The organism is Kribbella sp. NPDC050241 (genome assembly GCF_044459685.1).
Taxonomy (GTDB): domain Bacteria; phylum Actinomycetota; class Actinomycetes; order Propionibacteriales; family Kribbellaceae; genus Kribbella.
This window is the reverse complement of the sequence record NZ_JBITJE010000014.1, coordinates 1-172,707: the sequence shown is the minus strand read 5'-3', so window position 1 is coordinate 172,707 and position 172,707 is coordinate 1. Positions and strand designations below refer to the sequence as shown.

The following is a 172,707-nucleotide window of genomic DNA, read 5'->3' as shown; positions in this document are numbered from 1 at the left end:
ACAACAACCGCGCCAAACCCTTCACCTGGACCAAGACCGCCGACACCATCCTCACCAAGATCAGCCGTAAACCAACTTCAAACACGCGACACTAGCGAAAGGGCTCTGTTCTGCCTTCGAGGAGGAACCCAGGTTTGTGGGTCCGTTGATGACCGACTATCGGCATCTCGCTCGCACCCTCGCAGTCGTCTTCGCACAGGCGAGCGACAGGTCCAAGGGCAAATGATCAGTCAGCCATCGACTGTGCGCGGACAGCGGCAGAAGCGGACGTTGCATTTCGATGACGGCAGGCCCGCGGCGAAATGATGTGTGCAAGGTTTTGGCGCGTGCTGTCTCTTCACTCCCGGGGGCGGGCCCGCTGGCGAGCCATGGCCGCAGCCGGCTTCTTGGCGTCCGCGGCCATGACGACCCTGGCCGGGTGCGAGACCGTTGCGGGCGCCGGGTCGACAGGCATCAGTGTCGATGCGCGGACTCGGCCGGTGATCGTGTTCGCTCTGTGCAACGACCATATCGATGGGGCGACGATCTACCGTGATCGCACCAAGGCCGACCCACCGGGGGACGACACCTCAGTCTCAGTCGCTAGCTGGGACGCGGTTTCGCCAGTGACGCCAACGACTGCGATGGATGCCATGTTGAACACCGTCGAGCCGTCCCGGTCGTGGTCTCGAGTGGGTCTTTCTGAGGCATTGAGGCCTGGTGTCGTCTACACCGCCTACGGGTGGACGCGCGACAACACGTGGTTCACGGGTCATGTTGAGTTCACGCTGGAACGTCTCTCCAAACTGAAGCCCGGTCAGGTGCTTACCCAGACCTACGTCCCTGCCAAAGACCAACACGTGGACACCGTGCAGTCCTACGAGCAGTTCAGAGCGGAGGCGTGCAAGGGAATGCGTTGAGGGCTTTCGCAACACCGAGTGGGCAACAGCCACGGCCGGACGCCGTTGATCGATGCGCAACGTCCTCAATTCGGCAGATCCGTGCGTTGCTCCGTCACGTGGACGGCGGACTTCTAGCCTGCCTTCGCCGCTGCGGTTGATGGGGGCCACTTCGGCGGTCACCGCAGAGTCTGACAGGGGCCCTGCGTTAGTTGCTTGTCGGCAAGTCCGTTAGCAAACGGCCCCTGCATGAGAGAGCCCCCAGGTCTGAAACGCTCTGACCTGGGGTCTCGTCGCTCCCCCGCCGGGTTTCGATCCTGGTCTTCGAGGTTCAACGTTGCTGATAGTCCGTCCAGGGTGGTCTGTGCTGGGGCTGTCTGTCCTGGTTCGTAAGCCTGAATCCAGGCGGTCTGATCCATACTCGTGGACATCGATCCACAGTTGCTGTTAGCAAGAACGACCCTGAAGGAGCAGAGCATGTCGGGTTCGACGGGCGGGGCTCTTGTCCATATCAACCCGATCCTGAACGTCTCCGACCTGCGGGCCAGCATCAAGTTCTACACAGAGGTCCTCGACTTCGAACTCCTTGGGACCTTCGGAGATCCAGCCGACTTCGGCATCATCCGCTGGGACGAGCACGAGATCTATCTGTGCGTGAACGGCCAGGGACAGCCCGGCACGTGGCTCGCGCTGTTCATCAGCAAACCCGCCGCGCTGTACGACCGACTCGTCACCAACGAAGCCGAGATCCTGATGCCCTATGCAGGCGACGATGGTGAATTCCGCGTCGCCGACCCGGACGGACATGTGCTCCGGGTGTTCTCAGGTTCCCCGGAGGAGTAGCCAGTCTGAACGTGAACGCACTGTCTCTCTCGACTCGGAGACTCTGGCAGTACTTCGTGAGCAAAACCCCGGCTCAGAGCGTCCCGAGCCGGGGTTTGCGCTGCTCCCCCGCCAGGTTTCGATCCTGGTCTTCGAGATTCAAAGTCTCGCGGGCTGCCGATTACCCCACGGGGGATCGTGGTCGCCGGGACAGTTTGCCATGGAGTGGGGTGGACGACACGCTGAGGGGTTCCTTACCTACGGGTCCGTAGGTTACGGTAGCGTAGGTAAGCAGTCCTCCATCCGAGGGATCGAACACATGACTCCACCCGCCGTTGCCGCACCGGAGGCGCCCACCCGCGCCCAGCAGGCCGACGATTTCGACGTCGACACCGGAACGCTCGGGGGTGAGCAGAAGCGCCCATGGGAACAGGTTGCGCTGGCGTTGTTCATCGGTATCCCGTTCCTGGCCGTGCTGGCCGCCGTACCGATCGCGTGGGGCGGATTCCTGGGCTGGCGCGACGTGGTCCTGGCGGTGGTTTTCTACACGCTCGCCGGGCACGGAATCTCGATCGGTTTCCACCGGCTGTTCACGCACAAGTCGTTCAAGCCGAACCGCCCGATGAAGTACGCGCTCGCCATCGCCGGCTCGCTGGCGATCGAGGGCCCGGTGGTCCGCTGGGTGGCCGATCACCGCAAGCACCACAAGTTCTCCGACCGTGACGGCGACCCGCACAGCCCGTGGAAGTACGGCAACACCGTGCGCGCACTCACCAAGGGCTTCATGCACGCCCACGTCGGCTGGCTGTTCGACACCGAGCAGACCCCGCAGCGGCAGTACGCGCCGGATCTGCTGAGGGACAAGGACATCGTCCACGTGTCCCGGATGTTCCCGATGCTCGTCGCCGTCTCGCTGCTCGCGCCGGCCGTCATCGGCGGCCTGTGGTCCTGGTCGATCGAGGGCGCGCTGACCGCGTTCTTCTGGGCCAGCCTGGTCCGGATCGCGCTGCTGCACCACGTCACCTGGTCGATCAACTCGATCTGCCACACGATCGGCGACCGGCCGTTCAAGAGCCGGGACAAGTCCGGCAACGTGTGGTGGCTGGCGATCCTGAGCCAGGGCGAGTCGTGGCACAACCTGCACCACTCGGACCCGACCTGCGCGCGGCACGGAGTGCTCAAGGGACAGCTCGACACGTCCGCCCGGTGCATCTGGTTCTTCGAGAAGATGGGCTGGGTCAGCGACGTCCGCTGGCCGGTGCGCGAACGCCTGGAGGCCCGCCGTGTCGACGCCGATGCCAAGACCCCGCTGAAAGCGGCTGCCTGAGGCGCCACCGGTAAATCTCCCGCTGGCAACACCGAAGTACGGCATGATGCTGACGTGATCTTGACGTGACGGAACCCAAACCGCGGCGGTCCGGCCGGATCCGGATGACGAGTGCCGAGCGTCGCGAGCAACTCATCACCATCGCCCGCGGCCTGTTCGCCCAGAAGGGGTACGAGGCGACGTCGGTGGAGGAGATCGCGGCCCGCGCCGAGGTCTCCAAGCCCGTCGTCTACGAACACTTCGGCGGCAAGGAAGGCCTGTACGCCGTGGTCGTGGACCGCGAGGTACGGGCGCTTCTCGACGGTGTCACCCAGTCGCTGACAGCCGGCCGCGCGCACGAACTGGTCGAGCAGGCGGCGCTCGCGCTGCTGGACTACATCGAGAACAACTCCGACGGCTTCCGGATCCTGGTCCGTGACTCGCCGGTCGGGTCGTCCACGGGCTCGTTCATCTCGATCCTCAGCGACGTCGCCACCAGGGTCGAGCACATCCTGGCCGAGGAGTTCAAGCGCCGCGGCCTGGACCCGAAGAACGCCCCGATGTACGCCCAGATGCTGGTCGGCATGGTCGCGCTCACCGGCCAGTGGTGGCTGGACGCCCGCCGCCCGAAGAAGCCGGACGTCGCCGCCCACCTGGTCAACCTCGCCTGGAACGGCCTGTCCGGCCTCGAAGCCAAGCCGACCCTGTCGACCCGCCCGCACAAGTAACAACCGCTGGTCGTACGCCGATATCCGCCCGTGGCATGACCCCACGGCGGTGACCGCGCCGTACCCTGGCCCGCATGACGGGGATCCTGACCGCGCGGCCCGTGCCTGCCCGCAGCAAGGCGTTCGACCTGCTGCTGACCGGCGGCCTGTGCATGGTCTTCGGACTCCTGTCGATCGCGCAGTCCGGGTTCGAAGGCATCCTCGGCTTCGGCATGCTGGTGCCGCTGATCTGGCGCCGCACCCATCCCGAGCTCGTCTTCTTCGGCGTCTCCGCGGTCGCCTCGGTCCAGTGGCTGTTCGGCGCCCAGCTGATGCCGGCCAACGTCGGCCTGCTCGTCGCCCTCTACACGATCTCGGTGTACGGCGAGGTCCGCTACAGCCGGATCGCGCTCGGAATCGGCGGCCTCGGCGTCCTGATGGCGACGTCGCGGTACTGGACGAACTCCGACTGGCGCCAGCAGGTGACCATGATGGTTGCCCTCGGCGCGCTGGTCTTCGGCGTCTGGGCGTTCGGCGAACGGCGCCGTACCCGCGGCCTGTACGTCGCCCAGCTCGAGGAACGCGCCGAGCAGTTGGAACGCGACCGCGACCGTGAGGCCAAGCTGGCCGTGTCCAACGAGCGGACCCGGATCGCGCGCGAGATCCACGACGTGGTCGCGCACGGTCTGTCGATCATGATCGTCCAGGCCGACGGCGGACTGTACGCCGCGGACAAGTCACCGGAACAGGCGAAGAAGGCGCTGGCCACGATCGGTGACACCGGACGCGCGAGTCTGACCGAGATGCGCAAGATGCTCGGGCTGCTCAAGCAGGACGAGCAGCCCGAGCTCGACCCGAACCAGCCCCGCCCGCAACCGGGCGTCTCGTCCCTGCCCGAGCTGATCGACAACGTCCGCGACGCCGGACTCACCGTCGACTACCAGGTGACCGGCGAACCGCGCGACCTGGAGGCGTTGCTGGGCCTGACGGCGTACCGGATCGTGCAGGAGGGCCTGACCAACACGCTGAAACACGCCGGGCCGGGAGCGCGGACCTCCGTCCTGCTGGACTTCGGTCGCGAGATGCTGACCGTGGTGGTCACCGACGACGGCCGGGGTGCCGGGGTCGCGCCGAGCGCGGATCCGGGGCACGGCCTGGTCGGGATGCGGCAGCGCGCCTCGATCTCGGGCGGTACGGTGAGCGCCGGACCGAAGGCGGGTGGCGGTTACGAGGTGATCGCCAAACTCCCGTACCACCTTCCCACTGGAGGCGAGCAGTGAGCGATGACGTGATCAGGGTCTTCCTCGTGGACGACCAGGAGCTCGTCAGGGCCGGGTTCACCATGCTGGTGGACTCGCAGCCGGACATGCGGGTGGTCGGCCAGGCCGGCGACGGCGGAGAGGCGGTGGAGAAGATCCAGGTGACCGCTTGCGACGTCGTACTCATGGACGTCCGGATGCCCCGCCTGGACGGCGTGGAGGCCACCCAGCGGCTCCAGTCGTTGCCACAGGCACCGAAGGTGATCGTGCTGACCACGTTCGACCTGGACGAGTACGCGTTCGCCGCGATCAAGGCCGGCGCGGCCGGCTTCCTGCTCAAGAACACGCCGCCGGCCGACCTGCTGTCGGCGATCCGCCAGGTGTACTCCGGTGACGCGGTGGTCTCCCCCAGTACGACGAAGCGGCTGCTGGAGCATTTCGCCGGCGCACTGCCCGACACCGGGACCGAACGGCCGGATCTGGCCGAGCTGACTGCCCGGGAACGCGAGGTCCTGCTCGAGGTCGCCCGCGGCCTGTCGAACACCGAGATCGCCCAGTTGTTCACGTTGTCCGAGGCAACGGTCAAGACGCATATCGGCCGGATCCTGGCCAAGACCGGGCTGCGTGACCGGGTCGCCCTGGTGGTGCTGGGCTACGAAACGGGACTGGTCCGGCCGACCAAGTAATACCCAGGTAGCGACGAACAACTCGATCAAACGATCACATTAACACCTGGATTCGTTCTGACTAGCCTCCAACATACTATCCATATACTATCCAGAATGTTCAAACCGCGACATCCTCCGAGAGGAGAAGGCACAGCATGAAGAGGTCCAACTTCAAAGAGCTGTACTTCGGCCACGCTTCGGCGGAAACTGAAGTGGCTCGAGATTCAGACTTGTTTCTGCGGACCTACTACGATCGCTGGAACCTAAGTGCCTCGATTCAGAGACAAGAGTTCTTCCTAGTCATTGGCCCTAAAGGCTCGGGCAAGAGCGCAGTCAGTGAATACGTTCGCTTGAAGTTGGCAAGAAAATACGGCGAGCATGCAGTATTCAGTCGAACATTCAACCTGGACGAAGTCAGTCCAGGCATGAGTCCGCTCAGTACGATGCCCAACAAGGACGTTACTGCTCAAGGCGCTACTCTAAGCGACTCCGCTTGGCGACTTTTCCTGGCCCTTCAACTCCTAGACATGCTCAGCAACGACCCGAGTTGCTCATTGTCATCCGATCCCCAATCGATCAAGTTGATCGAAGATCTGCGACGGGCCGACTTGTTAGGGCGAGATTTTCCATCGATCTTCAAACGGGTCCGCGAGAACAAGACGACCATCAGCTTGAAAGGCTTCGTTACCCACGAGCGTTCAAGTCGAGAGTCGGATGAAACATCCGCGCTCCACCTTGGTGAGGCACTACTGAGGTTGATTTCGAGCGCGAGATCCGATAATCACTTCCTGCTCTCGATCGACGGCCTGGATCGCATTATCAACGACAATGACGCCTATTGGTTGACTCTGGCGGCATTGCTTCGCGTTGGCGACGAACTCTTCAGGCGCCTGCTGGCCGCCAGTATCGATATTCGCCTTCTCGTAATGTGCAGGAGTGACGTTTTTCGTCGGATCCGTTTCGCCGATGCTGACAAAATTGCCGCGGACTCCTCAATCTTCGTCGACTGGAGCGCCGAGCAGACGAAACCGGCCGACAGTCCATTATGGGACTACCTGGCCAGCAAGGCAGGGATCACCGCAGCTTCCCTGTTCGCATATTTCCCGGAGAATATCACAGTAGGTCAACGATCGGGTCGACCGCGATCGATACCGTCACCGGAGTACCTAATCCAGGCGACTCGTTCCACGCCTCGAGAAATCAGCAGCCTGATGCGCAGAATTCAAGGTGAGCTGCCACCCAACGGCTACCTCACGTCAGACCGAATCAGGAATGCAGTTGATATTTTCGCCACCCGCGACCTTCTGTCGATCGTGACCGCCGAAGCAACAGGCTTGCTTCATGATCAATTGCAGGACAATCTCGCCGACATACTGTCATCCCTGCCGTCCGCCTCAAAGCTAACTGAGGACTCTCTAGCAGAGGCGATCAAGTCGGCGGGTCTCGATGGGAGCCTTACGGCAGAGCTGGCTCAATTCATGTTCCTGGCTGGTCTTCTGGGCAACTACGATCCTCGGACTGGATATGTCCAGTTCTATCATCGACGCGATACGTACAAGTTCAAGCGCCAGGGCCCTTGGCAGCTGAATCGCGGCCTTATGTACGCCTTCAACGTCCCCTTCAGTTGACATCGCAAACCTACTTACTCCGCAACCAGCCGCGGACCACCTCCGTTGTACTACCCAGGTCGTACCCGAGTTCCAGACCTGGGTCCGACGCAACTCGACGGACCGTTCACTACGTTCGTGACCAATGACAGGGCGGACCTGTCCGTTGGAATCAAGGAGTGACATGAGTTTGCAGACCGGTGAGCTTGCGGTCGGGCGGTTGCCGCAGGACGGGACGCCGCGGACCGCGATCCGGGCGCACGAGTTGCGCAAGGTGTACGGACAGGGCGACACCGCGGTCGCCGCGCTCGACGGTGTGTCGGTCGACTTCGGCGTCGGCCGGTTCACCGCGATCATGGGTCCCTCCGGCTCGGGCAAGTCGACGCTGATGCACTGCCTGGCCGGGCTCGACACCCCGACCAGCGGCCAGGTCCTGCTCGGCGAGACCGAGCTGACCCAGCTGCCGGACGCCGAGCTGACCAAGATCCGCCGGGACCGGGTCGGCTTCGTGTTCCAGTCGTTCAACCTGCTGCCGATGCTGTCGGCGAAGGACAACATCCTGCTCCCGCTCGAACTGGGCAACCGCAAGCCCGACCAGCAGTGGCTCACCACGCTGATCGACGTACTCGGACTGCAGGACCGGCTCACGCACCGCCCGTCGGAGCTGTCCGGTGGTCAGCAGCAGCGCGTCGCCGTCGCTCGCGCGCTGATCGGACGGCCGGAGGTCGTGTTCGCCGACGAGCCGACCGGTAACCTCGACTCGCGCTCCGGCGCCGAGGTGCTCGGGTTCCTGCGCCGCTCGGTCCGCGAGTTCGGCCAGACCGTGGTGATGGTCACCCACGACCCGCTCGCCGCGTCGTACGCCGACCGCGTCGTGATGCTTGCCGACGGCAAGCTCGCGGGCGAACTGCACAACCCGAAGCCGGAGACCGTGCTGGACGCGCTGCGGCAGCTGGGGGCCTGACGTGCGACGTTCGATTCTCTCCTCGCTGCGCGCCCACCTGGGCCGCCTGGTCGCCGCCTGTCTGGCGATCGTGCTGGGCGTCGGTTTCGGCACCCTGGCGATGACCGCGCACGGGTCGGCGTCGCACGGCGTCGACACGACGATCGGAGCGCAGTACCGCGGCGTCGACGCCCTGGTCTTCCCGGAGAACGCCGAGATCACCGCGGCGGACCTGGCCAAGGTCGAGAAGGTCACGCAGGCCGCGTCGGTCGTCACGCTGACCACCGCCTACCTCGAGGCGTCGTACCCGGGGCTGGTCCGGGACGAGAGCGTCGAGGTCGACGCGCTCTACGACACCACCAGGATCGCCGGCCCGGGTACGTCGTCCGGCCGGTTGCCGACCGCAACGAATGAGATCGCGCTCCCGGTCAGGGTGGCCGAGAAGCACAAGGTCTCGGTCGGACAGAAGCTCCGGCTCAACTCGTGGAACAACAAGTCGTGGGATGTCACCGTGGTCGGCCTGCTGGACGACGCGAACTCGGTCGGCCAGGCGCATGCCGTCGCCACCCCGGCGGCGGTGAAGATCTTCGAACCGGACGGATCCACCCGGGCGGTCGCGATCGCGGCGAGGCCCGGCGTGGATCAGGAGGCACTCGCCGCCGCCGTCCAGAACGTCGTCCCGCAAGATCTGAAGGTCTACACCGGTGAGGAATGGATCGACCACGAGGTGAAGGGCTACACGAACGGCATCGACGTCCTCGGCGGTGTGTTCGGTATGTTCGCGGTGATCGCACTGTTCGTCGCCTGCCTGGTGATCGGCAACACCTTCACGATCGTGATCGCCCAGCGCACCCGCGAGATGGCGCTGCTGCGCTGTGTCGGCGCGTCTCGCCGACAGGTGTTCTCCTCCGTCCTCGCGGAGGCGAGCGTCGTCGGCGTGGTCGCGTCCGCGCTCGGTGTCGTGTTCGGGGTCGCGCTCTCCGCGCTGGCGCTGGCGCTCGCCCGCGAGTTCGACTGGGGCATCCCGCCGGTACCGCTGCACCTGGACGTGTGGTCAGTGCTCCTGCCGCTGCTGCTCGGGACCGTGGCGACCATCGTGGCCGCCGTCGTACCGGCTCGCCGGGCGACCCGGGTCGCGCCGCTGGCAGCGCTTCGCCCCGAGACCGCTCCGGCCGCCGGGTCGAAGGCCGGTGTAGTGCGGCTGGTCCTCGGCTTCCTGTTGCTCGCGGGTGGTGGCCTGCTGCTGGCCGTGGGTGCGGGGAGTAGCCAGGTGATCGTCGGCGTGGTCGGCGGTGTGCTGTCGTTCCTCGGCGTTCTCGCGGTGGGTTCGCTCCTGGTACCGGCGCTGATCAGGGTGATCGGCGCGTTGCCGGCCCGTACCGGCGTACCGTCGCGGATCGCCGTCGCCAACGCGGTCCGGAACCCGAAGCGTACGGCGGCCACCACCTCGGCACTGCTGATCGGTGTGACCCTGATCAGCCTGACCTGTGTCGGGATCGCGTCGGTGCGCAAGACGTTCGACGTGTCGATGGACAGTCAGTACCCGGTCGACCTGATGGTGCGGGCGTACAACGACAAGATGCCGGCCAGCGCCGAGCAGCAACTGCGTGACATCAAGGGCATCACGCAGGTGGTCCCGGTGAGCCAGGTGACACTGAAGGCCGGCGATCAGCAGGTGCCGGTGACCGGGATCGACCAGGCCGGGGCCGGGTCGGTCATCCACGACCCGACGCTGGCCGGTCAGCTGAAGCCGGGTACGGCGCTGCTCGACTACCAGACCATGACCGGGTTGGACATCAAGAGCGGCACTCCGATCACGCTCGTCTCCGGTCAGCACAAGTTGACGGTCACGGCGCAGGGCGCGACCGGACTGGACCCGATGACGATCACTGCCGCCGACCTCGCGAAGCTCGTCCCGAACGCCGCGGTGAACGGGTTCTGGGTGGCGTCCGACCCGAAGGCGGACGGGTCGCAGGTGATCGACTCGGTGGAGCAGTCGATCCCGACGGTCAAGGATCTGTCCGTCAGCGGCGGCCTGGCCGAACGGACCAGCTACACGGAGATCTTCGACGTCCTGCTGCTCGTCGGCATCGGTCTGCTCGGGGTCTCGGTCCTGATCGCCCTGGTCGGCGTGGGCAACACGCTCAGCCTGTCGGTGCTGGAACGGACCCGGGAGAACGCGCTGCTCCGGGCCATGGGTCTGACCCGGCGCCAGCTCCGAGGGATGCTCGCGGTCGAGTCGTTGCTGATGGCACTGGTCGCGGCCGCGCTCGGCATCGTCCTCGGCCTGATCTACGGCTGGACCGGGACCAGCGCCCTGATGGGCGGCCAGACCGTCGACGGCGGCGTGGAGTACGCCGTACCCGTCACGCTGCTGGTCGCGATCGCCGCGGTCGCTGCGGTCGCCGGCCTGCTCGCGTCGGTCCTACCGGCCCGGCGGGCCGCCAAGGTCGCTCCGGCCGGCGCCTTGGCAACCGAGTAGTCAGACGATCTCGACCCGATTCCCGTGGCCGTCGGCGGTGTGGAACCGCCGGCGTCCCGGGATCGTCTCGTTGTCCCAGGTCACCGGATATCCGAGCTCGGTGAGCTTGGCAGCCAGCGCATCCAGGTTGTCCACGGCCAGCGCAGGGTGCGCCTTCTTCGCCGGCCGGAAGTCCTGCTCCACGCCGACGTGCACCTCCGCGGCATCTTCCTTGAACCAGCAGCCGCCCCGAGCCTTCAGCAACTCCGGCTTCTCCACCTCGGTCATCCCGAGCGCGTCCCGGTAGAAGGCCCGCGCGACGTCCTCCCCGCCTGGCGGACAGGACACCTGCACGTGATCAAGCCGCATCCTCAGCTCTCCTTCTTCTGAGCCACGGCAAAGATCCGCCGGAACGGCAGCAGAGTCCCGTACTCACGCTGCGGGTACGCCTCCGCCAACCGAGCGCCGTACTCCGCCTCGAACCGTACCCGCAGGTCGTCCGGCAGCGACTGCAGCACCGGCCGCGCGCCGGTCCCCTTCACCCATTCGAGTACGGCGTTGTCACCTTGCAGAACGTGGAAGTACGTCGTCTCCCACGCGTCGACGACACAGCCTTCAGCACTCAGCACGTCGATGTACTCCGCCGGACCGGGGACGTCAGGCCGCAGCGACGTGTCCTTCGCGTACTCCGCGTACGGCTCGATGGCGGCGAGCTCGCGCAGGATCGCGTGCGACGGAGCGTTGCCATTGCCGGGGATCTGGATCGCCAGCCACCCACCCGGCCGCAGCGCCTTCACGAAGCCGGGCAGCAGGTCCACCTGCTCCGGGACCCACTGCAGCGTCGCGTTGGTCACGATCACATCGATCGAACCTGCCGGCGCAGACCATTCGCGTACGTCGCCGAGCTCGAACGTCAGCCGGTCGTCGGCGTACTCCTGTGCCGCCTCGAGCATCTGCGGCGAGTTGTCGACGCCGACGATGGTTGCCTCCGGCCACACCTCCCGCAGCGTGACGGTCAGGCCGCCGGGGCCACAGCCGAGATCGACGACCATGCGGACGTCCTCGGCCCGGACCCGGCCGACCAGATCCGCGTACGGCCGGCCGCGTTCGTCGGCGTATGTGCCGTACTGCACTGGGTTCCACACCGGTGACGTGCGCATGGCGAGCACCTCTCTGACGCATTTATCTTGATGTCGAGATACTCTAGTCCTCCCACTTGTCTTGATGTCAAGACTCTTGATGACGTAATCTCGAAGCATGGATGACGAGGTCGACCGGCTGATCGAGGCCTGGCGCAGGGAACGCCCCGACCTCGACGTCGCGCCGATGGAGGTGCTGTCGCGGGTCAGCCGGCTGGCCCGGCACCTGGACCGCGCCCGCAGCCAGGCCTTCGAGACCCACGGTCTGGAGTCGTGGGAGTTCGACGTACTCGCCGCCCTTCGTCGCGCCGGAGCGCCGTACCAGCTGTCGCCGGGCCGGCTGCTCAAGGAAACCCTGGTCACCTCCGGCACCATGACGAACCGGGTCGACCGGCTCGCAGCCCGCAGACTCGTCGAGCGACTCCCGGACCCGGGCGACCGGCGTGGCGTGCTCGTCCAGCTCACCACCACCGGCCGCGACGCAGTGGACGCCGCGATGGCCGATCTGCTCGCGCACGAACGCTCGCTGCTCGGCACGATCAGCGAGCGCGACCAGGCCAAGATCGCCCGGGTACTGCGCGAACTCGTCCGGCCGTTCGACCTGGAAAAGCACTGACCGGGTGCCGTTTGTATACATTCACAGGTGACTTTTTCCGGCCGCGGAGAAAGCCCCGGAATTGTGCCGGAATAATCCGAAAAGACGACCCGTCACTTCACCGGGGTTCCGATCGTTGCTAGTTGCAACGAGATCGAGAGGCTGCTGTAGCGGACGGCTATCGACACTGAGTGAGCACGCGCACTATGGTCCTCACTGTCGGTGTCCGACCGACCACGAAACGTCAAGAATACGGTGGCTTCGGCGGCAAGAGGTGGTCCGCCGAAAGTGGCCGCGCGGTGTCCGGGGCTCGGGGCCCGAACAACGCCGGCCGGCACGGGGCCCGCTCACCCGGTAGGCGCGGCGCGCCCTCCGAAGAACAGGGGATCGGAGGACGCGCCGCGACTCGGTGGGATTTGATCACGCCGCGATTTCGCGGTGGAAAATCACCCGGGATTCGCGCTCATTCGGCGCGTTCGGCCGCCTCGAACCACGCGGTTTCCAGTTCGCCGCGTTCCTCGGCCAGCTTTCGCAGCTCCGTGTCCAGCTCGGCCAGCCGCTCGTAGTCGCTCGCGTGCGTGGCGATCTGGTCGTGCAGCTTGGTCTCCGCCTCGGTGAGCTTCGCGAGCTGGCGTTCGATCCGGTTGAGTTCCTTCTTCGCCGCCCGGGCCACTGCCGCGTCAACGACCGGCTCGTCCGCCGGCGTCGATTCGTCGGACACCACGGGCTCGGAGGTCGAGGACGTGTACGCCGTACGGCGAGGGCCCCGGTCGGCGAGCTCCTCGATGTACTGGTCGACGCCGCGAGGCAGGTGCCTGACCCGGGCGTCGCCCATGATCGCGTAGACCATGTCGCTGACGCGCTCGAGGAAGTACCGGTCGTGGGTGACGGTGACGACGACACCCGGCCAGCTGTCGAGGAAGTCCTCGAGCACGGTGAGGGTCTCGACATCGAGGTCGTTGGTCGGCTCGTCGAGGATCAGTACGTTCGGTTCGTCGAGCAGGATGCGCAGCAGCTGCATGCGACGCCGTTCACCACCGGACAGGTCCGAGATCCGGGTCGTCAGCTTGTCGCCGGTGAACCCGAACCGCTCCAGCAGTTGTGACGACGTGAGCTCGCCGCCCCGCCCCGCGAGGGCCGCCGTACGCCGGATCGCCGTGATGTGGTCGAGGACGGTCGCCGCACCGTCGACCTCGTCGAGGTTCTGCGACAGGTTGGCGGTCCGGACTGTCTTGCCCTGCTTGACCCGGCCGTGGTCCGGGGCGAGCTGACCGGTCAGCAGCCGCAGGAACGTTGTCTTGCCGGCGCCGTTCGGTCCGAGCAGCCCGATCCGGTCGGCCGGCCCGAGGCGAAACGTGACGTGGTCGAACATCAGCCGGTCGCCGAAGCTGAGGCTCACGTCCTCGGCGTCGAACACGTCCTTGCCGAGGCGCGCGGTCGCCAACTGGGACAGCGCCAGCTTGTCGCGCGGCGGCGGCTCGTTCTCGATCAGGGCGTTCGCGGCGTCGATCCGGAACTTCGGCTTGCTGGTCCGGGCCGGAGCACCACGCCGCAGCCAGGCGAGTTCCTTCTTCAGCAGGTTCTGCCGCTTCGTCTCGGAGACCTGGGCGCTCCGGGCGCGTTCCGCCTTCGCGAGCACGTAGGCCGCGTACCCACCGTCGTACGACGTGATACGGCCGCCCTGCACCTCCCACGTGTCGGTGCACACCGCGTCGAGGAACCAGCGGTCGTGGGTGACGACGATCAGCGCACCGGCCCGGTCGACCACGTGATCGGCCAGCCAGTTGACCGCCTCGATGTCGAGGTGGTTGGTCGGCTCGTCCAGGATCAGCAGGTCGACCTCGGTCAGCAGCAGCCTCGCCAGCGATGCGCGGCGGCGTTCACCACCACTCAGGGTGCCGACGAGCGCGCCGTGGTCCACTCCGCCGAGCAAGTGTTCCATCACCGACCGCGTCCGCGGATCGGCGGCCCAGGTGTAGGTCTCGACATCACCGAGCACCGCGTGCAGCACGGTCTGCTCCGGGTCGAGGTCGTCGCTCTGACCGAGGTACCCGAGCCGGAGGTCGCGATTGTGAGTGATCCGGCCGCTGTCGGGCTCCTCCCGCCGGGCCAGGAGCCGGAGCAGCGTCGATTTACCGTCGCCGTTGCGCCCGACCACGCCGACGCGCTCGCCCCGGCCTACGCCAAGACTTACCGAGTCGAGCAGTGTCCGGGTCCCGAAGCCCTTCGAAACAGCTTCCAGATTGACCAAGTTAGGTGCCGCCATAACGCGCCCCAGGGTAGCCGACCGGTGCGCACGTGCCAGGATCGTCCACGTGCTGAATCCCGCCTGGCTCGACGGCCTCTCCCTCGGCGACGCCGTGAGCGCCTCACCGGTGGACGGTGGGTACGCGAGCAAGACCTATCGCGTGAGTACGACGCTGGGCCGGTCGGTGATCGTGAAGACACACGACGTACCGGTTGATCTGTACGCGCTCGAGGCGGATGGGCTCGAGGCGCTGGGCGTGCCGGGGGCGTTCGTCGTACCGGAGGTGCTGCGGGTCACACCGACGTTCATCGTTCTGTCCGACCTTGGGGCGTCGTCGCTGCCGGCGGACTCTGACGACTTCTGGCGTGATGCCGGCCGTCGGTTGGCTGTGCAGCACCAGCAGACCGCGGACAAGTTCGGCTATCACCAGGACAACTACCTAGGCGTTCTCCCGCAACGCAATCCCTGGAACGACGACGGTCACGCCTTCTTCGCCGAGCACCGCCTGCTCCGCTACCTAGAAGTCCCCAACTGCTACAACGCCCTCTCCCCCGACGACCGCCGCCGCCTGGAACGCCTCGCCAACCGCCTGCCCGACCTGATCCCGCCCCAGCCCGCGTCCCTCCTCCACGGCGACCTCTGGCACGGCAACCTCCTACCGGCTCGCGCCCTGATCGACCCCGCCGTCTACTACGGCTGGCCCGAAGCCGAACTCTCCATGCTCCACGGCTGCGGCAACATCCCCACCCCCTTCTACGACGCCTACCAAGAACTCCACCCCCTGAACCCCGGCTGGCTGGACCGCCTCCCCCTCCTCCACCTCCGAGAACACCTCTGCGTCCTGGCCCACTTCGGCCCAGCCCCCGAAACCCTCACCAAACTCCACACCACCCTCAAACCCTTCTGAACCTATTGGCGGTTGAGGTGGACCAGGTATTCGTTGTGGTTCAAGGGGTTTCCGTCGGTTCGAGGGCGGGTTGGGGCTGGGGTGGGGACGGGGTGGTGGGTGTGGAAGGTGGTGGTGAGGAGGGCTTCGCCGTGGGTGAGGGTGGGGAGGTGGGACTCGAAAGGGTGCGTTGTGGCGGCGGGGATGGTGCCTTCGAGGTGGGCGTGGTCGGGGTGCAGGGTGGTGTGCTCGACCAGGCCGCGGGATTCGGCGAGGTGGCCCAGCACGCGGGAGATCGAGTCGGGCGGGATGTCGAGCTCGAAGTGGTTGATGGGCTCCAGCACCGTCGTCCCGGCATCGTGGATGGCCTGCATCAGGACCGGCGGGACCAGGCGACGGAAGTCGGCGGCGGTCGTGCCCACGCTGCTGTATTCGGTGTAGGTGAGGTCGATCCGGCAGCTCGGAATCTCCCAGCCCGACAAACCCTGCTGCAGGGTCTGCCGGACCGTCTCCTCGATCGCCGTGTGGAACGCCCGCGGGAGCGCCCCCAGCTCGACCTCGAGCCGGTAATCGATGCCCTCGGCAAGCGGTGAGACGCGGAAGCCGACCCCCGCCACCCAAGGGTTGCCGGCAGCACCCATCTCCCGGTACGACGTTCCCACGCCGTCCACCCGTTCGACATAGATCGGACTGGTCTCGCTGAAGGTGACCGCCAACCCGTACTCACTTTCCAGCAACGAGGCGATCACCTCCTTCTGCACCTCGCCGTACAGGCTGACCGTGAGGTCGTCCGCCTTGCGGACGCGGATCAGCGGGTCCTGCTCGGCGAGCTGGGTGAGCGCCTGGAAGAGCCTCATCCGATCCCCGGCAGAGACGACGGTTTCGAGCGTCGGTGGCGCGAACAGTTGCCCGACCCCGGACGACCGTACGCCGAGCTGATCGCCGATCCGGATCTCCTTCAACCCGCGCAACGCCACGATCTGCCCAGCCTCTGCTCGCTCGACGGACCGCCGCGACCCGCGCTCGAAGACGTCCACGGCCGTCGGGCGAGCCTGGTACGACGGGCCGTCCGCAGGGTGCACGTCGACGTACGCCCGGGACGAGAGTGAACCGGCGAACACCCGAGCCGACGCGATCTTCTGCCCGGCCGCACCCCGCTCGACCTTGAACACCCGTGCCCGCAGGTCGTCCGACGGGCCAGCCGTTGCCCGCGGCAACCACGACCGAATGCCTTCGATCAACTCCGGCACCCCGTCGCCCGTCATCGCCGACCCGAAGTACACCGGATGAACCTGCGCAGCCCCGACCTGCCGCCGCAACTCGGCCGCATAGTCGTCCACCGACAACGAGTCGTCCAGATACCTGGCCAAGAACTCGTCATTGCGCTCGGCAAGCAGTTCCCCAAGCCCCCTGTTCTGCAGGGAGAACGGCGAGAACCGCGCCGCCCGCGTGCCGAGATCCCGCACCGATCCCATCGGTACGGCGGAGGTCGTCAGCAACCGCGCGATGTCTGCGAGCAACTCGTCGTACCGGGCACCGACCCGGTCGATCTTGTTCACGAACAGGCAGGTCGGGATGCGCAGCCGGGCCAGCGTCCGCATCAGCAGGCGGGTCTGGACCTGCACACCCTCGACCGCCGAGATCACCAGCACGGCGCCGTCCAGCACGGACAGCGCCCGCTCGACCTCGGCGATGAAGTCGGAGTGGCCGGGGGTGTCGATCAGGTTGACACTCAGGTCACCCAACTCGAACGACACCACCGCCGAGCGGATGGTGATGCCACGCTTCCGCTCGAGGTCCATCGAGTCGGTCTGGGTGTCGCCCGCATCGACCCGGCCGACCCGGTCGATCACACCGGCGGCGTACAGCAGCCGCTCGGTCAGGCTCGTCTTACCGGCGTCGACATGCGCCACAATGCCCATCGTCAGAGAGTTCAAGGGTCCTCGCGAATACGTCGAAGTGATCAGTCCTGTCGAGGTAGATCACTGCGCGGCGCATCCCGGTCTCCTGTCACTGGTCCTGGTCATTCGGACCTTCGATGGCAAACGCTTGGATGGTAACCCCGGGCCCGGTACGTCGCGAGCGATTTTCCCGTCAGCCCTTTCAGGAGGCGATCGGCGCCGACTAACCTGCCGCCCACGCAGCCGCCCAGGTCCCGTTACATACTTCGCGGAACGGGACTTCCAGGGCGGCCGCTGGGGAGGACAAGGAGTTCTCATGTCTCTGACGGACGACTATCTCGCCGCCGCCATCACCCGGGGTCCCACGCCGAGCGCGATCCGCGCGGCGGTCGACCCGAAGCTCGACGCCACCACGTTCCTCGGCCGGTCCCTCAGCCGCCCGGCCTTCCTGGACGCGGCCGAGTACGGCCGGCTGACAACCGACCTGGATCTGCTGCACTCTGCCCTGACCCGGCTGCCGGAGCGAGTGTTCAACGGCGACCTGGGGGCGTTCGCTCGCGCGGTCGGCCTGACCGAGGCGCAGACCGAGGCCGTCGTTCGCGGTCGCGGGCCGGCTCCGAGCCGGATGGGTCGCGCGGATCTGTACAAGGACGAGCAGGGCTTCCATCTGCTCGAGATCAACATGGGCAGCACCGTCGGCGGGGTGGACAACCCGGTGCTGAACCGGGCGTTGCTGGAGCTGCCGTTCGTCGCCGAGTTCACCGACGAGCATCGACTCACCTTCACCGAGACGATGGAGGAGGTCGTCCGGACGATCCTGACCGAGGCGAAGGTGCCGACCGGCGTACGGCCGGTGATGGCGATCGCCGACTTCCCGGACAGCTATCCCGACCTCGAACGGCAGTTGCACAAGAGCGCCGCGATGCTGGCGCCGATGGGGATCGACGCGCTCCCCTGCCCGGTGGACGCGCTGACGTACACCGACGACCGGGTGTGGCTCGGCGATCAGGCGATCGACGTGGTGTTCCGGTTGTTCATGATCGAGGACCTGCTGAAGCCGGGTGCGGTCGAGATGCTCGAGCCCGTCCTGCAGGCGGCCGAACGGGGGCACGTCGCGATCTTCACCCCGCTCGACGCCGAGCTGTACGGCAGCAAGGGATCGCTCGCGCTGCTGTCCGACGAGGCGTACCGCGATCGCTACCCGGCCGACGAGCTCGCGGCCCTCGACCGCATCCTCCCGTGGACACGGATGGTCCGCACTGGTCAGGTCACCGTCGACGGACGGCAGGCGGATCTCCGGGAGTACGCGATCGCCAACCAGCAGGAGCTCGTCCTCAAGCCGACCGCGCTGCACGGCGGGGACGGCGTACTGCTCGGCTGGCAGACCGACGCGGCGACCTGGGCCGACCGGCTCGACAGCGCGATGGGCAACCCGTGGGTACTGCAACGCCGGATCCATCCGGTGCCGGAGACCTTCCCGACCGATGACGGGGACGAGCAGTGGTTGCTGACGTGGGGAGCGTTCCTGGTCGCCGGCGGCCTGGGCGGATTCCTGATCCGCGGATCGCGTGATCTCGACGGTGGCGTGGTCGGCATGTCCACCGGCGCGACCGGCGGCTGCTGCTTCTTCCAGGCACCGTAGTCAAACGTTCGCTTCGCCCGGCGGTCTGAAAACCCTTTGTTTTCAAGGGTTTTCAGGCTGGCGGGTGACGGCTCCGGGGAGTAATCTCGCGGACTGCGACCGACCCTGTGAGGAGAGTGATCGGGGATCGGCCGCGCACATTGCCGCCCCGAGGTAGGAGCCGCCGCATGATCACCTCCACCGGTGTGACCGTTGTCGTCGTGCCGCCGGCGACGGCCAACGGGCCGCTGCACGTCGGGCACCTGTCCGGGCCGTACCTGGCCGCGGACATCGCGGCCCGGGCGGCGCGGGCACGCGGCGAGCGGGTGGTGACGACCGCCGGCTTCGACGTCCACCAGAACTGGGTGCTGACCCGCGCCGAGAAGGAAGGCGTCGACGTCGAGAAACTGGCCGCCGCCTACCGGGACGAGATCGTCGAAGCACTGGATGCCGCCAGAATCCAGTACGACGTGTTCCTCGACCCGCAAAGTACGGCGTACCAGCACGGCGTCACCACCCTCGCCGCCGACCTGACCGAGGCCGGCCGGTTCCCCATGCGCAGGCTGACATTGCTGGCCTGCGAGGACTGCGGACGCACGCTGCACCAGTCGTACGTCGTCGGCACCTGCGCCTGGTGTGGATCGGAGGCGGCGGGTGGCGGCTGCGAGGGCTGCGGCGGCTACACCTCGGCGGAGAACCTCGTGGACCCGGTCTGCAACCGGTGCGGTGGCGCGCCGAAACCGTTCCAGGCGAACGTCCCTGTGCTGTCGATGGAGGACTACCGCCAGGAACTGATCGAGATCTGGTTGCGCGCCGAACTCCCGGACCGCGCTCGCCGGATCGTCACGCACTACCTCGAGCACCGGCTGCCCGACATACCCATCGCGTATCCGACCAACTGGGGACTCAGAGGCACCGGCCCGCACGAGGGTCTGCGGCTGGAGGTGTACGCCGAGGTCGGGTTGTCCACCGTGTACGGCGTCGCGCAGTCGTTGCAACCCGGGGCCTTGGGACTGGAGGCGACCTCGCGGGCGTGGTCCGAGGTCGGCGCGCTGTGGCACTTCAACGGGATCGACAACGGGTTCTACTTCGCCCTGTTCTGGCCCGCGGTCTATCTGGCCTGCGGGGTGCCGCCGGAGGCGATCGGCGGGGCGCAGGTAAACGAGTTCTACACGCTCGACGGCTCGAAGTTCTCGACCAGCCGGAACCACGCGATCTGGGCGAACGACTTCCTGCACGACGAGGACGTCGACATCGTGCGGCTGTATCTCGCGTGGGACCGGCCCGACCGCTACGCCAGTGACTTCACGGTGTCGTCGTACCGGGAGTTCGAGGCGTACGTGCGACCGCTGCTCGACGGTGCGGTCAAGACGTCGGCGGTGCCCGCCGTACTGGCTGAGGAGGACGTGAAGCGGGGTGCGGCGGCGTTGAGGCCGCGCGGGTTCGATCCGGCGCTCGCGGTCCGGTCGGCGCTGACCGGGCTGGCTGCGAGCGCACCCGGAGTCGATCAACTGCTGTCGATCCTGATCGGGCGGTGACATGGACGTCCCGAACTACGACGGCCGGATCTTCCGCCCGCTCGGCAACCCGCCGGACGCGCCGACCGGCCGCTACCACCAGAACGGCCAGCTGATCTGGGCCGAGTTCGGCGGCGGCCGCCTGTACTTCGGCCGCCTCGTCGGAACGTGTGACGACGACGGCGTCATCACCGCCACCTACTGCCAACTCGCCACCGACGGCACCGTCACCGCCGGCCAGGTCACCAGCACCCCTGCCTACACCCCCGCCGGCACCCTCACCCTCACCGAGCACTACCACCGCCTCGACGGCGCCACCGGCACCTCAGTAATAGAAGAGGTAGACCCTTCCCTGGCCCCACCCCCACCCGATTCCCTGACCGGCTGAGCACTACACCGAGGAGCCGGGGGTGTCACGTCAGGCGATCGAAGTCTTCGGCGATCGCTTGATTGGTCTCCGCGGAGTCCCACTCATCCGCGCGCACGATCCGTCGAGGACGAGCTGGAGCGCGCGCTGCAGAAGCATCTCCGGCGAGCGACCCGCGACCGGCAGGCTGCAGCCGCCCGGAAGTCTCTTCCTGCTGTTCGTCCATGATTCTGCCTAGCGGTTGGCGGGGGCGGGGAGGATTCGGGCTCCGGGGACGGGGGCTTCGGCTTGGCGGACCATGCGGCAGAGGCCGGACTCGGCGAGTTCTACTGCGAGATCGACGGCGCTGCGGCTGTCGGCGGCGAGGAACAGGCAGGTGGGACCGGAGCCGGACACCTGGGCCGCGAGGGCGCCCTGGTCGAGGCCGAACTGGAGGGTGTCGCCCAGCTCGGGGCGCAGCGAGAGAGTGGCTGCCTGGAGGTCATTGCCGAGGGCAACTGCGAGTGCGTCGGGCCGGCCGGAGAGCAGTGCGGTGAGGAGCTCGGGGCGTACCTCGGGCGACTCGACCCGGCGAAGCGGACGCAGCCGGTCCAGCTCGCCGTACACGGCCGGCGTCGACAGTCCACCCTCGGCAATCGCGAAGACCCAGTGGAACGTACCGCGCGACATCACCTCGGTGACCTGCTCGCCGCGGCCGTGGCCGAGCGCGGTGTGGCCGACCAGGCAGAACGGTACGTCGCTGCCGAGCTCGGCCGCGAGATTCTGCAACTCGGTCTGTGACAACTGCAGGCCCCACAGCCGATTGCACGCCACCAGAGTCGCTGCCGCGTCAGTGGATCCGCCGGCCATCCCACCGGCGACCGGGATGGTCTTCCGAATCGTCAGCGCGACGCCTTCCTCGACGTCGTACTCCGCCTGCAGCAACCGTGCCGCGCGGACGGCGAGGTTCGTCTCGTCGGTCGGCACGTCGGCCGCGAAGTCACCGACCGCCTCGACCGAAACCGCCGCGTCGTCGTCCCGCACCACCGCGGTCACATCGTCGTACAGGGCAACGGCCTGGTAGACCGTGGCGACGGGGTGATACCCGTCCGGGCGCGGCGGACCGACCGACAGACCGAGATTGATCTTGGCCGGCGACCGCACCGTGACCTCAGCAGAAGGTGACACGCGGACAGGCTAGTGCCTTATGCAGGTGACGCGTCGTGTCCTGCGCCTGCCAGTGCCGCGAAGTCCGTGATTCCCAGCATCTCGCCCCGCAGGCCCGGATCGATGCCTGTGACGCGGAACACCTGGTCGAGGCGATCGCGGTCCGGCATCCAGCGCGCGAGCGCCGAGCGGACGGTCTTGCGCCGCTGCGAGAACGCCGCCTCGATCACGGCGAACACCTCCTGCCGGCTCGCACTGGTGACCGGCGGCTCCCGCCGCTCGAAGGCGACCAGCCCGGAGTCGACGTTGGGCGCCGGCCAGAACACGTTCCGCCCGACCGGGCCGGCCCGGCGGACCTCGGCGTACCAGGCGGCCTTCGCGGACGGTACGCCGTACGTCCGCGAACCGGGCGGGGCGGCGAGCCGGTCGGCGACCTCGGACTGGACCATCACGAGCCCGTGCCGCAGCGACGGCGAGACCTCGAGCAGATGCAGCAGCACCGGTACGGCGACGTTGTACGGCAGGTTGGCGACACACGCCGTCGGCGACCCGATCTGCTCGGGGCCGACCGTCATCGCATCGGCCTCGATCACCGTGAAGTCACCGGCCCGGTCCGGGGCGTACGTCGCGATCGTCGACGGCAACGCGGACGCGAGCACCGGATCGATCTCGACCGCAGTGACCGGGTGCCCCTCGGCCAAGAGCGCCAGCGTCAGCGACCCGAGCCCTGGCCCGACCTCGAGCACCGTCTCTGCGGCCGTCAGCGCGGCGGCCTTGACGATCCGGCGGACCGTGTTCGGGTCGATGACGAAGTTCTGGCCGCGCTGCTTGGTCGGGCGGACGCCCAGCGCGGCGGCCAGCGAACGCACTTCCGCCGGACCGAGAAGTCTCGGTCCGGCGGAAGTGGATGAATCAGACGAGGTCACCCCGTCAGTGTGTCAGGCTCGCTGGCCACACACCGGCCAGGCGCCGTACCCACCGCGGTCGGCCTTCACCTTCTCCGCGATCGCGATCTGCTGCGCCTTGGACGCACCGTTCGCGTTGTAGGCGTAGGCAGTGCCGCCGTAGGCCGCCCACGTGCCGTGGTCGAACTGCAGGCCGCCGTAGTACCCGTTGCCGGAGTTGATCGACCAGTTGCCACCGGACTCGCACTCGGCGATCCGGTCCCAGGCACCGGTGTTGCTACTCGCCGGCGGCTCGGTGTCGGTGGTCGGCGGCTCCACGGGCTTCGCCTTGGTGCCGACGACGACCTTCTCGTCGACCGGCGCGGTGACCACCTTGGTCGTGAGCACCTTGCTGGTCGTCAGCTTGCCGTCCAGGTAGGTGTACACATAGGTGACCGCCTTCGAGCCGTTGGTCCCCTTCGTGGTGGTCTTCTTGGTGCCCTCGAGCATCGTGGCCGACTTGGTCTCGTCGGTCCCGTGCGCGATCGCGAGGGTCTTGGTGACCCTCTTGACGTCGACCTTCACGTACCCGACCCGGTTCACACCTGGCTTGAGGGCGGTGGTCGCCGCCGGGCTGATCCGGTCGTCGGAGTCCCAGGCGATCTTGGCGCCGGTGAGAGCCTCACCGACGGTCGATGCCATGGACTTCACGGTCGCGACCTTGCCCTGCCGGACGATCTGCACCGTCTTCGGGGTCTTGACCACCAGCTCCAGGCCCTGGCGCCCGATCGGCGCGCTCCGGCTGGTGGAGAACACCGCAGCGCTGTCGTACCGCAGACCCAGGTCGGCCAGCGCCTCGTTCACGCTGTCCTCCGTGGTCCAGAAGGCCTTCTTGGTGCCGTCGGCGTTGACGATCAGCTGGCGGCCGTACTGCACCGCGATCTCCTGGCCGTCCTTCAACTTCGAGTCCGGTGACGGGGCGACGACGTCATGCTCGCCGATCTGAACTTTCTCGGCCTTCAGGGCGTCTGCCACGGTGGAGCCGAAGGTGTGCACCTTCTGCACCTGGCCGTCGACGGAGAGGCTCACGGTCTTGCTCTTCGCGGCATACGCCACGGAACCGCCCGCAACGGCGAACGCAGCCGTCGCACCGACGACCGCGATGATGGACTTACGCACTAACGCTCCCAGGTAGGGCCACCCGGGCACGGGGTCGGACAGCGCTGGCGTAAGGCCGCAAGCTCCGGGTAATTCAGGGCCCGGGGACCACGGTCATCGCCGAGGGGCGCGCTGCCCGGAACCTTCCCCGATCCCGGCCAATATCACGAGACAGTAACGAAGATGTCCCGGAAGCGCCAATCCTCTCGTCGGCGAGTCGCAAAATAGGGTAATGGGCCAGTTACGCCAGGTGATGGCCCCACTGCCCTCGATGCACCACTTCAGCCGTGTTCCGGCGGCCTCGTTTCAGCGACGGGGAGCGCTTGTCCGGGGCCCGGTGGCCGACCGCCAGCAGCCCGATCAGGTCGAACCCGGCAGGCACCCCGAACTCGTCGTACAGCGTGCCCACCTTGTCCGCTGGAGGCCCGAAAAAGCACGCTCCCAGGCCTTCGTCGACGACCGTCTGCAGCATCAGCAGCACGGCCATCCCGGTGTCGACGTACCAGTACGGCGCCGTCCAGTGGGACTCGTCGCGGTCGGTCCAGCCCTTGTCCGGTTCGGCGTACCGATCGAGGTACGCGTCCTTGTGCGCGAAGGCGAGGATCAGCAGCGGCGCCCGACGCAATCCTGTGAGCCATCCCACATACTTCTCGTCGGGGTCGGCGGCCGCGATTCCCCAGTACCGCTCCCGATCGTCACCCTCCAGGGTCAGGAACGCCCACCCCTGGCTGAAACCGCCGGACGGGGCGTGCAGACCGTTCTCCAGGATCCGTTCCCGGACCTCTGCCGGCACTGGCCGGTCGGGGTCGAAGTTCCGCACCATCCGGCGCCGCCGCACTACCTCACTGAACTCCATGGGCACTGTCTACCAGCCGCGCCAGCAGGTAGGCCTCGGTGCCCGCGAGCCCGACCGAGCAGAAGACCACCGTCTGCTCGGCACTCGTCCTCCCCGGAGCGTCCCCGGCGAGCACCGCACCAAGACTGGTCAGCCGATCGTGCTGCGGGCTCCCGACCAGGATGAACGGCGGGTCGTACGCCGACGTCTGCGCGATCGAGTCGGTCACCGCGACATCCGCCCGGGCAACCAGGTCGGGACCGAACTCGGCCCGCCCAACCTGCTTGGGTCCGAGGGTCGTCACATACGCTCCCGGCGCGATCCAGCCCGCCTCGATCACGGGCACCGGACTGTTCGTCGCGAGTACGACGATGTCCCGGCCCTCGACCGCGTCTCGCGCCGACTCCACCGCGTCCGCGGGCAGTCCCAACTCCGTGGAAACCCTTGCTGCAAAGGCGTTCCGGCGTACCAGGTCACGACTGAAGATCGCGACCGACGACAGCGGACGGACCGTGGCGATCGCCCAGAGCTGGGTCCACGCCTGGGTGCCGGTCCCGATCAAACCGAGGGTCGTCGCGTCCGGGTTCGCCAGTGCGCCGACCGCGACACCACCGATCGCACCGACCCGTCGCGGCCCCAGTTCGTTGCCCACAGCAATCCCTCGGACGGCGCCGGTGTTCCAGTCGTGCACCACGACCACCTGGCTGCCGGGATCGGTGTCGAACGAGTCGTACGACCGGTAGCCGAACCACTCCCCCGTCAGCGCTCCCGTGGTGAACACGAGCCGGCCGTCGCCCAGGACAGTGCTGACCCGCGGCGGAGTGTGCAGTCGCCCCGCGTGGGCGGCCAGGATCGCCTCGCGCATCCAACCGACCGCGGCGGCGGGCTGGAGCCGGGCCGTGATGTCGGCGTCGGTGAGGACGTCTACCACGAGCCGCCGAAGGCCCGGTCGGCGTTGTCGCTCAGCGCACCGCACAGTTCGGCGACCGAGATGTTGAGTACGCCGGCCATCTTCCGAGCCGTGTGCGGGATCAGGTACGACGCGTTCGGCTGGCCGCGATGTGGAGACGGGGTCAGGTACGGCGCGTCGGTCTCGACCAGGACGCGATCGAGCGGAGTCACCGCCAGCGCGTCGCGCAGCGACTGGGCGTTCTTGAACGTCACCACGCCGGCGAAGCTCAGGAACGCGCCCCGGTCGACGCACTTGCGGGCGAACTCGGTGTCGCCGGAGAAGCAGTGCATCACCAGCCGGTCCGGCACGCCCTCGCGGTCCAGGATCTTCAGGATGTCGTCGTGGGCGTCGCGGTCGTGGATCATCAGCGTTTTGCCCAGCCGCTTCGCCAGCTCGATGTGCGCGGCGAACGACTCGTGCTGTGCGGCCCGCCCGTCCTCGCCGGTGCGGAAGTAGTCCAGCCCGGTCTCGCCGATCACGCGAACCTTGTCCGAGGTCTGCGCCAACCGCTCGATCTCGGCCAGCGCGCTGTCCAACTCCCCTGCAGCCTTGAGTTTCGGCGCTTCGTTGGGGTGCAGAGCGACGCCCGCGATCAGGTTCGGGTACTGCTCCGCGGCCTCGACCGCCCAGACCGCGCCCGGCAGGTCACAGCCGACCTGGACGATCCGGGTGACGCCGACGGACGACGCCATCCGGATCGCCTCGGCCGGGCTCAGCCAGGCGCCGTCCTCGCCGTCGGCGATGTCGAGATGGCAGTGCGCGTCGACCACGCTCATCGGCAGCGGGTCGGGCAGCGCCGGACGGCGCCGGTCGCGCGACCGGCCGTCCTCCCCGATCGCCGCGCGTTCCCGGGTCGGCCGGTCGACCTCCACACCATCAGCAGACATGCTGCCCAGGTTACTGACCTTCTGCAGCCTCTTTGACCTTGGCCACGAGCATCTCCCACATGCCCTGGGAGTGCTCGGCCTCCTCCTCGCTCGCGTTGTTGTCCTGCGTGAGCTTGAGGTGGGTCGCGTCGTCGCCGGTCAGCTCGTAGGTGAGCGTGTGGTAGTTCTCGGGTACGTCGGGCTGTCCGGTCAACGGGCTGAAATGCGTCAGCCTCAGCAAGCGGCCGGACTCGACCTCGAGGACCTCGCCCTTGTCCTGATAGGGCTTGCCCTCCCACTCACCGCTCCAGGTGATCGGACTGCCGACCTGCCAGTCCGTCTCCACCTCGGCACCGAACCACAGCTGCTTCAGTTGCTTCGGATCGGTCAGCACCTCCCAGACCTGCGCAGGAGTCGCCGCGATGTCGGTCTCGGCAGTCGCCAGGTAGCCGGTCATTGTCATCAGCTCCTTTCTGCTTCGACCGTACGACCGTCGTCGCCTTCGCGCTTGTACAAACGCGTCAGTTCCGCGTCGACCACTTCCGGCCCCAGCTTCGTGAACACCGGCGTCGGCGGCCGCACAGGAGTTCCCGGTACGACGGGCTCCGATTCCCAGCGTGGTTGCGTGGTGTAGTCGCCGGTGATGATCGGGTACGACGGCCCGCCGTCGAGATCGTCGGCCTCACGAACCTCCGGCTGCGGCTGGAACGCCCCGGTCCCGCCCAGCGTCTCGTGCACCTTCTGCGCCGAGTGCGGCAGGAACGGCGCGAGCAGCCGATTGCTGTCGGCCACCACCTGCGCGGCGACATGCAGGATCGTCGCCTTCCGCTCCTGATCGGACTCCTTCCAGGGCGCCTGCTGGGAGAGGTACTGGTTGGCGTCCGCGGCGTTCTTCATCGCTGCCCCGATGCCGAGCCGGAGCCGGTGGTGCCCGAGGTGATCGCCGACCGTCCCGAACGCTTCCTTGCTGCTGGCAAGCAGTTCGCGATCGGCCGGGGTCAGCTCCCCGGCCGCCGGGATCGCGCCGAAGTTCTTCGCGATCATCGACGCGGTCCGGTTCACCAGGTTGCCCCAGGTACCGACCAGTTCGTCGTTGTTCCGGCGGACGAACTCCGACCAGGTGAAGTCGGAGTCGTGCGTCTCCGGCCCGGCGACGGCGATGAAGTACCGCAGCGCGTCCGGCCCGTACCGCTCCAGGACGTCGCGGACGTAGATCACCACCGACCGTGAGGACGAGAACTTCCGCCCTTCCTGGGTCAGGTACTCGCTGCTCACGACCTCGGTCGGCAGGTTCAGGACGCCGTACGGCCCGGGCGAGGCGTTGTAGCCGAGCAGTTCGGCCGGCCAGATCTGCGCGTGGAAGGTGATGTTGTCCTTGCCCATGAAGTAGTACGACAGCGCCTCCGGATCGGACCACCACTTCCGCCAGGCCTCCGGATCACCGGACCGCCGGGCCCACTCGATGCTCGCCGAGAGGTACCCGATCACCGCGTCGAACCACACGTACAGGCGCTTGTTCGGGTTGTCCTCCCAGCCCGGCAGCGGCACCGGGATGCCCCAGTCGATGTCCCGCGTCATCGGCCGCGGGCGTACGTCGTCGAGAAGGTTCAGCGCGAACTTGAGGACGTTCGGCCGCCAGCCGGTCCTGGTGCGGAGCCACGCCCCGAGCGCATCGGCCAGGGCCGGGAGATCCAGGTAGATGTGCTCGGTCTCCACGAAGACCGGCGTCTCACCGTTGATCCGGCTGTGTGGGTTCCGCAGGTCGATCGCGTCCAACTGGTTGCCGCAGTTGTCACACTGGTCGCCGCGCGCACCGTCGTACCCGCAGATCGGGCAGGTGCCTTCGATGTAGCGGTCCGGCAGGGTGCGACCGGTCGACGGCGAGATGGCGCCCAGCCCGGTCCGTGGGACGAGATATCCGTTGCGGTGAACGGTTCTGAACATCTCCTGCGCCACGGCGTAGTGGTTGCGCGTGGTCGTCCGGGTGAACAGGTCGTACGACAGCCCGAGCGCCTGCAGGTCCTCGACGATGACCCGGTTGTACCGATCGGCGAGCTCCCGCGGGGTGACGCCTTCCCGCTCCGCCTGGACGAGGATCGGCGTACCGTGCTCGTCGGTCCCGGACACCATCAGTACGTCGTTCCCAGCCATCCGTTGGTACCGGCTGAACACATCGGACGGAACGCCGAAGCCGGAGACATGGCCGATGTGCCTGGGACCGTTCACGTACGGCCAGGCCACGGCGGACAGGATGCTGGTCATGCGCCCGACTGTAGAGGCCGGGCGCAGCACCAGGCGACCGAGTTAGACCTCTTCGAGCCGCGGGAAAAGCGGGTCGCCCTTGGTCAGGGTGGCGCCGGCGGGGAGCTGGCCCCAGGTGGCGGTGTCCTGGACACGCTGGTCCTTGAGGGCGCCGAGCTTCTCCTCTGCGCCGAGCAGGGTCCACAGCTTCGCGGCCGACTTCGGCATCGTCGGGTTGTGCAGTACGGCGACCGCCCGCAGCGCTTCGGCGGCGGAGTACAGGATCGTCGCCAGGCGATCCCGCTGGGTCTCGTCCTTCGCGACCTTCCACGGCTCCTGCTCGGTCACGTAGCCGTTGACCGCGCCGACCAGCTCGTTGATCGCGGCCAGCGCGTCCTGGAACGCGAGCGTGTCCATCGCCTTGTCCGCGGTCGCGACGGTCTGCGCGAGTTTGTCGGCCAGCGCCTGCTCGGCCGGCCCGTGGTCCGTCGGCTCCGGCAGCGCACCGTCGAAATACTTCCCGACCATCGCCGCGATCCGGCTGGCCAGGTTGCCCAGGCCGTTGGCGAGCTCCGAGGTGTAGACCGCGCTCAGGTGCTCCCAGGAGAACGACCCGTCCGACCCGAACTGGATCGTGCGCAGGAAGTAGTAGCGGAACGCGTCCGACCCGAAGTGGTCGGTGATCTCGTGCGGCGCGATCGCGGTCAGCTTGGACTTGCTCATCTTCTCGCCGCCGACCAGCAGCCACCCGTGCGCGAACACCTGCTTCGGTACGGCGACCTCCGCGGCCATCAGCATGGCCGGCCAGATCACCGCGTGGAACCGGAGGATGTCCTTCCCGACCAGATGCACGTCGACCGGCCACAACCGCTCGAACCGCTCCGGGTCGGTGCCGTAGCCGGCCGCCGTCACGTAGTTCAGCAGCGCGTCGATCCAGACGTACAGGACGTGGTCCTCGTCCCACGGCACCGGGATGCCCCAGTCGAAGGTCGACCGGGTGATCGAGAGATCCTGCAGGCCCTGCTTGACGAACGCGATCACCTCGTTGCGGGCGCTGGCGGGAGCGACGAAGTCCGGCTGGGATTCGTACAGCTCCAGCAGCTTGTCGGCGTACGCCGAGAGCCGGAAGAAGTAGTTGGTCTCGGAGACCTTCTCCAGCTCGGTGCCGTGGATCATGCACCGCTGGGTGCCGTCGGAGTCCGTGCGGATGTCGGTCGGCAGCTTGAACTCCTCGCAGCCGACGCAGTACAGGCCCTCGTACTCGCCCTTGTAGACGTCGCCCTTGTCGTAGAGCTTCTGCCAGAACTCCCGGACCCGCTCGGTGTGGCGCTGCTCGGTGGTCCGGATGAAGTCGTCGTACGCGATGTCGACGTCGACCCAGGCCGGCTTCCAGGACTCCTCGACCAGCTTGTCCGTCCAGGCCTGCGGGGACATGCCCTGCGCCTCGGCGCTGCGCATCACCTTCTCGCCGTGCTCGTCGGTACCGGTCAGGTACCACTTCTGCTCGCCACGCTGGGCGTGCCAACGGGTCAGGACGTCCCCGGCCACCGTCGTGTAGGCGCTGCCGATGTGCGGCGGTGCCGTGACGTAGTAGATCGGGGTGGTGACGTAATAGGCCTTCTCGGACATAGGAAAAGGGTAGTGCCGAACGCCAGGGCTATTTACCGGGGTCTCGGGCGGCCAGGACGGCGTCGTACACGGTCCGTTTCGGGACGTTGAAGCGCTTGGCGACGTCCGAGATGGCCTGCTTGCGCGGTGTCCCCGCCTCCTCGTCGGTCGCGACCTCGGCGGCCAGCTCGGCAGGGGTGAGGACCTTGTTCGGATCCGCGCCGGACACGACAACCGTGATCTCGCCCCGGACACCGTCCTTGGACCAGGTCACGAGCTCGTCGAGCGGGCCGCGCTTGACCTCTTCATACGTCTTGGTGAGCTCCCGGCAGACCGCCGTACGACGATCCGCGCCGAAGGCCTCCGCCATCGCCTCGAGGGACGCGGTCAGCCGGTGCGGCGCCTCGAAGAACACCATCGTCCGCGGCTCGTCCGCCAGGTCGGCCAGCCGCCGGGCCCGCTCCCCGGGTTTCCGCGGCAGGAACCCCTCGAAGGCGAACCGGTCCACCGGGAGACCGGACAGCGCCAGGGCGGTCAGCACCGCCGACGGCCCCGGTACGGCGGTCACCTCGACGTCTGCGTCGATCGCGGCGGCGACCAGCCGGTATCCGGGATCCGAGACGCTCGGCATGCCCGCGTCCGTCACCACCACGACGGTCTGCCCCGAGGTCAGCGCCTCCAGCAGCTCCGGCGTCCGCTCCCGCTCGTTCCCCTCGAAGTAACTGACCACCCGGCCCGCGATCACGATCCCGAGCTCCGAGGTCAGCCGCCGCAACCGCCGCGTGTCCTCCGCCGCCACCACATCGGCCTCGCCCAGCACTCGCCCCAGCCTCGGCGAGGCGTCCAGCACGTCCCCGATAGGAGTCCCCGCCAACACCAATCGCCCGGTCATGCCGCTGAGTCTAGGGCGCGTGCATCTCGACAGGAGGTGTCGGTTTCGGGACGTCCGATCCCCGCCTGAGCATCGCTCAGGCCTGGCCTTTCCACCCGAGACGTCCTGTCGATCTGCACAGTCCTTGAGGCGGAGTGACCGGGGCGTCCGTACCATGGCGGGCGTGACTGCTGTGATCGAGGACGGAACCGCGCGCCGTGCGGACGCTGCCGCCGGGCGGGAGACGCTGGGGCGGGACGTCCTCGGGAGACGGTTGCCACCGCTCAAGGAACGGCTGTACCCGCCGATGCCGCGCGACTTCGAGGGCGGCTGGATCGCGACCCTGGCGATCACCGCGCTGGCCGCGTTCATCCGGTTCTGGCACCTCGGCGACCCGGCCAAGTTCGTCTTCGACGAGACGTACTACGCCAAGGACGCCTTCAGCCTGCTGAAGTTCGGGTACGCCCGGCAGTTCATCGACCAGCCGGAGGGCGCCGCGGACAAGGCGATCCTGGCCGGCAACCTGGACGTCTTCAAGGACACCCCGAGCCTGACCGTGCACCCCGAGGTCGGCAAGTGGATGATCGCGGCCGGTGAACAGCTGTTCGGGATGAACACGTTCGGCTGGCGCTTCATGCCGGCTCTTTTCGGCGCGCTGACCGTGCTGCTGCTGATCCGGACCGTACGGCGGATGACCCGGTCGACCCTGATCGGCAGCATCGCGGGCATCCTGCTCGCGGTCGACGGCCTGCACTTCGTGATGTCCCGGGTCGCGCTGCTCGACATCTTCCTGGCGTTCTGGCTGGTGGCCGCGGTCTCCTGCCTGGTCGCCGACCGGGACTGGACCCGGCGCCGGCACGCGAAGTCCCTTGACGCCCCGGTCGCCGACGGCGAGCGCCGTGGCCTCGGCCGCTGGCTGCTGTTCCGGCCCTGGCGGATCCTGGCCGGTGTCTGCTTCGGCCTCGCGCTCGGCACCAAGTGGTCGGCGGTGTGGGTGCTGGCCGGCTTCGGCATCCTCGTCTTCGCCTGGGACTACGGTGCCCGGCGCGCGCTCGGCGTACGGCTGGCATTCCTCAAGTCGGTGCTGGTCGACGGCATCCCGGCGTTCATCAGCATCGTGCTGGTCGCGGGCGTCACGTATCTGGCGACCTGGACCGGCTGGCTGCTGCACGACAACGCCTACGACCACGACTACGCGTCCAAGAATCCGGCGACCGGGGTGATGAAGATTGTCCCGGACGACTTCCGATCGCTGCTGCACTACCACGAGGAAGTCCTCGCGTTCCACACCGGCGACTACATCAAGAACGCCACCCACCCGTACGCCTCGAACCCGGCCGGCTGGCCGATCATCGCCCGCCCGATCGGGTTCGACGCGGTCAACGACATCAAGCCGGGGACACCGGGCTGCAACCCGCCGGCCGGCCAGAACTGCCTGTCGGTGATCTCTGCCTTGGGTACGCCGATCCTGTGGTGGGGCGGAGCACTCGCGTTGATCGCGGCCCTGGTGCTGTGGATAGGCTCGCGGGACTGGAGATTCGGGATACCGATCGTCGGCTACGTCACCTGCTGGGTGCCGTGGTTCGCGTTCGACGACAGACCGATCTTCTTCTTCTACGCGGTCACGATGATCCCGTTCACCGTGATGGCGCTGGCCTTGGTGCTCGGCAAGATCCTCGGCCCGGCCAGATCGGCGTTCGGCAACGCGACACCCCGTCGCCTGATCGGTAGCGCGGTCGTCGGTGCCTTCGTCGTCCTGGTCGTGCTGAACTTCGCCTACATCTGGCCGATCCTCACCGACAAGGTCCTCCCCCACGCCGACTGGCTCAGCCGAATGTGGTTCAAATCCTGGATCTGAGTTACCGGGACGCGTACTCGATCGTCCCGAACGGCCAGAGCGTGGCCAGCCAGGAACTGACGGCTTCGTACAGCGCCACGTCCAACTCGGCCCGGTCGGCGCGGACCCACGAACGAACATCGGCGATGTGCTCATCGCTGCGGGACGGATAGATGTACACGCAACCGATCACCTCGGCGCTGCCGGCCTCGAGCACGGTGTAGGTGAATCCCCGGCGCTGGACGAAGTCGTTCGCGTGACGCTGCAGGTCGCCCAGGTTCGCCTCCGCGGTCATGCCGTCGACCGGCGGCCAACTGCCCTGGAAGCCCGGGGTCGCGCGGATGTGGTCGATGCTGTCGGTCCACGCGGCGTAGTCGGAGGCGTTGTGCTCCGGGCCGAGCGGCGTCAGCCGGAACCGCGGCGTGGTCAGCTCAGTGGGGACGACGAAGTCGGAGGGGACGAACGGTTGGCCGGTCATGGTCGAAGGCTAAGAGCCGGAGCGCCCGACCGCACCCGAATTGCTCCGGCGATCAATGCCCCAGTTGGCCGTGGCCGTGGTTCTTGAAGCGCTTCTTGTGGCGTTTGGCTGAGGACTGGCCGCCGACGCCGCCGAAGAGGGCCAGGCCCTTGACCACGACGACGGGCGCGTCGGGGTGCGGGTCGTCGCTCCCGCGGGCGCCGAAACCGCCGAAGATGCCGACGCCCTCGTTGCGGACGGTGACGCCCTCGGGGACGGTGATGTCGATCCCGCCGAACACGGCGAACGCCCAGATCGTCACCTCGCGGCCCTCGAACACCGCGTCGGTCATGTCGAGGTCGTGCCCGCCGAACACCGCGACCGCGTTGGTCCGGCGCTTCACCCGCCAGCGGCCGGTCCGCTCACCGCCGCCGAAGATCGCCAGCATGGTGTCGAAGCTGTCCTGCGGGTTCGCCGGCTCCTCGATCGGGACCGGGCTGTTCGATGTGGCCGGCTGGGCCATCGGGGTCGGCAGCGGCGTCGTCCCGCCCGGGATGACCAGGTCACTGGTGATCGGCTCCAGCTCGCCGAGAGTCTTGGCCTGCAGCGTCTGCTCCAGCCGCTCGGCGTGCTCGTCCTGAGACAACCGCCCCGACATCAGGGCATCCCGCAGTACGTCGACAACCTGGTCGCGATCGGTGTCGGACGCGCGCAGGCGCGCATGCGGGTTCTGGCGGTCGGGCAGGTTCTCCATAAGACCGAACGATATATCGAGACAGGCCCGAAACGGAGCCTGAATCTTCCGGATCGATTCCCTGACTGCCGGGGGTCAGGTCAGGGTCGTGCGCGGTGTACTCGGACGGCGAAGAGCACTGCGAGCAGCGTGATCGCGGAGAACGCCAGCGCGGTGCCCGGGTAGCCGCCGAGCCCCAGGCCGAGACCGCCGATGGCCGCGCCGAGGAACGTGCCGAGACTCATCCCGGCGGCGTTGACGCTGAGGGCCGAGCCGCGGAGGTCTCCACTGCGGCGGACCAGAAGAGTGGTGACGCAGGCGGCGACGGTCGCGTGGCTGGCGCCGAGGAGCGCGGTCAGGAGGAGAGTCAGCGGGAGTGTCGGGGAGAAGTAGAACAGCGCGACACTGGTCAGCGCGACGCTGAGGCCGATGAGCAGCATCTTCTCCGGACCGATCCACGGACGTTCGAGCGCGATGTAGCGGCCGGCCAGGAGGTTGCCGAGGAAGAACGACGCCCCACTCAGCGACCAGACGAGCGCGAACCAGCCCGGGGCGAGGTCGAACTTCTCGTCGTAGAAGGCGGCGAGGTACGCCAGGTAGCCCATGAAGGCAGCCGTCCGAAGCATCGCGACGACGAGCAGCGGGAGCGCGCCGGGGATCCGGGCCAGCTCGCGGTACGTCGTGAGGTAGCTGATCCGCTGCCTGCCGCCGGCCCGCCGCGGTGCCTTCCGGCCGCGACCACGCCAGAAGAACGCGGCCGACAACGCCAGCGAGACGACCGACGCGGCGAGCAGGTTGCCCCGCCAGCCCCACACCAGCCCTGGTACGGCGAGAACCGGCGCAGCCAGCATCGCCATCATCGAGGTGGTCGCGGACACGAGCGTCGCGGCCCGCCCGGCCGCGGCCGGAGACGTGAACCGATCAGCCGCGGCCGCACCGATCGACGGCGCCAGGATCGAGGTGGATGCCCCGATCAATAAACAGAACGCTGCCAGCGCGAACAAGTTGCCCACAGCACCAAGTGCCGCCGAGACCCCCAGCAACGCCAGCCCACCCGCAGCCACCAGCTCCCGCGCCAACCGGTCGATCAACGGCGCCACCAGGAACCCGACCACCAACGCCGCCAACCCACCCAGGCCGCGCAACCCTCCGACCTCGGCTACATCCCCACCGGCCGCGGCCGCGATCGGCACCAGGTACATCCCGAACACCGTGAACGGAATCAAACTCACCGCCGAAGCCACCAAGAACGGCCACAACCGCCGTACCATCCACAGATCCGCAGGTACGTCTGCCGATCGCCCGCCGATCACGCGTGCAGTGATCGCTGGGTTCTGACTGGGACTGCTCATGTATCCGTCCTGGAGGGGTAGCGGTAGAGAGTGGTGGGGCGGGCACTGAACTGGGAGAAGGGGAAGGGCTCAGCGGAGAGGGCGGTGACTCCCGTGCCCAGGAAGGCGCGGACGACGGCGCTACCGGTCTGCGCATAGATCGCCAGCGGCTTCGATTGCTGGCGGCAACGGTCCAGGAGTACGTCGAAACTCCCGTTGGACAAGGTCATCCCGGTCGCCACGACGGCGTCGGCGGCATCGACGACCTCGGTCATGTCACGCGACACCGGCAGTCCGGATGCGGTCTCGCGCAGGTTGAAGTCGCAGGGCAGGCAGATCCCACCTCGCTCGGTGATCGCGTCGACGAGTGGGTTCACCACCCCGATCAGCGCAACCTTCCAGCCCGGTCGAACGTCGAGCAGCCCGGCGACCGCCGCATCCCGGGCCCGTGCGCGGATGTCCGGCGTACCGGCGGGGAGCTCGATCTCCTCGGCTCCGGACGCCGAATGATGCGGCTCCACCGAGGCGAGATAGGCGTCCAGCGCCGCGATCTTCACCGGCAACGGACCGTCCGCGATCAACTCGGCCAGCGAGATCCCGGACGCATCCGCGCAGTACGACGGATCGAGCTCGCCCGACTCGAAGGAGCAGGCACCGAACACCTCGCCCACGCGGAGCAGGACGTAGTAGTTCCGGTACGTCACCTCGGCCCCCGGCAGCCGGGTCGTGTGATGCAACCAGAACGCGCTCGTGACGGACAACGCCGACGGATCCGGGCCAAGCGAACCGGCGAGGACGGAGGAGGTGAGCGCAGCCACGGACGCGGTCATCGGCCAGCCTTTCGGTCGTCGGTCAGACCAGAGACTAATGCGACGGAGTCGCAGATGGAAACTCCTCGCGCCGTGTCCAGGCGGATTCCCGGCGGTCCCACGACATCGCCGACCACGGCACCGTGAGCTGGTCCAGCGAGTCGATCTCGCGCGGCCGCATCGACTCCATCGGCCGGGCATCGGCGTGCCGGGCGAACGCGGACTCGACGTACCGCGTCCCGGTGTCGGCGGCCAGGAACACGTGCTTGCGGCTGCTGTCGCAGTTGTGTTCCCACAGCGCCGAGAGGTACGCCGCACCCGCGGACAGGCCGGCGAACACCCCGGACGTCCGCAGCAGGTCCACCGCGGCCGACATCGCGTAGTCGAACGACACCCAGTGCAGCCGGTCGTACAGCTCGTGCCGGACGTTGCGGAACTCGATCGAACTGCCGATCCCCGCGATGATCATCTCCGGATCCTGGGTGTGCCCGGCGCCGAAGGTGATGCTGCCGAACGGCTGCACGCCGACCAGGTTCACGTCCCGGCCGCGATCGCGCAGGTACTCCGCGATCGCGCCCGTCGACGCGCCGGTTCCGACCCCTCCGACGAGACACAGCCGGCCGGCCGGCACGAGTTCGGCCACGAGATCCGCCACCGCGCCGTACCCGAGATAGTGGATGTCGTCGTGGTACTGCTGCATCCAGTGGTACGACGGGTTGTCGCGCAGGATCTCGCCGATCCGGCGGACCCGGAGGTTCTGGTCGAGCTGCAGGTTGTTCGACGACGGCACCTGCTCGACGGTCGCGCCGAGGATCTCCAGCTGGATCTTCAGCGTCCGGTCGACGGTGGTCGAGCCGACGATGTGGCACTTCATCCCGTAGCGGTGACAGGCCAGCGCCAGCGCGTGCGCGTAGATCCCGCTCGAGCTGTCGATCAGCGTGTCGCCGGGCCGGACCGCGCCGGTCTCCAGCAGGTGCCGTACGGCGCCGAGCGCGGAGTACACCTTCATCGTCTCGAACCGCAGGCAGATCAGGTGATCCCCGACGCGGATCGGATCCGGGTCCTTGATCGCCTCCGCCAGGTGGTCGTGCAGTCGCGTCATCGGCGCGGTTCGCTCCTCGTGTCGAGTGTCAGCACGGGCGGAGATTGTGGGTGACCGATCAAGGCGGCCCTCACCAGCCGCCGGGTCAGTTCGTGGCGTGGGTCGGTCATCACGGTCGCGGGTGGTCCTTGCTCGACCACGCGACCGGCGTCGATCACCAGGACGTGGTCAGAGACCGCCGCGACCAGGCCGAGGTCGTGGCCGATCCAGATCAGCGCGGTGCCGCCGTCTTTCAGCTCGGTCAGTAGCTCGACGACGAGCGCCGTACCGTGATCGTCGAGCGCGGTGGTGATCTCGTCGCAGATCAGTACGTCGGGGTGGGCGAGGACGGCCCGGGCCAGCGCGGCTCGTTGCAGCTCACCACCGGAGAGGCGGCTCGGCGTGCGGGCCGCGGTCATCGCGGAGACGCCGAGGCGGGCCAGGGTGGCGACGGCTTCGGCGTGGGCCTGCTCGGGGTCGAGACCGCGGAGGCGTTGGGCTGTCCGGGCGACTTGCTGGTCGACCGGACGGCGTTCGTCGAACGAGCCGCGGACCTCCTGCCAGACGTACTGGACGCGGCGGTTCTGGGTGCGTGATCGCTTGCGCAGGACGGGTAGTGATTCGTCGTCGAGGAGGAGCCGGCCGGTGTAGCGCTCGTGCAGACCGGCCAGGCAGCGGGCCAACGTGGTCTTGCCACTGCCGGAACGGCCGACGACGCCCACGCACGCGCCCGGGCGGACGGCGAGGTCGATCTCGTGCAGGATGGGGTCGCGGCCGCGAGGACGCAGCGACGCGGACAGGTTCATTGCCTGGAGCAACGGATACCCGGTGCTGGTGGTTCCCGATCGCTCGAGGTCTGGTGCTTGCGGGAGTACGTCGGGACCGCCGGAGTCGATCACCTGGCCGGCGGACAGCACCACGACGCGGGTGGCGAGTGCGCGAACCAGGTCGAGATCGTGACTCAGCAACAAGATCCCGAGCCCGTCGGCGGCGAGTTCCCTCAGCTCATGGACCAACTGCAGCCGGGTGATCGAGTCGAGGCCGGTGCTCGGCTCGTCCAGCACCAGCACCTCCGGGCGGCACGTCAACGCCTGTGCGAGTGCGACCCGCTGCCGCTGGACACCCGAGAACTGATGCGGAAACCGCCGCAACGTCTCCCGATCCCCCGGCAACTGTGCCGAACTGAGTGCTCCCGGGACCACCGATTCCCCACGATGATGCAGCCCCTCGAGCTCCCGCAACGTCGCACCGATCCGCCGCGCTGGGTTGAGCGCACTCCCCGGATGCTGGGGCATATACGCCACCACCCGCCCCCGAACCCGGGCAGCCGCGCCCGTCACCCCGTTGCCATCAACAACAACCTCTCTCCCAACCTCCACGACTCCCTCCAGCCGAACCCCCTCCCCCACCTCCCCCAACAACGCCAGCGCCGACGTCGTCTTCCCCGACCCCGAAGCCCCCACCAACGCCGTAACCTCCCCCACCACCACCTCAAACGAGACCCCATCCACCAGCACCGCGGACCCGGCGTACGCCCCGAGCCCCCTGACCCGCGCCACCACCCCCAGCCCCGTCCCACCCGGCGCCACCACCCCCAGCCCCGTCCCACCCGGCGCCACCACCCCCAGCCCCGTCCCACCCGGCTGCACCACCCCCAGCCCCGTCCCACCCGGCTCCACCACCCCCAGCCCCGTCCCACCCGGCTCCACCACCCCCAGCCCCGTCCCACCCGGCTCCACCATCCCCAGCCCGGTCCCACTCGGCTCCTGCCGCGTCTGCTGGGTTGACCCAGCAGATGGTGGGTTGGCCAGTCGGATTCCCGGGGGCCAACCCACCGACGGGTGGGTCAGCCCACGAGATGGCGGATCGGTGGGCCGGTCGGCGGGCGGATCGGCGGGCCGGTCGGCGGGCCGATTGGCGGGCGGATCGGTGGATGGGGTGGTCATTGGGTCGCCTCGGTGGGGCGGCGGGTGTGGTGGAGGAGACGGTCGGCGAGGAGGTTGAAGCCGAGCGTGAACGAGACCAGGAGGAGGGCCGGGGCCAGGACGGACCACGTCTGGAGGAGGAGACCTTCGCGGTTGCGGGAGATGCTGACGGCCCAATCGGGGGCGGTGGGGCTCAGGCCCAAACCCAGGAAGTTGACCGAGGCAACCAGGAAGACCGCGAGAGTGATGCGGGTGCCCAGGTCGGCGGCGACCGGGCCGAGAACCGAGCGCCCGACGTACCCGAGGTTGATGGTGAACCAGGACTCGCGCTGCATGCGGAGAGCCTCGACGATCGGACTGCTCGCAGCGTCCAGCGCGGCCGCCCGCACCAGCCGGGCAACCGTCGGAACGTTGACCAGGGCAACGGCCAGAGTGATCGCCAGTGCGGACGCCCGCCAGCCGACCGCGACCACGCTGATCACGAGCAGCGAAGGCAACGGCAGCAGTACGTCGAGCGGCCGGATCAGCCCTTCGTCCAACCACCGGTGCCGCGTCGACGCAGCCACCAGCCCGATCAACCCACCGATCACGTACGCGATCACCACCGCGCCGATCGCCATCCCCAGCGCCGTCCGCCCACCAACCAGCAGGAGTTGCAGCACATCCCGCCCCAACCCATCCGTCCCCAAAACCCCCTCCGACGCATACGGCAACCCAGGCTCGGCCTGGACAGGGACGAGTGGTCCGAAGACCGCAACGAGCAGTGGGAGGAGAACCAGCATCACCGACACCACCACCGACATGCGCGCGCCGGGGTGGTTCATCGGAGTAGCTCCGTTCGGGGGACCAGGCGGTTGCAGACCAGGTCGGCGGCGAGGTTGAGGAAGAGGGCTGCTACTGCGAGGACCAGGGTCAGGCCCTGGACTACCGGGACGTCGCGAGTTTCGACGCCGTCTACCAGGGCGGTGGCGAAGCCGGGGATTGCGAAGATTGCTTCCACCACGAGGACCCCGCCCAGCAAGGTGTCTCCGGTTCGTGCCAGCTCCTGGACCCCGGGGACCGCGGCGTTCGGCAGCACGTGCCGCAACAGCAACCGCCGTCGCGGAACCCCGAGCCGCCGCGCCTGTACGACGTACTCCGCGCGCAGCGCAGTGATCGTCCCCGCACGCACCTGGCGTGACAACAAGCAGACCGTCCGCCCAAGAAGCACCGCGACAGGCAGCACGAGCAACACCGGGGAAGCGAGCAACGACCCGCCGATCCAGGTCGCCGGCAACCACCCGAGCTTCAGCGAGAACACCGCCACCAGCAGCACCGCGATCACGAAGTCCGGGATCGCACTCAACGCCAGCGTCACGGCCGTGATCGCCCGATCAAGCCGCCCATTCTCCCGTGTCCCCATCACGATGCCGAGGGCAACAGCCAGCGGTACGACGACCGTGAGCGTGGCCAGCGTGAGCACCAGCGTCGCCCCCACCGAGCTCTTCAGGATGTCGATCACCGGTCCCCCGCTGATCAACGACGTACCCAAATCACCCCTCAGCACGTTGCCGAACCAATCGACAAACCGTTCCACCAAAGCCTGATCCAGCCCAAGCTCAGCACGCAGCCGCGAGACCTGATCCGGCGTCAGCGTCTCGGTGAACCGCATGTCCGCCGCATCCCCAGGCAGCAAGGCAGTGAGCACAAACACGAGCACCGAGAGCACAGCCAACTGAACGACGGCGAGCACGGCCCGCTGTCCGGCGTACGACCGCATTCAGGCCAGCCACACCTTGTCGAACCGGCCGGAGTCCAGGGTGTTCGGCGGCACCGCCTGCACCCCCTGCACCGTCGCCGACACCGCGACCAGATAATCCGGCAGCCCCCACGCGAGAATGCCGCCCTCATCCCGCAGCGTCCCCTGGAGTTCGCCGTACTTCGCCGACCGCGCACCCGCGTCCGTCAGCCGCTGCGCAGCCGCAAACCCGACATCGAATGCGGGCCGGCGCCAATGCGTCACGTTGAACGGCGACTGACTGAGCAGCCGATCCGTGACGTACTGCGGAATCGGCATCGCACCGGACCGATGGTTGCCGATGACACCCTTCGTGAGCAGGTCCTTCGCATACGTCTGCGCACTCCTCGGGACCACCTTGAGCTTCACCCCGGCCTCGGCGACCTGCTCCGCGAACAGCGTGGCCGACTCGACGAACCCGGCCGAGGCATCCGCGGTCAGGAACTCGATCTCCTTGTTCACCAACCCGGCCTTCCTCAGCAGGTTCTTGGCCTCCGAGACGTTCCGCTCCCGCTGCGCCAGGTCGGCCGGATAGTACTGATATCCCTTGCCGAACAGGTCATTGCCGACCTCACCCCGCCCGGCGAGCACCACGTCGACCAGCCGCTGCCGGTCGGCGAGCAGCTTGAACGCCATCCGCACGTCCGGGTTGTCGAACGGCGGCTGATCCACCTTCATGACGAACGCCTGCATCGTGCTGGCCTTGGCGGCCACGATCCGCACGGTCCTGCCAGCTGACGTGGTCCGCGCGAAGGTCGCGGTCATGTCGTTCGCGTACTCCGCCTGTCCGCCTTGTACGGCGTTCGCCCGGGCCTCGGAGTCGGCGGAGAGGATGTGCAGTTCCTCGATCCGGGCCGGCTCGTCCCAGTAGTCGTCGTACCGGTTCCCGATCATCGACCGGCCGGCCTCGAACGAGACGAACCGGAACGGGCCGGTTCCGACCGGTTTCGCCGGATCCTTGAATCCGTCCCGCACGATCTGGGTTCCGATTCCCGCCAGCAAGGCAGGGAACTCCGCGTTCGGAGCGGTCAACGTCAGCTCGACCGTGCGCGCATCGACGGCCCGGCTGCGCCGCAGATTCAGGGTCGCGAGCGACGACTGGGCAACACGCTCGGGCACGGCCGGGTCGGCGATCCGCGCGAGGCTGTAGAGCACGTCCTCGCTGGTCAGCTTGCCGCCGTCATGGAACGTCGCATCCCGGAGGCTGAAGCGCCAGGTCGTCGCCCGTCCGTCGTGCTCCCACTTCTCGGCCAGCCGTCCCACTGGCTTCAGATCGGGCCCCAGCTCAACCAGCTTCTCGTACGTCGCCTTGTGCCGCGCGATGTCCACGAACAGGCTCTGGACGTGCGGATCGAGGACCTCCTTGGCACCGCCACCGGCGTACACGGCCCGCAGCCGGCCGCCGTTCTTCGGTTGGGCAGCGGCCTCGCCATCGGCGCCGCAACCGGTCAGTCCGGCCAGCGCCGACGCACCGGCCAGCCCCAGGAACCCGCGTCTGTTCAGAGCATCGGACACGCGCCACATCCTCACGTTAGTGAAAACGATTGTCAAATCCAGCGCGCATCCGAACCCGACACCATCATTCTTCCGACACCATCCGCCGACTGCTCTCCGTGACGGCGTGTCACTTCTGCATACCGGGAGTCACCACCAGAAAACGAAAGCCCGCCCCGGCGCAGAGCACCGGGGCGGGCGAGAGACGTGAAGTGTCAGACAGCGGCGGGGACTCGGACGCTGGCGAGCGCGTTGCTCCAGCTGATCACCTGGTCGAGCATGGCGTGGACCTCGGGCTCATGGAAGTCGGCCGGGGCGAACTCGGAGTAGTTCTTGAAGTCGGTGGCCAGCGACAACGTGACCTGGTTGCGGACGTCGGCGACCTTGAGCTCGCCCATCACCAGACGCAGGTGCTCGACCGCACGGGCGCCGCCGACCGCGCCGTAGCTGACGAAGCCGGCCGCCTTGTCGTTCCACTCCTTGAACAGGAAGTCGATCGCGTTCTTCAGCGCGCCGGAGGTGGAGTGGTTGTACTCCGGGGTGACGAAGACGAACCCGTCGAAGGACGCGATCTTGTCTGCCCAGGCGTGCGTGTGTGGCTGGCTGTACTGGCCCAGCGACGGCGGCAGAGCCTCGTCCAGGTGCGGCAGCTTGTAGTCGGCGATGTCGACGAGCTCGAACTCGGCGTCACTGCGCTGCTTGGCGAGATCCAGCACCCACTGAGCCACGGCTTCGCCGTTGCGGCCCGGGCGCGTACTGCCGAGGATGATCGCGATCTTGGGCATGACTGTTCCTTCACGAAGAGAGGGGCGCCCGGAGGCTCTTTGATGATGCATCACCAAAGTAACCGATCGAGATGACATGTCAACCCAAGGGTCGGAGCTCTCACCTGCTGGGACCGCCGGGGTGACCTATTCCTCGCAGTCCGGTGTCGCGCACGGGTTCGCGGGTACCGCGGTGAGGACGCGTTCGAGGAGGACGCCGAGCTGGCCCTGTTCCTCGGGACTCAAGTGGTCGAAGAAGTAGCTGCGGACGGCCTCGACGTGGTCCGGTGCGGCCGCCTCGATCGCCTTCCGGCCGAGGCCGGTGAGCCGAATCATCGAGCCACGGGCGTCCGACTCGCACTCCTCGCGGGTGACCAGGCCACGCTTCTCCATCCGGCTGACCTGGTGCGACAGCCGACTGCGCTCCCAGCCGACCGACTTGCCGAGATCGCGAGTGCGCAGTACGCCGTCCTCCGCGACGGACAGCGGATGCAGCAGGGCGTAGTCGGCGCCGGACAGGCCGGAGTTCGCGATCAGCCGGGCCTCGAGGGCGCGCGTCAGCTCGCGATGCGCGTCACGGTACGACTCCCACAGACGCGCCTCACGCGCATCCAGCCACCGTGGTTCCGTCATCCAGCCATTGTACGGACATCTGTTGACATATCACCGAGTCAGTAAGTCATGGCGTGCGCGAAAGGGCAACGGCCAAGCCAACGGTCCCCGCCATGATCAGCAGCTCGACAACCGCCAACCGCCGGAACGCCGCCGGATCCCCGGCCGCGAACTCCGGAAGCGTTGTCCGCCGATGCCACCACCCGACCAGCACCAGCATCGCGAACGCCACGGTCTTCGCGAACACCAGAGCGCCGTACCCGCTGGTGACCCATTGCGTGATCAGCGCCCAGCCGTCGTCCCGCCCACCGAGGTGGATCTCCGCGGTCAGCAATCCGGTGACGCCTATCGCGATCGCACAGACCAGTGCGAGCCGGCTGAAGCGCTCGACGGCCTGCTGATCCCGGGCATACCGCAGTACGGCGCCCAGGCCGCCGATCCACGCCGTCGCCGCAAAGACGTGGACGACCAGTGAGGTGGTCGCGAGGACGGACCACACGTTCGTTCGCTCGATCGCGCCGTGTCCAGTGAGCAGCGGACCGGTCAGTGCAGCTGCGGTGAGCACCGCCGCGAACCGCGCGCCACGAACCGTCCGGCAGCCGCTCAGGACCACCGCGAGAATCGCCGTCAGTACGACGGCCACCGCCAGAGCCCTGACCTGCAAGAGCTCACCCGCCACGGACGCATGCTCGGCAAGGTGCGACAGCGGTATCCCCAGGATCACCGCGCCCGACGTGATCAGCCCGCCGATACTCGCCACCGCCCAGACCGCGGCCGCGATCGCCGCGTCCTGGCAGGCCCGCAAACCCTTCGGCGACAGTTTCCCATCAGTAGCTGGAAGCAAGAGTATGACCGCTGTCAGGGCACCGCCCGTCGCCACCGCGGCAGCATCGGCGACGAAACGCAGTACCGGAACCGACCAGGACAAAGGCATTCCGGCACCGATGAGACCGGCCGGCAACGGTTGCGGCGCACCGCCGGCCGCGAGCAGGGCGACGACCATCACCACGATGCCGGCGGCAACCATCCCGCCCGCGACAGCCGGTTTCGCCGACCTCATTGCGAGGCGGGCCGGCGGCGTACGATGACGATCGCGAGCGCCACCACGACCAGCATCACCAGGCACAGGGCCACGATCGTGACCGTGTTCGAGCCGCTGTCCTGACTGGCGGTCGGCGTACCGCCCGGCTGGGTGGCCGGGTGGCCGGCGTGGGTGACGGTGAACGATCCGGTGACGGTGATCGGGTGACCGTCGGCCGACACCACGCGGGCGTCGACCTGGTACCGGCCGGCGTCGACCATCGCGCCGACCGGCTGGGTCACGGTGTTGTCGATCACCTGCACGTCGCCGGTGGCCACATTGGTCCCGGACGGCGACTTGACCTGCACCTGCGTGCCGTTGCTGCCGACCGGCTCGTTGAAGGTCAGCACCACCTTGGTCGGCGGTGCGGACATGGACGAACCATCGGCTGGGGTCATCGACTCGAGCTTGGCGTGCGCCGCCGCCACTCCGGTGGAAACCACCAGAGCGAGCAGCGACGCCACCAGTACTGCGATCAGTCGGCGCATGACTACGCCTTCTCGGATCCAGCCGGCTTGCGGGACCGGAGTCCCAGGCCCAAGCCGATCATGCCCAACAGCAGGCCGGCGCCACCGAGAACGCGAGCCAGCTGGTCCGACGAGTCCCCGGTCTCCGAGGTCGTTGCCGCGACCGGCGTGATCGCTGCGGCCAGCTTGAGCGTCGGAGCCGGGTGCTCCGGCTCGTCAGCACCCTCCTTGGCGAGTTGGTCCCACTTGACCACCTCGCCATCGCTGTAGGACTGCACTGCGGGGAAGCTCAGCGCATCGACGGCGTCCGGAATGCGCCCGACGGACAGGGAGAACTCGTCGAAGTTGCCGGCCGGGACCCCACCGGCCGTGGCAGTCCAGGTCACGGTGGTGATCGCCTTGGTCAGCGTGACGTCGCCGACCTTGACCGGCGCGGGCAACTGCTCGGTCGTCTTCACCACCGTCCAGCCGGGCTTCACCTGCGCGCCGACGCTGGCGAACGGGTGGTCCTTGGGCAACGAGACGACGAGCTTCGTGGTGGCGGCCGTATCGGACTCGGTCGGCACGCGGAAGACCAGCTTCGCGTACCCACCGGGCTTGGCGTCCGGCGACGACACGGTGACGTGGGCCGACGCCGAGGTGGCGGCGCCGGCCAGCACCAGCGTGGATGCCGCCGCGATCGCGACAGCACGCAGGGCGAACTTTCTGGACATGGGAACCTTTCGCGGTCACACGGGACAACCCGGCCGCGAAGGCACGCGGCCGGTCAGGACATCGCTGGGATCGCCCGGATGACCGGCGGCCCGCGCCGCGAGACGTTCGAGGTGAGCCACCGCTGAACCAGTCGCGGCGACGGCGGTGCGTCGAGCAGTACGGCGGCGTACCGGCGTACTGGAGTCAGGATCGGCAGCCGCGGCAGGAAGCGCGCGAAGATCCGCAGTACTCGGTGGACCCAGCGATGTGCGCCTGTGATCGCGAGGACGCCTGTGAGCAGGACGGTCAGGTGCGCGGCAGTCATGACGAGACTGCCGCCGATCCCCTGCGGCATCCCCCCGTGGTGCATCGGCATGGCCATCGGCTCGTGGGCCGCATCCAGGGTGACGTGGACGAACAGCTGGATCGCGACGAGCACGACCACGGCCAGTGCACGTTCGCCGGCGAGGTACTCACCCAGCAGCCAGCAGACCGCGGTCAGGGCGAGCAGCGGCGAGACCAACTGGAGGGCGACAGTACCGCCCGCGAGCGCGTGACCGGCTACCGCGACCACGACGCTCAGCGCCGCGACCACGGGCGTCGCACTGCTCTCGGCGTGCATTCCCCGATCCCCTCGAGTGTCACTCGTACCAGACACACTACGGACAGGGCTGCCGCGAGCGGCCCGCACCCTGCTGCTGTCAAGATGACCGGATGGACGTAGCGGTGCTGGAGATCGGGGGCAGTCACGTGACGGCGGCGGTGGTGTCGCCGGACGACTGGTCCGTGAACGTGGTGGAACGGGCGAATCTCGAGTCGCAGAAGGCGGCTGAGGTGGTCGTCGCGCAGTTGGCGGGGGCGGCCCTGAAGTTGCCGCTGGCAAACGGTCTGGCGGTGGCGCTGCCCGGTCCGTTCGACTTCGCCACCGGCGTCGCCTGGTATCGCGGACAGGACAAGTTCGATCAGCTGTACGGGTACAACCTGGGCGACAGTCTGCGGGCTGAGCTCGCCCTGGACCGGCTGATGTTCATGAACGACGCCGAGGCGTTCGCTGTCGGTGAGTGGACCGCGGGCGAGGTCCGCGGCGTCGAGCGGTGCGTCGGTGTCACCATCGGCACCGGCGTCGGTACGGCGTTCCTCGCCGACGGCCACGTGGTCCGCGAGGGCGACACCGTCCCGTCTGGCGGTGAGCTCTACAAGACGGAGTACGACGGCAAGCCTCTGGAGGACTCGATCTCCGGACGGGCGATCCTGCGCAGGTACTTCGCCAGCACGGGTGCCGAAGCGCCTGGGGTCAAGGAGATCGCCGAGGACGCGCGGGCCGGTGACGCCGCCGCGAAGGACGCCCTGCTGACGGCCTTCGGTGATCTTGCGACCGCACTCACCCCTTGGCTGGATCGCTTCGGGGTGACGAAGACCGTGCTGGGCGGCTCGATCTCGGGGGCTTTCGACATCGTGGCGGAGGTGTTCAGCTTCGACGTCGCGCCCACCGGTGACACCGAGCATTCGGCGCTGATCGGCGCGGCGGCGCACTACCTGCGCTCGAACTGAAGTGTCCACGGCTCTGGCTACGGTCACTCCATGAAGATCGCCGCGCCCCGGCTGCGCACCCAGCTCGAGTCCGCCTCGCCCACGCCGGAGGACATCGACGACGAAACCAGGCTGCTCGACCTGTCCTTGGAGGACGTGGATCTGAGCGATCTCGTCGCCGAGCATCTCGAGCTGAGCGGCTGCCGGCTGACCCGCACCAAGCTGGCCGGGTCGGACCTGGACAAGCTGATCCTGGTCGACGCGGAGCTGTCCCAGTGCGACGTCGCGAACGCCCGCTGGTCCGATGCCGCCCTCACCCGGGTGGCGATCAACTCGTCCCGGCTGACCGGGTTCGCCGGGCCGGGGATGAGCATCCAGCACGCCACGATCCGTGACAGCGTGCTCGACTTCGGCTCGTTCCGCTTCGCGAAGTTCGTGAAGGTGGAGTTCTCCGACTGCCGGCTGCAGAACGCGGACTTCGTCTCCGCGGACCTGACCGGCGCCGTGTTCCGCGGCTGCGACCTGACCGGGGCGGAGTTCTCCCAGGTCAAGGCGTCCGGGGCGGTCTTCGTCGACTGCACCTGGGACGCCGCCCGCGGCCTCACTGCCCTGACCGGCGCGACCGTGGCCGCCTCCTCCCCGATCGACACCCTGACCTTCACCAGCGCGGTCACCACGGCGGCCGGGATCACCCTCGCGCATCCGGACGAGCTCGACTAGGGCGTGAGCATGGACACGTCCGGTCTGGGCGGGGCGGACTGGCTATTAGGGTGGGGGCGGAGCTTGCCGACCTGAAGTGGAGCACGTGGTGACCGACTCGACCATCATCTACACCCACACCGACGAGGCTCCGGCGCTCGCCACGTACTCGTTCCTCCCGGTGATCCAGGCGTACGCCGGTCAGGCCGGGGTCGGGGTGGAGACCCGGGACATCTCGCTGGCGGGCCGGATCATCGCCCTCTTTCCGGAGTACCTGAAGGACGACCAGCGGATCGCGGACGCGCTGGCCGAGCTCGGCGAGCTGGCCCGGACGCCGGAAGCCAACATCATCAAGCTGCCGAACGTCTCGGCCTCGATCCCCCAGCTGAAGGCGGCGATCGCCGAGCTGCAGGCCCAGGGCTACGCGCTGCCGGACTACCCGGACGAGCCGAAGACCGACGCGGAGCGGGAGATCCAGACCCGCTACGACAAGGTCAAGGGCTCCGCGGTGAACCCGGTGCTGCGCGAGGGCAACTCGGACCGCCGCGCCCCCGCCTCGGTGAAGAACTACGCCAAGACCCACCCGCACCGGATGGGCGCCTGGTCGGCGGACTCCAAGACCAACGTCACCACCATGGGCCAGGACGACTTCCGGTCCACCGAGAAGTCGGCCGTGATCGAGGCCGACGGCTCGCTGCGGATCGAGCTGGTCGGCGACGACGGCACCACGACCGTCCTGCGCGAGTCGGTGCCGGTGCTGGCCGACGAGGTCGTCGACGCGTCGGTGATGCACGTCGCCGCGCTGCGCGAGTTCCTCACCGCACAGGTCGCCCGGGCCAAGGCCGACGACGTGCTGTTCTCGGTCCACCTGAAGGCCACGATGATGAAGGTCTCCGACCCGATCGTCTTCGGCCACGTGGTCCGCGCCTTCTTCCCGAACACCTTCGCGCAGTACGGCGACGTACTGGCCAAGGCCGGCCTGACCCCGAACGACGGGCTCGGCGGCATCCTCAACGGCATCGCGTCGCTGCCCGAAGGCGCCGAGATCAAGGCGTCGTTCGACGCCGAACTGGCCGCCGGACCGGCGCTGGCGATGGTCGACTCGGACAAGGGCATCACCAACCTGCACGTCCCGTCCGACGTCATCGTCGACGCGTCGATGCCGGCCATGATCCGCACCTCCGGACACATGTGGGGACCGGACGGCCAGGAGCACGACACGCTCGCGGTGCTGCCGGACAGCAGCTACGCCGGGATCTACCAGGTCGTGCTCGACGACTGCCGCGCCAACGGCGCCTTCGATCCGTCCACCATGGGCTCGGTCCCGAACGTCGGCCTGATGGCGCAGAAGGCCGAGGAGTACGGCTCGCACGACAAGACCTTCGAGATCCAGACCACCGGCACCGTCCGGCTCGTCGACGAGGCCGGCAACGCCGTACTGGAGCAGGCCGTCTCGGCCGGCGACATCTTCCGCGCGTGCCAGACCAAGGACGCCCCGATCCGCGACTGGGTCAAGCTGGCCGTCACGCGGGCCCGGGCGACCGGCGACCCGGCGGTGTTCTGGCTGGACGAGACCCGCGCTCACGACGCTCAGATCATCACCAAGGTCCAGAAGTATCTGTTCGACCACGACACCGAGGGTCTGGACCTGCGCATCCTCGCGCCGGTCGACGCGATCAAGTTCTCGCTGGAGCGGATCCGCCGCGGTGAGAACACCATCTCGGTGACCGGCAACGTACTGCGCGACTACCTGACCGACCTGTTCCCGATCCTCGAGCTCGGCACCAGCGCGAAGATGCTGTCGGTCGTGCCGCTGATGGCTGGTGGCGGGCTGTTCGAGACCGGGGCCGGCGGTTCGGCGCCGAAGCACGTGCAGCAGCTGGTCAAGGAGAACTACCTGCGCTGGGACAGCCTGGGTGAGTTCTTCGCCCTGGCCGCGAGCTTCGAGCACCTGGCCCAGGCGACCGGCAACGCACGCGCCCAGATCCTCGCCGACACCCTGGACCGGGCCACCGCGACGTTCCTGAACGAGGACAAGTCGCCGACCCGTCGCGTAGGTGGCATCGACAACCGCGGTAGCCACTTCTACCTGTCCCTGTACTGGGCCCAGGAGCTGGCCAAGCAGACCGACGACGCCGATCTGGCGAAGGCGTTCGGCCCGCTGGCCGAGGTGCTCACGGCGAGCGAGCAGACGATCGTCGACGAGCTGATCGCCGTCCAGGGCAGCCCGGTCGACCTCGGCGGCTACTACCAGCCCGACCCGGCCAAGGCCGCCGCCGTCATGCGCCCCTCCAAGACCTGGAACGACGCCCTCGGCTCGCTCTGACGTCGCGCGCGCCGTAGGGCGTCCGCGTCCGGGCGGACGCCCCGCACCCGAACATCCGCCTCTGTTGTCTCTCGCAACTCCCGGCGCCCGCCAGGGCGCCGGGAGTTGCTGCTTGTTAATGCGTGGCCGCTCCAGCGATCGCCTTCCTACACTGACCGGCATGACCGCAACCCGATCCGTGCTTGCCACGCAGGCCACGGACTTTCCCCGATGGTTCCAGGATGTGATTGCCAAAGCCGAGCTCGCCGACAACGGGCCGGTGCGGGGGACCATGGTCATCCGACCGTATGGGTACGGGATCTGGGAGCGGCTGCAGGCGGCACTGGACGAGCGGATCAAGGCTGCCGGCGCGGCCAACGCGTACTTCCCACTCCTGATCCCGGAGAGCTACCTGCGCCGTGAGGCCGAGCACGTGAAGGGCTTCAGTCCCGAGCTCGCCGTGGTGACGCATGCGGGAGGCAAGCAACTCGAGGAGCCGGCGGTGGTCCGTCCGACCTCGGAGACCGTCATCGGTGAGTACATGGCGAAGTGGATCCAGAGCTATCGCGACCTTCCGCTGCTGCTGAACCAGTGGGCCAACGCGGTCCGTTGGGAGCTGCGGCCACGGTTGTTCCTGCGGACGACGGAGTTCCTGTGGCAGGAGGGCCACACCGCGCACGCGACCGCCGAGGACGCCCGCGCGTTCGCCACCAGGATCCTGTCCGACGTCTACCGCGACGTGATGGTGAACGTGCTGGCGATCCCGGTGCTGCCCGGCCGGAAGACGCGGCGGGAGCGGTTCGCCGGGGCGATCAACACGATGACGCTGGAAGCCATGACCGGTGACGGCAAGGCCCTGCAGATGGGCACGGCCCACGAACTCGGCCAGAACTTCGCCCGTGCCTTCGACATCGGCTTCCTGTCGAGCGATGGGCAGCGTGAGCTCGCCTGGACCACCTCCTGGGGCAGCACCACACGCATGGTCGGCGGGATGATCATGGTGCACGGTGACGACGCCGGGCTGCGCGTGCCGCCGGTCGTCGCGCCGACCCAGGTCGTCGTACTCGCAGTCAGGGACGAGACCATCGAGGCCGCTCGGCGGATTGCGGACGAGCTGGCGGCGGCCGGTCTGCGCGTCGAGGTCGACGATCGGACCGATCAGCCGTTCGGCCGGCGCGCGGTGAACTGGGAGCTGAAGGGTGTCCCGGTTCGCATCGAGCTCGGCCCCCGCGACCTGGACAGCAATGTCGCGACGGTCGCACGTCGGCTGCGGGGCTCCGGCAAGGAGACCGTCGGTCTGCCGGATCTCACGTCGACCGTGGTGGCGGCGATGGACGCAGACCAGGCTCTCCTGCTGGAGGAGGCAGCCGCTCGCCAAACCGCGCGGACCACGGCCGTCTCCACCGTGGACGAGGCCCTGGAGGCGGCCGCGACCGGGTGGGCAAGCCTGCCGTACGACGTGGTCGGCGAAGACGGCGAGGATCGACTGGCCACGGCCGGCATCACCGTCCGCTGCCTGCAGCGCTCGGACGGCACGCTCCCGACCGAGGACAGCGAGAGCGGCCTGACCGCGATCGTTGCCCGCTCCTACTAGCGCGGCACGGACCGCCAGGCCATCACAATCGGGCGCCGGCGCTCGGCTCCCGCGGAGCACTGCCGCGAACAGCCCGTTGTGATGGCCTGGCGGTCCACCGCTCAGCGCGCCAGGTACTTGCGGACGTCGTCGGCGACCTGGGCGCGATGGACCATGCCGTACTTGCGCAGGATCGCGCTGAGGTGAGTCTTGACCGTGTTCAGGCTGATCCCGAGCTCGGCCGCGAGCTGGTCGTTGTCCAGGCCGTCGACGAGCAGGACGGCGACGTTCTGCTGGGCCTTGGTCAGGCTGGTGAACCGGCGCTCAGGACCCTCGTCGGTGTCCATCAGCATCTCGATCAACTCGGACTGGATGTGCTCCGTCGCGTCGACGATGCGATGCAGATGGCCTTCCACCGCCACGGCCAGCTCGGACTCGCTCAGCGCCTCGGTCGCGATCTCGCGGATCGACGCGACCCGATGGGTCAGGTACTCCATCACGTGGTCGGAGGTGAGCAGGTTGGGTCCGGCGTCACCGGCCGGCAGCATCCGCAGCGCCTCCCGGTCCTCGCCTTCACGGGTCAGCACCCGCTCCACCACGCCACCCAGCCACTCGAACGCCCGGACGGCGTTGTCGTCGAAGCTGTCCGGCTCGTAGCTCTGCATCGACAGCATCCCGAACAACTGGTCCGGACCATCCTTGGACGGGCGGAAGATCGGCACCGTCACCGCGTCCTCGGACTGCCGTCCGACATCACCGATCGGTACGCCGGCATGGAGCGCGGCACCGTTGTCGTAGGCGTACCGGTACGTCTGCCGCCGCTTCAGCAACCACGCGGTCTGGCCGTTCGGACCGAAGTTGTGCGTGTCCGGGTCGACGTACCGGCCGTCGTCGTGGCCGTAGGGATAGCGGACCCGGCTGCTGCCCTGCAGGAAACCGACGAAGAACACGTCGACCCGCGCGATCTTGCCGGCCACCACCCGCACGTAGTCGTACAGGCCGTAGTGGTCGGCCCGGAACAGCGCCTCGATCTTGTGATATGCCTCGCGCAGGATGATCGCGGTCTCCGCGTCGACCCTCAGCGGGGCGGACTTGTCTGCCTCCACGACGTCGACCCTTCAATCGATCACTCGACTATGACGCCGCCGCCGGGATATTGCCAGGTGCTAGTCCGCCAGGCGGACCCAGGCGGGCCAGACCGACGTTTTGTCCAGGTACGGCGCCAGCAGGGCACTCACCTCCGCGTCGTCGGCGCCCCGCAACTGGTCGGAGGCGATCTTGCGGGTGATGCCGGCCAGGAAATCGGCGATCTGAATGCGATGGTCGGTGAACGAGTCCACCTGCTCCAGCGCGGCGAATCCCTCGGTCGACTGCTGCAACCGGCCGACCCGCTCGGCCGACAACGTGGTCTGCCGATCGTGCGCGATCGCGACCGCCTGGCCGCCGTCGGTCCAGAACTCCACCGCCCGGACGATCGCCGGCATCAACGGGTCCAGCCGGGGGATCGGCGACTCGTCGGTGGCCCGGACGAAGTCGTTGGCCGCTTCCAGGAAGACTCGCGCCTCCTCGGTACGACGGCCGGCGTCGTACAGGAACCGGATCGTCTCGGATCGGGCGCCGAGGAAGTCGACCAGCCCGGAGACGAGGAAGTAGGTCTTGTCGACCAGGAACACGTGCGCGTTGCCCTCCAGCGGGCCGTCCGGTCCGAGGAACCAGAGCAGGACCGCGCGGTGCTTCGACCGGAGCAGGTGCCCGGCCTTGTACATGGTCGCGGGTGACTTGATCCGCGCCCGGAGTTCGGCGACGCACGCCGCCGCGGTCTGCTCGTCCAGCCGCACGCTAGCGTGCGCGAAGACGTCGGTCACGCCGCCGACGAGCTTCTCCCCCTCGTACCCGGACTCGTCACACGCGATCTCGACGGCCCTGGGTCCCGTTGGCGCGGTGGTCGGCACGTCCCGACTCTCTCACCGCACGCAAGCACCGCGCACGCCGATTACACAGAGAAGTCGCGGGTGGTGGGTCCGAGTTCCCGAGTCGCCCTCCCAAGCCTCGGCCGAACTCCCCTCACCACCCGCGACCAGATCAGGACGCCAATTCCTGTGAGCCCCCGCGTCTGTCGATCTCACAGCCCCCTGTCAGATCGGCGACCCCCCGGCAGTTCTTCTGGCGTCCTCTCCCTCCCCCCGTTGACTACACCGTGCCATTTCGTGTCAGGACCTGCCTATCGCCCACGGCATGAGGTTGTTGTGTCCTCAATCTCATCCCGGGGATGATGTAGTCGTTTACGAGTCCCACACCTCGGGCAGAAACTTGCAGTCCTGCCTGGTCAGCGGGCCAGATAGCGGCGTACGTCGGCCGCCACCTCGGCGCGGCTCGCCAGCTCGTACTTGCTCAGGATCGTTCTGAGGTGGGACTTGACCGTGTTGACGGAGATGCCCAGTTCGGTCGCGATCCGGGTGTTGCCGGGGTCTTCGGCGAGGAGCAGCGCAACACTCTGCTGGGTCGGAGTCAGCAGGCCGAACCGTTGCTCGGGTCCGTCGTCCGCGTCGAGCATCATCTCGATCAGCTCCGACTGCGTCTGCTCGGCCTCCTTGATCAGCTTTCCGAGCGAGTCCCGCGCAGGATCGGCGACATCGGTCGACGCCATCGCCTCGTGCGCAAGCGCTCTCAGGATGGCGATCCGGTTCGACAGGTACTCCATCACCGAGTCCGAGGTGAGCACGTTCGGGGACTCGGCCCCGGCCGGAAGCAGCCGTAGCGCCTCCCGGTCCTCCGCCTCCCGGGTGAGCACCCGCGCAGTCATCCCAGCGAGCCATTCAAACGCCCGTACGGCGTTGTCGTCGTAGCTGTTCGGGCGATAACTGTGCATCGACATCATGCCGAACAGCTCGTCGGGTCCACCGTCGCTGCCGGGCCGGAACATCGGCACGGTCACCGCATCCTCCGACCGCTTGGTCACGTCGCCGGCCGGGACGCCTGCCTGCATTACGGAGCCGTCGTCGTAGGCGAAGCGGTAGGTCTGACGCTGACGCAGGAGCCACGCAGTCTGCCCGTTCGGCCCGTAGATGTGGCTGGCGGGATCGTCGTACTGTCCGCTGTCGTAGCCGTACGGGTACCGGACCCGGTTGGACCCGTGCAGGAAGCCCACGTAGAAGGTGTCGACCGAGGTGATCTTCCCGGCCACCGCGCGGACGTAGTCGAACAGGCCGTAGTGCGAGGCTCGGTAGAGCGACTCGATCTTGTGGTACGCCTCCCGCAGGATGATCGCCGTCTCCGCGTCCACCCGCAGGACCCCCGGCGATCTGTCCTCCCCATCAACTGGCATCCGCAACCCACCCCAGGACATCGCATTGACGTCAGGTCACCGAGTATCCACCGTTCGGCCCGCCGGGGAGACAGGTCTCGGTGCGTCGGTCACCAGCTGGTGTCGAGGGGCTTGCCCTCGGCGTACCCGGCGGCCGTTTGGAGGCCGACGACCGCGCGCTCGTGGAACTCGGCCAGGTTCGCGGCGCCGACGTACGTGCAGGAACTGCGGATGCCGGACACGATCGAGTCGAGCAGGTCCTCGACGCTCGGCCGCTCCGGGTCCAGGTACATCCTGGCGGTCGAGATGCCCTCGCCGAAGAAGCCCTTCCGGGCCCGCTGGAACGGCGTGTCATCGGCTGTCCGGGAGCGGACCGCGCGGGCCGACGCCATTCCGAAGCTCTCCTTGTAGATCCGGCCGTCGCTGTCGCGGTGCGGATCGCCGGGCGACTCGTACGTCCCGGCGAACCAGGAGCCGATCATCACGCTGGAGGCACCCGCGGCCAGCGCAAGCGCGACATCGCGCGGATGCCGTACGCCGCCGTCCGCCCACACGTGCTTGCCGAGCTCACGGGCCCGATCCGAGCACTCCAGTACGGCGGAGAACTGCGGACGACCGACAGCCGTCTGCATCCGCGTCGTACACATCGCGCCCGGTCCGACGCCGACCTTCACGATGTCCGCGCCGGCCGCGACGAGATCGCTGACGCCCTCGGCGGTGACCACGTTCCCGGCGACGATCGGGACCTCTGGCCCGAGGGCGCGGACCTGCTCGAGCACCTCGAGCATCCGCTCCTGGTGACCATGTGCGGTGTCGATGACCAGTACGTCGATCCCGACGTCGAGCAACGCCTTGGCCTTCTGCTCGGCGTCGCCGTTGATCCCGATGGCCGCCGCGACCCGGAGCTTCCCGTTCGCGTCGACGGCGGGCTGGTAGAGGGTGGCGCGGAGCGCGCGCTGGCGGGTGAGGATTCCGACGATGTTGCCGTTCCCGTCGACGACGGGCGCGAGCCGGTGCCGGCCGTCGTGCAACTGGTCGAACGCGGCCTCCGCATCGGTCCCGGCCGGCAGGGTCAGCAACTCCCGCGACATGATCCCGTCGAGCTGGCTGAAGCGGTCCACGCCCGCGCAGTCGGCCTCGGTCACCACGCCGACCGGACGGCCGTCGTCGACCACGATCACCGCACCGTGACCGCGCTTCGGCAACAGGTTGAGCGCCTCGCCCACGGTCCCGGTCGGCGGCAGCACCAGCGCGGTGTCGTGCACGGTGTGCCGTTCCTTGATCCAGGCAACCACCTCGGCGACCACGTCGACCGGGATGTCCTGCGGAATCACGGCGAGCCCGCCGCAGCGCGCGATCGTCTCCGCCATCCGCCGGCCCGACACCGCGGTCATGTTCGCCGCGACGACGGGGATCGACGTACCGCTGCCGTCACTCGTGGACAGGTCCACGTCCAGCCGGGACGTGACACCGGACCGGTTCGGCACCAGAAACACATCACTGAACGTCAGGTCCCCCGCAGGCTCCCGATCATGATGAAACCGCATGGCACGACCCCTTCCGCCCGACAACAACCCCGCCAGCCTGACACGCCCCCACCCCACCCACAAGCAACCCCCGATCGCTCCTGGTTGCACAGAGTAAAAGCAAATGGAAAGGTGCTTGAGCGAGGCGGATTGCTATGGCTCGGTGGCACGCAGGTCTGCTGCCCACTCGGCGAAGAACTCGCGCAAGGGCTCGACGTCTTCGGCGGCGCAGGGCAGCTCATCATCGGTGAATCTGGCGACGGCACCGGTCATGTCGGCGAAGACTTGTGTGCTGAATCCGGCATCTACTTCTGCGGCCCACGCCAGCAAGTCGCTCTTGTCGTACCGCTGAGCCAGGACATAGACATCGGCAAAATCTCTGGCTTCCGCTCGATCGAAGAGAGCGATGACCTTCCGGCCGGCGAGTTCTTCGAGGCCGAACGTCGGCCCGGCGATACTCACAGTGGACGGACGGCTGGGTGCGGAATCCATCGCGAGATCGACGAGCAGGTCTTCGGTTCCGGACACCACGAGCCGGCAGAACGTTTCGCTGTCGCGTACCCGACGCACCGACCAATCCCGCGCCGCTGCCGCGACTTCGAACGCGTCCCGGGCCGTCGGAACGTCGCCGCGGTCCGGTCCCGTGAAGAAGTCAGATCCCTGGTCGGCCGCGATGTGAGCTGCTGTGCCGCTAACGCAGCTCCGCCGGCGAGCAGGAAACCAGAGCTCGCCGGCAGGCTGAAGAACATCTGTGCAACCTCGATCTGGAACGCTGTCAGACCGACTCGGTCGGGCGTCCTGCGGCCGCTTCGACAGCGTTCTCGACGACTCCGGCCCAGGCGGCGCGGACATCGCGCGGGAGCACCAGTTCCGGCCACAGATCGATGAGGAGCGCGCCGTCGACGTACGCGAGAACGTCCTCGGGACCGCCCTCCCGCAGAACGATCTCGTACACCCGTGCCCGCTGCACTCGATCGTGCAGGTTGAACCGCCGGCCAGGCTCGGACCAATTCAGATGCAGTGGCAGTGCAACCACAGCAAAGGCGCGGTCGACAGGTTGCCTGGGCAGCCGGGTGGGGACTGCAACTGTCCGGCCACGAGTCGTGATCTGCTCGACAAAGTCGATCCGCGGGCGAAGGCCCAACTCAAATCCCGCTTCGGCCAGCAGACGTGCGGCAGTGTCCAGCGTTGGCGATTTCCGGCCGTGCTCGTACGCGGACAGCGTCGGTCGAGACGTACCAGCGCGACGGGCAAGCTCTTCCTGACTCAACCCCGCGGCACGCCGAGCCTCTGCCAGCAAGTCCGCAGTAGCCTTCATGCTCCACCTCCATGTATCCGAAAGGATACACCCCGCCCGGATGCCTGGAAGTACAAGACCGGCTCCCACCGTCGCGGTGGGAGCCCGTCTTGTTGTTCAGTTGCGGGTCAGGCGACGTCGAAGCGGTCCAGATCCATCACCTTGGTCCAGGCGGCGACGAAGTCCTGGACGAACTTGGCCTTGGCGTCGTCGCTGGCGTAGACCTCGGCGACCGCGCGGAGCTCGGAGTTCGAGCCGAAGACGAGGTCGGCCCGGGTACCGGTCCACTTGGTCTCACCGTTGACGGTGGCCTCGAACGTCTCCTGGCTGTCGTCGACCGACGTCCACTCCGTGCCCAGGTCGAGCAGGTTCGCGAAGAAGTCGTTGGTCAGCACACCGGGAGTCTCGGTGAGTACGCCGTACGATGAACCGCCGTAGTTCGCCCCGAGGACGCGCAGGCCGCCGACCAGGACGGTCAGCTCGGGCGCGCTCAGGGTGAGCAGGTTCGCCTTGTCCAGCAGCAGGTACTCGGCCGGGAGCCGGCTGCCCTTGCCGTAGTAGTTGCGGAAGCCGTCCGCGGCCGGCTCGAGCGCGGCGAACGAGTCAACGTCCGTCTGCTCCAGCGAGGCGTCCGTCCGGCCCGGCGTGAAGGGTACGGCGAGGTCGTGCCCCGCAGTCTTCGCGGCCACCTCGACGCCCACGCCACCAGCGAGCACGATCAGGTCGGCCAGCGAGATCTTCTTGCCACCGGTCTGCGCGGCGTTGAAGCTCTCCTGGATGCCCTCGAGCGTCCGCAGTACCTGCGCGAGCTGGTCGGGGTTGTTGACCTCCCAGCCGCTCTGCGGCTGCAGGCGGACACGAGCACCGTTGGCGCCACCACGCTTGTCACTGCCGCGGTACGTCGAAGCCGACGCCCACGCGGTCGAGACCAGCTGCGCCACCGACAGCCCGGAGGCCGCGATCTGCGCCTTCAGCGCGTTGACGTCGTCGGCACCCACGAGCTCGTGGTCGACCGCCGGCACCGGGTCCTGCCAGATCAGCGACTCGGTCGGGACCTCGGGGCCGAGGTACCGGCCGATCGGGCCCATGTCGCGGTGGGTCAGCTTGAACCAGGCCCGCGCGAACGCGTCCGCGAACGCGTCCGGGTTGTCCTTGAAGCGACGCGAGATCGGCTCGTAGATCGGGTCGAACCGCAGCGCCAGGTCGGTGGTCAGCATGGTCGGCTTGTGCTTCTTCGCCGCGTCGTAGGCGTCCGGGATGATCTCCTCGGAGTCCTTGGCCACCCACTGGTTCGCACCGGCCGGGCTCTTCGACAGCTCCCACTCGTAGCCGAACAGGATCTCGAAGAAGTCGTTGCCCCACTGGGCCGGCGTCCTGGTCCAGGTGACCTCGATGCCGCTGGTGATGGTGTCCGGGCCCCTGCCGGTGTTGTACGTGTTCCGCCAGCCAAGACCCTGGTGGTCGATCGGGGCGCCCTCCGGCTCCGAACCGACGTACTCCTCCGGGTCGGCCGCACCGTGCGTCTTGCCGAAGGTGTGACCACCGGCGATCAGTGCGACGGTCTCCTCGTCGTTCATCGCCATCCGGCCGAACGTCTCCCGGATGTCGCGCGCCGAGGCGACCGGGTCCGGGTTGCCGTTCGGGCCTTCCGGGTTCACGTAGATGAGGCCCATCTGTACGGCGCCGAGCGGCTTCTCCAGGTCGCGGTCACCGGTGTAGCGCTCGTCGCCCAGCCAGGTGGTCTCCGGACCCCAGTAGACGTCGTCCTCCGGCTCCCACACGTCCGGACGTCCACCGGCGAACCCGAAGGTCTTGAAGCCCATCGTCTCGAGCGCGACGTTGCCGGTCAGGATCATCAGGTCGGCCCAGGACAGCGCCTGGCCGTACTTCTTCTTCACCGGCCAGAGCAGCCGGCGGGCCTTGTCCAGGTTCGCGTTGTCCGGCCAGCTGTTCAGCGGCGCGAACCGCTGCTGCCCCGCACCGGCGCCGCCGCGGCCGTCGCTGATCCGGTAGGTGCCGGCACTGTGCCAGGCCATCCGGATCATGAACGGGCCGTAGTGCCCGAAGTCAGCCGGCCACCAGTCCTGCGAGGTGGTCAGCACCTCGGCGATGTCCGCCTTCACCGCGGGCAGGTCGAGGGTCTTGAACGCCGCGGCGTAGTCGAACTCATCGCCCAGCGGGTTCGCGACGGCCGGGTTCTTGGCCAGGATCTTCAGGTTCAGCTGGTTCGGCCACCAGCCGCGGTTGGCGTTGCCGCGGGTCGGGTGGGCGCCCTGTCCGTGCGCTACCGGGCAGCCGCCGGCCGCCTGCGCGTTGTCTTCGCCGCGGCTCTCCTCACTGCCTTCGCCGGGCAGTGGTTCATGCTTCTCGGACATCGAATTCCTTCCAGGACTGGACGTTTTCAACAGGAAGTCAGGTACTGCGTGTGGACGAGCAGTCGGCGCACAGGCCCCAGTAGATGACCTCGGCCTCGTCGATGATGAACCCGCGGTCGTCGGCCGCGGTCAGGCACGGCGCGTGCCCGACCGCACAGTCGACGTCGGCGATCGCCCCGCACGACCGGCAGACGGCATGGTGGTGGTTGTCCCCCACCCGCGACTCGTACCGCGCAACCGACCCGAGCGGCTGGATGCGTCGTACCAGGCCGGCCGCCGTCAACGTGTGCAGCGAGTCGTACACCGCCTGGTGCGACACCTCGGGCAGTTCGTTGCGCACGGCCCCTATGATCGAGTCCGTGTCGGAGTGCGGATGCGCGTACACCGCCGTCAGCACCGCCACCCGCGGCCGGGTCACCCGCAACGACACGCCCCGCAACAGTTGCTGGAGCTCGTCGGTCGTCGGCACGTCGAGCAGTCTTGCGTCTTTTCTGGAATGAGTCAAGATTAGTTGATGTCGCAGAATGAGACGATGGTCGACGTACTGCACGAGGTCGAGCCCGACCGCCTCCCCGAACTCCTGACTCTCGTCAACTCCGCCTGGTGGATGTCGGACCGGACGACTGAGGAGACCGAACGCATCCTGCGCGAGTCCGACATCGTCGTGGCCCTCGTCGATCCCCCGTCGGACCGCCTGACCGGCTTCGCCCGGGTCCTCACCGATTACACCCACATCGCCCTGATCCTCGACGTGGTCGTAGCCCCAGAGCACCGCTCCTCCGGCCACGGCGCCACCCTGATGAGCACCATCGTCGACCACCCTCGATTGCAGACCGTCCGCAGCCTCGAACTGGTCTGCCAACCGGACCTCATCGCCTTCTACCGCCGCTGGGGCTTCACCACCGAAGTAGGCCAGTCCCTCCTCATGCGCCGTACGAACGACCCACGACTGACCTCCTGACACGTTGCCGGGGTGATGGGCCGCGGTGGGTAATCTGGGGGCATGCCTATGGGCGGGCGGGTGTGGAAGCATCCGAGGGTGTCGATCGGCGTTGGCGTGGTCGCTCTCGCGGCGATCGCAGCCGTGGTCATCGCGCTTGTCAGCCGTGGACCTGAGACGCCGCAGACATTCGGCCCCTGGTATCCGTTGACCAATCAGAGCGGCGATCCGGCCGTTGCGGACTTCGAGAACCACGTGCCGTGCGCGATCGACGACCCGCCTGCAGCCGAGTGCCAGCGGGTGAAGCTCGGCGTCGTCCTGTACCGCGACGAGGCAACCGGCGCACCGTCGACGTACCTCATCTCTGTAATCCGGGTCGGCGTCGGAAACGACCGCGAGACCCACGAAGGAACCTGGACCGTCGCCCGCGGCACCGGGCTCGACCCGCAAGCCACTGTCTACCAACTCGACACCGGTGCTCCAGAACACCTCCGGCAGTACTGGCCGGTCGGTGACGACATCCTGTACCTCCTCGACAAGGACAAGATGCCGCGCGCCGGCGACGCCGCGTACGGCTACGCGTTGAGCAGCATCCCCATCGGCCAGAAGGTCCAGGTACCGAGGTAAGAATCAGAATCGGTGCTGCGACATCCAGTCCGTGGCGAAGTCGACGACTGCCCGTTGCGACATCAGCCGTGCCGTAGCGGCACCAACCATGCCGACCCGTGCTCCGCCCGCGGCCTCGAACGCTTCCCCGATCTGACCGAAGTCACCCTCGTCCTCATCGACGTCTTCCCATTCCCGCCACACAGCAGTCCCGTCCGGCAGCCGCAACGAGGACCCGACAACGTGCCGAGGCGCTTTCGGGCTGCGCCACTCGGACAAGTGCATGGACGTATTGCGCTCATGTCCGCACCCGAGCAACAGCACTGAGCCGTCCAACCGATACACCGCACCCAACGGCGAAGACTCCCCCAGCCCATCATCAAGGCGGTGTCCGTCGACGACTTCATCGGCCCGCGCCCCGAAGGCGGCAAACGAAACCTGCGGATGACTACTCCGCCGCGCCCCAGGCCACGTACGCACCAACTCCGACAGCCGCCCCAACGCCCGCCCGGCAGGCGTCAATGCCGGATCAAACCCCGGCGCCTCCTCCCGAATCACCGACCACCAAGCTTCCGGCACCGGCGGATTGACCCAATGCGCCGGATCGGTGTTGTCCGGCGTATGCGTAGGGACAACCAGCGTCCCCTCCGCCCCCAGCACCTCCAACAACGCCTCCACCACAGCCTGAGGCCCCCCAGCCACGAACCCCAAACTCCGCAACGAAGAATGCATCAACACAACCCCGCCGGCCCGCACCCCCAACCCCCTGAGATCCGCCACCAACGACCCCCGCGTCGCACACCCATCAACCATCCCCAGACCCTAGACGCCGACCGCACCCCACGCCCGACAATTCCCACCGCCAGCCGAGCGCAGCGAAGGCGCACCCCAACACGCGACCCCAGCCACGGAGCCGAGCGCAGCGAAGGCGCACCCCAACACGCGACCCCAGCCACGGAGCCGAGCCCAGCGAAGGCGCACCCCACCGCGGCGAGCAACCACAGCCGCCGAGCGCAGCGAAGGCGCAGGGGGTGCGGGTGGCGGAGCCCCCGCTCGCGGCGAGCGGAGCGACGCCGCACAAACGACGAAGGCGACCCGGTCCGCGCTCTCCGCGGACACGAGTCGCCCATCGACTTCGTGGAGCTGAGGGGATTCGAACCCCTGGCCTCTTCGTTGCGAACGAAGCGCGCTACCAACTGCGCCACAGCCCCGAGTTGGTCGCCGGTTTCCTGGCGACCGCGAAACTCTAACACGCCTATGGTCGCGGGTTAAAACCGAGGTTGTCGAGTGGGTTTCAGTCTCCGACCGCGCGCTTGACCTCGGGTTCGGCGGGTGTCTCGACGGGCTCGGGGAGGGCGGGCTTGTCGGCCGGGTCGGTGGTGCGGGCGGAGGAGAAGACCTCGTCGTCGGACAGGGAGATGGTGCGGACGGTGCAGTCGGGCGCCTTCTCTTTCATGACGTACGTCGGCAGCGTCACCGGCACCGGATCCCACAGTCCCTCGGCCGGCGCGGGCTTCTCGACCGGGGGCGCGGGCAGCTTGACCTCGATCGTCAGCTCCTGGTCGGGAGACGGAGTGGGTGCCGGCTTCCCGGCCGGGCCACGGTCGTGCCGCGCCTGGGCCTGCGCCCGCCGCTTGTCGGCCAGTCGGGCACGCGTCCGGGCCTGCCGTCGCAACTGGATCCGGGTGAGTACGACGAACCCGACGATCAGTGCACCCGGGATCGCGACGGTCCACCACAGCAGCATCCCCAGTCCCGCCAGCGCGGTGACCGACAACAGCGAAAGGGTCAGGATCGACAGCACCCGCCGGCGGCGCATGGCGGCCACCCGGCGGGCTCGGTTGGGGACGTACCGCGTCGGTGGCGGCAGGTCCTCGGCCGATCCCTTGTCGTCCACGGCACCTGCGGGACGTACGACGTACCGGGGCCGCGACGGGTCTCGTGAGAGTACGCGCGCATCGGCGGACGACGACACCGGGCGGCGCCGCGCCTCGTCGCCACGCTTGAGAATCATGGGGACGAGGTAAGCGGCCCACGCGGCGACGATCGCCACATAGATCAGCCCTGTCGTCCCCATGCGACGACGCTAAGGTGCACGGGCGGCCAGATGAGGTACGTGAGACGGTGTGTCGCAAGAAGACTCGTGTGACTGATGTGAACAGTACGCAGCGTAGTCAGGGTAACCGCGATACGAGACCGGGCCCGACTTCCTCGATGTTCAACGCGAAGATGCGATGGTCGCGCCAGTCGCCGTCGATGTGCAGGAACCGCGGCCGCTCCCCTTCGTACCGGAAGCCGAGCTTCTCCACGACGCGCAGACTCGCCTTGTTCTCGGGGCGGATCGCCACTTCGATCCGGTGCAGCCCGAGGGTGAACCAGCAGTGGTCGGCTGCGAGCGCGACCGCGGTCGGAACGATGCCACGGCCGGCGTACTGCTCATCGACCCAGTAGCCGAGGTTCGCCCAGCGCGCCGAGCCGTAGGTGATCCCGGAGACGGTCAACTGCCCGACCAGCGGCCATTTCGACCGTGGCCCGACGCCCGCGGCACCGCCGTACGTGATGACGAACGGGAGCATTCGCCCGTACCGCGCTTGCCGGTTCCAGTCTCGCGCCATCGCCCGGAAGGTCCGCGCACCGTCCTCCGCACCAGGCGGTTGGGTAGCGTCCCACGGGCGCAGCCAGCTGACGTTGCGCTGGCGTGCGGCCGCCCACTCGCCGCCATCGCCTGCGCGCAGCGGACGCAGCGCGACCTGCCCGTGCTGGAGCTCCACAGGCCAGTGCACGATCGCCATCAGTCGGTGTCCGTCCTGACATGGTCGCCGCCGTGCACCTGGTCGACGGCGTGCCGCAGCAGCGGCTGCAGTACGGCGAGTCCGTCCTTCACACCGCCCCGGGACCCTGGCAGATTCACGATGACCGTCGCACCAGCCACTCCGGCGAGCCCACGCGACAGAGCGGCCGTCGGTACGCCGTTCGCCACGCCGTACGCCCTGATCGATTCGGCGATGCCCGGCACAACCTTCTCGATCACGGCAGCGGTCTGCTCGGGTGTCTCGTCGGTCGGCGAGATGCCAGTGCCCCCGGTTGTCAGCACTACGTCGTACGACGCTTCGACCGCGGCTCGCAACGCGTCACCGACCGGCGGACCATCCGGCACGACCTGGGGACCGGAAACCTCGAAGCCCCATGACGTCAGGCGCTCGGCGATCACCGGACCGGTGGTGTCGGTGTAGACGCCGGCGGCGGCGCGGTTCGAGATGCTGATGACGAGAGCCCTCACGGCCGCTCCCAGTGCCCGGTCTTGCCGCCTTCTTTGAGCTCGACGCGGACGTCGGACAGAACGGCGGCCGGGTCGATCGCCTTCACCATGTCGATCACGGCGAGCCCGGCGACGGCGACCGCGGTCAGCGCCTCCATCTCCACGCCTGTGCGGTCGGTGGTCTTCACCGCGGCGGTGATCAGTACGGCGTCGTCCGCGACCTCGAGGTCGACCTTCGCTCCGGTGATCGCGATCGGGTGGCAGAGCGGGACCAGGTCAGGGGTCCGCTTGGCACCCATGATGCCGGCGATCCGGGCGACGCCGAGCGCATCCCCCTTCGGTACGCCGTCGCCGCGCAGCGCGGTCACCACCTCAGCCGAGACAAGAACCTTGCCGCTGGCAACAGCCCGGCGACTCCCCACGTCCTTGGCCGAGACGTCGACCATCCGGGCGGCCCCGGTCTCGTCGACGTGGGTCAGCCCCGTCGGGTCCTCCGTCATCCGGTCTCCTCGTCCAGCAGCAACAGCTCGACCTGATCGCCGGCCCGGACCGACGTCACGTCCTCCGACACCACGATCAGCGCGTTCGCACGGCTCAGCCCACCGAGCAGGTGTGAACCGTGCCCGCCGACTGTACTGGCCATCCAGCCCTGGTCGCCCGGCCTGGCCGCGGCGCGGACGAACTGCCGCCGTCCCGGCGGCGAGCTGAACGCGTCGAGCGACACGCCCTGGACCGTGGACCGCCGGTACGGCATCTGTCCCATCAGCTTGCGCAGCGCCGGCCGGACGAACACCTCGAACGACACGTACGCCGACACCGGGTTGCCGGGCAGCGTGAAGATCGGCACCTCGTCCTCACCGAGCACACCGAACCCCTGCGGCTTGCCCGGCTGCATCGCGACCTGCGGGAAGTCGACCGTGCCGGTCTTGCTGAGGATCTCCTTGACGATGTCGTACGCACCCATACTCACGCCGCCGGTGGTGATCACCAGGTCGGCTCGAACCAGCTGGTCGGACAACGTGTCCATGATCTTCTTCGGGTCGTCGTCGACGATGCCGACGCGGTAGACCACGGCCCCGGCGTCGCGGGCCGCGGCGGCCAGCGTGTAGCTGTTCGAGTCGTAGATCTGTCCCTCGCCCAGCCGGCTCCCCGGCTCCTTCAGCTCCGCTCCGGTCGAGACCACAACCACTCGCGGCCGCGGCCGGGCCTTCACCCGCGCCCGGCCGACAGCGGCCAGTACGGCGATCTGCCGCGGTCCGAGCACGGTGTCGCGCTCCAGGACCTGCTCCCCCGCCCGAACGTCCTCACCGGCCCGGCGGACGGACATGCCGAGCGACGGCTGCTGAACGATCCGCACGTTCACGGTCCCGCCGTCGGTCCACTCCACCTGGACGACGCTGTCCGCACCCCGCGGCATCGGTGCGCCGGTCATGATGCGCACACACGTCCCCGGCGTGACCACGATCGGCTCGCTCCGGCCGGCTCTGATCTCACCGACCACCGGCAACGTGATCGGGTTGTCCTGCGACGCCCCGGCCAGGTCGGCGGCCTGAACGGCGTACCCGTCCATCGCCGAGTTGTCGAACCCGGGCAGGCTCACCCCCGAGACGACGTCCTCGCAGAGCACCAGCCCCAGCGCCTCCATCAGCGGCTGATCGAACGCCGGCAGGGCCGTCACCCTGCCGAGCACGGCCTCGAGATGCTCATCCACACTCCGTCTCACGAGCCCGACCCTAATCGGTACAGAACGACAGGAGGTAGTTGACGTCCCGCCCGGCCCTCACGCTCACGGTTGAGTCGGAGATGGCCGTCGGCGGCACTACCTCCTGTCGATATGCACGGCCTCCGGGTGGTTCCCCCAGGTCATCCGGATGTCCGGTGCCCGCTCCTCGTTCGCGGCGCCGTCGGTACGACGTACTTCGGTGAAGCCGTGCCGGGCGTAGAACGACTGCGCCCGGGTGTTGGTTTGGAAGGTCCACAACGCCAGCCCGCCGGGCCGGAGATCCTTCGCGAGCTCGACGAGCGTCGACCCGACGCCCTGACCGGCCGCGTCCGGGTCGACGTACAGCTGGTCGAGGTCGTCGCCGTCCAGCGTCAGGACCGCGACGATCCGGCCGTCGTCGAGCCCCACCCACGTCTGTGCGTCCGGTAGTAACACCTCCGCGAACCAGGTCGCGACCTGCTTCGCGGAGTGGATCGCGGGCGGCAGCAGCGAGGGCTCCGCGTGCCGCGAACGCCACCAGACCTGCGCGGCCTCGTCCGTGTCGTACGGCTCCAGCGGCCGGATCAGCAGGTCGTCCATCCAGTTCCCCCCAGCTCGTGATGTCAGGCGCGGAGTTCGGCCCCATCCGGGATCACCCGTCGCTCGCCGGCCGGCGACTCCAGCTCGACGTCGCCGACCACCACCACATCCTTGCCGAAGGCAACGTCACCGCGCACCTCGAGCCGGTCGGCGCGGACCAGCGACGGCGGCCCGGCCGGGAACCGGACGTCGAAGTCGGCCAGGATCTTGAAGTACTCCGGGTCGAGGTCGACGTACGGCTCGTCGCCCTCGTGGGTGGTGGTCAGGTCGCCGGCCTCGTCCAGCTCGTAGACGTCGGAGCGCAGTACCAGCAGGTCGTTCGTGGTCTTCACCGGCTTGAACCGGCCGCGGTCGACCAGCACCGCCTGCGAGCCCTCGAAGGTCTCGATCGCGGTCCCCATCCCGGTCTCCAGCTGGATCACCTTGGGCGAGGACGGGTCGGCCGGGTCGACGGTCTTGCGGTTCACGATGATCGGCAGCCCGAGGATCCCGTCGTGACCCTCCATCAGCTCGGCCAGCCGGTCCAGGTCGATCCACAGGTTGTTGGTGTTGAAGGTCTTGTGCCGGGCGACGTCCTGGAAGTACTTCGTGTCCTCGGCCGCGACCTGTGCGCTGTCACGCAGGATCAGCCGCCCGTCGGACTTGCGCACCGCAACGTGCCCGCCCTTGCGGTCGGACCGGGTCCGCCGGCAGACCTCCATCCCGAACGGTACGTCGTGCTCCGCCATCCAGGCCGCGATCCGCGGGTCCGCGGTCGCGCCGAGGTTGTCGGCGTTGGAAATGAACGCGTGCCGGAATCCGTGTTCCCGCAACGCGTCAAGGGTGCCGGAGGCAACCAGTGCGGTGAACAGGTCGCCGTGCCCCGGCGGGCACCAGGCCAGCTCCGGGTCCGGCTCCCACTCCGCTGGCGTCAGGTCGTCGGCGAGCAGCTTCGGCTCCATGTTCTGCTGGAAGTCCAGCGGCAGGCCGTCGATCGCCAGACCGTCGTACTCGCTGAGGATCTGGCGCGACTCCTCCGTGGTCCGGAACGAGTTCATCAGCACCAGCGGCAGCGGTACGTCGTACCTGCGCCGGGTGCTGAGGATCTGCCGGGCGATGATGTCGAGGAAGCTCAGTCCGTCCTTGACCGGCAGTGCGGACTTCGGGCCGGTGACACCCATCGACGTACCGAGGCCGCCGTTGAGCTTGATCACCACCGTCTCGGCCAGCGCTGCGCGCTGCGCTGCCGAATCGGTGTCCAGGTGGTCCAGATGCGGCAGGTCCCCCACCGGCTCGATGTCGTCCTCGCGGATCGTGCCCTGCTGACCGGACTCGAGTAACCGGTAGTAGTGGGTGAAGACCCGGATCGCGACGTCGGCGGTGCCGGCCGCGCGCATCTTCTCCTGCGCCTGTCGTAGACCTGCCTCACTCATGTCCCAACACTAGGGGACGCGTGGTGATCACAGTGTTAACCGCGTCACGCCGCCTACGATCAGTAGGTGTTCGCGTCCAAGGCCGCTGCGCGGTCCCATTTCCTCGGTGCCCGCAGCAATCGATCGTCCGCAGGGGACCTGCTGGCAGGTGCCCGCTCGTTGGAGGCGGTGCAGCACGCCCGGCGGGTGGCTCTGTACGTGTCCAGGGGGCCCGAACCGCAGACTGGCGCCCTGATCGACTGGCTGCTGGCTACCGACCGTGACGTCCTCCTGCCGATCCTGTACGCCGACAACGACCTCGGCTGGGGTGTGGCACCGGGAGCGGCCGATCTGGTCCCCGGCCGGCTGGGTCTGTCCGAGCCGCCGGTGGACCTCGGCCCGGACGCCATCGCCACCGCCGACCTGGTGATCTGCCCGGCTGTGGCTGTCGCCCGCGACGGCATACGCCTCGGACGCGGTGGTGGCTCCTACGACCGGGCACTGGCACGAGTGCGGCCCGGTACGCCGATCTGGGCCGCGGTGTACGACGTCGAAGTCGTCGACAAGCTTCCAGCCGACGACCACGACCATCCGGTGCACGCGGCGCTCACGCCAAACCACCTGCTCCTGCTGCGAGGATCTCTGGATGACTGAGACCGCGGTAGAAGCCGCAGCCACAGCCGGACGTGACCTCGGCCTGACGGTCACCGACCCGACAGTCCTGTACAGCGCCTTCTCGGTGGTAGTGCACCTCAAGCCGTCCCCTGTGGTCGCACGCGTGCCGATGAACCTGCCGGACTACCTGATGGAAAGAGAGGCCACCGCAGTACGTCAGCAGCGTGAGCTGGACGTGGCCGGGTGGCTGGTGGACCAGGGCAGGCCGGTGATGGCGCCGAGCCCGCTGGTGCCACGGAAACCGGTGGAGAAGGACGGCCTCTCCATGACGTTCTGGCAGTACGTCGAGGAGGACAAGTCGGTCGAACCCGACTACGTCGCGGGGACGGTCCGGGCCGCCGAACTGCACGCCATCCTCGCGGAGTACCCGCGAGAGCTTCCGTGGCTGACCCCGCTGCTCGCTGTGCCGTCGGGCATCGAGTCGCTGGAGGCGGTGCCTGGGCTGCTCGAGCAAGAGGATGTCGACCGGGCGCGTGCCGAGTGGGCGGTGCTGGGACCGGTGCTGTCGAGCCGGTCCGCCTTCGAGGGGGTCTTCCCGTCGGCCACGATCCAGACGATTCACGGCGACGCTCCGTCGTACAACGTGATCCCGACGAAGGACGGAGTGCTGTGGTCCGACTTCGAGGACACGACGCTCGGCCCGATCGAGTGGGACCAGGCGGGGTTCGGCCCGGAGCTCGGCAAGGTGTACGACGAGGCGGCGGCCGCACTGGGACGCCCCCAGCTCGATGAAGCTGTGCAGCGGGTGATGGACATCGCTCGGGTCATGCAGGTCATCGTGTGTACTCCGCTGGTGCCGCGACTGCCGGACCTGGCGGACGGCATCCGGATGTTCGCCGCACAGTGGCGGGACATGCCGTTCGCTGGTGGACTGGGCTGATGCTCAGCGAGTACGTCGACACCGGTGTTCTCCCCGGTCTGATCTCACTGGTGAGTCGCGGTGACGAGACCCGGGTCGACGTACTCGGCAAGCTCGCGTTCGACGGTCCGGAGCTGCAGCGGGACAGCCTGTTCCGGGTCGCCTCGTTCACCAAGCCCATCGTCGCTGCGGCGGCGATGATCCTGGTCGACGAACTGCGGCTGTCCATGGACGCACCGGTCGGCGACCTCCTGCCGGAGCTGGCGGATCCCGTCGTACTGCGGCAGCCGGATGGACCGCTCGACGACACGGTCCCGGCGGAGCGGCCGATCACCCTGCGGGACCTGCTCACGTTCCGGCAGGGCCTGGGTGAGTCGGACCATCCGGCGCTGCGGGAACGCGAGCAGGAGCTGGAGCTGCGCACGTTCGGGCCTCCGGTGCCGCGTACTCCGCTCGAACCGGACGAGTGGATGCGGCGACTGGGGACACTGCCGTTGCAGTATCAGCCGGGTGAGAGGTGGATGTACTCGACCGGGTCACACGTGCTCGGCGTACTGATCGCGCGGGCCACCCGAGGACCCTTGGAGACGTTCCTGCGGGAGCGGATCTTCGAACCGCTCGGCATGCGGGACACCGGGTTCATCGCGTCGGACCCGGCGCGGCTCACGACGGCGTACCTCGGAGAGGACGTTCTGGACGCGGCGGCGGACAGCCAGTGGCTGGAGCCGCCGTCCTTCCCGAATGCGAGTGGTGGGCTGATCTCCACGGTCGACGACTTCCATGCGTTCGCCCGGATGCTGCTGGCCGGCGGCGACGGTGTGCTGTCCCCTGCGGCGGTCGCGGAGATGACAACCGACCAGCTCACGGCAGCACAGCGTGCTGCGGCCGCCGACTTCCTCGGACCGGAGACCGGATGGGGCTACGGGTTGTCCGTCGGAGGCGGGCGGTACGGCTGGGCCGGCGGCTTGGGGACGCTGTGGTCGACCACGCCGGCCGACGGGACCATCTCGATCCTGCTGACCCAACGTGCCCTGTGGACGTGGCCGGAGGCGCTGTTCGCCGAGGCTAACGCTCCGGCTTGGTGAACGTCAGGAGATCCTTCCGGCTCTCCTCGACGGCGCCCTTGGTGTAGGCCCAGGGCAAGGTCTCGCCACGTGCCCACAGCTCGGTCTGGTCGGTGTAGTGGGACGAGAACGCGTGCCCGGACACACCGGTCAGGTTGATCCAGCGGGACTTGTCGAAGTCGGCCAGGTCGACCACCATCCGCATCGAGGGTGTCGACGTCACTGTGTAGCCCTCGGCGGCATCCCAGGAGGTCGCGTCCACGAGCGACGTACCGCCGCCCAGCTCGTACGGACCACGGTTGAAGATCCGCTCGATCACGCCGATACCCGACGTACCGAGCGTCTGGTTGGTCAGCGTCAGTTTGTGCAGCTTGCCCCACTGCCAGTTCGCCGGCTCGCGGGCCATCTTCTGGGTGATCTCGGACCGGGCCTCGACCAGCGCCTCGCGCAGGATGTCGTCGCGGCTCTCCAACTGCGGCGTCCCGATCTTGTCCCACCACTTGCTGTTCGGCTGGGCGAGCAGTGTGTGGATCACTTCGAACCAGCGCGAACCACCGTCCGGCCAGGTGCTCTCCGGGAGCTGGTCGTGGAAGGTCAGCGCGAGGATGTTGCGCCACACCACGTTGAAGTAGGCCGCCGCCGCGGAGTCGGCCGGCTGGGTGAAGTCCCAGTTCTTGAGGGTGTCCTGGCCCTGCCGGTCGAAGCTGTCGTCGATGCCGATCCGGAGCAGATACGGCACCACCATCTCGGCCACCCGGTTCTTGGTGTCCAGCTGGATCGACGCCATCGCGTTCGCGTCCAGCTTCCCGGCCGCCTTGATCCGGTCGGTGATCTGCTGCGACCGGTAGCCGTAGTCCCAGTCGTCGGTCAGGAAGTACTTGTACGTCGGCGGCACCACCGCCTGGTTCGCGGTGACGATCACGCCGCCCGCCGGATCGAAATCACTCGGCAGCGAGTCGAACGGGATGTACCCCTTCCAGCGGTACTTCGGGTCCCAGCCCGGCACCGGCCAGTCGCCGCGGCCGGAGTTGCGGATCGGGATCCGTCCGGGCGCCTGGTAGCCGATGTGGCCGTCGGTGTCGGCGTACACGAGGTTCTGCGAGGGGACCTGGAACGACTTCGCCGCGGCCCGGAACTGGGTCCAGTTCTGGGCCCGGTTGATCGCGAACAGTGCGTCGGCGGTGCGGCCCGGGGTCAGTGCGGTCCACTGCAGTGAGACGCCGTACGCCTTCGGGTGTTTGCCCCGCTTGGCGACGATCTCCCCGATCTCGCGCTGGTCGTCACCGACGTCGGAGATGAGCGGACCGTGCCGGGTCTCCCGGACGGTGATCTTCACCGGTTCGTCCTCGCCGGCGACCTTGAACGTCTCCTCGCGCGTCGCCATCTTGCTCCACCGGTTGTTGTAGAGCACCTTGTTCCCGTTGACGCGCTCCAGGTACAGGTCCTGGACGTCGGGGTCGAGGTTGGTGAAACCCCACGAGATCGCGTTGTTGTGGCCGATCACCACGCCGGGCAGACCCGAGAAGCTGAAGCCCGATACGTCGTACGGACAGGCTCGGCTGACTTTGTTGCAGTGCAGACCGACCTGGGTCCAGATCCCCGGCATGGTCGCGCCGAGGTGTGGATCGTTGGCCAGCAGCGGCTTGCCGGTGGTGGTGTGGTCGCCGGAGACGACCCAGGAGTTCGATCCGATCCCGTCGCCCTGGCCGAGCAGTTGCGGCAGCCCCTTGGCCACCTTGTCCACGGTGTCCAGGGACTTCAGCAGGTCCTTCGTCAGCATCCCGCGCCGCAGCTCGGAGTCGGCCGGCGCGGTGGTGAACTGGCCGTCGCGACCGACGGCACCCGTCGCGAGGATCGGCTCGTTCCGGTCGAACGGATAGTCCGGGTAGAGGCTCTCGATGGTGCGCGCCGGGAACGACGCGAGCAGCTTGGTCTTGGTGATCTCGTCGTCCATGTTGCCGCCGAGGTCCCACGCCATCGCCTTCAGCCAGGCCAGCGAGTCGGCCGCGGTCCACGGCTCCGGGCGATAGTCGGTGCCCTTCAGCGACAGTACGGCGTACTCCAGGCTCAGACCGGAGCCACTGTGCGTCGAGAGGTACGAGTTCACTCCGCGCGCGTAGTCGTCGAGGTACTGCCGGGTGGACGGCCTGAGCAGACCGAGCTCCTTCTCGGCGACCCGGCGCCAGCCCAGGGTGCGGATGAACTTGTCGGTCTCCAGAGCGCTCTCGCCGAACAGCTCGGACAGCCGCCCAGCGGTGACGTGCCGGCGGAAGTCCATCTCGAAGAAGCGATCCTGCGCTGCCACGTACCCCTGCGCGGCGAACAGATCGGACGGGCTGTTGGCGTAGATCTGCGGGATGCCCTGGGCGTCGCGGACCACCTCGACCTCCGCGTCGAGACCGTCCAGCTCGATCGTTCCGTCGTAGGTCGGGAAGGAATGGCGCACGACGAAGACGACGGTCCCGGCGATCACCAGGAGGACCGTGGCGAGGGCGATTCCGCTGATGACGAGAACTCGAAGCAGGCGACGCACGGACCCAACCGTAGAGAATGCCGCCGTCCACCCCAAATGGGGTCCCTCACAACTTTGCGTTGCTCTGCGTTCCATCGCCATGAACACAGAGTTGGAATACGTCGCCGTCCCGGCCGCCGACCTGGACCGCATCCGCTGTAACGACCACGACGACTTCGGCAATCCGATCGTTCCGCTGACCTCCGGCGGTGGCGAACCGCTGCGGTGCTGCCTCACGATCGCTCCGGCCGGCGACCGGATCGCGCTGGTCTCGCACCGGCCGATGACGGCCGGCGGACCGTACGCCGAGGTCGGACCGGTCTTCGTCCACCTGTCCGACTGCGCGGGTCCCGCGTCCGACGGCTACCCGGCCGACTTCCGGGACCGGCGGTCGGTGTTGCGCCCGTACGACGCCTCGGGGCAGATGCTCGACGGGGTGCTGGCCGCGGCGGGAACCGGTGAGGTCGAGCTCAAACAGCTGTTCGACGACCCGGCGGTGGACACCGTTCAGGTGCGCAACGTGATCGCCGGCTGCTGGAACTTCACGGTCCGCCGACAGGCCTGAGTTGGAATACTTCGGGCCGCTGGCGCATTATTAGCAGTCGAGTAGTAGGAGTGCCAGCGGCCTGAAGGGAACCGAACGTGCCGACGTATCAGTACCAGTGCACCGACTGTGGTGAGGCGCTCGAGGTGCGACAGAGCTTCACGGACGACGCGCTGACCGTCTGCCCGGCGTGCCAGGGCACGCTGCGGAAGGTCTTCAACGCCGTCGGTGTCGTTTTCAAGGGTTCCGGCTTCTACCGCAACGACAGCCGCTCGTCGGGCAAGACCACCGTGCCGGCCAAGTCCGAGTCCTCGGCGGCCTCCTCGTCGTCCTCGTCTTCGTCCTCCTCGTCGGAGTCGAGCTCCTCGTCGTCGGGTGGCTCCTCGTCCTCCGGCAGCTCGTCGTCGTCCAACGGCTCGTCTGGTGGTTCGTCGTCCTCGTCCTCGACGAGTACCAGCGCGGCCTGACCTGCTGCCTGTGGATAACTGAAGGGCGGCAGTCGGCGAAACTCGTACCTTCTCCGGCATGAGACTCCCTTCGCTCCTTCGTGACCTGCTGCGTGCCGCTCGGTGGCATCGCCGGCTTCTCGCCGGCGCGGCTGCCGCGGCCGCTGTGTACTTCGGCCTCGTCGCCCTGTCCCCTCCACCACCGCCGACCGTCGCCGTGCTGGCCGCTGCGCGCGACCTCCCCGGCGGAACCGTCCCATCCGACGGTGATCTCCGAACACTCGACCTGCCCGTCGGCGCCGTGCCCGACGGTGCGCTCCAACCCGGCACGGATCTGACCGCGCGCGTTCTGAGCGGACCGGTCAGATCCGGTGAGCCGTTGACCGACGCACGCTTCCTCGGTCCTGTTTCGGTCCCACCGGGATCGCTGGCCTACCCGTTCCGCATCGACGACCCCGACATCACCGCACTCCTCCGCGTCGGCGATCGCCTGAACCTGTACGCCGCGACGAGCAGTGCAGCCGAGTCCGCGGATCTGCTCGCTCGAGCGGTGCGAGTGGTCGCGCTGCCGAGTCCGCGGACGACGTCCTCCGGCGCTCTCATCGTCGTCGCCACCACATCGGACGTCGCGACCAGACTGGCCCAGGCCACAACCAATTCCCGCATCACGGTCGCGCTGACACCCGACACCAGCTGATCACCAATCAGACAGGTGCCGGCACGAAGCGTGGCTGCCCCGGCGCGCTCCCTCGCCCTCGCGGCTGTGCGGTCCTACCTTGTCTCGGGTACATCACCTGCTTCGTGGAGGCACCCATATGCTCAAGGGCTTCAAGGAATTCGTCATGCGCGGAAACGTCGTCGACCTCGCGGTCGCCGTCGTCATCGGCGCCGCGTTCGGCCTGGTCGTCAGCTCGGTCGTGAACAACCTGATCAACCCGCTGATCGCCGCCATCTTCGGCAAGCCGGACATCAGCGGCGTCTTGACGTTCACCATCAACAACGCGGAGTTCTCGATCGGCGCGATCCTGCAGGCGGGACTCAACTTCCTGTGCGTCGCCGCGGCCGTGTACTTCGTCATCGTGATGCCGCTGAACAAGCTGGCCGAGCGCCGGGCCCGCGGTCAGGAGCCGGAGCCGGACCCGCTCACCACCGAGCAGGAGCTGCTGACCGAGATCCGCGACCTGCTGCGTTCCCGTTCGGTCTGATCTCTGCAGGAGCGGGTAGGCGCACAAACCTCAGCCCCTGAGCTCGCCAGGCGCCTACCTTCTCCCCGGACGTCAGTCCCCGGCGTGCCGCATCCAGCGGTAGGCCACCGGCTGATCCGCGTTCCACTCGTCCATCAAGCCCGCCGGCACGTCCACGAATCCCGACCGCTGGTAGGTCGCGATCGCGATCGCGTTCTCCGGCCGCACCCGCAGGAACACCTCGGAGTACCCGGCTTTACCGGCCGGTCCGAGCAACGCCCGCACCAGCTCCGCCCCGATCCCCCGACCGCGGACCTCCGGGTCCACGATGATCCGCGCCAGCTCGACCTCGTCCTCCTCCTCGTCGAGCCAGACCTCCCCGTAGCCGACCGGTCGTTCCCCGTCGAAGAGCAAGTACGACTCGATATCCGGGTCGTCGTCCTTGCGCCAACTCGCCGTCAACTCCGCCGGGAACGGGTACTCGGCCCGCCCGGACAGCAATCCCACTTCGTTCGCATCCACGGCCCAGCTCGCGACCAGACCGTCGTACCCGCTGGTGAACCCCCGAAGCTCCACGCCCGTCCCCTCAGTTCACGAACTCCACGATCGTTCGCACCAGTTGGTCCAGGTACGCCGGGAAGGTGGGCAGCGGTGGTTCCGCGCTACCGGCCAGCTCACGACTCCCCTGGATCAACCGCAGCAATGCGTCGACCGTCTTGCGCTGATGCGACGGATTCTCCGGTACCGACGGAAGCACCGCCACCGGGATTCGGGCCAGCCCGGTGAGCTCGGCGTCGGTCACACCGCGCAGGGTCTCACCGGCCAGCAATCCGTCCACGACCTCAGGAGGGCAGCCGAACTCGATCAGCCCAGCACGTGTACGCGCATCTACAGCCGCATCTCCGCTGGTGGCCGGCCAGGCCAGCAGCAGTCGCTCGACGAGGTCCGGATGTTCCATCGCGAGCCGGGCCGCGACCGGACATCCGTTGGATGCTCCAACGATCGTCAGTCCGCTGTCCCCCGGCGGCGATCGGAGGTTCCGGAGATGTTCACCCAGCGCCGTGACCTCGGCGTCCCATCCACTCGGCCGCTTCAAACGGTCCGGCGCGAGCACGGTCACCCCGTGCGAGGCCAGTCCGTCGACGACTCCCGTCGTACCCCAGAAGGCTTTCGCGTCCATGGCATCCCACAGGCCGCCGTGGATCAGCAGGACGGTGTTCATTCGTGGTGGGGCGGGACCTCGCGGAGGATGCGCTCGTCGTCGTCGCTGCTGAAGTCGTTGTCGCCCCAGGTGCGCGGGTCGTCATCACGGGTCTGGTCCGGCAGCAGCGGCTCGTCGTCTTCGTACGGGCTCGTCATGCTCCCAAGATTACCGGGCCTGCGCACCCCCGCCCCTGGAATTCCGGGGATCCGTAGTGACAACGGTTCAGGCCCCCATCGCAGCGTGGGACGGGCGACCAGCGCGTGCACGTTACAGCTCTGCCTCGGTTGCCGAACGATCCGGCGGCGTGACCGGAACGACGCGCCGCCGTGATGTCCCGGCACGCATGACGTGACGCCGGTCGACCATCATGGGTGACCTTGCCAACCCGGAAGGACCGAGTCGTGAGTGCATTACGGACACGGGGCCTGATCGGTGCGACGCTTGTCGTGGCTGTACTCGGCATCACCGCCGCCTGCGGTGACGAGAGCTCCACGTCCCCGCCCGCCGCCCAGCCCAGCGATACGCCGACCACCCCCGGCAGCCCAACCCCGTCGCCCACTTCCAGCGGCACACCCAGCACCGACTGCCCCGACACGATCGCAGCCGTCCGCGCGGCCGCCGACAAGGTCGTGTGGGGCAAGGGCGTGGCGACGTCAGTGTTCCAGCCGGTCAGCGTGACGATCTGCCAGTACGACGCGCAGGCGTCCGGGCAGGCCTATGCGACCGGCACCACCCAACGCACAGCCAAGCAGGCGACCGGCCTGTTCGCCCTGGTGAACGCACCGAAGCCCGTTGCCAAGAAGCCGGCCTTCTGCACGAAGGAACTCGGCCCGACCTACGTCCTGCGGTTCACCGACAACGACCGCGGCGTCCTCTCCTACACCGCGGAAGCCTTCGGCTGCCGCCGCCTGGTGGCGACCTCCTTGGAGGGCCAGGGCAAGCCGGGCGTGCTGCCGGCTCCACGCCAGGTGACACCCGAGCTGATCAAGTCGCTCGGCCTGCGCTGACCCTGCGCCGGACGTGCACCCCGAAGCCGTCCGGACCGGGGTCAACCGCGCCTGCCTTGCGGGTCCCTCCCTGGGGCCGACCCGCAAGGCAGGCAGCGGCGGCTTGTCAGCGCCCTCCCGAACCTGCACTCTGTTCGTTCCGGGAGGGGTACATGCGACTGCTACGACTGCTGTGCGCGCTGCTACTCGTGTGCACGGCCTGCTCGTCGGAAACCCCTTCATGCGCAGGGGTTTCCGGCTTCACGTGTACGACGCTCCGCGTACCGCTGGACCATCAACGGCCGGACGGTCCGTCGCTCGACCTGGCCGTGGCGGCCGCGGACAATGTAGACGCACCGCGTGGCGTGCTCCTGATGCTCACCGGCGGCCCCGGCCAACCGGGTGTCCCACTCCTGGCTCGCGTCCGTGCGTACCTCGCTCCCGAGGTGTTACGCGAGTACAGGCTGGTCATGTTCGACCAGCGCGGCACGGGCACGCCTGGCCTCAATTGCCCTTCTCTGCAAAGAGCTGTGGGCGGCTCGGACTTCCTGACACCACCCGCCGAGGCTGTGGACGAGTGCGCGCAGCGGATCGGACCTGGACTCGGGCACTACGGCACGCCGGACACCGTCGAGGACATCGAGCTGCTCCGGCAGCACCTCGACGCCGACCGCCTGACGCTGGACGGTACGTCGTACGGGAGCTTCACGGCGGCGCAGTACGGACTGAAGTACCCGGACCGCGTGCAATCGCTCGTGCTGGACTCGATCGTCCCGCACAAAGGCTTCGACCCGCTCGCCGTCGACCTGATGGCGACAACCGGTACGGTCCTGAAGGCCGCATGCCGCCAAGACCCTGCTTGTACGACGGATCCCGTCGCCGACCTCGCCTGGTTGGTGCAACACGGGGTGAGTGGCACCGACGTGATGGAGAGCTTGTCCGTCTCCAGCCTCAACACAGTGAACCCATCGCTGAAGGGCATCCCAGCGATCCTGCACGCCGCCCGCAACGGCGACGATGCCGGCTTGAAGGAGTTCCTCCAGCAGGCGACCAGCAGTGGTCTCTCCTACGACACGTTGTCCGCCGGACTGCACATGGCCACGCTCTGCTCGGACCTGCGCTTCCCCTGGACCGGCCAGTCCGCCCGCGGCCAGTCCGCGCGCGGCCAAGCACTCGAGACAGCTCTACGCCGTCTGGATCCGAAGCAGCTGTATCCGTACGACCTGCGCACCGTACGCGAACAGCAGATGATCCAGGGCTGCCTGCGCTGGCCGGCCGCGCGGACGTCGACGTACCCGAAGGCGCAGGAGTTGTTGCCGCGCACACTGATCCTCCAAGGCAGCAACGACCTGTTCTGTCCGGTGGAGTGGGCTCGATGGGAGCAGGCGAATGCACGCTCGGCGCGGCTGGTCGTCGTACCGGGTAGTGGGCACGGTGTGCAGCGCGATCCGCGCGGGCAGGATGAGGCCCGCAAGTTCCTGCTGGACTAGGCGGTCTAGTCCAGCAGCCGCGGTGAGATCCAACTGTGTGTGAATGGTTGCAGCACCCTGAGCCACTCGATGCGTCTAATAGGTGTGAGGTGTTGTACGCCCGGCCAGGGAGCGGCGAGTGGAGTTCGAGGAGTACGTGTCCGCCCGCGGACAGGAACTGGTGCGGCTCGGTTTCACCGTTTCCGGCGACTACCAGCGAGCGGAGGATCTGGCGCAGATCGCGCTGATGCAGGCGTTCCGGGCCTGGCGCAAGGTGCGGACGGCGGACGATCCGCACAACTACGTCCGGCGGATCCTGATCAACGCGTACCTGTCGATGACGCGGCGGCGCTCGTTCACCGAGGCGCCGACGGCCGAGATCGACGCAGAGCGCACAGTGCCCGACCCCGCCACCGGCATCGTGAACTCCGACGACCTCTGGCGCTCGCTGGCCACGTTGTCGGCCCGGGAGAGGGTCGTGCTGGTCCTGCGCTACTACCAGGACCTGGACGACCACACGATCGCCGACCTGCTCGGCATCAAACCGTCCTCCGTCCGCGCGACCGCCAGCCGAGCGCTGGCCACGCTGCGACGGACCAGGCAGTCCCACCGTGTTGATGAGAGGTTGTCGTGAGCAACACCGATCTCGAGGATGACCTGCGGGCAACCCTCGACCGTGCCGCGGCCTCGGTGCCGCCGGTCACCGACCTGACCGAGCGGGCCACCACCGGCGCCCGGCAGGCCCAGCGCCGTACCTGGATCGCCTCCGGAGCCGCCGCCGTCGCGGTGGCCGCGATCGCTGTCGTCGGGTTCAATCTGGCCGGCCGGGACGCGCCTTCGCAGTCGCCGGTCGCGGCCGGCACCGCCTCGGCGACGCCAGCCGCGAAAGTCCAGCTCTCGCCCCAGACCGTGGCCGGGACCTGGCGAGCGGTTGAGATGGACGGACTGAAGACGCTGAAGGCGGCGCGACCCGAGGATCCGGTGCTCGTGCTGCTGCCGGACGGGACCTGGAACGGGTCCGACGGCTGCAACGGCCTCCAGGGGACGTACACGATCGGTCAACGCGGCGAGTTCACCGCCACGGTCGGTCCGCAGCGCATGGTCGGCTGCGAGAACGTGCCGCACACCGGCGTACTGAAGACGGCCAAGCGGGTCGCCCTGGACGCCGACACGCTCCGGTTCTTCGCCACCGACGGGCGTCAACTTGCGAGTTACGCTCGCGCACGGTAGTCGAAATTGCTTGCGGACGGTGATCGGCTATTGACTGAACGGAGTCCCGGACTGGACGATTTACGGAGCCGTCCACCGATTGGGGAGCTCTGTGCGACTCACAGCAACCGTCCCGCTGCTCGCGCTTGCCTCCGTTTCACTCCTCGCAGTCGGTCTCACCGCGACAGCCACGCCTGATGCGGTGACCGCAGCGGCAGCGTGCTCGCACGCTCAGCCGAGCGCGAGTTCGGTCCAGTCCAAGCGCTTGGCGCAGCCGACGTCGTCGACCGATGCCCGCCCGCTCGGCGAGGCGCTCGGTGACGGCATCTCGGTCGCCGTGCAGTCCCTGGAGCCTCTGGACGCCACCGGCCGGCCAACGTCAGGGCTGCCGTACGGGCTGGGCGCCGGCGTCATCGGCGTGGTCGGCTCCGCCACGACCGGCTACAAGGTTGTGGTCGACAGTTCGGTGCTGGACTCGAAGAAGTACCAGGCCGCGATCGCCCGCAGTGTCCCCACGGCCGGCCAGGAGATGGTCGGCCTCGAGCGCAGCTGCCGCTCGGTCCGCGCGATCTCCGACGCCTGGAACGCGGTCGGCGCCCGCTCCTGGTCCTCCGATGCGAGCCGTACGACGTTCGCCGCCGACCTGGATCCGGTCACCGAGGACATCGTCGTGGAGTACGACGAGGCCAGCTCCTCCCCCGCGTCACTCGACGGCTTGCGCGGACTGAACGGCGTACAGGCAGTCGCCAGCTCGCTGGAGCGAACGACCCGGCTGAGTGACACGCCGAACGGCGGCCACTGGGGCGGTGCCCGGATCACGTCGGCCCTCAAGAACTGCTCGGCCGGTTTCTCCGTCGTACGACGCTCCAACGGGCAACGCGGCTCGGTCACCGCCGGCCACTGCGGCGGCGTTGGCACGGTCTGGAAGTCGGGCAGCAACTACTACGGCACCACGTCCGTGCGGACGAACTACCCCGACTACGACCAGTCCTTACTGACCGGCAGCACGTACGGCCCGAAGATCTGGACCGACGGCCCCGGCGACCCGGTCGACACCCGAACTGTCACCGGCGGCGCCGACCCCGGTGTCGGCACGGCCGTCTGCCAGTCCGGCAGCTTCAGTACGTCGCTGTGCGGCCTCAGAGTCATCTCGAAGTCGGCGAAGTACTGCGACACCGACGGCTGCACGACGTACGTCATCCGCGCCACGCGAGGCGGCCAGATCGCGATCATCGGCGGCGACTCCGGCGGCCCGGTCTACACCGCGCCCGGCCGCACGACCGCCACCATCCGCGGCATCACCTTCGCCGGATCCGGCTGCGCGTCCTCCCGCTGCACCACCCTCTACGCCGAGCGCTACGACTCGATCGCCGGGCACCTAGGCGTCCGCGCCCTCACCGGCTAGCCTCTGGGGCTCGTGTTGGGCGAGGTCACCGTTCCTCGACAGGCTGATTGCGCCGCCCACGGCGAGGACGAATCCCAGTGTCGCGACCCACCCCCAGCCCGGCCTGGGCATGTCGCCCAGCATGATCAGGCCGACCAGGGCGGGTGCGACCGTCTCACCGACGACCAGCGGCGCCGTCGCCTGCGTCACGCTGCCGCGTTGCAGGGCCGTCGAATACGTGAGGAGCGCGACCCCGCCCGCCAGGAGCAGCGCATAGATCGACGGATCGGTGAACAGCGTGCCGAGATCGCTGAAGAACGTGTCGAGATGGAGCGAGCCGGGCAGCACCCGGGCGGCCACCGCAACCGCCCCGAAGGCAAGGCCGGCCAGCGCGCCGAGGGCGGCGGCACCCGGGGGGCCCTTGATCTGGGCCAGTGGCACCGCCAGAACTCCGAGTACGACGGCCGCCACCAGCACGCCCCAACGTTCCGCCTCGCTGACCGAGACCGCACGGTCCTCCGCCGCGGACAGGCCGACCAGCACCAGTCCGGTGAGGACAACCAGCAGGGCGATCCAGTCGGAGCGGTTCAGCGGCATGTGCAGGAAGATCGCGCCGAGAACCGCGGTGACCGCCAGGAAACTCGCCACGATCGACTGCACAACGAACAGCGGCAGCGATCTGAGCGCCGCGATGGACAGCAGGAACGCGAAGGCGTCGAGCCCGGTTCCCAGCAGGTACGGCCAGGAGCGGAACAGCCGGATCGCCAGCCGCGGATCGAGGCCCTCCACGGTCTCGGTACGGCGTGCGGCGACTGCCTGCAGTACCGATGCCACGCCGTAGCAAACGGCTGCTGCAAAGGCTCCGAGCAGACCGGCGATCATGTGCCGAGGCTACGCCGGAATTCCGCAGGTCAATACGTTCGACTAAAGCACCGTCACCAAACGTGCTCGGGCGAGGTCGTTCGGGTAGGTATACGTCACCAACGGTCTCGTGTACCGTCGTGACCGGGGAAGCGATGCGCACTGTTGCATTGCTGCGTTGCACAGGGGTGGGCGATGAGCACAACGGTGGATACTGCTGCGCTGCCAGCAGAATCGCGTGCCCGGACTCGCTCGGTTGGTGTTCTCAAACCGCTCGACGACCGCTGGCCGGACCGTTTCGCCGCCGCGATGTTCGTATTCGCCGCGCTGGCCGCAATTGTGGCGCTGGTACCGCCGTGGCGGAATTATTTCGCACGGGAAGAAGACATCGTTTCGATGCTCACGATTCCCATTGTGCCGAGCCTCGTTTATGCCGCATTACTCACAGCGATGGGTGTCGCACTGCGACGCAGGCTGCGCGCCGCGTGGTGGCTCCTGGTGCTGTGGTGGCTGATCCTCCCGGAGCTCGCGAGGATCGCCTCTCTGCTCGACGGCGGCTCGCTGATCCAGATCGCCGGCTTCGTTCTGATCGCCGGAGTGCTCGTCATCGCGTGGCGCGCCCGGCCCCAATTCGCGGCCAGACGGGTGCCGGGCAGCCTGCTGCTGGCGATCGTCTCGTTTCTGGTGGGCGGCGCGGTCGTGCTGTTCGGCGGCGCCGCCTTGGTCCACCGGTTCGGCGACGCGAGCAACTTCGCGACCGCGGCGCAGTACGTCTTCGTCGAGATGCTGACCGATGTCGGCTGGGCGGCTCCCGACGAAGTGGTGACCTCACCGTTCTGGGTGCACGCGGTGATCGGGATCTCGGGCGCATCCGTCGTACTGATCTCTGCGCAATTGTTGTTCCGGGCGCCCAAGCAGACCCGGACGCTGGACGTCGCCGACGAGGCCAGGATCCGCACGCTGCTGCGGGACTTCGGCGACACCGACTCGCTCGGGTACTTCGCGACTCGCCGGGACAAGTCGGTCATCTGGGACACCGGCAGTCCGGCCTCGGCCCGGGCGGGTGTGTCGTATCGCGCGATCGGATCTGTCAGCCTCGGCAGCGGGAACCCGGTCGGCGACCCCGAGCACTGGCCGGCGGCCATCGCGCGGTGGCGCGAGGACGCGAGGTCGAACGGCCTGTCGCTGGCGGTGATGGGCGCGGGCGAAGAGGGTGCAGCCGCGTTCGCAGAGGCCGGGCTGACGGCGTACGAGATCGGCGACGAGGCGGTCCTCGACCTGCGGACGTTCTCGCTGAACGGGCCGGGCATGAAGGCGGTTCGGCAGTCGGTGTCCCGTTTGCAGCGTCGCGGCTACACCACGAGGGTCATGCGTCATTCGGCTCTGAGCGCCGACGAGTTCGCGGCCCTCAGTGTCGCGGCAGGCTCGTGGCGCGGCGACGGCGGGGACGAGCGGGGGTTCTCGATGGCGCTCGGCCGTCTGGAGGACTCACTCGACGGTGACTGCGTTCTGGTGCGTACGGATGACGCGGACGGGAACCTGCGCGGATTCCTCAGCTTCGTTCCGTGGGGCCGGACCGGGCTCTCGCTCGACTTGATGCGTCGCGACCCGTCCGCCGACAACGGCCTGGTGGAACTGATGGTGACAGGCCTCGCCGAGCTGGGCGCCGCGCTCGGCATCGGCCGGCTGTCGCTCAACTTCGCGATGTTCCGGGAGGCGTTCGAGCGAGGCGAGGAGCTCGGAGCCGGCCCGGTCGCCCGGCTGTGGCGTCATGCGCTCCTGCTGGCGAGCCGCAACTGGCAACTGGAGTCGCTGTACCGCTCCAACGCCAAGTACCTCCCGGTCTGGCAGCCACGATTCATGTGCTTCGAGTACACGTCGGACCTGCCACGGGTGGGAACGGCCGCGGGCAGTGCGGAAGGGTTCCTCACTCGTCCTAGCCTCTCGATGCTGCGGGGCAAGTCCGCGCAGAACGGCGAGACCACTCTGGACACCGCCGACGCCGACCACGCCGCCGCGGTCGCCGCCCTGATCCCCGCCCCGCCGGATCCGCTGGCCGAGGCGATGTCTTTGCAGAAGCTGCCCGAACAGGTGCGGGTACGGCGGGAGAAGCTCGAGCGGATCCGGGCCAGTGGCGTCGATCCCTATCCGGTGACGTACCCGCGGACGCACACGATGGCTGAGGTCAAGGCCGAGGCCGGAGTGCTTCCGCCGGGAACGTCGACGGGTACCCGGGTATCGGTGGCGGGCCGAGTCATGCTCAAACGCGACCACGGACGGTTGGGTTTCGCCAAGCTGCGCGACGGAAGCGGCGACCTGCAACTCATGGTCGACCTCGCCGCCGTCGGCCAGGAGACCTTCGGCTTCTGGCGTCACGAGATCGACCTCGGAGACCATGTCGGCGTCACCGGCGAAGTGATCACGACCTTGCGCGGCGAGCTCTCGGTGCGCGCCGAGTCCCTTCAACTGACGTGCAAGGCGGTCCGCCCGCTTCCGGACAAGTTCAAGGGAATGGTCGATCCGGAGGCACGGATCCGGGCTCGCTATGTCGACCTGATCGTTCGTCCGGACGCTCGCGACATCGCGTACACGCGGGCGACCGTCGTACGGAGTGTGCGTGAATCCCTGCATGCGCGTGGATTCACCGAGGTGGAGACTCCCGTCCTGCAGTCGATCCACGGCGGCGCGAACGCCCGTCCGTTCGAGACCCACATCAATGCCTACGACCTCGATCTGTATTTGCGGATCGCCACGGAACTGCACCTGAAACGACTGCTGGTCGGCGGAATGGAGAAGGTCTTCGAGGTGGGCCGGCAGTTCCGCAACGAGGGCGTGGATTTCAAGCACAATCCGGAGTTCACATCGCTGGAGGTCTACGAGACGTACGGCGACTACAACACGATGCGGATCCTGACCCAGGAGATCATCCAGGAGGCTGCCACCGCCGTGTACGGCTCGCCGCTCGCACGCCGTACCGATGCGAACGGGAAGACGGTCGAGTACGACCTGTCCGGGGACTGGCCGGTCAAGAGCATCTGCGAGGCGGTGTCGGAGGCACTCGGCGAGGAAGTCACCGCGGACACACCGATCGAGGCGCTGCGCGGACACGCGGACAAACTCGGACTGGAGTACGCCGGCGACACCACCTGGGGACCCCTGCTCGAAGAGATCTACGAAGAGCTGTGTGAACGCACCACGACGACACCTGTGTTCTACAAGGACTTCCCGAAGGAGAACGCGCCACTGACGCGGCCGCACCGGTCGGACCCACGGCTGGCGGAGAAGTGGGACCTGGTGATCTTCGCGGCTGAACAGGGTACGGCGTACTCCGAGCTGGTCGATCCGGTGGACCAGCGCGCGCGACTCGTCGCCCAGTCCTTGCTGGCCGTTGCCGGCGATCCGGAAGCCATGCAGGTCGACGAGGACTTCCTCGAGGCACTGGAGTACGGCATGCCGCCGACCGGTGGGATGGGGATGGGGATCGACCGCCTCGTCATGAACCTGACCGGGCTCTCGATCCGCGACACCATCCTGTTCCCGCTCGTCCGGCCAAGCGGGTAGGGCGTGAGGCCGTTGTGACCACCCGCCACGCAAGCGCTGTCCAGAAGGTCTCGGTCCTCACCCTGACCGGCATGGTCGTCGGTTCGATGGTCGGTGGTGGAGTCTTCACGCTCCCCGGCGAGTTCGGCGAGGCGACCGGCGTACTGGGTGCCGTCATCGCGTGGATCATCGCCGGCACGGGCATGCTCATGCTGGGCCTGGTCTTTCAGTCGCTCGCCGTACGCCGGCCGGACCTGGACAGCGGTGTGTACATCTACGCGAAGACCGGGTTCGGCGCGTATGCCGGGTTCAATGCGGCCTTCGGCTACTGGGCCAGCAACGTGGCGGGCAACGTCTTCTTCATGGTCTTCACGATGACCACGCTCGGCACCTTCTTTCCGGGCCTGGGGCAAGGAAACACCTTTCTCGCCGTCGTACTGGCGTCGGCGCTCGTGTGGTTGTTCCACTTCCTGATCGCGCGCGGCGTACGGCAGGCGACCGTCGTCAACCGGATCGTCACGATCGCCAAGCTCGTGCCGATCCTCACCTTCATCGTGATCGTGGCCGTGGCCTTCGAAGCGGGGACGTTCGCGGACAACTTCTGGGGCGGTGACGAGCGGTCGGTCGGCGCGGTGTTCGACCAGGTCAAACAGACGATGCTGGTCACCACGTTCGTGTTCCTCGGGATCGAGGGGGCGAGCGTCTACTCGCGCTTCGCCCGTCGTCGTGAGGACGTCGGGCGAGCGACGGTGCTGGGGTTTCTCAGCGTGCTGGCCGTGTTCGCGTCGGTGACGCTGCTCTCGTACAGCGTACTGCCGCAAGCCGACCTGGCGAAGGCCAAGCAGCCGTCGATGGGCGGCGTACTCGAATCCGTGGTCGGATCGTGGGGATCGACGTTCATCAGCGTCGGCGTGATCATCTCCGTCCAGGGCGCGTACCTGGCGTGGACGTTGATCAACGCGGAGGTTCTCTACATGCCGGCGCGCGGTGGGGTGATGCCGAGGTTCCTGACCCGTGACAACGTGCACGCGACCCCGATCGCCGCCCTGCTCACCACGACCCTCGCCGTTCAGTTGGTGCTCGTTCTGGTCCTGTTCGTCAACGACGCGCTGGACTTCATGCTGAAGCTCGATACCGCGCTGTCGTTGGTGCCCTACCTGCTGGCGGCGGCGTACGCGCTCAAGCTGACCATCACCAGGGAGACCTACACAGCGGCCGACGAACCGGAGCGACGCAAACAACGGGCGATCGCAGCCGTCGCGGTCCTCTACTCGATCTTCATGCTGTACGCCGCGGGCCCGAAGTACCTCCTGCTCGCCTCGATCGTGTACGCGCCGGGGACCCTGTTGTATCTCCTGGCTCGCCGCGAGGAAGGCCTGCGTGCGTTCAACCGGGCCGAGGCCGTGGCGTGCGTGGTACTGATCGTCGCGGCGGTGATCGGTGTCGTGCTGCTGTTGACCGGCTCCAGCGATGTATGACGGGTGATGTAGGTGCACTGGTATCAGGACCTCGTCGACACTGGCCGGGCGCAGGCTGCCTGGGCGCTGTTCGCCTTCCTCCTCACGTTCACCGTCGCGCGGGCCATCACTCGACGCATCCGCGCCAAGCAGGCTTCCGCGCAGCCCGATGATGGCGGCCTCTCCGACGTACACATCGGTGGCGTCCACATCCACCACCAGGTCTGGGGAATCCTGCTGGTGTTGCTCTCCGGGCTTCTGCAGTTTCGCTACGCCCCGGCGTCTCCCTGGGCCGAGGTGCTTGCAGTGATGTTCGGGGCGGGGGCGGCGCTGACGCTGGACGAGTTCGCGCTGTGGCTCCATCTCGACGACGTCTACTGGGGACCGGAGGGACGCAAGTCCATCGACGCGATCCTGCTGGGCGGGGCGCTGGGGGTGGTGCTCCTGATGCAGACCAGCCCGATCGGAGCCGAGCCCGAACGGGCCGGCGGTGGGCTCGCGCGGTGGGCCTACTTCGCGAGTGTCGGATTCCACCTCGTGATGGCGATCCTGTGCTTCCTCAAAGGCAAACTGGCCACCGGCCTGATCGGCATCGTCGTACCGGTGGTGGCTTTTGTCGGAGCGCTCCGCCTAGCCAAACCCGGCTCGACCTGGGCCGTACGCCGGTACGGCGAACGCAAGACCGAACGAGCCGGCAAGCGCTTCGGCCCCACCTACAACAAACGCTGGAACCGAATCCGCGACGCCCTCGGCGGCCAGCCGAGCCGCCGCGCCTGACAGCCTCTGATCGGGACCGATGACGTGAAGTCGCCGCGAGCACTCCGGATCGCGCTGACCATGCCTTCGACCTAGCGTCTTCCCGTCTGCCGTTCCCCGACCCCCACCCAGATAGCCGGCCGATTCCGACCCCGTCATACCGGAGTCGTGAGGCCCCCGCCGGAGGCGATGCCTTGGGCTCTGGTGAAGACACCGAGAGCGGGGCTTGTCCTGCGACGGCTGATGCTTGACAGTCGTGTGCCAGTTGATGGTTGTCATCGGTATGACCGCGCGGAACGCGGCACGGGCGGACGTTGTTCTTGCGTGAAAGCGCCAAACCCGAAGCAGTGTCGTCTGAAGGGCGCAGTTGTGGCGCTTTCGCCTGCGGAGCAGTTTGATGAGGGGACGGGCCGGACCGTTCGGTTGGCCTCATGGAGGAACTGTGGCTGCGTCTTCCGGAGCGGATGAGGGTGCTCCTCCGGCACTTGTCCGGGTGTACGCCCGCCGGACCGGTGTCGCAGTCGTACTGATCGTGACGCTGTACGTGCCGGTCGTGGTGTTCGCCGTGATCAGCGGCGAGCCCTCGGTAGCGGGGTGGGCGATGCTCAGCGGCGTCGCCGTCTTCCAGAACCTGATGCTCGGCGGCCGGACGATCGCGTATCTCACTGTGGGATTGCTCACGGCGTTGACCTCGATCGCGATCGTGTCCGGGTCAGTCCCGGTGGCAGGCGCAGCGCTGATGGCGATCATGTGCTTCTGGGTGGGGCTGAGCGCTGGCAAGGGACTGCACCACGGGTTGTTGCTGATCCCGCTCTATGTCGCGTTCCTGATCATCGCCCCGCCGCCGTGGACCGGGCTCACGGGGGATGACCGAACCACGACCTCCTACCTGTTGTGGAACATGTTGATCTGGGGCGGCGGGGCGCTGTGGGCGGTGCTGGTCTTCCCCCCGTTGTTGCGGAGACTGACGATGCCGTCGCGGCTACCGCCGGCGGAACCTTGGGCCAGGGTGGACACGTTGGTCTACACGATCACGATCACGGTGCTGTGCACGGCGAGCACCTTGGCGGTACTGATCTGGTGGCCGGGGTCCAACGGTGCCTGGCTGGTGTTGACGGTGCTGGCGGTGTCCAGCGAGCCCGGCGGCGGAGCCTCGGTGAAGAAGACGCTTGCTCGGATCGCCGGAACCATCGGCGGGGTCGCGATTGCCGCGATCGTGGCAACAACCTTCGATTCCGAAGCCGTGTGCTCGGTATCGGCGGGCTCCTGGCGGTGATCCTCGTGGTGATCGCCCTCAGTCCGCACACCTACTTCGTGTGGACGCTCGTCCTGACCCCCATCGTCGTGCTATTCACGGCGAGCAGCATCGCAGATGTGACCACCACCGACGCCGAACGGCTCGGGTTCACCCTGATCGGGGGTGCGCTCGTGCTGCTCTCCTCAGCCATCGCCCTGGGGTGGGCGCATTACCAACAAGCCCACAGCACGCCAGCCTGACGTGCCCCTGCGACGGAAATAGCGTCTGCGCTGTTCCAGCGGCCATCGCACATCGGCATGATCGGACGAGCGCCATACCTTCGTTTCTCCCAGACGAGGGTGTCAACCATCAGGTGGCACCGAACCGTCAAGCATCAGCTGGCACACGACAAGATGCCTGCACGTAGCCGCGCAGCGGCGTCAAGCCGCGAAAGGAGCGCGACTGCCTGCGCCGAAGCTGCGGAGTGGAGCTGCCGGCTTGCGGTGCACCGGAGGGTTCGCGCAGAGTCGCCAGGAGGCTGTCCGACTTAGGGCAGGGGTTCGGTACATGTGACTGGCCAGTGAGAATCACCCGTCGCGGCCCCACAGCAGCTGATCGAGGACGAGCAGGCCGACGCCGAGCTCGGCCGCCACCGCCCGCGCCACAACCAGGATGGAATGTTCATCGCCGGGAACGTCGAACCCCAGCTCGCGGAGTGTGCCGGCGACCCGTACGTCCGGCTTCAACGCGTCGGATCCACATCGCATTCGCATGTATCCGAATAGTGCCGGGCCGATCCCCGACACCCCACCAACGATCGGGTCCAACTTCGGAGCGTGCTCGAGGTCCTGAACCCCGTCGGCCCACGCTCGGCAGCCTTCGTCCTCCGAAAGCCCTTGGTCACGACAGAAGGCGAGGAGGTTGGCGCCCACCGTCTGAAGTGTTACCGGCTCGGTACGCTGCAGCCCGAACTGCCCGGCCTGCACCTCGCTCTGCGCCAGCCTCGCCAAGGAGGGGTCACCTGCCGCGGCCCACTTCTCGACGCGAGGCAAGACGACGCTGTGGTACTTCCGCTGCCGGGAGACGACCACATCGAAGACCATCGCCCCGCGGCGTCCGCGATACACCTCGCCGTACGCTTCAGCGGCCCGATGGGGCCCGTCCCCACGCGAAGCGGCGAGGATCCCAAGGCGTTCGACGGCTTGGGGCCACTGTTGCCGCTTCCGCATAACCGCCAAGACACCTGCAGTGGCAGCCGCGGTGCGGTCTGTCGAGTTCTGGTTCAAAATAAGGTCCTCTTGCCGCTAACGGACACGCGCCTAAACATCTACAGGACGCGACTGACACTACGGCGCCGAAGGACGAGTCGGCGCCTTGCGATGGACTTCATCGGGATTGCTCTTAGCATCCTCCAGCTGTGGGGGTGTTGAGAATCGATCGTTTCTCAACACCTCCGTCAACTGGCCAGCCAGGATTTCGACACGCCGCGGACGGATTGTCGTAAAGCGTGTTGCAAAGTCGGGGTGTTCAAGAATTCCACGCTCACCCTTTTTGCGCAGTCAGCGGTGAGACAAGTACCGATCTCGACCACCGCGCCGCGACCCTGGACAATGCGGACGGCCAGGGGTTTGATGGACGGCAGGCACAGGGGACAGACCGGATCAGCGTGACCTGGCGGCAGGCTGTTGGGGTGGGCGAGGTCCAGTCGGCAGGTGCTTGGTACGGTCGGCCCGGCCCGTTGGGGGGACGTCATCGCACAGGGCAAAGGGTCCGGCACACCCGGACGAACGGGCAGGGCGTGGCGGCGGCTCGCGATGGCCGTAGCGGTGGCGCTGGTGGCCATGACGGCCATGCTGGCCGGGGCTACGTCCGCGGTGGCCAAGCCGGGCGTCCCGGTGCTGGCCTTCGCCCCCTCGCCCTATGACTTCGGGCGGGTCACCCCCGGAGAGAGCGCTTCCCGGGGCTTCACTCTGACCAACACGGGGCGGAAGGCCACCGGCAAGCTGAAGGTGACACTGTCGGGCGCGGCCACGTTCACCGTTACCAGCGACCGCTGCAGCGGAACCCGGCTCCGGCCGGGCAAGTCCTGCGTGGTCATGGTGCGGTTTGCCCCCACCAGCGTGGCCACCGCAACCGCTACCGTGGCCGCGGCCAGCAAGGGCCGCGTGAGCGCCACTGTTGCCCTCAGCGGCACCGGGACCGGTCTCGGCGGGGCGCAGCCCGGCCAGCTCTATTGGTCAGGCGACGACATCTGGGCGGCCGACGTGGACGGCAGCAACCCTCACAACATCCTCTCCGCGTTTGAACCCACGTTGGGGGTGGCGGTCGACAGCAGCCATGTTTACTGGATCAACACCAACACCGGCGCGGTCCGCCGGGCCAACCCGGATGGCAGCAACGCCCAGGACCTCGTCCCTGGGTCCAACGCCGCACCCGGCACCGGTGGGCTGGCGGTCGACGCCAACCATGTCTACTGGACGAGTTACGCCGCGGGCTCGGCCCCAGGAACCATCTGGCGGGCCAACGTCGGGGACGGCAGCAACCCCCAGGCCATCGCCACTGCTCAGGCCACTCCCTTCGGGATCGCGGTCGACGGCAGCCACATCTACTGGACCAACAGCGGCGACGGGACCATCTGGCGAGCCAACCTCGACGGCACCGACGCCCAGTCCATCGTCCAGGGCGAGGGCCAGCAGAGCCTCTTTGCGGTGACGGTCGACGCCAACCACCTGTATTGGACCAACCGCAGCCAGAACACGGTCAAGCGGGCCAACCTGGATGGCACCAACCCCCAGACCCTCCTCAGCGGCCAGAGCCTCCCGCAGGCGATAGCGGTCGACGCCCTTTACGTGTACTGGTCCAACCTCGGGGACGGAACTGGTGCGATCCGCCGGGCCAACTTGGCGGACGGCACCAACCCGCAAGTCTTCATCGCCAACACCGCCAGCCCCCAACTGATGGCGTTCACCCCGCCCCCAGCGCCGGCGCTGGGGTTCACGCCCTCCTCGCACGACTTCGGTGAGGTGGCGACCAAGCAGGCGGCCTCTCAGAGCTTCACCCTGGCCAACTCGGTCGGGCACGCCACTACCGGCCCACTCACGGTGACGGTGACCGGCTCGGCCGCCTTCACCACCGGCAGCGACACCTGCACCGGTACCAGCCTGGTCCCGGGGGCGTCCTGCACGGTCACGGTGAGCTTTGCGCCCACCAGCCTCGGCATCGTCACCGCCAACCTGACCGCGGCCAGCCAGACCCCCGCCGCCAGCACCACCGCCGCGCTCACCGGTACCGGGGTGGGCCACATCTACTGGGTCAATCAAGGGCAGACCATCGAGGACGGCTCGGTCAACGTGGCCAGTTCCAACGGCAGCAACGCCCAGGTCATCGATGGGTCCGGCCTCCCCAGTTTCCCGGTGGGCGTGGCTGTCGCCAACAGTGCCCTCTATGTGGCCAGTCTGGGGGACTTGGCCACCGACCCTGACGTAGGGCCCGCCATCATTGACTACAACAGCCCAGTACAAGAAGACTGCTATTTTGCGGACAGCGAAGGTCCGGACAAGTTGGCGATCAACCCCAACAACCCCAATGACCTCTACTACCGGAGTCCTGTGACGGCGTCAGACCGACCGACGATCTGGCGAGGCACCTGGCCCGATTGCACCAGCTTCCACCCCATCGTCACCACCCAAGGCCTCCCGCAGCTGGGTGGGCTGGCGGTCGACGCCAACCACGTCTACTGGAGCAACTACCGCCAGCTCGAAGGCGACGGCACGATCATGCGGGCCAACCTGGACGGCACCGGCCCCGTGCAACTCGCTCAAGGCCTGGACGCCCCACAAGGGCTGGCGGTCGACGCCAACTACCTGTACTGGACCAACGACGGCACCACCATCGTACGCGCCAGCCTCCACGACGTTCCCTTCACGCCCGAGACAATCGTCACCAACCAGACCGGCATCCCGGTGGCGCTGGCGGTCGACGCCACTCACCTCTACTGGACCACCTACAACGGAACGATCTGGCGGGCCAACCTGGACGGCACCAATCCCCAACAAATCATCGCCGGCCAGAACAAGCCGGTCGCCATCACGGCCAGCCCATAATACGCGGCGCTGTCGGGGTCGCCCCGGATGATCTGACGAAGCATCTTCTGACCTTTCCTGAGTTTGTGGTGCTGAATCATCTCGTCCCGGCACTGACAGACCGTGACCCGCCTGTTCCCTCGATCGGTGCCGCGGCAATGTCTGGATGGGTCGACGTGGAGCGCGCGCAGCGAGCGAGCATGTACGAGAGGTTGACGCTGACCCCGCAGAGCGGAGCCACGTGGGATGCCATGGCCGCGAACTTCGCCGTACAAGCCAGTCCTTGAATCGCCGCCTTGGCCGGCGGATCACGAAGTGGCTCGCCGATACAACACCAGAGCTGTCGAACGATGAGGCTGCAGGACCGCTCGGGTTCAGCCAACTCGGCAGTCTTTGGCCGCAACTTTGTGTCATCCCGGAGTCGTGAGACCCCGCCGGAGGCGGCTGTTGTTGCAGAAGCCCCGGGTCCGTCAGACGACAACCGAGCTCAGACTATGCAAGCCGGCGCCTCTGCACTCGGCGGAGCGGGCGTAGCGCTCACCGGAATGTGGATCTACCGACGTCGCCACGCGGTGAACACCTAGGTCTCGCGGCCGGGATCAAACGTGGTGCGAAATGAAGTCGAAAGAGGTCGACTGGAGGGGTCAGAGTCCCTTCGAACACGGACTTCTGACGCCTGGAGAGACTGGTTGCTAAGGCATCATTGCCCCTTTTGAACTGCGGGTTGTGGGTTCGAGTCCCACGGGGCCGACCAAACGGCAGCTCGAGGAACGCACCAGGAGCTCGCCGCCGGCCGGCCAACCGCGAGCTGATGACTCAGCTGAACGCCAGACCGACATAGCCCACTGCGGCGTTCGGGGCCGGCACCGGCCCAGGCGGGCAGATGCTCGACGTGGCTGCGGCATGACTTGGGCTCTATTGTTGCGCGGGTGGACGAAGCCATCGCCGAGCAGATCGAGTACTACCGGGAGCGCGCCGGAGAGTACGACGAGTGGTGGGTCCGTCGAGGGCAGTACGCATTGCCACCCGAGCTAGAGCGGCAGTGGTTCCACGACGTCGCCCAGGCGGAGACAGCGTTGCGGGACTTCGCTCCGACAGGACGGGTGCTCGAGCTGGCCTGCGGCACCGGGCTGTGGACCCGGCATCTGGTCGGACACGCCCAACACGTCACCGCCGTCGACGCCTCACCGGAGGTCATCGAGCACAACCGCGAACGACTCGCCGGGGCACCACTCAACATCGAATACGTCGTGGCCGATCTGTTCGACTGGCAACCCCCGTCGGCGGCGTATGACGTGGTGATGTTCACCTACTGGCTGTCGCACGTCCCCGACGATCGACTGGCAGAGTTCTGGTCCGGGGTCCGGTCAGCGCTGAAACCTGGTGGCCGAGCCTTCGTCATCGACAGCACTTCGCCGTCGCCCCAACCGTCAGGCGGGCGACCGGAGCAGCGCCAGCTGGCCGACGGGCGCCAATTCACCGTGCTGAAACGGTACTGGAGCGTCGACGAGCTCGAGTCCGACCTGCGCTCCCGCGGCTGGAGCCCGATGGTGTACACGACCGACAACCAGATGATCCTTGTCGCAACCGCCGCCGCCACCGGTCCTGAGCGCGCTGACTGACTGAGTCGCCGTCGCGGCAGACTGCAGGCAACACGAATCGCCTCGACTTCGGCCCCACGATCGCCGGTCCTTCGTGGGCCTCTCTGCGCCCAATCGTCCCCTGACCTGCACGTTTGGTGGTTGCCCCCGGCAGGATTCGAACCTGCGGCACATGGTTAGGAAGCCGTTGGACCGCCTAAACTGCGATTAACTGAGCCATCGTTGGGCAACTTTGGTGCGCTCGGAGATTACTCTGGTTGCCGCTACCAGCCCAGAGTTCATCCCCAGACGCATCCCCAGCGGCAGGGCTGACAACTTTCTGGCCGGAGCGTGCATCGAGGTTGGTAGGACCACCTTGGGAGGGGTTGCGATGTCCCGGTTGCGCACTGTCACGCTCGCGCAAGTCTTGTTCCTGGCGCTGGCCACTCTGGGCGTAGGCAGCACCCCTGCCCACGCCGTCGACGAATGCCTGCACCCGCCGGTCCTCGGTGACATTCACACCGAGGGTGTGGTGCCCGACCTGCTGGCCGGCGACGGACAGGCGACGATGTTCATCGCCTACTCCGGGGACTGGTATCCGCCTGACTACTGCTCGGGGGTGACGGCCACCGTGCAGAAGACCGACGGGTCACTGCGCCGCGAGATCGCCTTCGACGGTCGCGACGGCACCGGCATGCCACCGGCGATCGCGATCACCGCGACCCTGCCGATCCCGCTCGTGAACGGCGCCGGGGACTGGGTCGTGACCAAGGTGACGCACGGGGCCGAGTCGATGGCTGTGTCGGTGCCGTTCCGGATCCGTCGCGGCACCACCGCGACGATCGAGCAGCCGGCGCGGGTGACCAGCCCGACCAAGACCACGGTCACCGGAGTGGTACGGAACTACACATCCACCGGCAGCCTCGCGGTCAGCTCCGGCCGCACGGTGCAGCTGTACGGCGGCGGGGCGCAGAGCGCCGAGCTGCACTTGCTCGGATCGGGCAGGACGGACACGACCGGGCGCTACCGGTTCCAGCTCCCGATCTCCGCACCCGTCCTGTTCAGGGTCGCGGTGGTCCAAAGCGCCGACTACGGCCCGGCCGGGTCGGGCACCGTGACCGCGCGGGTGCTCGCGAGCCTTTCGCCGCTGATCGCTTCGACACGCGGCTACATCGGGGTGTGGTGGCGCGTCAGCGCCAAGGCCTTCCCGACGACGGTGTTCACCAACCTGCAGCGGTGGGACGGCGCGTCGTGGACCTGGACGCAGTCCTTCGGCAGCCCGGCCGCCGATGGCACTTTCACGCGCTGGTGGAAGCCAGATACCGCCGGCACCTACCGACTGCGGGTCGAGCTCGCCGGAACCGGCCCGGACAACCTGCCGATCGATCGTGAGGTCAGCCCGGTCACGGTCACCGCCCGGCCGGCGACCATCACCGGGTCCGCCGGCGCGACCAACGCGACGGTCATCCGGCCGGGTACGAAGATGTCGACGTACGGCCACCTGACGGCGATGTACACGACGGGTGCCACAGGCCCGTTCGCCGGTCAGCAGGTCGTCGTGCAGACCCGGCCGCACGGCCAGACCTCGGTCCCGTACAGCACGGTCGCCACCGCGACGACGACCGGCACCGGGTACTACTACACGAACTGGTTCGCGCGATCCGACGTAGACGTGCGGGTCGCGTTCATCTCGCCGTATCAGTCCGTCGGCTCGGCCTTCCGCTGGCTGCGGGTGGTGGACGTCAGGTAGGGCGCACCAGCGGGACACGGACGACGAAGCGGGCACCGCCACCTGGGCGGTCCCCGGCTGAGACGGTGCCGCCGACCCAGCGGACGTGCCGGTCCACGTTCGCCAGCCCGAGACACGCCGCCTGGATGCCGTGGGAATACATCGAGCGCGTGGACATCATCGGGCGGACGGCAATCTCGCTGTCGTTGCCTGGAGCAAGCAGGCTCACCTGTTCCCCAAGTCCGGCGAGGCAGGTCTGGGCGCGTTCTATCTGCCCACACTAGGAGCAGTCGCGATCTTCTCGATTGGGCCGCTGCGCGCCAAGCGGCACGAAATCGCCCGCGCCCTCACATGTATGGACAAACTCGCTACTAACCGCTCCGATGTCGAGGCGAGGTACTCCTGGTCGGCTGTGGCTGACGACCACGCGGAGCTTTTCAGCGGTCTCAGCGCTTCGGCAGCGAATCCGCGTGCTGCCGGCGTCGGCTCCTCGTCCGCCGGAGTCGGACACGCGCGCCGCCTCGTCCGCAGCGTGGACCTGCAGATCAACTACCGCTACGACATCGATTGGTACCTGTGCATGACAAGCACGTCCACCGCCAGAGTGTTCACCATCGACCACGATCTCGATCTGATCGTCAGGGGGGAGATCTCCCTGAGCGCCGAGGGTCGCGAGGTCGTCGACCGTACCTGGACCGAGAAGGCCAGGGACAATCCCACCTTTCACAACGGTGAACTGCTGTCCCTGTCGGGATTGCGTTCCACTGAGGGACGCTGGGTCGGCGACCTAGGCTGCACAACCTTCGCCCACTACCTGGCCAACCGCGAACAGGATCTCCCGGCGGCCGACACCTGCTGCCCGGTTGCGGTCAACGTGCTGCCCATCACCAGCGACGGACGTGCGCTCCTCGCTGATGTCGGGAAGACCTCGTCGAGCGCGGGCAAGGTGAAGTTCATCGGTGGCGGCGCAACGCCGGCCGACGTGGTGGACGGAGTGCTCGACGTCCAGGGCGTCATGCGCAGGGAACTGGACGAGGAGTTCCCCGGACTCAACGAGCACTGGTCGACGGCGCCGCGCCTCGAGGCACTCCTCGTCGGCGGCAACCGTCGGCAAGTGGTGCTGTTGTTGGTCGGTCGTCTCCGGATCTCAGAGGCTGAAGCACGCAGCCTCTACGTGGGAAGTGCGGACCCGGACCAGGAGCTGAGCGGCGTCCTCGCAGTGGTTCTCGGAACGGCCGGGCTGCATGTGTTCAACTGTCGCGAGGGTCGCCGGTCACTCGACTACGTCGTTCCGGCGTTGATGGCGCAGGTGCGCGCCGACTGGGACGGTGGGCTGGCCGAGGCGCGGCGCTTCCTGGACGGTTCCGATGAGTGAGCCCGAGGTACTGTCGCCTGCCGACCCCTCACGTTCCATCGCCCGTCCCCCGCTCAACTGGCGCGTCTCGAACGCGACAAGCACCCGAGGGACAACAGCACGCAGCCCTTTCCGCAGCGAACCTACATCGGTTGGCGCCTTACCGCCGGTGCCGACTCGATGCCACGCGCAGTTGCCGCCTTGGCCGCTCTCTTCCGGCATCATTCGCAACTCGGGCTGTTGCACGGCGTCCAACTCGGCCTGGCCCGGTCGAGTAAGGTCCCGCAGATCACTGTCGTGCGCCGGCCGGAGACAGAACACACGACAGCGATCGAGGGCCGGCTCGCCGTCCCCACATCACCGGGCGAGGCGGTGGCCACCGCGACGGTGTGCGAGACACCGTCCGAAACCCTGGCGGGCCTGGTGATCGACCACCTCGTCTGCGACAGCCAGTCGCTGATCGTCCTCGAAGAACAGTTCCACGCCCTCTACGGCGAAGCGACGACCCGCGGGACCTGCCCGCCGACCGCGCCGACGGTTCACCGAACTCCAGTGGGAGGCCGCACGCGCCCATCGAGACGCCGCAGGCTCCCAACCGGCGCTCACCTACGAGGGTCTGATCGCCAGTCCTCTGCCGCTCGTAGACGGGTCGGCCGAACCGAACTGACTCGTCCCCATCCCTTCAGACTAGAACACCAGTTCGAGTAATCGCCGACGGCCCTAGCTGTCACCATGGCGGGCGATGCGGTGCTCGCCCACCCCTGGATGCTCGTCGGCGAGTGGCAGGCACCATGGACCACATGCATGCGACTGTGAGAGACACGCAGGCGGAGCAGGCGCCCACACTGTTGTTGATGGTAGGTCTTCCCGGGTCCGGGAAGACCCTTCGAGCGGGGGAGCTGGCGGCGGAGCGCGGAGCCCTGCAGCTCACCGCCGACGACTGGGCGCTCACGCTCTTCGGCCAAGAAGACCGTCACCAGGAGCCCGGCGGCAAGCGGTGGCTGCTGGAGGGCCGACTCGTCGCACTGGCCATTGACGCCCTGCGCCTGCGGCTCAGCGTCGTTCTTGACTTCGGTCTGTGGTCGCGTGATGAGCGCTCCGCCCTGCGCTGGATGGCCGCTTCAGTGGGAGCGTCCTGTGAGATCGTGTACCTGCCTGTGGAACGCGAGGTGCAATGGAGCCGGATTCAGAACCGCTGGAAACACACGCCAGAGCAGACATTCCCTATGGCCGAGGCGGAGCTCGACCCCTGGAGAGAGCAGTTCGAGGTCCCCGACGCAGACGAGCTCTCCGGTTCGTTTCTGCCCTCCCCGCCGCCCGGGGATGAGAGCTGGTTTGACTGGGCACAGCGATTTTGGCCCTCCCTCGCTCAGAGCCTGAACGGGCGACTCTCCGAGAGATGACGGTCCACGGCGTGTGCGCCGCATAGGCGAGCGGGGGCCTTCCAGGTAGTCGCGCGGGAAGACATCACCGCGGATCGCGAGCCACCCCCGGCGCCGGATGTTGCCGCGACGAGCGATCCCCTTCCGGACGGGAACGGCCGCCCACGGGCCGGTCCGCGCACTTGGGTACGCTGGCCGGACCAGGGTCTCAGTTGGGGCTCTCGATTTTCTCGAGCTACGCGTTCCTGGCAAGGGCACCACGACGACCACGTCACCCTCGGAGACCGGGGCAGCCTATTCGATCTCTGCACAAACCAATCGCCAAGGCCACGAGCCCGTCCTAGGGTGCAGAGGTGGCTCTACGACTGGAAGCAGTGGTCTTCGACGTGGCCGACGCAACTGCGGTGGCGGCCTTCTGGGCCGGGCTGCTCGACCGAGAGGTCGTCACGGAGCCCGGCGGCGCGTTGGTACCAGGTGACAAGACGCAGGTCGGGCTCCGCTTCGTCACCTCCGACCCCTTGCAGGTTGGCCCGCGACAGCTGCATCTGCACCTGACCAGCACCAGCCTTGAACACCAGCAGCGAACCGTCGAGACAGCGCTGCGCCTGGGCGGCCGCCACATTGACGTGGGTCAAGGACCCGACGACAAGTTCGTCGTACTGGCCGACCCTGGCGGCAACGAGCTGTGTGTGATCGAGCCGGGCAACAACTATCTGGCCGGCACCGGCTACCTCGGCGAGGTCACCTGTGACGGAACACGAGACGTCGGCCTATTCTGGCGCGACGCGCTGGGCTGGCCGCTGGTGTTGGACAAGAACGAGCAGACCGCGGTCCAGTCGCCGCTCGGCGGCACCAAGATCTCATGGGACTCATGGGGCGGATCGCCGATCCAACCCAAGAACGCAAGGAACCGGCAGCGCTTCGACCTGGTCACCGCGGACCCCACCAGCGAGGCGGAACGACTGGTCTCACTCGGTGCGACCCGTCTTGCCGACCGGGCTGACCGCGTCGAAATGGCCGACCCAAACAGCAACGAATTCGGCCTTCACACAGCCTGAGTCTCAAGTCACCGGCGCGGACGATCGCGACGCGGCTAGTTGACTGAACTCTTTCGTGCGCCGATTGGCGCAGTTGGCCGGTGGCTGGAGAGGGTGTGCTGGTGTCGGGTGACGGGCTGGGGCGGGTTGTCGAGTCCAAGCAGGGTCTGCGATGGCAGGTGTGGTTTCCCGACGAGGAGCATGTGACTAGTTGACTGAAGTCTTCCGAGCACCAGTTGGGCAACCGTGTGGTGTCGCGGGAGGGTGTGGGTGTGCCAGTGGCTGCGCCGGGTCTCGTGGTGCAGTTCGAGTCGGGGCTGCGATGGAGGGTGCTGTTCCCCGAGCTCGAGCCTCGAGCCTTGACGTCTAGTGTTGGTCGTTCAGGATCAGGCCGGTGGCGATCGTCCGATCGCGGAGCGCCTCGACAGTGCCGAACGCGGTCTGCGGTAACTGGACATACTCGTCGAGAAATGCCTTCGCGTTCGCCGGTCCGATGACATCCCAGACCACCATGCCGTCCGCAACGTTGATCGCCATCCGCAGGAATGCACAGCAGCGCTGCTCGAACGCCGCCTGGGCACGCACCCGCTCCTCAAGGCCTTCGTCGCGGCGGAACGTCCAACGCACGCCCCATTCGGTGCGCTCCCCACTGACGAACGAGTCTGCGAACAGTCCGCGGTAGGCGTCCATCAGCGCCTGCTCGTCGTCGCCTGGGCGGATTGTGCACACGATGGGTGCCTCGGGCGGAATCTCATGGGTGGCGGTCACGATCTTCTCCTCGCGATCAGGTGTTGGTGTCCCCGTGATTGCGACTGTAAAGTCTGGTCCTAGGTCCAGAGTCAAGACCGATCGTGAGGGGTTGGGGATGAAGATCGGCCAGGTCGCCCACGACTCCGGCGTCACTGTCGACACCGTTCGCTACTACGAGCGACGGGGCGTCCTGCCCACCCCGCAACGGGAATCGTCGGGGTATCGCCGCTACACCTCCGAGGCTGCCGATCGAATCCGGCTGGCGAAGTCCTTGCAGGCTTTGGGTTTCACCCTCGATGAAGTCGTCGATGCCTTACGCAGCCTCGACGACGGCGACGCGACCTGCGCCAACCAACGCTGGCGACTTGAGCAGGTGCTCAACCGCATCGACACCAGACTCGCCCATCTCCAGCAGGTTCGCGAGAACACGATGACCGTGCTTGAGGCATCCCACACCGGCCACTGCACCATCTGCGCCAACCAGCCGGTCGTTGGCGGCGCGGGCTGAGTAAGGGTTGCATCCGGTACTGAGGTACGGGTCTACGGTCGGGCGATGCGCACCTCAAATGACGCCGTTCTCGGCCTGGACTGGGTTCGGTCCTCTTGCACGCTGCCGACTGCCGAGCAGCCGTTCCGGGTCGTCGAGTTCGATGACCTGTTCGCCATCGCTGTCCGCGCCGTGGACCGCCTCAGTCCGACCACTCTGCGACTGACCGTGGATGCCAACGCAGCGGCCCGGGCGACGGAGCTGGCTGACCGGGAGAGCAGCTGCTGCTCGTTCTTCGGGTTCGAGTTCGCTCCCGCTGCGACACAGGCCGCAGCACAGGGCGCGGGTGACACCGTAGCGATTCAGGTCACCGTCCCGGCTGCGCACACCGCGGTCCTGGACGCCTTCGCCGCCCGCGCCGCGACAAGAGCCGACACCGCCGCGCTGGCCATCCGACCAGAACGCTGATCAGGACCCTGACCACCACTCGTCTGAACCGCTACGACCGCGTCCGCGCCGGCCTGGACCCGAAGTCGGGAGCGCATCCGTGAGCAGCGCAGGCGGCGATCGGGCGACCCGATGATCGGCATGCATGTGACCGTCGTGAATGTCACCGCCGCTTGACCTTCGAGTCGGGTCGAAGGTTTACGGTCGGGGGGTGAGTACCTACCGCATCTCGCAGCTGGTCGAACGCTGCGGCGTCCCGGCCACCACACTGCGGTTCTACGAATCGGCGGGGCTGCTGCCTGCCGAACGTACCCCGGCCGGCTACCGGGTCTACGACGACAGCGCCGTGGACCGGCTGACCTTCATTGCCTCAGCCAAACATCTCGGCCTCAGCCTCGACGAGATCCGCGACCTGCTCGACGCTCGGGACAAGGACATCTGCGCCACCGTCCGTGAACAGCTGCTGCGGCTCGTCGAGGCGCGGATCGCCGACACCGACCGGCGAATCGCGGAACTGACCGCGTTCAACGCCCACCTGGCGGAGGTCCACGTCGACCTGTCCGGTCCCGCGCCCGCCGGCGCCTGCGGACCCGACTGCGGCTGCGTCACCGCCGCACCACCCGGTCCCGTGCAGGTGGAGAATGCCCGCAGCCGCGACGATCTGGACTCGGGCCAGGCAGTGTCGGGTAGCGGCAGAGCGACGTACATCCGTTGCTGGCTTTCTTCGCCTGTCCTCACCGTCGCTCTTGCTGTAGCCGACGGCACCCGTCCGAGCGAAGTAACGACGGTTGCTTGCTCCGCTGGCCAGGGCTGCGCGGTCGACCGCTGTCCGCGGCAAGAGGTGCCCCAACGAAGTGGTGCACTACTGCGCCCCTGCAGACCGCACACTCGCCGCGCTTGTCTACGTGATCGCACAGAACCGACGCTTTCTCCGGCGTTCCGCGGGCACCGGCGATCTTTGACTACGGCAACGGGTTCCGGTCCGGGCGGCCCGCTGACCATGGTGACGCTGGGTGGCCGGATCTCACCTCGGCGTACGGATGGGTCGACATCATGCGATGTGGATGATGTGGAGCCGCCGTACAAGCGGAACGATCCTCGTGTACAGGTTCGCGAATCTCGAGGGGGTGACCGGCGGATGAGATCTTCCATCGTCAGTGCCGTAGCGGCTCTGGTGCTAGGCGTTTCACTGGTGGGCTGTAGTAACGACCAAGCCGCCGTGTGCGGCTCAGTCGACACCTTGAAGACGTCGGTCGACGACGTCAAGAAGGTTGATGTGACCTCGTCGACCGGCGTCTCCGACCTGCAGAACGGACTAGCTACTGTCGAGACCAACCTGAAGCAGGTCAAGACCGACGCGAAGTCGGACTTCTCGTCCCAGCTCGGGGCGGTCGACACGGCGCTCAACACGCTGAAGTCCAGCCTCACGACCGCCAAGTCCGACCCGTCAGGCGCCAGCGTGACCGCGGCCGCTGCGGCGGCGCAGGCTTTCGAGGGCGCCGTGGCGGCTCTCACCACCACCGTCAAGTCCACCTGCTGACCAGAACCGCCTCAGCGGTCCGCAACCAGCGGGGGTCGCCGTGGCTTGGCGTTGCCGCAGTCCGCCTAGCCGCCGCATGGTTGAGGACATGGACGTCGACGCGGCCGCGGTCGAGCTGTACGGGCTGCCACCCGGGCAGTTCACTGCTGCCCGCAACGCAGCCGCGAAGGCCGCCAAGGACGGCGGCGACGCCAGCACGGGTGAGTCGATCAAAGCCTTGCGCAAGCCGACGATCGCGGCGTGGCTGGTCAACCAGCTGGTTCGCGCCGATCCGGACGGCATTCACGACCTCACCGAGCTTGGCGAACAGTTGCGCCAGGCACACGTGTCCGGCGACGGCGCACAGCTACGCCGGCTGACGCCACGGCGCCACCGCCTCGTTCAGCGAGTCGTCCAGACAGCGCGCGAGCTGGCCCAAGAGCAAGGCCACCCGGTAAGCGACCAGATCGCGCAGCGGCTGACCGAGACCCTCGATGCCGCGCTGGTCGATCCAGGGGCCGCACAGCTCGTGCGGTCCGGGCAACTGACCAGCGCGCTACGCCATGTCGGGTTCGGCGTCGTCGACGAGACCGGGGAACCGGCCCAGCTCGCACCGGTCAGGCCCCGTGTCGTGCGCAGCCGCCCCAAGCCGCCAGCCAAACGAGCAGCCAAACCGGTCAGGAAACCGTCCGCGGTCGACACCACGCTTCGGCGTCGGCGCGCCGAACTGGCATCCCGCGCGCAGGAAGCCGAGACCGACTACACCGCGGCCGAGGCCCAACGGATCAACGCCGCAGCACATCTCGACGCGCACGAACACCTGATCGCCGACCTCACCACGACCATCCAGCGTCTCAACGAAGAACTCGAGCAAGCCCGCCAGCAACTCCGCGACGCCAGCCGACAGACGAGACGGCTCACAGCTGCACGAGACCGAGCCATCCGCAACGCCACCCTCGCTCAGCGGCGCCGCGACGCGAACCAGCAACGACTCGCCAGCTTCGACAACTGACCGCACTCCCCGATGGACTGCCACGGCAACATGCCTGAGGAGGCGAGATAGCGAAGCGAGATTTGGATCGCCTACAAAGCCGGACCCCCAGGCGCATGCTGCGCTTGAAGGCTGGCAGGAATCTTCAAGGAGTTGCCACCAGGTGTCGAAGAGGCACATTCGGCGGAGGGCTTAGCTGCGCCAGGCATGACATGGCTTGTGACATGAAGTCCCGTCAACTGGGCTGGCTGAAGTCGGTTATCGTGCGCACCTGCGCGGCCGACGCTTGGAGTTGACCGGCGTGGGGGTGCATGGCTCTCATAATCCCCTTGGTCACAGGTTCGAGCCCCCTCCGCTCTCCCCGGTGGTCGAGTTTAAGGTGGCGGGTGAAGGGCTGGCCGGCCAACCGTCCGGCGACTGTGGGCGGCGGATCGGCAGGCGGTTCAGGCGACTGCGTGATCCGATGACGTGCCTCTTCGCGGTGTTGATGAAATTGAGTCGGGCAGCCTCCATGCGCTGGGAGGCAGCCTCCCAGGCCGTCTCGTCGTTGAGTTCACCTCGGACGACCATCTCACTGTTCTGCCAGAACAATTCGTCCATCTCACCGGCTGCTTCGACTCCCGCTGGGGTGGCGACGATCAGGCTGATCTCAGCCAGCGCCTCGTTCCAGGGCGCCCAATCCACGCGCTGTGCGCGGCGCCATTGTTGCCGCAGCGCAAGCTGCACTCGAGTCGACTGAACGACGATCGCGGTACAGGCGCCGACCTGTCTGTCTCTCGTCCACTGCCGTCTCTGGGCCTGACCTGTGAGTGCGGCGCCAAGCGCCACGCCGGCGAGGCGCGAGAAGCTCGAAATCAAGGCAAGCCACAGCGATGTCGTCATGCAGGTTTCACCTCGCGCGCCTCATCGTCCCTGAACACTAGAGCGTCTCCCTCAGCCCGTATATGCGGACGTTTACTGGGACGGCGGTGTCGGTAGAGCGGTGGACAGGGACACGGATGCTGTTCAGTGTTCTGCGGCCGCGGGGTACGCCCAGACTCGATGCTCAGCCGGGAACAGCCTGGGAACGAAGGAGCGTCGATCAGAGTCGACTAGAGTCACGAACTGCCGAACTGGTGATTCCGACATACGCCTAGAGATGCCTGTGTCGACGGGCGCGTCGGTTTCCTGAACCGAGCATCATCCGCTGAGCTGCGGGCCGCGCTGCCCGATCAGCCTCTGCGCTGTAGCAGGCGGCCAGAGTGAGATTATCTGTAGTCCACAGGGCTCCGGATCATCAAAAGGTCGCCGCGCCACGTCCACGACCACCACGCCACCAGATCACGGCCTGCGGCTAGGTTCGCGCGTTGCGCACGGCCCAATCGAGCGAGTAGTCCGCCACTTCTTCCCAGCCGTCCTGGGAGAATGTGGAATGGGAGCGGTCGGGGTACTCCTTGAGCTCGGTGAGTGCGCCCGTCTTCTTCTGGATCTTGTAGGCGGCGCGGGTCGACACCGCGGGCACGGTGTGGTCCTTACCGTTGGCGAGGAACAGCAGCGGCGCGCGGCTCGAGTTGTGCCGGTTAACCCTCGTCACCGCATGCGGTGTGAAGTTGGCGAGCGCCGCCTGGAAAAGCGGGCGCCCCGGCCCCGGAACAGCGAGCCTGTCGTAGATCGGTCTCGACTCCTCGAGTGTGCGCGTGTTGGTGAAGCCGTAGTGGAACTCCTCCGGTGTGAGCATCTGAGTCCTGTGGCGGTTGGCCGGGTTCTTCAGCGCCACCGACGCGACCTTGGCCTGGGCGAGGGGCAGGGCGTATACGCCGTGGATCTGCGCCGGGCTGATCGCCACGGCCGAGGCGCCAAGGCCGCGGTCCAGCAGGAGCTGCGTGATGAGGCCGCCGAACGAGTGGCCCATGATGATGGGCGGGGCGTCGAGACCGCGGATGATCCGGTCGTAGTGGTCGGTGATCTCCTTGATCCCGAGCCGCTCGTACTTGGAGGTGTTTTGGCGGACCTCCTCCACCGTTCCCTCGAGTCCCGGCCAGGCCGGTGCCAGCACGGTGTGGCCCTTCGACTCGAAGCGCTCCTTCCAGCCTTCCCAGCTGAGCGGCGTGAGCCAAAGACCGTGAATGAGGACGATGGTCGGCTTCTGCGCCGCCGGGGTGGCCTCGGGTGTGTTCGTGGTCATGAGGCTCCGATCCAGGGAAGGGGTGCGGGTACTGACGCGGGATCACAACGTCTCGCGCTGACCTTCAGCACTCATTCGTGTTCCCTTGTTCACTGTGCGGGCTTCTCGTACCCCTCAGCAGCGCCCGGGTACGCCCAACCAGACTGGTCCGGGCCGCCAGGACAGGCATCATCCGGTGCGGGTGAAGCCGCGCAACCCACGACGTGACCACTGTTCGGGGACATGCGGGCTACTTCCGCCCGATCGTTCGAATCAACAATCGATGTTCGCCGCCTCGCGGTGTCACGCTGGATCGAGGACACCACCGGATGGTCGATCAAGAAGTTCGTCCCCACCACCCGCCGATACCACACCATCGAAAATCCAGGCCGGCGCCCACACCATCACCGCCGCCGACCCACTACCCGACGACCTGCGCGAAGCCCTGCGAAACGATCCACGGCCGCGACGGTGCGCACTAACTTGGCACAAGTTAGGTCCTCGCCTGGGCTGACTCTCGCGCGCCCAGCGCGCTGGGCTAGTCGATCACCTAGGGATGTTGCCGAGCTGCCGGCGGCCCCGGCATCCCGTGACACGGTTCATGACGCGAACTGGAGTCAACTCGTGCTGGCAGAGGCGTCCGCGGCGGTACTCCCGACGCTCAAGGATGGCAGAGTGGGCCTTGGACACTGGTCCGGGCCGCGCGGTCGGCGTCGTCGAGCTGATCGCCCCGCTGGTCCGACTCTAGACACAGAAGGACCCCCGGGAGTGCGGTTCCGGGATCGTTGAGTATGCGGATGTGTTTCCGGGCTTACCGCTTGCGCGCCTGGTTGCGTTGGGCTTGGGCGATGGCTCGCTGCGTTTCGCGGATGCCGAACATGACGAGTTTGGCCATGATCTGCATCATCGCGATGGTCAGTTTCACCACGCCGCTGATGATGGCTACGACGATGTCCACCTGATGATTCCCCCCTTCGTCAGGCGATCGCGATTGGTGGGCTCGGCGTTACAGCTGGTTGGCGGCGTCGAAGGCCTCCCGAATCTTGGCCGGCACCCGCCCGCGCTCATTGACCTCGTACCCGTTCGCCCGAGCCCACTCCTTGACTGTGCGAGCATCCGCAGCGATTTTGCTGCGGGTGACCCTCCGGCCGCGTCCGTTCCTGATCGGGCGGCCTGCATCGACGTAGGGCCGGAGTGCGGCGCGCAACACTGCCGCGTGCCGGGTGCGGAGGTCGATCTCATACGACGCGCCGTCGAGCGCGAAGTGCACCGTTTCACCCTTGCCGGTAGGGATCTTGCTGCCGTCGAGGTCATCCGTCAGCAGGATCTCGACTCTTTGGACCATTGGTCGCCTCCTGGCGGTAGATGCAGGTGTAGACAGCATCGCTCACCACACCCACACCGAAGCGGCTTACCCGCCGGGAGAGTCCCCCGGAGGCGACTACTTGGCTCTGCCAAAGACCTCGAGAGCCGGTGCGGGCGGTGAACGCCGCTGGCTCGCTCCTACGCCTCGCGGCGATGGCGCGCCCTTGACCCGGGAGAGTCCGATTCGGACGCTCGCATGGCTGGGCGGCGGGAGGCGCTACTGCATCGGCCGTGGGATCAATCGTGGTGCGAAATGGAGTCGAACTCAGTCAACTGGTGGGGGCAGAAGGTCTTCAAACTGAGGGCTCTGACGCCTAGAGAGGCGGGTTACCAGGGCATCATTGCTCCTTTAATCCGCTGTTGACTACGAATGCCAATCAATAGCCACGGTCACCGCGTCGCACAGCCTTTCCACCGTGCGACCCAGTCCCGCCGGCGCGTCCCTAAACGCTTCTCTCCCGGTGCCGACGATAGTCCGGACTTCGTCCCACGTCACCCACGCAAGGACGTCAGGAATTCGGGCAGCCAGCGACTCAAAGAACCCTGCCGTGCGGCAGCGGCTGAACCAGGTCCGTGGCCGGTTATGCCGCTAGTCGGACACCCGCTTTAGCATGTTCACTCAAGGATGGCGGAACCGTCCGCAATCGTCTCCCCCTGGCCGCAGGGCCCAGGCTGCCGCCGGCACCAACGAACGGAGTGGTTATGGCCGAAGGAATCGCGCTCTCCTCGGCGATCATCGCCGCGATCGGCCTCTTCTTTGCCGGTTATCAGCTGCTCCAGTTTCGAAAGGACCGCAAACGGGAGCACGACCTCGAGATCCAAGGCGTCTGCGCATCGTGGCGCCCTATTTCCAACCCACGAGACTCAGACGTCCGAGACGGGCTGGCAGTCTGGAGGTACGCGATCGACGTCCACAACCCCGGCAAGTTCCCGATCAACTGGGTCAAGGTGACCATGAGCTTCCCGGTCGAGTTCGCAAGGCTTCGCGGCAACACTCGGACCGAGTCAGGTAAAGAACTCGTCGTGCATCAGCCGGTCATCGCAGGCGGTGCCCACCGCACGTGGGAACGCAGACTGGAGATGCAATGGGATGAAGCCACCGACGAACGGCTCGCGGCCATCGCAGCCGACGTCACCTTTGTCGACATCCAAGGCCGTCGCCAACATACACACTGGCCACGAGCGAAGAAGACCGACGACTGAGTCCAGCAAGTCACTACCGACCGGCACAGAAGCCGCTGGCAGGTGCCGAGGTCGCACGGAGCATCACACGCCGCGACACCGCAGTACCAATGGTCCCTGCCTGCGGCAGCAACGCGTGACACGGTTCATGACGCGAACTTCCTCCAACTAGAGTTGCTGAAGGCGACCAGAGCGGCTCTCGGCGCTACTGGCGAAGCTTAGAGTGGGCCAGTACTACGGCATCGCGCGCCCTTTTAAGCCGCAGGCTCAGGGTTCGAGCTGACACAGCTTGCTGAGCTCGCCTGGCATCACGCCAGCCGCAGCGGACTTGGGCTTCTCGAGCCTGATTGTTGGCCCGCGTGCTCGGCGGCGAGCTAGCTCGGCTTCCTGAGGGCAGGATCGGGTGATCGCGTGGGCAGCGTCGCGATCGGCTGCGGTGATCGGCAGCGTGTACTTGCTGGCGACCTGGAGGTATCGCAGGACGTAGGTGCACCTGTAGCTGCGGTTGATCGGCAGCCACTCGCCGGGCCCATCGTCGTTCTTGGAGGCGTTCGCCGGTCCGTCGACGGCCACCAGGTTCGCCGCCTGGTCGTTAGCGAAGTCGACCCGGCGCTGGAGCGGCCAGTCGGCCGCGCCCATGTCCCACGCCCGGGCCAGCGGGTACAAGTGGTCGATCTGCACCTTGGTCGCGGCGGCCTTGCGGAACTCGATCCGCCGACCGGTGTAGGGATCGGTGGGCATGGTGCCGGCGATGACGACGCATCTGGAGCGATCGCGATACTGCACCCCGGTCAGCTGGGCCGCGAGTACGTCGTTGCGGGTGTCGCAGCCGTTGTGGCCACCACGGCCTGCGTGGTCGTCGGTCCAGGTCTGCCCGAACTGGTCTCGCTTGTATCCAGGCACGTCGGGCCGGGCGGCGATGACACGGACCTGGCTGAGTTCGGCCAAGATCAGCCTGGCCGTGCCGGTCGCAGGCTGCGCCGCGGCGGGACCGTGGGTGGGTGTGGTCCGTGGCGTCGGGTTCGACCTAGCCGGGTCGGCACCGGCTACTGGATAGGCGCACCCGGTAGCCGCGCCGAGACCGATCAGGGCGGCGAGGAGGGTGCGCATCACGCGACCTTAAGCCACCGCCGAGATCGGCGCCCGCCGGCCGGACTCTTTCCGCGTTCCGGCCGGTACGGCTTGCCGAGGTGTCAGCCGGCCGGGAGCCAGGCGGCGCGGAGTTCTTCGGGGGACAGGGTTGCGGCGAGGGACTGGTCGACCAAGCGGCGTTCGGTGATGTGTTGTTCCTCAACGCGTGCCCGGAGTGCGTTTTCGGCTGCCTCCAGCAGTGGTATCAAGCGGAACTTCCACTGGCCGCTCTCTCGGTAGAAGGTCAAGGAGACCCCGCTCTCCTTGCCGTCCAGCGTCATCGACACCGTGCCGATGTCGCCGGCGACCTCGACCGGCCCCGCGGACATCCGCTCCACGGCCGCGGCATTGAGTTGCCCTCGCTGCACCGCATGAATGACCAACTGAGTCGTCGACCAGCCGCGGATGTGCTCGACCGGAACCGTCGCCCTCAGGAAGATCACGGCCAGTTGGTCGCTCATCCTGGCACGTCGGAGATAGGACTCCGGCGCGGTCAGGGCCAGCTTCCTGGTCGCTGCGAAGTACTCGAGACTCTCCGCCGTAAGCAATGCCGCCACGGTCTTGCCATCCTTCGCCAGCAGGGCCTCACGGTACGAAGAGAACGCCTCGGTCACAGCAGCCTTGTCCGCGGCCGAGCCAGAGAGGGTCGGCGACGGCGTTGACACCGGCTCCGCTTGCACCTCACCGGAACAAGCGACCAGGGCAACGCACAGGATCCCGGCCGTTACCAACCGACTGACAAACCGCTTAGGCACCCGAGCCTCCCAGACAGCGACCGACACCCCACCAGCAGCCAGCGACCCTACATGAGCCAATCCGCTGCGAGCACGAACAGCGTTGAGTCGCTCGGCAACGGTAGAGCAGCAGCTGCCGTCGAAGCGGTGGTGCCCGTCGAGACCGTCCGAGGGAGGCACCCCTGCACCGAGACGAACGGCACCCAGACACACGGAGCGTGCCTGTCCCCGCTCCTGTCGGCGTGGGATCAATCGTGGTGCGAAATGGAGCCGAACAGGGTTGGCCAGTGGCGGCCTGACGCCCTTCAAACACAGGCTGTTGACGCCTAAAGAGGCTGAGTACTAGGACATCATTGCCCCTTTTAAACCGCGCGTCGGTCGCTGAGTTGCGTTGCTCGCTCGGCTTGTGAACGCCGAGCGCACACAGCTTCAGCGTACGCCAGCTCCGGATTCAGCGTGGGTGCGTTGGACGACGTTGAGGCCCGGGCCACGCTGCTCGTAAGACGGCCCGGCGCTCAATATAAGGCTTCGTCGGACGTCAAGTCGGGTGATTGCTTGGACAGTCGAAGCATGTCGAATGTAGTCGAACGTGGTCGCGTTGTAGTGAAGCCCGGGGCGCTGGTCGTATCGTCGTCGAGCACCCGGACGCCGGCGCCGAGGATCCGGCCGAAAGACGTGTCCGCTTGGATCAACTGAATCCCTTCCCCTCGTCGTGATTCAGTCTAGAGAGCCCAGCACCTGACAACTCCGTCTGCCCACACACAGCTCCGCCGCCGCCGCCCCGCCGGAAGCAGTTCAGGCGGGGCGGAGAGGGCTACCTGGCGCCAAGGGGGCGGGGTAGCGGGCGGTCGCCGGGTTCGCCCCAGCGGAATGCGGGGGTGCCGTTGATCCACCAGACGCCGGTCGAGGGGCGCCAGACGGCCAGGTCGGTTCGGGCGTCGCCGTTGAAGTCGCCGGTGAGGGGGATGTCGCCGTTGACTCCCCAGTTCTGGCTCGGGCGGCCGTTGATCCACCAGCCGCCGGTCGAGGGACGCCAGACGGCCAGGTCGGTTCGGCCGTCACCGTTGTAGTCGGCCTGGACCGGGATGTCGCCGGCCTGACCCCAATGGATGGCTGCTCGGCCACGAATCCACCACATGCCGGTCGATGGGCGCCAGATCGCGAGTTCCATCTTGCCGTCACCGTTGTAGTCGCCCGGTACCGGCACGTCGCTCGGCCCACCCCATTCAATCTGTAGGACGTTACGCACGTACCAGATACCTGTACTGGGTCGCCAGATCGCGAGGTCGGTACGGCCGTTGACGCTGTAGTCACCCGGGACCGGGACGTCCCCGTTCCCGCCCCAACGGATGTCGAAGAGTCCGCGCGCCTGCCACATCCCGTCCGACGGACGCCAGCTCACCACGTCGGTCCGCCCGTCGGAGTTGACGTCCGCGGGGACCGGCAGGTCGGTGGCACCGCCGTACTGGGTGTTGAACAACCCAGGGTCGAACCAGGTCGCCGTGGACGGACGGAAGACCGTCCGATCGGTGCGCCCGTCACCGTTGTAGTCGCCGTACCGACCGGGTACGAACTTGGCGTAGTGCGCCGTCAGGGTCCGGTCGCCCGCGGGCATGTTCAGCGTGTGCGTCTGCAGCCCGCTGTCGGACCAGCCCGTGAACACGGTGCTGCCGGCCACGCCGGGAGCGGACACCTCGTTGCTCGAGTTCACCGCGACCTTGACGCTCACCCGCTGGGCGCCGTTGATGAGCACCGGTGCCGGGGCCAGCACGGTGAGCGTGCGCAGGTCCGGCTCGGCGGAGTACACCTTCTCGGTCCGCACGCCGGCCTGGTCCACCACCGAAGCGGTGATCTGCATGCGTGTCTCGTCGCCATGGTCGTCGAACAGATCCGAGTAGGTCGGCCCCGTGCTGGTCTGGCCGGGATGGAGATGGCACCCGCCGCCGGTGTCGCAATGGATCAGGTCGGTTCGCCAGGACACCGGGAGTGCGCCATCCTCGATGTCATTCGCGGAGGCGCTCAAGGAGACGGTGTTCCCGACGGCGTACTTCTTGTCCGGCCCGGTCAGCGTGAGCACCGGCGAGTGGTTGTCCGGCACGACGGTGACAGTGGTGGTCGCCGCGGCACCGAGAGGATCCTTGACAGTGAGCGTCGCGCTGACCTTGCCCGGGGCCGCGTAGGTGTGAGCTGCGACCGCACCCGTTCCCTGGCTCCCGTCGCCGAAGTCCCAGGTGTACGTGAGGTCGTCGCCGTCCAGGTCGTACGAGGCCGAGCCGTCGAAGGTGACCGTCAAGGTGTCCGGGTTCACGGTGGTGCCGGCGCGCGGAACAGGCGCTCGGTTCCCGGCCGAGTAGCGCAGCCGGACCAGGTTGGACGAGAGGATGTCCGCGTAGTACACGTCGCCGTTCGGACCGGTCTTCAGCGCGACCGGCCCGCCGATACCGGTGGCGAAGGCCGCGGCTTCGGGGGTCCTTGTGACCCTGCCCTGTGCGTCGATCATCATGGTCCAGATCTTCTGCTGGGAGTAGTCCGCGAAGAAGTACGCGTCCCGGTACGCAGCCGGGTAGGACGTTCCCGTGTACCACGTACCGCCGGTGATCGACGACTGGGTGGTGGGCGACGCGTAGTTCCACAGCGGTCCCTGGACCGATTGCGTGTAGACCTGCTGGCACTGCGCGGTGTTGGCGTACCCCGGGTGCCGCCCGGGTCCCTCGTAGCAGGGCCAGCCGTAGTTCTTACCGGCGGCCAGCAGATTGATCTCCTCGTACTGCGTCCAGCCGACGTCGCCGACGAATACCCACCCGTTCCTCGGGTCCACCGACATCCGGAAGGGGTTGCGCAGGCCGTAAGCGTAGACCCTGCTTCGCCACGACGACGCGGATGCCGCGTTGTAGTAGGGGTTGCCCGGTACTCCGGCACCGGTGACCGGATCGATTCTGAGGATCTTGCCGTAGGGGCCGTCCAGGCTCTGCGCCCGCAAGGCCTCGGGGTTCGGGGAGGCGAGCGGCGCGGCGTTGTCGCCGATGCTGATCAGCAGCTTGCCGTCCGGTGCGACCAGAACCGTCCCACCGCCGTGGTAGACGCTGGTGAGCGGCGCCTCCAGCAGGACCTGTTCGGCGCCGAGCGTGGTCGGGTTGTCGACCGGCGCGGCCGTCCAGCGCGAGACGCGCATCACGCGGCTCCCGGTCGCGGTGGTCCGGGCGTACTGCAGGTAGAGCTGCCCCGTCGTGGCGTAGTTCGGAGCCAGCGTGAGGCCGAGGGCACCGAGGTCACCCGTGTGCGTGACGTTCGGAATCGTCAGGAGCGTCCTCGGCGGCGCATCGTCCGACACCACGGTCAAGCGGCCGTCCCGCCCGACCGTCAGCACCCGCTCGCCCGGCAGGAACTCGAAGTTCGTCAGGTTCGCGGCCGGCTGCCCGGTCTCGATCGGCACCGGCGTGAAACCCGCCGGAATCACCACCGCGGTCTCGGCAGCGTCCGCCGGGGGGAGGCTGACCACAACACCGGCGATCAGCAGGGGCACAACCAGAAGAGCCGTCATCACCTTCCGCCCCCCGCTGACCATGGGCGCGCCAAAACACGGCAACTCGAGCTTCATAACCGTTCCCCCACCACACATCGCCGGAAAGGCATCTACTGAGATGATGCGCGCTCAACCCCAAATGATGCGAATGGACTGCCCGGTCGAGCGTTTTGCTTGGCCGGCTGCTCCACCCGGCCCGGCCTTCTCAGTCCGTCCAGTCCAGTTGCAGTTCGGGAATGCCCAGCTCGCGGCCGTGGGCCTGCGCTTCCACACGGCCGTGCTCATCGCTGCGGGGATAGCGGAAGGACCTTCCCGGAAACACGACGAAGACCTCCCGCTCGTCATGGAAATCGGCGTACCAACCTCCTCGCCCCCGAGTCCCAACGTCATGGGCCCCCAGTCCCGACCTGTCCCGTCGTGTTTGTGAGCTGGATTGTTCTCTGTCGTGCGCGGGAGAGCGGGCATAGCGTGACATCCGGGGGGAACGCGGCGGAGCGCGCTCGCACCGAGCGCAAGGTTGCACCCGAAGGATGGCCGCGAGGCACCCAATCGTGGGCATGAACTCACGTCTAGCAAGGTTGCCAGAGGCAACCACGGGCCAACTCAAGGACCCATAAGTACGCTGCAGTCGGCTGCCTACTACGGCATGCAGGTCTCTTTTCATCCGTTGGTCGCAGTTAGTGCGGTTGCTTGAGTTGCCTGTCGGGCTGGTGGACTGTGCTCACCATCCCGACACCGTCCTTCAGTCGGTTGGCGTGGTCCGTCGTCGACTGATCGACGACCTAGGGCACGCCGCTGGCCAACTACCCGCACTGCGGCGGGCCGCTGTGCAGCCGACGATCGCGCCACATCAGAGAGAGCGGCGACTCAACGAGCTCAGCAAGGAGCTACCCGGTTGGCAGATCGGCGACGCGCACACCAGTTGGTCGCGAGGATGCGAGCGACGTGCGCCAGACGACAGATCTCGGATCACAGTGGGTGGCGGATGAGCCGGAGTACTAGGCACCTTGCTGGGCTGTGACTCCGAGCGTCGGTTGCGGGACTATGAACCACGCCGCCACGGCGGACGCAACTTCCTCGGCCTCTACGACTAGGTCGCGTCGAGCGATCCGGCCGTAGTCATCACAACATCTAACTTGATGCGTGAGATCCGCAACGTGCGGCCTGGGATGTCAGGGGACCAGTTCGGGGTGGCTACTTCGGTTGCTCGAGGTCAGTACGCATCCTGACCAGCAGCGCGGCGAGCTCCGCCTCGGTGACGTCAGGTGCCGTCAGCGCTCCGTAGGTGCTCCGGTCCGCCCAGGCGCAGCGCAGCTCAGTGCCGGCGGCGCAGCGCACTTCGCCACCCAGGTCACCGGCCGGGTACTCCGTCAACCTAGGCTGTTCACCGCTGCTGCTCGCGACACCGGCGAAGAACTCCTTGATACCCTGCTCCGGGTCGGAAATCTGCTGCTCGCTCCCCACAAAGAGCACGAAAGCGTCGCCGCCCTTGGGGTGCGCGTACCCGCCGAACTGGACGTCGACGCCTTCCTTGGCGGCCGCGCCTCGCCGCTGCTCCAGCTCGGCGGTGACCTGCGGCGCGAGTTGGACGCGGTGCACCCCACCGGCCGTCTCGGCGATCACGATCCGCCGCTCGGGCTCAGTACTGACCGCCTGCACCACGTTCGACAGCCTGCCGAGGACGATTACTCCGCCGACGGCGATGCACGCGATCGCAACCTCCTTGGCCCGGTTCTTCGGCTTCTGCACGCCTGACGCTTGGGGCGCGTCGTCGTGCCGGTGTGGCGCCATGGCATGTGGAAGGGACGCGGTTCCCGGCACTGGCGGTGGCAAGGCCGGCGACGGCGCGGCCTTGTCGCGGCGATAGATGCGGAGGAGCGCTACCAGCCCACCGATCAGAAGGGCCAATCCCAACACGGCCGGCATCGCGGCGCCAATCGTGTAGGCCTTGCTGTCTGCTGACACCAAGGCGATGGCGCTGGCGATACTCGGGACCATGGAACCCACTTCCGGAACGGATGCTCTCCGGGCTGTCCGGTCGCCCGCGCACATTAGCGAGTCCGCTTGCGCTGCGTCCAACGCCACGAACACATGCGCCCTCTCTCGGACCCGTCGTTCTGGCCGCGGCGCCCACGTGCACTGGTGGCCGACCAGCGCGGGAACACCATGGGAACGAAGGGGTATCGATCCGAGTCAACTCGGCTTGAAACGAGCCGAACCGGTGATGGCTGGTTGCGCTTGGAGAGGGGCAAGTTGATGGGATCCATCCTGTCGTCTTCTTGAACGCGTGCGCTTCAGGTCAGAGTGACGCCTTGATCGGTGCGCCGTTCGTACGGTTCTTCACCAAGCAGTGGGGTGCACAGGCGTTCGTGGGCACCGACTGGCCCGTTCAGGCGGTCCTGGCGGATGTCGTCGGCCAGATGCGGCTCCACGAAATCTGCGAGCGTCGTGTCTCACTGCGCACGGCGCTGCGGTCCGCCATAGAAACCGCCGCTGCAAAGGGCAACTACTTCCCACTGATGTACACAACCTATGGGCCAAGCAATGTGCAGTTCCGCGCCCCTGATTGACGACCGAGAGACCTGAGCCGAAGCTCGGATTGACTGCAGCAGGCTTGGCAGCTGACCAGGGACGGCCGTCGGCCCGTGTACCTGCCGGCCGATTCGACCACCAGATCGTCCCCGGCGCCGCGAGGTTGGCTGCCCGCTGACGCCAGCCGGTTCGAACCGTGATGGTGTCCTGCCACGGATTGGGCAGCCGGGGAATCTCAAGCCAGCCGGTACTTCGCCCGAGTCGACCCACGACTGATCCAGCGGAGAACGTCAAGGAGCGGGCTCCGGCGGGACACGCGGCCGAGGTCGTTTTCGAGGACACGAGCTGGCGTACGGCCTCCCAGTCGGCCGGATAGAGAGGTCAACTCCACCTCTCTAAGCTACCCGTCACCACGGACAAGGGAGGGACTTCGAGCCGTATCCACTGCAGGCAACACGAGTCGCCTCGACTTCGGCCCCACGTTTGGCCCCACGATCGCCGGTCCTCCATGGGCCTCTCTGCGCCCAATCATCCCCTGACCTGCAGTTTGGTGGGTGCCCCCGGCAGGATTCGAACCTGCGGCACATGGTTTAGGAAACCACTGCTCTATCCCCTGAGCTACGGGGGCCAACCGCGCGGAGCCTAGCGTATCGGACGCCGGCCTCGCCCCGGTCCACGCCGTGGGAGCATTCGAGACGACCGGAGATGCACCGCGGACCAGGAGGCAGCATGGTCGAGCCCATCATCCAGCGCGGCATCAAGATCGCCGGCGAGAATCCGATGATCATCCTCTACCGCCCAGGCAGCGACGACATCGTCGTACTGGTGAGCATGTGGACAGCGCGCTACTCCCCTGTCGGCTCGGGTCGCGCGCTCCTGATCTGGGCAGATCCGGTCGCATCAGGACTCGGGTCCGACGCGCCGATCGGGATGTACGCCGACAACCCGGAGCTGGCCGAGTACGTCTGGGAGCACTTCTACCGCGACTACGACACGATCCGCGGCCGCGGTATCGAGACCGCCCCACCGACCCCGGCTCGCTTCGCCGAGGCCTCCGGCGGCGACCTGTTCCACCGCATCACCTGCGTCACCGCCACCACCACGATCGAACTCGAATGGCGCGACGTACTCGACACCTTCCAGGTCACAACCCACCTGACCGGCTTCGAAACCTCAGCTGTAGCCCGCCCCTGCGCCGCAGCCTCAGTCCGCGTGAACGGCGTCGCCGCCCACGGCGAACCCCACCACCCAGAAGGCTGGTTCGGCAGCTCCGCAGCCCTGGCCTTCGCCGAAACCTGGCGCGAAACCTGACCCGGGAACTCCTATGACGATTCCTCCTCAGGCAGGGGTTTTGTGTAGACCCACAAGCCGTTCTCGCGGGTGAAGTGGCTGTCTTCTTGTTGGGTGTCCGGGGTGCCGTCGTGGGTGAAGTGGGCTCGGAACTCTACGGTGCCTTCGGTGTGGAACGGGGTGCCGGCGGTGGTCGTGAGGACTTCCAGGCCGGTCCACTGGATGTCGTCGTCGAATCGGATTGTGGGCGGTCGGGTGTCGGCTGACCAGGTCTGGAGCAGGTAGCGGGCGTCGCGTACGACGAAGGCGGTGTAGCGGGATCGCATCAGCTGCTCGGCCGTGGCTGCTGCCTTTCCTTGGTGGAGGGCACCGCAGCAGTCGCCGTACGTGGCGTCCAGACCGCATGGGCAGGGCGACGGATGAGACACCACGGGCTGAGGGGTACGACGTTTGGCCATCCCCCGATTGTCGCTCCGTACGTGGACAGGCCGGTGGTAGGGGCACATGCTGAGGGCATCGCAGCGAGAGCGGAGCCGCATGGCCACGTCGATGGTTGGCAAGACAGTACTGATCACCGGCGCTACCGGAGGCATCGGGAAGGCGACCGCGCTCGGCCTCGCCACGATGGGTGCGCACGTCGCGATCATCGGCCGGGACAGTGCGCGGACCGACGACGCAGTACGGGAGATCCGCGCTGTCGGCCAAGCGGATGGCTTCGTCGCGGACCTGTCCGCGCAAGCCGAGGTACGGCGGGTTGCCGACGAGGTACTGCGGAAGCTGCCGCGGCTCGACGTACTGGTGAACAACGTCGGCGGCTACTGGGATACCCGGCATGTCACTGCCGACGGGCTCGAGCACACCTTCGCGCTGAACCACCTCGCGCCGTTCCTGCTCACCAATCTGCTCCTCGACCGGCTGCGGCAGAACGCGCAGGCCCGCGTCGTCACGGTGGCGTCGAACGCTCAGTCGATGGGTCGCATCGACTTCGACGATCTGCAGAACGAGCGCGACTATTCCGGGTCCCGCGCCTACAACCAGTCGAAGCTCGCCAACGTCTTGTTCAGCTACGAGTTGGCCAGGAGATTGCAAGGCAGCTCCGTCACGGCGAACGCACTACACCCCGGCTTGGTAAGCACCGGGTTCGGCGGCGAGGATCCCGGCCGCACGCAGCGACTGCTGGTACCGCTGCTGCGCCCGTTCATGAAACGCCCGGCTCAGGGCGCCGCCACCTCGATCTACGTCGCATCCGATCCGCAACTGGAGCACGTGACCGGCCGCTACTTCGCCAAGTCTGCGACCACGAAGTCCTCCGAGCGCAGCTACGACGAAGCCACCGCGACACGACTCTGGCAGGTGAGCGCCGACCTCGTTGGTCTCCACACGCCTACGCCACAGTGATGACGACCTTTCCGCGGGCGTGGCCGTCGAGCAGGTACTGAATGGCCTTGGGGACCTCGCTCAGCGGGAAACGCTGGTCGATCGCCGGTACCACCGCTCCGGATTCGAGCAGCGGCGTGAGGTCGATCAAATGGTCGGACTTCTCCGAGTTGACGAACGTCCGCAAGCGCTGACTGACGAACGGCGAGAGCAGCACCGCCCGCATCTGGCGATCGGTGCCGCCGAGCCACCGGCCGCCGTTCTCGCCGCCCATGACAACGACAGTCCCCTTCGGCGTGAGGGCGCGCCGAAGTCGTGACAGGGAAGCGTTTCCGGCGATGTCCAGGATCACGTCGTACCGCTGCGGTCCCGCCGCGAAGTCGTCGCGCCGGTAGTCGAGCACGTGATCCGCGCCGAGCGACCGAACCAGATCCATCTTGCTCGCACCGGAAACTCCGGTGACCTCGGCCCCGAACGCCTTGGCCAGCTGCACCGCATAGGAACCGACACCACCGGACGCGCCCGTGATCAGCACCTGCTGACCCGACGCGACCTCGCCCTGATCACGCACGCCCTGCAGGGCGGTCATCCCGGAGATCGGCACGACAGCCGCCTGCTCGAAGGTCAGGTTCGCCGGCTTCGGCGCGAGCTTGCGCTCGAGGGCAGTGGTGTACTCCGCGAAGGCACCCTTGCCGACCCCGAACACCTCGTCACCCGGCTGGAACCTGGTCACGTCGGCACCGACCGCCTCCACGATCCCCGCCACGTCCATGCCGAGCACCTGGTTCTTCGGCGCCCGGAAACCGTACCCAGCAAGGCGAATCGGGTACGGCAGGCCGGTCATGATGTGCCACACCCCACGATCCACGCCGGCCGCGCGGACGCGGATCAGTACCTCGTCGGCGGCGATGGCGGGCTTGCCGATGTCGCGGAGCGCGAGAACGTCGGTCTCGCCGTACGTCGTCTGAGTGATGGCCAACATGTGTTTCCCCCTGCTGAAGATGCCGGTTCCGACCGGCTCGCTGCATACTTACAATGTATGCTTACGTTGTAAGTTACTCCCATCGGCGGGTTTAGTCCAGAGGGGTAGGCTGGTGGGACTCCGGAACGATGGCATTCCAGGTGGCATGTCAGGAACCGGCAGGGGATGAGGCGATGCCCGATGACGACTCCTGTGTTCGCCGGGATCTCGCGCCGTACGGCGATGGATCACGACCTTCTGCACCTCCTCGCCGAGGTCAGGTCCGCCCGGGCAGCCGATCGAGTGACTCGAGGCGTCCCACGCCGCGGCAGCGCGCCCAGCAGCGACGCCAGCCGCCTCGCCGCCTCCCTGACCGCCTACGCCAGAGCCCTGGAGTCGTACCGGCTGCCCGTGCCGCCGACCATTCGCGATGAGCTTCGCCTGCGCCGCGCTCTGCCCTGATGCCGGTGGCGGTTGAGTAGTTCAGCGCATGTGGCGCGACTGGGATGCGCTGACGATTGCCGCATGACGAAAACAATTCAGCCTTCGCAGACTGCCGCGTTCTACGGGCAGGCACTTCTCTCGTTCGGCGCCTCGCTGACGGCGATGGGGCTCGGGCTCGTCTACCTGCCCGCGCCCGGGTGTGGCGATCGGCCTGCTGTACGTTGTCACGTCGACGGTGACCTTGTGCAAGGTGGTGCGGGATCGGCACGAACTGTCCGAGGTGACCACCCGGGTCGATCAGGCGCGACTGGACAAACTGCTGGCCGAGCATGATCCGTTCAAGGTCGAGGGCTGACGGGCGCTCAGTGGTAGATGAGGCCTGTGGCCAGGGCGGCCAGGGAGCTGAGGAAATACAACGACCACGGGCCGAAGTGGCGGTCGTGCGCTCGGAGGTGGGCAGCGAAGGCACCGACGAAGTACAGGACGAGGCCTGCGGCGGCGAGTGTGCCAAGGGTCGGTACGACGAACCCGGCCAGCAAGCCGAGGGCGCCGGCAGCGAGGAGCATGCCGAGCGGGAGCATCCAGGAGTACGGCACGCCCACCACGTCGGCCTGCGATTTCGGGTAGTCGTGGCCGATGAGGTTGGCGATGGCCGCGCTGCCGGTCAGGGTGGCGGCGAGAAGCGTGGCGGCGAGGTAGGCGGCGAACACGATGGCTCCGTTCCGTGGGGTGATTGGGCCGCCCCACGGACGAGACAGCGTGCCGAGACGTGACAGTGAATCAGCTCACGCCGGTCAGCTTCTCCGGGTTGCTGACGACGTGGATGGTGTCGATCACGCCATCCACCAGGTAGAACGTCGCCGCGACGACCGCCGTACCTCCTGAAGTGATCACGAAGCCCGGTGCCCCATTGACCTGACGGATCTCGACGCGGGAGCCCTCGGGGCGCCGCCGCGACAGCACGATGAACGCCTGTGCGACGTACGCCGGGCCGTGGATCGGCTTGCGTGGCGCACCGGTGAGTCCGCCGCCGTCGCTGATCAAGGTGACGTCGGGTGCGAGGACCTTCATCAACGCCTTCACATCACCGTCGAGGCAGGCTGCCAGGAACTTCTCCGTCACCTGCCGCTGGGTGAATCGGTCGGTGTCGTACCGGCGTCGGCGCACCGCGACCGCCTTGCGAGCGCGGTGCGCGAGCTGCCGTACGTCGGCGTCCTGGCGGCCGAGGATGCGGGCGATCTCGGTGTGGCTGTAGCCGAAGGCCTCGTTCAGAACGAAGACAGCACGTTCGGTCGGCGACAGTGCTTCCAGGACGAGCAGCATGGCCGTCGACACCGAGTCGTTGCGTACGACGTCCTCGGCCGCGTCCGGACTGGTGAGCATCGGCTCCGGCAACCACGGTCCGACGTAGGACTCACGGCGTACCGCTGCACTACGGAGGCGGTCGATGGCGAGGCGGGTCGCGACTCGGACCAGGTAGCCCTCTGGGTCGTCGACGGTGGCTGGGTCGACGCGACTCCAGCGCAGCCAGGAATCCTGGACGACGTCCTCGGCCTCGGCGACGCTGCCGAGCACGCGGTAGGCGACGGCGTACAGCAGGCCGCGGTGTTCGGCGAAGGTCTCGGCGGTCACGCGGGGAGGCCGGTGAGGTCGGCCATCAGGTTCATGTGGTGATCGAAGTACTCCGCGCGGGCCTCGATCATCTCGTCGAGGCGGCCGAAGACTTCGAAGTTGAGTACGCCGTACAGATGCGTCCAGGCAACCAGGACGCGGTCGAGTCGTTCCTCGGGCATGGTGCCCTGGCGTTCCTGGATCAGGCGACGGAGGTCGGCGCGGAGCGGTGCCGTGAGTGGCGATGCGGTCAGCGAGCGGAGGCGGTCGCCCGCGTCGGTCACGATGGCGGCGAGGAGCAGGATCACTTTGGTTGCCGGCTCGACGGTCTCCTGGGGCGCGGCGTACCCGGGGACGGGGCTGCCGTAGATCAGGCCGTACTCGGCAGGGTGGGCCAGCGCCCAGGTGCGGACACCGCGACAGACGGCGAGCCAGCGGCCGCGGAGATCGTCCCGCGGTACGGCGGCGTCCGCGGTGGTCGCGGCGGCGGCGAGAGCGTCGTACGCGTCGATGATCAGCGCTGTGAGCAGGGCGTCGCGGCTCGAGAAGTAGCGGTAGAGGGCCGACGCGACGATGTCGAGGTCCCGGGCGACAGCACGTAGGGAGAGGTTGGCGCCGTCCGTGGCGAGGTGCCGACGGGCGACGTCCTTGATCTCCTGGCTCATCTCCGAGCGGACTCGGGCGCGCAGGGACGGTGCGGACATGGGATCAGTCTGACACAGGATGGAGTACAGTGAACTCATTAGAGAACACTGTTCTCGCTCAAGACATCTGTCACGAAGGGTTGTCCGCCATGTCCCTGCATGTCGTCGTCGGCGCCGGTCCGGTCGGCTCGGCCACGGCTCGGTTGCTCGCTGCCAGGGGTGAACAGGTCCGCCTCATCACCCGCAGCGGCCGCGCTCCCCAGCCCAGCCCTTCTCAGGAGAACGACGAGACGGCACAGATCGAGCGAGTTGCGGCAGATGCGAGTGACGCCGAAGCCTTGGCGCGGCACACAGAAGGCGCAGTGGCGCTGTACTCCTGCGCGGGCCCGGCGTACCACCGATGGCCGACTGACTGGCCTCCGCTGGGAGCCGCCTTGGTGCATGCGGCCGAGGTCAGCGGGGCCGTGTTGGTGACGACCGGCAACCTGTATGCCTACGGCCAGGTCGACGGGCCGATGACCGAGGACACTCCACTGCGGCCCAACTCCGTCAAGGGACAGGTCCGGGCCAAGCTCTGGACCGACGCGTTGGCGGCACATCAGGCGGGCCGGATCCGGACGGCCGAGGTACGCGGCTCGGACTACCTCGGCGCCGGCGCGGCATCGCCGTTCACCATCCTGGTGCTGCCCAAGGTGCTGCAAGGCAAGCGCGCTTCGGCGCCCGCCGACCTCGATGCGCTCCACAGCTGGACGTACGTCGGCGATGTCGCCCAGACCCTCGTCGCGGCCGCCGCGGACGAGACCGCCTGGGGACGAGCGTGGCACGTGCCGACACCGGAACCGATGTCGATCCGCGCTCTCGCCACCCGCACGGCCGAGCTCGCCGGAGCACCAGCCGCCCGGATCTCCGCGATGCCGACCATCGCACTGCGCATCGGCGGACTCTTCAACCCGGACGCTCGCGAAATGATCGAAACGCAGTACCAGTGGCGTCGCCCGTTCGTCGTCGACTCCACCGCCGCAACTGTTGCCTTTGGCATCAAACCCACAGCGACGGACGACGCACTGCGCGAAACCATCGCCGCCAACGCCAACTGAATCCGCGTCCTGAACGTCTGCCTCTAGGCTGTGCGGATCGACGGGTTCCGCCGTTGTCGGGAAGGGCAGGAATGAGATCCAGAGGACCGGGCCGCTGGTTGCGGCGGTTGGTGGTGACGGTGATCGTGCTGGGCGTACTGGCGGTCGCGGTCGACCGGGCGGCGGAGTGGGCCGCCGAGAACCGGCTGGCCACGATGGCCGAGAACCAGGCGGCGAACTACGACGTGGAGGCCACCGACACATCCGTCGAGGTGGGCGGCTTCGGCTTCCTCCCACAGTTGGCCAAGGAGAAGTTCTCCTCGGTCACGCTGACGATGAAGCAACCGACCTTCTCGAACGACGTCGCCGCTGAGGATCTGGTAGTGGAGATGTCCGGCGTGCACGTGCCGCGAGCTCTGCTCGAGCAGAAGCCCGGTACGGCGGTCACCGTCGACTCGACCGCCATGCGGGTGCACCTGTCGCCGGACGAGCTGACCAAACTGGCCGCCCGCACCACCAACATCAAGGGTCTGAGCTTCCGCATCGTCGACGGCAAACTGCACGCGCGGCTGACCGTCGGCGGCCTGAACGCGGAGGTGGCCGTCACCCCGCAGGTGAAGGGCCGCCGGATCGCGCTGGGCGTCGAGGACATGTCCGACTCCATCCCATCGGTGGTGCGCGACGCGGTGACGTCCCAACTGGCCCGTGGATTGGCTTTTCCACAGCTTCCGTTCGACGCATCCTTGAAGCAGGTGTCCGTCGAGGGTGACTCGCTGCTGCTGGTCGCCACGGTGGCGGATCTCAAGCTCACGTCCTGAGCCGAGTCCCTGGGCACGATCCCCTTGGGTTGCGATGTGTCGCGATATATCGTCGACGTATCGCATTCTCTCCTGAGGGACGGGTGGTCGGGATGACCGGATCGACGTACGCGGCGGGCTGGCCGTGGCAGAAACTCGCACAGCACTGCTCAGCGTTCGACTCAGTGTTCGACGACATCAAGGACGAACTGCACGCGGCCATGACCGGGCGGCGCGGTCACCGCGGACACCACCAGCCGTTCTCCGGACAGTGGGGGATGTTCGGCGGCGGTGGCCAGATGTTCGGCCCGCCGTGGGGTCCGCCGCCGCGCTGGCGTGGGCCGAAGGCACGGCGTGGCGACGTGCGCGCCGCGATCCTCGCCGTACTGGCCGAGCAGCCGATGAACGGTTACCAGATCATCCAGGAGATCGCCGAGCGCAGCGGCGGGGTATGGAAGCCCAGCCCGGGGTCGATCTACCCGACCCTGCAGCAACTCGAGGACGAGGGCCTCGTCACCGCTGACGCCGAGGTCGGCCGCCGTACCTTCACGCTGACCGACGAGGGACGCGCGTACGTCGCTGAGCACTCCGACGAGGTGTCCGCGCCCTGGGAGGCGATGAGCGCACCGAGCGACGACGACGAGAACGGGCTGAAGCCGCTGCTCGGCCAGGTGGCGACGGCGATGTGGCAGATCCTCGCGACCGGTACGCCGGAGCAGCAGGCGCGCGCGAAGGACGCGCTGGCCGAGCTGCGGCGAAAGCTCTACGGGATCCTTGCCGACGAGCGACCGGACGACGAGCAGGACCGGTCATGAGCTCGCCCCTGCCGGAATGGCGCGACCCCGACTCGCGCGACACCGACCGGCTCGGCCGCAACCGCCGCCGCCACGACTGGCACAACCACGACTGGCAGGACCGCGACTGGCACGGCCGCGACTGGCGTGGACCCGACTGGGGCGGACCGGACTGGAGCAAGCTGGATCCCCGCGAGGGCGATCGGCGCGAGGACGCCGACCGTACGCCGGAGCGGCGCCGCGGCCCGCTCCGGATCGGCGACACCGAACGCGACCAGGCCGTGGCTGTCCTCAGCGACCACTTCGTCGCGGGCCGGCTGACGCAGACCGAGTTCGAGGAGCGCAGCGAGCAGGCGACCCGGGCGCGGTACGCCGACGACCTCGAGCCACTGTTCGACGACCTCCCGGACCCGGCCGGCCTCGAGGTCGCGCAGGGACCGTGGTCGCCGCGGACCGCCAAGCCGCGGCGGCGCCAAGGTCCGCCGCCGTTCGTGATGCTCGCCCCGATCCTGATGATGGCGCTGGTGATCACCGCGATCACGTTGGCCGCGCCGTGGCTGGTGTGGGGCATGTTCTGGATCATCCTGATCAGCGGAGCGCACCGCCGCCGCTGGCAGTACCAGAACCGGCACCGCTGACACAGACCAACTTCACACGCGGCGGCCGCGCAGCCGCGGGATCTCCTGGGCGAACTCGACCACGAACCCGTCCGGATCCGCGACATGCGCGGTCCGGTGCCCCCATGGCCGATCGGCCGGCCCGCTGAGCACCTCGACTCCGCGGGCCGCGAGCCGATCGGCCCACGCGTCCACGTCGTCGACCATCAGCACCACCTCGCCGGCCGCCCCCGGCGAGACCGTCCGCCCGGTCAACCACTCCGCGCGCCGCCGCTCGAACAGCGCGAACCGCGTCCCCTCGGTGCCGAACTCCGCATACCCCGCATCGGTGAACTTGTACGGCAACCCGATCACGTCCCGATAGAACTCCACCGACGCCCCGAGATCCTCGACGTACAAGATGACATACCCGATCCGCTCCACCACCCCACGCTAGACGCGTCCCGGCCGGCCAGAGATAACAAACTGAACGCGCCCGTAGTCACGATGCGTGATGACCACTAGTCTAAGCGGCCTTGACCGACTTCCGGCAGCCGGGGGGAACCAGCTGCCCGAAGTCTCATTCGGAGGGGGAATCATGTCGCAGGAAATCGTGCTGCCCGGACGCGCCGGAGCACCGGTGGCACAAGGACTTCAGATGAAGCAGCGCAATCCGGTCGGGGTGTGGCTCGGGCTGCCGCTGATCACGTTCGGCATCTACCACCTCGTGTGGTACTACAAGATCCACGCCGAGATGGCGCAGTTCGACCGTCGCCGGGTGGTCCCGGTGGCCGGACCGATGCTGGTGTTGCTGCTGCTGGGCTGGACGATCATCGCGCCGCTGGTGTCGTACTTCAACACCGGCGGCCGGATCGCGAACAGCCAGCGGGCCGCGGGCCTGCCGGTCACCTGCAGTGGGGGCGTCGGCCTGCTGCTGATGTTCGTCTTCGGCCTCGGCACGCTGTACTACCAGTCCGAGCTCAACAAGGTGACCGCCTCCTACGGCGCGGCGCCGCAGAACGCCCAGATCCCGCTCTTCGCCTAGCCGCACAGAACTGTCGGCGGACCCACCTAGCCTCCTGGGCAGAAGTCGGGAGGAGGCTGGGTGTTCGAGGGTGCGTTGATTTTGGAGAGTCTGCGGGTCGGCGTGGAGATTTCGGACGTTCCGCTGCTGGTGCACAAGATCAGTCGGTACGCCGTGGCGAGTGCGACGCCGAGTCAGGCGGCGGTGTGGTCGGTGCTCGAGTTCGGGGTCGAGGACGAGCGGGTCGAGGTGCTGGCGGAGACACTGGCCGGGGCGTTGGACCAGCCGGGGTGGTACGCCGACTTCCATGACGCGCGGGAGGTGTTCGTTGTCTTCCCGGGCCGCGTGTTCCGCTACGAGCGCGGTGACACGGTGGCACGGGCCGAGGCACAGGAATTCGGGCGGGAGTTGGGGATTCCGGGGGTCCAGCTGGATTGGACAGACTGAGCCGTGTCAAGACGGTCGGGGCGGTTCCGACCTGGGGGTGCAAGGAGAACCGCACACAGGCTGAGGAGATTGTCATGGCACGGGTTCGGGTCCACAACTTCACGATCACCCTCGACGGGATCGCGGCCGGTCCGGGTCAGCGGCTGGACGCGCCGTTCGGCGACGGCATGGACAAGGTGCACGACTGGATGGAGGTCGCGCAGCAGGACCAGGCCGCCGGCAAGAGCGGGCTCGGGGCGGACCGGATCGACGGGTACGCCGAAGGTGTCGGCGCCACGATCATGGGACGGAACATGTTCGGCCCGCAGCGTGGTTCGTGGGAGGACGAGTCGTGGACGGGCTGGTGGGGCGACAACCCGCCGTACCATCACGACACCTTCGTCCTCACCCACCACCTGCGGCCGTCGATCCCGATGGAGGGCGGTACGACGTTCCACTTCACCGACGAGCCGATCGAGGTCGTGCTGGAGCGCGCGCTGAAGGCCGCCGATGGCCGCGACGTGGTCATCGCCGGTGGTGCCCACACGGTCCAGCAGTACCTGCGGGCCGGTCTGATCGACGAGCTCAACCTCGTCGTCGCGCCGATCCTGGCGGGCGCCGGCGAGCGCCTGTTCGACGGCGTGGACGACGCATTGGGCGCGTTCCAGGTGACCGAGACGGTCAGTGACCCGAGCGCGACCTTCGTCCGGCTGGAGCGTCAGTGATTGGATGACCGCATGACAGTGCTGCGGTACACGGCGTTCACGTCCGACCCGGCCGGCGGCAACCCGGCCGGCGTGGTGCTCGACGCGAGCAGGCTCACGTACGCCGAGATGCAGGCGATCGCCGCGGACGTCGGGTACTCCGAGTCCGCCTTCCTGACCAGCGGGACCGGCGGCAGCGATGGAGTGATCCCGGTCCGCTACTTCTCGCCCAGGGCGGAGGTGCCGTTCTGCGGGCACGCGACCGTGGCCACCGCGGTCGCCCTGGCCGAGCGGATCGGTCCCGGTGAGCTCGTCTTCTCGACCCAGGCCGGGCTCGTGCCGGTCGCGGTCGAGGAGTCACCGGACGGACTGCGGGCCACGCTGACCAGCGTCGAGCCGCATGTCGAGGAGATCGACGACATCAGCGACGTACTCGAGATCCTCGACTGGCATGAGGACGAGCTCGATCCCGCGTTGCCGCCGGCGATCGGGTACGCCGGGGCGCGGCATCTCATTGTGAGTACGTCGACCAGGCAACGACTGGCCGACCTGAACTACGACTTCGATCGGCTGCTCGCCTACATGCTGCAGCGGGATCTGACCACGCTGCAGTTGGTGTGGCGGGAGTCCGCGACTGTGTTCCATGTGCGCGATCCGTTCCCGGTCGGTGGCGTGGTCGAGGATCCGGCGACCGGGGCGGCGGCCGCGGCGTTCGGCGCCTACCTACGCGAGCGCGGGCTCGTCGATCCGCCGGTCGTGCTCACACTGCACCAGGGTGATGATCTCGGTCGCCCGAGCCGCATCCAGGTTGAACTGCGCGCCGACGACACCAGGGTCCGCGTGAGCGGAAACGCCGTACCGATCACGGGACTCGAGTGAGCCACTCGTCGGTGCCGAACTTGGCGGTGACGCGCTCTTCGGCGAGGTCCACTGTGGCCTTGTCGATGCTTCCAGGCTTGAGGCCGTAGCGATTGCCGAAGGACGCGGCCATCCGGTCGATCACTTCCGCGCGGTCGAGGCCGGTCTGGCTGCGCAGTGGATCGACCCGCTTGTTGGCGCTCGTCGTTCCCTTGTCGGACAGTTTCTCGCGGCCGATCCGCAGTACCTCGAGCATCTTCGCGGCGTCCATGTCGTAGGCCATCGTGACGTGATGCAGGACCGCGCCACCGGCGAACCGCTTCTGCGCGGCGCCGGCGATCTTGCCGGCCGGCGAGGTGATGTCGTTGATCGGCTGGTACGTCGCCGCGATGCCGAGATCGTTCAGCGCGCCGATGACCCAGTCGTCGAGGAATGCGTACGACTCGATGAACGACAGGCCGGAGACGAGTGACTCGGGGACGTAGAGCGAGTACGTGATCGTGTTGCCTGGTTCAACGAACATGGCTCCGCCGCCGCTGATCCGCCGTACGACTGTCACGTCGTGCTTGGCGGCGCCCTCCAGGTCGACCTCGTTGCGCAGGGACTGGAAGCTGCCGATGATGACCGCGTTCGACGCCCACTCCCAGACCCGCAGCGTCGGCGCCCGCTCACCGGAACCGACCTGCTCGGCCAGCACCTCGTCGAGCGCCATCTGCAGCGCGGGCTCCCGCGGTACGTCGTGCACGAACTCCCACTGGTGATCACGCCAACCGGTCGCGCCGGTCAGCGCCCGCCGTACGGCGACGGCCACGGCCTCGGGCGAGAACCCGAGCATCTCGACCCCATCCCCCAGTACCGCGCGCACACGAGCAGCCACCTGGGCCGCGGGCGTGGCAATCGGGAGACCGGCAAGAGCACCGTTGATCCGCTCCAGCGCATCGTCGGGCTCGAGGAAGAAGTCCCCACTGAGCTGCGCCCGCCGAACGTGATCGTCGACCACCTCCAGATCGGCAACAACCAGCTTGCCGCCCGGAACCTTGTACTCACCATGCATATCCAGCCACAACCGGTGAACGCCGGAAGATGTTCCCGGCCGACTCCCCCACTTCAAGCGCGCTTGACCCTACACTCCGAGCTATGGCTGAGATGAGCATGAACAAAGCGATTCACGCGGCGTTCCGCCGGGATCTGCAGCGGTTCGTCGACGCGCTGGGGGCGTTTTCCGCGGGGGATCAGCTGCGGGCCGAGCAGCTCGCGACGGCATGGGCGAACTTCGACGAACAGTTGACCCGCCACCACGAAGGGGAGCACGACATCGCCTGGCCGGCCTTGGAATCGGTCGGGGTGAGCCGGGATCTGCTGACCCAGATGGACGCCGAGCACGACACGATGGCGACCGCGTTGGCCAAGGCCCGCGAGGCGATCGCGTCCCTTCGCCGTACCGCGAGCGCCGAGGACGCGGCGACCGCACTGACCGCGATGCAGGAGCTGCAGCGGGTGACCGTGCTGCATCTGGATCACGAGGAGTCGGAGATCGAGGGGGTGTACCTGGAGAAGAAGGACACCGCCGAGATGAAGGCGATGGGCCGGCAGTTCGCCAAGGTCAGCCCGGCGCAGGGCGGTACGTTCTTCGCCTGGGCCCTCGACGGCGCCGCCCCCGACGAGACCGCCGCCATCACCGGCACGGTCCCGAAGCCCGTCCTCACCATCATCAGCGGCGTCTTCGGCCGCAACTACCGCAAAACCGTCGCCCCGGTCTGGAACAGCTGACGCTTACTCCGATCACCCCGTACGGCGGCTCCTGGCCGGCATCACCTACGCGACGTCGGGCCGTGTCATCAGCGGCGATCGCAGCTGCAACGCCAGATTGGGGCCGGTCATTGGCACGGTGCTCCACGTCAGCACCGCTGTTCCCGCGTCGGCGTCGACCACCAACCGAACCCGGTGCGGGGTGGTGATGACGAAAAGCTCGGCGACGAACGTGTCACCCTGCCAGGCGCCGGTCGCGACGACAGGGCGGCCGAGAGGCGAACTTTCCCGCCATTCGCCGTGGCCGACCTCGACGGTGGCCAACGACCCGAATCGCAGGAGCCATCCACCGTCGACGGGATCGACGATCACCGTCGTCCCGTCGGGCAGCGCCGAATCCTCGGCGGAGGCGTCGAGACTCGCCTTGACACAACGCTGCGGGTCGGCCGAACCCGGCACCGGCGCGAAAGACAGCCGCCGCAGCCGATCGGCGAGGATCTCGTCGTCCTGGGCGCTTCCCGGCTCATCCAGGCCGGGCAGCAGGCAGTCCCAGAAGACGCCGGGCAGGGCCTGCCCGTCATCGACCTCAGCCGTCACCACGACCACGAGATCGTGGGACGGGACGACGAGGCACTGCTGGCCGTAGGCGCCGTCACCGCGGTACCCGTGACGCGACATCCAGAACTGGTAGCCGTACCCGCACAGAGCGTCGGGGTTGGTGACCCAGTCGGGGCTCGCGACGAGGTCGTCGGGCGAGTCGTCCTGGGGCGGCAGGGTACCGATGTGCCGTTTGGTCGCGAGCTCCACCCATTCGCGCGGGACGAGCTGGCGGTGGCCCCAGACACCTCCGCGCAGCAGCAACTCGCCGAACGCGGCGACAGCCTCGGTCGTGAGATGCAGCCCGTGGAATCCGAAGGCGGCACCGCTGGCCACCCGATCCCAATCGGCGTGGTCGATACCCATCGGCGTGAACAGGCGCTCGTCGAGCAGTTCCGGCAGGCCGCGGCCGGTGACCCGTTCCACCATCCGGGCCAGGACGAAAGTGGTCGAATTGTCGTAGGTGTGCCGGGTTCCCTCAGGCTCGGAGAACGGTACGCGCAGGAAGCCCTTCACCAGGTCGTCCGGTTCCAGCTGCCAGGCCTCGGCGAGACTGTCCACGCTGTGCCCGGCCGTCATGGACAGCAGGTGGTGAACGGTGAGGCGGCGTCCCTGCTCCGAGATATCGGCCGGAACATGGTCGGGCAGCACGTCCACCACCCGGTCGTCCAGCGAGAGCAGCCCGTCGGCGATCGTGAGCCCCACGGCGACCGAGGTGAACGACTTGGTCAGCGAATAGAGCAGATTCGGGCGCTCGGCCGAGTACGGCGCCCACCAGCCTTCGGCGACGACGTGACCGTGACGTACCACCATGATCGAGTGACACTTGACGGATTGCGCTTCGATCTGGTCCAGCAGCGCGACGACCGCACGGGACGACATCCCCGAGGCGGCGGGCCTCGACCGCGGCAGTAAGGCGCGCTGTGAAGGCATCCACGCACCGTAACAAGCCTGACAGAATCGCCCAATCGAATTACGGGACATCGCTCAGAGGGCCAGCCTCGATCGATGGTTGAGGGCGTTGGTGGTTTCGCTGTCTGGTTGGTTCACCGCACAGTTGGCCGGCGCGGCAATGCCGCGGTGGCGGCCGGTGACAGGACCGGGCAGGATTCCTGCCCGATCCGGGGGGTCCCCAGCCACCTGCACGCTGGAATCTCGAGGCTAAGCGCCGGGAGCCGAGCGCTCAGCCGGGGTGAGCTTGTAGGCGATCTCGAGAACCCGTTCGCGGACCTCGTCCACCTCGCCGTTGCCGTCGACCTCGTGCACCAGGCCGCGGTCGCCGTACAGCTCGATCAGCGGGACGGTGTGGTCGGCGTACACCTTGAGGCGGCGCCGGATCACGTCCTCGGTGTCGTCGGAGCGGTGCTCGATCTCGGCTCGCCGGAGCAGGCGCCGTACCAGGACCTCCTGGTCGACCCGCAGGACGACGACCGCGTCGAGCCGGCGTTCCTGCGTGGTGAGGAGCTCGTCGAGTACGGCGGCCTGTTCGAGGGTGCGCGGGTAGCCGTCCAGGAGGAAGCCCGGCCGGGCGTCGTCCTCGGCGAGCCGCTCGCGGACCATCGCGATCGTCACGTCGTCGGGTACGTACGCACCGGAGTCGAGGTACTGCTGGGCTCTCCGGCCGAGGTCCGTCCCGGCGGCGACCTGGGCGCGGAAGATGTCGCCGGTCGAGATGGCCGGTACGGCGGCTTGCTCGGCGAGCATGTCGGCGTGCGTGCCCTTCCCGGCACCCGGCGGACCCATCAGGACGACAGTCGTCACAGCTCGCCCCTCCTGACTCTCGGTAAGTTCAATCAGGGTAGGCGAGCCGGACGCCTGGCGGTACGTCGTACGTCACGTCTCGCTGAGCGAGACCGGTGCGAGACCCGCAGTCGTGGCCCGAGTCACTGATTGAGCATGTCCCAGGTGGACAGACAGAAGGGGTGACCGGCCGGGTCCGCGAAGACCAGGCAGTGGTCGGCGTTGGGCTGGTGGGAGTACTTGGTGGCACCCGCGGCCAGGACCTGGGAGGCGGCGGTATCCAGGTCGTCGACGTAGAAGTCGAGGTGGAACTGGATCGGAACCGTCGGCTCCGGCCAGGTGGGCGGGACATGGGCCGGATCGCTCTGGAAGTCGATCCGGCCCCCAGGCCCGTCCATGGTCGCCCAGACGTGGTCGGAGTACGCGATCCGCCCACCGGTGATCTCCGCGTAGAACGCCGCCAGTTCGAGGGCGTTCGGGCAGTTGAGCGTCGGCGAGCTCAGGCGGATCCCGGGCATCGTCACATCACCGGCCGCAACTCGACGGTGTCTCCGGGACCGGCGAACCGGGACGCCAGTTCCTCGGCCCGCTCCCGGGAGGCGACGTCGATCAGGAAGAAGCCGGCCAGTTGCTCCTTCGCCTCGGCGTACGGCCCATCGGTCGCCACCCGGCGGCCCTTGGAGCCGACGCGGTAGATCGTCGACGCCGCCGGCGCCCCCAGCGCCTCGGCCGTCACGAACTCCCCCGACGCCGAGATCTCGGCCAGCATCTCCTCGAACTCCTTGTGCATCGCCGCCCGCTCGTCGTCCGGGATCGCCCGCCCCACCTCGGTGAAGTCGATCGTCGGGTGCCCCCACGGCTCCGGGTTCGAATAGATCAGGATCAGGTACTTCATCACAACCTCCTCCACGACGACGCATTGTGCGCCATCACCACGTAGGTCGGACCGCGCCGGCACTTCTCGACAAAACGATCGCTGTCACATCATCGCCGCCGCGGACGTCAGAGGGGTGGGGCCCGGAGGTGGGTCGTGATGAGTGGAGGAACTGTGGGCGTGATGCTGGTGACGGGTGGAACCGGGACGTTGGGGCGGCTGGTGGTGCCGTTGGTGGTGGAGGCGGGGTGGAAGGTCAGGGTGCTGAGCCGACACCCCAAGGACGACGGGGTCGAGCACGTGGCAGCGGACCTGTTGCAGGGGGACGGGATCGATGACGCTCTGAACGACGTGGACGTCGTGATCCACCTCGCGGGTGGGCCGAAGGGGGATGACGTCGGCACGCGGAATCTCGTGCGGGCTGCGGAGCGGGCCGGGGTCAAACACCTGGTGCACATCTCGGTGACCGCGGTGGATCAACTCCCGCTGACGTACTTCAAGTCCAAGCTGGGCGCGGAACAGGCCGTGCGGGAGTCCTCGGTGCCGTGGACGGTACTGCGGATCGCGCAGGTCCACGACTTCGCCTGGAACACCGCGCGCATGATGGCGAAGCTCCCGGTGCTGCCGATCCCCGGTGGGGTGCGGTTCCAGCCGGTGGACGGGCGCGACGTCGCGGCGCGGCTCGTCGAGCTGGCGCTGGGCGAGCCGGCCGGCCTCGTCCCGGACCTGGTCGGCCCGAAGGTGTACAGCCTGGGCGACCTCGCCCGCGACTACCTGCGCACCACCGGCAAGCACCGGCTGTCGATGCCGGTCCGCGTTCCAGGCAAGGCCGGCAAGGTCTACCGGGCCGGCGGAAACCTGACCCTGACCGGCGCCACCACCGGCCACCGCACCTGGGAAGCCTTCCTCGCCGAGCAATCCTGAGCGTTCGCAGCCACCACTGGCGGGTTGTTTCACCGCTGGCGCGCAACAACCCGCCAGCCGGCACACAACCCGCCATCCACCAGCCACCACGCCCACCTCGGCCACCGCGGCCACTCGGCCACTAAACGGGGAGGTACGGATCGAGTAGCTCGGTGAGGGCTGGGACCGGCGTCGGGTCAGTGGCGAGCCAGCGGGCGATGCCGGCCAGGAAGTCTGCCGCCTGTACTCGCGGATCGTGCCTGGAGTCGACCTGCTTGAGGCTGAGGAGTGGTGGCGGTGCCGGCGCGACGGCCTCGGCCAGGTAGGCACCGAGCCGCGCCATCCGACCTCGCGTGAGCGCGCTCTGCTCGTCGTGCACCACCGCGACCGACCGCTGCCCGGCGCTCCAGAACAGCACCGTGTCGGCCACCGCGGGCACCATTGGTTCGAGCGGAGGCGGGATCGAACGATCGTCGTCGATCAACCGCAGCAGCACCCCCTCGACCCGCGCCCGCGTCACCTCGCGCAGAACCGGCACATCGGCCGGCAGCAACGCGAAGAACCGGTCGATCGCGGCATGGTCGAGCAGCCGCAATCGCTTGGTCCGCGTCATCGTGAGGAACGCGTCCAGGAAGTCGGTGCGATCCCGGAACCGCGCCACGTCTTCCCCATGATCCCGGGCCAGCCGGGTGCCATCGCCGTACGACGGCTCGTCGACGAGCAACTCGATCACCCGGCCCGCGACGTACGACGTCTTGTCGATGACATGGACATGGGCGTGCCCGCGCAACGTGGTGAGGAACCACTCCAGCGCGGGTCGCTGCTCGGGCCGGAGCAGCAGGTTGGACTTGTATTCGGTGGTCCCGCGACGGCGGAACCGGGACAGCAGTACGGCGACCAGTTCGGCGGCCTCCGGTACGTCGAGATCCACACTGGCGTGGGTGATCACGGGCGACTCGGGGTCCAGGAGATTGCTCCCGGAGAACCCCGACTCGTCACACGCGATCTCGACCGACGCCGATGATGACGTGGGGTGCATGAGAAGAGCTCCAAGGCTGGTGGACTGCACGCTGAAGGGGCCTGTCGCGTGGACGGGCGTGATCAGGCGGGGAACCGCGTGATCAGTGAGCGGCAGCAGCAGCCTGAGCAGACATGTGACCCATCATCGGTGCGATCCGGGTCGATCCACCAGCGAATTGTCAGGGCTTGCGCGCGAGGGCGACGTACAGCAGCAGGGCGGCGCCGGTCGGACTGAGCTTCTGCTCGGCGGGCGGCCACCAGCCGGTCAGGTCGACCAGACCTGGCTCGATCAACTCGAAACCCGCCACGATCTCGGCGAGTTCCACGGGAGCGCGGAACGTGAGGGCCGGGAAGGACTCCTTCAGCTTGTCCTCGACCGCGGTCGCGAACTCGCTCAGCCGGCTGCCGTCGCGGGAGTTCACCGGATGCGTGATCGCCAGGTACGACCCGGGCGGCACCGCGTCCAGGTAGTCGCAGACCAACCGCCGGACCCTGCTTGGTGTCCGGGATCGCGTGCAGCACCAGCCCGAGGATGATCCCGACCGGCCGGTTCAGGTCGAGCGCCTCGGTGACGACCGGATGCTCGAGCACGGACTCCGGGTCGGTCAGGTCCGCACCGGCGCAGAACGTGCTGTGGTCGTCCGCGAGCAGCGCCTGACCGTGGGAGATCGCCATCAGGTCGTTGTCGACGTACACGACCTTCGCCTGCGGATCGGCCTTCAATGCGACTTCGTGGGTGTTCGGCGCCGCCGGCAGGCCGCAACCGAGGTCGAGGAACTGACGCACACCGTCGCTGATAATCCAGCGGACCGCGTCGCCCAGCCAGCGCCGGTTCTCCCGGGCCAGGTCCGGTGCCTCAGGCGCGATCTCCAGGACTTCCTGGAACAGCCTGCGGTCCACCTCGTAGCTGTTCTTACCGCCGAGGAACAGGTCGTAGAGCCGAGCCTCGGAGGGCCGGTGGAGGTCGAGGTCGGGCAGCACCTGGCGGGCCTCGTTCCGCTCCGGCATCGCCCCGATCCACCTCGTTCCCGAATCCGAAAAGGTCGATTGCCGGAAGGCTACCGGCACCACCGGACGTGATCGCACCGGGGTTGTGGCGCGGAACCCGGCCCCCATCCGTCCCACCCCACGGGAGATCTGGTCACCTCGTTGGCAAACGCTTGCCACCGCCCGTCGACCGCCCACAGACTGGGCAGCCACATCCGGACCCCGCCCCGAGTCACCCCCGGAGGACGCCATGCATCGCCGTACCTTCCTGGCCACCGCCCTCGGCGCCGGCCTGACCGCCACCGCCGCACTGCCCGCCACCGCACTGCCAGCCACCGCCCTGCCCGCGACGGCCAGTCCCGGCACCCGGACATACACCCGGCCCGTCCGGGCCCGAACCCTCGACGAACTCCGGCAGGCGATCGCGGCAGCCAACCCCGGCACCGAGATCGTGGTTGCCAATGGCACGTACGACGTTCCCGGCGACGAGACCATCGCGATCCAGGGCAGGCGCGGGAGCAGCGGCGCACCGATCGTGATCCGGGCCGAGACCGTCGGCGGCGTGACGCTGACCGGGAATCGCGGGTTCGTGTTCGGCGACTCGTCGTACGTGACGGTCAGCGGGTTCACGCTGAAACAACGGACGACCTTCGAGGTCCCGACCACTTGTCACCACGTGACGATCAGCCGCAACGACCTTCAGCTCGCCGACATCGAGGGGATGCACTGGCTGATGGTCCGCGGCGACTCGACCACCGTCGAGCGCAATCACTTCCACGGGAAGTCGACGCTCGGGATCTTCCTCGGTGTCGAGGGACCCGGGTCGGACGGGATGGCGCAGGGTGTGCGGATCGTTCGTAACTACTTCTCCGACCACACCTTCGCCGGGGACAACGGCGGCGAACCGATCCGGCTCGGCCTCAGCGGGCGGTCGCTGAGCGATGCCGGCGCACTGGTCGAGCAGAATCTGTTCGAGCGTGCGAACGGCGATCCGGAGGCGATCTCGGTCAAGTCGTCCGGCAACACGATCCGGCAGAACACCATCCGCGACAGCCTCGGCGGCATCGTGCTCCGGCACGGCAACCGGTCCCGGATCGAGGCCAACTTCATCCTTGCCGGGAGCAACGGAATCCGGATCTACGGCAACGATCACCTGATCGTGAACAACTACACCGAGCAGATCGGCGGCTCCGGAATCGTTCTCGGCAGCGGCAGCGTGCGCGACCACAAGCCGGAGGACTCACCGGAGAGCCGCCAAGGCAACGACGCCCCGGACCGGGTGACGATCGCGCTCAACACCGTCCTCGCCTGCGGTACGGCGATCAGCGGGGAGTCGCAGAGGACCCTGCCGCCACTGGGCTGCTCGATCACCGACAACCTGCTGATCGGCGACTCCGGCAAGCAACTGGTGTCGATGCCCTACCTGGACGGCATCGCGTGGTCCGGCAACCTCTGCTGGGGCGCCGCGGCCGACGGCAACATCCCGGTCGATGGATTCTCCCGCAAGGACCCGAAGCTCGCGGCCGGCTCCGACGGAATCCGCCGCCTGACATCCTCGAGTCCCGCGATCAACGCCGCAAGCAAGAGCTACCCGAACGTGCCGAAGGACCTCGACGGTCAGCCGCGCACCGGCACGGCGGATGTCGGCGCCGACGAGTACAGCAAGACCTCTGCGATCAACCGCCCGCTCACTCCGGCGGACGTGGGCCCGGCGTCCCGATGAGTTTTCTCCTGCTCGCTCGTCTCAACAGGAACCAACGAACGAGCGAGCAGGAGGACCCATGGCGAAGGTGCTGTATTCGGTGACGATGTCGGTCGACGGCTTCATCACCGGCCCGGACGGCGACATGCAGTGGATGCGCCCGTACCTCGGTCCGAACCCGGAGGTCGACGAATTGATCCCCCGGATCGGCTCGATCCTGGCCGGGCGCCGGTCGCACGACGGGGACGACCCGCACAAAGGCGAAGCCGGCGAGGGCCAGGCATTCGGCGGCGGGTGGAGTGGCCCGCTGTTCGTGCTCACGCACCGCCCACCGAACAGTCCCGAGCCGGGCGTCACGTACGTCGACGAGTTCGCGAAGGCGCTCTCGATGGCGAAGGAGGCGGCCGGCGACAAGTACGTCAACGTGATCGGCGCGAACGTCGCCAAGCAGTGCATCGAGGCCGGCGAGCTGGACGAGGTACTGCTGCTGTTCGTCCCGGTCATGCTCGGCGACGGCACACGCCTGTTCGACCAGCCGGGCGGCCGAACCGTCGGCCTCGAACGCCTGAGCGTGACCGGCAACGAGCTCGCGACCAACCTCTGGTTCAAGGTGGTGCGCTAGAAGTCTGCGGCGGTCGAGTGCATCACCGCGCGGATCTCGACGGATCGCCCGGCGGTCTGGGAGTCCGGCAGCAGGCGGGCGAGCTCGACCGCCCGCTCGCGGCTCTCCACGTCGATCAAGTAGTAGGCGTCGATGGCGGCCGGCGCCGCTCGATCGGGCATGTGCACGGCCAGTTGTGGGTCGGCCAGCACCTCACCACAGACCAGTTCGCCCGCGTCGTACGCGGCTCGTTCGAACTCGTCGCGGCGCAGCGGCTGCTCGCCGTCGCCCTGCAGGATCACCAGGAATTTCATCGGCGCTCTCCTCTCACTGGTACGACGGAACCGAGGGAGCGGTTTTGACATGATGGCCGGATGTTCGTGCGCACCGAGCGGTTGAGCCTGCGTCGCTTCACCCCCGAGGACGCGGAGGCGTTCGCGGCGTACCGGTCGGATCCGGACGTTGCGCGCTACCAGTCGTGGGACGCACCACTCCCGCCGGCCGAGGCGCTCAAGACTGTCGAGGAATTCGCGGACGGCGATCCGATGAAGCCCGGCTGGTTCCAGTACGCCGTCGACCTGGACGGCGTACTGATCGGCGACATCGGCCTCAACCTGCACGAGAACCTCAGGCAGGCCGAACTCGGCTTCACCCTGGCCCCCGAGCACCAGGGCAAGGGCTACGCGACCGAGGCGGTCCGCGGCCTCCTCGACCAGTTGTTCGTCGAGCACAATCTGCATCGCGTCTCGGCCGAGTGCGACGCCCGCAACACGGCGTCGGCCCGGCTGCTCGAACGCCTCGGCTTCCGGCAAGAGGGTCTGCGACTGTCGAACAGCTGGTTCAAGGGCGAGTGGACCGACGACCTCCTGTTCGGCCTGCTCCGATCCGACTACCTCAGCTGACGGCCTTCGCGGCCCACGCGCGTGCGGTCAGCCGGATCGAACCGTCCGCCTCGATCGGCAACCGTGCGCGCACCGCCTCCCGCAGCGTCTCCTGATCCGGCTGGGGCAGGTTGCGCAGGTACGCCGGCGCGGGCCCCTGCCCACCCAGGAACGGTTGCCAGTAGTCGTCGAACGACGTGAACTCCGTTGGTACGACGATCGCCCGCGTGCTGACCGTGGTGAACCCGGCCTCGGTGAACAGTCCTTCGAGGCCCTCAGCCGTACAGAACGGGAAGCGGACCGCTTCATCGTGTTCGCGATCCTGTGGACGTACTTCGATCATCGCGTCGAAGAAGTTCCGCATCAGCTGCATACCTTCGGCGTAGTCCCAGACGTACGCGCCGACCGTCGACCCGATCTCCCGCATCCGCCGCAGCGCCTCGGCCCGCTCGGGGACGAAGTTGAGGACGAGCCCGGCGACCACCGCGTCGTACGGGCCGTCCGGCAGTTCGGTCGCCGATCTGACCTCGAAGCTCGCTCGCTCGTCACGGACGTACTGCCGGGCGTACTCGATGAAGCCGGCCGACGGGTCAACGCCGAGCACCGAAGCTGGACCCGCCGTACGCAGGATCGTGCTGGTCAACGCCCCGGTGCCGCAGCCGACGTCGAGCCAGCGCAGGCCGGTGGGCTGGTCCAGCCAGCTCACGAAGTCGGCGGCAACCAGCCGGCTCCATCGGCCTACGTAGGACTCGTAGATCTCACCGCTTGACCACTGGGTCACTTGCGCAGGATAGGACCGTGATGCGGGAGCGCAACACCTGTGAGCTGCTCGGCCACGGACCAGAGCCTGGCGTTGTCCTCGACGTCGCGGGAACGCTTGGGCGCGGCGGCGAGTTTGGTGGGTCCGACCAGGCCGAAGAAGTTGGACGGGCCGTAGTACGCACCGGGCTGGGCGTCGGGGCTGGTCGCGGCGAACAGGAGCGGCTCGGTGCCGATCTCGACGCCTTGCGACGGCAGTGGGTTGAGGCGGTGCGCGATCCGGGTGGCGAGCGGAAGCTGGTCACGACCCAGCGAGGCGCCGGCGGTCAGCAGGTTGGTGCGAGTGAAGCCCGGGTGCGCGGCGGCGCTGAGCAGGTTCCAACCATGGTCGGCGGCGAGCTTGGCCAGGTGGTTGCTCATCATGAGGTCGGCGAGCTTCGACTGCGCATACGCCAGGTTCGAGCGATAGCGACGTTCCCACTGCAGGTCGTCGAAGTGGATCCGGCCGTAGTTCGCCGTCCCGCTGCTCATGGTCGCGATCCGCGGCGCCGGCGCGGCCAGCACCAGCGGCAGCAGCCGCACGGTCAGTGCGAACGGGCCGAGGAAGTTGGAGCCGAACTGCAGCTCGAACCCGTCCTTGGTGACGTTGCGGGTCGGTGGGGTCATCACGCCGGCGTTGTTCACCAGCAGGTCGAGGTGCGACTCGTCCGCGCTCAGGCCGTCGGCGAACTCCTGCACCGACGCCAGGTCGGCGAGGTCGATCCGCCGTACCTCGAGCTGGGCGTCCGGGTGTTCGGCCAGGATCTCGGCCCGGGCAGCCTCGCCCTTGGCGACGGTCCGGACCGCCATCACCACCCGCGCACCGGCGGCGGCGAGACGCTTGGTGGTCTCCTTGCCGGTGCCGCTGTTGGCGCCGGTGACGACAGCGAACTTGCCGGTCTGGTCGGGTACGACGTACATCGGTTCCTCCATAAAAGACTGATGGTCTGTTATGGCTTCGACGTTATCAGACCGGCGGTGCGATAACAACAGACCAGCGGTCTGTAGACTGTGAGGGTGACGACATTCCAGCGGGCCCGGAGCGAGGAGCAGCGGGCCGTCCGGCGGCAGGCGATCCTGGCGACCGCGGCGGCGATGCTGGCGGAGATGCCGGTCAGCGACGTCAGCCTGAACGAGCTGAGCCGTCGCGTCGGCCTGGCGAAGTCCAACGTGCTGAAGTACTTCGAGTCGCGGGAGGCTGTCCTGCTCGAGCTCAACAGCTCCGAGCTCGCGGCCTGGGTGGAGGACCTCGCGACGGCGCTCGCCGCCGTACCGCCGGCCGCGCCGCTCGCTGAGCGGGCAGAACTGCTGGTGGATGCCGTGGTGAGCACGCTGGCCGGGCGTCCGGTGTTCTGCGATCTGATCAGCACGCAGGCGTCAGTGCTGGAGCGCAACATCTCGACCGAGACCGCGATCGCGTTCAAGCGCGCGGCGGCGATCGGCTACGAACGGATGGTCGAGCTGGCTGTCGGCGCGCTACCGGAGATGGGGGGAGAGGGCGCGCGGCGCTTCATCCCACCGGCGAGCATGCTGGCCGGGGCGGTCTGGACGCACGCCCATCCCACCCCGGCCCTGCTCGCCGCCTTCGAGGCGGATCCGTCGATCTCGGCGCTGCGGATGGAGTTCGAGCCCACCCTGCGCCAGCACGTCACGACTCTTCTCGAAGGTGTACTGCCCCGCTGATTACGGCAGGTAGTAGTTCGGGTTCGGCAGCTTGAAGGTGCGGTCGGCGAACCCACCCTTCAGGTCGGAGAACTGGTCGCCGAAGTTCGCGACGATGTCGTAGCCGAGCGACTCGATGTGCGCCCGGGTGGCGGACTTGTAGTGGATCGTCGTACAGGATCCGTTCGGGTCGCTCGCGCAGGCCTTCTGCAGGTAGTCCGGGTAGTCGGCCACGGCCGGCTTGGTGAACAGGCCGTCCTCGCCGTCGCGCAACGTCGTCGGCTTCGGGAAGCCGGCGTCGATGCCGATCCCGTCCTCGGTCAGGTTGCCCAGCGTCGCCGCCTCCTGCGCGGTGCCACGACCGGTCAGGAAGAAGATCGCGTAGCCCTCCCGCTCCGCCGTCTTCACCAGGTCGACCATCCCGGGTACGGCGGGGAATCGCTGGTTCAGCACGTAGTCCGCATTGGTGGCGGGGTTGAACGCCCAGTTGCTGAAGATCTCGTAGTTCCAGGTCGCCAGCGAGGTGTCGTCGACGTCCAGCAGGATCGCCTTGGTCTTGTTGGTGTGGTGCGGCGCGGAGATCCAGCGGTTGCCGGACGCGGCCGCCGACTTGGCCTCCTTGGCGTAGTTGCTGTCCGCCGCGAACGTACCGGTGCCGAGCGGATCGCCGTAGTAGTTGCGCAACTGCTGCCGCAGTACGTCGATGTTGGTGACCTGCCGCTCGGTGCGCGGCGTCGACGTCTGAATGGCCGGCTGCTGCGAGGCGGCCCCGGCCGAGTACGCGACCCCGCCGACGACCGACGTGAGCGCGACGGCGGCGACGCCGGTGAGAACCAGCCGACGCGACGGCCGGCGCCAGGAACGGATTGCCATGGTGACCTCTCCAGGAACGGGAACCTTGCCAAGGCAAACTAACTCCATTCGGAGCCGATACACCCGCCGTACACCCCAAGTGCAGGGGAATCCTCCGCGTCAGACCTGCTTGACGTACCGATGACACGGCACCGGAATCGCACCGTCTCCCACGGTGGCGGGGTAATCGAAGGCTCCCCGTCGCTCCAGCCACTGCGCTCGTAGAAGCGTCGGGCCCGAGCGTTGCCCGCGGCCACGGCAAGCCACGCTTCGCTGTGCCCGTTGGCTTTCACCTGTCGCTCGGCTTCACTGAGTAGCGTCCCGGCTACTCCCGAACCACGGTGGTCGCGCGAGACGTACACCTGCTCGACCTCGTCGCCGGTCACCATCACGAACCCCGCGACCTCGTCCCCCACCACCGCGACGGTGGTGTCGGCCACCCGTTCCGCGGCACGGCTCCAGAACGTCTCCTTGGTCCGCACCGCAACCAGTTCGTCCGGCACATGCCCCAGATGCCCGTCACCCCAACCGGCGTACCAGACCGCGGCAACGGCCTCGACGTCGGCGGCGGTGGCGGGCCGCAGGGTGTCCGTCATTCCGTCACTGTAGAGGGGTTCACGCCGGGTCGTAGGCCAGGTTCGGCCGCAGCCAGCGCTCGATCTCCTCGACGGACAGGCCGCGGCGTACGGCGTAGTCCTCGATCTGGTCGCGGCCGAGGCGGCCGACGCTGAAGTAGCGCGCCGCCGGGTTGGCGAAGATCAGACCGCTGACGGCGGCCGCCGGGGTCATCGCGAACGACTCGGTCAGACCCAGGCCGAGCTTCTCCGCCTCGAGCAGGTGGAACAACTCCTGCTTCTCGGAATGGTCCGGGCTCGCCGGATACCCGAGGGCCGGCCGGATACCCCGGAACCGCTCGGCGTGCAGGTCCTCCAGCACCGGCTCGGCGTCCGGCTCGAACCACGCCCGCCGCGCCTCCAGGTGGATCCACTCCGCGAACGCCTCAGCCAGGCGGTCGGCCAGGGCCTTCACCATTATCGCCCGGTAGTCGTCGTTCTTCGCCTCGTACGACGCCGCGAGCGCCTCGGCACCGTGGATCGCGACCCCGAACCCACCGAGGTGGTCGCCGGACGGCGCGACGTAGTCGGCCAGGCACCGGTTGTGCCGTCCGGCCGGCTTCTCGGTCTGCTGGCGCAGCATCGGGAACGACACGTCCAGGCCGTCGAGGATGATGTCGTCGCCCTCGCTGTGCGCCGGCCAGAACCCGTACGCACCCTCGGCGGTGAAGGAGCCGTTGGCAACGATCTCGTCCAGGAGCGTGTTCGCGTCGTCGAACAGTTCGCGCGCCACCGGCTGGTCCAGGATCGCGGGGTACTTGCCCTTCAACTCCCAGGCCAGGAACAGGAACTGCCAGTCGATCATCGCGCGCAGCGTCTCCAGGTCCGGCGACACCCGGCGCAGGCCGGTGAACGCGGGCACCGGGAGTTCGCCGTACTCGACCGGCTCGGCGTTGGCGCGCGCCTGGGCCAGCGTGAGCAACGGGCTGCGCTGCTTGTTCGCGTGCTGCTCGCGCAACCGCTCCTGCTCAATACTGTTGCTACGGGCAAGCTCTTGCGAACGCTCGTCGTCGAGCAGATCCGAGACCACACCGACCACCCGGGACGCATCCAGCACGTGCACAGTGGTCTGCTCGTACGCCGGGGCGATCCGGACCGCGGTGTGCTGCTTGGACGTGGTCGCGCCACCGATCAGCAACGGGAGCTTCAGTCCGCGCCGCTCCATCTCGGCGGCGACGGCGACCATCTCGTCCAGCGACGGCGTGATCAGGCCGGACAGCCCGACCGCATCGGCGCCCTCGGCAACGGCCGTGTCCAGGATCCTTGCCGCCGGCACCATCACGCCGAGGTCGATCACCTCGTAGTTGTTGCAGCCGAGTACGACACCGACGATGTTCTTGCCGATGTCGTGGACGTCGCCCTTGACCGTGGCCAGCACGACCTTGCCCTGGCCGCGCACCATCTCGGCACGGCCCTCCCGCCGGGCCTGCTCCTTCTCCGCCTCCATGAACGGCTCCAGGTAGGCGACCGAGCGCTTCATCACCCGCGCGCTCTTGACCACCTGCGGCAGGAACATCTTGCCGGCGCCGAACAGATCGCCGACGATCTTCATGCCGTCCATCAGCGGACCCTCGATCACCTCGAGCGGACGGGGCAGCTGCTTGCGCGCCTCCTCGGTGTCCTCCTCGATGAAGTCGACGATGCCGTGCACCAGCGCGTGCGACAGCCGCTCCTGCACGGTGCCTTCGCGCCAGGTCAGGTCGACCTCGCGCTTGGTGCCCTTGCCCTTCACGTTCTCGGCGAAGCTGACCAGCCGGTCGGTGGCGTCGTCGCGCCGGTTGAAGATGACGTCCTCGACCAGCTCGAGCAGATCCTTCGGGATGTCCTCGTAGACGGCCAACTGGCCGGCGTTCACGATTCCCATGTCCAGGCCGACCTTGCCCGCGTGGTAGAGGAAGGCCGAGTGCATCGCCTCGCGGACGATGTCGTTGCCACGGAACGAGAACGACAGGTTCGAGATCCCGCCGCTGATGTGCACGCCCGGGCAGCGTTCCTTGATCAGCGGCAGCGCTTCGATGAAGTTGTTCGCGTAGCCGTTGTGCTCGGACATGCCGGTGGCGACGGCGAGTACGTTCGGGTCGAAGATGATGTCCTCGGCCGGGAAGCCGATCCCGGTGAGCAGGTCGTACGCACGGCCGCAGATCGCGACCTTGCGCTCGACGGTGTCGGCCTGGCCCTGCTCGTCGAAGGCCATCACCACCGCGCCGGCGCCGTAGTCGCGAATCCGCCGGGCCCGGTCGAGGAACTCCTCCTCGCCCTCCTTCAGGCTGATCGAGTTGACCACGCCCTTGCCCTGCACACACTTCAGGCCGGCCTCGAGCACCGTCCACTTCGAGCTGTCGATCATGATCGGGATCCGGGCCACCTCGGGCTCGGTCGCGATCAGGTTCAGGAACGTGGTCATCGCCTGCTCGCTGTCGAGCAGGTCGGCGTCCATGTTCACGTCCAGCAGGTTCGCGCCGCCGCGGACCTGCTCCAGCGCCACGTCGACCGCGGCCTGGTGGTTGTCGCCCTCGATCAGCCGGCGGAACTTCGCCGAGCCGGTCACGTTGGTCCGCTCGCCGATCATCACGAACCCGGTGTCCGCACCGATCTTGAACGGCTCGAGGCCGGAGAACCGGCTGGTGTGGTCGGTCGGTACGACGGTCCGCGGCGGGAGGTCGCGCACCGCTTCGGCGATCTTCGCGATGTGGGCCGGCGTCGTGCCGCAGCAGCCGCCGACGATGTTGACGAGACCGGAGCCGGCGAACTCCTGCAGCATTCCGGACGTCTGCTCCGGCGTCTCGTCGTACCCACCGAACGCGTTCGGTAGGCCGGCGTTCGGGTGCGAGGCGACGTAGGTGTCGGCGAACCGTGCGAGGTCCGCCACGTGCGGGCGCATCTCGGCAGCGCCCAGCGAGCAGTTGACGCCGACGACCAGCGGCTTGGCGTGCTCGACCGAGCTCCAGAACGCCTCGACCGTCTGGCCCGACAGGGTCCGGCCGCTCAGGTCCACGATCGTCACCGAGATCCACAGCGGCAGGTCCGGCGCGACCTCGCGGGCCGCGGTGACGGCGGCCTTCGCGTTCAGGGTGTCGAAGATGGTCTCGATCAGCAGCAGGTCCACGCCGCCCTCGGCCAGCGCCGCGATCTGCTCGGCGTACGAGGCCTTCACCTGCTCGAACGTCACCGCGCGGTACGACGGGTCCTCGACCCGCGGCGACAGCGACAAGGTCACGTTCAACGGGCCGATCGAGCCGGCAACGAACCGGCCACCGGCCTCGTCCGCGGCCTGGCGGGCAAGCTTCGCCGCGGCGATGTTCATTTCGCGCACGTACTCCTGCATGCCGTAGTCGGCCTGCCCGATGCTCGTCGCGGTGAACGTGTTCGTGGTGGTGATGTCGGCGCCGGCCGCGAGGTACTGCCGGTGGACGTCGAGGATGACGTCGGGCCGCGTCAGGGCGAGCACGTCGGGGTCACCCGTGACGTCGTGGGTGTGGTCGCCGAACCGGTCGCCCTGGTAGTCCTCGGGCTTCAGCTTCGCGCCCTGCAGCATCGTGCCCCAGGCGCCGTCGAGCACTGCGATCCGCTGATCCAGTAGCTCCCGTAGCGCAGTTTCCGTCATCTGCCGTCCCCTCCAGAGTGACTCCGGAGGCGCCCTTGCAGTCGAAGCCACCAGTCGAGCGTGGCGGACCCGGCGGTCCGTTGCAGCGCCTCTCGGACTGGCCGACCTATGCTAGCGGCGTCGGTCGCAGAAATCAGGGCCTTTGCCCACATAGCGAGATGCCTGTCCGGGAAACGATCCTGCCGCGCTCAGTGGATCAGGGCCTGGATGCCGGGAGCGTAGAGGTCGGCGATCGTGTCCGGCTCGGCAGTGGCGACCGGGCCGGTCTTGTCGATCGACATGGCGGCACCGAGGCCGAGGAGCTGGCCGGTGATCAGGCCGGCGCGGATGTCGATGTCGTCACCGGTGAGCCGGGCCGCGAAGCCGCGGGTGACCTGGTCGCGGAAGTGCTCGCGGATCAGGGCGCGCTCGTTGCCGCTGCCGGCCGCGAATACCACTCGGACCAGGAGGTCGAGGCCGTTCGTCCGGCGGTAGTTCACCAGCGTCAGCACGGCATGCCGACCGAGGTCCTCGTCGGGCGCGGCGAGCAGCAGCTCGGCGGCCTCGCTGAAGTCGGCGACCCGGTCGAACAGTGCTTCTTTGCTGCCGAAGTGTTTGACGATCAGCGCCGCGCTCACGTTCGCGTCGGCGGCGATCCCGCGGAGCGTGACCGCGTTGTAGTCCTGCAGTGCGAACGCCCGTCGCGCTGCCCGTAGGATCGCGATCCGCCCCGGATCGGTCACGTCGTACTCGCCGTTGTGCTCGCCGTCGTACTCGCCGATGCCTTGGCCGTCGCCTCGAGGTGGACCGGCGTCTGCCGCCGGGCCGGGATGAGCGTCACGAGACCGGCCGCGACCACCGCGGCCACCCCGGCGATGACGAACACGATCAGGTACGCCGACAGCACGGGCGCGACCTGGCCGTCCTTGGCGATCGTCACGCTCGCCAGCACGGTCGCCACGATCGTGCTGCAGATCGCGGAGCCGATCGTGCGCATCAGCGTGTTGAGGCCGTTCGCCGCGGCCGTTTCGGTCACCGGCACAGCATGCATGATCAAGGCCGGAAGTGCCGAGTACGCGACCGCGGTTCCGGCCGAGACGACGGTCGCGCCGATGACGATTCCCGCGATGTTGCTGCTGGTGAAGAGCCGGACGACGTACCCGGCCGCCATCAGGATCGACGCGATGATCAGGGTGAACCGCGGTCCGCGGGCGGATGAGATCCGGGCCGAGACCGGCGACAGCAGAACCATCGCGACACCGCCTGGCAGGAGGCAGAGACCGCTGACCACGATCGACGCGCCGAGCCCGTACCCGGTCCACGTCGGCTCCTGCACCAGCTGCGCGGTCGACAGCGAGTTGGCGTAGAACGAGAAGCCGATCAGCAGGGCACCGAGGTTCGTGAACAGTACGGCGGGGCGCGCGGACACCCGGAGGTCCACGAGCGGGCTGCGGGTCCGGAGTTCGAAGATTCCCCACAACGGGACGAGCAGGACGGCTACGGCGTACAGGGCGACGATGGTCGTCGTACTCCACGTGCTGCTCTTCGACACGGCGAGCAGGAGACAGACGAGGAACGCACTCAGTCCGAGGGCGCCGGGTACGTCGAAGCGTCCGCTGGTCCGGACCGCGGACTCGGGGACGATCAGCAGTACCAGGAGGACGTCGAACAGGCCGATACCGACGCAGATCCAGAACATGGTGTGCCAGTTCGAGTACTGCACGACCAGTGTCGCGGCCGGGATGCCGAAGGCCGCGCCGACGCCGAGGGTCGAGCTCATCAGCGCGATGGACGGGATCACGCGGCTCGGTGGCAGCTCGTCGCGCAGGATGCTGATGCCGAGCGGTACGACGGCGACCGCGGCACCCTGGAACGCACGCCCGACGATAAGCACCGTCAGGTCCGAACTACTTGCGCAGAGCAGCGAGCCGATCACCATGGAGCCCAGCGCGATCAGCAGCACCCGGCGCTTGCCGTACATGTCGCCGGCCCGGCCGAGCAGCGGGGTGAACACCGCGCCGGTGAGCAGGGTCACAGTGATCAGCCAACTCACGTCCGAAACCGGACTGTGGGTGATCCCGGGAAGCTCGGGCAGCAGCGGTACGACGATGGTCTGGCTGACGGAGACGAGAACGCCACACGATGCGAGCGCGGCAAGAATCAGCCGCGGACGGGCGGCAGGACGAACGCTCAAAGCACTTCCTCACGGCGGTGAACCCACGTTTACTTAGCAAGACTAACGAAATCCCGCCCGCACCGAAAGTTGTTTTCCCCACACAACGAATGACCCCCACCCCTCAGGAGGAGTAGGGGTGGAGGTCGTCCTTTGTTGGCCGATCGGGCCCGGGCGCCCCAGGGGAAGGGCGTGGCCGGGCCCGATCGTTGTCGGTCCGCCTAGAGCGAGGGGTTGCGTCGGCGGACCGAGTCTGTGGCCGGCGCGCCGACCTTGCGGCGGCGCGCCGGGCTTGAAGCCAGTGCGCTGATCCTGAGGTCAGCGCACTGTCCTGGGTCAGCGCACTGGGCCGGTGATGAGTTCGATCGTGGCCTTGTGCTGCTGGCCGGACTGGTCGGTCCAGCCGACCTCGACCTTGTCGCCGGGGTGCTGTTTGTTCAGAAGGCTGGACAGGGCGTCGGCCGAGTCGACCGCGTGGCCGGCGAAGGAGGTGATGACGTCGCCGGCGGCGATGCCTGCGTCGTCGGCCTTGCCGTCCGCGATCACGTCGCCGACTGCCGCGCCGGTGACGCCGGCGTCGGTGACCACCGAGATGCCCAGCATCGGCGAGTCACCGATGTGTACGGCGTCCGACGCCTTGCCGTCCTGGATCTGATCCGCGATGTCCATCGCCTGGTTGATCGGGATCGCGAAACCCTCGGTCGTGCTCTGGCCCTGCCCGTTCCCGCTACCACCGTTGCCCGAACCGTCGCCGAACCCGTTGCCGTTGCCCGAACCGTTGCCGCCGGACCCGTCGCCGAAGCCGTTGCCGCCCGAGCCGTCGCCGAAGCCGTTGTCGCCGCCGTTCCCGTTGCCGAACGGGTCCTGGGATCCGTCGCCGAACGGGTCGTCGTTGCCGTTTCCGGTCCCGTTGCCGTCCGCCGCCTGAATCGCGGTCGCCGGGGTTCCGTTGGTCGCCGCAGCCTGGACCGCGGTCGTGGAGGCGCCGGTGGTTGCCGCCGCCTGGCCAGGCTGCCCTTGCCCGCCGTTGTTTCCGCCGGACCCAGCGGTGTCGACACCGATCACCTCGCCGGACGCGTTCGCGAGCGGTCCGCCGGAGTCGCCGGCCTGGATGTTCGCGTCGGTCTGGATCAGCCCGGTGAGGTTCTCCGGGTCCTGCCCGTTCTCGTCGGTCGCGGTGATCGCCTGGTTCAGCCCGGTCACCTTGCCGGCCGCGTGGCTCGGCGTACCGCCGGTGCCACCCGCGTTGCCGATTCCGACCACCTGGTCGCCGACCGCCACCTTGTCCGAGTTGCCGATCTTCGCGGTCTCCAGCCCGGACGCATCCTTCAGCTTGAGTACGGCGATGTCGTGCTGATCGTCGTACCCGACGACACCCGCCTGGTACGTCTTGCCGTTCCCGATGTCGGTCACGGTGATGGACGTGGCGCCCTCGATGACGTGGTGGTTGGTCAGCACCTCACCGTCGGAGCTCAGCACGATCCCGGTCCCGGCGGCGCGAGCGCCTTCGAACCCGAGCACCGTGTTCACATCCACCAGCCCGGGCGAGACCTTCGCCGCGACTGCCGACGCGTCGAACTGCTGCTGCGAGAGCTGCGACCCGTTCCCGCCGGCCTGCCGACCGATGCCCCAGGCAACAGATCCGGCGACCAGTACGGCGGCCAGCCCGAGCGCACCCGCTCCCAGCAACCGACGCCCCCGCCGTCCCGGACGCGGCGCCTGCGGGCCAAACGGGTAGTACGGCGGCTGCCCATACGGGGGCTGTCCCGCGTAGTGCGGCCCGGGGTACTGCTGGTGCTGCCCGTACGGCGCCTGCCCGGGATGCTGCGGTCCGACGTGCTGCTGTCCATACGGCGGCTGCCCCGCAAACTGCTGTCCCATGTGCTGCTGCACAAACGGCGGGTGGCCCGCCTGCTGCTGCGGTGCATTCTGCTGTCCCGGGTACGGCTGTCCGGCCTGCTGCGGCCCGGCGTACTGCTGCCCCGGCTGCTGCTGCCCTTGGTACACCTGTCCCGGCTGCTGCGGTGCCGGCTGCTGCGGTGCCTGCTGCTGCGGTGCCTGCTGCTGCGGTGCCTGCTGCTGCGGTGCCGCAGTCTGTGGTTCGGACTGCAGCGGACTCGCTTGCTGTGGTTCCGCGTGCTGCGGGTCCTGCGGTGCCGCTTGCTGCGGACCGGCCTGCCAGCTGTCCGGTTGCTGCGTAGGCTCCTGTCCAGCTTCCTGCCGTTCCGCGCCCTCGTTCATTCCCTTGCCCTCCTCAGCCCAGTTCTCTCTGCAGTCGATTAGAGCGCGCCAGACTGAGAGCCTCATTGGGCCAACCAATGAATCAGCTGAGAATCTTTTCCACCGCCTCCACCACCGCCCGGCGCCGCAACGCCCGGCTCGGTACGCCGGTGCCGTACTCCGGGTTCATCGACGACCAGCTCGTCGCGATCGCCTGGATCAGCGAGAGCAGACTGACCGCCGCGAACTGTCCTGGCACGGCCCGTCGCCGCTGAGCCCGCACGAGATCGTCCAGCCGGCTCCGATTGACCGCGAGAATCGCGTCCAGCGGATGCCCTTCCGGCCGCTCCAACCGGTACCAGACCGACAACCGCAGGTGCTCGGGATGCTCCTCGAAGTAGTCGAACACCCGCCCCGCGTACGCCGGCAAGTCCGTCGCGTCGAACCCCACCTCCTCGAGGTAGGCCTCCACCGACGCGGTGAAAACCGCATCGAACAGCCCGTCCTTGCTCCCGAAGTACGCGTAGAGCATCGCCTTGTTGCACCCAGCGACCTCGGCGATCCGCTGGACTCGCGCCCCGGCGATCCCACGCGCGGCGAACTCCTCGGTGGCGGCCGCCAGGATCCGCGTCCTGGTCCGATCGGCGTTCCGTTGCTGCATGCTTCCAGCGTACCAACCAACCGGTTAGTTGATTTCTCGTGGATCGCGAGGTTAGCTTGGCGAAGTATCCAACCGTTTGGTTAGTTAGGAATGATCATGAGCAAGATCTGGCTGATCACCGGCAGCTCCCGCGGGCTCGGCCGCGCCCTCACCGAAGCTGTCTTGGCCGCCGGCGATCGAGTCGTCGCCACCGCCCGCAAGCCCGAGCAGCTCGACGATCTGGTCGCGAAGTACGGCGACCAGGTGCGGGCGGTTGCCCTGGACGTGACGGACGCGGCTGCGGCGCGGGACGCCGTACGGACCGCGCTGAACGAGTTCGGCGGTCTCGATGTGGTGGCGAACAACGCCGGCTACGCGAACAGCGCCCCGATCGAGGAGACGCCCGACGAGGACTTCCGGGCGCAGATCGAGACGAACCTGTTCGGCGTCGTGAACGTGACCAAGGCCGCGCTGCCGGTGTTCCGTGAGCAGCGGAGCGGGCACTTCCTGCAGTTCTCCTCGATCGGCGGCCGGGTCGGTGGTACGCCGGGGATGGGCGCGTACCAGACCGCGAAGTTCGCGGTCGAAGGGTTCTCGGAGGTGCTGAACAACGAGGTGAAGCCGTTCGGGGTGAAGGTGACGATCATCGAGCCGGGCGCGTTCCGGACCGACTGGGGTGGTTCGTCGATGGCGATCGCACCTGTCGGAGCCGACTACGACGCCACGGTGGGCGAGCTGAACCGCTTCCGGCTGGAGACCGACGGCAAGCAAGCCGGCGACCCGGCCAAGGCCGCCCGCGCGATCCTCGACATCGTCGCGCTCGACACCCCACCCCTGCGCCTACTCCTCGGCAACGACGCGCTCACCCACGCGGACCGAGCCTCCCGATCCCGCGCCGACGAAGCCGCCACCTGGGCCCACATCAGCACCTCAACCGACTTCGCCTGACCACTGCCGGCCGACCTGCCGAGCCGACCCCGGCGACCGGGGAGGCTCAGCAGGCTCGGCGAGTGAGGCTGGAGCTTCAGCGCAGGTCGCGGAAGAACTCGCGGACGTCGGTGATCAGGACGTCTGGGATTTCGAGGGCGGCGAAGTGGCCTCCGTGGTCGAGGTCGGTCCAGCGGGTGATCGTGTTGTCCCGCTCGGCGTAGCGGCGGATCGCGACGTCGTGTGCGGTGGCCAGCACCGCGGTCGGAACGCCGGAGTTCTCCTTGTGCGCTCCCCACCGCTCCTGCTCCGCGTACCCGACCAGCGCCGCCGAACCCGCCGTCCCGGTGAGCCAGTAGAACATCACGTTGGTGAGCAGCCGGTCCTTGCTGATGATTGCATCAGGCAAGGTTTCCATCGGGTGGGTCCAGGCGCGGAACTTGTCCATGATCCACGCGAGTTGCCCGACCGGCGAGTCCACCAGCCCGTAGGCCAGCGTCTGCGGCCTGGTCGACTGGATGGCGATGTAACCGAACTCGTCCTGCATGAACTGGCCGATCCGCGCGATGCGGTCCTGCTCCAGCGGCGTCAGGGTCTTCAGTTCGTCGTCGCTCAGCGGGAACGGCGGCAACGAGGGCCCGCCGTTGGTGTGTACGCCGACCACGTGCTCGCTGGCCGCCCGCGCCACCTCGGGAGATACCGCACCGCCGATGTCACCGCCCTGTACGCCGTACCGCTCGTAGCCGAGGCGATCCATCAACTTGGCCCAGGTACGGCCGATCTGCTCCCTGGTCCAGCCGCGCTCCGAGACCGGTCCGGAGAATCCGAAGCCGGGAAGCGACGGGATCACCAGATGGAACGCGTCCGAAGCCACGCCACCAAACGACACCGGGTCGGTGAGTGGCCCGATCAGGTCCAGGAACTCGACGACCGATCCGGGCCAGCCATGCGTCAGGATCAGCGGAAGCGCGTCCGGCTCCGGCGACTTCACATGCAGGAAGTGGATCTGCTGATCGTCGATCACGGTCGTGAACTGCGGATACGCGTTGAGCTCCGCCTCCGCCGCGCGCCAGTCGTAGCCGGTTCGCCAGTAGTCGACCAGCTCGCCCAGCCAGGAGACCGGTACGCCGGTGTCCCAGTCGTCTCCCGGGAGCGCGGCCGGCAGCCGGGTGTTCTCGAGGCGAGCAGTCAGGTCGTCGAGCGTGCTCTGCGGGATGTCGATACTGAATGGCTTGATCATGCTTCGACTCTCTCATCCGGTTAGGACAGCTTCAGTCCTAGCTAGATGGCAGAATCCGATCATGCTGGAAACCTCCGCTCGACTGCTCAAGTTGCTGTCGCTGCTGCAGTCCCCACGGGACTGGAGTGGAGCCGACCTCGCCGATGAGCTCGGTGTCGGTGTCCGGACCGTCCGCCGGGACGTGGACAAGCTGCGCAATCTCGGCTACCCGGTCGACGCCGTGCCAGGGGTGGCCGGCTACCGGCTCGGGGCCGGCGCCGCGCTGCCGCCGTTGCTGCTCGACGACGACGAGGCGGTGGCGGTCGCGATCGGACTCAGAGCGGCCGCGATCGGCAGCGTCGCCGGGATCGAGGAATCGTCGGTCCGAGCGCTGACCAAGCTCGAACAGGTGCTGCCGTCGAGGTTGCGGCATCGAGTCAAGTTGCTCCAGGCAATCGCCGTCATGCCGTCGGGCGGAGCGGCTGTGCAGCCGGAGGTGTTGCTCGCAGTGGCGGAGGCCTGTCGCGATCGGCAACGACTGCGGTTCGACTACCGCAGCCACGACGGTACGGCGGGACGTCGTACAACGGAGCCGCACCGGATGGTGCACACCGGGCGACGGTGGTACCTGGTGGCGTGGGACCTCGACCGCGACGACTGGCGTACGTTCCGGCTCGATCGGCTGGAGCCGCGGATCCCGACCGGGCCACGGTTCACGGCACGCGAGGTCCCGGATCTGGACGCGACCGCGCGCGGGGTGGCGTCGGGTGGTTATCGCTACCAGGCCCGCTTCATCATCGAGGCACCGGTGGAGGTGATCACGGATCGGCTGGCGCCGAGTGTCGCGACGGTGACGCCGATCGACGCGAGGACGACGCAGGTCGATACCGGCGCCAACTCACTCGACGAACTGGCGTTGTACATCGGCCTGCTCGGCTATCCGTTCCAGGTCCAGTCACCGCCGGAACTCGTTGCCCACATCCGCGAATTGACGACTCGCCTGGCTGCCGCGGTCCCGGCGGACTGAGCGGTAGCGTTCGGTCATGGTGCTCGCCGGGGTGGAGGATCGGTACGTCGAGACCGTGCTCGGGCGGATCCGGTTGCGGGTCGGCGGCGAAGGGCCGGCGATGCTGTTCTGGCCGAGCCTCCTGATGGACGGCACACTGTGGTCGGGCCAGGCAGCGCACTTCATCGACCGGTTTCAGGTCATACTCGTCGATCCACCTGGGCATGGTGGAAGCTCAGCACTGACAGGACCGTTCAGCTTCGAGCAGTGCGCCGAGGTGATCCGCGCAATCGTCGACGAGCTCGGCGTCGGCCAGGTACATGTCATCGGCAACAGTTGGGGCGGGATGATCGGCGGCACGTTCGCCGCACTGCACCCGGACCGGACCGGCATCGCCGTACTCATGAACGCGACCGCATCACCGGCCGGCATCAGGCAAAGGTTCGAGTACGGCGTCCTGACCCGGATGGCGCGAGCGTTCGGTGGGATCAAGGGTCCGTTGGCCGGCCCGGTGATCAATGCGTTCCTGGGTCCGACGGCGCAACGCGAGAAGCCAGATGTTGTTGCCACGGTCAACGAGCTGGCGCGACGGGTGGACATCACCTCCGCCCGGCACGCAGTCACCAGCGTGGTCCCGCGGCGGCCGGATCAACGGGAGTTGTTCGGCCTGATCCGCACGCCGGTCCTGGTCGTCGCGGGCGCCGAGGACGCAACCTTCCCGGTCCTCGAGACGGAGGAGATGGCCGACTCCATCCCCGGCGCCCGCTTCGTCGTACTCGAGCAGTCCGCCCACCTGGCCGCATTGGAGTCCCCCACCGAGGTCAACGCCCTGATCGATGACTTCCTCGCCGACCACCCGTAGGTGTACCCCGTCGGCCCGGCCCGGCGGCGTGGACAGGATCTGGGGACCGCGGACATGGCATGACCTGTGCCCAGTCACCAGAAGGTGTTCACAGGAGCGGTAGGCAACCACCCTTCCCGGTGGGAAGGGTGATTGCCGAGGGTCAGTGGTTGGTGACGACTGCTCCGGTGTTCGGGTTCAGGATCAGCTTGTTCTTGCTCGGGTGCTGAAAGTCGAACATGCCGCTCAGGCTGCCGGCGCGCTGGTCGAACGAGTGGTCGCCGATCTGGCCGGTCCGCCAGTTGTCCTCGATGAACTTGAGGATCGAGGTCTGGTCGGTCAGCGAGTGGTCGACGTGGTCGGTCTTCGCGTACGGCGAGATCACCAGCAGCGGCAGGCGCGGGCCGTAGCCGCAGCGGTCGGCGTAGCCGCCGGACACCGGGGCCTTGCCACACAGCGCCGACTGGTCGAGCGCGGCGTCCTCGGAGCCGTTCACCGTCGGCGACTTCACGTGGTCGTACCAGCCGTCGGAGTCGTCGTAGGCCAGGACGACCGCGGTCGACGACCACTCCTTGGACTTCTGCAACTGGTTGATCTCCTTGACCACGAACGCCTGCTCGTCCAGCGGGTCGGAGTAGCCGGCGTGACCGTCCTGGTACTCGCCGGCCTTCAGGAAGCTGACCGACGGCAGGTTGTTCGCCGCCACGGCCGCGTCGAAGTCCGACGTGTCGTACTGGTGGTTGGCCTGGTCGGTCTGACCGATGGCTTTCACCGAGCTCGGCGGCAGGTGCTTCGGGTTCGCCGTCGACTCGTAGTACTGGAACGGCGCGTGGTGCGGGCTGTAGTCCAGCGCCGCGATGCCGCCGACGTTGGTGTGCTGCGCACCGCAGACGGCCTTGCCGTTGGCGGTGCTGGTCGGCTTGAAGCCGCCCTGGAACCAGCCCCAGGTGACGTGCTTCTGGTTGAGCAGGTCACCGATGTTCTGGCCGTGCATCGCGGCCAGGTTGTTCGTCGACTTGCCGTTGCTGTTGGAGCAGTCGTCGTAGAACGGGTCGGGGTCGTTGGTGACGGTCCCGATGCCGTTCTTGTCGGGCGACTGTACGGCGTACGCGTCCGTGGTGGGCTTGCCGGTCTTCGGGTCCATCGCCTGGACGCCGTGGGTCTGACCGGAGATCAGGTTCAGCGCGCCCGGGGTGGACGGGCCGTACACGGTGTCGAACGAGTTGTCGCTCAGCGCGTAGTGCTGGGCGTAGTTCCACATCGCGGTGACGGTGTTGCCGTCGTAGTAGTCCATCACCAGGCCCGGCTCGCCGAACAGAACCGGCTGGCCGGTGCACTTGTCCGTCTCGGTGTTCTCGACGAACTTGTCCATCTTGCGGCCGTCGACGGCCTTCTGCTCCGGACCGTAGCCGTGGTTCTGGTCGCAGGTCAGTGCCTGCGACGGCGCCAACCGCTTGGGGTCGTAGGCGTTCGGGTTGTGGGTCAGCAACTGCTTGGACAGGCCGTTCACCTTGGGCGTGTGCCGGTCCGCCTTGAACGGCGTGCCGTCCTCGTTGGTGGCGTTCGGGTAGGTGCCGAAGTAGTGGTCGAACGAGATGTTCTCGCCGAAGATCACCACCACGTGCTGGATCGGTGTGGCCGGATGGGCCGGCTTGTACGAATAGGCGGCGTTGGCCACCTGGTTGGTGTCGCCGCCGCTACAGCCGGCCAGCAACACGCTGGCCGCGGCCACGGTGGCCGTGGCTGCGACACGAAGTCTTGCACGCATGCCTTCTCCTCCTGAGTAACTCATGCGAGCAACGACCGCCCGAAGTGGTCGTTGCTGTCCCGTACACCGGGAAGCGTGAAGAAGTACCCGCCGCCGACCGGCCGGATGTAGTCGACGAGGGGCTCGTCGATCAGCCGGGTCTGCACAGCCTCGAACTGCCGGGCGATGTCCTGCTGGTACGCGCAGAACAGCAGTCCCATGTCCAGGTCCCCGACCGAGTCGGTGCCCTTGTCGTAGTTGTAGCCGCGGCGCAGGAACTGGCTGGCCGCCGTGTCCGCGGTGCGGGGGTTGGCCATCCGGATGTGGCTGGTCAACGGGATCGCGCCGCCGGTCGGGTCGGCCGGGTAGTTGGGGATGTCGCTCTCGCTGTTGCCGTCCAGCGGCGCGCCGGAGTCCCGCCGCCGGCCGAACATGTTCTCCTGCTCGCCGACCGACACCCGGTCCCAGAACTCGACCAGCATCCGGATCTGGCGCAGGACCTGGTAGCTGCCGCCCTCGGTCCAGGCCGGCTCGCCGTTCGCCGTGTCCTTGTCATTGCCCACCCACACGAGCTTGTCGTGGTCGGCCGGCTCCGGCTTGACGATGCCGTCCTTGAAGCCCATCAGGTTGCGCTGCGTGCCGGACGGCCGCGGCGGGCTCTGGAAGCCGTCGACGCGCCAGCGCAGCTGCATCGCGCCGCGAGTGTGCCGGGCGATGTCCCGCAGCGCATGCAGCACGGTGTCGGTCTCCGAAGCGCACAGCTGCAGGCTCAGATCCCCGTGGCACTGGCTGTCGTCCAGGCTGTCGTTGGGGAACTCCTTCATCGCCGTCAGCTTCGCCGGCTTGCGGTCCTTGAGGCCGTACCGGTTGTCGAACAGCGACGCCCCGACGCCCACGGTGATCGTCAGATCCTCGCAGGGCATGTCCGGGCCGAGTACGCCGGAGTCGGCCGGCGGGGCGGTGATGCCCAGCGGCGGCAGCGCACCGCCCGCGGTGAGCAGTCGTGCCCGGTCGGTCAGCGTCGTGAACAGGTCGGTGAGCTCGCCCTTGTTCGCGGCGATCACGTCGAACGACGCGAAGATCGCCTGCTTCTGTGGGTCGGTGGTGATGCCGGCCTGGTGTACGCCGTGGAACGCCACGGAAGTCGACGTCGCCGCGTCGGCGGACACAGTCAGCCCGGTCACCGCAGCCGCGCCGGCTCCGGCCAGCGCGCCGCGCAGGAAGGATCGACGCCCGACGCCGCTCATGAGGCGCTCCTTCGTACTTCGCAGATGGCCGCGACGGGGGCGAGTAGCTCCAACAGTTCACCGACCGCGCCGTTGAGCTGTTCCCGGGTGGATTGGTCCAGCTGAGCGACAGAGGTGTTTCGGTGCGCGGTCAGCAGCGTGCGCACCCGGGCTTCCCACGTCTGCACCTGGGTCAGGTCCGGGTAACGGGGCTTGAGCACCGGGTCCAGGATGGTCAGCACCCTCGCCGTACCGTCCAGGTTGGCCAGCGCGGTGTTCAGCGACGTACCGCTGCCCTGGTCGTTCTCGCCGGTCAGCTCGAACTGGAGGGCGTTCTCCATGATCTCGTGGGCGCGCAGCCCGAGATCGTTCGGATCCACCTGTTCGTTCGGCAGGTCGTGCTGCAACCCGTGCACATCGGCGGCCAACTGGTCCGCGATCGGCTTCAGGGCGGCAGCGGAAGCGTTGTGCCACAGGCCCTTTTCCAGCGGATGGAAGCCGGCGGATCCGTCGATCTTGTCGGCGAAGTCGCCGAACGCGTCGTAGGCCGCACCGAGCGAGTTGTACGCCAGGTGCGCAGGCAGCCAGTCGGCCCGGGCGGCGGCCAGGTTGCCCGCGTCCACGTCGCCGCGCAACTTGTCCGTTTTGACCGCCAGATCGGCGACGCCGCCGGCGACGGCCGCCTCGTACTGCTTCACCAGCGGCAACATGTCGTTCTTGGTGATGGCGACCGCGGCCGGGCCGCCCTGCGCGTCGCCCGCAACAGTCACCGTCGGACCGGTGATGGCGTCGGTGTCCTCGATCAGGCAGCGGATCGCGTACTGCCCGGCGCCGAGCTGCACGTCCATCGGCGCGCTCGTGTTCGGGCCGAGGCCCTCCACCTCGCCGTACACCTTGTTGCTGCTGACCTCGACGAGGTCGACCTCGGCCGCCGCGTCGCCGGTGTTGTGTACGACGATCGTCTGCCGACCGGTCTTCGCGCCGGTCCAGCCCTGGCCGCACTGGCTGCGGGACACGGTGATCTGGGGCGGGCCACCGGCCGCGTCGGCGGAGCCTGACCAGGGCCGCCACACCGCCACCGCCACCACCGCGCCAATGCCGACCAGTGCGATCGCCGCCGGCAGGGGACGGGTAGTGCTCACGCGAGGGACTCCTGATGATCGGCAATTTACATTCGTGGGTGATGTTAATTGGCCGATCACGGGAATCGAGCGGTGTTGGTCCGCTCGTCATGCACTGTTCGTTTTAGCGGCGGGACGGGACCGGGGTGCGGCTGAGGTCGGAGGCCACCACGATCTCGCCGGCGAACTCGGCGGCGGCTTCCTCATGGAAGCGTTCGGGCTCCAGGTAGCGCTGGGAGAAGTGGGTGAGGACCAGCTTCCGCACGCCACATTCCGCCGCGACCCGGGCGGCTTGGCGAGCCGTGAGGTGGCCGAAGCGGCGGGCCAGTTCCGTCTCCGACGACAGGTAGGTCGACTCGATCACCAGGAGATCGGCACCGTCCGCCAGGCGCAGGACGTTGTCGCAGAGCCGGGTGTCCATGATGAACGCGAAGCGTTGGCCCGGGCGAGGTTCGCTGACGTCCTCGATCCGGACCACCCGTCCGTCAACCTCCAGCGAACCGGCCTGCTGCAACCGGCCGATCGCGGGGCCGGTGACGCCGGCGGCAGCAAGCTTGTCGGGAAGCATCCGGCGCCCATCAGGCTCGATCAGCTGGTAGCCGAAGGACTCGATCGAGTGCTCCAGCCGCCGTGCCCAGAGCTGACCGAACGACCCGACGGCCAGCATGCCGTCGTCCTCAACCGGTTCCTCGAGCAACTCGGCGCGCTCGAAGAACGAAGCGGCGTACCGAAGCCTGGTGAAGTACGTCTGCCCCGACGCCGGGTAGTGCGCGTGGACCGGATGCTGCACGCCGTCCAGTGACAAGCGCTGCACGATCCCCGGTACGCCGAGGCAGTGGTCACCGTGGAAGTGCGTGACGCACAGCCGCGTGATCGCCCCGGCCGCGACCCCGGCGTACAGCATCTGCCGTTGGGTCCCTTCGCCCGGGTCGAACAGGAATCCCTCGTCGTCCCAGCGCAGGAAGTACCCGTTCTGCGTGCGTTCGCGCGACGGCACCTGGCTTCCGGTGCCCAGCACAACGAGTTCACGCACGCGCCCAAGCTAACGCAGTGCCGCCTCGAATGCCGACAGGAATACCTCGACGTGCGACGACTCCCAGATCAGCGGCGGACGGATCTTCAGCACTCCCCCACCGGGCCCTGTGGTCCCGACGAGTACGCCGTTGTCCCGCAAACGCTCGGCAAAGTCGCCGGCGCCCGGCATCTCGACCCCGACCATCAGGCCCTGCCCGCGCACCGGCAGATCCGGCACCAGCGACTCCAGCCCGGCCCGCAACTGCGCACCGACCTCACCGGAGCGAGCGACCAGGCCGGTCTGCTCGATCACGTCCAGCACGGTCAGCGCGGCGACGCACGAGACCGGGTTCCCGCCGAAGGTGCTGAAGTACTCGTCGACCTCGACGAACGCCTCCGCGATCTCCCGCCGGGTGATCAGCGCCGCGACCGGATGCCCGTTGCCCATCGGTTTGCCGAGCGTGACGAAGTCGGGCGTCAGCCCGAAGTCCTCGAACCGCCACAGATTCCGCCCGCCGCGACCGAACCCGGCCTGCACCTCGTCGGCGAGGAACAGCCCGCCGGACGCCCGCGCCTCGTCCTGCAACCCGCGCATGAACGACGACCCCGGCGTCAGGATCCCCGCACCGCTGAACACACTGTCCACCGCAAGCAATGCCAGGTCGTGGCCAGCCCGCCCGAGCTCACCACGCGCGCTGCGGACTCGCTGTGCAGCCGCCATCCCGTCATCCGACGGGTCCCGAGGTGCCTCGAAGACAGCCACGTGAGCCGGTCGCGCGGACGCCGGGTACGTGTTGGTCGAGAACGCCGCCGTCGCCTCACTGACCCCGTGATACGAGAGATCCGCGACGACCGCACCATCACGACCGGTCACCACCCGCGCCATCCGCCAGGCCAGATCGTTCGCCTCGCTTCCCGAGTTCGCGAACACACACGTGTCCAACCCAGCAGGCATCGACGCGACCAACCGCTCCGCCAACTCGACCACGTTCGGATGCAGATACCGCGAGTTCAGATTCAGTACGGCGGCCTGCCGCGAAAGCGCCTGTACGACGGCCGGATGCGCATGCCCGACGACGGGAACGTTGTTGTAGGCATCGAGATACCGTCGTCCATCGGCCGTGTGGATCCAGGCGCCCTCACCCCGCACGACCTGCAACGGCTTCCGGTAGAACAGCGGCGACAGCTCACCGCCGAGCGCGGCCTCGCGGCGTACCAGCAAAGTCGGATCGGCGGCCTGTGCGGACGCGACCCGCGAGGTGCCGCACAGGCGATGAAAGCGCTGCGCGAGGTCGGCAGGCTCCACAGCGGTCAACAGGTCGAGGATCCGCCAGCTTCCTGCTACCAAGCTGGTCAGATACTCCTCGTTGTCCGGATAGAGCGGCGCACGCCAAGCCGAGATGAGCACGCTGGCCGCGGACCGAGCGAGCACGAGCTCACCGATCAGCTCCACCTCGGCCGGCTCGAGCGGAAGCACCCGCTGATACCCGTCGAGGAAGCGGCCGGCGTCCGCCCAGAGGTCGTCGGACTCCCGCAGCAACGAGGTCAGACTGATCGCCAACTCGGCGACGCGGGCGGTGTGGTGCATGTCGCCGAAGTCGATCACGCCCGTGATGCCGCCGTCCCGCATCAACACATTGCTCAACGTCACGTCGCCATGCAGCACGGATCCGGGCAGCGCCCGCGTCGCCGCATCGAGTCCTTGAAAGCGATCGAGCAGTCTCCGCATCGGTTCGCGGCGATGCTCCTCCGGCAGGCGATCGGCGTACGCGCGAAGGCTTGTGACGATCCGCGGATCCCAGTCCAGCCGCCGGTACGCCGCTGGATGTCCGAAGCCCTGCAAGGCGCGGGTCAACCGGGCAGCCACCGCCCCGAAGTCGGCCGCGAACCATTCGGGCAGCGCGGCGAGATCGGCGACCTGGCCAGGCATCACCGTCATCACGCGGACCTGATGCTTGCGCCCGTCCGCGGCGTCGACCATGACCACCGCACGACCGTCGATGCTGGTCACCACGCGCGGAATCGGCAGACCGGCATCGACCACCGCGACGTGGTCCATCGCGGCGCACTCCATCGCGATCTGCTCCGGATCGTCGCCGGAGTTCGACACCTTGACCACGAGCCGCTGCCCGTCGGCCTCGGCGAGGAAGTTCCGGTCGCGCTCACTGCGCAGCTCGGTCACCTCGGCGTCGAGGCCGTACTCGGACCGCAGCAGTCGCGCCGCCGCCCGGATGTCGACCTCCGGCGGATCCTCGAGCATGCTCGGCGTCCGCTCGGGGATGGTGTCCACGGCAACTCCTCTGCTCACGGGACCCGGAATTCCAACGGCTTCGGCTCCTCCGCGTAGGAGAACTCGCCGTTCTCGTCGACGCGGATCGCCTGATCGTGCCCCGGGTACACGATGTCGGCCAGCGCCGCGACGCGTTCGACGGAGGCATCCGCGCGCTCTCGATCGTACGGTCTGCCCGATGCCCGGCAGGCTCGGAGGACGGCGAGGGTCGGAACCGCATCGGCCGCGAGTACGGCGGTTCCTTCGGCGGTCGCGACCGACAGCCCGACCGAGCCCGGAGTGTGCCCCGGCAGCTCCATGATCTCGACGCCCGGCATCAGCTGATGCCCCTCGACCGCCTCGCGGAGCTCCAGGCCGTCGAACATCGCGTTGGCCCAGCGCGGAGCGATCGGGGTGTCGGACAGATGCGGCAGCTCGGCAGGATGGATGAAGACTTGCGCACCGGCGAAGAGGTCGACGTTCTGCGCGTGGTCCCAGTGCGCGTGGGACAGCACCACCTGGTCGAGGTCGCCTGGCGCCAGGCCTCGGTCCGTCAGGGCCTCGAGCAGGTGCCGCCGACGGCCGACGTGCCCGAAGTCGAACAGGATGCGCTGGTTTCCGTCCTCGACCAGGAGCACCGAGCAGAAGGCCGGGTTGCCTTGGTCCGAGGTCAGTAAGTGACCGGTCAGGAGCGTGGTCACCGTCGGCATGGAGCCTCCAGGAGGTGGAGCAGCAGCGCCCCGCGGCTTGAGCACGTACGCACACGGGGCGCTGCTGGATCAGGTGAGGACGAGTGGTCCGGCCTCGATCAGCAGGGACGGGACGACCACGCTGTCCATGAAGGTCTGGTCACCGATCTCGCGGACGGCGCCGACAGCCAGAACGGCGTTCAGAACCTCGTCCATGCGGAAGGTGAACCGCAGTTGCGGGTGCCAGGCGACCACCTTGCCGTCCTCGGCCCAGTAGGTGGCGTCTCGCGTCGTACCGGTGACGAGGGTCTGCTTCGGGTGCAGCACCCGCAGGTAGTCGAGCCGGTTCACCACCAGTCCGCTGCCGCACTCGGCGAGCAACTCGTCCTCGGTTGCGTCACCGGCGTCAAGCAGCAGGTGCGACGGAACCGGATCGCCGCCGAATCGCCAACCGTCCGGTACGGCGTGACCGGTCGGGACTCCACCGGTCAGGCCGGCCCGGCGCCGGTCGGACACCAGTCCGGTCAGCACCCCGCGCTCGATCAACGGCGTCCGGCGCCGAACGTTGCCTTCAGCATCGAATCCGCTGAGCAGCCCGGCTGCGTCGCTAGCGTCGTCGACCAGCGTGAGATGCTCGCTCACCACCTGCTCGCCCAACCGCCCGGTCAGCACCGACCGCCCGCTCGCGTAGTGCTGCGCACCGAGAGCCCAGAGGCCGAAGGTGGCGATCAGCGTGTTCACCGCTGACGGCTTGAGCAGCACCCGGCAGCTGCCGTGGAACTTCTCCCGCACCGGCAACGGGCGCAACGCCTCGCGCAGCCGACCCGGGATATCGCCGACCGGGATCAGGTCGGCATCGCGGTGCACCAGCTTGACGCTCGCGGACTGTCCGTCCTGCTTGGCGATCGCCTGGATCGATGCCTTGGTCAACGTCTCGGACCGGAACACCCCGGTCGAGTCGGCGACGACACGGTCCAGTACGTCGTACCGGATCGCACCGCCGAGACGCGCGGCCGGATCCAGACCGTCGCGGACGGTGCTGAACCACTGGTGCCGTACGGCGGGGTCGCAGTCGACGATGGATTGCGCCGGCTCGACCGGCACCTGCTCACCATCGGCCACCGGCTGATCGGGGGCGCTGTCCGTCGAGTCGGACGTGGGGAGCTCCGCGAGGGCGGCGTTGAGCCGATCGGCGAGGACGCGCACGGCGTCCGGGTCGAGGGTCTCCAGAGTGCCGCCGGCGATCCGTCCGTCCCGGTTCACCTTGACCCGGACACGCAGCCTGCGCTCGCTGTGCTGTGCGGTGATCTCGGATTCGGCGTACCGGAGCAGGTCGGCGTTCTCGCCGAGCACGTCCAGCCGGCTGCCCGGCCCGAGGATCTCCAGCGCCTGCTCGATGTCTGTCCGCTCGATGCTCATCGTCCCACCTGCACGTTCTGGAAACGTCCCGGCACGGTGCCGTGACCGACATGAGCCACCTGCAGCGGCTCGCCCTTGTTGCACGACGGGACGCCGTGCAACTTCCACTCGTCCGGTCCGCCGAGCGCGTCCAGTCCGGCCCAGAACTGCGGGGTCACGCTCTGGTAGCTGCAGTTCTTCAGCAGCCGGCCGAGCTTGCCGTCGCGGATCTCCCAGCCGAGTTCGGTGGTGAAGCGGAACGACATCCGCTGGTCGTCGATCGAGAAGCCGCGGTTGGTGTCGACCAGGATGCCGCGCTTGGTGCCGGCGATCATCTCCTCGAGCGAGGACTCCCCCGGCTCCAGGCAGATGTTCGTCATCCGCACCAGCGGCAACCGCTGCCAGCCATCGGCCCGGGACGCACCGGTCGGCTGATCGCCGAGCGCCGCCGCCGACTCCCGGCCGGACATGTAGCCGAGGAAGATCCCATCCTTCACCAACTGAGTGCGCTGGGCCGGCACACCCTCGTCGTCGTACCCGAAGGAGCCGAGCCCACCGGGGATGGTCGCGTCCGCGTACGCCGAGACGATCGGTGAGCCCCAGCGGAAATTGCCCCGGCGCTCGGGCGTCGCGTACGTACCGCCGGCCAGACTGGCCTCGGTGCCGAGCGCGCGGTCGGCCTCCATCGGGTGGCCGGCGCACTCGTGCAGCACCATCGCCAGCTGGTTGCCTCCGGCAATGAGTGTGGTGACCTCGTCCGGGCACTGCGGCGCGGTCAGCAGCGCGACCGCCTCGGACGCGACCCGGGCCGCGTTCTCCACCAGGCCGAGCGACTCGACGTGCTCCCAGCCGGCGGTGGCGAAGTCGCCCCGCTGGCCGCGGATCTGCCGCGGGACGCCCTGCGGGAAGGATCGGCGCTGCAGGTCGTCGCCGTTGCCGGCGTTCACCATCAGACCGCCGCCGCTCTCGGTCAGGGTCTGCTCGATCAGTGCGCCCTCGGTGTTCGCGAACACCTTCTCGTCGCGGTACAGATCGATCGACGCCTCGATCTGCTGGACCAGCGGACCCGCGGTCGACGCCTCCTTGACGGTGGCGGACAGCAGGTCGAGCTTGGTGCTCAGCGGGACCTCGAAGGGATCGATCCGCATCGGCGACGACCAGGTGGCCCGGGTCGTCACCGGCGCACCGAGGTTCACGTGGCCGCCTCCGCCGGTCGCCCGCGCCTGGCCGACCGCCTGCGCGATCACGGCGTCGAGGCCGCGGGAGTCCAGCCGATGGGTGGCGGCGAAACCCCACTGGCCGCCGATCAGCACCCGGAGCCCGAGGCCGAGCGAGTCGTCGTACCCGACCTCGCCCGGACCGTCCAGCTCGACGAGGACCTGTTCGTGGGTGCGCCGGACCACCCGGATGTCGCCGTACTGCACGTCCGCGGGCAGCAGGGCCAGCACAGTCTCGGCGGTGTCGCGCATCACGGCGCGATCACCTGCTCAGGTTGGGAAGGAGTCACGGTCGGACCTCCGGTTCGGGGACGGATGGATCGGCGCCTCGACCTCACCGTAGCAGATACTACGAGATTTTGAATAGATGTTGTGATTGCTACAGAACGTTCCCGCCGGACGTACGGCGGCCCCGGTCGCGCACAGGCGCGGCCGGGGCCGATCGTCAACAGGGCTTGGGTTTTCAGCGCTTCTTCGGTCGTACGTCGATGGCCAGGCTGATGCTGAACGCGACGATGATCAGCGCGCCGCCGAGCAGGGTCAGTCCGGTGTCACCGAACAGTCCGGCGGTCATCGCGGCGAACAGGACGACGAGCGACAGCACCACGGCGACCGCGATCTTCCAGTCGTCACCGATGATGAAGTCGTACCAGAACTGGCCGAACGCCTTGAGGAACCTCACTTCTTCACCTCCACAGGGATGTCGCCGGCCACGACCGGCGCCGGTACGGCGGGCTTGCGCAGCACGCTCACGAAGATCCGGCTGAGCAGCAGCCAGGCGGCCAGCAGGACCAGGATCATCAGGTCGTGGCCCGGCCAGTCGAGGCTCTCGCGGCCGTCGCGGAAGATGCCGATGCCCTCGACCGCCCAGTAGGTCCCGAACGACGCGAGCAGCAGGCCGACGCCGTACTTGAGCAGGTTCTCGTTGATCATCGACAGCGGCCGGCGCAGCGCGATCGCGATGCCGAGCACGATGACCACGGCCGCGGCCGCACCCAGGCTGGCGCCGGGGATGTTGTCCGCGTTCAGGCCGAAGGTGAGCACGATGAACACGACCTCCATGCCCTCCAGGAAGACGCCCTTGAACGAGACCATGAAGGCGAACAGGTCCAGGCCGCTCTTGCTCTCGCCGGCCGCCTTCGCCGCCTCGACCTCCTCGCGGTAGATCGCGTCCTCGTCGTGGACCGCCTTACGCCCGGACGATCTGAGGATCGCCTTGCGCAACCACTGCAGGCCGAAGATCAGCAGCAGACCGCCGATCGCCAGCTGCAGCGCCGATTCCGGCAGCCAGTTCGCCAGCGCGTAGCCGGCCGCCACGGTGACCACCGCGAGCGCACCGAGCGCCGCGAACGTACCGACCAGCGCCGACTTCCAGCTCCGCGTGTAGCCCATCGCCATGACGATCGTGGTGGCTTCCACCATCTCCACGAAACACGCGACGAACGTCGCGACGATCAACCCCCACGTTGCCGCGTCCATCTCTCACCATCCCTCTGTCAGTTGCAACATCTGTTGCACGAAACGATAGTTACACAGATGCGGGAGTGTCAACGCACCGTCTCGTACGTCGGGCCGCACCCGGCCGCGGGCATGCCGAAGCACCCGAGGTGATCAGGGAGTCACCTCGGGTGCATCGGCAGGGAGGGTCAGGCCAGCGCGGCCACCAGCGTGGACGCGGAGATGTTGCCGCCGCAGGACACCACGGCGACGCGCTTGCCCTCGAGTTCGGTCCGCCGGGCGCGCGTGGCGGCGAAGGCCATCGCGGCGGAGCCTTCGATCAACTGGTGCTCGGTGTCGATCACCATCCGCAGCGCGGCACTGATCGCGTCCTCACTGACCAGCACCCAGTCGTCGACCAGCTCACGGCACAGCTCGAACGTGATACTGCCTGGTTCGACGCTGCCCGCCGTACCGTCCGAGAGCGTCGCCTGGGCGTCGACCTGGATGATCTCGCCGGCTCGGACCGACGCCGCCATCGCGTCGTCGCGGACCGGCGAGGCGCCGTACACACGGATGCCGGGCAGGTGCTTCTTGAGCACCGACGCGACGCCGCTGATCAGTCCGCCGCCACCGACCGCGACCACCACCGCGTCGAGCGGTTCGCCGCCGAGCTGCTCGAGGATCTCCACAGCGACCGTGCCCTGCCCGGCGATGATGTCCGGGTCGTTGTACGGCGGAACGTAGGTCAGGCCGTGTTCGTCCGCGTAGGCCCGGGCCTTCGGTTCGAGCACACCCGAATCGTTGCCCTCGGCCCGTAGTTCCAGGCCGAGCCGGCGCAGCGCGGCGACCTTGCTCGGCGACGCGTTCTCCGGCAGGTAGACGATGCCGTGCCCGCCGAGGGTCGCGAGCGCGTTGCCGACACCGAGTCCGTGGTTCCCGGTCGAGGCGGTCACCACACCGGCCTGGCGCTGCTCGTCGGTCAGTGTCAGGATCTTCGCCATCGAACCGCGTGCCTTGAACGAGCCGGTGCGCTGGAGGTGCTCGGACTTCACCAGCACCTCGGCGCCGAGCTCGTCACTGAACGCGCCGAAGCGGACGAACGGCGTGAGCGGCAGGTGCTCACGCAGCTTCGGTGCGACCCGTTCCGACCGCTCGGCCGCTTCCGCGGGACTCAACGTCATGCAGTACTCCTTATCCGGTTGCCACTGAGAGCTGAGCTCTGAGCCCGGCGCGCAGCGGGATACACATCGGTTTACCACTGACCGGGTGCGGCACGACTTTGGACTCGACCCCGAACACGTCGCGGATGGTGTCGCAGGTGAAGACGTCTTCGGGGGTGCCTTGGGTGACGAGGGTGCCGGATTTCATGACGAAGACGTGGTCGGC

General features: G+C 67.8%; 168 protein-coding genes, 3 tRNA genes and 3 pseudogenes. 73 read left to right on the top strand and 101 right to left on the bottom strand.

What is annotated here, in order from left to right:
• The first annotated feature begins 401 nt into the window (after nucleotides 1-401).
• Together ACIBG5_RS39175 and ACIBG5_RS39170 are read left to right on the top strand one after the other, a co-directional pair.
• On the top strand, nucleotides 402-899 hold the full coding sequence (locus tag ACIBG5_RS39175; RefSeq protein WP_396396969.1) for a hypothetical protein: 498 nt from the start codon (nucleotides 402-404) through the stop codon (nucleotides 897-899).
• 456 nt (nucleotides 900-1,355) lie between these two features.
• A complete protein-coding gene (locus ACIBG5_RS39170) occupies nucleotides 1,356-1,721 on the top strand; it encodes a VOC family protein (protein WP_396396968.1) in 366 nt (121 codons plus the stop codon).
• A gap of 103 nt (nucleotides 1,722-1,824) precedes the next feature.
• Here ACIBG5_RS39170 and ACIBG5_RS39165 read toward each other — a convergent pair.
• Nucleotides 1,825-1,896: transfer RNA gene (locus ACIBG5_RS39165), tRNA-Gln, on the bottom strand.
• A gap of 123 nt (nucleotides 1,897-2,019) precedes the next feature.
• On the opposite strand from ACIBG5_RS39165, the gene ACIBG5_RS39160 reads away from it, so the two are divergent.
• From ACIBG5_RS39160 to ACIBG5_RS39130, 7 genes are all read left to right on the top strand, one after another.
• Nucleotides 2,020-3,027, top strand: a complete 1,008-nt coding sequence (locus ACIBG5_RS39160) for an acyl-CoA desaturase (protein ID WP_396396966.1) — start codon at nucleotides 2,020-2,022, stop codon at nucleotides 3,025-3,027.
• 65 nt (nucleotides 3,028-3,092) lie between these two features.
• Nucleotides 3,093-3,734 (top strand): TetR/AcrR family transcriptional regulator, encoded by a 642-nt coding sequence (locus ACIBG5_RS39155; RefSeq protein WP_131362973.1) that lies wholly within the window; start codon nucleotides 3,093-3,095, stop codon nucleotides 3,732-3,734.
• A gap of 74 nt (nucleotides 3,735-3,808) precedes the next feature.
• On the top strand, nucleotides 3,809-4,993 hold the full coding sequence (locus ACIBG5_RS39150; protein WP_360442127.1) for a sensor histidine kinase: 1,185 nt from the start codon (nucleotides 3,809-3,811) through the stop codon (nucleotides 4,991-4,993).
• Nucleotides 4,990-5,658, top strand: a complete 669-nt coding sequence (locus ACIBG5_RS39145) for a response regulator transcription factor (RefSeq protein ID WP_360442130.1) — start codon at nucleotides 4,990-4,992, stop codon at nucleotides 5,656-5,658. Before ACIBG5_RS39150 ends, ACIBG5_RS39145 begins: the two co-directional genes overlap by 4 nt.
• A 137-nt stretch (nucleotides 5,659-5,795) precedes the next feature.
• Nucleotides 5,796-7,268, top strand: a complete 1,473-nt coding sequence (locus tag ACIBG5_RS39140; RefSeq protein ID WP_396396964.1) for a P-loop ATPase, Sll1717 family — start codon at nucleotides 5,796-5,798, stop codon at nucleotides 7,266-7,268.
• Nucleotides 7,269-7,431: 163 nt separating this feature from the next.
• A complete protein-coding gene (locus ACIBG5_RS39135; RefSeq protein WP_396396962.1) occupies nucleotides 7,432-8,211 on the top strand; it encodes an ABC transporter ATP-binding protein in 780 nt (259 codons plus the stop codon).
• 1 nt (nucleotide 8,212) lies between these two features.
• The gene (locus ACIBG5_RS39130; protein ID WP_396396960.1) at nucleotides 8,213-10,672 is read left to right on the top strand and encodes an ABC transporter permease; all 2,460 of its coding nucleotides are present in this window, start codon (nucleotides 8,213-8,215) and stop codon (nucleotides 10,670-10,672) included.
• Here the strand turns inward: ACIBG5_RS39130 and ACIBG5_RS39125 are convergent, their stop codons facing one another.
• Both ACIBG5_RS39125 and ACIBG5_RS39120 read right to left on the bottom strand, forming a co-directional pair.
• A complete protein-coding gene (locus tag ACIBG5_RS39125; protein ID WP_396396958.1) occupies nucleotides 10,673-11,020 on the bottom strand; it encodes a VOC family protein in 348 nt (115 codons plus the stop codon).
• A 2-nt stretch (nucleotides 11,021-11,022) separates the two neighbouring features.
• A complete protein-coding gene (locus ACIBG5_RS39120; protein WP_396396957.1) occupies nucleotides 11,023-11,811 on the bottom strand; it encodes a methyltransferase domain-containing protein in 789 nt (262 codons plus the stop codon).
• A 97-nt stretch (nucleotides 11,812-11,908) separates the two neighbouring features.
• Between ACIBG5_RS39120 and ACIBG5_RS39115 the strand changes: the two genes are divergently transcribed.
• Nucleotides 11,909-12,406 (top strand): MarR family winged helix-turn-helix transcriptional regulator, encoded by a 498-nt coding sequence (locus tag ACIBG5_RS39115; protein ID WP_396396956.1) that lies wholly within the window; start codon nucleotides 11,909-11,911, stop codon nucleotides 12,404-12,406.
• A gap of 442 nt (nucleotides 12,407-12,848) precedes the next feature.
• Here ACIBG5_RS39115 and ACIBG5_RS39110 read toward each other — a convergent pair whose 3' ends face one another.
• Nucleotides 12,849-14,651 (bottom strand): ABC-F family ATP-binding cassette domain-containing protein, encoded by a 1,803-nt coding sequence (locus tag ACIBG5_RS39110; protein WP_396396955.1) that lies wholly within the window; start codon nucleotides 14,649-14,651, stop codon nucleotides 12,849-12,851.
• A 49-nt stretch (nucleotides 14,652-14,700) separates the two neighbouring features.
• Between ACIBG5_RS39110 and ACIBG5_RS39105 the strand changes: the two genes are divergently transcribed.
• Nucleotides 14,701-15,540, top strand: a complete 840-nt coding sequence (locus ACIBG5_RS39105; protein WP_396396954.1) for a fructosamine kinase family protein — start codon at nucleotides 14,701-14,703, stop codon at nucleotides 15,538-15,540.
• Nucleotides 15,541-15,542: 2 nt separating this feature from the next.
• Here ACIBG5_RS39105 and ACIBG5_RS39100 read toward each other — a convergent pair whose 3' ends face one another.
• Nucleotides 15,543-17,441, bottom strand: a complete 1,899-nt coding sequence (locus ACIBG5_RS39100) for a GTP-binding protein (RefSeq protein ID WP_396396952.1) — start codon at nucleotides 17,439-17,441, stop codon at nucleotides 15,543-15,545.
• 295 nt (nucleotides 17,442-17,736) lie between these two features.
• Between ACIBG5_RS39100 and ACIBG5_RS39095 the strand changes: the two genes are divergently transcribed.
• From ACIBG5_RS39095 to ACIBG5_RS39085, 3 genes are all read left to right on the top strand, one after another.
• Nucleotides 17,737-19,062, top strand: coding sequence for a hypothetical protein (locus tag ACIBG5_RS39095; RefSeq protein WP_396396950.1), 1,326 nt, complete (start codon nucleotides 17,737-17,739; stop codon nucleotides 19,060-19,062).
• Between the two features lie 167 nt (nucleotides 19,063-19,229).
• Nucleotides 19,230-20,579, top strand: a complete 1,350-nt coding sequence (locus tag ACIBG5_RS39090) for a class I tRNA ligase family protein (RefSeq protein WP_396396948.1) — start codon at nucleotides 19,230-19,232, stop codon at nucleotides 20,577-20,579.
• A gap of 1 nt (nucleotide 20,580) precedes the next feature.
• Nucleotides 20,581-20,946, top strand: coding sequence for a hypothetical protein (locus ACIBG5_RS39085; protein ID WP_396396947.1), 366 nt, complete (start codon nucleotides 20,581-20,583; stop codon nucleotides 20,944-20,946).
• 25 nt (nucleotides 20,947-20,971) lie between these two features.
• Here ACIBG5_RS39085 and ACIBG5_RS39080 read toward each other — a convergent pair whose 3' ends face one another.
• The 11 genes from ACIBG5_RS39080 to rsmI all read right to left on the bottom strand — a co-directional run bounded on the left by ACIBG5_RS39080 (nucleotide 20,972) and on the right by rsmI (nucleotide 31,507).
• The gene (locus ACIBG5_RS39080; RefSeq protein ID WP_396396945.1) at nucleotides 20,972-21,151 is read right to left on the bottom strand and encodes a hypothetical protein; all 180 of its coding nucleotides are present in this window, start codon (nucleotides 21,149-21,151) and stop codon (nucleotides 20,972-20,974) included.
• Nucleotides 21,152-21,159: 8 nt separating this feature from the next.
• A complete protein-coding gene (locus tag ACIBG5_RS39075) occupies nucleotides 21,160-22,092 on the bottom strand; it encodes a 4-(cytidine 5'-diphospho)-2-C-methyl-D-erythritol kinase (protein WP_396396944.1) in 933 nt (310 codons plus the stop codon).
• Between the two features lie 17 nt (nucleotides 22,093-22,109).
• The gene (rsmA, locus tag ACIBG5_RS39070) at nucleotides 22,110-22,997 is read right to left on the bottom strand and encodes a 16S rRNA (adenine(1518)-N(6)/adenine(1519)-N(6))-dimethyltransferase RsmA (protein ID WP_396396942.1); all 888 of its coding nucleotides are present in this window, start codon (nucleotides 22,995-22,997) and stop codon (nucleotides 22,110-22,112) included.
• Nucleotides 22,998-23,009: 12 nt separating this feature from the next.
• Nucleotides 23,010-24,134, bottom strand: coding sequence for a ubiquitin-like domain-containing protein (locus tag ACIBG5_RS39065; RefSeq protein WP_396396941.1), 1,125 nt, complete (start codon nucleotides 24,132-24,134; stop codon nucleotides 23,010-23,012).
• Between the two features lie 220 nt (nucleotides 24,135-24,354).
• Entirely contained in the window at nucleotides 24,355-24,969 is a 615-nt protein-coding gene (locus tag ACIBG5_RS39060; RefSeq protein WP_396396939.1) for a nitroreductase family protein, read from the bottom strand.
• Nucleotides 24,956-25,879, bottom strand: coding sequence for an ornithine cyclodeaminase family protein (locus tag ACIBG5_RS39055; protein ID WP_396396938.1), 924 nt, complete (start codon nucleotides 25,877-25,879; stop codon nucleotides 24,956-24,958). Before ACIBG5_RS39055 ends, ACIBG5_RS39060 begins: the two co-directional genes overlap by 14 nt.
• Nucleotides 25,873-26,787 (bottom strand): TatD family hydrolase, encoded by a 915-nt coding sequence (locus ACIBG5_RS39050; protein ID WP_396396936.1) that lies wholly within the window; start codon nucleotides 26,785-26,787, stop codon nucleotides 25,873-25,875. Before ACIBG5_RS39050 ends, ACIBG5_RS39055 begins: the two co-directional genes overlap by 7 nt.
• Before the next feature lie 10 nt (nucleotides 26,788-26,797).
• Nucleotides 26,798-27,223, bottom strand: a complete 426-nt coding sequence (locus ACIBG5_RS39045; RefSeq protein ID WP_396396935.1) for an SRPBCC domain-containing protein — start codon at nucleotides 27,221-27,223, stop codon at nucleotides 26,798-26,800.
• Nucleotides 27,224-27,228: 5 nt separating this feature from the next.
• Nucleotides 27,229-29,028, bottom strand: coding sequence for a methionine--tRNA ligase (gene metG, locus ACIBG5_RS39040; protein ID WP_396396933.1), 1,800 nt, complete (start codon nucleotides 29,026-29,028; stop codon nucleotides 27,229-27,231).
• Nucleotides 29,029-29,070: 42 nt separating this feature from the next.
• A complete protein-coding gene (gene metG, locus ACIBG5_RS39035; RefSeq protein ID WP_396396931.1) occupies nucleotides 29,071-30,636 on the bottom strand; it encodes a methionine--tRNA ligase in 1,566 nt (521 codons plus the stop codon).
• 28 nt (nucleotides 30,637-30,664) lie between these two features.
• Nucleotides 30,665-31,507, bottom strand: coding sequence for a 16S rRNA (cytidine(1402)-2'-O)-methyltransferase (gene rsmI, locus ACIBG5_RS39030; protein WP_396396929.1), 843 nt, complete (start codon nucleotides 31,505-31,507; stop codon nucleotides 30,665-30,667).
• A 154-nt stretch (nucleotides 31,508-31,661) separates the two neighbouring features.
• Here rsmI and ACIBG5_RS39025 point away from each other — a divergent pair, with 154 nt between their 5' ends.
• Nucleotides 31,662-33,344 carry a dolichyl-phosphate-mannose--protein mannosyltransferase gene (locus ACIBG5_RS39025; RefSeq protein ID WP_396396928.1) on the top strand — a complete coding sequence of 561 codons (1,683 nt, stop codon included), beginning with the start codon at nucleotides 31,662-31,664 and terminating at the stop codon, nucleotides 33,342-33,344.
• A gap of 1 nt (nucleotide 33,345) precedes the next feature.
• On the opposite strand, the gene ACIBG5_RS39020 is transcribed toward ACIBG5_RS39025, so the two are convergent.
• From ACIBG5_RS39020 to ACIBG5_RS38950, 15 genes are all read right to left on the bottom strand, one after another.
• Entirely contained in the window at nucleotides 33,346-33,801 is a 456-nt protein-coding gene (locus ACIBG5_RS39020; protein ID WP_396396927.1) for a GNAT family N-acetyltransferase, read from the bottom strand.
• A gap of 52 nt (nucleotides 33,802-33,853) precedes the next feature.
• Complete coding sequence (locus ACIBG5_RS39015; RefSeq protein WP_396396925.1) at nucleotides 33,854-34,534, bottom strand: DUF1707 domain-containing protein; 681 nt, start codon at nucleotides 34,532-34,534, stop codon at nucleotides 33,854-33,856.
• Between the two features lie 80 nt (nucleotides 34,535-34,614).
• Complete coding sequence (locus ACIBG5_RS39010; protein WP_396396924.1) at nucleotides 34,615-35,865, bottom strand: MFS transporter; 1,251 nt, start codon at nucleotides 35,863-35,865, stop codon at nucleotides 34,615-34,617.
• The gene (locus tag ACIBG5_RS39005; protein ID WP_396396923.1) at nucleotides 35,862-36,674 is read right to left on the bottom strand and encodes a Rossmann-like domain-containing protein; all 813 of its coding nucleotides are present in this window, start codon (nucleotides 36,672-36,674) and stop codon (nucleotides 35,862-35,864) included. Before ACIBG5_RS39005 ends, ACIBG5_RS39010 begins: the two co-directional genes overlap by 4 nt.
• 34 nt (nucleotides 36,675-36,708) lie before the next feature.
• The gene (locus ACIBG5_RS39000) at nucleotides 36,709-37,755 is read right to left on the bottom strand and encodes a pyridoxal-phosphate dependent enzyme (protein WP_396396922.1); all 1,047 of its coding nucleotides are present in this window, start codon (nucleotides 37,753-37,755) and stop codon (nucleotides 36,709-36,711) included.
• A complete protein-coding gene (locus ACIBG5_RS38995; protein ID WP_396396971.1) occupies nucleotides 37,752-39,245 on the bottom strand; it encodes an ABC transporter ATP-binding protein in 1,494 nt (497 codons plus the stop codon). Before ACIBG5_RS38995 ends, ACIBG5_RS39000 begins: the two co-directional genes overlap by 4 nt.
• 431 nt (nucleotides 39,246-39,676) lie before the next feature.
• A complete protein-coding gene (locus tag ACIBG5_RS38990) occupies nucleotides 39,677-40,483 on the bottom strand; it encodes an ABC transporter permease (RefSeq protein WP_396396920.1) in 807 nt (268 codons plus the stop codon).
• Nucleotides 40,480-41,418, bottom strand: a complete 939-nt coding sequence (locus tag ACIBG5_RS38985; protein WP_396396918.1) for an ABC transporter permease — start codon at nucleotides 41,416-41,418, stop codon at nucleotides 40,480-40,482. The genes ACIBG5_RS38990 and ACIBG5_RS38985 overlap by 4 nt, the downstream gene beginning before the upstream one ends.
• A complete protein-coding gene (locus ACIBG5_RS38980) occupies nucleotides 41,419-42,960 on the bottom strand; it encodes an ABC transporter substrate-binding protein (protein WP_396396970.1) in 1,542 nt (513 codons plus the stop codon).
• A gap of 185 nt (nucleotides 42,961-43,145) precedes the next feature.
• The gene (locus tag ACIBG5_RS38975) at nucleotides 43,146-43,715 is read right to left on the bottom strand and encodes an NADPH-dependent FMN reductase (RefSeq protein WP_396396916.1); all 570 of its coding nucleotides are present in this window, start codon (nucleotides 43,713-43,715) and stop codon (nucleotides 43,146-43,148) included.
• Nucleotides 43,716-43,841: 126 nt separating this feature from the next.
• A complete protein-coding gene (locus ACIBG5_RS38970) occupies nucleotides 43,842-44,327 on the bottom strand; it encodes a MarR family winged helix-turn-helix transcriptional regulator (RefSeq protein ID WP_360448208.1) in 486 nt (161 codons plus the stop codon).
• Between the two features lie 46 nt (nucleotides 44,328-44,373).
• Entirely contained in the window at nucleotides 44,374-45,366 is a 993-nt protein-coding gene (locus tag ACIBG5_RS38965; protein ID WP_396396915.1) for a copper resistance D family protein, read from the bottom strand.
• Nucleotides 45,363-45,875: a copper resistance CopC family protein gene (locus ACIBG5_RS38960; RefSeq protein WP_360448203.1), complete on the bottom strand. Its 513-nt coding sequence runs from the start codon at nucleotides 45,873-45,875 to the stop codon at nucleotides 45,363-45,365. Before ACIBG5_RS38960 ends, ACIBG5_RS38965 begins: the two co-directional genes overlap by 4 nt.
• A 2-nt stretch (nucleotides 45,876-45,877) precedes the next feature.
• A complete protein-coding gene (locus ACIBG5_RS38955; RefSeq protein WP_396396913.1) occupies nucleotides 45,878-46,567 on the bottom strand; it encodes a YcnI family protein in 690 nt (229 codons plus the stop codon).
• A gap of 53 nt (nucleotides 46,568-46,620) precedes the next feature.
• Complete coding sequence (locus ACIBG5_RS38950; protein WP_396396911.1) at nucleotides 46,621-47,169, bottom strand: hypothetical protein; 549 nt, start codon at nucleotides 47,167-47,169, stop codon at nucleotides 46,621-46,623.
• A gap of 92 nt (nucleotides 47,170-47,261) precedes the next feature.
• Between ACIBG5_RS38950 and ACIBG5_RS38945 the strand changes: the two genes are divergently transcribed.
• The 4 genes from ACIBG5_RS38945 (at nucleotide 47,262) to proS (ending at nucleotide 52,675) form a co-directional block, all read left to right on the top strand.
• Complete coding sequence (locus ACIBG5_RS38945) at nucleotides 47,262-48,098, top strand: ROK family protein (protein WP_396396909.1); 837 nt, start codon at nucleotides 47,262-47,264, stop codon at nucleotides 48,096-48,098.
• Between the two features lie 30 nt (nucleotides 48,099-48,128).
• A complete protein-coding gene (locus ACIBG5_RS38940) occupies nucleotides 48,129-48,797 on the top strand; it encodes a pentapeptide repeat-containing protein (RefSeq protein WP_396396908.1) in 669 nt (222 codons plus the stop codon).
• Between the two features lie 85 nt (nucleotides 48,798-48,882).
• Nucleotides 48,883-51,102, top strand: coding sequence for an NADP-dependent isocitrate dehydrogenase (locus tag ACIBG5_RS38935; protein WP_396396907.1), 2,220 nt, complete (start codon nucleotides 48,883-48,885; stop codon nucleotides 51,100-51,102).
• 160 nt (nucleotides 51,103-51,262) lie between these two features.
• Nucleotides 51,263-52,675 carry a proline--tRNA ligase gene (proS, locus tag ACIBG5_RS38930; protein ID WP_396396905.1) on the top strand — a complete coding sequence of 471 codons (1,413 nt, stop codon included), beginning with the start codon at nucleotides 51,263-51,265 and terminating at the stop codon, nucleotides 52,673-52,675.
• 101 nt (nucleotides 52,676-52,776) lie between these two features.
• On the opposite strand, the gene ACIBG5_RS38925 is transcribed toward proS, so the two are convergent.
• From ACIBG5_RS38925 to ACIBG5_RS38890, 8 genes are all read right to left on the bottom strand, one after another.
• The gene (locus ACIBG5_RS38925) at nucleotides 52,777-53,760 is read right to left on the bottom strand and encodes a LuxR C-terminal-related transcriptional regulator (protein ID WP_396396904.1); all 984 of its coding nucleotides are present in this window, start codon (nucleotides 53,758-53,760) and stop codon (nucleotides 52,777-52,779) included.
• Nucleotides 53,761-53,820: 60 nt separating this feature from the next.
• The gene (locus tag ACIBG5_RS38920) at nucleotides 53,821-54,606 is read right to left on the bottom strand and encodes a hypothetical protein (RefSeq protein ID WP_396396902.1); all 786 of its coding nucleotides are present in this window, start codon (nucleotides 54,604-54,606) and stop codon (nucleotides 53,821-53,823) included.
• A gap of 374 nt (nucleotides 54,607-54,980) precedes the next feature.
• Complete coding sequence (locus ACIBG5_RS38915) at nucleotides 54,981-55,979, bottom strand: LuxR C-terminal-related transcriptional regulator (RefSeq protein ID WP_396396900.1); 999 nt, start codon at nucleotides 55,977-55,979, stop codon at nucleotides 54,981-54,983.
• Nucleotides 55,980-56,068: 89 nt separating this feature from the next.
• Entirely contained in the window at nucleotides 56,069-57,505 is a 1,437-nt protein-coding gene (locus ACIBG5_RS38910; protein WP_396396899.1) for a GuaB1 family IMP dehydrogenase-related protein, read from the bottom strand.
• A gap of 132 nt (nucleotides 57,506-57,637) precedes the next feature.
• On the bottom strand, nucleotides 57,638-58,015 hold the full coding sequence (locus ACIBG5_RS38905) for a nucleotidyl transferase AbiEii/AbiGii toxin family protein (RefSeq protein WP_396396898.1): 378 nt from the start codon (nucleotides 58,013-58,015) through the stop codon (nucleotides 57,638-57,640).
• 244 nt (nucleotides 58,016-58,259) lie between these two features.
• Complete coding sequence (locus ACIBG5_RS38900) at nucleotides 58,260-58,802, bottom strand: helix-turn-helix domain-containing protein (RefSeq protein WP_396396897.1); 543 nt, start codon at nucleotides 58,800-58,802, stop codon at nucleotides 58,260-58,262.
• 107 nt (nucleotides 58,803-58,909) lie between these two features.
• On the bottom strand, nucleotides 58,910-61,156 hold the full coding sequence (gene katG, locus ACIBG5_RS38895) for a catalase/peroxidase HPI (RefSeq protein WP_396396895.1): 2,247 nt from the start codon (nucleotides 61,154-61,156) through the stop codon (nucleotides 58,910-58,912).
• A 37-nt stretch (nucleotides 61,157-61,193) separates the two neighbouring features.
• Entirely contained in the window at nucleotides 61,194-61,625 is a 432-nt protein-coding gene (locus ACIBG5_RS38890) for a Fur family transcriptional regulator (protein ID WP_396396894.1), read from the bottom strand.
• A gap of 45 nt (nucleotides 61,626-61,670) precedes the next feature.
• On the opposite strand from ACIBG5_RS38890, the gene ACIBG5_RS38885 reads away from it, so the two are divergent.
• Nucleotides 61,671-62,117, top strand: coding sequence for a GNAT family N-acetyltransferase (locus ACIBG5_RS38885; protein ID WP_396396892.1), 447 nt, complete (start codon nucleotides 61,671-61,673; stop codon nucleotides 62,115-62,117).
• Between the two features lie 78 nt (nucleotides 62,118-62,195).
• Nucleotides 62,196-62,723 (top strand): hypothetical protein, encoded by a 528-nt coding sequence (locus ACIBG5_RS38880; RefSeq protein ID WP_396396890.1) that lies wholly within the window; start codon nucleotides 62,196-62,198, stop codon nucleotides 62,721-62,723.
• A 3-nt stretch (nucleotides 62,724-62,726) separates the two neighbouring features.
• Here the strand turns inward: ACIBG5_RS38880 and ACIBG5_RS38875 are convergent, their stop codons facing one another.
• From ACIBG5_RS38875 to ACIBG5_RS38835, 9 genes are all read right to left on the bottom strand, one after another.
• On the bottom strand, nucleotides 62,727-63,434 hold the full coding sequence (locus ACIBG5_RS38875) for an aminoglycoside N(3)-acetyltransferase (protein WP_396396889.1): 708 nt from the start codon (nucleotides 63,432-63,434) through the stop codon (nucleotides 62,727-62,729).
• Between the two features lie 406 nt (nucleotides 63,435-63,840).
• A tRNA-Ala gene (locus ACIBG5_RS38870) sits at nucleotides 63,841-63,913 on the bottom strand.
• Between the two features lie 83 nt (nucleotides 63,914-63,996).
• Nucleotides 63,997-64,779, bottom strand: a complete 783-nt coding sequence (locus ACIBG5_RS38865; protein WP_396396888.1) for a hypothetical protein — start codon at nucleotides 64,777-64,779, stop codon at nucleotides 63,997-63,999.
• A 97-nt stretch (nucleotides 64,780-64,876) separates the two neighbouring features.
• Complete coding sequence (locus ACIBG5_RS38860) at nucleotides 64,877-65,494, bottom strand: GNAT family N-acetyltransferase (RefSeq protein ID WP_131362872.1); 618 nt, start codon at nucleotides 65,492-65,494, stop codon at nucleotides 64,877-64,879.
• Nucleotides 65,494-65,982 (bottom strand): molybdenum cofactor biosynthesis protein B, encoded by a 489-nt coding sequence (locus tag ACIBG5_RS38855; RefSeq protein ID WP_396396887.1) that lies wholly within the window; start codon nucleotides 65,980-65,982, stop codon nucleotides 65,494-65,496. Before ACIBG5_RS38855 ends, ACIBG5_RS38860 begins: the two co-directional genes overlap by 1 nt.
• Entirely contained in the window at nucleotides 65,979-66,461 is a 483-nt protein-coding gene (moaC, locus tag ACIBG5_RS38850) for a cyclic pyranopterin monophosphate synthase MoaC (RefSeq protein WP_396396885.1), read from the bottom strand. Before moaC ends, ACIBG5_RS38855 begins: the two co-directional genes overlap by 4 nt.
• Complete coding sequence (gene glp / locus ACIBG5_RS38845) at nucleotides 66,458-67,684, bottom strand: gephyrin-like molybdotransferase Glp (protein ID WP_396396884.1); 1,227 nt, start codon at nucleotides 67,682-67,684, stop codon at nucleotides 66,458-66,460. Before glp ends, moaC begins: the two co-directional genes overlap by 4 nt.
• 96 nt (nucleotides 67,685-67,780) lie before the next feature.
• Nucleotides 67,781-68,263, bottom strand: a complete 483-nt coding sequence (locus ACIBG5_RS38840; protein ID WP_396396882.1) for a GNAT family N-acetyltransferase — start codon at nucleotides 68,261-68,263, stop codon at nucleotides 67,781-67,783.
• A gap of 23 nt (nucleotides 68,264-68,286) precedes the next feature.
• Nucleotides 68,287-69,675 carry a UTP--glucose-1-phosphate uridylyltransferase gene (locus tag ACIBG5_RS38835; RefSeq protein ID WP_396396880.1) on the bottom strand — a complete coding sequence of 463 codons (1,389 nt, stop codon included), beginning with the start codon at nucleotides 69,673-69,675 and terminating at the stop codon, nucleotides 68,287-68,289.
• Nucleotides 69,676-69,741: 66 nt separating this feature from the next.
• Between ACIBG5_RS38835 and ACIBG5_RS38830 the strand changes: the two genes are divergently transcribed.
• From ACIBG5_RS38830 to ACIBG5_RS38820, 3 genes are read left to right on the top strand one after another with little or no spacing between them, the layout of a single operon-like run.
• Complete coding sequence (locus tag ACIBG5_RS38830; protein ID WP_396396879.1) at nucleotides 69,742-70,308, top strand: 5-formyltetrahydrofolate cyclo-ligase; 567 nt, start codon at nucleotides 69,742-69,744, stop codon at nucleotides 70,306-70,308.
• The gene (locus ACIBG5_RS38825) at nucleotides 70,301-71,209 is read left to right on the top strand and encodes an aminoglycoside phosphotransferase family protein (protein WP_396396878.1); all 909 of its coding nucleotides are present in this window, start codon (nucleotides 70,301-70,303) and stop codon (nucleotides 71,207-71,209) included. The genes ACIBG5_RS38830 and ACIBG5_RS38825 overlap by 8 nt, the downstream gene beginning before the upstream one ends.
• On the top strand, nucleotides 71,209-72,273 hold the full coding sequence (locus ACIBG5_RS38820; protein ID WP_396396876.1) for a serine hydrolase domain-containing protein: 1,065 nt from the start codon (nucleotides 71,209-71,211) through the stop codon (nucleotides 72,271-72,273). Before ACIBG5_RS38825 ends, ACIBG5_RS38820 begins: the two co-directional genes overlap by 1 nt.
• Here ACIBG5_RS38820 and ACIBG5_RS38815 read toward each other — a convergent pair.
• On the bottom strand, nucleotides 72,254-74,785 hold the full coding sequence (locus tag ACIBG5_RS38815) for a penicillin acylase family protein (protein WP_396396874.1): 2,532 nt from the start codon (nucleotides 74,783-74,785) through the stop codon (nucleotides 72,254-72,256). The genes ACIBG5_RS38820 and ACIBG5_RS38815 overlap by 20 nt on opposite strands.
• Nucleotides 74,786-74,864: 79 nt before the next feature.
• Here ACIBG5_RS38815 and ACIBG5_RS38810 point away from each other — a divergent pair, with 79 nt between their 5' ends.
• The 4 genes from ACIBG5_RS38810 (at nucleotide 74,865) to mscL (ending at nucleotide 76,959) form a co-directional block, all read left to right on the top strand.
• Nucleotides 74,865-75,329 carry a DUF1203 domain-containing protein gene (locus ACIBG5_RS38810; RefSeq protein WP_396396872.1) on the top strand — a complete coding sequence of 155 codons (465 nt, stop codon included), beginning with the start codon at nucleotides 74,865-74,867 and terminating at the stop codon, nucleotides 75,327-75,329.
• 77 nt (nucleotides 75,330-75,406) lie between these two features.
• On the top strand, nucleotides 75,407-75,775 hold the full coding sequence (locus ACIBG5_RS38805; RefSeq protein WP_396396870.1) for an FmdB family zinc ribbon protein: 369 nt from the start codon (nucleotides 75,407-75,409) through the stop codon (nucleotides 75,773-75,775).
• A gap of 58 nt (nucleotides 75,776-75,833) precedes the next feature.
• Nucleotides 75,834-76,451 (top strand): SAF domain-containing protein, encoded by a 618-nt coding sequence (locus tag ACIBG5_RS38800; RefSeq protein WP_396396868.1) that lies wholly within the window; start codon nucleotides 75,834-75,836, stop codon nucleotides 76,449-76,451.
• Between the two features lie 118 nt (nucleotides 76,452-76,569).
• Nucleotides 76,570-76,959: a large conductance mechanosensitive channel protein MscL gene (mscL, locus tag ACIBG5_RS38795; RefSeq protein WP_396396866.1), complete on the top strand. Its 390-nt coding sequence runs from the start codon at nucleotides 76,570-76,572 to the stop codon at nucleotides 76,957-76,959.
• A gap of 72 nt (nucleotides 76,960-77,031) precedes the next feature.
• Here the strand turns inward: mscL and ACIBG5_RS38790 are convergent, their stop codons facing one another.
• From ACIBG5_RS38790 to ACIBG5_RS38780, 3 genes are read right to left on the bottom strand one after another with little or no spacing between them, the layout of a single operon-like run.
• Nucleotides 77,032-77,514: a GNAT family N-acetyltransferase gene (locus ACIBG5_RS38790; protein WP_396396865.1), complete on the bottom strand. Its 483-nt coding sequence runs from the start codon at nucleotides 77,512-77,514 to the stop codon at nucleotides 77,032-77,034.
• Nucleotides 77,515-77,524: 10 nt separating this feature from the next.
• A complete protein-coding gene (locus ACIBG5_RS38785) occupies nucleotides 77,525-78,160 on the bottom strand; it encodes an alpha/beta fold hydrolase (protein WP_396396863.1) in 636 nt (211 codons plus the stop codon).
• A complete protein-coding gene (locus ACIBG5_RS38780) occupies nucleotides 78,157-78,297 on the bottom strand; it encodes a hypothetical protein (protein ID WP_396396861.1) in 141 nt (46 codons plus the stop codon). The genes ACIBG5_RS38785 and ACIBG5_RS38780 overlap by 4 nt, the downstream gene beginning before the upstream one ends.
• 246 nt (nucleotides 78,298-78,543) lie before the next feature.
• Here ACIBG5_RS38780 and ACIBG5_RS38775 point away from each other — a divergent pair, with 246 nt between their 5' ends.
• From ACIBG5_RS38775 to ACIBG5_RS38755, 5 genes are all read left to right on the top strand, one after another.
• Nucleotides 78,544-79,149: a hypothetical protein gene (locus ACIBG5_RS38775; protein ID WP_396396860.1), complete on the top strand. Its 606-nt coding sequence runs from the start codon at nucleotides 78,544-78,546 to the stop codon at nucleotides 79,147-79,149.
• Between the two features lie 152 nt (nucleotides 79,150-79,301).
• Nucleotides 79,302-80,618 carry an alpha/beta fold hydrolase gene (locus ACIBG5_RS38770; protein WP_396396858.1) on the top strand — a complete coding sequence of 439 codons (1,317 nt, stop codon included), beginning with the start codon at nucleotides 79,302-79,304 and terminating at the stop codon, nucleotides 80,616-80,618.
• A 118-nt stretch (nucleotides 80,619-80,736) separates the two neighbouring features.
• Nucleotides 80,737-81,231: a SigE family RNA polymerase sigma factor gene (locus ACIBG5_RS38765; protein ID WP_396396856.1), complete on the top strand. Its 495-nt coding sequence runs from the start codon at nucleotides 80,737-80,739 to the stop codon at nucleotides 81,229-81,231.
• Nucleotides 81,228-81,827, top strand: a complete 600-nt coding sequence (locus tag ACIBG5_RS38760) for an META domain-containing protein (protein ID WP_396396854.1) — start codon at nucleotides 81,228-81,230, stop codon at nucleotides 81,825-81,827. The genes ACIBG5_RS38765 and ACIBG5_RS38760 overlap by 4 nt, the downstream gene beginning before the upstream one ends.
• Nucleotides 81,828-81,918: 91 nt before the next feature.
• On the top strand, nucleotides 81,919-83,211 hold the full coding sequence (locus tag ACIBG5_RS38755; RefSeq protein ID WP_396396853.1) for a hypothetical protein: 1,293 nt from the start codon (nucleotides 81,919-81,921) through the stop codon (nucleotides 83,209-83,211).
• Here ACIBG5_RS38755 and ACIBG5_RS38750 read toward each other — a convergent pair.
• A complete protein-coding gene (locus ACIBG5_RS38750; protein WP_396396851.1) occupies nucleotides 83,185-84,072 on the bottom strand; it encodes a hypothetical protein in 888 nt (295 codons plus the stop codon). The genes ACIBG5_RS38755 and ACIBG5_RS38750 overlap by 27 nt on opposite strands.
• A 174-nt stretch (nucleotides 84,073-84,246) precedes the next feature.
• On the opposite strand from ACIBG5_RS38750, the gene lysX reads away from it, so the two are divergent.
• The 5 genes from lysX (at nucleotide 84,247) to ACIBG5_RS38725 (ending at nucleotide 91,301) form a co-directional block, all read left to right on the top strand.
• Nucleotides 84,247-87,612: a bifunctional lysylphosphatidylglycerol synthetase/lysine--tRNA ligase LysX gene (gene lysX, locus ACIBG5_RS38745; RefSeq protein ID WP_396396849.1), complete on the top strand. Its 3,366-nt coding sequence runs from the start codon at nucleotides 84,247-84,249 to the stop codon at nucleotides 87,610-87,612.
• A 14-nt stretch (nucleotides 87,613-87,626) separates the two neighbouring features.
• Complete coding sequence (locus ACIBG5_RS38740) at nucleotides 87,627-89,069, top strand: basic amino acid/polyamine antiporter (RefSeq protein WP_396396847.1); 1,443 nt, start codon at nucleotides 87,627-87,629, stop codon at nucleotides 89,067-89,069.
• Between the two features lie 12 nt (nucleotides 89,070-89,081).
• Nucleotides 89,082-89,825 (top strand): hypothetical protein, encoded by a 744-nt coding sequence (locus ACIBG5_RS38735; protein ID WP_396396846.1) that lies wholly within the window; start codon nucleotides 89,082-89,084, stop codon nucleotides 89,823-89,825.
• A gap of 421 nt (nucleotides 89,826-90,246) precedes the next feature.
• Complete coding sequence (locus ACIBG5_RS38730) at nucleotides 90,247-91,080, top strand: FUSC family protein (RefSeq protein ID WP_396396844.1); 834 nt, start codon at nucleotides 90,247-90,249, stop codon at nucleotides 91,078-91,080.
• The gene (locus ACIBG5_RS38725) at nucleotides 91,077-91,301 is read left to right on the top strand and encodes a hypothetical protein (RefSeq protein WP_396396843.1); all 225 of its coding nucleotides are present in this window, start codon (nucleotides 91,077-91,079) and stop codon (nucleotides 91,299-91,301) included. Before ACIBG5_RS38730 ends, ACIBG5_RS38725 begins: the two co-directional genes overlap by 4 nt.
• Before the next feature lie 327 nt (nucleotides 91,302-91,628).
• Here ACIBG5_RS38725 and ACIBG5_RS38720 read toward each other — a convergent pair whose 3' ends face one another.
• Nucleotides 91,629-92,144 carry a hypothetical protein gene (locus ACIBG5_RS38720; RefSeq protein ID WP_396396841.1) on the bottom strand — a complete coding sequence of 172 codons (516 nt, stop codon included), beginning with the start codon at nucleotides 92,142-92,144 and terminating at the stop codon, nucleotides 91,629-91,631.
• Between the two features lie 711 nt (nucleotides 92,145-92,855).
• Between ACIBG5_RS38720 and ACIBG5_RS38715 the strand changes: the two genes are divergently transcribed.
• The 6 genes from ACIBG5_RS38715 (at nucleotide 92,856) to ACIBG5_RS38690 (ending at nucleotide 102,226) form a co-directional block, all read left to right on the top strand.
• Nucleotides 92,856-95,144 carry a choice-of-anchor D domain-containing protein gene (locus tag ACIBG5_RS38715; RefSeq protein WP_396396839.1) on the top strand — a complete coding sequence of 763 codons (2,289 nt, stop codon included), beginning with the start codon at nucleotides 92,856-92,858 and terminating at the stop codon, nucleotides 95,142-95,144.
• Between the two features lie 908 nt (nucleotides 95,145-96,052).
• Complete coding sequence (locus tag ACIBG5_RS38710) at nucleotides 96,053-96,745, top strand: class I SAM-dependent methyltransferase (protein ID WP_396396837.1); 693 nt, start codon at nucleotides 96,053-96,055, stop codon at nucleotides 96,743-96,745.
• A 349-nt stretch (nucleotides 96,746-97,094) separates the two neighbouring features.
• Nucleotides 97,095-98,453, top strand: a complete 1,359-nt coding sequence (locus tag ACIBG5_RS38705) for a hypothetical protein (RefSeq protein WP_396396835.1) — start codon at nucleotides 97,095-97,097, stop codon at nucleotides 98,451-98,453.
• Nucleotides 98,454-98,583: 130 nt separating this feature from the next.
• Nucleotides 98,584-99,807 (top strand): hypothetical protein, encoded by a 1,224-nt coding sequence (locus ACIBG5_RS38700; protein ID WP_396396834.1) that lies wholly within the window; start codon nucleotides 98,584-98,586, stop codon nucleotides 99,805-99,807.
• 779 nt (nucleotides 99,808-100,586) lie between these two features.
• Entirely contained in the window at nucleotides 100,587-101,189 is a 603-nt protein-coding gene (locus ACIBG5_RS38695; RefSeq protein ID WP_396396832.1) for an AAA family ATPase, read from the top strand.
• 332 nt (nucleotides 101,190-101,521) lie between these two features.
• Entirely contained in the window at nucleotides 101,522-102,226 is a 705-nt protein-coding gene (locus ACIBG5_RS38690) for a VOC family protein (protein ID WP_396396830.1), read from the top strand.
• A gap of 345 nt (nucleotides 102,227-102,571) precedes the next feature.
• Here ACIBG5_RS38690 and ACIBG5_RS38685 read toward each other — a convergent pair whose 3' ends face one another.
• The gene (locus ACIBG5_RS38685) at nucleotides 102,572-102,973 is read right to left on the bottom strand and encodes a hypothetical protein (RefSeq protein WP_396396828.1); all 402 of its coding nucleotides are present in this window, start codon (nucleotides 102,971-102,973) and stop codon (nucleotides 102,572-102,574) included.
• 97 nt (nucleotides 102,974-103,070) lie between these two features.
• Here ACIBG5_RS38685 and ACIBG5_RS38680 point away from each other — a divergent pair, with 97 nt between their 5' ends.
• The 4 genes from ACIBG5_RS38680 to ACIBG5_RS38665 all read left to right on the top strand — a co-directional run bounded on the left by ACIBG5_RS38680 (nucleotide 103,071) and on the right by ACIBG5_RS38665 (nucleotide 106,420).
• Nucleotides 103,071-103,463: a MerR family transcriptional regulator gene (locus ACIBG5_RS38680; RefSeq protein ID WP_396396826.1), complete on the top strand. Its 393-nt coding sequence runs from the start codon at nucleotides 103,071-103,073 to the stop codon at nucleotides 103,461-103,463.
• A gap of 45 nt (nucleotides 103,464-103,508) precedes the next feature.
• On the top strand, nucleotides 103,509-103,910 hold the full coding sequence (locus tag ACIBG5_RS38675; protein WP_396396824.1) for a hypothetical protein: 402 nt from the start codon (nucleotides 103,509-103,511) through the stop codon (nucleotides 103,908-103,910).
• Nucleotides 103,911-104,100: 190 nt separating this feature from the next.
• Complete coding sequence (locus ACIBG5_RS38670; protein ID WP_396396822.1) at nucleotides 104,101-105,429, top strand: heavy metal-responsive transcriptional regulator; 1,329 nt, start codon at nucleotides 104,101-104,103, stop codon at nucleotides 105,427-105,429.
• An 88-nt stretch (nucleotides 105,430-105,517) separates the two neighbouring features.
• Entirely contained in the window at nucleotides 105,518-106,420 is a 903-nt protein-coding gene (locus tag ACIBG5_RS38665; protein WP_396396821.1) for a hypothetical protein, read from the top strand.
• A 312-nt stretch (nucleotides 106,421-106,732) separates the two neighbouring features.
• Here ACIBG5_RS38665 and ACIBG5_RS38660 read toward each other — a convergent pair whose 3' ends face one another.
• Nucleotides 106,733-107,281, bottom strand: a complete 549-nt coding sequence (locus tag ACIBG5_RS38660) for a hypothetical protein (RefSeq protein WP_396396820.1) — start codon at nucleotides 107,279-107,281, stop codon at nucleotides 106,733-106,735.
• A gap of 451 nt (nucleotides 107,282-107,732) precedes the next feature.
• Nucleotides 107,733-108,563 (bottom strand): alpha/beta hydrolase, encoded by an 831-nt coding sequence (locus tag ACIBG5_RS38655; RefSeq protein ID WP_396396819.1) that lies wholly within the window; start codon nucleotides 108,561-108,563, stop codon nucleotides 107,733-107,735.
• Between the two features lie 264 nt (nucleotides 108,564-108,827).
• On the opposite strand from ACIBG5_RS38655, the pseudogene ACIBG5_RS38650 reads away from it, so the two are divergent.
• Nucleotides 108,828-109,056, top strand: a pseudogene (locus ACIBG5_RS38650) (hypothetical protein); the annotation flags it as partial.
• 297 nt (nucleotides 109,057-109,353) lie between these two features.
• Here ACIBG5_RS38650 and ACIBG5_RS38645 read toward each other — a convergent pair.
• The gene (locus ACIBG5_RS38645; RefSeq protein WP_360448238.1) at nucleotides 109,354-109,500 is read right to left on the bottom strand and encodes a hypothetical protein; all 147 of its coding nucleotides are present in this window, start codon (nucleotides 109,498-109,500) and stop codon (nucleotides 109,354-109,356) included.
• A 48-nt stretch (nucleotides 109,501-109,548) separates the two neighbouring features.
• On the bottom strand, nucleotides 109,549-109,887 hold the full coding sequence (locus ACIBG5_RS38640; RefSeq protein WP_396396818.1) for an Lsr2 family protein: 339 nt from the start codon (nucleotides 109,885-109,887) through the stop codon (nucleotides 109,549-109,551).
• A 722-nt stretch (nucleotides 109,888-110,609) separates the two neighbouring features.
• On the opposite strand from ACIBG5_RS38640, the gene ACIBG5_RS38635 reads away from it, so the two are divergent.
• Nucleotides 110,610-111,110, top strand: coding sequence for a hypothetical protein (locus ACIBG5_RS38635; protein ID WP_396396817.1), 501 nt, complete (start codon nucleotides 110,610-110,612; stop codon nucleotides 111,108-111,110).
• Nucleotides 111,111-111,356: 246 nt separating this feature from the next.
• On the opposite strand, the gene ACIBG5_RS38630 is transcribed toward ACIBG5_RS38635, so the two are convergent.
• The 4 genes from ACIBG5_RS38630 to ACIBG5_RS38615 form a co-directional block, all read right to left on the bottom strand.
• Nucleotides 111,357-112,199, bottom strand: coding sequence for an HNH endonuclease family protein (locus ACIBG5_RS38630; RefSeq protein ID WP_396396815.1), 843 nt, complete (start codon nucleotides 112,197-112,199; stop codon nucleotides 111,357-111,359).
• A gap of 83 nt (nucleotides 112,200-112,282) precedes the next feature.
• Complete coding sequence (locus ACIBG5_RS38625; protein WP_396396814.1) at nucleotides 112,283-112,885, bottom strand: hypothetical protein; 603 nt, start codon at nucleotides 112,883-112,885, stop codon at nucleotides 112,283-112,285.
• Nucleotides 112,886-113,768: 883 nt separating this feature from the next.
• Nucleotides 113,769-116,495 carry a PQQ-dependent sugar dehydrogenase gene (locus tag ACIBG5_RS38620; RefSeq protein WP_396396812.1) on the bottom strand — a complete coding sequence of 909 codons (2,727 nt, stop codon included), beginning with the start codon at nucleotides 116,493-116,495 and terminating at the stop codon, nucleotides 113,769-113,771.
• A gap of 1,176 nt (nucleotides 116,496-117,671) precedes the next feature.
• On the bottom strand, nucleotides 117,672-118,475 hold the full coding sequence (locus tag ACIBG5_RS38615; RefSeq protein ID WP_396396810.1) for a hypothetical protein: 804 nt from the start codon (nucleotides 118,473-118,475) through the stop codon (nucleotides 117,672-117,674).
• A gap of 314 nt (nucleotides 118,476-118,789) precedes the next feature.
• On the opposite strand from ACIBG5_RS38615, the gene ACIBG5_RS38610 reads away from it, so the two are divergent.
• Complete coding sequence (locus tag ACIBG5_RS38610; protein WP_396396809.1) at nucleotides 118,790-119,047, top strand: hypothetical protein; 258 nt, start codon at nucleotides 118,790-118,792, stop codon at nucleotides 119,045-119,047.
• A gap of 517 nt (nucleotides 119,048-119,564) precedes the next feature.
• On the opposite strand, the gene ACIBG5_RS38605 is transcribed toward ACIBG5_RS38610, so the two are convergent.
• Nucleotides 119,565-119,637: transfer RNA gene (locus ACIBG5_RS38605), tRNA-Arg, on the bottom strand.
• A 101-nt stretch (nucleotides 119,638-119,738) separates the two neighbouring features.
• Here ACIBG5_RS38605 and ACIBG5_RS38600 point away from each other — a divergent pair.
• Nucleotides 119,739-120,320: a hypothetical protein gene (locus ACIBG5_RS38600; RefSeq protein ID WP_396396808.1), complete on the top strand. Its 582-nt coding sequence runs from the start codon at nucleotides 119,739-119,741 to the stop codon at nucleotides 120,318-120,320.
• An 11-nt stretch (nucleotides 120,321-120,331) separates the two neighbouring features.
• Here the strand turns inward: ACIBG5_RS38600 and ACIBG5_RS38595 are convergent, their stop codons facing one another.
• Nucleotides 120,332-120,757 (bottom strand): YchJ family protein, encoded by a 426-nt coding sequence (locus ACIBG5_RS38595; protein ID WP_396396807.1) that lies wholly within the window; start codon nucleotides 120,755-120,757, stop codon nucleotides 120,332-120,334.
• Between the two features lie 79 nt (nucleotides 120,758-120,836).
• Here ACIBG5_RS38595 and ACIBG5_RS38590 point away from each other — a divergent pair, with 79 nt between their 5' ends.
• The gene (locus tag ACIBG5_RS38590) at nucleotides 120,837-121,697 is read left to right on the top strand and encodes an SDR family oxidoreductase (RefSeq protein ID WP_396396806.1); all 861 of its coding nucleotides are present in this window, start codon (nucleotides 120,837-120,839) and stop codon (nucleotides 121,695-121,697) included.
• On the opposite strand, the gene ACIBG5_RS38585 is transcribed toward ACIBG5_RS38590, so the two are convergent.
• Complete coding sequence (locus ACIBG5_RS38585; RefSeq protein WP_396396805.1) at nucleotides 121,684-122,658, bottom strand: NAD(P)-dependent alcohol dehydrogenase; 975 nt, start codon at nucleotides 122,656-122,658, stop codon at nucleotides 121,684-121,686. The two genes, ACIBG5_RS38590 and ACIBG5_RS38585, sit on opposite strands and share 14 nt — an antisense overlap.
• Before the next feature lie 180 nt (nucleotides 122,659-122,838).
• On the opposite strand from ACIBG5_RS38585, the gene ACIBG5_RS38580 reads away from it, so the two are divergent.
• Nucleotides 122,839-123,099: a hypothetical protein gene (locus tag ACIBG5_RS38580; protein ID WP_396396804.1), complete on the top strand. Its 261-nt coding sequence runs from the start codon at nucleotides 122,839-122,841 to the stop codon at nucleotides 123,097-123,099.
• A gap of 181 nt (nucleotides 123,100-123,280) precedes the next feature.
• Nucleotides 123,281-123,436 (top strand): hypothetical protein, encoded by a 156-nt coding sequence (locus ACIBG5_RS38575; RefSeq protein ID WP_396396802.1) that lies wholly within the window; start codon nucleotides 123,281-123,283, stop codon nucleotides 123,434-123,436.
• A 7-nt stretch (nucleotides 123,437-123,443) separates the two neighbouring features.
• Here the strand turns inward: ACIBG5_RS38575 and ACIBG5_RS38570 are convergent, their stop codons facing one another.
• From ACIBG5_RS38570 to ACIBG5_RS38560, 3 genes are all read right to left on the bottom strand, one after another.
• Entirely contained in the window at nucleotides 123,444-123,791 is a 348-nt protein-coding gene (locus tag ACIBG5_RS38570) for a DoxX family protein (RefSeq protein WP_396396801.1), read from the bottom strand.
• A gap of 70 nt (nucleotides 123,792-123,861) precedes the next feature.
• Nucleotides 123,862-124,713 (bottom strand): RNA polymerase sigma-70 factor, encoded by an 852-nt coding sequence (locus ACIBG5_RS38565; protein WP_396396800.1) that lies wholly within the window; start codon nucleotides 124,711-124,713, stop codon nucleotides 123,862-123,864.
• A complete protein-coding gene (locus tag ACIBG5_RS38560; RefSeq protein WP_396396799.1) occupies nucleotides 124,710-125,396 on the bottom strand; it encodes a TetR/AcrR family transcriptional regulator in 687 nt (228 codons plus the stop codon). The genes ACIBG5_RS38565 and ACIBG5_RS38560 overlap by 4 nt, the downstream gene beginning before the upstream one ends.
• A gap of 89 nt (nucleotides 125,397-125,485) precedes the next feature.
• On the opposite strand from ACIBG5_RS38560, the gene ACIBG5_RS38555 reads away from it, so the two are divergent.
• From ACIBG5_RS38555 to ACIBG5_RS38540, 4 genes are all read left to right on the top strand, one after another.
• Nucleotides 125,486-126,433, top strand: a complete 948-nt coding sequence (locus ACIBG5_RS38555) for an NAD-dependent epimerase/dehydratase family protein (protein ID WP_396396797.1) — start codon at nucleotides 125,486-125,488, stop codon at nucleotides 126,431-126,433.
• Nucleotides 126,434-126,504: 71 nt separating this feature from the next.
• Nucleotides 126,505-127,230 (top strand): DUF2993 domain-containing protein, encoded by a 726-nt coding sequence (locus tag ACIBG5_RS38550; RefSeq protein WP_396396796.1) that lies wholly within the window; start codon nucleotides 126,505-126,507, stop codon nucleotides 127,228-127,230.
• Nucleotides 127,231-127,322: 92 nt separating this feature from the next.
• Nucleotides 127,323-128,024: a PadR family transcriptional regulator gene (locus ACIBG5_RS38545; protein WP_396396795.1), complete on the top strand. Its 702-nt coding sequence runs from the start codon at nucleotides 127,323-127,325 to the stop codon at nucleotides 128,022-128,024.
• On the top strand, nucleotides 128,021-128,641 hold the full coding sequence (locus ACIBG5_RS38540; protein WP_396396794.1) for a DUF1707 domain-containing protein: 621 nt from the start codon (nucleotides 128,021-128,023) through the stop codon (nucleotides 128,639-128,641). The genes ACIBG5_RS38545 and ACIBG5_RS38540 overlap by 4 nt, the downstream gene beginning before the upstream one ends.
• Before the next feature lie 12 nt (nucleotides 128,642-128,653).
• Here ACIBG5_RS38540 and ACIBG5_RS38535 read toward each other — a convergent pair whose 3' ends face one another.
• Nucleotides 128,654-129,043: a VOC family protein gene (locus ACIBG5_RS38535; RefSeq protein WP_360447999.1), complete on the bottom strand. Its 390-nt coding sequence runs from the start codon at nucleotides 129,041-129,043 to the stop codon at nucleotides 128,654-128,656.
• A 214-nt stretch (nucleotides 129,044-129,257) separates the two neighbouring features.
• Between ACIBG5_RS38535 and ACIBG5_RS38530 the strand changes: the two genes are divergently transcribed.
• The 4 genes from ACIBG5_RS38530 to ACIBG5_RS38515 all read left to right on the top strand — a co-directional run bounded on the left by ACIBG5_RS38530 (nucleotide 129,258) and on the right by ACIBG5_RS38515 (nucleotide 131,632).
• On the top strand, nucleotides 129,258-129,644 hold the full coding sequence (locus tag ACIBG5_RS38530) for a DUF4234 domain-containing protein (protein WP_396396793.1): 387 nt from the start codon (nucleotides 129,258-129,260) through the stop codon (nucleotides 129,642-129,644).
• A gap of 60 nt (nucleotides 129,645-129,704) precedes the next feature.
• Nucleotides 129,705-130,070, top strand: a complete 366-nt coding sequence (locus tag ACIBG5_RS38525) for a hypothetical protein (protein WP_396396791.1) — start codon at nucleotides 129,705-129,707, stop codon at nucleotides 130,068-130,070.
• 74 nt (nucleotides 130,071-130,144) lie between these two features.
• Entirely contained in the window at nucleotides 130,145-130,774 is a 630-nt protein-coding gene (locus tag ACIBG5_RS38520; RefSeq protein ID WP_396396790.1) for a dihydrofolate reductase family protein, read from the top strand.
• 12 nt (nucleotides 130,775-130,786) lie between these two features.
• Entirely contained in the window at nucleotides 130,787-131,632 is an 846-nt protein-coding gene (locus tag ACIBG5_RS38515) for a PhzF family phenazine biosynthesis protein (protein WP_396396789.1), read from the top strand.
• On the opposite strand, the gene ACIBG5_RS38510 is transcribed toward ACIBG5_RS38515, so the two are convergent.
• On the bottom strand, nucleotides 131,616-132,665 hold the full coding sequence (locus ACIBG5_RS38510; RefSeq protein WP_396396788.1) for a biotin/lipoate A/B protein ligase family protein: 1,050 nt from the start codon (nucleotides 132,663-132,665) through the stop codon (nucleotides 131,616-131,618). The two genes, ACIBG5_RS38515 and ACIBG5_RS38510, sit on opposite strands and share 17 nt — an antisense overlap.
• Nucleotides 132,666-132,748: 83 nt before the next feature.
• Between ACIBG5_RS38510 and ACIBG5_RS38505 the strand changes: the two genes are divergently transcribed.
• Complete coding sequence (locus ACIBG5_RS38505; protein ID WP_396396787.1) at nucleotides 132,749-133,381, top strand: hemerythrin domain-containing protein; 633 nt, start codon at nucleotides 132,749-132,751, stop codon at nucleotides 133,379-133,381.
• Nucleotides 133,382-133,426: 45 nt separating this feature from the next.
• Here the strand turns inward: ACIBG5_RS38505 and ACIBG5_RS38500 are convergent, their stop codons facing one another.
• From ACIBG5_RS38500 to ACIBG5_RS38485, 4 genes are all read right to left on the bottom strand, one after another.
• Nucleotides 133,427-134,890, bottom strand: a complete 1,464-nt coding sequence (locus ACIBG5_RS38500) for a serine hydrolase domain-containing protein (RefSeq protein ID WP_396396785.1) — start codon at nucleotides 134,888-134,890, stop codon at nucleotides 133,427-133,429.
• A gap of 228 nt (nucleotides 134,891-135,118) precedes the next feature.
• Nucleotides 135,119-135,718, bottom strand: coding sequence for an adenylate kinase (locus ACIBG5_RS38495; RefSeq protein ID WP_396396783.1), 600 nt, complete (start codon nucleotides 135,716-135,718; stop codon nucleotides 135,119-135,121).
• Between the two features lie 122 nt (nucleotides 135,719-135,840).
• Nucleotides 135,841-136,215, bottom strand: coding sequence for a VOC family protein (locus ACIBG5_RS38490; protein WP_396396782.1), 375 nt, complete (start codon nucleotides 136,213-136,215; stop codon nucleotides 135,841-135,843).
• Between the two features lie 2 nt (nucleotides 136,216-136,217).
• Complete coding sequence (locus ACIBG5_RS38485; protein WP_396396781.1) at nucleotides 136,218-136,592, bottom strand: YciI family protein; 375 nt, start codon at nucleotides 136,590-136,592, stop codon at nucleotides 136,218-136,220.
• Nucleotides 136,593-136,730: 138 nt separating this feature from the next.
• On the opposite strand from ACIBG5_RS38485, the gene ACIBG5_RS38480 reads away from it, so the two are divergent.
• Nucleotides 136,731-137,495 (top strand): SDR family oxidoreductase, encoded by a 765-nt coding sequence (locus tag ACIBG5_RS38480; RefSeq protein ID WP_396396780.1) that lies wholly within the window; start codon nucleotides 136,731-136,733, stop codon nucleotides 137,493-137,495.
• 121 nt (nucleotides 137,496-137,616) lie between these two features.
• On the opposite strand, the gene ACIBG5_RS38475 is transcribed toward ACIBG5_RS38480, so the two are convergent.
• From ACIBG5_RS38475 to ACIBG5_RS38465, 3 genes and pseudogenes are all read right to left on the bottom strand, one after another.
• Nucleotides 137,617-138,513 (bottom strand): hypothetical protein, encoded by an 897-nt coding sequence (locus ACIBG5_RS38475; RefSeq protein ID WP_396396779.1) that lies wholly within the window; start codon nucleotides 138,511-138,513, stop codon nucleotides 137,617-137,619.
• A gap of 160 nt (nucleotides 138,514-138,673) precedes the next feature.
• The gene (locus tag ACIBG5_RS38470) at nucleotides 138,674-138,976 is read right to left on the bottom strand and encodes an SAM-dependent methyltransferase (protein WP_396396777.1); all 303 of its coding nucleotides are present in this window, start codon (nucleotides 138,974-138,976) and stop codon (nucleotides 138,674-138,676) included.
• 70 nt (nucleotides 138,977-139,046) lie between these two features.
• Nucleotides 139,047-139,502 (bottom strand): annotated as a pseudogene (locus ACIBG5_RS38465) (SAM-dependent methyltransferase); the annotation flags it as partial.
• 229 nt (nucleotides 139,503-139,731) lie between these two features.
• Between ACIBG5_RS38465 and ACIBG5_RS38460 the strand changes: the two are divergent.
• Together ACIBG5_RS38460 and ACIBG5_RS38455 are read left to right on the top strand one after the other, a co-directional pair.
• Entirely contained in the window at nucleotides 139,732-141,204 is a 1,473-nt protein-coding gene (locus ACIBG5_RS38460; protein ID WP_396396776.1) for a polysaccharide lyase 6 family protein, read from the top strand.
• 58 nt (nucleotides 141,205-141,262) lie between these two features.
• The gene (locus ACIBG5_RS38455) at nucleotides 141,263-141,805 is read left to right on the top strand and encodes a dihydrofolate reductase family protein (RefSeq protein WP_396396775.1); all 543 of its coding nucleotides are present in this window, start codon (nucleotides 141,263-141,265) and stop codon (nucleotides 141,803-141,805) included.
• Here ACIBG5_RS38455 and ACIBG5_RS38450 read toward each other — a convergent pair.
• Nucleotides 141,802-142,098, bottom strand: coding sequence for a hypothetical protein (locus ACIBG5_RS38450; protein ID WP_393379757.1), 297 nt, complete (start codon nucleotides 142,096-142,098; stop codon nucleotides 141,802-141,804). The genes ACIBG5_RS38455 and ACIBG5_RS38450 overlap by 4 nt on opposite strands.
• Before the next feature lie 60 nt (nucleotides 142,099-142,158).
• Here ACIBG5_RS38450 and ACIBG5_RS38445 point away from each other — a divergent pair, with 60 nt between their 5' ends.
• Nucleotides 142,159-142,686: a GNAT family N-acetyltransferase gene (locus tag ACIBG5_RS38445; protein ID WP_396396773.1), complete on the top strand. Its 528-nt coding sequence runs from the start codon at nucleotides 142,159-142,161 to the stop codon at nucleotides 142,684-142,686.
• Here ACIBG5_RS38445 and ACIBG5_RS38440 read toward each other — a convergent pair.
• Nucleotides 142,679-143,446 carry a class I SAM-dependent methyltransferase gene (locus tag ACIBG5_RS38440; protein WP_396396772.1) on the bottom strand — a complete coding sequence of 256 codons (768 nt, stop codon included), beginning with the start codon at nucleotides 143,444-143,446 and terminating at the stop codon, nucleotides 142,679-142,681. The two genes, ACIBG5_RS38445 and ACIBG5_RS38440, sit on opposite strands and share 8 nt — an antisense overlap.
• On the bottom strand, nucleotides 143,443-144,396 hold the full coding sequence (locus ACIBG5_RS38435; protein ID WP_396396770.1) for an SDR family oxidoreductase: 954 nt from the start codon (nucleotides 144,394-144,396) through the stop codon (nucleotides 143,443-143,445). The genes ACIBG5_RS38440 and ACIBG5_RS38435 overlap by 4 nt, the downstream gene beginning before the upstream one ends.
• An 84-nt stretch (nucleotides 144,397-144,480) precedes the next feature.
• Between ACIBG5_RS38435 and ACIBG5_RS38430 the strand changes: the two genes are divergently transcribed.
• Complete coding sequence (locus tag ACIBG5_RS38430) at nucleotides 144,481-145,146, top strand: TetR family transcriptional regulator (protein WP_396396768.1); 666 nt, start codon at nucleotides 144,481-144,483, stop codon at nucleotides 145,144-145,146.
• Here ACIBG5_RS38430 and ACIBG5_RS38425 read toward each other — a convergent pair whose 3' ends face one another.
• From ACIBG5_RS38425 to ACIBG5_RS38400, 6 genes are all read right to left on the bottom strand, one after another.
• A complete protein-coding gene (locus ACIBG5_RS38425; protein ID WP_396396767.1) occupies nucleotides 145,147-145,998 on the bottom strand; it encodes an HAD family acid phosphatase in 852 nt (283 codons plus the stop codon). It abuts the gene before it with no gap.
• A 38-nt stretch (nucleotides 145,999-146,036) separates the two neighbouring features.
• Complete coding sequence (locus ACIBG5_RS38420) at nucleotides 146,037-146,573, bottom strand: GNAT family N-acetyltransferase (protein WP_396396765.1); 537 nt, start codon at nucleotides 146,571-146,573, stop codon at nucleotides 146,037-146,039.
• A gap of 19 nt (nucleotides 146,574-146,592) precedes the next feature.
• Nucleotides 146,593-150,195: a methionine synthase gene (metH, locus tag ACIBG5_RS38415; RefSeq protein ID WP_396396763.1), complete on the bottom strand. Its 3,603-nt coding sequence runs from the start codon at nucleotides 150,193-150,195 to the stop codon at nucleotides 146,593-146,595.
• Between the two features lie 188 nt (nucleotides 150,196-150,383).
• Nucleotides 150,384-150,917: a TetR family transcriptional regulator gene (locus ACIBG5_RS38410; RefSeq protein WP_396396761.1), complete on the bottom strand. Its 534-nt coding sequence runs from the start codon at nucleotides 150,915-150,917 to the stop codon at nucleotides 150,384-150,386.
• Complete coding sequence (locus tag ACIBG5_RS38405) at nucleotides 150,914-152,368, bottom strand: MFS transporter (protein ID WP_396396760.1); 1,455 nt, start codon at nucleotides 152,366-152,368, stop codon at nucleotides 150,914-150,916. The genes ACIBG5_RS38410 and ACIBG5_RS38405 overlap by 4 nt, the downstream gene beginning before the upstream one ends.
• 315 nt (nucleotides 152,369-152,683) lie before the next feature.
• On the bottom strand, nucleotides 152,684-154,036 hold the full coding sequence (locus ACIBG5_RS38400) for a S1C family serine protease (RefSeq protein WP_396396759.1): 1,353 nt from the start codon (nucleotides 154,034-154,036) through the stop codon (nucleotides 152,684-152,686).
• Between the two features lie 105 nt (nucleotides 154,037-154,141).
• Between ACIBG5_RS38400 and ACIBG5_RS38395 the strand changes: the two genes are divergently transcribed.
• A complete protein-coding gene (locus ACIBG5_RS38395; RefSeq protein WP_396396757.1) occupies nucleotides 154,142-154,630 on the top strand; it encodes a hypothetical protein in 489 nt (162 codons plus the stop codon).
• A 40-nt stretch (nucleotides 154,631-154,670) separates the two neighbouring features.
• On the opposite strand, the gene ACIBG5_RS38390 is transcribed toward ACIBG5_RS38395, so the two are convergent.
• Nucleotides 154,671-155,228 carry a TetR family transcriptional regulator gene (locus ACIBG5_RS38390; RefSeq protein WP_396396755.1) on the bottom strand — a complete coding sequence of 186 codons (558 nt, stop codon included), beginning with the start codon at nucleotides 155,226-155,228 and terminating at the stop codon, nucleotides 154,671-154,673.
• Nucleotides 155,229-155,324: 96 nt separating this feature from the next.
• Between ACIBG5_RS38390 and ACIBG5_RS38385 the strand changes: the two genes are divergently transcribed.
• Nucleotides 155,325-156,155, top strand: a complete 831-nt coding sequence (locus ACIBG5_RS38385) for an oxidoreductase (protein ID WP_396396754.1) — start codon at nucleotides 155,325-155,327, stop codon at nucleotides 156,153-156,155.
• A gap of 76 nt (nucleotides 156,156-156,231) precedes the next feature.
• Here the strand turns inward: ACIBG5_RS38385 and ACIBG5_RS38380 are convergent, their stop codons facing one another.
• A complete protein-coding gene (locus tag ACIBG5_RS38380; RefSeq protein ID WP_396396753.1) occupies nucleotides 156,232-157,374 on the bottom strand; it encodes an epoxide hydrolase family protein in 1,143 nt (380 codons plus the stop codon).
• A gap of 61 nt (nucleotides 157,375-157,435) precedes the next feature.
• Here ACIBG5_RS38380 and ACIBG5_RS38375 point away from each other — a divergent pair, with 61 nt between their 5' ends.
• Both ACIBG5_RS38375 and ACIBG5_RS38370 read left to right on the top strand, forming a co-directional pair.
• Nucleotides 157,436-158,380 (top strand): helix-turn-helix transcriptional regulator, encoded by a 945-nt coding sequence (locus ACIBG5_RS38375; RefSeq protein WP_396396752.1) that lies wholly within the window; start codon nucleotides 157,436-157,438, stop codon nucleotides 158,378-158,380.
• A 16-nt stretch (nucleotides 158,381-158,396) separates the two neighbouring features.
• The gene (locus ACIBG5_RS38370; protein ID WP_396396750.1) at nucleotides 158,397-159,221 is read left to right on the top strand and encodes an alpha/beta fold hydrolase; all 825 of its coding nucleotides are present in this window, start codon (nucleotides 158,397-158,399) and stop codon (nucleotides 159,219-159,221) included.
• Nucleotides 159,222-159,363: 142 nt separating this feature from the next.
• On the opposite strand, the gene ACIBG5_RS38365 is transcribed toward ACIBG5_RS38370, so the two are convergent.
• The 12 genes and pseudogenes from ACIBG5_RS38365 to ACIBG5_RS38310 all read right to left on the bottom strand — a co-directional run.
• Complete coding sequence (locus tag ACIBG5_RS38365) at nucleotides 159,364-160,968, bottom strand: phospholipase C (protein WP_396396749.1); 1,605 nt, start codon at nucleotides 160,966-160,968, stop codon at nucleotides 159,364-159,366.
• 20 nt (nucleotides 160,969-160,988) lie between these two features.
• Complete coding sequence (gene efeB, locus ACIBG5_RS38360) at nucleotides 160,989-162,194, bottom strand: iron uptake transporter deferrochelatase/peroxidase subunit (protein WP_396396747.1); 1,206 nt, start codon at nucleotides 162,192-162,194, stop codon at nucleotides 160,989-160,991.
• On the bottom strand, nucleotides 162,191-163,315 hold the full coding sequence (locus tag ACIBG5_RS38355) for an EfeM/EfeO family lipoprotein (RefSeq protein ID WP_396396745.1): 1,125 nt from the start codon (nucleotides 163,313-163,315) through the stop codon (nucleotides 162,191-162,193). Before ACIBG5_RS38355 ends, efeB begins: the two co-directional genes overlap by 4 nt.
• Nucleotides 163,316-163,418: 103 nt before the next feature.
• Complete coding sequence (locus tag ACIBG5_RS38350; RefSeq protein WP_396396744.1) at nucleotides 163,419-164,327, bottom strand: ribonuclease Z; 909 nt, start codon at nucleotides 164,325-164,327, stop codon at nucleotides 163,419-163,421.
• A 9-nt stretch (nucleotides 164,328-164,336) separates the two neighbouring features.
• Nucleotides 164,337-166,598, bottom strand: a complete 2,262-nt coding sequence (locus ACIBG5_RS38345; RefSeq protein WP_396396743.1) for an aminotransferase class III-fold pyridoxal phosphate-dependent enzyme — start codon at nucleotides 166,596-166,598, stop codon at nucleotides 164,337-164,339.
• Between the two features lie 14 nt (nucleotides 166,599-166,612).
• Nucleotides 166,613-167,287, bottom strand: a complete 675-nt coding sequence (locus ACIBG5_RS38340) for an MBL fold metallo-hydrolase (RefSeq protein ID WP_396396742.1) — start codon at nucleotides 167,285-167,287, stop codon at nucleotides 166,613-166,615.
• A gap of 69 nt (nucleotides 167,288-167,356) precedes the next feature.
• Nucleotides 167,357-168,685, bottom strand: a complete 1,329-nt coding sequence (locus tag ACIBG5_RS38335; protein WP_396396741.1) for a metallopeptidase TldD-related protein — start codon at nucleotides 168,683-168,685, stop codon at nucleotides 167,357-167,359.
• On the bottom strand, nucleotides 168,682-170,133 hold the full coding sequence (locus ACIBG5_RS38330) for a TldD/PmbA family protein (RefSeq protein WP_396396739.1): 1,452 nt from the start codon (nucleotides 170,131-170,133) through the stop codon (nucleotides 168,682-168,684). Before ACIBG5_RS38330 ends, ACIBG5_RS38335 begins: the two co-directional genes overlap by 4 nt.
• 211 nt (nucleotides 170,134-170,344) lie before the next feature.
• Entirely contained in the window at nucleotides 170,345-170,563 is a 219-nt protein-coding gene (locus ACIBG5_RS38325; RefSeq protein ID WP_396396737.1) for a hypothetical protein, read from the bottom strand.
• Entirely contained in the window at nucleotides 170,560-171,360 is an 801-nt protein-coding gene (locus tag ACIBG5_RS38320; RefSeq protein WP_396396736.1) for a COG4280 domain-containing protein, read from the bottom strand. Before ACIBG5_RS38320 ends, ACIBG5_RS38325 begins: the two co-directional genes overlap by 4 nt.
• Nucleotides 171,361-171,527: 167 nt before the next feature.
• Entirely contained in the window at nucleotides 171,528-172,502 is a 975-nt protein-coding gene (locus tag ACIBG5_RS38315) for a pyridoxal-phosphate dependent enzyme (protein ID WP_396396735.1), read from the bottom strand.
• A 10-nt stretch (nucleotides 172,503-172,512) separates the two neighbouring features.
• Nucleotides 172,513-172,707, bottom strand: a pseudogene (locus tag ACIBG5_RS38310) (hypothetical protein); the annotation flags it as partial.

Excerpts from the sequence above, each read along its gene's own strand:
- ACIBG5_RS38315 (WP_396396735.1), bottom strand. The coding sequence starts at position 172,502 with ATGACGTTGAGTCCCGCGGAAGCGGCCGAGCGGTCGGAACGGGTCGCA.
- ACIBG5_RS38520 (WP_396396790.1), top strand. The coding sequence starts at position 130,145 with ATGGCACGGGTTCGGGTCCACAACTTCACGATCACCCTCGACGGGATC.
- ACIBG5_RS38450 (WP_393379757.1), bottom strand. The coding sequence starts at position 142,098 with ATGAAATTCCTGGTGATCCTGCAGGGCGACGGCGAGCAGCCGCTGCGC.
- ACIBG5_RS38940 (WP_396396908.1), top strand. The coding sequence starts at position 48,129 with ATGAAGATCGCCGCGCCCCGGCTGCGCACCCAGCTCGAGTCCGCCTCG.
- ACIBG5_RS38900 (WP_396396897.1), bottom strand. The coding sequence starts at position 58,802 with ATGAAGGCTACTGCGGACTTGCTGGCAGAGGCTCGGCGTGCCGCGGGG.
- ACIBG5_RS39025 (WP_396396928.1), top strand. The coding sequence starts at position 31,662 with ATGGCGGGCGTGACTGCTGTGATCGAGGACGGAACCGCGCGCCGTGCG.
- ACIBG5_RS38835 (WP_396396880.1), bottom strand. The coding sequence starts at position 69,675 with ATGAGTGAGGCAGGTCTACGACAGGCGCAGGAGAAGATGCGCGCGGCC.
- ACIBG5_RS39020 (WP_396396927.1), bottom strand. The coding sequence starts at position 33,801 with ATGACCGGCCAACCGTTCGTCCCCTCCGACTTCGTCGTCCCCACTGAG.
- ACIBG5_RS38365 (WP_396396749.1), bottom strand. The coding sequence starts at position 160,968 with ATGCGTGCAAGACTTCGTGTCGCAGCCACGGCCACCGTGGCCGCGGCC.
- ACIBG5_RS39000 (WP_396396922.1), bottom strand. The coding sequence starts at position 37,755 with ATGACGCGACTGCACGACCACCTGGCGGAGGCGATCAAGGACCCGGAT.
- lysX (WP_396396849.1), top strand. The coding sequence starts at position 84,247 with ATGAGCACAACGGTGGATACTGCTGCGCTGCCAGCAGAATCGCGTGCC.
- katG (WP_396396895.1), bottom strand. The coding sequence starts at position 61,156 with ATGTCCGAGAAGCATGAACCACTGCCCGGCGAAGGCAGTGAGGAGAGC.
- ACIBG5_RS39100 (WP_396396952.1), bottom strand. The coding sequence starts at position 17,441 with ATGGGCATTGTGGCGCATGTCGACGCCGGTAAGACGAGCCTGACCGAG.
- rsmI (WP_396396929.1), bottom strand. The coding sequence starts at position 31,507 with ATGACCGGGCGATTGGTGTTGGCGGGGACTCCTATCGGGGACGTGCTG.
- ACIBG5_RS38800 (WP_396396868.1), top strand. The coding sequence starts at position 75,834 with ATGAGACTCCCTTCGCTCCTTCGTGACCTGCTGCGTGCCGCTCGGTGG.
- ACIBG5_RS38955 (WP_396396913.1), bottom strand. The coding sequence starts at position 46,567 with ATGTCCAGAAAGTTCGCCCTGCGTGCTGTCGCGATCGCGGCGGCATCC.
- ACIBG5_RS38420 (WP_396396765.1), bottom strand. The coding sequence starts at position 146,573 with ATGACGGACACCCTGCGGCCCGCCACCGCCGCCGACGTCGAGGCCGTT.
- ACIBG5_RS38705 (WP_396396835.1), top strand. The coding sequence starts at position 97,095 with ATGTCCCGGTTGCGCACTGTCACGCTCGCGCAAGTCTTGTTCCTGGCG.
- ACIBG5_RS39010 (WP_396396924.1), bottom strand. The coding sequence starts at position 35,865 with ATGAGCAGTCCCAGTCAGAACCCAGCGATCACTGCACGCGTGATCGGC.
- ACIBG5_RS38695 (WP_396396832.1), top strand. The coding sequence starts at position 100,587 with ATGCATGCGACTGTGAGAGACACGCAGGCGGAGCAGGCGCCCACACTG.
- ACIBG5_RS38380 (WP_396396753.1), bottom strand. The coding sequence starts at position 157,374 with ATGATCAAGCCATTCAGTATCGACATCCCGCAGAGCACGCTCGACGAC.
- metH (WP_396396763.1), bottom strand. The coding sequence starts at position 150,195 with ATGACGGAAACTGCGCTACGGGAGCTACTGGATCAGCGGATCGCAGTG.
- ACIBG5_RS38475 (WP_396396779.1), bottom strand. The coding sequence starts at position 138,513 with ATGCACCCCACGTCATCATCGGCGTCGGTCGAGATCGCGTGTGACGAG.
- ACIBG5_RS38910 (WP_396396899.1), bottom strand. The coding sequence starts at position 57,505 with ATGCGGTTTCATCATGATCGGGAGCCTGCGGGGGACCTGACGTTCAGT.
- ACIBG5_RS38455 (WP_396396775.1), top strand. The coding sequence starts at position 141,263 with ATGGCGAAGGTGCTGTATTCGGTGACGATGTCGGTCGACGGCTTCATC.
- ACIBG5_RS38915 (WP_396396900.1), bottom strand. The coding sequence starts at position 55,979 with ATGCCAGTTGATGGGGAGGACAGATCGCCGGGGGTCCTGCGGGTGGAC.
- ACIBG5_RS38970 (WP_360448208.1), bottom strand. The coding sequence starts at position 44,327 with ATGACGGAACCACGGTGGCTGGATGCGCGTGAGGCGCGTCTGTGGGAG.
- ACIBG5_RS38640 (WP_396396818.1), bottom strand. The coding sequence starts at position 109,887 with ATGGTCCAAAGAGTCGAGATCCTGCTGACGGATGACCTCGACGGCAGC.
- ACIBG5_RS38590 (WP_396396806.1), top strand. The coding sequence starts at position 120,837 with ATGGCCACGTCGATGGTTGGCAAGACAGTACTGATCACCGGCGCTACC.
- ACIBG5_RS38615 (WP_396396810.1), bottom strand. The coding sequence starts at position 118,475 with ATGGTCCCGAGTATCGCCAGCGCCATCGCCTTGGTGTCAGCAGACAGC.
- ACIBG5_RS38485 (WP_396396781.1), bottom strand. The coding sequence starts at position 136,592 with ATGAAGTACCTGATCCTGATCTATTCGAACCCGGAGCCGTGGGGGCAC.
- ACIBG5_RS38990 (WP_396396920.1), bottom strand. The coding sequence starts at position 40,483 with ATGAACCACCCCGGCGCGCGCATGTCGGTGGTGGTGTCGGTGATGCTG.
- ACIBG5_RS38965 (WP_396396915.1), bottom strand. The coding sequence starts at position 45,366 with ATGAGGTCGGCGAAACCGGCTGTCGCGGGCGGGATGGTTGCCGCCGGC.
- ACIBG5_RS38370 (WP_396396750.1), top strand. The coding sequence starts at position 158,397 with ATGGTGCTCGCCGGGGTGGAGGATCGGTACGTCGAGACCGTGCTCGGG.
- ACIBG5_RS39045 (WP_396396935.1), bottom strand. The coding sequence starts at position 27,223 with ATGACCGGCTACCTGGCGACTGCCGAGACCGACATCGCGGCGACTCCT.
- ACIBG5_RS38490 (WP_396396782.1), bottom strand. The coding sequence starts at position 136,215 with ATGCCCGGGATCCGCCTGAGCTCGCCGACGCTCAACTGCCCGAACGCC.
- ACIBG5_RS39095 (WP_396396950.1), top strand. The coding sequence starts at position 17,737 with ATGTCTCTGACGGACGACTATCTCGCCGCCGCCATCACCCGGGGTCCC.
- ACIBG5_RS38425 (WP_396396767.1), bottom strand. The coding sequence starts at position 145,998 with ATGGCAATCCGTTCCTGGCGCCGGCCGTCGCGTCGGCTGGTTCTCACC.
- ACIBG5_RS38330 (WP_396396739.1), bottom strand. The coding sequence starts at position 170,133 with ATGCGCGACACCGCCGAGACTGTGCTGGCCCTGCTGCCCGCGGACGTG.
- ACIBG5_RS38655 (WP_396396819.1), bottom strand. The coding sequence starts at position 108,563 with ATGACCACGAACACACCCGAGGCCACCCCGGCGGCGCAGAAGCCGACC.
- ACIBG5_RS38555 (WP_396396797.1), top strand. The coding sequence starts at position 125,486 with ATGTCCCTGCATGTCGTCGTCGGCGCCGGTCCGGTCGGCTCGGCCACG.
- ACIBG5_RS39140 (WP_396396964.1), top strand. The coding sequence starts at position 5,796 with ATGAAGAGGTCCAACTTCAAAGAGCTGTACTTCGGCCACGCTTCGGCG.
- ACIBG5_RS38515 (WP_396396789.1), top strand. The coding sequence starts at position 130,787 with ATGACAGTGCTGCGGTACACGGCGTTCACGTCCGACCCGGCCGGCGGC.
- ACIBG5_RS39060 (WP_396396939.1), bottom strand. The coding sequence starts at position 24,969 with ATGGAGTTCAGTGAGGTAGTGCGGCGGCGCCGGATGGTGCGGAACTTC.
- ACIBG5_RS38630 (WP_396396815.1), bottom strand. The coding sequence starts at position 112,199 with ATGCGCACCCTCCTCGCCGCCCTGATCGGTCTCGGCGCGGCTACCGGG.
- ACIBG5_RS39160 (WP_396396966.1), top strand. The coding sequence starts at position 2,020 with ATGACTCCACCCGCCGTTGCCGCACCGGAGGCGCCCACCCGCGCCCAG.
- ACIBG5_RS38540 (WP_396396794.1), top strand. The coding sequence starts at position 128,021 with ATGAGCTCGCCCCTGCCGGAATGGCGCGACCCCGACTCGCGCGACACC.
- ACIBG5_RS38595 (WP_396396807.1), bottom strand. The coding sequence starts at position 120,757 with ATGGCCAAACGTCGTACCCCTCAGCCCGTGGTGTCTCATCCGTCGCCC.
- metG (WP_396396931.1), bottom strand. The coding sequence starts at position 30,636 with ATGTCCGAGAAGGCCTATTACGTCACCACCCCGATCTACTACGTCACG.
- ACIBG5_RS38840 (WP_396396882.1), bottom strand. The coding sequence starts at position 68,263 with ATGGACGACCTGCTGATCCGGCCGCTGGAGCCGTACGACACGGACGAG.
- ACIBG5_RS38390 (WP_396396755.1), bottom strand. The coding sequence starts at position 155,228 with ATGCAGCAACGGAACGCCGATCGGACCAGGACGCGGATCCTGGCGGCC.
- ACIBG5_RS38530 (WP_396396793.1), top strand. The coding sequence starts at position 129,258 with ATGAAGCAGCGCAATCCGGTCGGGGTGTGGCTCGGGCTGCCGCTGATC.
- ACIBG5_RS38770 (WP_396396858.1), top strand. The coding sequence starts at position 79,302 with ATGCGACTGCTACGACTGCTGTGCGCGCTGCTACTCGTGTGCACGGCC.
- ACIBG5_RS38985 (WP_396396918.1), bottom strand. The coding sequence starts at position 41,418 with ATGCGGTCGTACGCCGGACAGCGGGCCGTGCTCGCCGTCGTTCAGTTG.
- ACIBG5_RS38975 (WP_396396916.1), bottom strand. The coding sequence starts at position 43,715 with ATGCCCAAGATCGCGATCATCCTCGGCAGTACGCGCCCGGGCCGCAAC.
- ACIBG5_RS38580 (WP_396396804.1), top strand. The coding sequence starts at position 122,839 with ATGACGACTCCTGTGTTCGCCGGGATCTCGCGCCGTACGGCGATGGAT.
- ACIBG5_RS38600 (WP_396396808.1), top strand. The coding sequence starts at position 119,739 with ATGGTCGAGCCCATCATCCAGCGCGGCATCAAGATCGCCGGCGAGAAT.
- ACIBG5_RS38950 (WP_396396911.1), bottom strand. The coding sequence starts at position 47,169 with ATGCACGCCGAGAGCAGTGCGACGCCCGTGGTCGCGGCGCTGAGCGTC.
- ACIBG5_RS38340 (WP_396396742.1), bottom strand. The coding sequence starts at position 167,287 with ATGCCGACGGTGACCACGCTCCTGACCGGTCACTTACTGACCTCGGAC.
- ACIBG5_RS38780 (WP_396396861.1), bottom strand. The coding sequence starts at position 78,297 with ATGACGAGCCCGTACGAAGACGACGAGCCGCTGCTGCCGGACCAGACC.
- ACIBG5_RS39115 (WP_396396956.1), top strand. The coding sequence starts at position 11,909 with ATGGATGACGAGGTCGACCGGCTGATCGAGGCCTGGCGCAGGGAACGC.
- ACIBG5_RS38385 (WP_396396754.1), top strand. The coding sequence starts at position 155,325 with ATGAGCAAGATCTGGCTGATCACCGGCAGCTCCCGCGGGCTCGGCCGC.
- ACIBG5_RS38980 (WP_396396970.1), bottom strand. The coding sequence starts at position 42,960 with ATGTGGCGCGTGTCCGATGCTCTGAACAGACGCGGGTTCCTGGGGCTG.
- ACIBG5_RS39120 (WP_396396957.1), bottom strand. The coding sequence starts at position 11,811 with ATGCGCACGTCACCGGTGTGGAACCCAGTGCAGTACGGCACATACGCC.
- ACIBG5_RS38585 (WP_396396805.1), bottom strand. The coding sequence starts at position 122,658 with ATGTTGGCCATCACTCAGACGACGTACGGCGAGACCGACGTTCTCGCG.
- ACIBG5_RS38825 (WP_396396878.1), top strand. The coding sequence starts at position 70,301 with ATGACTGAGACCGCGGTAGAAGCCGCAGCCACAGCCGGACGTGACCTC.
- ACIBG5_RS38510 (WP_396396788.1), bottom strand. The coding sequence starts at position 132,665 with ATGCATGGTGAGTACAAGGTTCCGGGCGGCAAGCTGGTTGTTGCCGAT.
- ACIBG5_RS39170 (WP_396396968.1), top strand. The coding sequence starts at position 1,356 with ATGTCGGGTTCGACGGGCGGGGCTCTTGTCCATATCAACCCGATCCTG.
- ACIBG5_RS38480 (WP_396396780.1), top strand. The coding sequence starts at position 136,731 with ATGAGTGGAGGAACTGTGGGCGTGATGCTGGTGACGGGTGGAACCGGG.
- ACIBG5_RS38810 (WP_396396872.1), top strand. The coding sequence starts at position 74,865 with ATGAACACAGAGTTGGAATACGTCGCCGTCCCGGCCGCCGACCTGGAC.
- ACIBG5_RS38375 (WP_396396752.1), top strand. The coding sequence starts at position 157,436 with ATGCTGGAAACCTCCGCTCGACTGCTCAAGTTGCTGTCGCTGCTGCAG.
- ACIBG5_RS39110 (WP_396396955.1), bottom strand. The coding sequence starts at position 14,651 with ATGGCGGCACCTAACTTGGTCAATCTGGAAGCTGTTTCGAAGGGCTTC.
- ACIBG5_RS38865 (WP_396396888.1), bottom strand. The coding sequence starts at position 64,779 with ATGGGGACGACAGGGCTGATCTATGTGGCGATCGTCGCCGCGTGGGCC.
- ACIBG5_RS38635 (WP_396396817.1), top strand. The coding sequence starts at position 110,610 with ATGGCCGAAGGAATCGCGCTCTCCTCGGCGATCATCGCCGCGATCGGC.
- ACIBG5_RS38500 (WP_396396785.1), bottom strand. The coding sequence starts at position 134,890 with ATGCCTTCACAGCGCGCCTTACTGCCGCGGTCGAGGCCCGCCGCCTCG.
- ACIBG5_RS39085 (WP_396396947.1), top strand. The coding sequence starts at position 20,581 with ATGGACGTCCCGAACTACGACGGCCGGATCTTCCGCCCGCTCGGCAAC.
- ACIBG5_RS39050 (WP_396396936.1), bottom strand. The coding sequence starts at position 26,787 with ATGTCTGCTGATGGTGTGGAGGTCGACCGGCCGACCCGGGAACGCGCG.
- ACIBG5_RS38860 (WP_131362872.1), bottom strand. The coding sequence starts at position 65,494 with ATGGCGATCGTGCACTGGCCTGTGGAGCTCCAGCACGGGCAGGTCGCG.
- ACIBG5_RS39150 (WP_360442127.1), top strand. The coding sequence starts at position 3,809 with ATGACGGGGATCCTGACCGCGCGGCCCGTGCCTGCCCGCAGCAAGGCG.
- mscL (WP_396396866.1), top strand. The coding sequence starts at position 76,570 with ATGCTCAAGGGCTTCAAGGAATTCGTCATGCGCGGAAACGTCGTCGAC.
- ACIBG5_RS39125 (WP_396396958.1), bottom strand. The coding sequence starts at position 11,020 with ATGCGGCTTGATCACGTGCAGGTGTCCTGTCCGCCAGGCGGGGAGGAC.
- efeB (WP_396396747.1), bottom strand. The coding sequence starts at position 162,194 with ATGAGCGGCGTCGGGCGTCGATCCTTCCTGCGCGGCGCGCTGGCCGGA.
- ACIBG5_RS38785 (WP_396396863.1), bottom strand. The coding sequence starts at position 78,160 with ATGAACACCGTCCTGCTGATCCACGGCGGCCTGTGGGATGCCATGGAC.
- ACIBG5_RS38960 (WP_360448203.1), bottom strand. The coding sequence starts at position 45,875 with ATGCGCCGACTGATCGCAGTACTGGTGGCGTCGCTGCTCGCTCTGGTG.
- ACIBG5_RS38885 (WP_396396892.1), top strand. The coding sequence starts at position 61,671 with ATGTCGCAGAATGAGACGATGGTCGACGTACTGCACGAGGTCGAGCCC.
- ACIBG5_RS38665 (WP_396396821.1), top strand. The coding sequence starts at position 105,518 with ATGGACGTCGACGCGGCCGCGGTCGAGCTGTACGGGCTGCCACCCGGG.
- ACIBG5_RS38675 (WP_396396824.1), top strand. The coding sequence starts at position 103,509 with ATGCGCACCTCAAATGACGCCGTTCTCGGCCTGGACTGGGTTCGGTCC.
- ACIBG5_RS39005 (WP_396396923.1), bottom strand. The coding sequence starts at position 36,674 with ATGACCGCGTCCGTGGCTGCGCTCACCTCCTCCGTCCTCGCCGGTTCG.
- ACIBG5_RS38460 (WP_396396776.1), top strand. The coding sequence starts at position 139,732 with ATGCATCGCCGTACCTTCCTGGCCACCGCCCTCGGCGCCGGCCTGACC.
- ACIBG5_RS39080 (WP_396396945.1), bottom strand. The coding sequence starts at position 21,151 with ATGGACGAACAGCAGGAAGAGACTTCCGGGCGGCTGCAGCCTGCCGGT.
- ACIBG5_RS38875 (WP_396396889.1), bottom strand. The coding sequence starts at position 63,434 with ATGCATTCTTCGTTGCGGAGTTTGGGGTTCGTGGCTGGGGGGCCTCAG.
- ACIBG5_RS39090 (WP_396396948.1), top strand. The coding sequence starts at position 19,230 with ATGATCACCTCCACCGGTGTGACCGTTGTCGTCGTGCCGCCGGCGACG.
- ACIBG5_RS38945 (WP_396396909.1), top strand. The coding sequence starts at position 47,262 with ATGGACGTAGCGGTGCTGGAGATCGGGGGCAGTCACGTGACGGCGGCG.
- ACIBG5_RS39175 (WP_396396969.1), top strand. The coding sequence starts at position 402 with ATGACGACCCTGGCCGGGTGCGAGACCGTTGCGGGCGCCGGGTCGACA.
- ACIBG5_RS38620 (WP_396396812.1), bottom strand. The coding sequence starts at position 116,495 with ATGACGGCTCTTCTGGTTGTGCCCCTGCTGATCGCCGGTGTTGTGGTC.
- ACIBG5_RS38505 (WP_396396787.1), top strand. The coding sequence starts at position 132,749 with ATGGCTGAGATGAGCATGAACAAAGCGATTCACGCGGCGTTCCGCCGG.
- ACIBG5_RS38545 (WP_396396795.1), top strand. The coding sequence starts at position 127,323 with ATGACCGGATCGACGTACGCGGCGGGCTGGCCGTGGCAGAAACTCGCA.
- ACIBG5_RS38435 (WP_396396770.1), bottom strand. The coding sequence starts at position 144,396 with ATGGAGGAACCGATGTACGTCGTACCCGACCAGACCGGCAAGTTCGCT.
- metG (WP_396396933.1), bottom strand. The coding sequence starts at position 29,028 with ATGACCAGCATCCTGTCCGCCGTGGCCTGGCCGTACGTGAACGGTCCC.
- ACIBG5_RS38660 (WP_396396820.1), bottom strand. The coding sequence starts at position 107,281 with ATGACGACATCGCTGTGGCTTGCCTTGATTTCGAGCTTCTCGCGCCTC.
- proS (WP_396396905.1), top strand. The coding sequence starts at position 51,263 with ATGACCGCAACCCGATCCGTGCTTGCCACGCAGGCCACGGACTTTCCC.
- ACIBG5_RS38750 (WP_396396851.1), bottom strand. The coding sequence starts at position 84,072 with ATGATCGCCGGTCTGCTCGGAGCCTTTGCAGCAGCCGTTTGCTACGGC.
- ACIBG5_RS39015 (WP_396396925.1), bottom strand. The coding sequence starts at position 34,534 with ATGGAGAACCTGCCCGACCGCCAGAACCCGCATGCGCGCCTGCGCGCG.
- ACIBG5_RS38715 (WP_396396839.1), top strand. The coding sequence starts at position 92,856 with ATGGCCGTAGCGGTGGCGCTGGTGGCCATGACGGCCATGCTGGCCGGG.
- ACIBG5_RS38445 (WP_396396773.1), top strand. The coding sequence starts at position 142,159 with ATGTTCGTGCGCACCGAGCGGTTGAGCCTGCGTCGCTTCACCCCCGAG.
- ACIBG5_RS38320 (WP_396396736.1), bottom strand. The coding sequence starts at position 171,360 with ATGGACGCGGCAACGTGGGGGTTGATCGTCGCGACGTTCGTCGCGTGT.
- ACIBG5_RS38560 (WP_396396799.1), bottom strand. The coding sequence starts at position 125,396 with ATGTCCGCACCGTCCCTGCGCGCCCGAGTCCGCTCGGAGATGAGCCAG.
- moaC (WP_396396885.1), bottom strand. The coding sequence starts at position 66,461 with ATGACGGAGGACCCGACGGGGCTGACCCACGTCGACGAGACCGGGGCC.
- ACIBG5_RS38820 (WP_396396876.1), top strand. The coding sequence starts at position 71,209 with ATGCTCAGCGAGTACGTCGACACCGGTGTTCTCCCCGGTCTGATCTCA.
- ACIBG5_RS38550 (WP_396396796.1), top strand. The coding sequence starts at position 126,505 with ATGAGATCCAGAGGACCGGGCCGCTGGTTGCGGCGGTTGGTGGTGACG.
- ACIBG5_RS38720 (WP_396396841.1), bottom strand. The coding sequence starts at position 92,144 with ATGGTCTTCGATGTGGTCGTCTCCCGGCAGCGGAAGTACCACAGCGTC.
- ACIBG5_RS38680 (WP_396396826.1), top strand. The coding sequence starts at position 103,071 with ATGAAGATCGGCCAGGTCGCCCACGACTCCGGCGTCACTGTCGACACC.
- ACIBG5_RS39135 (WP_396396962.1), top strand. The coding sequence starts at position 7,432 with ATGAGTTTGCAGACCGGTGAGCTTGCGGTCGGGCGGTTGCCGCAGGAC.
- ACIBG5_RS38335 (WP_396396741.1), bottom strand. The coding sequence starts at position 168,685 with ATGAGCATCGAGCGGACAGACATCGAGCAGGCGCTGGAGATCCTCGGG.